The organism is Planktothrix agardhii, assembly GCF_904830935.1.
Classification (GTDB): domain Bacteria; phylum Cyanobacteriota; class Cyanobacteriia; order Cyanobacteriales; family Microcoleaceae; genus Planktothrix; species Planktothrix agardhii.
Map to the genome: position 1 here is coordinate 634387 of NZ_LR882952.1, position 230686 is coordinate 865072.

Annotated in this window: 218 protein-coding genes, 1 tRNA gene, 2 pseudogenes and 1 riboswitch (1 of these 222 cut by a window edge); of the genes and pseudogenes, 114 read left to right on the forward strand and 107 right to left on the reverse strand. The window is 39.6% G+C overall.

Annotated elements, in window-relative coordinates:
• From rpsK to NMG88_RS02945, 11 genes are all read left to right on the forward strand, one after another.
• On the forward strand, window positions 1-344 hold the 3' portion of the coding sequence (rpsK, locus tag NMG88_RS02895) for a 30S ribosomal protein S11 (RefSeq protein WP_026786884.1). It extends 49 nt beyond the left edge of the window; only the last 344 of its 393 coding nucleotides appear in the window; its start codon lies beyond the left edge, outside the window; it ends in the stop codon at window positions 342-344.
• Window positions 345-481: 137 nt separating this feature from the next.
• Window positions 482-1438, forward strand: coding sequence for a DNA-directed RNA polymerase subunit alpha (locus NMG88_RS02900; protein WP_193372730.1), 957 nt, complete (start codon window positions 482-484; stop codon window positions 1436-1438).
• Window positions 1439-1590: 152 nt separating this feature from the next.
• A complete protein-coding gene (gene rplQ / locus NMG88_RS02905; protein ID WP_026786882.1) occupies window positions 1591-1941 on the forward strand; it encodes a 50S ribosomal protein L17 in 351 nt (116 codons plus the stop codon).
• A gap of 138 nt (window positions 1942-2079) precedes the next feature.
• Window positions 2080-2886, forward strand: coding sequence for a tRNA pseudouridine(38-40) synthase TruA (gene truA / locus NMG88_RS02910; protein ID WP_042151682.1), 807 nt, complete (start codon window positions 2080-2082; stop codon window positions 2884-2886).
• Window positions 2887-2959: 73 nt separating this feature from the next.
• Window positions 2960-3418 (forward strand): 50S ribosomal protein L13, encoded by a 459-nt coding sequence (rplM, locus tag NMG88_RS02915; protein ID WP_026786880.1) that lies wholly within the window; start codon window positions 2960-2962, stop codon window positions 3416-3418.
• The gene (gene rpsI, locus NMG88_RS02920) at window positions 3418-3828 is read left to right on the forward strand and encodes a 30S ribosomal protein S9 (protein ID WP_042151685.1); all 411 of its coding nucleotides are present in this window, start codon (window positions 3418-3420) and stop codon (window positions 3826-3828) included. Before rplM ends, rpsI begins: the two co-directional genes overlap by 1 nt.
• Window positions 3829-3928: 100 nt before the next feature.
• Window positions 3929-4156, forward strand: a complete 228-nt coding sequence (rpmE, locus tag NMG88_RS02925; RefSeq protein WP_026786878.1) for a 50S ribosomal protein L31 — start codon at window positions 3929-3931, stop codon at window positions 4154-4156.
• Window positions 4157-4475: 319 nt separating this feature from the next.
• Window positions 4476-5585, forward strand: coding sequence for a peptide chain release factor 1 (gene prfA / locus NMG88_RS02930; protein WP_042151688.1), 1110 nt, complete (start codon window positions 4476-4478; stop codon window positions 5583-5585).
• Window positions 5586-5712: 127 nt separating this feature from the next.
• Window positions 5713-6120, forward strand: coding sequence for a response regulator (locus NMG88_RS02935; protein WP_026793867.1), 408 nt, complete (start codon window positions 5713-5715; stop codon window positions 6118-6120).
• A 142-nt stretch (window positions 6121-6262) separates the two neighbouring features.
• Window positions 6263-7963, forward strand: coding sequence for an ABC-F family ATP-binding cassette domain-containing protein (locus NMG88_RS02940; RefSeq protein ID WP_042151692.1), 1701 nt, complete (start codon window positions 6263-6265; stop codon window positions 7961-7963).
• A 75-nt stretch (window positions 7964-8038) separates the two neighbouring features.
• A complete protein-coding gene (locus NMG88_RS02945) occupies window positions 8039-8686 on the forward strand; it encodes a Uma2 family endonuclease (RefSeq protein ID WP_227350040.1) in 648 nt (215 codons plus the stop codon).
• Between the two features lie 37 nt (window positions 8687-8723).
• On the opposite strand, the gene dprA is transcribed toward NMG88_RS02945, so the two are convergent.
• Entirely contained in the window at window positions 8724-9857 is a 1134-nt protein-coding gene (gene dprA / locus NMG88_RS02950; RefSeq protein WP_227350041.1) for a DNA-processing protein DprA, read from the reverse strand.
• A gap of 550 nt (window positions 9858-10407) precedes the next feature.
• On the opposite strand from dprA, the gene NMG88_RS02960 reads away from it, so the two are divergent.
• Window positions 10408-11412: a 2-hydroxyacid dehydrogenase gene (locus NMG88_RS02960; protein WP_042151702.1), complete on the forward strand. Its 1005-nt coding sequence runs from the start codon at window positions 10408-10410 to the stop codon at window positions 11410-11412.
• Window positions 11413-11480: 68 nt separating this feature from the next.
• On the opposite strand, the gene NMG88_RS02965 is transcribed toward NMG88_RS02960, so the two are convergent.
• Window positions 11481-12371 carry a type IV pilin-like G/H family protein gene (locus tag NMG88_RS02965; RefSeq protein ID WP_042151706.1) on the reverse strand — a complete coding sequence of 297 codons (891 nt, stop codon included), beginning with the start codon at window positions 12369-12371 and terminating at the stop codon, window positions 11481-11483.
• Window positions 12372-12586: 215 nt separating this feature from the next.
• On the reverse strand, window positions 12587-13405 hold the full coding sequence (locus NMG88_RS02970) for a tetratricopeptide repeat protein (protein WP_042151709.1): 819 nt from the start codon (window positions 13403-13405) through the stop codon (window positions 12587-12589).
• A 593-nt stretch (window positions 13406-13998) separates the two neighbouring features.
• Here NMG88_RS02970 and NMG88_RS02975 point away from each other — a divergent pair.
• The 3 genes from NMG88_RS02975 to NMG88_RS02985 are packed head-to-tail and all read left to right on the forward strand — an operon-like array spanning window position 13999 to window position 15516.
• Window positions 13999-14355, forward strand: a complete 357-nt coding sequence (locus NMG88_RS02975; RefSeq protein ID WP_227350042.1) for a DUF7980 family protein — start codon at window positions 13999-14001, stop codon at window positions 14353-14355.
• Window positions 14356-14386: 31 nt separating this feature from the next.
• Window positions 14387-14662: a hypothetical protein gene (locus NMG88_RS02980; RefSeq protein ID WP_227350043.1), complete on the forward strand. Its 276-nt coding sequence runs from the start codon at window positions 14387-14389 to the stop codon at window positions 14660-14662.
• Between the two features lie 53 nt (window positions 14663-14715).
• The gene (locus tag NMG88_RS02985) at window positions 14716-15516 is read left to right on the forward strand and encodes a prohibitin family protein (protein WP_235765585.1); all 801 of its coding nucleotides are present in this window, start codon (window positions 14716-14718) and stop codon (window positions 15514-15516) included.
• Between the two features lie 8 nt (window positions 15517-15524).
• Here NMG88_RS02985 and NMG88_RS02990 read toward each other — a convergent pair whose 3' ends face one another.
• On the reverse strand, window positions 15525-16490 hold the full coding sequence (locus NMG88_RS02990) for a LysR family transcriptional regulator (RefSeq protein WP_227397489.1): 966 nt from the start codon (window positions 16488-16490) through the stop codon (window positions 15525-15527).
• Window positions 16491-16619: 129 nt separating this feature from the next.
• Between NMG88_RS02990 and NMG88_RS02995 the strand changes: the two genes are divergently transcribed.
• The 4 genes from NMG88_RS02995 to NMG88_RS03010 all read left to right on the forward strand — a co-directional run bounded on the left by NMG88_RS02995 (window position 16620) and on the right by NMG88_RS03010 (window position 19146).
• Entirely contained in the window at window positions 16620-17207 is a 588-nt protein-coding gene (locus NMG88_RS02995; RefSeq protein ID WP_026793876.1) for a Crp/Fnr family transcriptional regulator, read from the forward strand.
• A gap of 90 nt (window positions 17208-17297) precedes the next feature.
• Entirely contained in the window at window positions 17298-17858 is a 561-nt protein-coding gene (locus tag NMG88_RS03000; protein ID WP_051319517.1) for an MgtC/SapB family protein, read from the forward strand.
• 21 nt (window positions 17859-17879) lie between these two features.
• Entirely contained in the window at window positions 17880-18569 is a 690-nt protein-coding gene (locus NMG88_RS03005; protein WP_026793878.1) for a cadmium resistance transporter, read from the forward strand.
• Between the two features lie 115 nt (window positions 18570-18684).
• On the forward strand, window positions 18685-19146 hold the full coding sequence (locus tag NMG88_RS03010) for a YidH family protein (protein WP_227350046.1): 462 nt from the start codon (window positions 18685-18687) through the stop codon (window positions 19144-19146).
• 48 nt (window positions 19147-19194) lie between these two features.
• Here NMG88_RS03010 and NMG88_RS03015 read toward each other — a convergent pair whose 3' ends face one another.
• A complete protein-coding gene (locus tag NMG88_RS03015; RefSeq protein WP_042151726.1) occupies window positions 19195-20160 on the reverse strand; it encodes a TIGR00341 family protein in 966 nt (321 codons plus the stop codon).
• Window positions 20161-20282: 122 nt separating this feature from the next.
• Here NMG88_RS03015 and NMG88_RS03020 point away from each other — a divergent pair, with 122 nt between their 5' ends.
• Entirely contained in the window at window positions 20283-20618 is a 336-nt protein-coding gene (locus tag NMG88_RS03020) for a cupin domain-containing protein (RefSeq protein ID WP_235750956.1), read from the forward strand.
• A gap of 107 nt (window positions 20619-20725) precedes the next feature.
• Here NMG88_RS03020 and wecB read toward each other — a convergent pair whose 3' ends face one another.
• The 7 genes from wecB to NMG88_RS03055 all read right to left on the reverse strand — a co-directional run bounded on the left by wecB (window position 20726) and on the right by NMG88_RS03055 (window position 28922).
• Window positions 20726-21850, reverse strand: a complete 1125-nt coding sequence (gene wecB, locus NMG88_RS03025; RefSeq protein ID WP_254035096.1) for a non-hydrolyzing UDP-N-acetylglucosamine 2-epimerase — start codon at window positions 21848-21850, stop codon at window positions 20726-20728.
• Window positions 21851-21942: 92 nt separating this feature from the next.
• Window positions 21943-23679 carry an ABC-ATPase domain-containing protein gene (locus NMG88_RS03030; RefSeq protein ID WP_254035097.1) on the reverse strand — a complete coding sequence of 579 codons (1737 nt, stop codon included), beginning with the start codon at window positions 23677-23679 and terminating at the stop codon, window positions 21943-21945.
• A 21-nt stretch (window positions 23680-23700) separates the two neighbouring features.
• Entirely contained in the window at window positions 23701-24777 is a 1077-nt protein-coding gene (locus NMG88_RS03035; protein WP_254035098.1) for a M28 family peptidase, read from the reverse strand.
• On the reverse strand, window positions 24774-25319 hold the full coding sequence (locus NMG88_RS03040) for a hypothetical protein (RefSeq protein WP_254033512.1): 546 nt from the start codon (window positions 25317-25319) through the stop codon (window positions 24774-24776). The genes NMG88_RS03035 and NMG88_RS03040 overlap by 4 nt, the downstream gene beginning before the upstream one ends.
• A 21-nt stretch (window positions 25320-25340) precedes the next feature.
• A complete protein-coding gene (gene purU / locus NMG88_RS03045) occupies window positions 25341-26195 on the reverse strand; it encodes a formyltetrahydrofolate deformylase (RefSeq protein WP_042151738.1) in 855 nt (284 codons plus the stop codon).
• Window positions 26196-26304: 109 nt separating this feature from the next.
• On the reverse strand, window positions 26305-27735 hold the full coding sequence (dacB, locus tag NMG88_RS03050) for a D-alanyl-D-alanine carboxypeptidase/D-alanyl-D-alanine endopeptidase (RefSeq protein ID WP_254035099.1): 1431 nt from the start codon (window positions 27733-27735) through the stop codon (window positions 26305-26307).
• Window positions 27732-28922 carry a lipid-A-disaccharide synthase-related protein gene (locus tag NMG88_RS03055; RefSeq protein WP_042151745.1) on the reverse strand — a complete coding sequence of 397 codons (1191 nt, stop codon included), beginning with the start codon at window positions 28920-28922 and terminating at the stop codon, window positions 27732-27734. The genes dacB and NMG88_RS03055 overlap by 4 nt, the downstream gene beginning before the upstream one ends.
• Before the next feature lie 124 nt (window positions 28923-29046).
• On the opposite strand from NMG88_RS03055, the gene NMG88_RS03060 reads away from it, so the two are divergent.
• The 3 genes from NMG88_RS03060 (at window position 29047) to NMG88_RS03070 (ending at window position 31155) form a co-directional block, all read left to right on the forward strand.
• Window positions 29047-29799, forward strand: a complete 753-nt coding sequence (locus tag NMG88_RS03060) for a 2-phosphosulfolactate phosphatase family protein (protein ID WP_042151747.1) — start codon at window positions 29047-29049, stop codon at window positions 29797-29799.
• 69 nt (window positions 29800-29868) lie between these two features.
• Window positions 29869-31008 (forward strand): RusA family crossover junction endodeoxyribonuclease, encoded by a 1140-nt coding sequence (locus NMG88_RS03065; RefSeq protein WP_072005168.1) that lies wholly within the window; start codon window positions 29869-29871, stop codon window positions 31006-31008.
• A gap of 21 nt (window positions 31009-31029) precedes the next feature.
• Window positions 31030-31155: an NAD-dependent epimerase/dehydratase family protein gene (locus tag NMG88_RS03070; RefSeq protein WP_173400989.1), complete on the forward strand. Its 126-nt coding sequence runs from the start codon at window positions 31030-31032 to the stop codon at window positions 31153-31155.
• Window positions 31156-31363: 208 nt separating this feature from the next.
• On the opposite strand, the gene NMG88_RS03075 is transcribed toward NMG88_RS03070, so the two are convergent.
• From NMG88_RS03075 to NMG88_RS03115, 10 genes and pseudogenes are all read right to left on the reverse strand, one after another.
• Window positions 31364-33445 (reverse strand): PAS domain S-box protein, encoded by a 2082-nt coding sequence (locus tag NMG88_RS03075; protein WP_227350057.1) that lies wholly within the window; start codon window positions 33443-33445, stop codon window positions 31364-31366.
• Window positions 33446-34238: 793 nt separating this feature from the next.
• Complete coding sequence (locus NMG88_RS03080; protein ID WP_042151753.1) at window positions 34239-34844, reverse strand: Uma2 family endonuclease; 606 nt, start codon at window positions 34842-34844, stop codon at window positions 34239-34241.
• Between the two features lie 243 nt (window positions 34845-35087).
• On the reverse strand, window positions 35088-35651 hold the full coding sequence (locus NMG88_RS03085) for a hypothetical protein (RefSeq protein ID WP_254035100.1): 564 nt from the start codon (window positions 35649-35651) through the stop codon (window positions 35088-35090).
• A gap of 105 nt (window positions 35652-35756) precedes the next feature.
• Window positions 35757-35900 (reverse strand): annotated as a pseudogene (locus NMG88_RS22635) (hypothetical protein); the annotation flags it as partial.
• Complete coding sequence (locus tag NMG88_RS03090) at window positions 35869-38082, reverse strand: DUF559 domain-containing protein (RefSeq protein WP_254035101.1); 2214 nt, start codon at window positions 38080-38082, stop codon at window positions 35869-35871. The pseudogene NMG88_RS22635 and the gene NMG88_RS03090, both read right to left, overlap by 32 nt.
• A gap of 192 nt (window positions 38083-38274) precedes the next feature.
• Window positions 38275-38348, reverse strand: a tRNA-Pro gene (locus NMG88_RS03095).
• A gap of 49 nt (window positions 38349-38397) precedes the next feature.
• The gene (locus tag NMG88_RS03100) at window positions 38398-38763 is read right to left on the reverse strand and encodes a DUF1818 family protein (protein WP_227350059.1); all 366 of its coding nucleotides are present in this window, start codon (window positions 38761-38763) and stop codon (window positions 38398-38400) included.
• 10 nt (window positions 38764-38773) lie between these two features.
• The gene (locus NMG88_RS03105) at window positions 38774-39415 is read right to left on the reverse strand and encodes a hypothetical protein (protein WP_227350060.1); all 642 of its coding nucleotides are present in this window, start codon (window positions 39413-39415) and stop codon (window positions 38774-38776) included.
• 77 nt (window positions 39416-39492) lie between these two features.
• Complete coding sequence (locus NMG88_RS03110; RefSeq protein WP_042151761.1) at window positions 39493-39726, reverse strand: DNA-directed RNA polymerase subunit omega; 234 nt, start codon at window positions 39724-39726, stop codon at window positions 39493-39495.
• Between the two features lie 40 nt (window positions 39727-39766).
• Complete coding sequence (locus NMG88_RS03115) at window positions 39767-40657, reverse strand: LysM peptidoglycan-binding domain-containing M23 family metallopeptidase (RefSeq protein ID WP_042151764.1); 891 nt, start codon at window positions 40655-40657, stop codon at window positions 39767-39769.
• A 506-nt stretch (window positions 40658-41163) separates the two neighbouring features.
• On the opposite strand from NMG88_RS03115, the gene NMG88_RS03120 reads away from it, so the two are divergent.
• A complete protein-coding gene (locus tag NMG88_RS03120) occupies window positions 41164-42384 on the forward strand; it encodes an HhoA/HhoB/HtrA family serine endopeptidase (RefSeq protein ID WP_254035102.1) in 1221 nt (406 codons plus the stop codon).
• On the opposite strand, the gene NMG88_RS03125 is transcribed toward NMG88_RS03120, so the two are convergent.
• The gene (locus NMG88_RS03125; protein ID WP_026786846.1) at window positions 42381-42722 is read right to left on the reverse strand and encodes a DUF760 domain-containing protein; all 342 of its coding nucleotides are present in this window, start codon (window positions 42720-42722) and stop codon (window positions 42381-42383) included. The two genes, NMG88_RS03120 and NMG88_RS03125, sit on opposite strands and share 4 nt — an antisense overlap.
• A gap of 49 nt (window positions 42723-42771) precedes the next feature.
• Window positions 42772-43317 carry an SMC-Scp complex subunit ScpB gene (gene scpB / locus NMG88_RS03130; RefSeq protein WP_042151771.1) on the reverse strand — a complete coding sequence of 182 codons (546 nt, stop codon included), beginning with the start codon at window positions 43315-43317 and terminating at the stop codon, window positions 42772-42774.
• Window positions 43318-43652: 335 nt separating this feature from the next.
• Between scpB and NMG88_RS03135 the strand changes: the two genes are divergently transcribed.
• The 7 genes from NMG88_RS03135 to NMG88_RS03165 all read left to right on the forward strand — a co-directional run bounded on the left by NMG88_RS03135 (window position 43653) and on the right by NMG88_RS03165 (window position 51335).
• The gene (locus NMG88_RS03135) at window positions 43653-43868 is read left to right on the forward strand and encodes a hypothetical protein (RefSeq protein ID WP_072005169.1); all 216 of its coding nucleotides are present in this window, start codon (window positions 43653-43655) and stop codon (window positions 43866-43868) included.
• Between the two features lie 181 nt (window positions 43869-44049).
• Window positions 44050-44895, forward strand: coding sequence for a M28 family peptidase (locus NMG88_RS03140; protein WP_346732939.1), 846 nt, complete (start codon window positions 44050-44052; stop codon window positions 44893-44895).
• 234 nt (window positions 44896-45129) lie between these two features.
• Complete coding sequence (locus tag NMG88_RS03145; RefSeq protein ID WP_026786842.1) at window positions 45130-45399, forward strand: hypothetical protein; 270 nt, start codon at window positions 45130-45132, stop codon at window positions 45397-45399.
• Complete coding sequence (locus tag NMG88_RS03150) at window positions 45396-45824, forward strand: type II toxin-antitoxin system VapC family toxin (RefSeq protein WP_254035103.1); 429 nt, start codon at window positions 45396-45398, stop codon at window positions 45822-45824. Before NMG88_RS03145 ends, NMG88_RS03150 begins: the two co-directional genes overlap by 4 nt.
• 272 nt (window positions 45825-46096) lie before the next feature.
• Window positions 46097-49558, forward strand: coding sequence for a CHAT domain-containing protein (locus NMG88_RS03155; protein WP_254035104.1), 3462 nt, complete (start codon window positions 46097-46099; stop codon window positions 49556-49558).
• A 5-nt stretch (window positions 49559-49563) separates the two neighbouring features.
• Window positions 49564-49890: a hypothetical protein gene (locus NMG88_RS03160; protein ID WP_254035105.1), complete on the forward strand. Its 327-nt coding sequence runs from the start codon at window positions 49564-49566 to the stop codon at window positions 49888-49890.
• 5 nt (window positions 49891-49895) lie between these two features.
• Window positions 49896-51335, forward strand: a complete 1440-nt coding sequence (locus NMG88_RS03165; protein WP_254035106.1) for a hypothetical protein — start codon at window positions 49896-49898, stop codon at window positions 51333-51335.
• Window positions 51336-51414: 79 nt separating this feature from the next.
• Here the strand turns inward: NMG88_RS03165 and NMG88_RS03170 are convergent, their stop codons facing one another.
• Window positions 51415-52266, reverse strand: a complete 852-nt coding sequence (locus NMG88_RS03170; protein WP_254035107.1) for a M48 family metalloprotease — start codon at window positions 52264-52266, stop codon at window positions 51415-51417.
• A gap of 163 nt (window positions 52267-52429) precedes the next feature.
• Between NMG88_RS03170 and NMG88_RS03175 the strand changes: the two genes are divergently transcribed.
• The gene (locus NMG88_RS03175) at window positions 52430-52615 is read left to right on the forward strand and encodes a hypothetical protein (protein WP_254035108.1); all 186 of its coding nucleotides are present in this window, start codon (window positions 52430-52432) and stop codon (window positions 52613-52615) included.
• On the opposite strand, the gene NMG88_RS03180 is transcribed toward NMG88_RS03175, so the two are convergent.
• A complete protein-coding gene (locus NMG88_RS03180; protein WP_042151777.1) occupies window positions 52587-53252 on the reverse strand; it encodes a leucine-rich repeat domain-containing protein in 666 nt (221 codons plus the stop codon). The two genes, NMG88_RS03175 and NMG88_RS03180, sit on opposite strands and share 29 nt — an antisense overlap.
• Before the next feature lie 103 nt (window positions 53253-53355).
• On the opposite strand from NMG88_RS03180, the gene NMG88_RS03185 reads away from it, so the two are divergent.
• Window positions 53356-54726: a GH25 family lysozyme gene (locus NMG88_RS03185; protein ID WP_227382022.1), complete on the forward strand. Its 1371-nt coding sequence runs from the start codon at window positions 53356-53358 to the stop codon at window positions 54724-54726.
• A 105-nt stretch (window positions 54727-54831) separates the two neighbouring features.
• Here NMG88_RS03185 and NMG88_RS03190 read toward each other — a convergent pair whose 3' ends face one another.
• Window positions 54832-55395: a CatB-related O-acetyltransferase gene (locus NMG88_RS03190; protein WP_376786496.1), complete on the reverse strand. Its 564-nt coding sequence runs from the start codon at window positions 55393-55395 to the stop codon at window positions 54832-54834.
• A gap of 55 nt (window positions 55396-55450) precedes the next feature.
• On the opposite strand from NMG88_RS03190, the gene NMG88_RS03195 reads away from it, so the two are divergent.
• The 4 genes from NMG88_RS03195 to NMG88_RS03210 all read left to right on the forward strand — a co-directional run bounded on the left by NMG88_RS03195 (window position 55451) and on the right by NMG88_RS03210 (window position 58127).
• Window positions 55451-56785, forward strand: coding sequence for a cytochrome P450 (locus NMG88_RS03195; protein WP_254035109.1), 1335 nt, complete (start codon window positions 55451-55453; stop codon window positions 56783-56785).
• A 226-nt stretch (window positions 56786-57011) separates the two neighbouring features.
• Window positions 57012-57272, forward strand: a complete 261-nt coding sequence (locus NMG88_RS03200; protein WP_320060311.1) for a CsbD family protein — start codon at window positions 57012-57014, stop codon at window positions 57270-57272.
• A 233-nt stretch (window positions 57273-57505) separates the two neighbouring features.
• Window positions 57506-57919, forward strand: coding sequence for a hypothetical protein (locus NMG88_RS03205; RefSeq protein WP_052330990.1), 414 nt, complete (start codon window positions 57506-57508; stop codon window positions 57917-57919).
• A gap of 52 nt (window positions 57920-57971) precedes the next feature.
• On the forward strand, window positions 57972-58127 hold the full coding sequence (locus tag NMG88_RS03210) for a lmo0937 family membrane protein (protein ID WP_144390415.1): 156 nt from the start codon (window positions 57972-57974) through the stop codon (window positions 58125-58127).
• A gap of 170 nt (window positions 58128-58297) precedes the next feature.
• On the opposite strand, the gene NMG88_RS03215 is transcribed toward NMG88_RS03210, so the two are convergent.
• Window positions 58298-58966, reverse strand: coding sequence for a cadmium resistance transporter (locus NMG88_RS03215; protein WP_026793922.1), 669 nt, complete (start codon window positions 58964-58966; stop codon window positions 58298-58300).
• 165 nt (window positions 58967-59131) lie between these two features.
• Between NMG88_RS03215 and NMG88_RS03220 the strand changes: the two genes are divergently transcribed.
• A complete protein-coding gene (locus tag NMG88_RS03220) occupies window positions 59132-60418 on the forward strand; it encodes an aliphatic sulfonate ABC transporter substrate-binding protein (RefSeq protein WP_042151787.1) in 1287 nt (428 codons plus the stop codon).
• Between the two features lie 92 nt (window positions 60419-60510).
• Here the strand turns inward: NMG88_RS03220 and NMG88_RS03225 are convergent, their stop codons facing one another.
• From NMG88_RS03225 to tnpA, 5 genes are all read right to left on the reverse strand, one after another.
• Window positions 60511-61407, reverse strand: a complete 897-nt coding sequence (locus NMG88_RS03225) for a calcium-binding protein (RefSeq protein ID WP_235750970.1) — start codon at window positions 61405-61407, stop codon at window positions 60511-60513.
• 143 nt (window positions 61408-61550) lie between these two features.
• Window positions 61551-64985, reverse strand: a complete 3435-nt coding sequence (locus NMG88_RS03230) for a hybrid sensor histidine kinase/response regulator (RefSeq protein ID WP_235750971.1) — start codon at window positions 64983-64985, stop codon at window positions 61551-61553.
• Between the two features lie 231 nt (window positions 64986-65216).
• On the reverse strand, window positions 65217-66944 hold the full coding sequence (gene hflX / locus NMG88_RS03235; RefSeq protein ID WP_202807893.1) for a GTPase HflX: 1728 nt from the start codon (window positions 66942-66944) through the stop codon (window positions 65217-65219).
• A 197-nt stretch (window positions 66945-67141) separates the two neighbouring features.
• A complete protein-coding gene (locus NMG88_RS03240) occupies window positions 67142-68161 on the reverse strand; it encodes an ABC transporter ATP-binding protein (protein ID WP_227357753.1) in 1020 nt (339 codons plus the stop codon).
• Between the two features lie 204 nt (window positions 68162-68365).
• Complete coding sequence (tnpA, locus tag NMG88_RS03245; protein WP_026797681.1) at window positions 68366-68815, reverse strand: IS200/IS605 family transposase; 450 nt, start codon at window positions 68813-68815, stop codon at window positions 68366-68368.
• 223 nt (window positions 68816-69038) lie between these two features.
• Between tnpA and NMG88_RS03250 the strand changes: the two genes are divergently transcribed.
• From NMG88_RS03250 to NMG88_RS03270, 5 genes are all read left to right on the forward strand, one after another.
• Window positions 69039-69326 (forward strand): hypothetical protein, encoded by a 288-nt coding sequence (locus tag NMG88_RS03250; protein WP_254034456.1) that lies wholly within the window; start codon window positions 69039-69041, stop codon window positions 69324-69326.
• A gap of 27 nt (window positions 69327-69353) precedes the next feature.
• Complete coding sequence (locus NMG88_RS03255; RefSeq protein ID WP_072005170.1) at window positions 69354-69668, forward strand: tetratricopeptide repeat protein; 315 nt, start codon at window positions 69354-69356, stop codon at window positions 69666-69668.
• A complete protein-coding gene (locus NMG88_RS03260) occupies window positions 69608-70432 on the forward strand; it encodes a CHAT domain-containing protein (RefSeq protein ID WP_235750972.1) in 825 nt (274 codons plus the stop codon). The genes NMG88_RS03255 and NMG88_RS03260 overlap by 61 nt, the downstream gene beginning before the upstream one ends.
• 17 nt (window positions 70433-70449) lie before the next feature.
• Window positions 70450-70596: a hypothetical protein gene (locus NMG88_RS03265; protein ID WP_227350066.1), complete on the forward strand. Its 147-nt coding sequence runs from the start codon at window positions 70450-70452 to the stop codon at window positions 70594-70596.
• A 751-nt stretch (window positions 70597-71347) separates the two neighbouring features.
• Window positions 71348-71560, forward strand: coding sequence for a DUF559 domain-containing protein (locus NMG88_RS03270; protein ID WP_071782545.1), 213 nt, complete (start codon window positions 71348-71350; stop codon window positions 71558-71560).
• Between the two features lie 59 nt (window positions 71561-71619).
• Here the strand turns inward: NMG88_RS03270 and NMG88_RS03275 are convergent, their stop codons facing one another.
• Complete coding sequence (locus tag NMG88_RS03275) at window positions 71620-71877, reverse strand: PIN domain-containing protein (RefSeq protein WP_227382011.1); 258 nt, start codon at window positions 71875-71877, stop codon at window positions 71620-71622.
• A 107-nt stretch (window positions 71878-71984) separates the two neighbouring features.
• Entirely contained in the window at window positions 71985-75968 is a 3984-nt protein-coding gene (locus NMG88_RS03280) for a magnesium chelatase subunit H (RefSeq protein ID WP_227382009.1), read from the reverse strand.
• 459 nt (window positions 75969-76427) lie between these two features.
• Here NMG88_RS03280 and NMG88_RS03285 point away from each other — a divergent pair, with 459 nt between their 5' ends.
• Window positions 76428-76790 (forward strand): hypothetical protein, encoded by a 363-nt coding sequence (locus NMG88_RS03285; RefSeq protein WP_042151806.1) that lies wholly within the window; start codon window positions 76428-76430, stop codon window positions 76788-76790.
• 133 nt (window positions 76791-76923) lie between these two features.
• Here NMG88_RS03285 and NMG88_RS03290 read toward each other — a convergent pair whose 3' ends face one another.
• From NMG88_RS03290 to NMG88_RS03300, 3 genes are all read right to left on the reverse strand, one after another.
• Window positions 76924-78333: a cytochrome c biogenesis protein gene (locus tag NMG88_RS03290; RefSeq protein WP_376786456.1), complete on the reverse strand. Its 1410-nt coding sequence runs from the start codon at window positions 78331-78333 to the stop codon at window positions 76924-76926.
• 21 nt (window positions 78334-78354) lie between these two features.
• On the reverse strand, window positions 78355-79092 hold the full coding sequence (locus NMG88_RS03295; RefSeq protein ID WP_254033504.1) for a cytochrome c biogenesis protein CcdA: 738 nt from the start codon (window positions 79090-79092) through the stop codon (window positions 78355-78357).
• A gap of 64 nt (window positions 79093-79156) precedes the next feature.
• Window positions 79157-79840: a pentapeptide repeat-containing protein gene (locus NMG88_RS03300; protein ID WP_026786816.1), complete on the reverse strand. Its 684-nt coding sequence runs from the start codon at window positions 79838-79840 to the stop codon at window positions 79157-79159.
• Between the two features lie 248 nt (window positions 79841-80088).
• Between NMG88_RS03300 and NMG88_RS03305 the strand changes: the two genes are divergently transcribed.
• From NMG88_RS03305 to NMG88_RS03320, 4 genes are all read left to right on the forward strand, one after another.
• Window positions 80089-80595 (forward strand): globin family protein, encoded by a 507-nt coding sequence (locus tag NMG88_RS03305; protein ID WP_026786815.1) that lies wholly within the window; start codon window positions 80089-80091, stop codon window positions 80593-80595.
• A gap of 134 nt (window positions 80596-80729) precedes the next feature.
• A complete protein-coding gene (locus tag NMG88_RS03310; protein WP_026793935.1) occupies window positions 80730-81527 on the forward strand; it encodes a phycobilisome rod-core linker polypeptide in 798 nt (265 codons plus the stop codon).
• 80 nt (window positions 81528-81607) lie between these two features.
• Window positions 81608-81970, forward strand: a complete 363-nt coding sequence (locus NMG88_RS03315; RefSeq protein WP_026793936.1) for a VOC family protein — start codon at window positions 81608-81610, stop codon at window positions 81968-81970.
• Window positions 81967-83262, forward strand: a complete 1296-nt coding sequence (locus NMG88_RS03320) for a recombinase family protein (RefSeq protein WP_026793937.1) — start codon at window positions 81967-81969, stop codon at window positions 83260-83262. Before NMG88_RS03315 ends, NMG88_RS03320 begins: the two co-directional genes overlap by 4 nt.
• 1 nt (window position 83263) lies before the next feature.
• Here NMG88_RS03320 and NMG88_RS03325 read toward each other — a convergent pair whose 3' ends face one another.
• The 5 genes from NMG88_RS03325 to NMG88_RS03345 all read right to left on the reverse strand — a co-directional run bounded on the left by NMG88_RS03325 (window position 83264) and on the right by NMG88_RS03345 (window position 88561).
• Window positions 83264-83491: a response regulator gene (locus NMG88_RS03325; RefSeq protein ID WP_081692312.1), complete on the reverse strand. Its 228-nt coding sequence runs from the start codon at window positions 83489-83491 to the stop codon at window positions 83264-83266.
• The gene (locus tag NMG88_RS03330) at window positions 83492-85288 is read right to left on the reverse strand and encodes an EAL domain-containing response regulator (protein WP_227350069.1); all 1797 of its coding nucleotides are present in this window, start codon (window positions 85286-85288) and stop codon (window positions 83492-83494) included. It abuts the gene before it with no gap.
• A gap of 201 nt (window positions 85289-85489) precedes the next feature.
• On the reverse strand, window positions 85490-87100 hold the full coding sequence (locus NMG88_RS03335) for a hypothetical protein (protein ID WP_254035110.1): 1611 nt from the start codon (window positions 87098-87100) through the stop codon (window positions 85490-85492).
• Between the two features lie 13 nt (window positions 87101-87113).
• A complete protein-coding gene (locus NMG88_RS03340; RefSeq protein ID WP_043937060.1) occupies window positions 87114-87341 on the reverse strand; it encodes a hypothetical protein in 228 nt (75 codons plus the stop codon).
• Between the two features lie 284 nt (window positions 87342-87625).
• Window positions 87626-88561 carry a DUF1517 domain-containing protein gene (locus NMG88_RS03345; protein WP_042151824.1) on the reverse strand — a complete coding sequence of 312 codons (936 nt, stop codon included), beginning with the start codon at window positions 88559-88561 and terminating at the stop codon, window positions 87626-87628.
• A 154-nt stretch (window positions 88562-88715) separates the two neighbouring features.
• Here NMG88_RS03345 and NMG88_RS03350 point away from each other — a divergent pair, with 154 nt between their 5' ends.
• A complete protein-coding gene (locus NMG88_RS03350) occupies window positions 88716-88967 on the forward strand; it encodes a hypothetical protein (RefSeq protein WP_144390416.1) in 252 nt (83 codons plus the stop codon).
• Between the two features lie 120 nt (window positions 88968-89087).
• Here NMG88_RS03350 and NMG88_RS03355 read toward each other — a convergent pair whose 3' ends face one another.
• From NMG88_RS03355 to NMG88_RS03365, 3 genes are all read right to left on the reverse strand, one after another.
• A complete protein-coding gene (locus NMG88_RS03355; RefSeq protein ID WP_227366330.1) occupies window positions 89088-90299 on the reverse strand; it encodes a DUF4336 domain-containing protein in 1212 nt (403 codons plus the stop codon).
• Window positions 90300-90451: 152 nt separating this feature from the next.
• Window positions 90452-91204 (reverse strand): HAD-IA family hydrolase, encoded by a 753-nt coding sequence (locus NMG88_RS03360; protein WP_227397501.1) that lies wholly within the window; start codon window positions 91202-91204, stop codon window positions 90452-90454.
• Window positions 91205-91311: 107 nt separating this feature from the next.
• Window positions 91312-92532, reverse strand: a complete 1221-nt coding sequence (locus tag NMG88_RS03365) for an NAD(P)/FAD-dependent oxidoreductase (protein WP_042151831.1) — start codon at window positions 92530-92532, stop codon at window positions 91312-91314.
• Window positions 92533-92711: 179 nt separating this feature from the next.
• Here NMG88_RS03365 and psaK point away from each other — a divergent pair, with 179 nt between their 5' ends.
• Window positions 92712-92972, forward strand: coding sequence for a photosystem I reaction center subunit PsaK (gene psaK, locus NMG88_RS03370; protein ID WP_423213069.1), 261 nt, complete (start codon window positions 92712-92714; stop codon window positions 92970-92972).
• Window positions 92973-93021: 49 nt separating this feature from the next.
• Here the strand turns inward: psaK and NMG88_RS03375 are convergent, their stop codons facing one another.
• The 3 genes from NMG88_RS03375 to NMG88_RS03385 form a co-directional block, all read right to left on the reverse strand.
• A complete protein-coding gene (locus NMG88_RS03375; protein WP_042157036.1) occupies window positions 93022-94614 on the reverse strand; it encodes an FAD-dependent monooxygenase family protein in 1593 nt (530 codons plus the stop codon).
• A gap of 185 nt (window positions 94615-94799) precedes the next feature.
• Entirely contained in the window at window positions 94800-95441 is a 642-nt protein-coding gene (locus tag NMG88_RS03380) for a histidine phosphatase family protein (protein WP_026786804.1), read from the reverse strand.
• Window positions 95442-95469: 28 nt separating this feature from the next.
• The gene (locus NMG88_RS03385; protein WP_042151834.1) at window positions 95470-96594 is read right to left on the reverse strand and encodes a THUMP domain-containing class I SAM-dependent RNA methyltransferase; all 1125 of its coding nucleotides are present in this window, start codon (window positions 96592-96594) and stop codon (window positions 95470-95472) included.
• A gap of 463 nt (window positions 96595-97057) precedes the next feature.
• Between NMG88_RS03385 and amt the strand changes: the two genes are divergently transcribed.
• From amt to NMG88_RS03435, 10 genes are all read left to right on the forward strand, one after another.
• Window positions 97058-99742, forward strand: coding sequence for an ammonium transporter (amt, locus tag NMG88_RS03390; protein ID WP_042151837.1), 2685 nt, complete (start codon window positions 97058-97060; stop codon window positions 99740-99742).
• 235 nt (window positions 99743-99977) lie between these two features.
• Window positions 99978-101468, forward strand: a complete 1491-nt coding sequence (locus NMG88_RS03395; RefSeq protein WP_430204097.1) for an ammonium transporter — start codon at window positions 99978-99980, stop codon at window positions 101466-101468.
• Between the two features lie 254 nt (window positions 101469-101722).
• The gene (locus tag NMG88_RS03400; RefSeq protein ID WP_081692311.1) at window positions 101723-102472 is read left to right on the forward strand and encodes an SGNH/GDSL hydrolase family protein; all 750 of its coding nucleotides are present in this window, start codon (window positions 101723-101725) and stop codon (window positions 102470-102472) included.
• 4 nt (window positions 102473-102476) lie between these two features.
• Entirely contained in the window at window positions 102477-103646 is a 1170-nt protein-coding gene (gene hpxO, locus NMG88_RS03405) for an FAD-dependent urate hydroxylase HpxO (protein WP_254035112.1), read from the forward strand.
• A gap of 106 nt (window positions 103647-103752) precedes the next feature.
• Window positions 103753-104115 carry a hydroxyisourate hydrolase gene (uraH, locus tag NMG88_RS03410; protein ID WP_235750977.1) on the forward strand — a complete coding sequence of 121 codons (363 nt, stop codon included), beginning with the start codon at window positions 103753-103755 and terminating at the stop codon, window positions 104113-104115.
• 5 nt (window positions 104116-104120) lie between these two features.
• Window positions 104121-104624 (forward strand): 2-oxo-4-hydroxy-4-carboxy-5-ureidoimidazoline decarboxylase, encoded by a 504-nt coding sequence (uraD, locus tag NMG88_RS03415; RefSeq protein WP_026793948.1) that lies wholly within the window; start codon window positions 104121-104123, stop codon window positions 104622-104624.
• A gap of 291 nt (window positions 104625-104915) precedes the next feature.
• On the forward strand, window positions 104916-105173 hold the full coding sequence (locus NMG88_RS03420) for a hypothetical protein (RefSeq protein ID WP_026797700.1): 258 nt from the start codon (window positions 104916-104918) through the stop codon (window positions 105171-105173).
• Between the two features lie 9 nt (window positions 105174-105182).
• Complete coding sequence (locus NMG88_RS03425) at window positions 105183-105599, forward strand: type II toxin-antitoxin system VapC family toxin (protein WP_026793949.1); 417 nt, start codon at window positions 105183-105185, stop codon at window positions 105597-105599.
• Between the two features lie 138 nt (window positions 105600-105737).
• The gene (gene guaD / locus NMG88_RS03430) at window positions 105738-107063 is read left to right on the forward strand and encodes a guanine deaminase (RefSeq protein WP_227350077.1); all 1326 of its coding nucleotides are present in this window, start codon (window positions 105738-105740) and stop codon (window positions 107061-107063) included.
• A 180-nt stretch (window positions 107064-107243) separates the two neighbouring features.
• The gene (locus NMG88_RS03435) at window positions 107244-107909 is read left to right on the forward strand and encodes an SH3 domain-containing protein (protein WP_026797703.1); all 666 of its coding nucleotides are present in this window, start codon (window positions 107244-107246) and stop codon (window positions 107907-107909) included.
• Here the strand turns inward: NMG88_RS03435 and NMG88_RS03440 are convergent.
• Both NMG88_RS03440 and NMG88_RS03445 read right to left on the reverse strand, forming a co-directional pair.
• Complete coding sequence (locus NMG88_RS03440) at window positions 107900-108427, reverse strand: Ycf51 family protein (RefSeq protein ID WP_026797704.1); 528 nt, start codon at window positions 108425-108427, stop codon at window positions 107900-107902. The genes NMG88_RS03435 and NMG88_RS03440 overlap by 10 nt on opposite strands.
• A gap of 159 nt (window positions 108428-108586) precedes the next feature.
• Entirely contained in the window at window positions 108587-109369 is a 783-nt protein-coding gene (locus tag NMG88_RS03445) for a slipin family protein (RefSeq protein ID WP_042151853.1), read from the reverse strand.
• 154 nt (window positions 109370-109523) lie between these two features.
• Between NMG88_RS03445 and NMG88_RS03450 the strand changes: the two genes are divergently transcribed.
• Window positions 109524-110810 carry an acyltransferase family protein gene (locus tag NMG88_RS03450; RefSeq protein ID WP_235750978.1) on the forward strand — a complete coding sequence of 429 codons (1287 nt, stop codon included), beginning with the start codon at window positions 109524-109526 and terminating at the stop codon, window positions 110808-110810.
• A gap of 63 nt (window positions 110811-110873) precedes the next feature.
• Here the strand turns inward: NMG88_RS03450 and larC are convergent, their stop codons facing one another.
• The gene (gene larC, locus NMG88_RS03455; protein ID WP_042151857.1) at window positions 110874-112127 is read right to left on the reverse strand and encodes a nickel pincer cofactor biosynthesis protein LarC; all 1254 of its coding nucleotides are present in this window, start codon (window positions 112125-112127) and stop codon (window positions 110874-110876) included.
• Window positions 112128-112189: 62 nt separating this feature from the next.
• Between larC and NMG88_RS03460 the strand changes: the two genes are divergently transcribed.
• From NMG88_RS03460 to NMG88_RS03470, 3 genes are all read left to right on the forward strand, one after another.
• On the forward strand, window positions 112190-112849 hold the full coding sequence (locus NMG88_RS03460; RefSeq protein ID WP_042151859.1) for an L-threonylcarbamoyladenylate synthase: 660 nt from the start codon (window positions 112190-112192) through the stop codon (window positions 112847-112849).
• 552 nt (window positions 112850-113401) lie between these two features.
• Window positions 113402-116155, forward strand: a complete 2754-nt coding sequence (locus tag NMG88_RS03465; protein ID WP_235765602.1) for a class I SAM-dependent DNA methyltransferase — start codon at window positions 113402-113404, stop codon at window positions 116153-116155.
• Between the two features lie 256 nt (window positions 116156-116411).
• The gene (locus NMG88_RS03470) at window positions 116412-116612 is read left to right on the forward strand and encodes a hypothetical protein (protein ID WP_026786783.1); all 201 of its coding nucleotides are present in this window, start codon (window positions 116412-116414) and stop codon (window positions 116610-116612) included.
• Between the two features lie 524 nt (window positions 116613-117136).
• On the opposite strand, the gene cpcD is transcribed toward NMG88_RS03470, so the two are convergent.
• From cpcD to cpcB, 5 genes are all read right to left on the reverse strand, one after another.
• Window positions 117137-117379 carry a rod-capping linker protein CpcD gene (cpcD, locus tag NMG88_RS03475; protein WP_026786781.1) on the reverse strand — a complete coding sequence of 81 codons (243 nt, stop codon included), beginning with the start codon at window positions 117377-117379 and terminating at the stop codon, window positions 117137-117139.
• An 81-nt stretch (window positions 117380-117460) separates the two neighbouring features.
• Window positions 117461-118330, reverse strand: coding sequence for a phycobilisome linker polypeptide (locus tag NMG88_RS03480; protein WP_227350082.1), 870 nt, complete (start codon window positions 118328-118330; stop codon window positions 117461-117463).
• 183 nt (window positions 118331-118513) lie between these two features.
• Window positions 118514-119329 carry a phycobilisome linker polypeptide gene (locus tag NMG88_RS03485; RefSeq protein WP_227366322.1) on the reverse strand — a complete coding sequence of 272 codons (816 nt, stop codon included), beginning with the start codon at window positions 119327-119329 and terminating at the stop codon, window positions 118514-118516.
• 165 nt (window positions 119330-119494) lie between these two features.
• Complete coding sequence (cpcA, locus tag NMG88_RS03490) at window positions 119495-119983, reverse strand: C-phycocyanin subunit alpha (protein WP_026786778.1); 489 nt, start codon at window positions 119981-119983, stop codon at window positions 119495-119497.
• A gap of 98 nt (window positions 119984-120081) precedes the next feature.
• Window positions 120082-120600 (reverse strand): C-phycocyanin subunit beta, encoded by a 519-nt coding sequence (gene cpcB / locus NMG88_RS03495; protein WP_042151871.1) that lies wholly within the window; start codon window positions 120598-120600, stop codon window positions 120082-120084.
• 867 nt (window positions 120601-121467) lie between these two features.
• Between cpcB and smc the strand changes: the two genes are divergently transcribed.
• The 6 genes from smc to NMG88_RS03525 all read left to right on the forward strand — a co-directional run bounded on the left by smc (window position 121468) and on the right by NMG88_RS03525 (window position 130892).
• Window positions 121468-125103, forward strand: a complete 3636-nt coding sequence (gene smc / locus NMG88_RS03500; protein ID WP_254035113.1) for a chromosome segregation protein SMC — start codon at window positions 121468-121470, stop codon at window positions 125101-125103.
• A 67-nt stretch (window positions 125104-125170) separates the two neighbouring features.
• Window positions 125171-126466, forward strand: coding sequence for an APC family permease (locus NMG88_RS03505; protein WP_042151876.1), 1296 nt, complete (start codon window positions 125171-125173; stop codon window positions 126464-126466).
• A 198-nt stretch (window positions 126467-126664) separates the two neighbouring features.
• Entirely contained in the window at window positions 126665-128059 is a 1395-nt protein-coding gene (locus NMG88_RS03510; RefSeq protein ID WP_227366319.1) for an NYN domain-containing protein, read from the forward strand.
• A 156-nt stretch (window positions 128060-128215) separates the two neighbouring features.
• Window positions 128216-128923, forward strand: coding sequence for an SDR family oxidoreductase (locus tag NMG88_RS03515; protein WP_042151882.1), 708 nt, complete (start codon window positions 128216-128218; stop codon window positions 128921-128923).
• A 35-nt stretch (window positions 128924-128958) separates the two neighbouring features.
• Complete coding sequence (hppD, locus tag NMG88_RS03520) at window positions 128959-130047, forward strand: 4-hydroxyphenylpyruvate dioxygenase (protein ID WP_042151885.1); 1089 nt, start codon at window positions 128959-128961, stop codon at window positions 130045-130047.
• A gap of 248 nt (window positions 130048-130295) precedes the next feature.
• Window positions 130296-130892, forward strand: a complete 597-nt coding sequence (locus NMG88_RS03525) for a CHAP domain-containing protein (RefSeq protein WP_026797720.1) — start codon at window positions 130296-130298, stop codon at window positions 130890-130892.
• Between the two features lie 142 nt (window positions 130893-131034).
• Here NMG88_RS03525 and queA read toward each other — a convergent pair whose 3' ends face one another.
• The gene (gene queA, locus NMG88_RS03530) at window positions 131035-132171 is read right to left on the reverse strand and encodes a tRNA preQ1(34) S-adenosylmethionine ribosyltransferase-isomerase QueA (protein WP_026797721.1); all 1137 of its coding nucleotides are present in this window, start codon (window positions 132169-132171) and stop codon (window positions 131035-131037) included.
• 390 nt (window positions 132172-132561) lie between these two features.
• Between queA and NMG88_RS03535 the strand changes: the two genes are divergently transcribed.
• Entirely contained in the window at window positions 132562-132951 is a 390-nt protein-coding gene (locus NMG88_RS03535; protein ID WP_026797722.1) for a hypothetical protein, read from the forward strand.
• A 9-nt stretch (window positions 132952-132960) separates the two neighbouring features.
• Here the strand turns inward: NMG88_RS03535 and NMG88_RS03540 are convergent, their stop codons facing one another.
• Complete coding sequence (locus NMG88_RS03540) at window positions 132961-133428, reverse strand: YraN family protein (protein ID WP_254035114.1); 468 nt, start codon at window positions 133426-133428, stop codon at window positions 132961-132963.
• Window positions 133429-133504: 76 nt separating this feature from the next.
• Between NMG88_RS03540 and NMG88_RS03545 the strand changes: the two genes are divergently transcribed.
• Entirely contained in the window at window positions 133505-134017 is a 513-nt protein-coding gene (locus NMG88_RS03545; RefSeq protein WP_254035115.1) for a pentapeptide repeat-containing protein, read from the forward strand.
• Window positions 134018-134459: 442 nt separating this feature from the next.
• Window positions 134460-135512, forward strand: a complete 1053-nt coding sequence (locus NMG88_RS03550) for a Fe(3+) ABC transporter substrate-binding protein (protein ID WP_254035116.1) — start codon at window positions 134460-134462, stop codon at window positions 135510-135512.
• A 103-nt stretch (window positions 135513-135615) separates the two neighbouring features.
• Here NMG88_RS03550 and era read toward each other — a convergent pair whose 3' ends face one another.
• Complete coding sequence (gene era / locus NMG88_RS03555) at window positions 135616-136545, reverse strand: GTPase Era (protein WP_235765603.1); 930 nt, start codon at window positions 136543-136545, stop codon at window positions 135616-135618.
• Window positions 136546-136827: 282 nt separating this feature from the next.
• Between era and NMG88_RS03560 the strand changes: the two genes are divergently transcribed.
• The 5 genes from NMG88_RS03560 (at window position 136828) to NMG88_RS03580 (ending at window position 143510) form a co-directional block, all read left to right on the forward strand.
• Window positions 136828-137346: a hypothetical protein gene (locus tag NMG88_RS03560; RefSeq protein ID WP_026786742.1), complete on the forward strand. Its 519-nt coding sequence runs from the start codon at window positions 136828-136830 to the stop codon at window positions 137344-137346.
• Window positions 137347-137453: 107 nt separating this feature from the next.
• Window positions 137454-138554: a tetratricopeptide repeat protein gene (locus NMG88_RS03565; RefSeq protein ID WP_254035117.1), complete on the forward strand. Its 1101-nt coding sequence runs from the start codon at window positions 137454-137456 to the stop codon at window positions 138552-138554.
• Window positions 138555-138635: 81 nt separating this feature from the next.
• Window positions 138636-140036, forward strand: a complete 1401-nt coding sequence (gene xdhA, locus NMG88_RS03570; protein WP_254032220.1) for a xanthine dehydrogenase small subunit — start codon at window positions 138636-138638, stop codon at window positions 140034-140036.
• Between the two features lie 150 nt (window positions 140037-140186).
• Window positions 140187-142493 carry a xanthine dehydrogenase molybdopterin binding subunit gene (gene xdhB, locus NMG88_RS03575; protein ID WP_235765605.1) on the forward strand — a complete coding sequence of 769 codons (2307 nt, stop codon included), beginning with the start codon at window positions 140187-140189 and terminating at the stop codon, window positions 142491-142493.
• A gap of 81 nt (window positions 142494-142574) precedes the next feature.
• Complete coding sequence (locus tag NMG88_RS03580; protein WP_235765606.1) at window positions 142575-143510, forward strand: XdhC family protein; 936 nt, start codon at window positions 142575-142577, stop codon at window positions 143508-143510.
• A gap of 26 nt (window positions 143511-143536) precedes the next feature.
• On the opposite strand, the gene NMG88_RS03585 is transcribed toward NMG88_RS03580, so the two are convergent.
• Window positions 143537-144097, reverse strand: a complete 561-nt coding sequence (locus tag NMG88_RS03585) for a hypothetical protein (RefSeq protein WP_227350090.1) — start codon at window positions 144095-144097, stop codon at window positions 143537-143539.
• A 248-nt stretch (window positions 144098-144345) separates the two neighbouring features.
• Here NMG88_RS03585 and glgA point away from each other — a divergent pair, with 248 nt between their 5' ends.
• Entirely contained in the window at window positions 144346-145797 is a 1452-nt protein-coding gene (gene glgA, locus NMG88_RS03590; protein ID WP_042151900.1) for a glycogen synthase GlgA, read from the forward strand.
• A 184-nt stretch (window positions 145798-145981) separates the two neighbouring features.
• Here the strand turns inward: glgA and NMG88_RS03595 are convergent, their stop codons facing one another.
• Together NMG88_RS03595 and NMG88_RS03600 are read right to left on the reverse strand one after the other, a co-directional pair.
• Window positions 145982-146398 (reverse strand): DUF1824 family protein, encoded by a 417-nt coding sequence (locus NMG88_RS03595; protein WP_042151903.1) that lies wholly within the window; start codon window positions 146396-146398, stop codon window positions 145982-145984.
• Window positions 146399-146573: 175 nt separating this feature from the next.
• A complete protein-coding gene (locus NMG88_RS03600; protein WP_042151906.1) occupies window positions 146574-147185 on the reverse strand; it encodes a hypothetical protein in 612 nt (203 codons plus the stop codon).
• Window positions 147186-147456: 271 nt separating this feature from the next.
• Between NMG88_RS03600 and NMG88_RS03605 the strand changes: the two genes are divergently transcribed.
• From NMG88_RS03605 to NMG88_RS03615, 3 genes are all read left to right on the forward strand, one after another.
• Window positions 147457-147795, forward strand: a complete 339-nt coding sequence (locus tag NMG88_RS03605; RefSeq protein ID WP_026786734.1) for a ribbon-helix-helix domain-containing protein — start codon at window positions 147457-147459, stop codon at window positions 147793-147795.
• 209 nt (window positions 147796-148004) lie between these two features.
• Entirely contained in the window at window positions 148005-149138 is a 1134-nt protein-coding gene (locus tag NMG88_RS03610; protein ID WP_027254717.1) for a response regulator, read from the forward strand.
• 2 nt (window positions 149139-149140) lie between these two features.
• Window positions 149141-151822: a PAS domain S-box protein gene (locus NMG88_RS03615; protein WP_254035118.1), complete on the forward strand. Its 2682-nt coding sequence runs from the start codon at window positions 149141-149143 to the stop codon at window positions 151820-151822.
• Here NMG88_RS03615 and NMG88_RS03620 read toward each other — a convergent pair.
• Window positions 151793-151987 carry a hypothetical protein gene (locus tag NMG88_RS03620; RefSeq protein WP_235750989.1) on the reverse strand — a complete coding sequence of 65 codons (195 nt, stop codon included), beginning with the start codon at window positions 151985-151987 and terminating at the stop codon, window positions 151793-151795. The genes NMG88_RS03615 and NMG88_RS03620 overlap by 30 nt on opposite strands.
• A gap of 20 nt (window positions 151988-152007) precedes the next feature.
• Here NMG88_RS03620 and NMG88_RS03625 point away from each other — a divergent pair, with 20 nt between their 5' ends.
• The gene (locus tag NMG88_RS03625; protein WP_254035119.1) at window positions 152008-152766 is read left to right on the forward strand and encodes an aspartate/glutamate racemase family protein; all 759 of its coding nucleotides are present in this window, start codon (window positions 152008-152010) and stop codon (window positions 152764-152766) included.
• Here NMG88_RS03625 and NMG88_RS03630 read toward each other — a convergent pair.
• Window positions 152763-154082 (reverse strand): dicarboxylate/amino acid:cation symporter, encoded by a 1320-nt coding sequence (locus tag NMG88_RS03630; RefSeq protein WP_254035120.1) that lies wholly within the window; start codon window positions 154080-154082, stop codon window positions 152763-152765. The two genes, NMG88_RS03625 and NMG88_RS03630, sit on opposite strands and share 4 nt — an antisense overlap.
• Window positions 154083-154096: 14 nt before the next feature.
• Entirely contained in the window at window positions 154097-155236 is a 1140-nt protein-coding gene (locus NMG88_RS03635) for a peptidoglycan-binding protein (RefSeq protein ID WP_235765608.1), read from the reverse strand.
• A 202-nt stretch (window positions 155237-155438) separates the two neighbouring features.
• Here NMG88_RS03635 and NMG88_RS03640 point away from each other — a divergent pair, with 202 nt between their 5' ends.
• Both NMG88_RS03640 and NMG88_RS03645 read left to right on the forward strand, forming a co-directional pair.
• Window positions 155439-155891: a hypothetical protein gene (locus NMG88_RS03640; protein ID WP_227366312.1), complete on the forward strand. Its 453-nt coding sequence runs from the start codon at window positions 155439-155441 to the stop codon at window positions 155889-155891.
• A gap of 132 nt (window positions 155892-156023) precedes the next feature.
• Entirely contained in the window at window positions 156024-156233 is a 210-nt protein-coding gene (locus NMG88_RS03645; RefSeq protein ID WP_235750992.1) for a hypothetical protein, read from the forward strand.
• Here NMG88_RS03645 and NMG88_RS03650 read toward each other — a convergent pair.
• The 4 genes from NMG88_RS03650 to NMG88_RS03665 form a co-directional block, all read right to left on the reverse strand.
• Window positions 156230-157558, reverse strand: a complete 1329-nt coding sequence (locus NMG88_RS03650) for an SLC13 family permease (protein WP_227350095.1) — start codon at window positions 157556-157558, stop codon at window positions 156230-156232. The two genes, NMG88_RS03645 and NMG88_RS03650, sit on opposite strands and share 4 nt — an antisense overlap.
• 104 nt (window positions 157559-157662) lie before the next feature.
• Complete coding sequence (locus NMG88_RS03655; RefSeq protein ID WP_227366311.1) at window positions 157663-158724, reverse strand: cation:proton antiporter; 1062 nt, start codon at window positions 158722-158724, stop codon at window positions 157663-157665.
• Between the two features lie 270 nt (window positions 158725-158994).
• A riboswitch (cyclic di-AMP (ydaO/yuaA leader) is annotated at window positions 158995-159145 on the reverse strand.
• A gap of 109 nt (window positions 159146-159254) precedes the next feature.
• Entirely contained in the window at window positions 159255-160103 is an 849-nt protein-coding gene (locus NMG88_RS03660) for a M48 family metallopeptidase (RefSeq protein WP_026786726.1), read from the reverse strand.
• A 159-nt stretch (window positions 160104-160262) separates the two neighbouring features.
• Window positions 160263-162917 (reverse strand): Calx-beta domain-containing protein, encoded by a 2655-nt coding sequence (locus NMG88_RS03665; RefSeq protein WP_254035121.1) that lies wholly within the window; start codon window positions 162915-162917, stop codon window positions 160263-160265.
• Between the two features lie 440 nt (window positions 162918-163357).
• Between NMG88_RS03665 and ccmS the strand changes: the two genes are divergently transcribed.
• From ccmS to NMG88_RS03685, 4 genes are all read left to right on the forward strand, one after another.
• Entirely contained in the window at window positions 163358-163798 is a 441-nt protein-coding gene (ccmS, locus tag NMG88_RS03670; protein WP_227366309.1) for a beta-carboxysome assembly chaperone CcmS, read from the forward strand.
• 298 nt (window positions 163799-164096) lie between these two features.
• Window positions 164097-164642, forward strand: coding sequence for an LptA/OstA family protein (locus NMG88_RS03675; protein WP_042151930.1), 546 nt, complete (start codon window positions 164097-164099; stop codon window positions 164640-164642).
• Window positions 164643-164664: 22 nt separating this feature from the next.
• Entirely contained in the window at window positions 164665-165393 is a 729-nt protein-coding gene (gene lptB, locus NMG88_RS03680) for an LPS export ABC transporter ATP-binding protein (protein ID WP_026797738.1), read from the forward strand.
• Between the two features lie 165 nt (window positions 165394-165558).
• A complete protein-coding gene (locus NMG88_RS03685; RefSeq protein WP_042151933.1) occupies window positions 165559-166737 on the forward strand; it encodes an LptF/LptG family permease in 1179 nt (392 codons plus the stop codon).
• A 537-nt stretch (window positions 166738-167274) separates the two neighbouring features.
• Here NMG88_RS03685 and htpG read toward each other — a convergent pair.
• From htpG to NMG88_RS03700, 3 genes are all read right to left on the reverse strand, one after another.
• On the reverse strand, window positions 167275-169254 hold the full coding sequence (gene htpG / locus NMG88_RS03690) for a molecular chaperone HtpG (RefSeq protein WP_042151936.1): 1980 nt from the start codon (window positions 169252-169254) through the stop codon (window positions 167275-167277).
• A 248-nt stretch (window positions 169255-169502) separates the two neighbouring features.
• On the reverse strand, window positions 169503-169670 hold the full coding sequence (locus NMG88_RS03695) for a sulfotransferase (protein ID WP_227350098.1): 168 nt from the start codon (window positions 169668-169670) through the stop codon (window positions 169503-169505).
• 53 nt (window positions 169671-169723) lie between these two features.
• Window positions 169724-170587 carry a sulfotransferase family protein gene (locus NMG88_RS03700; RefSeq protein WP_235750994.1) on the reverse strand — a complete coding sequence of 288 codons (864 nt, stop codon included), beginning with the start codon at window positions 170585-170587 and terminating at the stop codon, window positions 169724-169726.
• 88 nt (window positions 170588-170675) lie between these two features.
• Here NMG88_RS03700 and NMG88_RS03705 point away from each other — a divergent pair, with 88 nt between their 5' ends.
• Window positions 170676-171920 carry a glycosyltransferase family 4 protein gene (locus tag NMG88_RS03705; protein ID WP_227350100.1) on the forward strand — a complete coding sequence of 415 codons (1245 nt, stop codon included), beginning with the start codon at window positions 170676-170678 and terminating at the stop codon, window positions 171918-171920.
• Here NMG88_RS03705 and NMG88_RS03710 read toward each other — a convergent pair whose 3' ends face one another.
• Entirely contained in the window at window positions 171921-173030 is a 1110-nt protein-coding gene (locus NMG88_RS03710) for a glycosyltransferase (RefSeq protein WP_227350101.1), read from the reverse strand.
• A gap of 125 nt (window positions 173031-173155) precedes the next feature.
• Here NMG88_RS03710 and NMG88_RS03715 point away from each other — a divergent pair, with 125 nt between their 5' ends.
• Complete coding sequence (locus tag NMG88_RS03715; protein ID WP_254033486.1) at window positions 173156-174103, forward strand: glycosyltransferase; 948 nt, start codon at window positions 173156-173158, stop codon at window positions 174101-174103.
• A 26-nt stretch (window positions 174104-174129) separates the two neighbouring features.
• On the opposite strand, the gene hpsE (NMG88_RS03720) is transcribed toward NMG88_RS03715, so the two are convergent.
• The 3 genes from hpsE (NMG88_RS03720) to clpB form a co-directional block, all read right to left on the reverse strand.
• Window positions 174130-175077 (reverse strand): hormogonium polysaccharide biosynthesis glycosyltransferase HpsE, encoded by a 948-nt coding sequence (hpsE, locus tag NMG88_RS03720; protein ID WP_254035122.1) that lies wholly within the window; start codon window positions 175075-175077, stop codon window positions 174130-174132.
• A complete protein-coding gene (gene hpsE, locus NMG88_RS03725; RefSeq protein ID WP_227350103.1) occupies window positions 175074-176027 on the reverse strand; it encodes a hormogonium polysaccharide biosynthesis glycosyltransferase HpsE in 954 nt (317 codons plus the stop codon). Before hpsE (NMG88_RS03725) ends, hpsE (NMG88_RS03720) begins: the two co-directional genes overlap by 4 nt.
• 222 nt (window positions 176028-176249) lie before the next feature.
• Window positions 176250-179099: an ATP-dependent chaperone ClpB gene (gene clpB, locus NMG88_RS03730; RefSeq protein WP_227350104.1), complete on the reverse strand. Its 2850-nt coding sequence runs from the start codon at window positions 179097-179099 to the stop codon at window positions 176250-176252.
• 211 nt (window positions 179100-179310) lie between these two features.
• Between clpB and NMG88_RS03735 the strand changes: the two genes are divergently transcribed.
• On the forward strand, window positions 179311-179709 hold the full coding sequence (locus NMG88_RS03735; protein WP_042151962.1) for a ribbon-helix-helix protein, CopG family: 399 nt from the start codon (window positions 179311-179313) through the stop codon (window positions 179707-179709).
• A gap of 50 nt (window positions 179710-179759) precedes the next feature.
• On the opposite strand, the gene NMG88_RS03740 is transcribed toward NMG88_RS03735, so the two are convergent.
• Entirely contained in the window at window positions 179760-180584 is an 825-nt protein-coding gene (locus tag NMG88_RS03740; RefSeq protein ID WP_227350105.1) for a DALR anticodon-binding domain-containing protein, read from the reverse strand.
• A gap of 366 nt (window positions 180585-180950) precedes the next feature.
• Between NMG88_RS03740 and NMG88_RS03745 the strand changes: the two genes are divergently transcribed.
• The gene (locus NMG88_RS03745) at window positions 180951-181712 is read left to right on the forward strand and encodes a Crp/Fnr family transcriptional regulator (RefSeq protein WP_042151964.1); all 762 of its coding nucleotides are present in this window, start codon (window positions 180951-180953) and stop codon (window positions 181710-181712) included.
• 192 nt (window positions 181713-181904) lie between these two features.
• Here NMG88_RS03745 and hmpF read toward each other — a convergent pair whose 3' ends face one another.
• From hmpF to NMG88_RS03765, 4 genes and pseudogenes are all read right to left on the reverse strand, one after another.
• Window positions 181905-183644, reverse strand: a complete 1740-nt coding sequence (hmpF, locus tag NMG88_RS03750) for a pilus motility taxis protein HmpF (protein ID WP_042151967.1) — start codon at window positions 183642-183644, stop codon at window positions 181905-181907.
• Between the two features lie 99 nt (window positions 183645-183743).
• Complete coding sequence (locus tag NMG88_RS03755) at window positions 183744-184493, reverse strand: Uma2 family endonuclease (RefSeq protein ID WP_227350106.1); 750 nt, start codon at window positions 184491-184493, stop codon at window positions 183744-183746.
• Between the two features lie 38 nt (window positions 184494-184531).
• Window positions 184532-185098: pseudogene (locus tag NMG88_RS03760) on the reverse strand (Uma2 family endonuclease).
• A 92-nt stretch (window positions 185099-185190) separates the two neighbouring features.
• A complete protein-coding gene (locus tag NMG88_RS03765) occupies window positions 185191-186063 on the reverse strand; it encodes an S-methyl-5'-thioadenosine phosphorylase (protein ID WP_227350108.1) in 873 nt (290 codons plus the stop codon).
• 316 nt (window positions 186064-186379) lie between these two features.
• Between NMG88_RS03765 and NMG88_RS03770 the strand changes: the two genes are divergently transcribed.
• Window positions 186380-188029 carry a glycoside hydrolase family 10-like protein gene (locus NMG88_RS03770; RefSeq protein WP_254035123.1) on the forward strand — a complete coding sequence of 550 codons (1650 nt, stop codon included), beginning with the start codon at window positions 186380-186382 and terminating at the stop codon, window positions 188027-188029.
• A 360-nt stretch (window positions 188030-188389) separates the two neighbouring features.
• On the opposite strand, the gene NMG88_RS03775 is transcribed toward NMG88_RS03770, so the two are convergent.
• Together NMG88_RS03775 and NMG88_RS03780 are read right to left on the reverse strand one after the other, a co-directional pair.
• Complete coding sequence (locus NMG88_RS03775) at window positions 188390-190024, reverse strand: alpha-D-glucose phosphate-specific phosphoglucomutase (RefSeq protein ID WP_042151977.1); 1635 nt, start codon at window positions 190022-190024, stop codon at window positions 188390-188392.
• A gap of 173 nt (window positions 190025-190197) precedes the next feature.
• Complete coding sequence (locus tag NMG88_RS03780; RefSeq protein WP_042151979.1) at window positions 190198-190869, reverse strand: Uma2 family endonuclease; 672 nt, start codon at window positions 190867-190869, stop codon at window positions 190198-190200.
• Window positions 190870-191144: 275 nt separating this feature from the next.
• Between NMG88_RS03780 and uvrC the strand changes: the two genes are divergently transcribed.
• Window positions 191145-193004 (forward strand): excinuclease ABC subunit UvrC, encoded by a 1860-nt coding sequence (gene uvrC / locus NMG88_RS03785; protein ID WP_235765610.1) that lies wholly within the window; start codon window positions 191145-191147, stop codon window positions 193002-193004.
• Between the two features lie 73 nt (window positions 193005-193077).
• On the opposite strand, the gene NMG88_RS03790 is transcribed toward uvrC, so the two are convergent.
• The 5 genes from NMG88_RS03790 to NMG88_RS03810 form a co-directional block, all read right to left on the reverse strand.
• A complete protein-coding gene (locus tag NMG88_RS03790; protein WP_227350110.1) occupies window positions 193078-194676 on the reverse strand; it encodes a WGR domain-containing protein in 1599 nt (532 codons plus the stop codon).
• Window positions 194677-194699: 23 nt separating this feature from the next.
• Entirely contained in the window at window positions 194700-194957 is a 258-nt protein-coding gene (locus NMG88_RS03795; protein WP_144390418.1) for a hypothetical protein, read from the reverse strand.
• A 176-nt stretch (window positions 194958-195133) separates the two neighbouring features.
• Window positions 195134-197194, reverse strand: coding sequence for a DUF4912 domain-containing protein (locus tag NMG88_RS03800; protein WP_254034442.1), 2061 nt, complete (start codon window positions 197192-197194; stop codon window positions 195134-195136).
• 263 nt (window positions 197195-197457) lie between these two features.
• The gene (locus NMG88_RS03805) at window positions 197458-197769 is read right to left on the reverse strand and encodes a DUF2973 domain-containing protein (protein ID WP_026786687.1); all 312 of its coding nucleotides are present in this window, start codon (window positions 197767-197769) and stop codon (window positions 197458-197460) included.
• A 196-nt stretch (window positions 197770-197965) separates the two neighbouring features.
• Window positions 197966-198298 carry a DUF2605 domain-containing protein gene (locus NMG88_RS03810; protein ID WP_042151987.1) on the reverse strand — a complete coding sequence of 111 codons (333 nt, stop codon included), beginning with the start codon at window positions 198296-198298 and terminating at the stop codon, window positions 197966-197968.
• Window positions 198299-198575: 277 nt separating this feature from the next.
• On the opposite strand from NMG88_RS03810, the gene NMG88_RS03815 reads away from it, so the two are divergent.
• The 3 genes from NMG88_RS03815 to NMG88_RS03825 all read left to right on the forward strand — a co-directional run bounded on the left by NMG88_RS03815 (window position 198576) and on the right by NMG88_RS03825 (window position 201656).
• Entirely contained in the window at window positions 198576-199007 is a 432-nt protein-coding gene (locus NMG88_RS03815; RefSeq protein WP_042151989.1) for a DUF4278 domain-containing protein, read from the forward strand.
• Between the two features lie 122 nt (window positions 199008-199129).
• Entirely contained in the window at window positions 199130-201292 is a 2163-nt protein-coding gene (locus NMG88_RS03820) for a TolC family protein (protein WP_235765612.1), read from the forward strand.
• Between the two features lie 55 nt (window positions 201293-201347).
• On the forward strand, window positions 201348-201656 hold the full coding sequence (locus tag NMG88_RS03825; protein ID WP_042151992.1) for a 2Fe-2S iron-sulfur cluster-binding protein: 309 nt from the start codon (window positions 201348-201350) through the stop codon (window positions 201654-201656).
• A gap of 102 nt (window positions 201657-201758) precedes the next feature.
• Here the strand turns inward: NMG88_RS03825 and coaBC are convergent, their stop codons facing one another.
• The 3 genes from coaBC to NMG88_RS03840 all read right to left on the reverse strand — a co-directional run bounded on the left by coaBC (window position 201759) and on the right by NMG88_RS03840 (window position 203983).
• Complete coding sequence (coaBC, locus tag NMG88_RS03830) at window positions 201759-203015, reverse strand: bifunctional phosphopantothenoylcysteine decarboxylase/phosphopantothenate--cysteine ligase CoaBC (protein WP_227366298.1); 1257 nt, start codon at window positions 203013-203015, stop codon at window positions 201759-201761.
• Window positions 203016-203058: 43 nt separating this feature from the next.
• The gene (gene isiD / locus NMG88_RS03835) at window positions 203059-203271 is read right to left on the reverse strand and encodes a protein IsiD (protein WP_042151996.1); all 213 of its coding nucleotides are present in this window, start codon (window positions 203269-203271) and stop codon (window positions 203059-203061) included.
• Between the two features lie 88 nt (window positions 203272-203359).
• Entirely contained in the window at window positions 203360-203983 is a 624-nt protein-coding gene (locus tag NMG88_RS03840) for an alpha/beta hydrolase (protein ID WP_042151998.1), read from the reverse strand.
• 68 nt (window positions 203984-204051) lie between these two features.
• Between NMG88_RS03840 and NMG88_RS03845 the strand changes: the two genes are divergently transcribed.
• Entirely contained in the window at window positions 204052-204378 is a 327-nt protein-coding gene (locus NMG88_RS03845; protein WP_254033479.1) for a Uma2 family endonuclease, read from the forward strand.
• A gap of 226 nt (window positions 204379-204604) precedes the next feature.
• Here the strand turns inward: NMG88_RS03845 and NMG88_RS03850 are convergent, their stop codons facing one another.
• The 3 genes from NMG88_RS03850 to NMG88_RS03860 all read right to left on the reverse strand — a co-directional run bounded on the left by NMG88_RS03850 (window position 204605) and on the right by NMG88_RS03860 (window position 208308).
• Window positions 204605-206248: an IS1634 family transposase gene (locus tag NMG88_RS03850; RefSeq protein ID WP_042155532.1), complete on the reverse strand. Its 1644-nt coding sequence runs from the start codon at window positions 206246-206248 to the stop codon at window positions 204605-204607.
• Between the two features lie 202 nt (window positions 206249-206450).
• Window positions 206451-207740 (reverse strand): Glu/Leu/Phe/Val family dehydrogenase, encoded by a 1290-nt coding sequence (locus NMG88_RS03855; protein WP_235765614.1) that lies wholly within the window; start codon window positions 207738-207740, stop codon window positions 206451-206453.
• Window positions 207741-207915: 175 nt separating this feature from the next.
• A complete protein-coding gene (locus NMG88_RS03860) occupies window positions 207916-208308 on the reverse strand; it encodes a winged helix-turn-helix transcriptional regulator (protein ID WP_026786676.1) in 393 nt (130 codons plus the stop codon).
• A 241-nt stretch (window positions 208309-208549) separates the two neighbouring features.
• Here NMG88_RS03860 and NMG88_RS03865 point away from each other — a divergent pair, with 241 nt between their 5' ends.
• Window positions 208550-208996 carry a PEP-utilizing enzyme gene (locus tag NMG88_RS03865; RefSeq protein ID WP_376786473.1) on the forward strand — a complete coding sequence of 149 codons (447 nt, stop codon included), beginning with the start codon at window positions 208550-208552 and terminating at the stop codon, window positions 208994-208996.
• 223 nt (window positions 208997-209219) lie between these two features.
• Window positions 209220-209522 (forward strand): (2Fe-2S) ferredoxin domain-containing protein, encoded by a 303-nt coding sequence (locus NMG88_RS03870; RefSeq protein WP_042157067.1) that lies wholly within the window; start codon window positions 209220-209222, stop codon window positions 209520-209522.
• A gap of 101 nt (window positions 209523-209623) precedes the next feature.
• Here NMG88_RS03870 and NMG88_RS03875 read toward each other — a convergent pair whose 3' ends face one another.
• Window positions 209624-210520, reverse strand: a complete 897-nt coding sequence (locus NMG88_RS03875) for an alpha/beta fold hydrolase (RefSeq protein WP_042152001.1) — start codon at window positions 210518-210520, stop codon at window positions 209624-209626.
• 411 nt (window positions 210521-210931) lie between these two features.
• Between NMG88_RS03875 and NMG88_RS03880 the strand changes: the two genes are divergently transcribed.
• On the forward strand, window positions 210932-211405 hold the full coding sequence (locus tag NMG88_RS03880; RefSeq protein WP_042152002.1) for an ATP-binding protein: 474 nt from the start codon (window positions 210932-210934) through the stop codon (window positions 211403-211405).
• Between the two features lie 136 nt (window positions 211406-211541).
• On the opposite strand, the gene NMG88_RS03885 is transcribed toward NMG88_RS03880, so the two are convergent.
• Window positions 211542-211865 carry a DUF6439 family protein gene (locus NMG88_RS03885; RefSeq protein ID WP_042152004.1) on the reverse strand — a complete coding sequence of 108 codons (324 nt, stop codon included), beginning with the start codon at window positions 211863-211865 and terminating at the stop codon, window positions 211542-211544.
• Window positions 211866-211909: 44 nt separating this feature from the next.
• Here NMG88_RS03885 and NMG88_RS03890 point away from each other — a divergent pair, with 44 nt between their 5' ends.
• On the forward strand, window positions 211910-212296 hold the full coding sequence (locus tag NMG88_RS03890) for a sll0565 family protein (protein ID WP_042152005.1): 387 nt from the start codon (window positions 211910-211912) through the stop codon (window positions 212294-212296).
• Between the two features lie 106 nt (window positions 212297-212402).
• Here NMG88_RS03890 and NMG88_RS03895 read toward each other — a convergent pair whose 3' ends face one another.
• From NMG88_RS03895 to NMG88_RS03905, 4 genes are all read right to left on the reverse strand, one after another.
• Window positions 212403-212861 (reverse strand): restriction endonuclease, encoded by a 459-nt coding sequence (locus NMG88_RS03895; RefSeq protein WP_227350118.1) that lies wholly within the window; start codon window positions 212859-212861, stop codon window positions 212403-212405.
• A 4-nt stretch (window positions 212862-212865) separates the two neighbouring features.
• A complete protein-coding gene (locus NMG88_RS03900; RefSeq protein ID WP_227350119.1) occupies window positions 212866-213372 on the reverse strand; it encodes a hypothetical protein in 507 nt (168 codons plus the stop codon).
• 12 nt (window positions 213373-213384) lie between these two features.
• Entirely contained in the window at window positions 213385-213585 is a 201-nt protein-coding gene (locus NMG88_RS22640) for a ParA family protein (protein WP_227350120.1), read from the reverse strand.
• A 97-nt stretch (window positions 213586-213682) separates the two neighbouring features.
• Entirely contained in the window at window positions 213683-214432 is a 750-nt protein-coding gene (locus NMG88_RS03905; RefSeq protein ID WP_227350121.1) for a DevA family ABC transporter ATP-binding protein, read from the reverse strand.
• Window positions 214433-214447: 15 nt separating this feature from the next.
• On the opposite strand from NMG88_RS03905, the gene NMG88_RS03910 reads away from it, so the two are divergent.
• The 5 genes from NMG88_RS03910 to NMG88_RS03930 all read left to right on the forward strand — a co-directional run bounded on the left by NMG88_RS03910 (window position 214448) and on the right by NMG88_RS03930 (window position 216406).
• Entirely contained in the window at window positions 214448-215020 is a 573-nt protein-coding gene (locus NMG88_RS03910) for a GNAT family N-acetyltransferase (protein WP_227381956.1), read from the forward strand.
• Between the two features lie 157 nt (window positions 215021-215177).
• Entirely contained in the window at window positions 215178-215384 is a 207-nt protein-coding gene (locus NMG88_RS03915) for a type II toxin-antitoxin system HicA family toxin (protein WP_346732940.1), read from the forward strand.
• The gene (locus NMG88_RS03920) at window positions 215381-215599 is read left to right on the forward strand and encodes a type II toxin-antitoxin system HicB family antitoxin (protein WP_016044750.1); all 219 of its coding nucleotides are present in this window, start codon (window positions 215381-215383) and stop codon (window positions 215597-215599) included. The genes NMG88_RS03915 and NMG88_RS03920 overlap by 4 nt, the downstream gene beginning before the upstream one ends.
• A 157-nt stretch (window positions 215600-215756) precedes the next feature.
• Window positions 215757-215984: a hypothetical protein gene (locus NMG88_RS03925; RefSeq protein WP_042152016.1), complete on the forward strand. Its 228-nt coding sequence runs from the start codon at window positions 215757-215759 to the stop codon at window positions 215982-215984.
• A 2-nt stretch (window positions 215985-215986) separates the two neighbouring features.
• Window positions 215987-216406 (forward strand): PIN domain-containing protein, encoded by a 420-nt coding sequence (locus NMG88_RS03930; protein WP_042152018.1) that lies wholly within the window; start codon window positions 215987-215989, stop codon window positions 216404-216406.
• Window positions 216407-216461: 55 nt separating this feature from the next.
• Here the strand turns inward: NMG88_RS03930 and devC are convergent, their stop codons facing one another.
• From devC to NMG88_RS03945, 3 genes are all read right to left on the reverse strand, one after another.
• Window positions 216462-217637, reverse strand: a complete 1176-nt coding sequence (devC, locus tag NMG88_RS03935) for an ABC transporter permease DevC (RefSeq protein WP_042152019.1) — start codon at window positions 217635-217637, stop codon at window positions 216462-216464.
• 17 nt (window positions 217638-217654) lie between these two features.
• Window positions 217655-218974: an ABC exporter membrane fusion protein gene (locus NMG88_RS03940; RefSeq protein WP_227350123.1), complete on the reverse strand. Its 1320-nt coding sequence runs from the start codon at window positions 218972-218974 to the stop codon at window positions 217655-217657.
• A 274-nt stretch (window positions 218975-219248) separates the two neighbouring features.
• Complete coding sequence (locus tag NMG88_RS03945; protein ID WP_042152020.1) at window positions 219249-220751, reverse strand: vWA domain-containing protein; 1503 nt, start codon at window positions 220749-220751, stop codon at window positions 219249-219251.
• 283 nt (window positions 220752-221034) lie between these two features.
• Here NMG88_RS03945 and NMG88_RS03950 point away from each other — a divergent pair, with 283 nt between their 5' ends.
• Both NMG88_RS03950 and NMG88_RS03955 read left to right on the forward strand, forming a co-directional pair.
• Window positions 221035-221673: a TetR/AcrR family transcriptional regulator gene (locus NMG88_RS03950; protein WP_042152021.1), complete on the forward strand. Its 639-nt coding sequence runs from the start codon at window positions 221035-221037 to the stop codon at window positions 221671-221673.
• Between the two features lie 6 nt (window positions 221674-221679).
• Window positions 221680-223488, forward strand: coding sequence for a DUF3685 domain-containing protein (locus tag NMG88_RS03955; RefSeq protein ID WP_254035124.1), 1809 nt, complete (start codon window positions 221680-221682; stop codon window positions 223486-223488).
• On the opposite strand, the gene NMG88_RS03960 is transcribed toward NMG88_RS03955, so the two are convergent.
• Window positions 223461-224153 (reverse strand): DNA-methyltransferase, encoded by a 693-nt coding sequence (locus NMG88_RS03960; protein WP_254035125.1) that lies wholly within the window; start codon window positions 224151-224153, stop codon window positions 223461-223463. The genes NMG88_RS03955 and NMG88_RS03960 overlap by 28 nt on opposite strands.
• 156 nt (window positions 224154-224309) lie before the next feature.
• Here NMG88_RS03960 and NMG88_RS03965 point away from each other — a divergent pair, with 156 nt between their 5' ends.
• Complete coding sequence (locus tag NMG88_RS03965) at window positions 224310-225230, forward strand: transposase family protein (RefSeq protein ID WP_042154442.1); 921 nt, start codon at window positions 224310-224312, stop codon at window positions 225228-225230.
• Window positions 225231-225329: 99 nt separating this feature from the next.
• Here NMG88_RS03965 and NMG88_RS03970 read toward each other — a convergent pair whose 3' ends face one another.
• Window positions 225330-226265 (reverse strand): hypothetical protein, encoded by a 936-nt coding sequence (locus NMG88_RS03970; protein ID WP_254035126.1) that lies wholly within the window; start codon window positions 226263-226265, stop codon window positions 225330-225332.
• Between the two features lie 410 nt (window positions 226266-226675).
• Between NMG88_RS03970 and NMG88_RS03975 the strand changes: the two genes are divergently transcribed.
• The 3 genes from NMG88_RS03975 (at window position 226676) to nblB (ending at window position 228481) form a co-directional block, all read left to right on the forward strand.
• Complete coding sequence (locus NMG88_RS03975) at window positions 226676-226987, forward strand: DUF6679 family protein (protein WP_026786657.1); 312 nt, start codon at window positions 226676-226678, stop codon at window positions 226985-226987.
• Window positions 226988-227176: 189 nt separating this feature from the next.
• Window positions 227177-227644, forward strand: a complete 468-nt coding sequence (locus NMG88_RS03980; RefSeq protein ID WP_026786656.1) for a CBS domain-containing protein — start codon at window positions 227177-227179, stop codon at window positions 227642-227644.
• A 180-nt stretch (window positions 227645-227824) separates the two neighbouring features.
• The gene (gene nblB, locus NMG88_RS03985; RefSeq protein ID WP_042152024.1) at window positions 227825-228481 is read left to right on the forward strand and encodes a phycobilisome degradation protein NblB; all 657 of its coding nucleotides are present in this window, start codon (window positions 227825-227827) and stop codon (window positions 228479-228481) included.
• 192 nt (window positions 228482-228673) lie between these two features.
• Here the strand turns inward: nblB and NMG88_RS03990 are convergent, their stop codons facing one another.
• Window positions 228674-230656: an ABC transporter ATP-binding protein gene (locus tag NMG88_RS03990; RefSeq protein WP_254035127.1), complete on the reverse strand. Its 1983-nt coding sequence runs from the start codon at window positions 230654-230656 to the stop codon at window positions 228674-228676.
• Between the last annotated feature and the right edge of the window lie 30 nt (window positions 230657-230686).

The following is a 230686-nucleotide window of genomic DNA, read 5'->3' on the forward strand; positions in this document are numbered from 1 at the left end:
TCCCGAATGGGTTAGCCTACATTCAATCCACCTTCAACAACACGATTGTAACGATTACTGATCCGAATGGGGAAGTCATTTCTTGGGCTTCTGCGGGGTCTACGGGGTTTAAAGGGGCAAAAAAAGGGACTCCTTTTGCTGCTCAAACCGCCGCGGAAAACGCTGGACGCCGAGCCAATGATCAAGGAATGCGTCAGGTTGAAGTGATGGTTAGTGGGCCGGGTGCAGGTAGAGAAACCGCAATTAGAGCCTTGCAAGGGGCTGGTTTAGAAATTACCTTGATTCGAGATATTACTCCGATTCCCCATAATGGTTGCCGTCCTCCCAAACGACGTCGCGTTTGACGACAGCTTTCACTTTTCGTTACGAACGTGAAGGTTAGCGTCTTTATTTAGGAAGAATGGATACTCAAGTTTAGTTTCATTCTTTGCCTTATACTGTCAATTCATTTTGGGGTTCAATGGAGAAGGGAGGTCCATCGGTGGCGCAGTTTAAGATTGAGTGTATTGAATCGAACACTGATACAGACCGGAGTCAGTACGGTAAATTTGTCTTAGAACCGTTAGAACGGGGCCAAGGGACAACGGTTGGTAATGCTCTAAGACGGGTTTTACTATCGAACTTAGAAGGAACGGCGATTACATCGGCACGGTTTGCCAATGTTAATCATGAGTTTGCAACAATTCAAGGGGTTCGGGAAGATGTTTTAGAGATTTTGCTGAACCTGAAAGAAGTTGTACTCAAGAGCTATACCCACCAAAAACAAATCGGTCGCTTAGAAGTTCAAGGCCCAGCGACGGTAACGGCGGGTCATTTTAAGTTGCCTTCAGAAGTTGAGGTTGTAGACAAAAACCAATATATCGCTACCCTATCCCCAGGATCAACCTTGGAAATGGAAATCCAAGTTGATAAGGGTACTGGGTATCACGCCGTTGAGCGTAATCGGGACGAGGCACTGGCTGTAGATTTTCTCCAAATTGATGCTGTGTTCATGCCTGTACGGAAAGTGAATTACACCGTCGAGGATGCACGGGTGGGTGGAACTGTAGAAAAAGACCGCCTGATCATTGAGATTTGGACAAATGGGAGTTTAACCCCCCAAGAAGCCATCAGCCAATCCGCGACCAAACTGGTGGACTTGTTCACTCCGTTGAAAGACATCACCTTGGAATCAATCAAAAGTGACCAGAATGATGATGTTGATCCGACCAGTCAAATCCCGATTGAAGAACTACAGTTATCAGTTCGGGCTTATAACTGTCTCAAACGCGCTCAAATCAACTCGGTCGCAGACTTACGGGATTATACTCAAGAAGACCTATTAGAAATTAAAAACTTCGGTCAGAAGTCTGCGGAGGAGGTAATCGAGGCGTTACAAAAACGCTTAGGGATTACACTGCCTCAAGAAAGGGCACCTAAATCAGTAGTTAGTAGTTAGTCATCAGTTATCAGGTAAGAATTTAAAGATAGTTCATTAACTCTTAATTCTTAAGCTGATAACTGTTTACTACTAACTCTTGCACTGATCACTGTTTACTAATAACTGATCACTGATTAAACCACTCCATCATTTTCTATCTGAAGGTAATTATGCGTCATCGTTGTCGTGTTCCCCAATTGGGCAAACCTGCTGATCAGCGAAAAGCATTGCTGCGATCGCTGGCTACAGAACTGATTCGCCATGGCCGAATCACAACCACTAAAGTTAGAGCCAAAGCGGTACAATCAGAAGCAGAAAAAATGATTACCCTAGCTAAAGACGGCTCCTTAGCGGCCCGTCGCCAAGCCATGGGGTATATCTATGACAAACAACTGGTTCATTCGTTATTTGATGCGGCTCCATCACGGTATGGCTCTCGCAATGGGGGTTACACCCGGATTATCAGAACTGTGAGCCGTCGAGGAGATAATGCAGAAATGGCTATTATTGAATTGGTGTAATCAGTTAACAGTTAACAGTAAACGGTTATCAGTGTGAGAGTTAATAGTTAATAAGCTATCTTTGAATCCTTGCTGGATAACTAATAACTGATAACTGATAAATAATAACTGGTGACTGATAACTGATAACTGATTTGTGTGATAGATCAACAGCGTATTGCCTTAGTGATTCAGTATCAGGGGACTCACTTTCAAGGTTGGCAGCGACAACCCAATCAACGGACAGTGCAGCAGGAAATTGAAACCGCGATCGCAACGGTAACTCAAGCTCCGGTTACACTCCACGCGGCAGGTCGCACCGATACTGGAGTTCACGCAGCGGCACAGGTGGCTCATTTTAATGCCCCCAGCTATATTCCTGACTATCGTTGGGCGACAATTCTCAATAATCGTTTATCGGAGGATGTGTTGATTCGGGCATCTGCCTCCGTTCCTAGCTCCTGGCACGCTAGGTTTTCGGCAAAATGGCGTCGATATCGGTACACCCTCTATACAGATGCTCGACCCAACCTATTTGTCCGTCCTTTCAGTTGGCATTACTATCATCATCCTTTAGATGAACAGTTAATCCAAGCCGCCCTGGAACAGTTAGTGGGATATAACCACTTATCGGCGTTTCAAAGGAGTGGAACCTCTCGCCCCCATGCTTGGGTAGACGTGCAGTTCGTCAGTTGTCAACGCCAAAATCCCTTCATCCATATTGAAGTACAAGCCAGTGGATTTCTATACGGAATGATGAGGTTGTTAGTCGGGTTACTGGTACAGGTGGGAAATGGGGAACGATCCCTAGAGGAATTTCGAGATATCTGGACTCAAGAACGCCGAGAACTTGTTAAATATGCAGCGCCCGCCCAAGGACTTTGCTTATTGCGAGTCGGTTATCCAGAGTTTCCCTTTGAGCCTGATATTTGGTTTGACACCTTTCCTAAACTTGTCGTTGGTTGATGGTAAACCGAGTAAGGTTTAACCCCTCAAAAGCCAACACTCCATTTATTCTTAAATTTAAGGACAATCAAGAATGAGCACAAAAACCTTCCTGCCTTCGGAAGCTTCCCTAGAACCCAAATGGTATGTAATCGATGCTGCTGACCAACGTTTGGGTCGTTTAGCCACCGAAGTTGCCCGAATTATTCGGGGCAAAAATAAACCCATTTACACCCCTCATATCGACACGGGGGACTTTGTAATTATTGTCAATGCGGAAAAAATTGAAGTCACGGGTAAAAAACGCAGTCAAAAACTGTATCGTCGTCACTCCGGTAGACCCGGTGGGATGAAAATTGAAACCTTTGAAAAATTGCAAGCCCGTATTCCAGAAAGAATTATTGAGCAGGCGATTAAGGGGATGTTACCCAAAAATGCTTTAGGACGTAACCTGTTTACTAAACTCAAAGTCTATGCGGGGCCTGATCATCCCCATGAAGCTCAAAAACCTGAAACCTTAATCATCAATACTATTCCAACAGGAGGTAATTAATGCAAGCAACTGATACTGGTCGTGCCGTTTACTGGGGAACTGGCCGTCGTAAATCTTCTGTAGCCCGGGTTCGACTGGTTCCGGGTACGGGTAAATTAACCATTAATGGTAAAGATGGGGATTTGTACCTGCAATACAACCAGGGCTATCTATCCGCGGCTAAGTCTCCCTTAGAAACCCTGGGCCTAGAAAATGACTATGATATTTTGGTCAATGCCAGTGGTGGTGGTTTGACTGGTCAAGCGGAGTCTATCCGTTTGGGTGTGGCCCGTGCTTTGTGTGAACTCAACCCCGATAACCGCAAACCCCTAAAAACCGAAGGGTACTTAACCCGTGACCCCCGGGCTACGGAGCGGAAAAAATATGGTTTACGCAAAGCGCGTAAGGCTCCTCAATACTCCAAACGTTAAAAACCCCATGGGTTTACTTACCGTTTCGGTGTCTCCCGGGGGAATGATCCGGTGTTAAAATTGTTAGTTGACAACTCGTAAAATTTAGAACGTCAAAACCATGCCTAAACCTGGTATTCACCCTGAATGGTATCCAGAGGCCGAAGTCTATTGTAACGGTGAATTAGTCACTACCGTTGGTTCTACACAGCCTCGACTTAATGTTGATGTGTGGTCAGGAAATCATCCTTTCTACACCGGAAATCAAAAAATTCTGGACACAGAAGGACGAGTTGAGCGCTTTCTGCGGAAATACGGGATGATCGACGATAAGCAGTCGGAAAAATAGCAAGGTTGTCGTTTGTCTGTGGTTAGTTGTATGTAGTGTTTATAGCAGGGAACACCGGAACACCGGAACACCGGAACACCGGGGGAAAACACTTTACCGTCTGGGTTCCAAGATCTGTCTGGTGTCTTAACTGCCTTGGCGGTTGCTATATAACAGACAACTGACCGTTTTAAATCCAGGGCTAATAGGGTTGATTTCATCTCGAATTCACCCCGTGCCTATGCCCTGAATCAGATTTAGGGAATCTAAATCTTGAATTTCTGAGTATGGACGTGCCATTAGCGCGTCTTTACCGAACCGACAAAGGACAACTGAGATTATGGCTGATGCTTATCTTGTCGATAAACTCAAATCGATTGAACAAACCTTTAATGAGTTAACCCTCCGTTTAGCTGACCCTGATGTAGCTACTGACCCGGATGAATTTCAACGGGTGGCAATGGCTCGCTCCTCAATGGAAGAAATTGTTTTAGCTTATCAGGACTGGAAAACGGCTCAAGAAGAACTGCTTGGCTCTCGTCAAGTCATGAAAGAAGCCGGGGATGACCTGGAAATGCGGGAAATGGCTGCTTTAGAAGTGGCGGAGTTGGAAGCTAAAATTAGTCGTCTTGAAATTCTTCTGAAAGTCCTGTTACTGCCCCGTGATCCTAATGATGATAAAAATATCATGTTGGAAATTCGGGCGGGAACCGGAGGGGAAGAAGCCAGTATTTGGGCGGGGGATTTAGTCCGAATGTATACCCGATATGCCGAAAGTCAGGGCTGGCGGGTAAGTATGGTCAGTGAGTCCGTCGCCGATATGGGGGGCTTTAAGGAGGCTATTTTAGAAATTCAAGGGAATAGCGTTTACAGCAAACTCAAATTTGAGGCGGGAGTTCATCGGGTTCAGCGTGTTCCGGTAACGGAGGCGGGTGGTCGGGTTCATACTTCTACGGCAACGGTGGCAATTATGCCCGAGGTCGATGAAGTGGAAATCGCTATTGACCCCAAGGATATTGAGATGACCACGGCTCGTTCCGGGGGTGCTGGTGGCCAAAATGTTAACAAGGTGGAAACGGCTGTTGACCTGTTCCATAAACCTTCGGGGATTCGGATTTTCTGTACCGAAGAACGGAGTCAGCTAAAAAACCGAGAACGGGCGATGCAGATTTTACGGGCCAAGTTGTACGAAGCAAAACTGCGGGAACAACAGGAAGCCGTAACTTCTATGCGACGTTCCCAGGTGGGAACCGGGTCACGTTCTGAAAAAATTCGGACTTATAACTATAAAGATAGTCGAGTTACGGATCACCGCTTAGGTGAAAACTTCACTCTAGCTACGATTTTAGAAGGAAGTTTGGAAAGTGTACTCAGTGCCTGTATTGTTAAGGATCAAGAGGAAAGATTGGCTGAATTAGCAAATTCCACATCTAGTCCAGTTTCAGTGTAATTCAAGGGGTTTTGGCTTTGATGAGTGTGATCACCGAGAGCGCCCATTAGGTTAGCCCTGGATGCGGAAAGTGCGAGAACTCTTTGGAGTCTCGCCTTTTTTATAAATAAGTTTTAGAGATAAAAGTATGCCTGAAAGCAAACTGAAACTCATGGTGGTTGATGATGAGCCAGATAATCTCGATCTGCTCTATCGGACATTCCGGCGGGAATTTCAGGTATTTAGAGCCGATAGTCCTTCGGGGGCGATGAATATTCTCGACACCGAAGGGGAAATGGCGGTAATCATTTCTGACCAAAGTATGCCCGAAATGACTGGGATTGAGTTTTTCACCCAAGTTACCCAGCTTTTCCCTGATACCATTAGAATTCTGCTCACGGGTTATTCTGAAGATGCTTTGGATTTAGATTCTGGAAACATGGCATCAACTAATATCTTTAAGTGTATTACCAAACCCTGGGATCCTGAAGCTTTTAAAGCTATTATTCAAAAGGCGGTAGAAACCTATAAAGCAGCAAAGCAGAACACGGATTAAACGGATTTCAGGGATTTCACAGATTAGGTTCCTTGCTGCGCTCAATTAAATATTAAGAGCCAAGCAAGAAGCGTAATCCGTGTAATCATCTTAATCAGTTTAATCCGTGTTCTTTCTTTTATTATAGTTAAGGAGATTCTCAATGTTACGACTTGAACATATTAGTAAAATTTATTCTACAGGTTTAGTTCTGAAAGATGTGAATTGGGAAGTTAAGCCGGGCGATCGCGTTGGTTTAGTCGGGGTAAATGGGGCGGGAAAATCAACGCAATTAAAAATTATTGCGGGAGAAATGGAGCCGACTTCGGGGGAAATTATTCGTCCAGCAAGTTTGAAAATTGCCTATTTAACCCAAGAATTTGAAGTCAACCCCACCCATACGGTGCGGGAAGAATTTTGGACGGTATTTAAAGCCGCTAATCAAATTCAAGAATCCTTGACCGAGGTACAACATGAAATGCAAACCGCCAGTCCAGAGGAGTTAGATCAATTAATTAAAAAATTAGATCGTTTACATCGAGATTTTGAAGCGATTGGCGGGTATACTTTAGAGTCTCAAATTGAGAAAATATTACCGGAAATGGGGTTTGAGTCGGAAGATGGCGATCGCTTAGTTAGTGCTTTTAGTGGCGGTTGGCAAATGCGTATGAGTTTAGGAAAGATTTTACTCCAAGAACCGGATTTATTATTATTAGATGAACCGACTAACCATTTAGATTTAGAAACCATTGAGTGGTTAGAAGTTTATCTTAAAGGGTTAACAACTCCGATGGTAATTGTTTCCCATGACCGAGAATTTTTAGATCGTCTTTGTACCCAAATTGTGGAAACAGAACAGGGGGTTTCTAAAACCTATTTAGGGAATTATTCGGCTTATTTACAACAAAAAGAAGAAGCGGAATTAGCTCAATTAAGTGCCTATGACCGCCAGCAAAAAGAGTTAGAAAAACAACAGGCTTTTGTAGAACGATTCCGGGCTAGTGCCACCCGCAGTACCCAGGCCAAAAGTCGGGAAAAACAACTGGATAAAATAGAACGAATTGAGGCCCCCAGTTCTTCTTCTGGGACCCTAAAATTTCGATTTCCGGCTTCGGTAAGAAGTGGTCGAGAAGTTGTCAATATTCAAGATTTAACCCATTTTTATGATAACAAAGTTTTGTTTTTAGGGACAGATTTATTAGTAGAAAGGGGCGATCGCATTGCCTTTTTAGGGCCGAATGGTTGCGGAAAATCTACCCTACTGCGTTTAATTATGGGTTTAGAAGAAGCAACGGAGGGCAAGGTTGGTTTAGGAGAACATAACGTTATTCCAGGATATTTTGAACAAAATCAAGCCGAGGCATTAGATTTAGAAAAAACCGTTATGGATACTATCCATGATGAAGTTCCTGAATGGAAAAATGAAGAAGTTCGGACTTTATTGGGACGGTTTTTATTTAGTGGAGATACGGTTTTAAAACAGGTTAATGCGTTAAGTGGAGGGGAAAAAGCTCGTTTAGCCTTAGCAAAATTATTACTCCAACCTGTGAATTGCTTAATTTTAGATGAACCTACAAACCATTTAGATATTCCCGCCAAAGAAATGTTAGAGGAAGCAATTCAACATTACGATGGAACGGTTTTAATTGTTTCCCATGATCGGTATTTTATTTCTAAAGTTGCCAATAAAATTGTCGAAATTCGTGACGGAGAGTTTCGGGTTTATTTAGGGGATTATCATTATTATCTGGATAAACTAGCGGAGGAGAAGGAACAAGCACAGTTAGCAAAATTAGAAGCGGAGAAAGCAGCTAAAAAAGCAGCTAAAGATGCTAAGAAAAAAGCCAATGCTAAACAAAAATAATATCCTCAGATGAGAAGTGGGATAGGTTTTGAGGATTAATATTAAGGAAACAGCGAATTAACACAAGGCAAAAACATGAGTGTAACTTTTCCTATTCAAGCGATTAAACTCACTCCGGGCAGCCAGATTACTATTTCTAACCTGTCTTGGCAAGATTTCGAGGAGATTTTGATTGACTTAGGAGAAAAACGCAACAGTCGCGTTACCTACGACCGAGGAACCCTAGAAATTATGTCCCCTTTGGCACTGCATGAACGTCCCCATCGGATTATCGCCGATATCCTTAAAACGATTTTAGATATTCAAGGGCGCGACTGGGAGGATTTTGGTTCAACGACCCTCAAACGTCCACCGATTGGCGGAATAGAACCCGATACTTGCTTTTATATCGAAAATGCCCAACGGGTGCAAGGTTGTACCAACTTAGATTTAAAACAGTATCCACCCCCAGACTTAGCAATAGAAGCGGATGTTACCTCTAAAACGACTTTAGATGTCTACGAAGCCATCGGAGTTCCTGAAGTTTGGATTTATCGAAATCAACAGTTAAAAATTTACTTACTTTCTGATCAAGGTTACACTGAAACTTTTGATAGTCCTACCTTTCCTGAGTTATCCCTAACGGAACTTATTCCACAATTGGTGCAAAAAGCGATTGATGCTGGAACTAGCAAAATGTTACGAGAATTAAGAACCGAAACAGTCATCAGTCATCATGTATAATGTTCAGATAACTCGGAATTGATTTTATATTGATTTATTAATTAATCTTTCGATATCGCATTCCCGGTAATTGTTCCACTAATTCTAATAATTCTAATTGTAATAATGCTGCTGATACGTTGCCAGCGTCTAAATTTAGATGAACAATAATTTGATCAAAAGCCATAGGTTCCGATGAAAGTGCTTGTAATACTTTAGATAATTCTGGGTCTAAATCAGGTATAAATTTTGGGGGTTGAACCGGAATTTCAAATAAAGATAATTGTTGAGGTTCATCTAAAGGTGGCATTGCCCCTAATTGTTCGAGTAATTCGTCTAAATTAACCGGAATTAGACTCGCCCCACCATTAATTAATTTCAAACACCCCTGAGAATTTTGATCATCCAAACGACCGGGTAAAACATAAACATCTCGACAAAATTCATTGGCAACATGAGCCGTAATTAATGCCCCGGATTTTTGGGGAGCTTCCATCACAAAAACTGCCCGACTTAACCCGGCAATAATCCGATTTCGTTGGGGAAAATGACGGGGATTGGGTTTAGTTCCCGATGGATATTCACTAACTAATAATCCTTGATTAATCACCGCTTCACAAAGTTGACGATTTTCTTTAGGATAGGCAATATCTACCCCAGTTCCTAACGCTGCAATAGTTCGTCCTCCGACCTCCAAACAACTGCGGTGAGCTTGGGTATCAATTCCGGCCGCCATCCCCGAAACAATCGTAAATCCTCGACGGGTTAAGGTCATACTAATTTGACGAGTCCAGCGACAACCGTATTCCGTGGGAGTGCGGGTTCCAACAATAGCAAGCGTAGGAGTAATCCCCTGATTTTCATTGGTTTCAACCTTTCCCCGATAATATAAAACCGGAGGAAAGGTGGGAATTTCTAATAATAATCGGGGATATTCAGCATCAGCAGGAGTCCAAAAATAGGGGTTTTTAGCAGTATGTTGTTCTAAGAATTCTTGGGGGTTAATTTGCGATCGCTGTTGGACAATTTTCTCAGCCGTTTGCTGGCCAAAACCTTCAACTGACCTTAACTCATTTGTCGTTGCTTGCCAAGCAATTTCTAATCGTTGAAAATGCTGTTTTAGACGCTGAATTGAGATGGAACCTACCCCATTAATTTGTGACCATGCTAACCAGTATGTTCGTTCTTCCACAAAAAATAGACTCCTATATTCTTGAACATTAGCTATAATCTGTATAACTTGAAAATTTATCTTGAATAAAACTTTATAAATTATATTTTAAAACACCCTATCCTCGATTAATAGATTGATTCCCTTACCTAATAATGTTACAAGATATTTAGCCCGATACAGAAGCAATGATATTTCTGAAAACTCTTCTGTTATAACATAAGTCTGGGAGCTTGAAAACGAGCGTGTCTTCAGACCACCAGATGAAAAGCGCGGGCCCATGGGAATAAATTCCCCGTGAATATTTTCCATAATCTATGTTAACATAAGGTAGGTCGAAAAAAGGGGATTTCTATGATAGTTATGGAATACAAAGTTAAAGGCAAACCCAATCAATATAAAGCGATTGATGAAGCAATTCGCACCACCCAACTCATTCGCAATAAAGCAATTAGATATTGGATGGATAATTCAAGATAATTACAGATTGATAGATTTGCCTTAAATAAATATTCTACAACTCTCAGAAATCAATTCCCCTCAAAGTGTTGTAACGTTTAACAATCTACCCATGAAAGTTGCTGTTTTTAGTACCAAGTCCTACGATCGCAGATTTCTTGAGCTAGAGAATACCATCTCTAAAGCGAATCATGAGTTAGTTTTCTTTGATGCTCGTTTGCAACCCCAAACCGCATCACTAGCGGCTGGATTTCCTGCGGTCTGTGTTTTTGTGAATGATGATTTAGGAACAGAAACCCTGGAAACTTTAGCATCTCAAGGGACAAAGTTAATTGCCCTTCGTTGTACAGGATTTAATAATGTTAATCTCAAAACTGCGGCTGAGTTAGGGATTAAAGTGGTACGAGTCACGGAGTATTCCCCCTATGCTGTTGCTGAACACGCCGTGGGATTAATTCTGATGCTCAATCGCAAATTATATCGGGCCTATAATCGGGTTCGGGATGATAATTTTGCATTAGATGGATTGTTAGGGTTTGACCTCCATAATCGCACCGTCGGGGTGGTGGGTACGGGAAAAATTGGGCAGATTTTTGCCCAAATCATGGCGGGATTTGGCTGTCATCTTTTGGGATATGATGTTTATCCTAATCCCAATTTTGAGAAACTAGAAAATGCTGAATATGTTTCTTTAGAAGAACTCTGGAAACGTTCAGATGTTATTTCTCTCCACTGTCCTTTGTTTCCTGAAACTAACCATCTGATTAATCAGGAAACTATTGCCAAAATGAAATCAGGGGTGATGTTAATTAATACCAGTCGGGGAAAATTGGTGGATACAAAAGCAGTGATTGAAGGGATTAAATCAGAGAAAATTGGTTATATTGGGATTGATGTTTATGAAGAAGAAGACAAACTTTTCTTTGAGGATCTTTCCACTACGATTATTCAAGATGATACTTTTCAATTACTGCAATCTTTTCCTAACGTTGTGATTACTGCCCATCAAGGCTTTTTCACGGAAAATGCTTTAGATGATATTGCCCGGACAACGATTGCTAATTTTTCTGATTTTGAGCAGGGAAATCCTTTGACGAATCAAGTCACTGCGTCTTAAAGTTCTGTTGATCTATAGGGTGATAGAAAGTAAGGGTAATTCATGAATTGCCCTTATAAAAATAACTCCTAATTTACTATCGAATATCCCGCCGGACAATTGATCGCTTGAGTGCTGAATAATACGGGTTGAGGAGAAACTTTTTGGGTCGGTTGATCACTCTCACAAATAATTGATTTCGTGTTGATACTATTAATAGGTGAAGGTTCAAGATAAACCATTCCAATATAACTTTTTAATCCGTCTCGTTTCGCCACCGCGACAGATTGAACCATATTTTTTTCATCAATAACTCTAATATTATAGCGATAATTTCGAGTTTCTTCGGGAAGACCTTTAATAAATTCCTCTAAATTATTCCCAAAAACATTATACTTAGTATAACTGGCTTGATTACCTCGATTCATAATGTCAATATATTGTTGTGCTTCTAATTGGGTATCTCGATCAGCTTGTTCTTTTAATTCCGATGCTGTTGGCATTTTAATAGTAACTGAAGTGCCAATTCTAGGGTCTTCAGATATTTTTTTAAACAGCAAAGGTTGAGATTTAAACGTTGTAATCGCAGGTTGTTCATCCCCACTAATATTTAAGTCTAACTGAAGTTGTCCATCTTCTTGTAATTCAAAAATTGCAGTTCCAACAATTTTTCCTTGAGGATCACGAAACAGCATAAATCCGGGTTTAAAAGTCGGATCAATCGTGTATTGTAATTGTATGGCTTCTATGGGTGTTACAAATATATAAATCTTGCCATCCTCAGTAAAAATAATACCGGAGTAAAGATTTGTGGGAACTTGCCATTTTCCTACTAATTGTTTAGCCACCGGATTTTCAGGTTGAGCCGATAAGATGACAGGAGTAATGGCAGAATTTATCACTAAATTTGCTACACTAAAACCGACTAAATTTAAGACTACCGACAAAAAAATTAAACCTTTTTTTTGATCTAAAATCATTAGCTTTTATCCTTATTTTAAGACAATAAATATTGGAATTTACATAAAATATCGAGTTCCTTATCCACTGAAACGCTCATTTAATTCCCCTAAAATCAGTGAAGCATTGGTCATAATGTATTAATTTTTAGAGAAAATAATTAATGGAAAAGCCGTTAAATTGTCGATTCCATTTTAAATGATAATAAAAGGTTATATTCCCTATTCCCTTCTCTCTAATATAATTCTAGCATTAATTTTTTCCGATATTCCTGGGTTAAAAGATGTTCGTCTCCGAGTAAATTGAAAATAGTTAACATCGCTTTTTTTGCGGCATCTTCTTTAAATTTACGATGGGTTGCCACAATCTCTAAAAACAAAGATAAAGCCTCGGAATATACCTGATCTAAAGTCAATTGACAGGCCTTAGCATAATTCTGTTCTAATTCGCTATCTCCAGAGGCGGTAGCATCTTTTTTAAATTGAATTAATTGTTTCAACGCCTGAGCTTTCAGAAAAAATTCTCGCTGATCTTCTGGAATTGTATTTAACAGTTTTTCAGCATTTTCAAATTGGTTTAACACAATTAAAAAATTACCCGCTTCTAACACCACCTCCGGTCGATCTGGATAGGCAGAAAATAGCTGATCAAGTAATTGTTTAGCTTGGGGAAATTTTCGATCAGTAATTGCATTTTTTAACGCTTCTAAACTCCGTTCAAAATCAGATTTTAAATTCATTTGACTCAGGGTTTGCCGAATTTTGATTTCCGTTAAAGCACCAACAAAACCTGGACGCACTTCTCCTTGATCAACAATTCTGACATCGGGTACACCTTCGACTTGATATTCACTTGCTAATTCAGGATTTTGATCAATATCAATTTTTGCTAAAATAAAATCGTATTCTTTCACCAACTTTTCTAAGATTGGTTTTAAAATTTGGCAAGGGCCACACCAAGTGGCATAAAAGTCTATCAATACAGGTTTTTCATAGGAAACCTTGATGATCTCTTGCTCAAAGTTAGATTGATTAACATCGATCGCATATCCCATCTGACAAATCCTCCGATTGACTGCGTTTCCTATTCTATCCTAAATGTTCCGAGTTATGACTTATAATTTATGAAAAAATTGATTCCCACTCTCAACGGTTGAAACTATTATGAACAGATTATTTTATGGTTGAAAATGGCATTATATCAAACGGAAATTGTCAATCAAGATTGTAAAAATTAAGGAAAATATAAGTTATAAAAGTTTAGCAGGCGATCGCCTTACCCTCACCTATCAGAAAAATGGGGCGATTTAGGAAACGATAATTAATCGAGAAAAACGAGTTTGAGAAAATTGGGCAGTTTTAGATAGTCCTGATCTCCAAGAAAGGCTCTATAGTGGCCAACTGGAGATTAAAGTTCCTCAACAACTCCCTGGGGACTGCGAGGCACCCTGATGGGGCTAACTTGGGAGTTTAGAAAATAATTTAATTTGAAATGTATTGAAATTCGCCCAAGATTCATATACAATTTATGCAGAAATGAATTTTATCTCCAGGCAACGGCCAGAATCCTAATTTTTGGGCTGTTTCAGATTACTTTTGATCAAAATTGAGATCAACTGAGTTAAACCTATAAACAATAGAGGTGTTTATGTCTAAAAAAATGATTGGCGGAATCTTAGTTTTTCTAGGTTTTATGATGTCTCCGTTGTGCTGGTGGAATGATTTAATTTTTAACTTACCTATTGCTTATGGGTTTGGATATATTTTTAGTAAATTGTCTCAAGACTTATTTTTTCCTAGTTCTATTTTAGGATATTGGCTCTCTAATTTAGTGGGAATTTTACTCATGCAATATGGAGCCATGAATGTCGTTGAATCTTCGACTCCTGAACGAAATATCAAGAAAGATTTAGCAATAGGTGTATTTTCATCAACTGCTTTTACTCTGATTATGGTAGCATTATTTCAGTCTAATATAATTGACCTTTCGCTGTTGCCTCATTAAACTATAAATCTGTGAATTTTAAGGAAATATCATGTCTGATTTAAGTCCAAATAAACCGTCATTTTGGGACTGTAATTCTGTGCAAAAGTGGTTTATAAGGCATTGGCTGTTTCTAATATTAGGCATTTATTTACCCTTACTCCTGTTTGCTATTCTAGCTTTAAAAGTGTGGGAAAGTCCCAGTGGTTTACCTTGGGATCTGTCGATTTTATTTGCCATTCATTCCACCCGGCACTCCCAACTTGAACCCCTAGCTATCATTTTAACTTCTATTGGTATATTTCCTAGAATTGCCTTATCAGTTTGATATCCTAGTGATCGATCTGATCAGATGCCTAACCACTAAATTGTGATCCGATAATGCCCAGATATTCAGAATTGTTAAAACCCCTTAATCTATTTTTTTTGTTATTATTACTCCTGATATTTTTAAATCCCCTGGTAATTATTAATGCTGGAGAAAGGGGAATTTTTATGGTTTTCGGTAAAGTTCAGACTGAAATTTTGGGTGAAGGATTGCATTTTATTATTCCTGTGGCGGAAACCGTACAAAAGATGACTGTCCGCATTCAAAAACAGGAAATATCCGCAGAGGCGTCATCAAAAGATTTACAAGAGGTGTTTACCGATGTAGCATTGAATTGGCATATTATTCCAGAAGAAGCCAATTTAGCATTTCAACAAATTGGGGATGAAAATGCTATTATAGAAGCGATTATTAATCCGGTTATTGAAGAAATTCTCAAAGCAGTAATGGCAAAATATACCGCCGAAGAAATTATTACTCGCCGAGAAAATGTTAAATCAGAAGTTGATAATTTATTAACGGGTCAATTAATTAATTATCATATTCAAGTGGATAATATTTCTCTGGTTCATGTTCATTTTTCCCAACGGTTTATGGATGCTGTGGAAGCCAAACAAATTGCTGAACAGGATGCTAAAAAAGCTGGTTTTTTAGTTTTAAAAGCCATTAAGGAAGCTGAAGCTAAAGTTAATTTATCTAAAGGAGAAGCGGAAGCTAATGCTTTGTTGCAAAAAACATTAACTCCACAAATATTGCAAAGGCAAGTTGTTGCTCAATGGAATGGAAAACTACCCTTAGTTCTGGATGATAAGTCAATTCATAGATTCAATCTGGACACCTTACTTAATCGTTGATTGATCTATTATATATTTATGTCATTTAATAATAACATTTTTTCAAAGGTTTGAGAAATTTGGGTTTGAAACCGTTGGTAATGTTTAATTTTTAAAAAAGGTCGAATTAATTCTAATTCTTGACCAGAATTTTGACGATCATCAATAATCCTAATTGCTTTTAACAATCCTAATTTTAATTCTTTTTTAACCATCAGTTCAGAAATTCCCGCCGCCACATGAGCTTCTTCGACAATAGCTTTCACCATTTCTCCGGTATTTAAAACTAAAATAACCTTTAATTCATTCAGGTTAATTCCCCAATTTTGCAATGCTTCTTCCAAACGTTGTTGAGTCCCAGAACCCGGTTCTCGCATTACCCAATCCGTATTTTTGAGTTCGGCTAAATCAACCTGTTCTCGCGCAAACCAAGGATGGGATTGTCCGACAACAATTAATAAGCGATCGCTACCAATTTCCTCTTGATTTAACAATTTTTGCAGGGAAGGTTTTACTTCTCCTTCAATTAAGCCTAAATCAAACTGTCCGTTGGCTGTCCCTAAACAAATTTCTTCCGTATTTGCTAAGGTGCAATTGACCATAATTCCTGAATATTGCCGTTGAAATTGACTAATTTTTTCCGGTAGCCAATAGTTACCAATGGTTAAACTAGAACCTAATTTTAGCTCCCCCCGTTGGAGATTATTTAACTCTCTTAATCCCCGTTCAGTTAAAGCCACTTGTTCCAATATTTTTTGGGCTTCAAGTTGTAGTAATTCTCCCGCTTCTGTAATTTCAACATGGCGACCAATCCGATGAAATAACTTAACTCGATATTCCGTTTCCAAACTATGAATCGCAGCACTCACCGCAGGTTGGGTAATATAAAGGCCTTCAGCCGCCCGGGTAAAATGTAGATGTTCCGCCACAGCCAAAAAAATTCGCAGTTGCTCTAGGGTCATTCCAGCCATTATAAAGTCACTTACCTCGCGCATAATCAGGGGATTGGGATTAGTCTGAATGGGGAATAAACAGAATTTAATACAATCATAATTGTATTCTAATGCAAATTGAGGTAATATGCTTTACAATTCTAGTTGAATTTCACTTAGTCTGTATCTTACATGACTTTAGCTCAAAGGATTGCCCCTGAATTTAGTCAGCAACAGCGTTACTTCCAGCGTCGTGACCAACTTCCGGCAAGACGGGATCACCTGTGGAGAATTGAGTCGGGTGTTGTGCGTACCTTCACCTACCTGGAAAATGGAACCGTTGTTACCCTGGGTTTATGGGGGGTAGGGGATGTGGTATCCCGGGTTTTATCGAAATCTGACCCCTACTATATGGAATGTGTCACCCCCGTTCAGGCAACCTCCGTTCCCATCTCTGAATTTGATGACTTACATCCCCTATTAATTGAACATATTCATCAACTGCAAACCTTTTTAGAAATTGTCCATTCTCGTCCCGTTGATGCAGCTTTACATAAACTATTCATCTTATTAGCCAACAAATTTGGTAGTGATGTTCCCCATGGACAACTGATTGAGTTTCATTTAACCCATCAGGAAATTGCTGAAAGTATCGGGACAACACGAGTCACTGTCACCCGACTTTTGAAAGAATTTGAACAGCAAGGTATCATTGAACGGTTGAATCGGCAATTTATTATTCTCCCTGGACATCAACCTTTTTGGCATTATGAAATTTAATTAGTTAGTTTTTTTGATAACTAACTTGATAAACTTGATGATCAGGTTATCGAGAATAATTAGAATCTTTCCTTGGAGTTTATATTATCAATGGCTGTCAATTCTAACCCAATGTTTTTTCTGTCCGATGACTGGTTAACCATTATTTTCCGCTTAGGAATAGCTTTGTTAATTGGAGGTGTGATTGGATTAGATCGTGAGCAACCAAGTAGACCAGCCGGACTGAGAACCTATATGGTTGTTAGCTTAGGGGCTGCAATTTTTGTGATGATTACCCTACAAGCCGGGTTTGATCTTAACTCAACTAATGCTTTGAGTCGTAGTATTCAAGGCATTGCAACGGGAGTGGGATTTATTGGGGCAGGAATTATTTTGCAGCAGTCAAGACCCAATCTTAAACCCAAAGTTAAAGGACTAACTTCGGCAGCAGCTTTATGGTTAACCGCAGGTTTAGGAACTGCCGCTGGATGTGGATTATGGCGGATGAGTTTAATTGGAACCTTAATGACCTTACTCATTTTAAGAGGGTTCAAAAAAGTCAAACTGACTTCAATTTATCGGCTACGAGTTTATAAACCCTTTTATAAACGGCAACGAATTCCTCGTCCTAAAACTCCAACACATACTGAGGGAACGAATTCAGAAGACTAAGAACACAAAAAACCCTAAAAAATGAACCCATTAATTGCTGATATTTTCACTGGAATTGCCACCTTTACCGCCACAAATGTTGATGATCTTCTCATCCTCACCCTATTTTTTTCCAAAGTCAATGATCAGTTCCGCCCTCGCCAAATTATCATCGGTCAATATTTAGGATTTGTTCTGCTCTTACTTGCCAGTTTGCCCGGTTTTTTTGGCAGTTTATTTATTCCTTATGATTGGATTCGCTGGTTAGGTGTAGTTCCGGTGATTTTTGGGATTTCTTATCTATTAAAATCCAAAACAGACAAGGAGGAAGATTTAAAAGATGTAGAAACTCTAAAAATATCAAATAACCCTTCTTTCTGGCAAAATTGGTTATCTCCTCAAATCTATGGAGTTGCAGCGATAACGGTTGCCAATGGTAGTGATAATATTGCGATTTATTTTACCCTATTTGCCAGTAGTAGTTGGGAAAGTCTATTAACCATAATATGTACATTTTTATTCCTGGTAGGGGTTTGGTGTTATCTTGCCTATCGGTTAACCCGTTTTCCCGCTATTTCCAGAATTTTAACCGGGTATGGTCATACCTTTGTTCCCTGTGTGTTAATTGGTTTAGGAGTTTTGATCGTCAAAGAGAACCTTTTATTAGCACTTCTAGCCCTGTTCATTAGTTATGCTTGGGTCTTATTTTCTAGTCCCGATAAAATAACCTGAGTTGAATTTTAGAATTAAGGGGCTATTTCTGAAACCCTTCAATCATAAATTGACTACTGGCAATTTCCACAATCTAGGTTAAGACAGTTCTCTCTATTTTTTTTAATTCTAAACAATGAAAACTGAAGATTATACCGAAACTAACTCCTCTAAATCGATGGACTTACCAGACTCTAAACCTGAAACTAATCAAAAGCGAAAAAAACTCAATCCCTCCCGGGTTCGAGATCATTTAGCCAATGAACGTACCTATCTAGCTTGGATGCGAACTGCGGTTGGTTTAATGGGATTTGGGGTGGTGATTTTACGTCTGCGCGCTTTTCAACCCATTGCTGTCCCTGGCCCCGGTTATGGCTGGAAATTAGGATTATTATTTTCCGGGGTAGGTTTATTAACCGTATTATTATCGACGTTTCAATATTTTGTTGTCCGTCGAGATATTGAAGAAGATAGTTATGAACCCCCTGACCGTTGGGTGATTTTATTTAGTTTAGCAATTACATTATTAGGGTCAGGAATTATTTATTTTGTTTTCACCAGTCCTGTATCCAGTCCCCTTGATTTTGGTGGTTTTTAATAACAGGTGATAATAGGGTGCAAAGGAGTAAGAATTAAGGGTTAATATCTATTCCTTTTCCGCCTCTACTCGTTCAATGTCTTCCACTAAAAAAACTAATGTAAAATTCTGCCTCATTTTTTGATTAATAAAATCTTGAACTAAACCGACTTGTCTTGGAGTAACAGGTTCGGTAGCTCGAACTTTTAAATAAGCAATAGGAGGATCTTGTTTCCAATCAATATAAGTTTCCTGTAAATCTACCCGTTGTCCCGTTAAGGTTTGCTGTTCAAAAATATTTCTTAAATCAGTTTGTAGTTGCAGTTGAGTTACGAACTGTAAAAAACTAATTCCTAAAGGAATAGCTAAAGCAGCAGCAATAAATAAAGTTAAAGCAAATTGTTTTCGCAGTCTGGAATAACCGGCTAAAATAAAAACGATCATACAAGCTAGGGCGATCCCAATTAAATTAGTTAAATAAAGTAAGGTTGCGCCATAACTTAAATCATAAAAACCTTGAGATAAAGTTAAACCAACCACGCATAAAGGAGGCATTAAAGCCACCGCAATTGCGGTTCCGGCTACTGCATCACTAATCCCCTTTTCCACCTTGGTAAAACCGCTTAATCCCCCCGCTACAACAGCAATTCCCAAGTCAATTAATGTCGGTTCAGTTCGGGCTAAAACTTCCGAACCAAAATCTTGAATCCCGGTTACTTTTCCTAAGATCATTGATAATATTAGTGCCACCACCGTTCCCACAATAATCGAGATAATACCACGGCGAGATAATTCTTGATCACTTTTTAAAAGACCAAAGGCTAATCCCCGCAAGGGTAACATAATCGGAGCCACTAACATCGCCCCAATAATCACGGCGGTACTATTACTTAATAATCCAAAGGTAGCAATTAAACAAGCTGTAATCACCAGGACGATATAGTTAAAGCACAGAGTAGATTCAGCTATTAAATCCTGGCGCATTTGGATGACGGCATCATCGGATACTTTTTTGAGTTTGAGTTTACTTTTCATAATAAATATTAAGATTTATCAAGGTTGAAAAATCAGCGATTACTGATCGCTATAGATTAATAGATGTAGGGAATATTATCATAAAAATGTTATAATAATATAACTTTTAAATTTAAAGTTTTATGAAAATAACAGATTTAAACCAAATTCCAGAACAAGAAGTTTCTCACAACCCAGCAATCAAAAAAAAAGTGATGTTGAGTTTAGAAGATTTACCCCACTTAACTAACTTTTCTCAAGCGTGTTTTGCCCCCGGACAAATTGCGAGCGGTCATTCCCATGCTGATATGTCTGAGGTATTTTTTGTGGAATCTGGTTTAGGAAATATCCGTATTAATGGTATAGATTATCAATTAAAACCAGGGGTTTGTATTGCCGTCGAACCTGGGGAAATTCACGAAATTAGTAATACAGGAAATACAGATTTAATTTTAACCTATTTCGGTTTACGCTCCTAACCCTTACGTAGTAAGCCCTTCAGGGCTTTCTTCCCACTTTAACAGTACCTCGGCAATAAATCGCAACAACGGTTTAGGATGCGATGAATCGCAACAACGGTGTTGGTTTAATTGTTGATAGGATTAAAATAATTTTTGATAATATTAATAATCCGTTCCGAAGCGTGACCATCCCCAAAGGGATTAATGGCATTTGCCATATTTTGATAGGCAATTTCATTCTTTAATAATAGACTCGCTTCTGTAAAAATATCCTGTGATCTTGTCCCAACTAATTTAGCGGTTCCTGCTTCCACAGCTTCAGGACGTTCTGTAGTTGTTCTTAATACTAATACCGGTTTTCCTAAACTGGGTGCTTCCTCTTGTAATCCCCCGGAATCCGTTAATACAAAATAACAGCGATCAATCGCCGCCACTAATTCGGTATAATCTAAAGGTTCGGCGAGAAATATCCGGGGATGATTCCCTAATTTTTCGGTTAAAGGTTCCCTAACCGTTGGATTTTTATGCAAAGGTAATAATAGGGCCGTATCAGGAAATTCATTCAGAATTTTTAGGAATCCTTCTGCAATTCCTTCTAGGGGTTTTCCCCAATTTTCCCGCCGATGAACTGTGGCTAAAATTAACCGATAGGAACTATTATTTAATTCAGGAATATGGAGTTGAGGTTGTTGTTTAGCAACGGATAATAAAGCATCAATAACCGTATTTCCAGTATGATGAATTTCTCCTAAAACCCCCGAATTTTTCAGGTTTTGAACCCCTTGAGTCGTGGGGGCAAAATGTAATTGGGTTAACTGAGAAATTAACCGCCGATTTGCTTCTTCAGGATAGGGATTAAACACATCATTGGTGCGTAATCCAGCTTCAACATGACCAACGGTAATTTTTTGATAAAAAGCGGCTAAACTTGCAGCAAAAGCCGTGGTTGTATCTCCTTGAACTAATACTAAATGGGGATTTAATTGTTTGAATAAATCTTCTAATCCCCGTAAACTTTTACAGGTAATATCCGTTAATGTTTGCCGCGCTTCCATGATGTCTAAATCTTGGTCTGCGGTTAAATTGAATAACGTCATCACCTGGGCCACCATTTCTCGATGTTGACCAGTTAAAACCACCTGGGTATCAAATCCAGACGTTTGTTTTAACTGTTGAATTACAGGGGCTAATTTAATCGCTTCTGGGCGAGTCCCAAAAATAACCATAACTCGGAGAGGAATAGGGGGCATAATCATTAATAATTGTCAATAAAAAGTTAAATGAATTAGAGAATTTATCAAGGTTTAACTATCCATTTTCCCTTTATTAAGGGAGGATTAATTTAAGATTGTTTGACTTCTAAGGTTCTAATTCTATTGATAGCCGCAGCTAATTCAAATCGTCGGAATATTGCTAAATCTCCTTGGGGAAATGGGGCAATAATATCTAATCCTTTGGTAGCAATATCATTCATAATTTGATCTAAAATTTGAGGTAGGGTTTTCTCTCCATTAATATACTGTTGTTTAGCATAAACCATTGCCGCTGCGATCGCGCGTAATTGATCTTGAGAAACCAATTGTTCCACCGCAGAAACATCAATATCTTCGGTTCCAAATAATACCTCATCCACATTCCTAACCTTCACCCGCACATCCCAACGTCCCCGACTAGGATCTAAACTTTCAGAAAGAGGAATTCGCGGACGAATAACACCAAAGTTTTCACCCCCTTCTAAGGTGCGACCCGTACTATATTGATAGGCGATTTCTTTGGCTTTTGCGGTTAATTCTACGGCTTGAAAATTCTCCATTCCGATTACCTGATCTGCGACATCAAAATAATCCCCACTACCTCCCATAACTAAAATAGTAGACACAGAATAATCATTATAAAGTTGGCGAACTTTATCAATAAAAGGAGTAATTGGTTCTTGATTTTTAGAAATTAATGCTTGCATTCGGCGATCGCGAATCATAAAATTAGTGGCGGCGGTATCTTCATCTACTAATAATACCGCCGGAATTGAGGGAGAATTTTCGGCTAAAACTAATGCCTCTAATGCTTCCATAATATTAGCAGCTTGGGAGGTACTTCCACTGGCATTTTCCGTGGAGAATTGCGTTGTCGAACGACCTTGAGGTAATTGATTAATAAATGCAGAAATATCCACTCCCGCCACACTGCGACCATCCTCCGCCCTAATTTTTACCGCCGATGGATTGGTAATCACAAATTCCCGACCATCCCCAGGAATATGATTATAAACCCCTAGTTCAATTGCTTTTAATAAGGTTGATTTCCCATGATAACCGCCACCGACAATTAAAGTGATTCCTTGAGAAATTCCCATGCCTTTAATTAATCCTTGGTTGGGACAATTAAACTCCACTTCTAAGGATTTTGGGGATTGAAAAGTAATCACATTTTCTGTCAAAGGGCGACTATCAACCCCACTTTTACGGGGTAAAATTGCACCATTGGCGACAAAGGCAACTAACGCTTTTTCGGCTAATTTTTCCCGTAAATAATCCGCATCTTCTGCCGTTTCAATATGATGTTTAATAGCCTGTTTATCTAAATTTTGATATCTTAAAGATCGGTCTACTAGGGTGGGAATATCATCACAAATCATCATCGTGGCTTGACGACCTAAAATATTGCGTCCCCGGGCAGGAAGTCCGACAAAAAAACGCATTTCTACCCCTTTTTCTGAAGTGGAAGCAGCCGTCCGTTCTAATATTTCCTGACCCATTTTTGTCACCGCAATCATGCCACTTTTGCCCGTTCCCCGATGGCTACTAATCTCGATTGCATTTTGATCAAATTCACGAATTAGATAGTCTCGCAGGGCAATTTCACGGCTGTGGGTGCGGTATAATTCAGCAGGAAATCCGGCAATTGTTGGGGGAATTTGAACACGGAATTTACTCGGTGCAGCAAAGGGATCGCCTTGAACATAATCAATAATTAGGGTGAAATTGGGAAATTCATAAGTCCCTACAATATCTTTATAAGCTTTATAACCTTGATGATCCAGATCAAATAATAGCTGTCGTAGGTTTTCTTGAGTCTTCATATTAGATCATAAATAATTGATTTAATTAAGGGAAGGGGGAATATTAAAGGGGGTCTGACTATTTAGAATTTCAGCAACTACATTATAAATGATTGTGGCTGATCCTTCAAAAAAGTTGGGATCTAAATTAGCCATTGTATCACTAGGTTGATGATAATGGGGCGATCGCAAATTCGCCGTATCGGTGATTAAAACCGCCGGAATACCTTGATACCAAAAGGGAGCATGATCACTGCGTAAAACATCCGGTGTGAGCAAACCTTTTAAGGGAATAGGTACGGCTACAAGGGGCGGAAATTGAACGGAATTAGAGGTTGATATTTTAATGGATTTACTAACCCTTTGAAACACTTTTAATAGTGATAAATTTTGAATTTCTCCCACTACGGTTAAAAATTCTCCTCGGTCTGAAAATTCAACTCCAGTAGCTTCTAAAAGGGGAGTTATAGCAATTCCTGAAGGATAGGTTTGACAGCCGGGTAAATGACAGGCATAACCTACCATATCTAATATAATTGCGGCTTGTAAATTTGTCAAATTTTGGGGTTTTTCCGTAAAGGCAAAACTTCCTAAAAGCCCGACTTCTTCTTGATCAAAAAAGACAATCTTTAATCCCCGAAGTGTGTTTTTTTGAGCCAATAAACGGGCGATTTCTAAAATTACCGCTACCCCACTGGCGTTATCATTAGCACCCGGAGAATTGGGAACAGTATCATAATGGGCAGCGAGTAAGATTACTCCGGCTTTTGGATCGGTTCCTGGGTGTTCCGCTACAATATTAACACCTTGATCAAAGGATTGTAAACTGGGAGCAAAGTTGAATAATTCCAATTGTTTGATCAAATAATTTCGCACCCTTTGTCGATCAGAATCTTGAAATCTTTCTCCTACTAACACTTTAATATGACTCCATAGTTGAGGCGGATCAATTGTATCTAGTTGAGGAGATATCAAGGCAGGATAAGGTGTAATTTGAGTTTGAGAATGGGAGGAAATTGACTCTATTTTATCATCGGGCAATCCAGCATAACATCCGACAATAATTCCGATCGCAATTCCCATCCACAAAAAAATATTAATCCACGGTTTTACCTTCATTCCAGATTAAAATTAATTGGTTTACTGGTTAGCTTAAATTGTTTATCCTCTATTTTAACATAGGGAATATTTATGGTTTCTAATTCCAATAATTGAGGATGTTTAGGCAGCCAGTCTTCAGAAATAGGTTGAAAATTTTCTGCGTTTTTACATAATAAAAAAATTTCTTCTTGTAAACTATTAGCTAATTGATTAATACGATCACAATTTTTTTTAAGTTCAATCCAATTTTTTTGAGCCTGAAAGCGATTAATTTGAGCCTGTTTAACGGCGAGTTTAGCCCTAACTTGTCTTAATTTAATCCGAGTGGCTTGAATTTCTTGATCGAGTTGTTGTAAATTCAATGACCAACGCTGGGCTTCGTCTTGGGTTTGTTGTTGTAAGGTGGCTAAGGATTCTGGGGAAGAATCCAAGGAAAATAAAACAGTAACATGAAAGTTAGAACGCTTACTTCTTAACCTATTATATTCAGCTTTGACCGCATTAATTTGATCTTTGATCGCGTCCCATTCTGTTTGTAAATCTTCTAAAGTTTGGCTCATTTGATCATTTCCTTTGAGTATTTAAGCAAAAACAACGGTTCGATTTCCATAGACTAACACGCGATTTTGAATGTGTAAACGAACCGCCCTAGCTAAAACTAATCGTTCTAAATCCTTGCCTTTTCTAATTAAATCTGCTACGGTGTCCCGATGACTGACCCGCACGACGTCCTGTTCAATAATTGGCCCTTCGTCTAAATCTGCGGTTACATAATGGGCGGTTGCACCGATAATTTTAACCCCGCGTTCGTGCGCTCTTTGATAGGGATTTGCTCCGGCAAAAGCTGGCAGAAATGAATGATGAATATTGATGATTTGGGAAAAATTATCGACAATTTTAGGAGTTAAAATCTGCATATATTTAGCGAGAACTACCAAATCAATTTGGTATTTTTTTAAAAGTTCTAATTGTTGATTCTCTTGTTCTAATTTATTTTCTGCTGTCATGGGTAAATGATAAAAATTAATCCCAAATTGATCGGCAATAGGTTTTAAGTTAGCATGATTACTAATTATTAATGGAATTTCCGCAATAATTTCTTTAGCTTGCCATCGCCAGAGTAAATCTAATAAACAATGATCCTGTTTTGTAACCCAAATGGATAACCGAGGAATGGTATCGGAAAAACGTAGTTGCCAATTGGCATTTAAAGGTTTTGCGATCGCACTAAACGCAGGAGAAATCACCTCACGGGGTAAATTAAATCCTTCTAATTGCCATTCAATTCGGGTTAAAAAAATATTAGCACTAAAATCCGTATGTTGATCGGCATGAATAATATTTCCTCCATTAGAATAAATAAAATTAGCAATTTTGGCAACCAAACCTTTTTGGTCGGGACAAGAAACTAATAAGGTTGCTGTAGGTAGGTTCATTATCAACTCTTATTGATTATATTTAATCATAATTATACCAAACGTTGTTGCGCTTAAGCGCATCTTGATTAAAATAGAATAATAAGATGTGCTAAAGCGCAACAACGGTTTAGGGACAGGATTTTAATTGTGTTAATAATAATATTATTTCATCAACTGCTTGTCTGAGTTCTTCAGGAGATAAGTTGCTTTGATTAATGGTAATACTAAAAACTAATGGTTGATAATTTAGGGGGGAAATATACCCCGCTAAGGATGTAACTCCTCTCATAGTTCCGGTTTTAGCTTGTACAATTCCTGTGGCAGAATTGTCTTTAAACCGTGCTTTTAAAGTTCCACTAACTCCCCCTATCGGGAGAGAATTTCTATATAATTCTGCATTAGAAGAAGCCGCCATCATTCTCAAGGTTTGTACTAATACTAAGGGCGTAACTAAATTATTTCGAGAGAGTCCTGAACCATCAAATAATTGATAATTATTAGGATTAATTCCTAATTTACTTAAAATTAATTTGATTTCTTTTAATCCCGATTCTACGCTATCGGAACGAGAATTTTGCGCCCCTAATGTTCTTAATAGAGATTCAGCAAAAACATTATTACTTTCCAAATTCAGGGTTTTAATTAATTCAGATAAAGGTGGAGATTCTACAAATGCTAATTCTGTTTCTGGATAGGAAAAATTAGAAGAAATTGAGGTTTTTAATACTTTGATTCCAGAATTAATTAAAATTTTCTGAAATTGTTGGATAAAGTTATTGGTCGGTTCGATAACAGCCGCATAAACTGGTTCTGGTTCTCCATTAACTCTTAATTGTCCCAAAATCCTAATAATAGGTTGGCTTAAATCTCGTCCAATATTAACAAATTCCGGTTCATTTTCTCTAACAGTTCGGGTTTGATTATCTATTGTCCATCCCGTTGCTTGTTCGGGACGTACCCAGGTAACTTTTAGGGGTTGTCCTACGGTTTGGGGAGATAGGATTAAATCTAGGGAATTTTGATTTAAGATTAAACTATTAATTGGTGCGCCATAACCCGCTTGTATGTCTTCCCATTGCCAAGTTGAATGTATGGGTGAACCTGTAAAATAACCATCTACAGCTATTAATTGATTAATCTGATTTATGCCTTGATTTTTTAACTGTTGGGCTAAATCTTGCAGTTGAACTTCTGTTAAGCTGGGGTCGCCTCTCCCGACAATATAAATATTGCCTTGAGTGTCTCCATAAATAGAAGTTCTAATCCTAAAATTTGCTCCTAATTTTTGTAAGGTGGCGGCGGTGGTTAATAGTTTAACGGTGGAAGCGGGAATAAAATAATATTGACTATCTCGCTCATAAAGGGTTATATTTGTAGTTAGGGTTTCTATTAAAATTCCCCATCGTGACCGTTGAAATTGAGGACGATTTGCGATCGCATTAATTGTAGGTTCTAGTTCTCCAGGACAAAGGTTTTTAGCCAGGGAATTTGTTTGACCCCAAACGGGCTGGGATAAACTTAATAGGGATATTAAACTACTGAATAAAAAATTTTTCATGATAATTTTCCAGAAACCGAGTTTATAATAAACTGAGCAATTTTCAAACTTCCTCCAGATTTTCCCATGCGCTGCTCTCCATTATTTAAACATAATTTTAAATACTCGGTATTTTCTAAGGTTTGCTTGACTTTTTGGGCAGTTTGGTTTAAGATGAAATCATCCGCAGGTTTAGTTCCGATTAGTTGAATTGATAATCCTAATAACCTTAACTGTGCCTCGGCAAACCGATAGGTAAATGCGGGGCCATTCCCAGGAGTTGTAATCACAGGTTTGCCCAAACCGACCGCTTGTTCGTTCGCAGTTCCCGCCATTCCTAGAACTAAATTAGCCGCGTTTAAAATATCGGCAAAACTATCAGAATAACAAATAACCTCTAAACCATCTTTATTAGTTAATCTGCCGTTTTGATGTTGCCAATTTAAACCTATTGCAATTTGATCTAATTCTGCCATTAAACTCCCCACCGCAGCTACCCGAAATTGAATTTTTTGGGAACTAATTTGATCAATCATTTCCACTAATTTTAACAGCAAGATTAAATTATTTCTAGCTTCAGGAATACGAGAACCAGGAAGCAACGCAATCATTAGGGATGCAGAATCAAGGTTTAAATTAACTCCCCTGGGAGTCAGATTATCCATCATGGGAGTCCCGACAAATTGAGCTTTTCTAATTCCTTGTTTTTGTAAATCCTCTGCGGTAAAATTATCACGGGTAAATATAGCTAAACAGCGAGGAGAATTAAGAAAAAACGGCAGAATTAACCCTAAATTTAGTTTACCTTCATAATAACTAGAATAGGCAGACAGAAAAATTATATAGGGTTTTTTTGTGAAATAAGCGATCGCTGCTACCACAATATCTCCCGTCACCATTAAAATATCATAATCCTTAGCCTGTTTCCAAATAATTTTTAATTGTTTCCCCAATAAACCAATTAAACCCGATGCAATATCCTGTAAAAAAACCAAAGGATTCATATATAAAAATCCTCCCGATGGCAAAGTTCGAGTCGGGGTCAAAATTGTAACTCCCAACTCTTTATAAATATTACCCTCTCCCACAATAGGAACGGCGGCTATTTCAACATTTATATCTAAAGATAATAACGGCTTAATAATCTCCCCATTACAAGTATCCTCACCGTGACCATTACTTAAAAATAAAATTCGTTGATTATTCATAAAACTATGCTACAATTATCTAAAAGTATTAGTCAATTTAAGATTTAATTCATCTAATGATCAATTTTTGATCAAATTCTATGTAAAATAAAAACTGACAATTTTATCAACCATAACCCCAACCGTGAAATTTTTTGTCTATCATACTCCTGAACTAGCCCCTGCGAATGTTCTTCCCGACTGTGCCATCGTCGTGGACGTTTTACGCGCCACCACCACCATTGCCACCGCTTTAAACGCTGGAGCCGAGGCGGTGCAGGTTTTCAGTGATATTGACTCGTTGATGCAAACCAGCGAGAACTGGCCCGCCGATAAACGCATCCGGGTCGGTGAACGGGGTGGGGCCAAGGTAGAAGGATTTGATTTAGGCAATTCTCCCCTGAGTTGTACCCCAGAATTTGTCAAAAACAAACGATTGTTTATGACCACCACCAACGGAACCCGCAGTTTAGAAAGGATACAAGCCACTCCGGTCGTCTTGACCGCCGCTTTTATTAATCGACGGGCCATTGTGGAATATTTGATCGCCAAAAGTCCAGAAACAGTTTGGGTATTAGGTTCTGGTTGGGAAGGTAGTTTTTCCCTCGAAGACACCGCCTGTGCCGGAGCAGTGGCCCAAAATTTAGTTCATGAAATGGGTTATCCTTTAGATGATTTTGCGGGAAATGATGAAGTTTTTGCCGCTATTTCCCTTTATTCCCAATGGCAAAATAACCTGTTTGAACTGTTAAATCATGCCAGTCATGGTCAACGATTATTACGTTTAGGGTGTTATGAAGACTTGCAGTATTGCGCCCAAGAGGATATTTTAGATGTGTTACCCATCCAAAAAGAACCCGGAGTTTTAGTTAAATCAGACATCACAAAACAAAACTGATAATTTTGGATTAAAGATGCTACAACTTAACTGAATTGTCTGCATTAATCCTTATCTTGATTACCGTCGGTGAATCAAAAATTTTACCCCCATTCCGATTCTGTAACTTCCCCATTTTTATCAATGGGGGAAATTTTCTATCGCAGCCCCGTTGCACTTCAAAACTTTTATTTAATGTTATCTACCTATTTACAAATCCTCAGCGATTCTCAGCCCCCTTTACCGACTTTAGATGATTTTGCCCAACGGATTAATCAAGAACACAAACAGTGTTTAGATTCCCCACAAACCTCCTTAATTCATGCTAGGAATGCGGGAGAATGGTTGCTGCACGTTCAAACTCAATTCTCCCCGGAACATTGGCAAGTTTGGTTTCAGGAACATTTCACCTTTTCCCAACAAACTGCCACCATGTATATGCAAATTGCCCAAAAAATGCCTGGGGTAAATCCAGGTATTTTTTCCTCAACAATTGATTCTATTTCTCAACCCACAAAAACTCTAGTTATCCCAATTATACCATATTCTCAAGCTCTTAATTCAACGGATGAAGTTAAAAATATTTCTGATAAATCCTCTCAAATTCTACCTCCAAAACCCGAATTTCCGTTATTAAATCCAGAGTGCCATGTAGAGACGTACCATGGTACGTCTCTACATGGAATTTCTGAATTAACCACTACAATTCAGGAACCATTAGAAGTATTAGAATCTCCTGTAACTCGGATTCAAATTATCCATAAAGAGTCCAGTATTGATGTTGAATTTACTGCTATTAATCCCCCGGAACCTCCACCCATTGACCCGCCAAAACCCCCGAAACAACCCGCAGAAATTATTAAATTAATGATTCCTGGCGTTGTTGTTCCGAAAGCTCGTCCTCGGGTAACCAAAAATGGAACCTATTTACCGCCCCGTTATCGCGCTTGGCGAAATCATGCAGAAGTAGAAATCTATCGGCAAATTTCAGAACAAAATATTACCCATAAATTTCCTTTACGCAAAGCAGCAATTGTGATTAAATTATTAGGAAATCATCGGACAAATTCCGATATTGATAATTTAGCAGGTGCTTGTTTAGATGCCTTAACCTTAAATGGTGCAGGGGTATTAATTGATGACCGTTTAAGTTGTTTACCCCAATTAACTGTTGAATTCGATCCCGATGCTAAAAAAACTGGGGTTTCCATTGAAATTGAACCGTTATAATTTTTTGATTCAAGTCTGAATATGAAAAGGGTTTTAGTTACGGGGGGAACTGGATTTTTAGGGCAGAAATTGGCGTTGAAATTACATTCTTTAGGTCAGGATGTTACTGTTTTAGGTCGTAACTTAATTATCGGCGATCGCTTATAGCAGGGAACAGCCCCCCCAAACCCCCCGTGCACGGGGGGCTAGGGGGGGAGGGAACTGGGGAGAAATACTTCACCGTCTGGGTTCCAATATCCGTCTGGTGTCCTAACTGCCTTGGCGGTTGCTATACAACAATATGGATGAGTAAAATATTAAAGTATTGCCAGCCTCATCCCTGGTTGGTGATATACAAATTAACAATTACTAAAGTCTAATTCCCTAAAGGAATTTCAATTAAAAAGTTAGTTCCGGTTCCTAATACTGAAAAACAAGTAAGTTCTCCGTGGTGTTTATCCGTGACTAAATGATAGGCAATTGATAATCCTAAACTGGTGCCTTTTCCCTGTAATTGTGGGGGAATAAACGGATCAAAAATACTTTTCCGTTCTATTTCCGACATCCCAATTCCATTATCCGCAATCGAAATAGCCACGGTATTTTCATTCTCTAAATAGGTGCGAATGATAATCTTAGGTTGATCCACTAAATCATCCTTAAAACTGGTAGCTTCTAAACGATCAATGGTGTAGGTAAGTAAATTCATAAACACTTGATTTAGTTGTCCCGCATAGCAACCCACTTTGGGTAAAGCACTATATTCTTTAACTAAAGTAATACCCGATCTTCCGGCTTTTGCTTGCAGACGATTTTGTAAGATTAATATTGTACTATCTAACCCTTCATGAATATCAACAAACTTCATTTGAGATTCATCTAAACGGGTGAAATGACGTAGCGATCGCACAACATCTCTAATTCGTTCAGCCCCAACTTTCATCGACTCTAACATCCGGGGTAAATCCTGCTTTAAAAAGCTTAAATTAACTTCTTCTATCTCATCGGCAATTTCAGGAATAATTTCAGGATAATACTGTTGATATAATGTGACTAAATTCATTAAATCTTCAATATAATTTTTAGCATGAACAATATTTCCCGAAATAAAACTCACGGGATTATTAATTTCATGGGCAATTGCCGCCACCAACTGCCCCAAGGATGACATTTTTTCGGTTTGAATCAGTTGGGTTTGGGTGCGTTGAAGTTGAGTTAAAATAGTTTCTAATTCGGCTCGTCGTTTCGCTTCTTGTTCTTCACTTTTGCGTAATGCCTGTTCCATTTGTTGACGTTCCGTAATATCTAAACCGACAAAAACCGCCGCCGAACCTCGGTGATATTTTTGGGCCACAATTAAATAGGTGCAAGGAAGTCCTCGGACATTTGCTGTTAATTCCCGGGAACTTTTCCAATAATCTTGAGCAAAAAATTCATAGACAAATTGATTAAATTCTGGGCTAGTTTGGAGAAATCCCACCTCTTTCCCGATGAAGGTTTCCGCCGGAACATTATAGGAATTAGCTAAATGGCGATTCACCCCTAAATATTTCAAATCGGAACTAATCCAAGAAACTAATCCGGGGACGGCATTTAATACCGCTTCTAATTGATCCTTGGAGGCTAAAATGGCAGAGGACGTAGATTTTTGTTCAGAAATATCATGGGCAAAACCACAAATTAAGGGCAAACCTGGAACTGAAACTGCACCGAATTCGGTTTCAACGGTTAAAGTCGGATCGGAGGACTCTAATTCTAAATAATTAATTTTAAAATTAACCGGAAAAATGGAACCGGATTTTCTTTGATAACTGGACTCAAAGGTTAATGATCCTTTTTGTTTCAATTCTTGGCAATATTCCTGCCAAACCACGGCGGTTAAATCGGGATCAATATTATGAATATTTAGTTGCAGTAGTTCACTTTCCGTATAGCCCAACATCCGACAAGCGGATTGATTCACATAGCAAAAATTACCTTCTAAAGTCATCCAAAAAATAGCCGTTGCCGCCTGATCAAATGCCTTTTGAGTCAGTTTTAATTTTTCTTGCAATTGTTTTTGAGGCGTAATCACTTCCAAGTATAAAATTAACCCCCCAATCTCTCCCGATGCCGTTTGCCAAGGTTGCACTACCCATTTATTCCACTGAGTCGAACCCTGAGCTTGAGGGTGGTAGGTTTCCAGTTCCCAACGGGGCAATTTCCCCTCCAAAGATTGTTGGGCATTCTGATACCAAATTTCGGGTAAATGGGGAAACCATTGTTGATGAGCAGAACCGATTAAATTAATATTTCCTTCGCCATAGTCCTGTTGCCATTGACGGGATACGGCTAAATATCGCAGTTGCGGGTCAACCATGGCCATAGCCGTCGGCAGATATTCCACGAAGCGACGGAAATAATCGGGATCAGGGTCGGAAGGGTTGGAAACAGTAGTGGATTGAACTTGTTTGTCCACGATTTGACACTCCCTCAATCAAAATTGGGTTAGGAAAACTCCATTTGTTTATACAAGATGGAAGATCTGAATTCAATAAAATTGAATATTACCCTGATGAGGGGTGTTACCCTCCATTGTATAATTAATTGCAAGAGTTTATCCATGAATTGAACCTTTTTCTGGAAAATTCCCACCGCAACCGGGGAATCTGATCGAAAAATTATGATTTTTTGCTGCAATTAATTGTTATCTATTATACTGAAATTCGATCTAACAATTAATTCAACTTTACGGAGTTTGGGGTGAGAAAGCCCTGAAGGGCTTACTACGGGGTTAGAAGGGTTTCCAGTTGAAAAGGAAATAAATCCCTTGTTCCTGTAAACTGCAATCGCTAGACTCTAATTTAATTAAGGGAATGCCCCAGTCAATCTGTGCAGTTATCCGATCACTATATTGCCATCTTAATCCTAACCCAATTGATAATAATGTGCGATCAGGTAATAATGAGTTGATTAATTGTAGTTTGTGATGACATAATGCTTCAATTTGTTGGATGTATCGTATCAATCAGATCGCATAAGTAGGCGGGCATAAATAACGTCAACAAACCGAAAGCTAAAATCCTTATTCTAAAGGGCTTACAGCATTTAGGATTTTAACTTTAATTATGACCACCTACTTAGTTGGGTGACGGAGGGACAAAGGTTGAGGTCTTGTCAACTTATGTTATTTCAGTGAAATAAGACGGCTGGATCGAAATCTTATTATAGTAAAACGCTTTTTGTTATAATAAGATTGATCGTCTGAATACTTACTCACCATTAAAAATCTGTACGGCGGTCAAATTCAATTCTGGAAAAACTACTGATTCAACTCTTTCATCTCCTCGAAACAGCTTAATTTGATACTCACCATCTACTAGCTGATAAACCGATAAAGTAGGTTGTTTTGGAGAACCAATATAACGGCTACCACCTAAACCCAAATAATCTACAATCCAATATTCGGGAATTCCTAATGCTTCATAATCAATCATTTTATGTGCATAATCATCGCGCCAATTTGTGCTAACAACTTCAACGATTAAAGGAATAGACGATCCTTGAGTAATTGTTGAGGATTTTTTCCACAAAGGTTCTAGGGCTAAAGCATCACGTTTAACTACCAAAATATCAGGTAAATAACCCGTTTCTTCACTCAGAGATTTAACTAGAGCATTCTTAGGAAATCGATAAGGAAGTTGCAGCCTACCAGTTTCTAGGATTAGAGATGTCTGCAAAAAATCAACAACCTCTTCATGTTTTCCTGTAGTCTGCATTTCTACAATAGCTCCCCGATGTATTTCATAGTGTCCGTTTTCTGGTTTCCATTCCAGAAAGTCATCGAAAGTTATTAACTTGGATATTGTTTGAGTCATTGGGAAAACCTCCAACTTTTTTTTCGGGTAATTAGTCTTTTAGTCTTCAATTTTAGTGATAGGTAGATGAATAATTTGATATGGTTTATTACTCCATTTTTGGTTTAGGTTTGATTGATATTCAGAGTCATAGTTTAGATTATAGCACTTACCCAGAAACCGGGTTTCTTAGGTTAACCGAATAATTTTCAAACTTTCAATTCCCCGATCATCCACAATTTTAACAGCAACGCGCTGATATTTTCACATCTCAAAAGGTAACGAAACAGTTCCCTGATAAGACTCAATTAAATCCTCATCGATTTCAGCTTTCAAATTCTTAGCAACACGCGACCAAGCATCCTTTTCCCCGGCCATCGGAAAGAATACTTGACGGGGGAAAATGCTTCTCCCATCATAATCAATATCTAACATCCAAACAGCTATTTTTTCCACACTACCAGACTCGATATTTCCGGTTTTTATGTTATAATAATCAAAGCCTAAAAGGGCGATTGAATTATCAGGAATGGCTGGATTGATAATATCGTCAATTGGTTTAACTGTGGGTGCGGGGACGGCTTCGACGGTGAAGGGCCCCGTAATTCTGGCTTTGGATTTGTCTAATAATGGTTGGTCATAAAGAGTTTCTTGGTCGGCGTATTTATTAATCGCTTGTTCGATTTCTATGCGATTCATTCCTTCCCGAATTTCGGGATTATTGGCAATAGATTTAAGGGTGATATGAGGGACGGTTTTGTATTTGAAACCACCGCCTACGCCTTCTTGGGAATTTGCTAATTGATAATAGTCAAAGGTGGCGGTCATTAACCTTTGTTTGGCTAGGGTTATTGCTACTCTTGAGGTATCGCAGGTTATCCATCTGCGTCCCCATTGTTCGGCAACGTAGGCAGTTGTACCGCTACCGCAATTGTGAACTGTACAAACTTCAGTAATAAAAGAATGACTACCTTCAATCTCTAAATCATAAACAGTTTCAGTTGACCAACAATTTTCTACTTTTGCAATTTCAACACATTCAAGACTAATCTTTTCTACCCCTATTTCTACCCCTATTTCTCCCCCTCTTACTGCCTCTCTTACTTCCCCCTCTTACTGCCTCTCTTACTCCCCCCGTACACGGGGGGTTGGGGGGGGACACAAGTGCACTAAAAACAATATCTCCTGGTTTTAGATTACCCGCTTGAACCCAAGTCGCACCCTCAATTGATTCAGTGCGGATGCGACATTGAGATTCAATTGCTAAACAAACTCCTTCTAAATTTTCGTAAATTTCTTTTGTCGTAAAGCGCAGCACATCAAGACCAAGACTACGCATAAAACTATCCCGTTGTCGATCATATTCTATTGCTTCTGGTTCAAAGTGGGTTGCCCCATCTATTTCTACAACTAAATGAGCATCTCGACTATAAAAGTCAGCAATATATCGACCGATAGGATGTTGACGACGAAACTTAAATTCTAGTTTTTTTCCTCGTAAAACATCCCACAATTTCTGCTCTGGAGGTGTCATTTCTTTACGAAGTTTTCGGCGAAGTTCTAGGTGACTATAGGGGGTTGCTGACCAGTCTTGATTACCTCCTAAACTGCGCGGTCTAAGTTTTGCTAGTACGCGATGATCGGCTGTTAACCACATAGTTGTATTGTTGTTTTTACAGGTTAACCCGATCATTTCTCCTTGGTATTCTTTTTGGATGGTGCGTAGGACTCGGTGGGGTTTGTTGTCGTGACTGTAGACTAAAGTACCGGGTTGTATTTCTTCGATGGGAATGAGTTTTTCTTCCCCTAAATCTCCCGTGAATCCCCCCCTAAATCCCCCCGTGTACGGGGGGACTTTGAATTTTCCGGCTCCCTCCCCATTCATGGGGAGGGTTGGGGAGGGGGTCAATATTTTTGTTCCTTTTCGCAAGCAGGTGATATCTAGGACTAAATCGCCTGGGTCGGTGGTCATTAGGAGGCAACGTTGTATTGTTTTTGTTCCAGTTTGAACAACATATATTTTTTGGTCTGTAAAACTTCCTGTTGCCGTATCTTCCCATAGTTCAGTTAAGGCAACACAAGGAAAATCATCCAAATATCTAATATATTGTATGCTATTCGTAGTGATATGTAATTTTCCAGCATATCCAAGTTTTTGTAGTCCATGTAAACTTGTTTTCCACGATTTTGAATAAACTTTACCCTGATACTCAAATGGAAAAACTGAATTTCCTTGGGAAGTTATATCATTAGGCTTATAGATTTTTGCATCTACTGGAATTTTTAACGGATTCAGTTTTTCTTCTTGAGTCATTCCTCGGTTGCTTCCATCAGCCAATTTTAGCCATGTATAATTTGATGCTGTTCCTGCATTCAAACTTTTTTCAATATAAAGTTGTTTATATTTTGTCTGCTGTTTATCCTTACCATACCAAATAATAAAATCATAACGGCTGGCTAAAAAATTGCTTGATAATCCTCCAGTTTTTTGAAAACAGATTATACAAATAAAATTATTAACTCCAAAAACCTCATCCATCAATTCCCTAACATGATGCACATTCTCATCAGAAATCTGCACAAAAACACTACCACTTTCCGACAACAACTCCCTCGCCAACAACAATCTATCTCTTAAATAAGTCAAATAAGAATGAATCCCCAATTCCCAAGTATCCCGAAATGCTTTAATCATTTCCGGTTCTTGAGTCAAATCCTCATCTTTCCCATCTTTCACATCCCGATTATTCACAAACGGCTGAAAATTTGAACCATATTTAATTCCATAGGGCGGATCGAAATAAATCATCTGTACTTGTCCCGCCATTCCCTCTTTTTCTAATAGGGAATTCATCACTAAAAGCGAATCTCCAGCAACTAAACGGTTACTCCAATTATGCTGATGTTTATAAAATTCAATCGCTTGTCGAATAGGCGGATTTTCTTCAGGTATTTCAAATAAAGATAACTGTACAGCCTGAGTTTGATTTTGCTTCCGTACTGCTTCTATAATGCTGCGCGGATCGATGCGTTCGTGAACGTGCAAAGATACAGTTGGCACTTCAAAATTAGTATGTTCCGCCTTACCAGCCCAAACTAATTGCGGGTCAAGGTGCGGATCGTAGCTATAATTTTTATTATCACCATCAGGATCACTTTCTGGCGTAACCAGTCCCACAGGTGGATTATTCACTCGTTGCTGATTTTCGTGATTATATTGATCTATATTTCTTTGATCGGGTTTCTTTTGCCTTGCCATGGGATCTCCTCTAGTCAAAGACTTTACTTTACAATTGATCAAATTATTTCTGTACTTGAGGAACGCTCATCAACAGCTACTATTTAAAAGTTCGTAAAAAAAGGACTCCTATTACAGAATCCTTTTGGCTAACTAAATATGGATAAACAATTTGTTAATGCACAACTATTTAATATAGTTACCGATTTAGAATCGGAGCGACAGGATTTGAACCTGCGACCCCTACCACCCCAAGGTAGTGCGCTACCAAGCTGCGCTACGCCCCGACACAATTAACTAATGTAGCATAGCAAACAAAAACTTGTCAAGACTATTTCAAAAGATTTTCAAGGTTTTTGTCGCTTGTACTAATTCCGCCACCACTTCCACTGGCCAAGAACCTTCCGCCCGCCGTCCAGTATTCAAAATCAACAGCACCGTATAAGCATTAGCATAGCCTTCTACCTGCATCCACAACCGCTCGCTTTCGGCTTCACAGGCTAGTTTTTCTTCATCCATCAACTCAAGGCTCATTCGGCTCATGGTATCGGCTAGTTCACACAACAACCGACAAAAATCATCAAACTCCGCCTGGGTCAATTCCATCGCCCAGGTATCGCCCCCGACTAACCCATGAAATTCCGTGGCTTGGGGGTTCCAACCTAAACGCCATCCGGTTCCGGTTTTTAGAATTTTCTCCATATTCCCCGGGTTATTTTAACCGTTGAGCATCTCCCGACTCCGGTAGGAGAATTAAGGAGGGGGTTGGCGGTTTAGCGGTGGGTGAAGCAGGGCTCGGTTTTGGAATTGTTCCATTGTCACTATTGACAGAATTGGGATTAAATAAACTCGCCAGTGTATTAACTAACGCATCCCGTTCAACTCTATTTAACTGTTGAATGGCTTTTTGATCCCCGACTAAAGGATTTTCTTTTAATACTTCCTGACCCGGATAACTTAACACTAACATCGGTTCATTCACCCCGAGATAATCGGCTAAGGTGAGTTTCCAATCAAAACGATATTGAGTGGGTCGAGCTTTCACATAAATGTGATAACGAATTAACCGACCAATCAAGGTATTATCTTCGGCGACTTTTCCCGTTTCCTGGGAAAGATATTGATTTTCCTGGGGCAAATTTGGTAATTGTTCATAGACTTTCTTCCACACCTCTGAAACCCTGACTCGTCCCGATGGGGAGGATATTTCTGGCGGCGGAGTTTGGGCGAGTCCTTGAATTTCCAGGCCATCCATAAACCCACCCAAAACAATGAATAGGGTAATTATAACGGCGATTAATAGAAAACTTAAACTAACTGGTTTTTTGGGTTTTCGAGATTTCAACATAAACATAAGATTAAGATATTTTGGAGTCTTTATCACCTCAATAAATACGGTGTTAAAGACACCCAATACCGCAATTGATCAATCTAACGATCCGCGATAATTTGCGGTTGATTTAGTTCATCGGACATTTCAATAATTGCGCGTAAAACAGGTTTGGTAGGGTTCTCATCCCCATTATCAAAGTCTTCATAACGACACCGTTTAGCCCGATTTGCGACTTGTACTGTAATCCGATAGCGATTGGTCGCAGAACTGACGAGATCGGCAGCCCGGCGAGTAATTTCTGTTGAGTCTATTGGATGGGGACGCTTTTGCATGAAGTTTATAATTTCCTAACCCTAGAGTTGTGTTTATATCTTAACGTTTAACTTGAATATAAGGATTAGGATCTTCTGCAATCCATCCTAAATCGGAGTTATAACGAATTTCAAAATGGAGATGGGGTTGATCGGTATCCGGTTGTCCCGTCGTCCCGACTGTTCCCAATACATCCCCTAACTTTACCGATTGACCCAGTTTTACCCCAATATTGTCTAAATGGGCATAACGGGTTTGTTTCCCTGACCCATGATTAACTACAACTAATTTTCCATACCCCTCCCGTTCTCCCGCAAAGGCTATTTTTCCCATCCCAACGGATAAAACTGGGGTTCCCACCGTCGCCGTCAAGTCTAAACCACTATGAAATATTACCCGACCCGAAACGGGATTGAGTTGCCAACCATAACCCATTTGTATTGTTGTCCGTTGCGGTAAGGGATAACCGGGTAACACCAATATCGCCACAGTTGGTGGCCCTTTGGGTGACCAATTCACACCGGGTAAAAATAACGCTGTTGGTTGAGTTTGACAACCATTCATTTCAAAAACCACGTCAGGACGGGCATTATAAGCTCTGGCTACTTCCTGCCAACTCCGACCAGGGGGAATATCTACCCTAATCCCATTATGGGGCGGAATCAAAATCTCCTGTCCAATGGGAATTTGCCCCCGTTGTAAAATTGGATTGATCCCCAGTAGGGTTGCCGGAATTAGGTTATATTGGCGGGCAATACTTTCGAGGGTGTCTCCAGGGGCAATCCGATGAGGTTTTAAACGGGATAATACCGGGGTTGGGCAAACATCTTGAGCTTCTGAGTTAAAGGGTTCATTTGCCTCTACAGACCTTATCCATGGCCTAATACTAACTAATATTCCGATTAGAGCCATCAACCGCAATAATAATATTTCTAAACGTTGAAACCGCATAATCAACAATTAATCAAATTTAACTGTGAACTACCCACACTGACTTGGAGTACCAAGTACAGTGTCGGCTTCTGTACTCACAGGGGAATGCCTCAAGACGGACTTGCATCCCCCTTTTGGTCTTACCTCCCCTCCTACAGCGCCAAACGAAAGATTTGGTCAACTCCGTACCTACGTTGACCCGCCTTTCATCCCACCGCTCACCTGGGTTATTGTAGAGCGGGGGACTTCCCGGCGGTGTTAGTTAAAAAAACCGATTCCCCTGTCAGTTACCTTAATCGGTAATTTGCAGTTATCATTGAAGGGTGAAGTCTTGATTTGATAGGACTTACGCACGGGGCCCGATAAACCGGGTTTTTTAGAAAATATGTAGGTCACAACGAAGTATTTTCGTAAAAAAACCCGGTTTCTTTGGTTGGGTGCGTAAGTCCTGTTTGATTTCTTCAACTGATTATTGATAACTGATAACTGATTACTGATTACTGATTTCCACCACGGCAACAAAGATGGATTTATCTTTCAAACAGTTTACGATATACCTAGCCTTAGTCTCTTTAGGTGGCGGTGGTGGATGGCTGGCAAGTCGCTATGTCCAAACCAATAACCCAGACCGGTTATCGGCGACGGTAGCCATCGTTAAACATATCCCTGCGGTTTCCCCCCCTAGGGTGACAGAAGACCCGGTGGTTGACCGTAGTAGTTCTAATTTTATTGCCGATGCCGCCGAAATTGTTGGCCCGACTGTGGTGAGAATTGATGCGACCCGCAAATCGGCACAAGATGTACCCGATGCCTTTAAAAATCCCCTATTTAAACGCTTTTTTGGCAATCAAATCCCCACAAATGAAGACCGAGTTCGTAGGGGAACAGGTTCAGGATTTATTCTACATTCCGACGGTCGGATCATTACTAATGCCCATGTTGTGGATGGGACGGATACGGTGCAAGTCACCCTTAAAGATGGTCGGGTATTGGAAGGGAAAGTAAAAGGAGTTGACCCAATAACCGATGTGGCGGCGGTGAAAATTGACGGGAAAGAGTTACCGACGGCCCCGATTGGTTTTTCCGATCATTTGGTTCCGGGTCAGTGGGCGATCGCCATTGGCAATCCCCTAGGATTAGATAATACCGTAACTATTGGGATTATTAGCGCCACAGATCGTTCCAGTACCCAAGTCGGAATTCCAGATAAACGAGTCCGCTTTATTCAAACCGACGCGGCGATTAATCCGGGTAACTCTGGCGGGCCATTATTAAACGATCAAGGTCATGTGATTGGGATTAATACGGCAATTCGGGCTAATGCCCAGGGTCTAGGATTTGCCATTCCCATTGAAACCGCGATCCGCATCGCTAGTCAACTTTTTGCCAAGGGAAAAGCCGATCATCCCTATCTGGGTGTACAGATGGTGGAACTCAGTCCGGTGGTAAAGGCCGAAATGAATCAGCAACTGTCAGTTAAATTAACCCAGGACACCGGGGTGATTGTGGTGCGGGTGGTGGAGGATTCCCCCGCCGCCCAAATGGGAATTCTCAAAGGGGATATCCTCACGGCTATTGACGGTGTTGCGGTGAATACTCCGGCCCAAGTCCAAGAACAAATTGAAACTAAGACGGTTGGGGAAGAACTTCCCGTCGAAATTAACCGCCAGGGCCAACAACAAACCCTGATGATTAAAACCGCCGTGTTCCCAGAATCCGCCTTAGCTGGAGAATTCAATAATTAATCCGGTGTTTTGGGATCAATTGAAGTGGTGCGAGATAGGTTTTCTTCCAGGTGCATCCGTTGTTCCATTTGGCGTAAAAAGTACCCAGTCATCATTGCCGATGCTAACAGACCCGCTAAGTTTTCGCGGTTGGTTGTAATCTGCACATCAAAGTGATCGGAGGGGAGTACCCCGACTAATCCTTGGACGTTTTTACTAATGATTTCTTTAATTTCCAAACTCGCAGACTGAGCAACTGTCGCCAGAATATCGGGATGTTGACTTTGCAGGTAGGTCAACAAGGGATTTTCGGCGGTTTCTTGAACATCAGATTTAAGGAAGTCAGAGTTAAAAACCATGATCTGCGTCTCTATATCATGCTTATGCTATCTATAGTTTATCTTATTTTTACACTTCGCCCGTAGGCTTGGCATCGAGAACCGGTAAAGGGGCATCCAGGGGTAAATCGTCGCTAAAATTTAATGAAAGTTGTTGGGGAAGCTGATCAACTTGGAAATACTGATGGAATTTTTTGGTCACTTGTAACCAATGGGAGCGGGAGTTAGCTTGTTTGCGTTTCTGAACAAATCCCAGTTCTACGAGCTCGGTGACCTGTTGATAGGCTCCTGACCCTCTTAATTCTACTAAATCGGTTTGGGTAATGCCACCCTTGAGGGCGATCGCTGCTAAGGTTCTTAATGCCCCAACTCCTAACTCCGGTGCTACTAAGCTTTGCATTAATGACCGATAGGCTTCTCGAAGTTGTAAGCTATATCCAGAATCGGTTTCTACGACTTCTAAGGCACTATCCCGATGGGCATAGTCGGACATCAGTTGAATGAGTGCTTCTTCTACTTCGGTGCGATCGCACCCGGCTAATTCTGCGAGTCCAGCAATGGAAAGCGACTGACCTTTTAAATACAAAATTGCTTCAATTTTCGCCAATAAACTCATTTTTAACAACAGATAAAAGATCACGGTTTGGGGTTGGTAACTGTTGACTGTACACACTTGTCTGTCAAGCGTCAACTTTTGGCCGGGGATTGGTGTTATAATCTGGATCTGTACTCACAGTTAACAGAATTTTTGTATATTTTTTTAGCAAATATTATTCAATCCCCTTTCTGTCTAACACAATATTTTTTCAACTCTCTGAAGAAAGGTTTTACCCGGAGACGGAAACTTAATTAAACTTAACAAAAATAGCGTCGAACTGTAAGTTAGATAACAAAGTTAGGGAAATCCATCATCCATAATTGAGTTTATATAATTATTTGGGATCAATCAACATGAACAGGGAAAATGCCGTTCCCTCAAATTGCCGTAATTGCCTCCACTACAAACCAGAAGGCAGACGGGGAGGAACTTGTCAGATGTTCCACGCTCCTGTCCAAAGTCATTGGAAATCCTGTTCCTTAGCCGCCTTACCCTTTATTTACTTATTAGATCGGTCAGAAACCGAATTTTATGGCATACCCGATGAAAAAGAGCAGAAAGTTTCATAAACCAACTCTCCAATCAATTTTATGATGAATTAGGACAAAAACCATGACTGATATCGCAAAAAAATCTATAAACGAAAACAAAAATTGTTGCCGATTTAAAGGATTAAATTTTGACTAAATTTCCACAAACTTGTTTGGAAAATTTATGTTAAAATAGAATTTCAGATTTTTTTTAAGATCAATGACAATAAGTTTAAAATCTCAATTAACTCAGCATTTACAACAAATCATTAGAGAACGTGACCCCTATCTGGCTTCAGAGGGTCATTTTTATGTGCGTGAATATATTCGTCAGCAACTCCAACAATGGGGGACTGTGATCACCGATGAGTTTGAGCAAAGAGGAAAAAAACATCAAAATCTGATCCTAAATTTACCTGGTATTTCCAAATCAAAAAATTCTATTATTGTAATTGGTGCCCATTATGATGCTGTACCCGGGTGTCCTGGGGCCGATGATAATGGTACAGGAGTTGCGGCTTTATTGGAATTAGCAAAGGCGATCGCAGAACACCCCCTAAAATATCCGGTTCAATGTGTAGCCTTTGATTTAGAGGAATTTGGTTTTCTGGGAAGTCAACATTATGCTGAATCTTTAAAACAGCAAAACCAGTCTATTCGTCTGATGCTCTCCCTAGAAATGTTAGGCTATTGCAATCCTAATCCTAATTCCCAAAAATATCCCCCCGGATTAAAATATTTTTATCCGAATTGTGGGGATTATATTGCTTTAATTGGGAACTTAAAAACTATTCCCGATTTAATTAGAATTAGTCGCGGTATTCGCCAAACTAAAACCCCTTGTCAATGGCTACCAGTTCCCAACCGAGGTATAATGGTTCCTGATACCAGACGCAGTGATCAGGTTCCTTTTTGGGATTTAGGATATGCAGCAATTATGGTGACAGATACGGCAAATTTAAGGAATCCTCACTATCATCAACCAACGGATACTTTAGAAACCCTAGATTTAGACTTTCTCACCGGAGTTTGTCAAGGTTTATTAGCAGGTTTACGAAGGCTGTAATACCGGGGGATTTACAGTAAGATGACCCAACTGAACCTGTGGCATTAGAAGACTGGGAATGCTTAAAAGGAGCAATATTTTGTTATCTTTTAGTCCGCGCAGGCGGACTTTGTTTGTGTAGCTGCGGTTTTAACCGCCGAAGCTTTGTTGGTATTTTCCTAAAATCTTAGCATTGTAAGTACGAAAGAGCCGAAAATGTAATGTATAATTTAGGGGAGTTAATCGGAGGTTGTCATGCTGAATATAGAATTAGACAAGGAAACGGAAGCTTATTTAGTAGAAATTTTGGGAAGGGAGAAAACTACCAGCGATGAATTGATTAAACGCTTAGTTAAAGATCGCTGGCTGAGTTTACAACCGCGTCAAACAATTGTAGAAAGACTGGGGGGACATCCTGAACATCTGTTAGAAGATGCGCCACCTGATTTATCAGAACGCGCAACTCGGAAAAAAGCGATCCAAGCTTATTTGGAGAAAAGACATCCTCAATATCATCCGCAATGACTTATCATCCCGTAATTATTGTAGATAGTGGAGTTCTTGTAGCTTACTACAGTGTAAAAGATAGCTATCATCAACAGGCGCGAGTTTTTTTTGAGAGATGTACAAGTAACCTAGTAACTACCACTGCTTGTGTTACCGAAGTGATGTGGCTTTTAAGTCCTAATTGGCGAATACAGAATAAGTTTTTACAGGGAGTTGCCAGGGGAGTTTTTGAATCTATCCCATTGCTTCCTGAAGATTTTTCGCGGATTACTGAACTAAATGAACAGTATGCAGATTTACCGGGAGATTTTGCTGATTTGTCTCTGGTTGCTATTTCCGAACGGCTGAATATTCCGGCTATTGCTACTTTAGATAGTGATTTTGATGTTTATCGACGTTATCGAAAACAGGCTTTTGAGCGCGTGTTTAGACCTGAAGACTAAAGCAATTTTTATTTATGGTAATAGTTCTGCTTAAACCTTGATTTATGGCATCACTTGAATAGTCGCATTTTACAATATTCTTAATATTCCCTTCATCTCTTAGTCCCTCTCTGCTAAGACTTCCTTTGTGTAGTTGCGGTTTCAACCCCCGAACCATCAAGGGGATAACTCACACCCCCCTCGGTGAGTCAGATTAAATGATTTGAAAATTCAGGGGAAGTTGCCTGTGTTGGGGCTATAATCAGGCATTATAAATTTGAAGGTGATTCCCAATGGTTGATAGTCGCACTCAAGCTTACTGGCAACTGATTGAGATGCTGTTGAATGATAAAACGCAAAAAGATGAAGTTTTGAACCTTTATCAAGAACTGATTGAGAAAGGTTTGGTAGATGAAATGAGAGAAGTAGCAGGATACCTTGCTGCTCAAGGGGATCAGAGGGATTGTGAGTTTTTAAGGGATCTAGCTGATGAATTAGCTACTAAGTATGGCACTGTGACTTTTAGACTGTGTGAAGATTTTTTATTAGAAGTATTATCGTTAACTGAAAGAAGCAATGGTAATCAAGAAGAAGTGTATTCCTTATTAAAAGGAAAGGAAGACAAATTAAATATAGATTTTCTATACACATTAAAACTTTGGGCAACCGAATATTTAAAAAGCGAAGACTTAGAAAAAAATCAAGGTCTTGCAAAAATTATTTTCACTTTTAGTAGATTGATTCAGGAGTTTCCACGAGGCGATAAAGCAATCAATCAAGAAATTGCTCTTACAGGTAATAAGATAGCGCTGACCGTCTACACTCTCGAAATTTTTCCAAAAGATTGGGCAAATACGCTAGTTAATTTAGCTGTTGTTTATATCAATAGAATTTCGGGTGAAACAGCAAAAAATATTGAAATGGCGATTCAATCTTTAAAAGATGCTTTAATCGTCCGTACTCGCAAAGAATATCCCGAACGTTGGGCAGATATTCAAACTAACTTAGGATGTGCTTACTACTATAGAATTGAAGGTTCAAAAGCCGAAAATATTGAAAAAGCGATTAAATATCATCAAGCGGCTTTGGAAGTCTATACCCGCGATAAAAATGATTATGAATGGGCAAGAATTCAGCATAATTTAGGAATAGCTTACAATGATAGACTGCGGGAAGAAAAGGCAGATAATATGGAAAAAGCGATTGAATACTATTTAGCTGCGTTAGAAGTCCGCACCCGTGAAAAATACAAGCGGGTATGGGCAATGACTCAGCTTAGTCTGGGATATGCTTATGATTGCAGACTTCGTGGGTCTAAAGCAGACAATACTGAACGGGCGATCGAATGTTACGATGCTGCGTTAGAGTTCTATACTCGTGATACTACTCCTGAACAATGGGCAAAAACTCAACAAAATTTAGGAATTGCATACTCACACAGAGTTCGAGAAGACAAAGAAGAAAATATAGAGAAAGCAATCAAATATTATCAAGCTGCACTGACAGTTTATACTCGTACAGCATATCCTGAAGACTGGGCAAAAGTTTATAGTAATTTAGCAGGTACTTACCTAAGAAGAATTCGAGAAAGTAAAGAAGAAAATATCGAACGGGCAATTGGATGTTGTGATGCTGCTTTACAAGTTTATAAACGTGAAAGTTTTCCCCAAGATTGGGCAAATACTCTGAATAATTTAGCTATAGCTTATACTTTTAGAATTCGAGAAAATAAGACAAATAATTTGAAGCTGGCGGTCGAGAATTTGCAGTTAGCGGCAAAAGTCTTGACTCGTGAAGAGTTTCCTTATAGATGGGCAGGAGTTCAATTTAATCTAGTGATAATTTATAACCAATTAGAGCAACTTGATGCAATGATTGAATGTTTTAATTTAGCATCAAAAATCTTTACCCCTACATCTTTTCCAATAGAATGTTTTAACTTATGGAAGGTAATAAGCGAATTTACTTTTCTTAACGAATGGTGGACAGCAGCTTGGCAAAGTTACTCCAATGCAATAGCCGCAGTCGAACAAAGTCGGGAATGGGCAACCAACGAAGCAGCCCGTCAAGAAATCCAATTGAACGCCATAGATGTCTATATCAAAATGGTGCAAGCCTGCATCAATGACGGACAAATTGAAAAAGCCCTCGAAACCGTCGAACGCAGCAAATCCCGCAACTTAGTCGAACTACTAGCGAATTCCGAACTTGAACCCAAAGGCGCTGATGCTTCACTCAAACAGAAATTACGCACCCTAAGAAGCACCATTTCATCAATACGCCAATTACTAGCCCAAGCAGATAACAACACCACTTTTAATCGCGACAGTTTCCAGGGATTGCGTAGTAGTGAAACATCCAGCCTCACCCGCGAGTATATCGCCCAACAGCGCGAACTCCTGCAAGAATATCAGCGCCAACTCGATGAAGTTTTCGCCCAGTGTCAGAAACTAGATCCCGACTTCACCCTCACTCAAAAAGTCGAACCTATTACCGTTGCTGAAATCCGCGATTTGATTGACTCCCACACCGCTATTTTAGAGTGGTATATTGGCACTGACAGTTTCCAAATATTCATCGTCACCCAGTCAAGTTTGGAAGTTGTGCAGTTTGACAAAGCCGAATTAGAAAAGCTGGAAACGTGGAATCAGCAATATCTCGAAGCCTTATTTAACGACACCGAAACCTGGCAAGATAATCTTTCCGAGTCGCTGAATAGTTTTTCCCAGATATTGCGCTTTGATGAAATTCTCAATCATCCCGCCCTAGCCAATTGTGACTCCCTAATTTTAGTTCCCCACCGCTATTTGCATCTATTTCCCCTTCATGCCTTATCAGTTAGTCAACAAACTTGGTCGCGATTTAACCCAGAAACTCCGCATCTCCAACCCCCCGCCAACCCTTGTCTGCTAGATTGCTTCAAAAAAGGCGTGCGCTACGCCCCCAGTTGTCAACTCCTGCAACGAGTACAGCAACGAGAACGCCCACCCGCCGATACCCGCACCCTGTTCGCCATCCAAAATCCTACCGAAGACCTTGCCTATACTGATATAGAAGTAGAAGTCATCAAACGCGACTTTACACCCGCCGACATTTTAAGCAAACAACAAGCCACCAAAATCGCCCTCATCGACAACCTGGAAACCCTCGCCCAAGCGCACTACGTCCACTTTTCCTGTCACGGTTCCTTTGATTTCCAGACACCCCTAATTTCATCCCTAATCCTAGCAGGGGCGATAGAATCAACGGACTCACCCACCCCCACCGGGCAAAAATCCCTGCGATTGCGTTCCGGGGGACAAGCCAACCCCGCCAAATGCCTAACTCTGCAAGACATTTTTGCTACACTGAACTTACCTAAATGTCGCCTAGTCACCCTCTCCGCTTGCGAAACGGGGTTGACTGACACAACCAAGCAGAGTGATGACTGTATTGGCTTGGCTACAGGCTTTTTGTATGCTGGTAGTCAGGGGGTACTCTCTAGTTTGTGGTCTGTTGATGACTCGGCGACGGCGTTTTTAATGATTAAATTCTATGAAAATCTGGAAACTGCTGATATGGCAATAGCCCTCAATACTGCCCAAATTTGGCTGCGAGATGTTACCAAATCTAAATTGCTAGAATGGATTGGTAAATTAAAATTAGATTCAAAGTTACCCCAAAGTTTCGAGGATTTGTGTAAAAAATCCAAACCTGACAAGAAACTATTTGAAAGCCCGTTTTACTGGGCTGCATTTTGCGCTATAGGAAACTAAAAACTATGACTACAGATATGACTGAAGATTCTCTTTTCTTAGCTTTCCCAAACTTTGTAAACAGCAAAGACATTGACATTGACTGTTTAAGAGAATTGGATCGAGCCTTAGAATCCGTCAGCAGCGAACCTTGGCAAAAGACAGAGGAAACTCTGAATGAATGGTTATCCAACCACGAAGATATCACAGATCGGCTTAGGAAGTTTGCACCAAGTAACAACAGAGAAGTTACTAAAGTTAAAGCTCCACCCAAAACTGGGGTCGCTAACGTCTTTCAAGAATTAAGCGAAGCAGTGAAACAAAAACTCAAAGAGATCGAAAAGGGGAAATAACTTTTATGTCTCCTCCCAAAATCTATGCGCCGAATGTTCATTTGTTTGCCTATCAGTTGCGAAAAGAATCTGAACATCAAAAAGATAATCTCAAAGAACTATTTAAGAAAGGCGAAAACATCTTAAAAGAATTCGGAATTAATCAAATAATTAATATCCAAGACCAACCCGGATATCGAGTTGAACTTTTGGCTCAACAAACCGAAGATGATGCCTCCATTTTCTTTGAAAAATGGTCAGATTCCCCCATCACGGGCATTGCTTATCCTGTGCGAATTCACGATACCTTTGCCTTAGCATTAAATGTCCGCCGTCCCGAAAAAAACGACCAGGGAATTAAAACTGCTGATGTAGATATAGACTTTTTTAAACGCTTGCATCCTAACGATTGCTGGATGCCAAGCCAAGTTAACGCTTCTCTCGGTCAAACTTTATTGTTAACTATTTGGTACACTCCAGAGAAAACTTGGCGGCCATTTAGGAACTCAAGGGAAGACCAAAAAAAGCTGCAATCTTTGGCAGATAAATGCTTGAGAGCTTTTATTCCAGACAAGTTAGAGACTCCTCCATTTTACCAATCGGGTGAACTATTTGGTAGTCCCATTTTTGAGTATGGAATTCCCGATGGGTTAGAAAATTATTGTCATGTTTTAGTTTGGATATTCGTCACTCCTGAAACCGACACAAAATTACAAGAAGAATATCCTAATTTAGTTGATATATTTTGCTATCATCATAAAATTGTCCAGGCATATAAATTAAGTCGATATGTCTATAAGGTTCTCTCCCATAGCTATAAAGAAATAGAGGCAGAAATAGCTATTGTTGAAAGTTTGCCAGACGATCGCACCTTAGATTTGAGTAATTTAGAAAAATTGAAAAAGGCACTTAAGCACATTCCTCGCCTTAATTTTAGTTACGTTGAGTTAATCAGAGACTTAGATAACTACCGCCTACCCCTTAAAATCAATCTTCAAAATTACAAAAGAGAGATAAAGCTGTTACAAAAAAAATACCCACAAGAAGATTTAAGCTTTCTGGAGAATTTCTCAGACGAAAAAGCTCATATTTTTGAAGAGCAAATTCAAGCAGATTTGGACTATTTTGCAAAGGGATCGGATTTACTAGAAAAAGCCTTAGATGCTATCCGAGGACGGGTAGAGATTGAGCAAGCAGAATGCGATCGCAACCTCCAAAAAACCATCCAAGCAGTAGGCTTTGGCATAGGTGCAGCAGGAGTAGTAGCAACTAGCACCCCTTATTGGATAAAGCAGGAACCAGGATTAATAGGTATTAATAAGCCATTGAGTTTTAGCGCCTTGGCTACATTCATATTAATTATCTTTCTCAGTCTGTCTGCGGGGTTACTTACATGGGGTATCGCTTCTGGAGTAATGAACGGTAAAAGCTCGAAGGAAAACCCCGACAAAGCTAGGATGGGGTAGTATCTTCACACTAGAAATGGGAGTTTGCTCCTCTATATCAATGAAACTCTAATCTTGCCGTATTCTGTATAAATCTGAATCAAGACATTTGTTGATCCAACTTAAGTAAGGCTTGAATTCGAGCTTCCGTTGGCGGGTGAGTCGAAAATAAACTTGCCATTGTTTGCCCTGAAAAACTATTCATAATTAATAGGGCTTCAAAAGCGGGATTTCCTTCAATTGGTATCTGTCTAGCTGTGGCATCTAACCTTTGTAAAGCTCTGGCTAAAGCTTTAGGATTTCCGGTTAATTTAGCCGCCCGCGCATCGGCGGAAAATTCGCGAGTTCGAGAAATTGCTAATTGAATTACCGTGGCAGCCATTGGAGCTAGAATTATTGTTAATAATAATCCTATGGGATTTCCTCCTCCATTCCGATTGCGTGAACCTCCAAACCACATTGAATAACTAGCAAATTGAGCCAGTCCAGAAATAGCTCCGGCGATGGTTGCTGCTATCGCTTGGGTGAGGGTATCTCGATTTTGAACATGGCTTAATTCATGGGCAATGACGGCCTCTAATTCGTCTTCGGGTAAGAGTTTTATAATTCCTTCGGTGACGGCGACAGCAGCATTTTGGGGATTTCTACCCGTGGCGAAGGCATTGGCCGCCGGAGTCGGGACAATATAAATCCCAGGTAGGGGTAAATTAGCGCGATCGCATAGTCGTTGTACCATGGCATATAATCCTGGGGCCTGTTCGGGGGTAACGGGTTGGGCATTATAGGCTTTAAGAGCAATTTGATCGGAAAAATACCAGCTTCCTAAATTAGTTACCGCGGCTAAGATGATACCCACCAATAGACCGCCAGTTCCGCCAATCACCCAATAGCTAATCGTGACTAAAAGAACACTTAATAATCCCAGTAAAGCAACGGTTTTAAACAGATTCATGGCAATTTTTCTTAGGTGTAACTGTTGGTTTTGAGTTCTATTGTAGTCCTAAATGTGTCAAGGATAGGGGGAATACAACCCAAAATAATAGGTTTTACGGAATTCTTCAGAATCGAGTTGTTATACTAAACAAGAATAATTTCACGATCAACCTGAAAACATAATGCGAGAAATGTTAGCAAATACACTGGATATCTTTGACCAACAAAGTGGTTGGATTGTTTGGAATCTGTTTCTGGCATTTATTCCTTGGGCTTTGAGTTTTTGGTTATTTCGCAGAAAAGTGATGACTCGAAATTGGGGTTGGTGGATGATCTATATTAAGTATCAAATCGACAAATATATTTAGGATTAATCGGACATTCAGTTGATGTTAGAGGATTATTTTGAACAAACAAAAAACGAATTTTATTCAAGGATTTTAATGGTGTAATATCAACCACTTGATTATTATTGAGATTGATTTCACTGACAACCTTTAAATTTTGAAGTGGGGAAACATCAGAAATTTGATTGTAGCTGAGATTAATTCGGATTAATTTAGTTAAGGATTTTAAGGGACTAATATCCGTAATTTTATTATAACTTAAATCCAATTCTTCTAAATTAGTCAAACTTTGTAAGGGAGTCAGGTCAGAAATATGATTATTTCTTAATTTCAAGACAGTGATCTGGGTTAATCCTTGTAAGGGACTTAAATCCGAAAGGAGAAAGGTACTTAAATCTAGCATTTTTTGTTCCGCCATCATTTGATTGGCGCGATCGCAATTTGAAGTTCCCACTTTCTGCAATAAAACATCAAGGGTTCTTTTTGCCTCTGGCGACAATTGCTGACGATTCAAACACCAATCTTGAAAGGTTTTAAAGGTCTGGGAATTCGCCTCTGATTGGGCTAAACTTGCCTGGGGTAAACCCAAAACCATTAACATTAATAAAAATTTCCCGACTTTCTGTGGAATTGTCCTTTTTGTCAAGGGTTTGTTCATCCTGATAAATCCTCGGTGAATAATTGTGGTAGAATAGTACAAGTTGCTTTTTAATTCTAGTATTGACGACACGATCACTCTTTGTTCCTCAACTTCTAAACTAATGAGTATTCGGGGTATTGACGTTTCAGATTACCAGCCTACAGTAGATTGGCAAGCCGTTGCCCGTTCTGGGATTTCCTTTGCCATCATTAAATCAACAGAAGGAGAAACCTTTGTTTGTAAAGTTTTCCCCAGCTATTGGGAACAAACAAAAGCCAATGGTTTGATTCGGGGTGCTTATCATTTTTTTAAGCCTGATAGTGATCCGATTAAACAAGCCTATCATTTTCTGAAAATTGTTAAACTCCAAGCTGGAGATCTGCCTCCGGTCTTGGATATTGAAACCATGGGAACCGTAGATGCCAAAACCCTCTGTGATCGAGCCGCACAGTGGATTGATGTGATTGAAAAGGAAACGGGTTTTCGTCCGATTATTTATACTTATCCTGGGTTTTGGCAAAAACTTAATACTACTCGTTTTTCCGATTATCCTCTGTGGATTGCCCATTATACCACGGCCGAACAACCAATTATTCCTGGCGGTTGGAAAACCTGGGTATTTTGGCAATTTACAGATAAGGGTCAAGTTGAGGGAATTAGTGGGGGTGTGGATGTTAATTTATTTGAAAGTATTCGCAGAGGGGATAAGGGAACAAAAGTTGAAAAGATTCAAAACCTGCTAAAAAATCAAGGTCATGATCCAGGAATTATTGATGGGAGTTTTGGCAATGGTACGGAAACTGCTTTAATCAAATTTCAACAAAAAAAACAGTTACAAGCGGATGGAGTCGCGGGGTTAAAAACCTGGACGGCGTTGATGGGGCCCTCCGATTCTTTTGTTCTACCTGTGGGAAGTGTCGAACCTACGCCTGTACCTACGCCTGTACCTACACCTGTACCCACACCTGTACCTACACCTGTACCCACACCTGTACCTACGCCTGTACCTACGCCTGTACCTACACCTGTACCTACGCCTGTACCCACACCCGAACCCGCGCCTATTCCCAGTATTGAACTGATTGATATTTGTAAAGTTTATAAAGGAACTCCCAATCAGGATCAAGTGCTAACATGGTTCGAGCCACAAATTCCCCAGACTATATTATTAGAATTTTCTAAACTCTGGAGAAACCAAACAAAGGTTCCAACTGTTTCTGTAAAGTTCATTAATGTTTGCAAATATTATCGAGGTTTGCCTAATCAAGATCAAGCCTTGCGTTGGTTACAAGAGAAAATTTCACCTACCCTCTTAAGTGAATTAGCTCAAAAATGGAATCAACAAACTTTACCACCACCTAGTATTAAATTAGAGGATGTCTGTAAATACTATAAGGGTTTACCCGGCCAGGTAAAGGCATTAGAATGGTTACAAAGTCAAATTCCTCCGGCTACCTTAGATGAATTTGTCAGACAGTGGAGAAAACCCTAAATCAGTCATCAGTTATCAGTTATCAGTTATTAGTTATCAGTTATTAGTTATTAAAAACCATTGCCCACCCTAAAAACTCACTAGATTCCCAAGAGCGATCGCACTTCAATCTCCCCTTAAACTTGATTTAATTAAGCAAGCTATCTTATTACAAAAACTGGGTTGTTGTATAGTAACCGCCAAGGCCCCAACATCACGGGTAACAACCGATTGAGCCCCAATAATCGCCCCATCTCTAATATTAATACCAGGCATAATTGTAGCCCCATATCCGATCCAAACATCATTACCAATCACCGTATTTCTTTTAAACGGCCAAGAATCAGGCATGGCAGATTCCCAACCATTTCCAAATACAGGAAAAGGATAATTTGTCAACCAATCTGTGCGATGATTGCCGCCATTCATGATAAATTTAACATCGGAAGCAATGGAACAAAATTTACCAATAATTAATTGATCTCCGATAAAGTCAAAATGGTATAAAACATTCTTTTCAAAGTTTTCTGGGTTCTCGAAATCATCATAATAAGTATAATCCCCGACAATAATATTCGGATTTTTAATGATTGTTTTCAGATAGACTAATCGAGTTTGTTCGGGGATGGGATAACGGGTTTGAGGAGAGGGGCCGTAATTCATGATCTTTTGAGGAAATAGTGTTAGCATTTTGATCATTACTCAATCCTATCATTTCAATTCCAGTTAAGCAATTACCCTGACAATGACATCAACTCAATCTATAACTTCTCTCCCTTTGCCCCCTGGTAAGTTTGGTTTTCCGATGATTGGTGAAACCATTAGTTTTTTGCGAGATCCTGATTTTGCTGACAAGCGACAAAAACAATATGGATCAATTTTTAAAACCCATCTTTTTGGTCGTCCGACAGTGATTATGATGGGAGCAGAAGCCAATCGGTTTTTATTTGCAAATGAGAATAAATATTTTATTGTGGCTTGGCCCCCAAGTACCCGAATATTATTAGGACAGGGATCATTATCAATGCAATTGGGAGATATTCATAAGTCTCGCCGTAAAATTTTATCCCAAGCATTTCAGCCCAGAGCTTTAGCCGGATATGCTACGACTATGGAAGATTTCACCCATCGTTATTTGCATAAATGGGAACAAAAATCAACCTTAATTTGGTATCCTGAATTACGGAAATATACCTTTGATATTGCCTGTAAATTATTAATTGGAAAACAGCAAGCTACCGATACCAATTTAGAAGTATTATTTGAAGATTGGTGTAATGGACTATTTACTATTCCCCTGCGTTTACCCGGAACAAAATTTAATCGGGGTTGGCAATGTCGTCAGTTATTATTAACAGAAATAGAAACCCTAATTCGTCAACGTCAGCAACAACCCCAGTCTGGGGAAGATGCCCTGGGATTATTATTACAAGCCCAGGATGAAGACGGAAATCAACTCGGTATTGAAGAACTCAAAGATCAGATTTTAACCCTATTATTTGCCGGACATGAAACCTTAACTTCTGCGATCGCATCCTTCTGTTTAGAGGTCGGTCAGCGTCCTGATATTATAGCAAAAATTAGAGCCGAACAACAACAGTTTGATCCCACTCAACCCATCACTTTTGATGATTTAAAATCCATGACCTATTTAGAACAGGTGATGAAAGAAGTATTGCGGTTTGTGCCTCCGGTTGGGGGTGGGTTTCGAGAAGTAATTCAAGATTGTGAATATAACGGTTATTTTATCCCCAAAGACTGGTCTATTTTATATCAAATTGCCAAAACCCATCAGGATGAAACGGTTTATTTTCAACCGCAAGAATTCGATCCTGAGCGGTTTAGTGAAACCCGCAATGAAGATAAACCTAAACCCTTTAGTTGGGTTCCCTTTGGTGGCGGAATGCGCGAATGTATTGGCAAAGAATTTGCTAAATTAGAGATCAAATTATTTGCGGCATTATTAGTCAGAAATTATGATTGGCAACTGTTACCAAATCAATCTTTAGACTTAATTACAATTCCCACTCCCCGTCCCCGGGATGGTTTAAAAGTGCAGTTGAGACGTTTAAACGATTAATCGGCTATCCATGATCCCCCCTAACTATATATGTAGGGCTAATTCATGAATTACCCCTACATATATAGCAATCCGCACCGAGGTTGTAATAATTTACAACTGATATGAAACAGCCAGAAGTATTATTTCTATTCCCTATTCCCTATTCCCTATTCCCTATGGTATATCTTTCGTATTAATTCATAAAAACCTTATGGATTTATAAAAACGCTACTACAATGAAAATATGAAATTTATTAGTAGAGTTGTTAAGTCTGCTCAGATTAATAAATATCAGATTCAGCAAATTCAACAAGGAGCCGATATGAGTTTAAAAAATAGAGAAAAAGCCACCGCCAAAAATGTCGCAGGCAAGGTTCAAGAAACCGTAGGCAACGTGACTGGAGACCCCAAAGATCAGGCTGAAGGCAAGGAAAAACAGGCAGAAGCAAAGGTTATGCACACCGTTGAAGATGTGAAAGATGAAGTCAAAGCCAAACTGGACTAAAAGCCTTTTTGAACCTTAAATTTTACCATTTTTGACCCGTAAAATCGGTTTCAAATAATGGTAAAAATGATAAAATCTGAATACCTAAAATAGTGTGAAATTTCTGTTTATCGACTTTTACCAGAGAGTCTTGATAATTTGCCCCAGTTTAGAATCAATATTTTTTGGTATATCTGCCAATGAATAAAAAACTCAGTTAGTTTAAAGCAATCAAAATTTTTAGGGATATTAACATGATTTTGTTTAGCAAAGTTCGTAAATTTTTGCTGTCTATTGGCATGGTTGTTTTCATCTCCAGTGCTATCATCTTTAGTTTGGCATCGGGAGAAAGTTGGGCTGCAACTTTGTCAACCCAAGGCATCAACCCAGCACAGACTCAAATTGCTATCATGAATCAAACGAAAGAGATGATCAATAATGTTAAGGATCAAGCCCAAGAAGCGATTGCTAACATCACAGATGATCTGAAAACCGATGTTGTTCAAAACGATCAGCAATTTGATGCTAATACCCAACAGGGGATTGTTGATAGTATTAAAAACCCCGACTACAACCCTGGTGGAAAAAGCAAGGAGGCAGCAAAGCAAGACCGTGAAGCTATCAAAGGTGTAGAAGCTGATGTTCGTGATCTATTTAAGCCAGAATAGAATCACCGACTCAATAACGTCATTAAATTTTATCTAAATAGAAGGAGAAAATATGTCTAATCTAATCTGGAGTGCTGTTGGTGTACTACTCATCCTCTGGTTATTAGGATTCTCAGTTAATGTTGGAGGTGGCTTAATCCATATTCTTTTGGTTTTGGCGCTGATTGCTATTATCTACAACGTACTGACCGGACGCCGTGTTGTCTAATGATTTGATAGACTAAATCCCCCCAACCTTACTTGGGTCAGGGGGGAAGTAGAACTCGGGATTAGACGAATCCGATTTTATGGGAATGGCAGCAACTATAAATTTTAATTAAGGAGATTGTAATGGGTAATGGGTAAAAATAAATTTTTAACACCCATCAAATAAGATAGCTATATATTCGGTAAAAAAAGACGATAGGATTCACTATCTATCAGAATTCTAAAACCCAGCCACATTAGGACAAAGGGAAATATTTTGCCGGCATAACGACTCAGGACGACGGCGATACCCGGTTGACGAGTCAGATTATAGGAGAGAAATAGCCAGCAGCAAACTACTAAATATAAAATCGGGATCATCACCGCTAGATTTTGGATACTGCTACTTGCAAATAGGGGAATATAGATCCCCAAATTGTTTCCACCATTGGAAATGGTAACGGCGGAAACACTGTAGGTTTGGCGATTGCGAATTACGTCCCAGATCGATCGTTTTCGAGAATCAAATCCTCGATATTTAGCGTTTATTTTCAAGTTAGCTGACTTATCCGCGGCAGAATCATCCTTATTCAAGTTGATCAAATTATTCAGACCAATCAGTATCGGTAGAATCCCCAATAATCCGATCCAAGCCGAGTCAATCACCAGTCCCACAAAAAAACCAATTAAACTGACTAGCACTAATGCGGTGAACCCAATAAGCTCACCTACTACAATATGTTTAGGACGAAAAGTCCGATTAACTTCACTAAAGAAGCCAGTCAGATAAATATTATCATCAAAGGTTGTTGCTATGGCAACAGCTATCGCAACCTTAATTGTTTCAATTAACCAATCCATCACTATCCCTCACTCAAAATCTGTCTGATTACCGAAACTATAGAATAATTGCACAAGTCCTAATAATATATAAAGAGCGTTAAAAAGTCTAACACCCTGGCTACATTCTCGTATTTCCAATTCATCTAACAATGTCCATTATTTATATTTATCAAAGGAGTTATTATGATTAGCTATTTACGCGATATTTTGCCCAAATACAAAGACCAAAATCTTCTGAAACCATTCCGATCAATTCCTCGTAGATTCCTTATATCCAAGTTTGTAGTCCAGTTTGGCATCGGTCTTGCCTCAAGTTTGGTCTTGAGTCTAACCTTTAATAGTAATGTTGTTGCTACTCCTGAATCTGGCCATGTACTCTCCCCTCTAATCAGTCAGGTCAATCAGGCTAACCCACCCAAAAACTCAAGCATTCGGTTATTAGAAACGGTGGGATTGTTTGTCGGGGGGATCGTATTTTGTATCGCTTTGGATCGTTGGTTTTCTGACCGCTCGGCGCAATTGGGTAACACACCCTTAGCCCAACAAGCGCGACGACTCAAACAACTCAAAATCGGGTATCCAGAGGGAATGACCAATTTTGAAGTTCTTCGCAGTCAAGCCTTACTAGAAGAACGTTTGCGACCCTTTGGGCTAATTGTGACTTGGACAAGCTTTTTATCGGCATCGGCTCTGATTGAGGCTCTGAGTAACGGGACAATTGATTTTTGCGGGGGGGGTGGTACGGCCAGTATTTTCTCCCAGGCGGCGGATCATGTCTTTGTGCGGGTGGCTAAGGAAAAATATACCGCCCCCAAAGGTCAAGCGATTCTAGTCCCAGAGGATTCGCCAATTCAGACTATTGCTGACCTCAAGGGTAAGAAGATTGCCTTTGATAAAGGCTCTAGCGCCCACTATATATTGATCAAAGCATTGCGGAAAGTCGGACTCGATTTTAGCGATATTGACCCGATTTATCTGACCCAGCCCCAGGCATTATCCCTATTCCGACAGGGTGAAGTGGATGCTTGGGTGGTTTGGGTTCCCTACACACTCACTCAAGCCCGAAGTTCCTATCCAGGGCGTTCCATTGCCGACCTAGGAAGTATTTTTGGGGATAGGGCTTCTTTGGAGGTTCCCACCTATTACTATGCGATTCCAGAGTTAGTCCGAGACTATCCTGACCTATTAAAAGTGATTTTAGAGGAGGTCAATGAGGCGGGAGCCTGGGCTAAAAAACAGGAATTAGAAGCGACTCAACGTTTGCTAGATCAACACGAAATCGATCCATTTATCCTAGAAACTTTACAGAAACGGAGTGCTGAACGGGCGATTATCCCGATTGATGAACAATCCCTTGATGCCCTACAGCATCAGGCTAATTTGTTTCGGGATCTTGATCTGATTCCTGAGCGGGTGAATGTGAAGGATGGAACCTATAGTTTGCAGACTAAGCAAAACTGGACTTATTAATCCGACGTTGTTGGGCTTTAGCCCCTCCTCTCCTAAGAGTGCTCAAGCACAACAACGTGCGCTGAAGCGCAACAACGGGGGCAAGAATAAACTTAAATTGGGGTAGCCGATAAATTTAAAAGATAATGGGTGCTTCCGTCCCTGGGGGAGACTCGCAAAAAGTAGGTTCCGCCGGGTAATTTATCTAACTTAATGGATTCTGGGGTGAGGCCTAAATTAGCGGAACTAGCAACAATTTCATTACTTTGAACCGCTCGATTGTTATTCAGATCATAAATCAAGTCTAAGTCTAAATTGGCTTTCATTTGATTCATGATTATACTAACTTTACTATTAAAATTAGGAATAATAAACTCATAAATATCAACGGGGTTAGCCGCGTCAATTAAGCCTACAATGGTTTTTTGTCCTAATAATATATCTATATTAATAGCTTGGGTCAGGTCATCTTTAAAAGCCGGAGCAATCCCTAATCTTGATTCTTTTAATCCTTGTCGCCAAAAATGTTCAAAAAATGTATTATACTGCCCGGATTTAATCTCAGATAAGACATCGGGATATCGAGTTTGATAAAAGTTAGTATCAAAACCAATACTGGGATTGCGTCCTTCATATTGTCCATGGAGAAAAAAATGTTCAAACGGGTTAATTTCTGCTTTAAGAAAACCCGCTTTTACATCGGGATATCGTTCTAAATAATAAATTGGATCAAATAAGGGATTAGGAGAACGCGGTTGAAATTGACCAAAATCAATAAAATGTTCCGCAGGTGTAATAAATCCTTCCTTTATTTGAGTTAAAAGTTCAGGATCTCCTTGCTGATAATATTGACTATCAAATAAAGGATTAGGTTCATAGCCCAAAAATTGACCCTCCTGAACAAAATGATCAAAAGCGTTCCGAAATTCTCGCCTTTCAATCGCCGGAGCCACATCAGGATATTGAGCTAAATAGAATTCTTCATCAAATAGCGTTTCTAAAGTTAACATCAGCTTAAAATCTCCCTATTATTTACTTAATTATATAAAATCCACCATTACCCATTACCTATCATGAATTTAAGAGGATTAAGCAGATTAACACAGATTAAAATCTGTGAAATCCTCTTAAATCAGTGATCCCCATTCCCTAATTATCCAATAATTCCGATTAAATTAGCAATAGTAAACAGTAATTCATGGGGTTCTACGGGTTTAGCTAAATGGGCGTGAAACCCGGCGGAGAATGCGGCTTGACGGTCTTCATCTTGGGCATAAGCTGTAAGTGCTAAAGCGGGTATTTGCCCTCCTGCTTCTGGGGGTAATAAACGAATTTGACGGATTAGTGAATAACCGTCTCCCCCCGACAGTCCAATATCACTGACTAAAATATGAAATTGAGATATAGCACTATTGGCTTTGAAGATATTAATGGCTTCTTCTGCACTCCCAACGGTCACCACTTCTGACCCACAATTTTCTAAAATATGAGCAACTAAATCCCGAGCATCCACTTCATCATCAACCACTAAAATTTTAACTCCTTTGATTTTTAAACAACTTTCAAACATCAAATCATCATCACTGAAACCCTCTTGAAGATACTGATAATCTTTTAACATATCCGATGTCATCAGGGGTAATTTTATAGTAAATACTGTTCCCTTTCCTAACCCTGGACTATCTACAGTAACGCTTCCTCCATGAATTTCAACTAAATGGTGGACAATGGTTAATCCTAATCCTAATCCGCCCTGTTTCCGAGTCATTGAACCATCGGATTGACGAAATCTTTCAAACACAAAGGGTAAAAAGTCTTTACTAATTCCTTGTCCGGTATCACTAACTTGAATTTCTGCATAATCTCTGACTTCATAATTGCTATTATTTCCCAAGGAATTTTGATTCTGAGACTTATGTAGTCTCACCTGAATTTCTCCTCCTTCTGAGCTAAATTTTATTGCATTGGTTAATAGATTCCACATCACCTGTTGTAAACGGTTACTATCCCCTAAAACCATCCCAATATTAGGCTCAAAGGAAATATTAATTTTAATATCTTTCGCCTCAGTTATTGAGCGTACCGTTTCAATTGCTGCTTCAATTACCGGAATTAAAACAGTCGGATTCGGGCTAAAATTCAGTTTTCCACTAATAATTCGAGAAACATCTAATAAATCCTCAATCAGTTGCGCTAAAGCCCGTGTATTACGATTAATTGTTTCCGTCGCCCGATTAAATGTTTCCTTATCTAAATCTCGTGATATCAACAGTTGTGTCCATCCCAAAATAGCATTCAGAGGAGTCCGTAATTCATGGGAAAGGGTAGCTAAAAATTCATCTTTGAGGCGGTTGGCTTCTGTTAATTCATCAGCCCGGGTACGCAGTTCAGCTTCTAATTGTTTACGATTAGTAATATCCCGCATGGCTGTCACCTGAACTTGACGTCCTTTATAAATTTTAGACTTACCAATGATTTCTACATCAAAAATTGTGCCATCTTTTCTTAATCCAAAGACTTCTAATGGGGCTTCTAAGTTGTTTTTAATATTTTGTAAAATTAAATCCCGACTTTCGGGGGTGACAAAATCCAGAAAAGAAGTTCCCATCATTTCTCCTAAAGGGTAATCCAACATAATAGATGCCCCTTGGTTAGCATCAAGAATGATGCCATTTTCATGAATAATAATACCATCAAATGTAGTTTCAATTAGGGTTCTAAACCGAGCTTCACTTTCTTGTAATTCTTCTTCTGCGTGTTTACGTTCGGTGATATCTTCATAGATAAATACGACTTCTCGAATTTCACCCACCTCATCCCGCACTGGATAAATATAAGCCTCAACCCAGCGTTGAGCATATCCATAATTCGATAATCCTGGGAAGCTTTGATGAGGATCATATAAAATTGGAGGAATCGCCACGGTTTCCCCGGCTAAACCCTTTTGAATATAGGGAATTATCCGTTTTTGAATTAGTTGTTGATCTTCTAACAAATTGTAGTCTTTAATCATTTCTCCTTTGATTCCCCATAGCTCCTCCCAGGCTCGATTTACACGCCTAACCGAACCATCTAATGATAGGATTAAAATGCTCAGGGGAGATTGTTCAACCATTGTCCGATATTGAACTTCCGAGCGACGTAATAGGGTTTCGGCTCGATGACTTTCTGTGCGGTCAATGGCTACACCCCCAACCAATGGATCTTCCTGATCAACCCAAATTGGAAATTGATAGATTAAAAATTCTCCAATTTTGCCGTCTCGTCGAGGTAGAGATTCAATAACTTCTAAAACTAGGTTTTGCGAAGCCACAATCGAAATATAATTCAGGAATTTGGAGGCTAAATCTGGGGTAAATATATCAAATATAGTGGTTTCTAAAGATTCTGGAGAAACATTAAAGGTTCGGGTATAACTTTTACTCAAATATAACATTTTACCTTGATGATCACAAATCCAAGCTACGGTAGGGTTGTAATCCATAAACGCCTGAAATCGGGCTTCACTATCTCGCAGGGCTTTTTCTGATTTCGTCAGTTCCGTTGCAATTTTTTCCGCAATATATCGAGCTTTAATTTGCGATCGCATTAATCCAAATAAGATAATACCAACAAAACTTCCTACTAAGGCAATATAGGGAGCAATCAGACGTTGGAAATTAAAATTAAGTTCAGGACGGGAAGTATAGATAATCGTCCAAGTCTGTCCAGCAATGGAGAGCATTTTTCGCTCCTCAAATTGGGGCTTAAACCCTAATAAACGACTAGAGTTAGAATCGTATAGGAGAGAGGAGGGAGTAATTGCTAAACCATCATAAATTTTAAAATCTATGAAAGCATCTGGATAACTCCCAAATAGCCATTGCATCAAGTCATCCATCCGAAATGGGCTATAGATAAATCCTAGTAATTTCTCCCGTTTTTCCGTGACCGTTGGGGGAGTAGAATTACCTCGATAAATGGGGAAATAGATTAAAAAACCCGGTTGTTTTTTGGCATCAATTTCTTGTCGGAGTTTGACTCGACCCGACGCCACCGGAATTCCCCCATCCCGGGCGTGTTCCATGGCGCGACGGCGCACGGGTTCGGTAAACATATCAAACCCAATGGCGGCTTGATTGCGTGCATCTAGGGGTTCTAGGTAGATGATGGCATGATATTCGGATCGAGGGTAATCGGGATTGATAGCGAAGTTAGGGATACCCTCAGCTTTCATCCGAGCTATTAATTGATCTTTTTCGGAGGGTTGAACCCGAATTGTAAACCCAATCCCTTGAATCCCTGGATATTCCCTCCGCAGTTTTAATTGTTCCATGTAGGTGCGGAATTCCTCTCGATCCACGGTATCATTGCTGGCAAATAACCCACTTCCGGCACGGAGTAAGGCAATATAGGTTTTAACCCGATCTCGAATTAGGTTTTCCGTCTGTTGGGCGGAGGCATTAAACTGTAACCGATCCTGGTTACGGGCTGTTGATTCTACATAATAAGTGGCGATCGCCGTCAGGATTAAAGTCCCCAACAGCACTAAGTAGGGAACAATCTGCCGATTCTGAGAGAGAAACTTATACAGCCATTTGCGCTTCATAGAGCTATCAGGGAAAGTCTGGGGATTAGAACTGCGGGTTAACCCTTAATCTTTGTGTTGTTTGGGGTAAGTTTTATTGTTTGGGGTAAGTTTTAATTGAGATTTTCTGTATATTATATCACGAAAAATTGAAATAACAAATAAATTAAATATAGAAACCGGGTTTCTAATTTGATCTCTGGGCAAAAATCAGAGATCTTATTCAGAATATCCAGTTTCTATCCCCAGATTTTACCGATTAGAAATCGCATAATGGACTAAAGCCGCCATGCGTTTTCTGAGGGTTTCTAACCCCAAGGCTTTAGAAGCGGAAATATAAACCGCTTGAGGATATTTTTCCTGCGCTGATCGTAAATTTTCCCCATCAGTTTGATCGATTTTATTAAACACTAATAATCCCGGGCCAGGAGTCACAGGCATTTCTCTTAAAATCTGCATTACCGACTCAATTTGACTTTCCCAGGCGGAATGGGATAAATCCACTAAATGAATTAAGGCATCCGCGTCCGTCACCTCTTCTAAAGTAGCTCTAAACGCATTAACCAAAGGAGGCGGAAGTTCATGTATAAATCCGACTGTATCCGTGATAACAATTGTTAAAGGCTCCTCCGTTATCATATCAGGAATCTCTAAACGGCGAGTCGTGGGATCAAGGGTAGCAAAGAGTTGGTCAGCCGTATAGACTTCCGACTGGGTTAAAACGTTCAATAAAGTTGACTTTCCAGCATTGGTATAGCCCACTAAGGCCAAGGTCGGAACCTCTTGAGCTTGACGATTTTGGCGCAGACGAGAACGATGGGCTTGTAGTTGATTCACTTCCTGTTGTAGCCGGGAGATTCGACGCTGGATGGCCCGCCGTTCCGTTTCCAGTTTGGTTTCTCCTGGCCCTCTGGTTCCAATTCCGCCCCCTAAGCGAGACATAGCCAGACCTCGACCAGTTAACCGGGGTAAACTATATTCCAGTTGGGCCAGTTCTACCTGTAATTTTCCCGCCCCCGACTGGGCGCGTTGAGCAAAAATATCAAGGATAACTTCGGTTCGGTCTACAACCCTGACCCCGATTTGGGTTTCCAGGTTCCGAACTTGGGCGGGGGATAAGTCACGATCAAATACAATTAAATTAGCTCCGATGGTTTGGGCAACCAAGGCAATTTCTTGGACTTTACCCTCTCCGACAACGGTTTGGGGGTGAGGATGCGATCGCTTTTGGCGTAAAGTTTGTAACACCTGACCTCCGGCGGTATCGACTAAACGCACCAATTCCGTTAACCCATCTTCAAACCGTTGGGGGGATATTTTATCCGTTTTCACCCCCACTAACAGCACTTTATCCTGACTAGAATCGACTTCCCGGGCGACAAATTCCCGTTCAAACTCCGTTTCTAGTTCGTTGACTAAATCGAGAAAATCCTGTTGCGATAGGGCATCCAGACTCATCGGCAACGACAAATAATAGGGAATGGCAGAAAAACCGTTATCAATTTGTTGATTCTTAGTCGTGTCCATTTCCGGGACAAGGTGAGCCATATAAGTGTCTTTAATATAGCCCGTTTCACCCCCTCCTCGTCGCTGAAAACCACCTCCGGTCAGGGTGAGAACTACCAGAATGTCCAAACGTTGAATCGCCATGGCAGTCAAAGCTGCTTCTTTAGGGGGTTCCGGGCTAGTTTGGGTGGTAATACAACGAATTCCACTCAGGCGTCCATTCCCATACCGGGGGAGTTCTAAGGGGGGAATTTGAGTTTGGCGAGGAGTTCCGACTCCCACCCGCATCACCTGTCCCCGACGGTTAATATAGGCGCACAGAGGCTGATCAATTTCCGTACTAATTGCCGCCAGTCGCTGGGCAAATTCCACGGTTGTAATTAAATCGCCTGGTAGTCTTTGATGATACAGGCTTTGCAACCGTTTAAGCTGACTGGCTTTTAGACCTTGTAGTTGACCATAAATCGTTTCGATAGGCAGGTTTTACCAGTTTCCTGGCCCTCCATAAACAATAGGGGTTGATTTCAAATATGATAGCTTGAATTTTGATCGGAGTGTGGGCTGTGGGCTGTGCAAACCGGACTCGTAACTTCATATTTTCTTGAGGACTATTAGATGTCGAATCTGATAGAATCCTTTTATATTTAGGGCTAAATTGATTAAATTTGTGATTAATCTTTAATCAAATGACAGGCTACGGAATGGTTTGAACCCATATCTTTTAATGGCGGTTCCTCCAGCCAACATTGTTCCATAACAGAGGGACAACGACTAGAAAATCGACATCCCATGGGCGGGTTTAGGAGACTAGGAATTTCTCCAGTTAATAAAATTCGTTGTCGTTTGGCTTCTAATTCTGGGTCAGGAATGGGGACGGCGGATAATAGGGCTTGGGTATAGGGATGGAGAGGATTTTCATACAAAGAAATTCTATCTGCAAGTTCAACAATTTTGCCCAAATACATCACTGCAACTCGGTCAGAAATATGACGAACTATGCTTAAATCATGGGCAATAAAAAGATAGGTTAAACCTAAATCTTGCTGTAGGTTTTGGATTAAATTAATCACTTGGGCTTGAATCGAAACATCCAAGGAGGCAATCGGTTCATCGCAAATAATGACATCAGGATTCATCGCTAATGCTCTTGCAATCCCTATTCTTTGTTGTTGTCCCCCTGAAAATTCATGGGGATAACGATTAATTGCATTATTATTTAATCCGACTAATTCCAATAATTCTTTGACGCGATTTTGAGCTATTTTAGTAGTAGCTAATTGATGAATAATTAAAGGTTCACTAATAATTTTTTCTACAGTCATTCGAGGGTTTAAGGAAGAATAAGGGTCTTGAAAAATCATTTGCATCCGGCGACGAAAGGGTTGCAATTCCTTGGGATTTAAAACGGTTAAATCGGTATTTTCAAAGTAAATTTTTCCCACCGTAGGAGGAGAAAGCTGTAAAATCATCCGTCCAGTTGTGCTTTTTCCACAACCTGATTCTCCGACTAAACTTAAGGTTTCTCCCCTATTAATATTAAAGGTAATTCCATCAACGGCTTTAATGGCTGCAACTTGACGTTGTAGCAAAATTCCTTCCATGACTGGAAAGTGTTTTTGTAAGTTTTCTACCCGAATTAGGGGAGTATTTTTTTGATTGGATTTAAGTTTTATTTCTAAAGTATTAACCATATTTTTATTATAATAAATATTTATATTATAAGCAATTCGGCGATTGGGAATCCGGCGATTGGGAAATCACGTCTACGCGGACTAGGAAGGGAGTAGAGAATTTGCAATCGAAGATTCTTATAACCCGCGCAGGCGGGTTTTGTCTGTGTAGGCGCAATTTCAATCGCCGAGATTAGAGGAAATCTGGCGATTGGGAAATCGCGTCTACACAAACGAAGTCCGCCTGCGCGGACTAGGGGTAGTTTTAGAAATTAATTCCCACTCAGAAATCATTGATTGCTGACGGTGGTGAACAGCTTGATTTCTGATATAATTAGCTACACTGTCGATGGCATCGTGGCTAACGGTAAAAGCCCCGTAGCTGCCTTGCCACTTAAAAAAATCACCCGGTTTAAGTTGGTGAGTTACGAAATGAGAGGAACTTCCCTTAATTTGCTTAATTATTTCAGCTACCGCCAAAGTTGTTGGAAAACCTATTAGCAAGTGAACATGGTCTTCTATACCTCCAACTGCGATTACAGTACATTCTAATTTTTTACATTCTCCAATAATAACGGCATAGATTTCTTGCTGAATATCAGGAGTAATCAAAGGTAATCTATCCCAGGTTGCCCAGACATAATGGAGATATATTTGCGTAAAATTTTCTCTCATTTTAATTACAATATCCTAAATTTATCCCCAACCCGCGCAGGCGGGTTTTGTCTGTGTAGACGCAATTTCAATCGCCGAAATTAAAGCGATTAGATTAGAAATCCGGCGATTAGGAAATCGCGTCTACAGAAACGAAGTCCGCCTGCGCGGACTGGGAAGGCGTCAACAATAATCCTTAATAAATAGTATAATTGATTGCACCATCCCAAATCCCATTTCTCCGATGAAGTCTGAACCCCAACCAGCCTATCTCAACCTGATAAATCAACTGCTAACCTGTCCCAGCGGCGAAGAACAAGAGATATTGAACACTCACCCGGAATTGCTCGATGATGGCTTGGTGGTGGCAATGCTAGAAAAGGCAGATAATCTCAGAGAACAAGGCAAACTAAATAAAGCTAATTGGTTGAAGAATTTTGCCGGAATACCGGGTAAGGTGGATGGCGACTTCCTAGCGGGAATTGCACTGAAAGCAGAAGCAGACAGACTGTTAAAACAAGGAATTCAGTAGCATAAAATCAGTCAATTTCGAGAAGCTTTGCAGTCTGGGGAACAGGCATTAACTATCTATCGGCAAATCGGATATCGCCAAGGAGAAGCTTGTTCCCTCGGCAATTTGGGCCTTGTTTACAATTCCCTAGGGCAATACCAGAAAGCGATCGCATTTCACAAACAGGATTTAGAGATTTCACAGGAAATCGGATATCGCCAAGGAGAAGCTTGTTCCCCCGGCAATTTGGGCCTTGTTTACAATTCCCTAGGGCAATACCAGAAAGCGATCGCATCATCGACTTGCTACCCACCGATGCCAATAACCAGATCATCTTTATCCCCCACTACGACTTATTTTTAGTTCTTTTTGTCGCTTTGCAAGATAGCAAAAATCGCTACTTAATCAAAGATCATACTATCCTCACCGCCCCATCCATCCAAGTCTTAGAAATCACCTGTGAACATCAAAACCGAGTCCGAGGATTGAGACAAGCCGCCCTAATTGTTGGCGATCCAACTATCGATCCAAAATTCCAAGAAGATCCCTACAAACTCAACCAAATGTCTAGGGCAAAAGAAGCCGCCGAAGCGATCGCCGCCATTTTAGGAACCCAAGCAATTACCGGAGACAATGCCACCAAAGTCGCCATTTTAGACAGAATGCTAAACACCCGTATCGTCCATTTATCGGCCCACGGACTCCTCGACAATTTCCAAGGTTTCGGCATTCCGGGCGCGATTATTTTAGCACCATCAGAAAATACCGATGATGGCTTACTTAACGCAGCAGAAATTCTACAATTAAAACTCGATTCCGAACTCGTAGTATTAAGCGCGTGGAGCACCGGGCGCGGTAGAATCACCGGAGATGGAGTTGTCGGATTATCGCGTTGCTTCATTCTCGCCGGAGTCCCCAGTATCATCGTTTCCCTGTGGAATATCGGAGTGATATCAGCCAAATTGCTAATGACTGAATTCTACCAAAATTTAGCCCGGGGCGACAATCGAGCAGCGGCTTTGCGGTGTGCTATGCTAACTACAAAAGCTGAATTTCCGAGTCCCATAGCTTGGCTGAAAAAATCAAGAATTGGTGCGAAACCAGACCTCAAATTGAACAGAATTTAGAGAATGAAATCGATCAAATGGGTGCGGGTGGTACTGATAGCGATGCACCGGAAGAAATCGTCAGGGAATTTTATGAAACGTTGAAGGAAAATCAGATTCGATTAGGTTTATCTGTGTCGTCTGTGGGGGAGGTTGAAACGGATACAGACGAGACAACCGATTAGAAATCCGCCGCAACCCGCGCAGGCGGGTTTTGTCTGTGTAGACGCGATTTCAATCGCCAAGATTAGAGATTAGAAAATCCGGCGATTTTAACCCGCGCACCATCCGGGTTTTGTCTGTGTAGATGCGATTTCAATTGCCGAAATTAGAGCGATTAGATTACAGAAATCCGGCGATTAGAAATCGCGTCTATACAAACGAAGTCCGTCTGCGCGGACTAAGATGGAATTAAGATAATGTCTTATATTTTCTTTGATTATGAACGAAGCACAGCAAATTAAAAATCCCAGTATTAAGTAGGTGGTCATAAATAAAGTCAACAATAGAAGAAGATTGTTTAGGATAATTCTTAAGGGTTACTAAGGGAATTCATCGGGTTTACCATTTGGTATATATAAACCAGACTATTTAATTCAAGCAGTAGATCAAAGTCAAATTTTTAAATTTGAATGGAAGACAGGAATAGGAATTATTGAAAATAATGTTGATGTATATCCTAATTTTACTTATCCTAAACTGGCTAGTTGCTTAAAATGTGATACAGATAATAATACTCTGCGCGACTGTTTAATAGAAATGAATCAAACTAAATAAGAAAAAGATTTTTTCTATAAACATGGAAAATTTTCTCAATGCAGAAAAATCAGAAAAAACGATGCCCCTATATTAATACCTCAAGGATGGATTCAATGGCATTCATCATCTAAAGATAAATTAAAACCCACTCATTCACTTAAAGATGATATATATCGTATAGATTTTGTTGCATTTTGGAATAATAAAAGGTTTGCTATTTTAATAGATGGTGAAAGCCATTACTCCAAGCAAGAATCTTATTCAAAAACTTTGAAAGAAGATCGAGATTTACGCCAAAAAGGATGGGAAATCTTCAGAATAAGTAACTGGGATGTAGACAATCGAGTTAACGATATTTTAGAAGAATTAAAAGAATTCATTGGTTTTTAGTTTTTAAAATATTTGATCGCTTTTAATTTCTATAGTATAATTATGTTTTAAAATAATAATTATTTCCAACCATATACCCGAATATTATTAAAATTTACGGTATCAATTCCGATTTTTTGCAAATAGTGAGCTAACCTTAAATCATCGGTTAAGACTAAATAGCGATCGATAATACCTGTATCTGTTAACCCAAATTTTGTAAACCCTTCAACTTCTACCGTATTGCTGCTTTCAATATAAAATTCCTGCATTTCCCTAATCCCAATTTTCATAATTTCTAAACATTGAAATCTTTCGGGTTCACCAACTTGATTCATCAGACTATTAACTTCTGTAAGAATATTCGGTACTAAAAATTATATCCCCCCGATAAAAATATTGCATAGAATATTTATACCGAGGGGAATCGGGATTTTAACGGGTTTTATTTAACCCCTTCAATTCGGTCTTCAACTTCTTGGTATAACTCCCGCAGACGGTCTAAATTCTCATCGCTGGTTTCCCAATAGCCGCGACCATTAACCTCTAACAAAGTGCTAATAATCTTACGGAAAGAATGGGGGTTTAAGTTCAGCAAACGCTTCTGCATTTCTGCATCTTGAATAAACGTTTCATTCACATCCTCATAAACCCAATTATCCACCGCACCCGCCGTTGCACTCCATCCCATTGTATTAACCAGGCGCTTAGAAAGTTCGCGCACCCCCTCATAACCATGGGATAACATTCCTTCATACCATTTCGGGTTGAGAAGTTTAGTTCGTGCATCCAAACGCACCGTTTCCGATAACGTCCGAACTTGAGCATTTGCAGTTGTCGTATCCGCAATATAAGAGGTCGGTTTTTTGCCATCCTTGCGTAAATTAGCAATTAATTTCGTCGGGTCAGAATCAAAATAATGGGAGACATCTGTTAAACTAATTTCCGAAGAATCTAAGTTTTGGAATGTGACTTCTGCGGTTTTTAACGCCGACTCAAAGATATTTCGATCCTGTTCCATCATCCCCGGATTATCAGAATTAAAAGCAAAAGATTTACGCTTTAAATACATTTCCTGTAACTCAGATTCCTGTTCCCAACTGCTATTTTCTACGGCTAAATTCACATTAGACGAATAGGAACCGGAAGCATTACTAAATACCCGTGTAGCAGCTTGTCTTACCGATACTCCTAACTCCTTCGCCTGTTCTAAAGCGTGTTTGCGAACGAAATTCATTTCCAAAGGTTCATCAGATTCGGCTGCCATTTTTACCGCTTTATCTAATAGTGCCATTTGGTTAATAAATAAGTCGCGGAATACCCCAGAACAGTTGATCACGACGTCAATTCGAGGTCGTCCCAATTCTTCTAAAGAAACTAACTCTAACTTATTCACCCGTCCCAAGGCATCGGGTACAGGTATAACCCCCACCATCCACATAACTTGAGCCAGAGACTCACCGTAAGTTTTGATGTTATCGGTTCCCCAGAGGACGACGGAGATGGTTTCGGGGTAATTTCCACCATTTTCAACCTGTTGCCGTTCTAACAGTCGTTCTACGACGATTTGAGCAGATTTGACGGCGGCGGCGGTGGGGATAGACTGGGGGTCGAGGGCGTGCATATTTTTGCCCGTCGGTAAGACATCGGGGTTACGGATGGGGTCGCCTCCGGGCCCTGGGATGATATATTCTCCTTCCAACGCCCGCAGCAAGGAGCCCAACTCGTTATCAGCGCAAATTTGTTGTAAGCAGAATTCCAAATACTCAAATAACGGTTTAATGGGTTCGGGGTCAACTTTGGTGAAACCGAACTCATGCAGTGCTTCAATCCAGGGTTCTTTTTTACCCATATTGAAGAAGTTGAGTTTCGAGACTAGGGAAACCCGTCCCTCGGCGTCGGTTTGTTCGTTAACTAAGGCGATAACAGCCGCGCGACACGCTTCAGTGATTTTTTGTAATAACTCCACATCCGCTAACAACCCTAAGTTATTGTTAGAGTAGAGTTCCTCAAGATTGCGGTTCAGGCTATTGGCAATAATTCGGGGTAAACTGAGAAGATTATCTTCTTCCCGATCAATACTAGCGATATTTACCAGAGTTGAAATTGCTTCTTCGGCCGTGGGTGGTTTACCAATAACGTGCAACCCACAGGGTAATAACCGCGACTCAATTTCCATTAACCGCCGATAGACCTGTCCAACAATATGATCCCGTGCTTCGGGGGTTAATTCCGCCGCATCGGTTTCGGGAAGGGTAATATCTTGGTCAAAATTAACCAAGCGGGATTTATCTATAATTGTGTTAACAATTGCCACACCCCGACCGCTATCTTTTAGGGTTTGATAAGACCCAATTAACTCGTTGAGTTCTTTCAGCCCTTTATATAACCCAGCGTTTTCCGCAGCCGGAGTTAAATAAGAAATAGTGGCAGCATAACTCCGCCGTTTGGCAATAGTAGCCTCGCTGGGGTTATTGGCGGCGTAGTAATACAGGTTGGGAATATTACCAATTAAATTATCGGGGTAGCATTCTCCCGACATTCCCATTTGTTTACCCGGCATGAACTCTAACGATCCGTGTGTGCCGAAGTGTAATACTGCGTCGGCTTTCCAGACTTTCTCTAAATAGGTATAGTAGGCGGCGAAGCCATGATGGGGACTGGCTGACCGGGAGAATAACAACCTCATCGGGTCGCCTTCATAGCCGAAGGTAGGTTGAACTCCGATAAACACATTCCCAAACTGTTTGCCGAAAATCAATAAATTCTCGCCGTCGCTGTTTAAGGTTCCTGGTGGTGGCCCCCAATTCTCATTTAAGCGCTCAAAATAGGGGGTTAACTGTTCATATTCACCCACGGACATCCGATAGGCGACATTTAATTCCGGGCTCTGATATTGGGCGGTGGCGTCGTGGATAACTTCCTGCATCAGTTTCTCGGCCGACTCAGGCAGGTTTTGAATATCGTAGCCATTGCCCTGTAAGGCTTTGAGCACTTCGTAAATAGAACCGAACACATCCAAATAAGCCGCCGTCCCGACGTTTCCTTTATCCGGGGGGAAGCTAAAGACGGTAATAGCAACTTTTTTGTCTAATTTGGGTTTTTTCCGCAGATTAGCCCATTTTAAGGCACGTTGGGCGATCGCTTCGATCCGGTCTTGTAAGGCGATCGCTTTTCCGGTTGTGCCATCCCGTCCTGATATAATAATTGGTTCGATCGCACCATCAAGTTCAGGAATAGCAATTTGCAGCGCCACTTGGATCGGGTGTAGACCTAAATCACTTTCTTCCCATTCTTCAGTGGTTTGGAAGACTAAAGGCAAGGCCACCATATATGGGCGGTTCATCCGCTTTAAGGATTCTATCGCCTTCGGGTGATCCTGTCGAGCCGGGCCACCAACTAAAGCAAAACCCGTTAAGGAAACAATAGTATCCACAAGAGGTTGGGGTGGAATACCTTTCGGGGGGTGATCCCAGAAATACTCATCAATGGGTTTAGAAAAGTCCAAACCTCCCGCAAACACAGGTAATACCCGCGCCCCTAAAGCTTCAATTTCCTGTACCATGGCCACATAATGGGCATCATCTCCGGTGACGAGGTGAGTCCGTTGCAAGACTAACCCCACACAGGGAGCGAGGGGATCTTTTTGATCGTCGGAAATATCGTCGCGGCTATTATTCCACTGGAAATACTCTTTAGCATCCTCGAACATTTTTGGCGCCAGGGGATGCCATATTCCCATATCGGGATAGGTGACAGGATCGGCAAATTGCAGCTTGTCTTTGCCCGTGAAAACATATTTTGATCCTAACATCAGCAGGAAGTTTTCCAGGTTTTCAGAAGAACCCCCTAACCAATATTGGAAGGATAACATAAAGTTGCGGGCATCCTGGGCCTTGTCCATCGGTAAATATTTCAGGACTTTGGGCAAAGTTTGCAACAACTTCAGCATGGCATCTTGGAAAGAACTACCAGACTGTTCTTTACGTTTCTTCATAAACTGGGCGATCGCACTTTTGCTTTGTCCCAGTTGCGCCATGGAAAACGTCCCCATTTTGTTCAGACGCATCACTTGCGGCATGGAGGGGAACACCACTACCACATCCAGTGTATCCCGATAGGGGGCTACGGCCTCAACGAGTTTATCCGCTAAATCTTCAATAAAAATCAGGGAGGCTATGAATATATTAGCCCCAGATAAATCTTGTTTAAAACTTTCGTAGTTTTCGGGAGATCGTAACTCCTCGATCAAATAACCGCTAATTTCGATCGCAACATTAGGGTTATTTTTGTTAATAGACTGCACTGCCGCCGATAGGGCGCTTTGATATTGCGCTTCTAACACCACATAGACGACTTTCATCAGTTGTCGCCCGTTTAGGTCATCTGGCTTGATGTGTCTAATGGCGGGTTTTACATAAGTAAACATATCTTAATTTGTTCCTTTTTTGTCTGCTGCTTTTTTAGGGTGATCGGCGATGGGCATTGCCAGATCATTAGGACTCACCTTTGAGTATTCTTACCAGAAAACGGTCATTCTGGGCAGGTTTGATGACCCTTCGCAACAATTCGACAAGAAAAATGTCATAATTTTTCACATTTCTTGACTTTTGTGACTTTTTAGTTTTTTGGAATTATTAGCAATAAGAAAGAATCGGCAAAATCTAAATAACTACTAGAAATTGCTAAAATAGGAGTAGAACGAGCAATTGAAACCGATGAGCAGACAGTGACTATTTGGATAAATCAACAACTTGAAAGATTAGGAATCAATCTAAGAAAATCAAGGATAAAATCATGAAAAGTAGAGAATTTTTTATGGTGACTCATAGTTTGGGCAATAGGTTGTGTTAAAATTCAAGTAACTCCATCAAGTTTGGTTAATACTATGATCGGCACTATCTCCCAATCTCTAGTTGTCAATCAAGCGGACATAGATGATTTAAAATTATTCTATCAGTTTCGCCGTGAGCATAATGTTGTTCAATTTTTAGAAATTCATCCCAATCTATTATCAATTTTGGTATTAGGTAAAGATTTAATCAGCCAATATTTCCCTGAATCAAATGTATTTCTTGACTGGATTTTAGATCCAGAATTAGCTGAGTCTCAATTGGTTGTTTACCTAACAAGAACAATTGCAGATACAGAAGCAGCAATTGAACAAATTGAAAAACTTTCTGATCAGTGGTTAGGAAGCTATGACGGTGATATCCGCAGTCAAATTTATGTCAGATATGATTATTTATGACTTTTGAGAGTCATGATCAATATGAGGCATTTTTAGGGTAAAGTAGAGGTTGGTAAATAGCGATCGCTATTTGAAACTAACTCATTTGCCTGATCATCCTTAGTGTCTTAGTGCCTTAGAAGAGTGATATTTGTTAACTTTGAGAATTTTCAGACAAACTCCCTAACGAAAGTGTATTATTCTGATCCAGATTATCCAAGTCATCTAATATAGAGACAATTTCCCGTTCAAAAGTTACTTTTGCTCGATTAGTTTTACCCCCAATATAAAGGCGATCGCCATCTTTTAAAGCCCAAATTTGAGAATGGGAAACATAACTCATCATCACACTAATCATTAATAATCCAAACCCCAAATAAACAATAGGAATCCCCGGATCGGCTTTAATTTGTAGTCCCGTACTTCCAATAATTTCATCAATAAATAAAGTCACCCCATCCACTTCCGTTGACATTCCCTTTCTAACCGTTGAAACTAATTCCCCCTTGCCATTATAAACTAATACATTTCCTTTTAAGTCCCTAGCTAAAACAGAAACCCCGGCACTAAAATCCGGTTTAATTGGAATCCAAGTTCCCCAAATTCTGCCCTTTCCTTGGGTGTCTAATTGTGCCATCGGTAAACGAAAGACAGGGCTTTTATTCACCCGTACTCGTAACGCTGCAATACCCCAATCAGCTTGATAAAAAGTAACCCCTTGATAGTGCAAAGGTTCGTTAACATGAATGGTTTTGCGATCAACTTCTTCTCCTTGTTGATTTAATACGGATAAATCAGAATAAAATTGATCAATTCTACCTTCAGCATCATAATCAATCCAAAACCGATTTACTTTAACTGACCAATCTTTAGGTACTTGAGATTCAGAAAATTGTCCGGCATCTATGATATTTTTGACTTGAAAAGTATTTCCTCCTGGAACCAGTTCTTGAGCCATAAATCCTGTCATAGAACCGATAATCGACCCGGCTAAAATAATTAACATACTAGCATGAACAATAATCGGCCCAATTCTGCCAATCAGTCCCCGTCTAGCATAGAGTTTATTGCCTTCTTGAAACACTAAATAATTGCGTTTTTTCAATAAAGGTTCTAAAGCTGTTAATGAACCTGTAGTTAATTCAGCACTTAAAGCAATATTTTGAAATTGTTTGGGTTTATCGTAATAGACCCAGCGACGGGCTGATTTTAAAGTAGGTAATTGTCGGGTAAAGGTGCAAGCAGTTAAACTACTACCAAATAAGACTAAAAGGGATAAAAACCACCAAGTTCTATAAACATGATCAAGTCCAATAAATACTAGAAATTTCCAGGTTAAAAAGCCAAATAAAGCCGGATGTTCAGGGTAATTAGATTGATAATATTCTAGGGATTGTCCCTGTTCTAGCACTGTTCCTGAAATACTGAAAACGGCAATCAATAATAACAATACAATAGCTAATCTTAAATCGGCTAAAAGAGGCAAAAGTTCTTTTCTAATCATTTTTTGCAGGGTTGTTTCCCCTGTAATTATTTTTTGAAATAGTGAAAGTTCCGTATCCATTTTTATTTTCCTTTGATTCAATTAAACGACGGGTAGAAATCTAAACAATAGCGAAAATACGCCAAATCCAACTAATAAAACTCCGCTTGTAGGTGTAATCCAACTTGACCATTTTCGCAGTGCTAGTAACTTTTTAATTGTGGCGGTAAAGGTTCCAGCTAATACTAATGGGGCGACATAACCTACTGCATAGGCTAGTAATAAAACTCCGCCTAAAAGTACATCTCCGGTGCTTGAAACCCAGGCTAATAACGTTGCTAAAACGGGGGTACTACAGGGAGAAGCCACTAACCCAAAAGTTAATCCTAATAAATAGGATTTCAAGCTATGGGGAAACTCTTTAGGTATCCAACCTATCGTATCAAAAGCGGGTAACTGGAGGGGGAGAGCTTCTAATAAATTTAACCCCATTAAAATTGCAATCACACTCGCAATAATGGGCAAACCTAAACCGATTTGACCATACACTTGTCCGACAAAAGACGCTAAAATTCCTAACCCAGCTAAGGTGGTAGCCAGCCCTAATGCAAACCAAATAGATTGAATCGCGGCTTGCAGTCGATTTTCGGTTTCATAGCCTCCAATATAACCAATGGTAATCGGTAACATTGAGAGCATACAAGGGGTTAAACTGGTCAATAAACCCGCTATAAAAATAATGCAAATACTCAAAAAACTGAGATGATGGAGTTGAGTTTGAACTAGATTATTTGCCAGTTGTGCCAGTTCGTACAATTTAATTTGTAGGGTTTCTAGCATGAAATTTATTCAACAATTGGTGTCCTTTAATATACTATTATACCCTGTTTTGACTCTTAATTGATTATTCATGAATTGAACCATCGGGCATAACAGCACCTTGTAAAATTACGGTTTCTAAGTGAACGCCTTCGAGATTTGCTCCTTGTAAATTGGCATTACTAAGATCAGTAAATTGAGTGGCATCTCGAAATAATAGACTATTGACATCGGCAAAACTTAAATTACTATTTTCTAAATTAGCATATTGTAAATTTGTTCCCCGTAAACTGGCATTGGTTAAGTTGGCTTGACTGAGATTTGTCCCCCATAATCTTGCCCCTAATAATTTAGCTTTTTCCAAATTAGCATAGCTGAGATTAGCTAAGGTTAAATTAACTTCTAATAAACTCGACTGGGTTAAATTAGCTTCAGATAATTTAGCCTTGTTCAGATTTGCTCTTAATAAATTAGTATTTTCTAAGTTAGCTTGTCTTAAATCGGCTCCTGATAAGTTGGCATATTTTAAGCTAGCTTCTCTCAAATTAGCTTGTTTTAAATTGGCTCCTGATAAGTTGGTATTTGATAAATCTAATCCCTGTAAATTAGCTCCTTCTAAGTTACAATATTTCCAAAGAGATGAATGACAATCTTTGGTTTCTAGCAATTGTTGAATTGTTTTCAAATTAGTCGCATCGGCAGGCAATATCCAGCCCACCATTAAACTTAAAATTAACCCAATTTTAATCACGAAAGCAATTTCTTTCATGGCATAACCTAGATCTTGATGGCACTGCAACAAATTATAGTTTATCTCAAAATTGCCTCCTAGATGGTTAAACGGGTCTAAAAACACTCCCAATTGGGGGATAAGTCAGTCGTCCGACAAAAAAAATGTCGGGTACTGGGTCAGATGCTATCTATAGTTCAAATTAAAAATTGCATCATTTTCTTGACTTATATCGAATTTTGTATCAAATTAGAAGGTAGGATTCTGGCTATACAAAGGACAGCAAAATGCCGACAATTAACTCGACCTGGGATGACTTAATTCTCCAATGTGACGGGCGATATTTGACCAATGCAGAACTCAAGCCTCTGCATCAGTACGTTCAGACTTTAAATGCTCGCACCAAAACCTATGAAGTTCTACGGGTAAAATCAGCAGGTTTAATCAAACAAACCCTGAAGAAATTCATGTTTTCCCATCCAGAAATCATGGAAAAGCATTCAAAACGCTGTGTGTATGATATGTCAATGACGATGTGTCTGATGTCCGTGGCTTTATTACGCGATGACCCGCACTTTTTTAAGGAATCTTTAATGTTATGGTTAGCCAATATTTTGGCAGCCCACGAAAAAAATACCCAATGTCTACAAGCCTATACCTATCTTCAAGAAGCCTTACAAGAACAATTGCCCAGTGTGTGTAATCAATTATTAAAGCCCTATATGGACATTATTTTAGAAGTTTTAGATACTCCTCCTAAACTATTAGCAAATGTCCAAAGAAGTGGGGTTTAAACCCGATTGATTTTGTATTGTATATCAGGGTGTTATTTGATTTCTAGCTACAGAAATTATAATTTCAATTGATCATTTCATTGCCAATCACTCCAACTTAACTTTGAGTATTGATGCACACAGGAGTTTAATTTATGTCCCTAACTCAACCGGTTACAACTCGTCATGATGCTTCCCCAGAAGAACGAGAGTTTGTTTTAAAACAAATTTATCAGCAAGTAATAGAACGTCAACTTTATGAGTTTGAACACAAGCAACTTGCGGATTTAGAAAAAGATTTTATCAAGGGGAAAATAGGGATTCGACATTTTTTAAAAAGTCTGGCGGTTCGTTCTGTCTATTTAGAGCATTTTTATGAAAATAGCTCTAATATGAAATTCATTGAAAATGCTTGTAAACATTTTTTAGGACGAGCTCCGAGAAATAATCAAGAAATTCAGAAATGGGATGATATCTTAGTTCGCCGTGGCGTTGGCGCACTGGTTTCAGAAATAGTAGACTCGGAGGAATATCGTAAATCCTTTGGTTATTTTACTGTTCCCTATTGGCATGAACACCGTTATGAATCCGCGAGTGAATATATTGAAAATGAGCGTTTAGGTCATGAACACGCGGGACAAAGAGGCTGGGCAATTCCTAACCATTATCAACATGAATTACACATTGATTGTGATGGCGGAACTTGTGTTCGAGAGGAGGATAAATTAACAGTTGAACCTATACAAAAAACCCAAGAAACCTTGGATTTTTCCTCGGATACAAAGATTACAGCCAGACATATTCAACGGCTATCAGCCTGTGTTAAGGAAATTACAGATATTCTCTCCCTGTATCCTCAACCTGTGAGTCAACAAGAGATTGAAACTGACCTTCAGCAAAAAGTGTTGGAGTATGTCAGTGCGACAAATGCCAGTTTACTGTTTAAAAATTAAAACCAGGGTGGGCAACCCCCACCTTTGATTTTTCTATAGCAATATACTGATCAATTAAGAATTTATTTAAGTTTTATATTATGCCAATTAACAAATATCTTCATACTGCAATTTTAGTCTCTAATTTAGAACAATCAGAACATTTTTATAGTCAGGTTTTGGGCTTGGAAAAAGTTGAACGTCCGTTAAATTTTCCGGGGATTTGGTATCAAATTGGTGAGGTTCAAATTCATTTAATTCAAGCTGAAACTGTAATTAATGATCAAGTTAATGATGAGAAGTGGGGAAGAAATCGACATTTAGCTTTTTCGGTTGAGAATTTAGAAGCCGCAAAACAACAGCTAATTGCTGATAATTATTCGATTCAAATGAGTGCTTCTGGTCGGGCGGCATTATTTACAAAAGATCCCGATGGCAATATTATAGAATTAAATGAACAATGAAAATTATTGCCTATTCTTATACCGATCCTTTGTTTGAACAGCCTCCTGATCGGATGATTTGGGGATGGGAAGTGGATCGGGTTTATCAGGATTTAGGGGGAAGACAGGAACTCGAAGACTTGTTACAAGATTGTAATTTAGAAGCACCGGATTATTTATTAATTCGACGGTTAGAGGAGTTGGGAAATTCCGTTTTAGAGGTGAGCGATCGCTTACAACAATTAGAATCTTTCCAGATTAATATTATTGCCATTGAGTCGGATTTTAAGACCTCTGTAGGTGAAATTAATCGTTCCGATTTAATCCAATTATTTATAGAAATTCAAAATCGCCAACGCAGTCGCCGCATTTGTCACGGACACGCTAAAAATAGAATTAAAGCCTTACCTCCGCCAGGGAAAGCACCTTATGGATATCGACGGGGAAAAGAGCGTTATATTTTAGATCGGAGTGTTTCACCTATTGTTAAAGAGTTTTTTGATCGATTTTTAATTTATGGATCTTTGCGGGGTGCGGTGCGACATTTAGAAAAACGTTATGGGAAAAAAATATCAGTAACTACCGGAAGAAGATGGTTAACAAATCCCGTTTATCGAGGGGATTTAGAATATAAAAATGGAGAGATTATTTCTAATACCCATCCTCCAATTATTTCCAGAGATGAAGCCGCCCAGGTGGATCGATTATTACGGCGAAATCAACGACTTCCCCCTCGAACAGCCAGTGCACCGCGTTCTTTAGCGGGGTTAGTTAATTGTGGAGAATGTCAATCTTTAATGACTGTTGCCCGGGTTACAACCTATCGGAAAGACAGGGAATATTTATATTTACGTCCGATAAATTGTCCGAAAAATCCTAAGTGTAAAGCCCTATCTTATCAAAGGGGATTAGAGTTAACTATTAAACGCATTTGTCAAGATTTACCGCAAGCGGTTTCTGGTTTAAATTTACCAGATTTACAGATAGTTAAACAAGGTATTATTCAGGAGATTAATCACAAACAAAATATTTTATTACAAATTCCCGATTTATTAACTTCTGGAATATTGGATTTAGAAACAGCAGATTTAAGAAGTTATAAACTGCTGATAGAAATTGCTCAGTTACAAGGAAAGTTAGCAGAACTTCCCCCAGTTAATTTAAAAGAAACGGCGCAGGCGGTTTGTATTCCACAGTTTTGGTTGGATTTATCGGAAACTGAACGAAGATTTTATTTTAGAGAATTTATTAGAACAATTGAGATTATTCGAGAGGGAGATAACTGGGACTTAAAGGTTGTCTTTATTTTTTGATTCAATTTTGTTGTAATAGTTGTTGATTTTGTTCCACAAGTTTCTTTTTAAAGTCACAAATGGTCAACTGATTTTTGACCCGAGCCAAGACCTCATCCACTTTAAAAGGTTTGGTAATATAATCTACCCCTCCAGCAGAAAAGGCTTGCATAATATCTTCAATTTGATTCAGCGCACTAATAAAAATGATCGGAATCTCATAGGTTTCTAAATTTGATTTTAGCTGAATTTACCACCGGGGAGTTAAGGATAAAAGATTGATCAATTCTTCTCCTGGTAGAGGTTTGGCAAAGAAATATCCTTGACCCAATCCACAATTTAATTCTCGGAGTATTTTTAACTGTTCAGGTAACTCAATTCCTTCGGCGATGACATTCATATTCATGGTTTTAGCTAAACTAATAATCACAGGAATTAAGCCGATATTTTCTGATGTTAGGTTTAGTCTTTGCACGAAAGATTTATCAATTTTTAGGGTATCAACGGGAAAAGAATGCAGATAACTTAGAGAGGAATAACCCGTCCCAAAATCATCAATACTAATTAAAATGCGACGTTTTCTGAGTTCTTTAAGAATAGTAGCAACGTCCTGATGATTGTCCATAATTGCACTTTCGGTAATTTCCAGTTTTAAACAGTCGGGGGAAAGTTGACTATGCTCTAAAACTTGATCAATTTGTTCTAATAAATTGGGTTGAGCAAACTGTTTTACGGATAAATTAACACTGACAAATAAATTGGGATCAATTGAATTTTGTTGTTGCCAAGTTCGTAATTGATGACAAGATTCTGATAAAACCCAATAGCCAATCGCTGTAATTAAACCGGTTTCTTCAGCAATAGGAATAAATAAACCCGGTGGGATTAATCCCCGTTTGGGATGACGCCATCTGACTAACGCTTCAAACCCGGAAATTCTGCCTGTAATTAAAGAGACAATGGGTTGATAATGGACAACTAATTCCTCTTGTTCAATCCCACGACGTAAATCCGTTTCTAACTGTAATCTTTCTAAAGCGGCGGTGTGCATCACCGGATCAAACAGATGATATTGTCCTTTTCCCAAGGCTTTTGCTCGGTACATCGCTGTATCTGCATCTCGGAGTAAATATTCCGGTTCGTTATATTCACAATTACCGATCACAATACCAATACTCGCATTCATAAAAATCTCGTGTCGTTCTAAGTTAAAGGGTTGAGAAAAACACTGTAAAATCTGATCTGATAGTGTGGTTACATCATGAAAGTTGGGAATTTCTGTTAATAAAATTGCGAATTCATCGCCTCCCAAACGAGCTAATGTATTTTGGGGTTTAACATAACAGCTAAGACGGTGAGCAATTAAAATTAAGAGTTCATCTCCAACTAAATGACCCAAGGAATCATTCACTACTTTAAAGCGATCGCAATCTAAAAATAACACCGCAAACTGATAGTTCAGATTAGCTTTTGCCTGATGAATAGATCGGCGTAAATCCGTCATCAATAAAGCCCGATTAGGCAAGCCTGTTAGGGAATCATGCAGTGCCATTTCTAATAGTTGAGTGTTGGCTACTTCTAATTCCTGAGTGCGTTCTTTAACCCGGGCTTCTAGTTCCGCATTCAAGACCCGAATCTCTAATTCCGCGGCTCGTAAAGCCAATTGATTTTGAACTCTGATTAAGACTTCTTCAAACTGGAAAGGTTTGGTAATATAGTCCACACCTCCAACTTGAAAGCCTTTAACTTTATCGAGAACATCATCTAAAGCACTCAAAAAAATAATTGGGATTTCTGCGGTTTTAGCATCGGCTTTCAGATTTTGGCAAACCTCATAACCATCCATCTCCGGCATCATAATATCTAGGAGAATTAAGTCGGGAGCAACGGTTTGAACCGCGGTTAAAGCCATGGGCCCACTCAAAGCTTTACGCACATTATATCCCTGACGAGTCAGCATTCGGGACAATAAATGCAGGTTATCCGGGGTATCATCAACGATGAGAATATCTTCCGTTCTTGTGGGTTCAAGGTTGTAATGATTCATTTGGCAATTAGATAAGATAGGGAATGGATTGAGGCTTGGGGACTTTTATCCTAGAAATAATCCATATCCCAAAGCTCGTGTTCTTTAATAATCCTTCATATTAAAATATAGTTTACAATTATAACATTTTTTTGCTACTTAACTCAAGCCCGTTGAATTGTGATTCAATTAACATTTATATCAATGTTTATAAAAACAATATTAATCAGGAATATACACCTCTGGCTGATCTTTTTTCTGCTCTTGCTGTTGAATTTTAGGTAATTTGAAAAGTACACCTACTAAAAACCAATAATAAACTGCCACCGGATCGGTATCCAGAGGATACCAGTAGGGATTATAACTAATTAAAACAATAAAAATCCAGAAAATAATTCCATAGCCCCACAGACTATTATCCTGTAATTGATGATAGGATTTAAACCCTAAAACCGTAATATTAGTTACTAAGAACAAGAAAGCAGCTACTCCAAATGGCCCAATTTCATAGAACAATTTAGGATAATAGGCTTCAATTAATCGAATTTTTCCTAATCCTCGGGCTGAAGTTGTGGCTTGCCCTAAACCATTACCTAAAAAGCCTCGATGGGCTTCCAAACTCAAATTAGTTTGCTTGGTTAAAAACACCGCCGGAGGATCGGCATTCCAACGTCCAATAAAGTTATCGACCCTTTCGGTCATGATTTCAGGGGCGATAATCCAGGTTCCTACCACAAAAATAACCATCCCCAAAATAATCACTACAAGCCGCTTAATTCTGGAAATGTGACTGGTAGCAACCAGCAGTAAAATCACAATCGCTGGAGAGGCTAAAAAGGCCGTTCTTTGACCGGAAACAATGGCATTCGATATCACTAAAGCCAAGGTGACCAAACCCATTAAACGCCAGTGTAATTTAGGATCACTAAAGGCCGTAGCAAAACAGAAAAACGTACCCGAAACTAAAAACCAAGCCCAATGCCAAGGAGCCACAAAGGTTCCGGGTAAACGAATAAAATTTTCTGCGGGTAAATATCCCAAAGCCCCTCCCACCAAACATTTTCGCTGCACATTTGCCCTCAATAATAAATGTTCGGGTAAACCCTTATTATCAGGGCAGTATCCGGTAACAACTAATCCAAATTGAATTAATCCTAAAATGCAGCAAATTAAGATTAAAATGACTTGTAACCGAGTAAAAAATTCCAGATCTTGACGATGACGAATTAGATAATAACCACAGGTGATCAGGGGAATATATCCGATTAAAACTTTTAAGCCAAACAGTCCTACGGCAAAGGGTTGATTATCCGGTGTCCCGTGTTTCTGTAGGACACCATTAACAGCAATTAATGTAACGATCGCAATTATCAATAAAATTAACAGAGGAATTTTAAGTTGAGGAGGATTAATTAGGGGTAACTTTTTTTTCCTTAATTCCACAACCAAACCGATTAATGCGGGTATATACAACCCATCCTTGGCTAAATGAAATAGATAATGATCGTTACCCACCCAATAAGAAATCGTCCCCGCAAAAGGTAAATAAATTAAAAAAACCCACAATCCCTGACGGGGATAGCGCCAACAAAGCGCCATAATGATCAGAGCCAAAGTGATTAGGGTGATGGTAATTGCACTCAACCCATTGGCAAAAAGCAGTAGTCCGACTAACAATCCTACTGCGCTGACGATACCCAAAAACCGCAGAAAATCCGATCTCGTGGCGGAGATATTTTCACTCTCAATAACCGGACATGGGACTTGATTAAGTTCAGGGTTATCTTGACCCAGAAGTGACGATTTTTCAGGGGGGCTGTGGAAGTTAGACATCAGGGGCTAATAGTTATTTCCAACGTCGAGAAATTCTGGCTTCCCAAAGTTCCTGTACTCGCTGTTGCTCAGGAAAGGAAAGTTGTTCAAAAGCCTGCATAATCTCTAAATGGGTATGATCAATAATCAAAGCTGTGAGTTCACCCACCGTTTCAGCTTGTAATAAAGCTGATTGCAACAGTTGATTTTCAAGGGTGTGCAGATTCAGTTTTTTTTCTAAAGGTAAAAGTGTTGTTGCCATCGGATTTCAAACAAAAGATTACAGAACATTCAAAATAGGGGGGATTTTACTGCCGAAATCAGCCAGAGAATCACTCTAACTATAGCACCCCCAATAGGGTAACGCTAACCAGAAAACTGATAGCAAATCCTAAAGTACGTTTTTCATCGGCTTGGTAAGACGTTACAGTGTGGGCTTTTGAATTCATTGATTATAGCAAGAGGTAATCTTGATCTGGGAATTTTTGAGGAAACGTCTGAACCGGAATACGATAATTAAAAAGGTGGCTTACGCCACCCAACGGACTAAACTAAACTTAAATCAGGATAATATGCCAACATATCATCGGTGCTGAGGGTATCCCCACTGGCTTGGGGTGTCCAGAGAATTTCTACGGCTAATAATTGTTCACTTCCAACCGAACCTAAACGACTTAATGCTTGACGTAATGTTTCAGGACTATTAACTTGAGGAAGTTCAATTTTCCCCAAAGTTCCTACCACTAATGTCACCACAATATATTCGTTTTCCGTTGTACTTAACTCTCCCGTTTGACTGACTAAATTTCCCTGATTTCCCTTCAAAGAAGAAGCTACCCCACCAATTAACTGATTATTAACATTAGACAGGGTTTCTTCAGCAAATTTACTCCGTTCGGCTAAAGCCCATTGATTAAATTTAGCTTCAGCCGAATTCATCCCCGTTTGTTCCGACGCCGAAGACCCATAGGCCCAATATTCAGGATGGCGTAACATGGCTAAGGTGGCTTCCTGCAAAACTTGGGCGCGACCGGAAGCCGAACCCGTATCTGCGGTTTGGGCCATGCGGTCTAAATCCCCTTGTAAATTTCGAGCTTGGGCCAGTAACCCCACTTGCAAACGGGCCACAGAAACCGTCGGGTTACTGCTATATCCGGGTTCATCCTGTCCCTGTCCCATGGCTGACCGAATACTGTTGAAAATAAACCCGGCGAGCGCCATGAAAATCAGCAGGGAAAATAACCCACCCCCACCAAACCCAAAGAAGGGTATCAGAAAGGGAAATCCAAAACCGCCCCCACCGTAGTACCCCCCTCCAGAACGGCCAGGACTGGTATTATAACTGCGACTAGGAGACGATCTAAAGGAGCCACCACCAATGCGTCCCCCACTTCTAGCGGCCAATACACCATCAACTTGACTGAAAAACAAAACAGCAACTAGGCTAAAAATAGCTAAGGGTTTTAAAAGTTTTTTGAACATAAATCACATCTCATTTTTTTAGGACATAGAAACTGGAAAATTCTCTTGAGGAAGACAACAGAGGCTCTATTGATTCCGGTTTACGGACTTCCTCACTTCTTTGATTGTGGGAGTTTTTCTACAATTTTATCTATACTGTAACGTTTTTTTAATTTTGCTTCAGCCAGATTCCGGTTCGGGATTTACCCTCAAGGGTAGGGAATTTTCTCCTGGTCTTCCTCGCGGGTTTACGTTACCTTTTATAGCAGGGAACACCGGGGGAAACACTTTACCGTCTGGGTTCCAAGATCCGTCTGGTGTCTTAACTGCCTTGGCGGTTGCTATACCGTCCTTGAGCTTATTGAGTCCGACGCCCGCCAGAATATTTATCCAAATGGGTAGAAAAATTTTGCGATCGCTGTTATAATCGAAAATAACTGATAACTGATAACTGATCTAGCCACAGCCACTATTTTTTAGGGACTGTGGCTTTTTTTTTGGAATTAACCCCCAAACTCACTTCCAGTCGGGTAATGGGTTTTTCTCCTTAAACTTTAGGTTTAGAGGGGGGTGTAATCTTAAATTTATTTAAAAGATCATTAATTTCTAATAGTAACTCAAACTCTGATTCAGGCAATAAATCATAATAACTATTTTTTTCTAAAAAACTAAATGCTTGCCGAAATTGTTCCGGTGTTGCCATAATCGGGGAATCAAAATGACAAGGAATAATCCGGTTAAACTCCCATTTAGAAACTTGATTTGCCCAATTTAAGGTTTCTTCTGGGGCGCGATTTAAAATTAAAGTTTGTAAAATGGGAGCCACAAATAACTGCCCATTTCTGCTTAATGCTTCAAAGGTTTCTTGCCAATTGGGTTTCCATTTAAACGGATAAATCCCAAAATAGGCTTTTTTTGAACGGTCGGGAGCTTGCCACGATTCCCGCACCGCTTCCCCCAATTCTATCGTATCTAAAACACTCGGACGAAAATAAAAGGAAAATAACGAGATTCTCTGCCATCCTCGGCGACGGGTAGTTTCTGTATTTTCTACTTTATGAAAAGTATGATCTTTAGCATGGAATAGGAGGGGATAGGGATCTATTTGTAGAATCGCTGGAGGGGTGTTAGGAATAGAAACAATAGTATCAGTTACTAATAAAGTGTGCGATCGCTTATGGAAAAAAACTACCTCGGCAAATTGTCCAATTCCTAATGCTAAAGGGCCGAGAATTTTATAGTCAAATTCATCAGCAAAGGGTGTATTTCGACTGTCCGGGGGCAGAATATGGGTGCGTTTTGCGGGGAAACCTAACCAACTTAGGGGTAAATTAATCGGAAAACTCCACTGTCCGGGGGCGACAAAAACTTGGGCGTTGGGAAATTTTCGCGCGAAGGGGCCAACAAAAACCTTATGTTCAACTCCTGAAATCGTAGGTAGAATAATATATTTTACATCGCCATATTCTACAATTAATTCTCTGATTAAATTCAGACATTCTGGAGTTGGAGCAACGGGAGCATACACCAACAAACCCCCCTGTTCTAGTTTTACCACAGTCATCCGAATGGGAACTACAACATACAAAATCCCCTGTACCTGCTCAAATGTCCAAATGCTCTGGGGAACCACTTCCGTGCGGAGGGTGCGTCGCTGACTGTAGGGATAAATCGGGACAACGGGCCACAGGGGCCATGAATAGTCCCGCAATAAACGGTTTTGACGGGGTGCTTCTGGGGGTTTCCGAGGGTACTCCACTGTTTTTTTTACTCCTAACTCCTATAGTAATCCTAAATCAATTGTAAAATTTTTAGTCGTTTTGACCCCACCCTAGCCCTCCCCTTGTTACGAGGGTTGGGTGGTAAATTCTCCTTAGATTGGAACTCGAATCATTGTCCCTAGCCCTCCCCTTAGTAACGGGAGGGTTGGGTGGGGTGGGGTTCTATAGATATTTGTTCTAAACTTTCATATTCATCTAAAATCCCTTTTGGGGGTTCGTCTCGATGCAATAATATTCCGCGTATTCCTAGGGCTTTTGAACCTTGATAATCGGCTTTAAAACTATCACCAATATGCCAAACTTCTTGGGGTAAACATTGATGTTTGGTTAAGGCAATTTGGAAAATTTCAGCACTGGGTTTAGCGGCTCCTACTTCTGTAGAAATAGTCACGGTTTGAAAAAAATCAGCTAAATTTAAAGATTCTAAAACCGGATATAATCGGGAATCAAAGTTAGATAATACCCCTAATTCTATTCCTTGGGCTTGCCAATCTTTTAATTTAGGAAGAACATCGGGATAAACAAACCAAGGTTTTTCGGTTTCAAAATAATGATATAGAGCTTGAAAAAAAGCGGAGAAATCTGTAAAATCATTATAGAGTCCGACGGTTTTAAAGGTTTGTTCAGCGAGCGCTTTCCACCATTCAAATTCTAAGGGGGGAATTTCATTGGGATCAACCCCTGGAAATGCCATAACCGGAGCCGCTAAAAAACAATTAAAAAACACTTTATCCAAAATTTCAGCTTCAGCATTCACCCCAAATTGTTCTGCAATGATGCGGTAGGCTTCCCCCACACTATGACGCACACCAAATAACGTCCCAACAGCATCTAAAAAAATAACACGGGGTTTTTCCATTGTAGAATTCTGCGAATTAGTCATATTTACGATTGCTATAATTAGCGATAAGCCGGGTTTATATAAACCCGGTTTGTTGGTTTAGAATATTAAATTTTAAGATGCGCTTAAGCGCAACAACGGAATATGAGTTATTCTCTATCTGCCATTTTTTGATCGATTGAAATTAAGAAATCCTGCAAGGGTCGGGTCATCCAATTAAACGCCACTCGAATTTGATGATCAAAGGTGGGGAAGCGATATAAATAGATTAAACGCCGGGTTAAATGGGCAAATTGACCCTCTAATTTTATCCCTAAACCTGTTAAGGTGGCGTTATTAGTTCCTAATGTTATCATTTCCCCTAAATTAATATATCGGAAGGGTAATAAGGGTCTTCTTGTTAATAACGCCCAAAGATTCCATCCGGTATAATCAGCTTGTTGAAAAGCGGCTTGGGCTGTGGTGGGAATTTTTTGACCGTCAGCGTCTTGAGATTCTGCTAAATCTCCTAATGCAAAAATTTCAGGATGATCAATTACTTGTAAGGTTGATGTGGTGACAATTTGACCTCGTTGATTGTGTTTTAAAGGTAGCGATCGCACCACCGGACAAACCTGGGTTCCCACCGTCCATAACACTAAATCCACGGGAATAGTATCAATTTTCCCGCGATATTCTAAGGAAATTTCATCGGCTGCAATTGATTCTACCTTTGTTTCTAAATCTAGCCAAACTTGTCGATTAGATAGGGCATTTTTAGCGGATTCTCGATTAAATTCAGGAGAGTTTTTTAGAATTTCCTCTGATTGTTCGACAATTCTAATTCGTCCTTTTGTTCCTAAGCGATCGGCTAATTTACAAGCAAGTTCTACCCCACTATAACCACCGCCTACAATGGCTATTCTAACTTTATCTTGTTCTAAGGTTTCTAATCGTCGTAACTGTTCTTCTAATCGATAGGCGTCGGTAATAGTTCGGAAGGGAATTGCATAATCTTTCGCCCCCGGAACTAAATCTAAAGGTGTTTCTCCTCCCAATGCTAAAATTAAATAATCGTAGAAAATAACGGTATTATCTTCTAGTTTAACCTGTTTACTATCGATCTCAATTTCACTCACTACTCCTTGACAAAATTGCACCTTAGTATCTTTTAATAGGTCTTCAAATGCGGGGGCAATTTCCCAAGTTTGCAGTTCATTAGTTAGCAATTCATACAGCAAAGGTAAAAACAAAAAATGGTCATTTTGATCCACTAGAACAATTTCCGGTTGTTCCGATTTTTGCCAGGGAAGTTGACTCAAACGTAAGGCGGTGTACAGTCCACCAAAGCCTCCACCAAGGATACAGATACGGGTTTGCGGTTCAGTCATATTAAAATTGGGGGTTTTTGAGTTGGGCTGTTTCTTTCAACTAGGATAGCAATTTTAGTCAGAAAATGTTAAGTATTGCTACAAGGGCGAAAATCAATTACCTTTGTTTGGTAAAACATCTTAACTATAACGATTAATTTCCATTGAGTACAGTTTAGAAAATTTTAGGAGATCATTCCATGATGTTGTTAGCCGCTACCGTCGCCACCCCCGTTACTCACGGTTGGAGTCCTACCATCGCTATTGTGATGATTGTGTGTAATATTGTGGCGATCGCCATTGGTAAATTTTCCATCCAACAGCCTAATGCTGGCCCTCAATTACCCTCACCTAATATGTTCGGTGGGTTTGGCTTACCTGCGGTTTTAGCAACCACAAGTTTTGGTCATATTTTAGGGGCGGGTGTGATTTTAGGATTATCCAGTTTAGGAGTTATTTAACTCATTTTATTAAGTAGAGGTAATTCATGAATTACCCCTACTCCTACTTTTAATCATAATCCTGTCCTGACCCATATTTCCACGCTTCTAACCAACGATAATAATAGTATTGAGACGAAAGGGGTAATTTATTAAACATCGGTTCTAGGGTTTTTGCCAGGGGATATAAACCCGTATACAGCCCTAAATTCCAGTAGTGAATTGTCCAATCAATTAAACTGATTAACCCCACCTGGGGAATAATTTTAAAAATCAAACCGGGATGGGAAAGTGCCGTTTTCGATAGGGTTTTAGTTAAGGCGGAAAACCTTACCACATCTTGCAAAAATGGCTTTAAAATCGGTTCTCCCAATTGTTCCATTTCTTGAAATACGGTAGTTAATAATTGATTAATTTGTTCGGGGTTAATAGTTTGTTGAATTTCCACACTCATCGACCTTTGAAATAACCAAGTTACGGATAAACTCGGTTGATAGGGTTGTAATAAAGATAAGGCATTCTGACTTAATTGATCGGTGGTTAAGGCTTGATCAATTCCATCCGTTAACCGTTGTAAATGACGTACCATCGCCCCAAATCCCCCAAAACTTAAGGGAGATTGATTTCCGCTACTATCTCCCACCGCCAAAACACGATTCCAGGGCATTTTTAACGGACTATTTTTATAACAGGGAAAAAATCCAAATAACGCCCGTTTAAAGGTTAATTGATTTAACTCAATCTGTTGATATTCGGGTAACAGTTTAAAATAGTCTTCAAACAAAGATTCTAAACTAAACCTTTGGGGGTCAGCATCTAAATAGGTAAATAAATAAGTTGTTCTTCCATCCCTAGCCGGAAACGCTTCCCAAAAATATTGACATTGATTTTTTAAAGGAGTAAAAGAAGCGAAAATATCCCCGGTTTGATTATTAGGATATCCCGTCGCACAGGTTCCCACCACTAAACAAACTGCATCGGGTTTTTGTCCTTGTCTAGCTTGTCGAACTAGGGGGGAAAAATGACCCATTGCATCTATTAATAAGCGGGTTTTTAGGATGATTGACCTGTCCCCTAACCCATCTCCTGCAAGGCGAGGGGAATGAATTTCGGTTACATTTACCGCCACACCATCAGGATGAATAATAGACCCTTGATAAGCCGTATTTTCTAATAATATTCCTCCGGCTTCTAAAAATTTAATTTTGAGAGTTTCTAATAAATAAACCGGATCAACTCCAATATTAAGAACATCTTTCACCCAAATATCATTACCCTGGGGAAAACTTAAACGGGCGGGGTTATATTCCGTAGCGATCGCTGTTTTTAATTCTACCTCAGATAGTAAATTTAATTCAATAAAAACCTCTAATTCGTGACGAGAAATATTCCATTCCTGTTCCCGTCCTTGGAGTTTTCCTCGTTCAATTAATCCCACTCGCCACCCTTTTATTGCTAAGGTAGCACCGATTAAAATTCCCAGAGTTCCCCCACAAATAACTACATCATAATCCAGACTTTCCAAGGGTTGATCATCCTGTTTAATGGTATCAGGAAGGGGGAGAGTATTATTTTTTAACCCCGTCCAAAGTTCATCCGCTTTTTGTAGACCCTTGAAAGGATTTCCCTGGATTTGAGATAAAATTTCTTCAGTCAGAGACATATAAGTAGTTGCATAAAATAAATTACCTAGTTGAGAGAGGGAACATCGGAACAGCCCCCCCAAACCCCCCGTGCACGGGGGGCTAGGGGGGGAGGGAACGCCGGAACACCGGAACAGGGGTAATACTTCTAGCTGTTTCATGTCAGTATTAAAATGTTACAACTGATTTAGGATTGCTATATCTGTTAATTAAACCGAATAACCGTTTCTAATTCAGTCAAATGAGCGGTATCTCCGTTGAGTTCTAGTATCCATTTATCTCCATTTTGAACAATTTTCACTAAACAACAAAGGGAGGCTTTAATATCCATTTCTTCTAAGGTTGGAATTAATCCCATGGCTGTTCCTAATACCGAAGCACCATGTCCAACCAATAATAAATTATCATCGGGAAAGGTGTTAACTAAACGTTGGGAAGTTTCTCCGGTTCGTTGTAAACAATCTTTCCAAGTTTCAGGATAATTAGGAACTCCCAGAGGATGGGATAAATCAATTTTAGGGAATTTTTTAGCTAAAAAATCTGGGGATAATGTTTCTGGAAAACCCATCCATTCAGGATTTAACCATTCTCCTAAACCCCAATCTAATTTAAGCGGTAAATCTAATTTTTTAGCCACAGCATTAGCGGTTTGTACGGTTCTCAAAAAGGGAGAAGCAATAATTTGAGTAATTCCTTCCCCCACTAAACGATTAGCTAATTGTTGGGCTTGAATTTGACCATCCTCGGATAAATGGGGGTCATAAGGTCTTTCTGCGGTATCAAACCAGGCGGGATTGACAAAATCAATCCGATTTCCATGGCGGGCTATCCATACAGTTTTAGACATAGGTTAAGTTAATAGTATTGTGTTTACCTTAATAAAGATCATACTTTAATAAAGTACAAGGTAAAGCACCATTATAAACCGCAATTCTTCGAGATGTTCTCAAACCCACTTGTTTTCCTAATGCCTTATTTCCTGTTAAAATATAAGCTGTCCATCCCTTAAACCGTTGTTTAAAAGTATCTCCTAATTGTTTATATAAAGGAGCTAAGTCTTCAGTATGACCCAAACGTTCCCCATAGGGAGGATTACAGATAATTACCCCATGAGCCGCCGGAGGTTCAACTTGAGATAATTCTATTTGTTGTAGTCGAATTTGTTTCGCTACCCCACAGCGTTGAGCGTTTTCCGAGGCTTGATGAATGGTATCTTCATCCTGGTCTGAACCGACAATCGGCGCGGTTAAGGTAGTTAATTGTGCGTCTAAAGCGTCCTGTTTTAGACTGTCCCACAATTGAGCGTCAAAATCTTTCCACTTCATAAACCCAAAGGTTTCTCGGAATAGTCCGGGGGCAATATTTAAGGCTTTTAAACTGGCTTCAATGGGTAAGGTTCCTGAGCCACATAGGGGGTCTAAAAATGGTAAATCAGGATGCCATTCTGCCATGTCTAATAAGGCGGCAGCTAGACTTTCTTTTAAAGGGGCTAGTCCCACGGCCGGACGATATCCCCGGCGGTGTAAACTGCTTCCCGAACTATCTAAACTTAGAATCCCTTGATTTTCATGGATATGAAGATTAATCCATAAATCAGGATTATTAATATCAATATCGGAACGTTCTCCAAATTCCAAACGCTGTTGATCAATAATGGCGTTTTTGACCTGAAGGGCGGTAAAATGGGTATGATTTAAAACTTCATTTTTGCCTGTACAATTAACAGCAAAAGTATTCAGGGGTGATAAATACTGATTCCAGTCAATATTTTGAATTTCCTGATACAACCGTTCTCCATTGGGACAGGGAAATTCAGCAATAGGAACTAAAACCCGATATATAGTTCTCCCCCAAAGATTCACCCGATAGAGAAGTTGGCGGGAACCAGCAAAATGAACGCCAGCAAAATCAGGACGAACATCATGAGCACCTAAACGTTCCAATTCCTGAGCAGCGATAAGCTCTAAACCCTTGGCAACCGTGGCAAAATACTGGGTCATTCAGGAGAAAATTTTGAGTATTACTATTTTATAATCCCACAACAAAGCCAGGGTTAAAACTATATAACCATAAGCAAGAGAAAAATACCCGGTAAATTACCGATTTCAACTCAGTTGTATTATTCGTAATACTCTCTGCAAAATCAGAGTTTTCACAAAGAACGTATGTTTCCTTTTGATCAGAAAGGACACCGGCGACTGGCCGTGTTTCGTCTCGGTGTCCTTAACTGGTTCGCTCCTCACACGCTTGTTACTCTACCCAAACCCGATCCCATTTGTCAACACCTAAAATATTTTTTTTTCTGATTTCAGGGTTTTAGCCCATAAAATAAGGCTTTCTGACTGACGGATGCTGGTTTGGGCCTTGTAAAATCCATTCGGATTGCGTAACGGTATAAAAGTCCACAAAAATTCCTAAGATAAATTGAGACAATGGGAGGTTGATTAAGTAACCAATAATTCAGTGATTGATATTCTCTGGCTGCTAGTCTGTTCGGGCTTAGTCTTTCTGATGCAGCCCGGATTTATGTGTTTAGAGTCGGGCTTAACCCGTTCCAAGAATAGTATTAACGTTGCCGTCAAAAATTTTGCCGACTTTGGCATTTCGGTGGCCTTGTTTTGGGCCTTTGGCTATGCCATTATGTTCAGCAGGGCGGCGATGGGCGGGATTGACCCCCAGGCTTTGTTTTTTGATACGCCATCGAATCCGGGGCAAGCCGCATTTTTTCTGTTTGAAGCTATGTTTTGTAGTACCGCCACAACAATCGTTTCAGGGGCATCGGCGGAACGGATGAAGTTTGGAGCTTATTTATTAGTTGCGGCTTTAACTTCGGGAATTATTTACCCCGTTTTTGGCCATTGGGCCTGGAATGGGATTGAAACTAACCATTTATTGGGGTGGTTAGGAAAAATTGGATTTGTGGATTTTGCCGGGTCTACCATTGTTCATAGTATTGGCGGATGGGTTTCTTTGGCAGTTCTATTAGTGATTGGGCCAAGGCTGGGACGGTTTACCCCCGATAAAACCACCCAAGAAATGCGCGGCTCTAACCTTCAGTTATCCGTATTGGGGGCGATGTTGTTGTGGTTAGGGTGGTTAGGATTTAACGGGGGTAGTTATTTACATTTAGATATTCGAGTCGCCACGGTGATTGTCAATACCATCTTGGCTGGGACATCGGGAATGTTAGTCGGGGCGGTTTTGGGTTGGCTGTTATATCGCCGACCGGAAGTTGAATTGATTATTAATGGTTCCTTGGCGGGTTTAGTGGCAATTACCGCATCTTCCCATGCTATCTCGACGACCGTGGTTCCCTTAATTGGTGGGGTGGGTGCTGTCGTTATGGTGTTAGTATCCTTGACCTTGCAACGATGTCAGATTGATGATGCCGTTGATGGGATTGCGGTTCATGCCGGGGGTGGGGTTTGGGGAACCCTCGCCGTAGGTTTGTTTGGAAATCTAGATTTATTGCATACGGGGTTATCCCGTAGTCAACAATTGCTGGTTCAAGTTTTGGGGATTGGAGTTTCTTTTGTTTGGGGATTTGGCTTAACCTGGCTGGTTTTATACACCATTAATCATTATTTTCCATTACGGGTTTCTCTGGAGGCAGAAACCACGGGATTAAATATTTCTGAACATGGAGCCAAAACTGAAATTTATGATTTGTTTGAAGTCATGGAATATCAAGCCCGTACCCAAGACTTTAAACGGCGAGTTCCCGAAAATCAATTTACCGAAGTCGGTCAAATTGGCTGTCGCTATAACCAAGTGATGCAGGCTTTAGAAGATTCCTTAAACCAAACCGAGGCAATTATTGAAAATGCCACGGATGCCATGATTACCTTTAGTAACCCATCGGGAGAAATTTTAAGGACTAATCCTAGTGCAGAAGCCATATTTGGATATTCGGCTGCGGAGTTAATTGGAACTTCCATTTTACAGTTATTTGAATGGCCAACTTCCCAAATTCAAGAACAGCAAACCCTATTGGAAAAATGGTTATCACAGGGACGCCAAGCGGTTGTGGGGAGACGAGCTAATGGTTCTTGTTTTCCCCTAGAAGCCACAATTAATCAAGCCAAATTCGGCTATCAATCGTTTTATTTGGGAAGTTTTCGGGATTTATCCGCCCATAAACGAGCCGAAGAAGCCCTACAGCAAGCCGAAGAAAGGTTAAAAACTTCGCTGGAATTAAAACAAAAAAATGACCAACTCAAACAAGCCCTCAAAGAACTTAAAAAAACTCAAATTCAACTAATTCAAAGCGAAAAAATGTCGAGTTTGGGTCAGTTAGTCGCTGGAGTTGCCCATGAAATTAATAATCCAGTTAATTTTGTTTATGGTAATTTAATCCATGCCACAAATTACACCCGAGATGTACTGAATTTATTAGATATTTATCAAAAAGAATATGCTAATCCTAGCGTTAAAATTCAGCAGGAAATTGAATCTATTGATTTGGAATTTCTCAAGGAGGATTTTCCCAAAATTGTAGAATCAATGCAGGTAGGGGCTGACCGAATTCGGGATATTGTTAGGTCTTTAAGAATCTTTTCTCGCCATGATGAAGCCGAATTAAAACAGGTAAGTCTGCATGATGGATTAGAAAGTACCTTGATGATTCTGAAAACTAAACTCAAACCCCAGGGGAAATTAACCGGAATTGAAATTATTAAGGATTATGGCAATATTCCCTTAATTGAATGTTATCCTGGGCCACTGAATCAGGTATTTATGAATCTGATTAGTAATGCCATTGATGCCCTCCATGATTCGATGATGCAGGATAAGTTTTCTCTAATATCCTGTGATAAATCCAAAATCCAACCGCAAATTTTGATTAGAACTCTATCGGTGAATCACCAAAAAATTATTATCGAAATTGTTGATAATGGTTTGGGGATTCCTAAAGAGATTCGGTCTAAGCTATTTGACCCATTTTTTACCACTAAACCCGTCGGAAAAGGCACGGGTTTAGGATTATCCATTAGCTATCAAATTGTTGTCGAACACCATAAAGGTCGAATCTGGTGCGAGTCGGAAGTGGGAGAATACACTAAATTTTTGATCGAAATTCCGGTCAAACAAATCCTTGAGTCTAAAGTTCACAAAACCAGTGAACAGCTTTTGAGCATTGATTGTTAACCCTTGTTGACCAAAAACCCCAGCCCCCCTGGCGCGGGGGGAAACCGACTCCGTAATCGAAATAGAATCAAAAAACTGTATTGCTTAATACAGAAATTAAGTTAATAATCTATCAAAAATTGTTAGCAATTTAGCTAAAAATTCAGCCACAGAAACCGTGATTTATCTGTAGCCAATTTCAGTGGATATCTGCAATTGATTTCTTCTACTAATGTCGATTCATAAACCCAACATGATGTTTATCTCCAAAAAAACGACCGATTTAGGAAATCGACGACACAAAAATGTGAGTCGTTTCACCGCTAAAACCAATAGGGTGATTTCAAAATTACAGCATTCTCGATGGCTGTCTCCGACTTGGTTAGCCTGTATCCCCCTAACCGCGATTATCGTCGGAGTCTGGAGTTTCGCGGCCGTTGCTCAAACAGATGCCCCTCCCCTGACGGCTGAAATGGTTCAGGGCTATTTAAACGTTGCCTGGGTTTTAGTCGCCTCAATTTTGGTGATTTTTATGAATGCGGGTTTCTGTATGTTAGAAACGGGCTTCTGTCGCCAAAAAAATGCCGTTAATGTTTTGGCCAAAAACTTAATTGTCTTTGCCTTAGCTACCCTAATTTTTTGGGCTTTTGGATTTTCCTTTATGTTTGGGGGAGAAAACCCTTGGATTGGCGGAGGCGGTTATTTTCTGACGGGACAGCCAGAAACCTACGGTTTATCGCCCTTTCCGGCGGGATTACCTGTTTCTCTCTATTTCCTGTTTCAAGTTGCCTTCGCTGGAACCGCGGCCACAATTGTATCAGGAGCCGTTGCCGAACGCATTGAATTTATTGCCTTTTTACTCTTTAGTTTACTGTTAGTGGGGATTGCCTACCCAATTACAGGTCACTGGATTTGGGATGCTTCAGGCTGGTTAGCTCAAGCGGGATTCAAGGATTTTGCTGGTTCAACTGCCGTTCACTCCGTTGGTGGTTGGGCTGCATTAATGGGGGCTGCTTTCCTGGGGCCCCGTTTGGGTCGATATGGGGCTGATGGACAATCTCGTGCCATTCCGGGTCATAACATGAGTATCGCCACCCTGGGATGTTTAATCCTGTGGGTATGCTGGTTTGGCTTTAACCCCGGTTCCACCCTAGTCGCTAATGAACAAATTTCTTACATCGCTGTTACCACCAACTTAGCGGCCGCCGCCGGGGCTGTCACTGCCAGTGCCACCTCCTGGTTGAAGGATGGTAAACCCGATTTATCCATGATTATTAACGGGGTTTTAGCGGGTTTAGTCGCAATTACCGCTAGTTGTGATTCGGTCAGCTACCTCAGCGCCGTAATTATTGGGGCCATTGCTGGGGTGCTTGTTGTCTATTCCGTGGGTTTCTTTGACCGCATCAAAATTGATGACCCCGTGGGCGCTACTTCTGTTCACTTGGTTTGTGGGATTTTTGGAACCCTAGCGGCGGGCATTTTTGGTGGCGCTAATTTGGGTATCCAAATCCTGGGTATTCTTGCCGTGGGCGGATTTACCGTCGCTCTGAGTACGATTTTCTGGTTAGCCCTAAAAGCCACGGTCGGGTTACGGGTGCATCCAGAACAGGAATTTGAAGGATTGGACATTGCTGAACACGGGATGGAAGCCTACGCCGGATTCCTCAAGGATGAAGTCGGCCCAGGATTAGGCAGTTCTGGTTCTAGCTTTCCCTCCGAAAGCAGTACGTTCAAAAGTCGTTACTAATATTTCAGGTATTAGCGGCGATTAGGGAGCATCCGGTGCTCCCCCGACTCCTTCCCTGGCTTCCCCTAGCTGGGGATTTTTTGTAGATTGGAATGAAACCAAGGTTAAATATTAAATGAACAGGTTAGGCTGAGTTAGTCTTGTTTAAGCAGCATTGGAATCTGTGTGTTTATCGCTCGAAAACAATTCCGTATTGGGCTTGGATATCTTTAATCGGCAATGGATTACTCTTGTTTATCATCCTGGGATTGATAATGCACCGACAATCTGTTTCCCATACTCCCTCCTCCCTGACGGATGTTGTTCTGACCCATCCTTTGCCCTCAGAATCGGCGTCAATTAATGCTACAGGCCCCCGTCATCGCTGGACTTATGAACAATGGGTGGAACAGTTGCGGCGCGAAGCCAATGCTGTGGTGGCTATCCCCCCGGAACGTTTAACTATTTTAGCGGGGGATTCCTTAAGTTTGTGGTTTCCGGCGGAACTTTTACCCCAAGACAGAACTTGGTTAAATCAAGGAATTTCTGGGGAAACTTCCACAGGATTATTAAAGCGGGTTAAATTATTTGATATTACTCAACCGGAAACTATTTTTGTCATGATTGGCATTAATGATTTAATTCGGGGCATAGATGATAGTACATTATTAAATAATTATCGAGAAATTATTAGGGATTTACGTTGGGTACATCCCGATGCTCAAATTGTGGTGCAATCAATTCTTCCCCATAGTGACAAAAATTCTAATTGGGAAGGACGGGAACGCCTATTAAAAATTTCTAATCAACGCATTCGTCACTTAAATCAAGAGTTGAAATTCATCGCCCAGGAAGAAGGAGCTTATTTTTTAAATTTACATTCCCTATTTACCGATGCAGATGGTAATTTAAGACCGGAACTAAGCACCGATGGTTTACATCTAAATCAACAAGGTTATTTAGTTTGGAGTTCCGCCTTAAAAATTTATAGTCAAATTGCCCTAGAACCATCTTCTAATCCTTAAAATTATGAATCATCTCAAAATTATTATTATCGGTGCAGGAATTGGTGGTTTAACCGCAGGTTTAGCCCTAAAACGGGCAGGATATACCGTAGAAATTTATGAAAAAACCAGCGAAATTCGTCCTGCCGGAGCCGGAATTTCTATTTGGTCAAATGGGGTTAAAGTTCTGAATAGTTTAGGTTTGGGGGATGAAATTGCCAAAATTGGTGGACAGATGGATAGGATGGAATATCGCAGTCATACCGATAAATTATTTAATCAAATTAATCTCAATCCTGTGACCGAAACCGTAGGACAGCGACCCTATCCCGTGTCTCGAACAGAATTACAATCCCTGCTTTTAAACGCCTTTAATAATAATCTTGAAACCGTTAAACTAAATGCTCAATGTATTGGCGTTGAACAGAATACCCAGGGCGTGACCGCCTATTTTGCCAATGGATATCAAACCAGTGCAGACCTATTAATTGCCGCCGATGGTATTCATTCTCAATTGCGGGATTATGTAGTCGGTCATCCGGTAAAATTGCGTTATGCCGATTATGTTAATTGGAATGGTTTAATTAAAATTAATCCCGATTTAGGAGATAAAAATACTTGGGTTATTTATGTTGGCGAAGGCAAAAGAGCCTCGATGATGCCCATAGGAAATAACCGATTTTATTACTTTTTTGGTTGTCCGATGGCAAGGGGAACAATTGTTGAACCAGAGTATCGTCAACGGGAGTTAAAATCAATTTTTGCCCGATGGCCGTCTCCAGTTCAATCTTTAATAGAAAATCTCAATCCCCAGGAATTAAACCGTTTAGAAATTCATGATTTAGACCCCTTAGAAACAATCGTTAAAGGTCGAGTTGCACTGTTAGGAGATGCTGCCCATGCTTCCACCCCAACCCTCGGACAAGGCGGCTGTCAAGCCATGGAAGATGCAGAAATATTATCTCGATTTTTATTAACTACTAATTTAGGAGTAGAATATGCCTTAAAAAGATATGAAGCCGAACGAAAAGAACGGACTTCAACCCTAGTTCTCAAAGCCAGAAAACGAGCCGATATAATTTATGGAAAAGACCCCCATTTAACCCAACAATGGTATCAACAACTCCAACAAGAAACCGAACAGGATGTTACCAATGCTTTATCTAAAACCATCCTAGGCGGCCCCTTTCACTAAAAGAAAAGAAACCGGGTTTCTAAAAAAATCTTGATTTGAGTTAATAGACCATAATTAGAAACCCGGTTTCTGAGGTATTATTAATTTTAACCCTTAACTTTTTCCTATGGTTGGTAAACTAACAACCCATGTATTAGACACCGCCCAAGGTCGTCCAGTTGCCCATTTAAAGATTGAATTATGGCAAATCAATTCAGAAATAGGAGAACGAACCCTTCTCAAAACTGCTATTACAAATAAGGATGGTAGAACCGATATCCCCCTATTAACAGAAACCGAATTAAAGCAGGGAATTTATGAATTAGTCTTTGCCGTTGGGGACTATTTTAAAACCCAATATGAATCCCTAGATTATCCCTTATTTTTAGATAATATTCCGATTCGATTTGGCATTGCTAACCCCACCGTTGCCTATCACGTTCCCCTATTAGTTTCTCCCTGGTCTTATAGTACCTATCGAGGCAGTTAAACATCATGCAAACCTATTCCTTATCCCAAGTTAATCAAATGACTAAAGCGGAATTTATCGCAGTATTAGGAACTATTTTTGAAGCATCTCCTTGGGTGGCAGAACAGGCAGAATTAAAACGACCCTTTGGGACTATAGAAATATTATATCAAACTATGGTTGCCATCGTTAAAAATAGTAATTCACAACAACAATTAGCCTTAATTCGCACCCATCCCGACTTAGGAAGTAAAGCAAAAATGGCAGGATCTTCAGTCAAAGAACAAGCCGGAGTTGGGTTAGACCGTCTAACATCTGCCGAATATCAATACTTTCATCAACTCAACCAAACCTATAAAGATAAATTCGGGTTTCCCTTTATTATTGCCGTTAAAAATCATACCAAAACCAGTATTTTAGCGGCGTTTGAACAACGGTTAAATCATTCTATTGAAGCCGAAAAAATAACCGCCCTAGAAGAAATTTATAAAATCGCCCAATTTCGTCTTTATGAAAAAACAGTTCGCTAACAGCCAGAATCCTACCCCGTATCTATCGGTAGTATGGGCAATCTCCCTGTGGTTGCACCTAAAGATTGTGTGGTTAGTCCTAGCTATAATATTTAGTAGTAACACCAGGCAGAAAACTATACTGACCATATTAGTTGCCGACAACGTGCTTCCGGGGCTGAGTTTAGACGATTAACTGCTCGGATGGCTTCTCATCCAATTTGAGCAAAACTGTCCTAAATTGATTCTCCAGCATAAGAAAAACCCTGTAATGTAAGAAATCAAGAATACTAAAAACACGGAGTTAATTAGATGAACAAAATTACCTTAGAAATTCCTGACCAATTAATGAATCTAATCCGAGACAAATCAGAATCTATAGAATCTATTTTACTCAAAGCATTAGAGGATTATTTGACCAAAGAATCTTTAGATATTACTAAAACAAAAACTTGGGAACTTTGCGGTAGTTTAGAAATACCCAATCCCGAACCAGAATTTATTGTTAGTGAGAAAAAGTCAGAATTATCCACTAACTACGCTGAAAAGATTGATCAAATTTTATATTAAAGTAGGATTATGAATCAAGAAATAATTGTTGATACATCAGCTTTAATTGCTTTTTTTGTTAAATCCGAAACTAACCATCAAATAGCCAAACAGTATGTATTAAACAATTATCATTATCGCTGGGTGATTTTAGAGACAGTCTTTGATGAAACTGTAACTTGGATTAGAACAAAAATTTCTAGTTCTGCTTCCATTAAAATTGGTCAAATCTTAAGAACTGAACATCGCTATGTCACTATTTCTGATCAAGATGATCAGGCTGTTTGGGAAGCCTTTTGTAAATATGATGACAAAAAATGGAGTTATACAGATTGTTCTATTTTAGTAATGGCAAATCGTCTCAATATTTGTGAAGTTTTTGCTTTTGATGAACATATACGCCAAATGAAAGGATTAGGGATTATTTGCCTTCCTAACCTCAAATAAATGGTTTTAATATCACACAATCAACAGAATTATTAATACTGATATCAAACAACCAGGGGACGTAAACTTAAAAACAAAGGTAATGCTATAATCACAGTTTAAATACACAACAGCTTATCAACCTAAAATCCCTCAGTGATGACCCACTTAGAACTATTTCGCTCATCGTTTTTAGACTTTATTGATGATCCTTTTTATGAATCAGAAGAAACCAGCGTTCGTTATCTTGCCGATGGATTATTAGTTGTAGAATCTGGAATTATTATAGACTTCGATGATTATAACATTTTAAAAGACAAATATCAAGGGTTTACAATTACCCATTATCCTGATTTATTAATATTACCCGGATTTATTGATACCCATATTCATTTTCCCCAAACTGAAATGATAGCATCCTATGGGGAACAACTATTAGAATGGTTAAATCAATATACCTTTCCCATAGAACGTAAATTTAGCAGTAAAGAATATGCTCAAAAAATTGCGTCATTTTTCCTAGATGAATTACTCAAAAATGGAACTACAACCGCCTTAGTTTTTGCCACAGTTTTCCCCCAGTCCGTTGATGCTTTCTTTGAAGAAGCCTATCGCCGAAATTTACGCATGATTTCGGGTAAAGTGATGATGGATAGTCATGCGCCAGATTATTTAAAAGACACTCCCGAAACCTCCTATCAAGACAGCAAAAGATTAATCCAAACTTGGCATAAAAAAGGACGTTTACTCTATGCAATTACTCCCAGATTTGCCATAACTTCTAGTCGTGAACAGTTAAAAATAGCTGGAAAATTATTAACAGAATTTCCCGATGTTTATTTACAAACCCATCTTTCAGAAAATCTCAAAGAAGTTGAATTTGTTGCCGGACTTTTTCCTGAAGCTCCAAACTATTTAGGGGTTTATGACCAAGCTGGTTTAGTCGGAGAACGTTCAATTTTTGCCCATAGTATTCATTTAACCCCGGATGAATTTAAACGGTTATCTGAAGCTAAATCTGCGATCGCATTTTGCCCCACTTCCAATTTATTCCTCGGTAGTGGACTGTTTAAACTCCATCAAGCTAAATCTAAAACCCATCCCATTAATGTCGGTTTGGGTAGCGATATTGGAGCGGGAACCAGTTTTTCCCTCCTCCAAACTGCTAATGAGGCCTACAAAGTCGCTCAACTACAAAATCAAACTCTTTCACCTTTTCAAGCCCTATTTTTAGCCACATTAGGAGGAGCAAAAGCTCTAAAATTAGAGGATAAAATTGGTAATTTTGACATCGGAAAAGAAGCGGATTTTATTGTTTTAGACTATAACTCGACCCCGTTAATGAGATTGATAAATCAACAAATTTCCGAACCTCAAACCCGATTAAAAATTGCGGAAACTATCTTTAGTTTAATTATATTAGGGGATGACCGAGCTATTCAAGCCACCTATATTATGGGAGAGAGGGCATATTCAAAAGAATAGGATAAAATAAAATTAATAGACTTGCCAATTTTAATATAGCAGTCGCCAGACCTATTAGGACAAAGAGTGATGCAGCAAAGCTAGACGGTGAAGTCTTTTCCTCCGGTGTTCCCTCCCCCCCTAGCCCCCCGTGCACGGGGGATTTGGGGGGGCTGTTCCCTGTTCCCTGTTCCCTGCTATATGAATCCTATCGCTATTGTTACGACTCCCGATGATACCCTGAATGTGCGTTCTACTCCTAACGGTGAAATTGTTGATATTTTAGGCGATGGAACCCAGGTTGAAATTAGTGGAGATTCTGTTAATATTGAGGGTGAAATCTGGACACCTATTGGGATAAATCGTTGGGTAGCTGCGAAATACTTAACGCTTATTGATGCCGAAATTTTAGCCATTCCAGGTGCTAAAATTATATCCACACAAACCGAGGAACAAATCGGAGGTGGTTTACAAGTTTATCAAACAAAATTACTGGATAATACAGGTACAATTATTAATACCGTGCGCTGTGTTTCTGGTCGCATTGGTCAACAAATTCCCTCGGATATATCGGGTTCTCAAACTCCTTTACCCTTTGGGATTTATACCTTTGATGCTCCGGGTATCGTTGAAGATGCACCCGGAGAATTTGGCGGAGTTTGGTCAGCAATTACACCAACTTTTCCCACAGAAAGAGCGGGGTTAGGTGTACATTATGACCCCTCGGCTTTGTTATCTGTTTCTGAAACGGGAACATCGGGATGTTTAGCCACACCAACTATAGAAGAACGAGAGATAATGACAACATTTATTCTCGAATATCAACCCACCCATTTAATTGTTAAGAAACCAGAAAATCAAGATTGAACTTGTTTTAAACGAGCTAGATTTTTCTCAAATATCTGAATGTCTAAGTTATCCTCCTGTTGTTCAATAACAGAACGTTTAACTTGACCCAAATAGAGTGGTTGAGAAACATTTGCATCGGGGTGAACAATAGTTCTAGCGCGAATTAATAGTGGTGCTTGAAATTGTCCTCCCCGTCCAGAGGAATATAAATCTGACGCCGCTTGACGTAAGGTGGCATCTAATTGGGTTTTGGTAATTTCCGGGGCAACCGCAATTACAATCTGTCTACTGCCATCATCAAATACCCGACTATAACGCGCTGCCCCAGGAACTTGAACATGATGAAATAAACCTAAACTCAAACCAAAAACTCCACCGGTTAGAACCCCTGTAAAGGAGGTAATTCCTACTAACCTAAACCTAATTCCCCATTTAAAAATAAATGAGAAGATAGTAATTACAGCAAGAACTAAAGTAGCAATTCCTATCCATTTAGAAAAGTTTAGCAATTCTGCTGTTGATAATGAGAAGTCCATGACAGTGATTAAAGAAACAACATCTAAACTTATAGCTTAATCTTAAAAGAGTCACTTTGGATATTATATTATTTATAGTTAACCCTAAAATCATGGCAGGGGTTTGGTCTCCAAACCATCAAGAGGGTTGAACTTGAAGACTAAACCCCATACTTGGGATTATACTTTCGGAGGAAGTGGGGGTTTTTGTTGGGGTGGAACACTCAAATTTTGAACAAATGGGAGTAAATCTGAGGGAAGCACAACAATGGTTGTTGTATTATTTTCTACCCCAATTTCCGAGAGCATTTGTAACCGTCTTAACTCCAGGGCGGCGGGATTTGCCATAATTAATTGAGAGGCTTCTGCTAACTTAATTGAGGCTTCCTGTTCCGCTTCTGCTTTAATTAAACGGGAGCGTTTTTCTCGCACGGCTTCCGCTACTTTTGCCATGGCTCGTTGCATAGAGGTGGGAATTTCCACATCCTTCATTTCCACTGCTTCAATGACAATTCCCCAAGGTTCTGTCATCTCATCTACAAGTTCTTGAATTTTCTGATTAATTTTATCTCGATTTTGTAAAACATCATCCAAAATATTCTGACCAATCACATTTCGCAGGGTTGTTAAGGCGGCTTGATACACTGCTTTTTCATAACTTTCTACCTTAACAATTGCCTTAGTAGGATCAACTAAACGGTAATAAAGAACAGCATTCACTCGAATGGTTACACTATCAGATGTGATGGTCTCTTGCGGTTCAATATCAACGGTTTTGGTTCTAACATCCACTTGAACTTTTTGATCAATGGCGGGAATAATCCAATATAAACCCGGCCCTTTAATTGCTTGAATTCGTCCTAATCTGAAAATAACTCCCCGTTGATATTCTCGATCTAATTTAAACCCACTAATGGTTAAATAAGCTAATAGAATAAAGAAAGAGCTAAAGAAATAATTCATGATTTTTTGATCTCCAATCCTAAGTCTATTATAAATAGTGCTATAAGTTAAGCCTAATTTCTTAATATTATTTTATGATTAGGGCAGTTGATTTTTATGATATGATTTCCTATCGGTTTGATCATTTTTGGGGGAATCCCGAATTAAAAATTTTATGAATCCTTTGTCCTCAGAATCATCACCTGCTGTTTCCAACTCCGTTGATGCTTTATTAAGCCTGCGAGGAATTGCCTGTTTAGTCGTTGTATTATTTCATTGTAGTATTTCACGGGAATTAATTATTTATACCCCCTATGATTTTTCTTGGTTACTATTAGGAGATGGAATTGTTGCCGTCTGGATATTTTTTGCCCTTTCAGGATATTTAATGGGCAAAGCCTTTTATACCTATCGATATTTACCCACGGTATCGGGATATAAAGCGTTTTTTATGAATCGAGTTTTAAGGATTTGTCCTCTTTATTACTTTTCCGTATTAATTACGGCAATTTTTGTTTATCCTGAAATTTTAAAAGCGGAAAAATGGTTTGAATTATTCAGGATTCTAACTTTTACCTATACCTTTCCTTTGCCTTTATCGCCCAATCATCCAGATTTTAATTTTAATCCAGTGATTTGGTCATTATCAACGGAAGTTCAATTTTATCTAATTGTCCCGTTTTTATATACCGCGTTTCGACCGATTTTGGTTAATCGGACTAAAATTTTAATCACCGCCCTAGTCATTATTGGGATTACATCAATCTGTCGAGGTTTTGCCCTACTATTCTTTCCCCATCATACCTCTCTTATCCTCAGTTTAGATGTATTTCTATCCGGTTTTTTACTGAATGCTTGGTTTCAGTGTAAACCCCAGAAAAATACGCAACCTTCAATTTTCCTTCCCCTGAAGAAACAGTTTAAAAACTTCATCTCTTTAAAAGCTATGGCAATTTTTGTCATGGTCGGTTTATACCTACTTTCAGCCTATCATGGCTACCATCAAGAATTATGGAATCTCGCAACTCGTCCGGCTACATTAATGCAGAGAAGTCTATTTATTACGCCCTTTAGTTATTATGTTATGCCCGTAATCACTGGAATTTGTACAACATTTTTTATCTATGCGTTTGAACGTAATGGTCAGTATAATAATAGGGTTAAAAATAAAAAGCTATCTTTTGAAACCTGTCTGGAAAATCCAGTTAGAGTGTTGGAAATCATGGGAATATTATCCTATGGAATTTATTTATGGCATTACCATATTATCCAAAAAATAGCTCCTATTGTTCAAGTTACTGACCCCTTAACCACATTTTTTCATAAACTCTCCGTCGTTGTGATTTTATCCGTTATTTTATCTGCCGTTACTTATTCTTTGGTGGAAGTTCCCTATGCAAAAAGAAAAAAATATGGTGTAATAGGGAACAGGGAACAGGAAACAGGGAACAGTAGGTTATAACTAGGTTACAGCAGATAACTGATAACTGATAACTGATAACTGAAAAAGCCCATTACCCATCTTTTAAGGTAAACCATACCAACTTTGTAATGCTAATCTATGCACTTCTAACCAAGTAACTTTATGCTGTTTAGCGAGTTTTGCACAGTCTTCATATTCCGGTTGAACATTAGTGATTTTTTTACCTGAAAAACCAACTTTAACTCTAACTGCACCATATTGAGTTTCAACAGTTTGAATATCCCGTTTCAAAATACTGCGATTTTGTAGGGTATGACGAATGCCTAATGTTGTGGTTTCTCGAAATAATATGGCTTCACAAACTTGACGGTGTTCGGGATGACAAATAACCGTTAATAATACCCCCAAACGGGATTTTTTCATGGTAATTGGTTGGCTAAAAACATCAATAGCCCCCGCTTGAAATAATAATTCAAAAGTATAAGCAATCACTTGAGGACTTAAATCATCAATTTGAGTTTGTAGTACAGAAATAGTTTCTGTAATCGTTTGAATTTCTGTATTAACCGTTGAGAAAATATCGCTATCTAGGGATGGATGTTGTTCCCCAACCCATAGCCTTAAAATATTAGGAATAGGTAAATCCTGAGAACCTGCACCTAAGCCTATGGTTTGAATAGATAAAGCCGGAGGTTCTCCAAAACTTTGAGCTAAAGTCACCGCAATTGCCGCCCCCGTTGGTGTCACTAATTCCCGTTCAATATCATTACTATAAACCGGAACTTTCCCCATTTCAAATAACTTTAAAACCGCCGGAACTGGAACAGGTAATTGTCCATGTGCTGCCCAAACCGTTCCCCCGCCTGTGGGTAATGTCGAACAATAAAATTGTTCAATATTTAACCAATCTAAACCCAAACAAGTCCCAACAATATCAACAATAGCATCCGTCGCCCCAACTTCATGAAAATGAACTTCTTCAACGGGAATACCATGAACATCCGCTTCCGCTTCTGCTAACTTCCGAAAAATAGCTAAACTCCTAATTTCCACCTGTTGAGGCAATTTAGCTTGTAGAATAATGGCTTGAATTTGTGATAAATGCCGGGTGGTACTAGAATGGTGATGATCTTCATGATCATCAGAGTTGTGTTGAGTTAAATTAACAGAAACTTTTGTTGCTAACTGCCCTTGGCGACGAACAGGTTCAGATTTTAACTCATATTCTGCCCCAATTCCCAGCAACTCTAACTTTTCTTTTAAATAATCCAAAGGAACACCAGCGTGGACTAATGCTCCCAAACACATATCGCCGGAAATTCCTGTCGGACATTGAAAATAAGCAATCTTAGCCATAATTTGTCGTTAGTCTGCTAGTCTTGAAATAAAATTTGTTTTCTAAAATACAACCTATTACCATGGCAATTCTATACGAAATTCATCCCCAAAACCCCCAAGAACGCATCTTGGAAAAAATTAAAGACGACCTCAAAGATGGGGCGGTAATGCTGTATCCGACCGATACGGTCTATGCCATTGGTTGTGATTTAACCGTTAAGTCAGCCATTGAACGAGTCCGACGCATCAAACAACTATCCAATGATAAACCCCTGACTTTCCTGTGTTCTTCCCTGTCTAATATTACCGATTATGCAATTGTAAGTGACTCCGCTTATCGTTTAATTAAAAGATTAGTTCCAGGGACATACACTTTCTTATTACCCGCGACTAAATTAGTTCCTAAATTAGTCATGTCTCCTAAACGTAAAACCACAGGTATTCGTGTCCCGAATCATCAAGGTTGTTTGTCCATTCTTAAAACTTTAGGCAATCCCATTATTTCCACTTCTGCCCATATTACCACAGAAGAAGAAGGTCAAGCCCCAATTGCTTTACCCATAGAACATCAAGTTGATAAAGCCAGATTGTACGATAGTTTAGGTAAGTTAGTTGATATTATTGTAGATGATACCTCAGACCCAGGATATCATGTTTCAACTATTATTGATTTAACCACTGATGAACCAGTAATTGTGAGAAAAGGTCAAGGCTGGGAAGAAGTAGAAGAATGGTTTTAAGAATAATTGTAGCAGTTGTAGGGGCGGGTTAATCGAGATTTAGGTGATTAAAAAATATCTAACAAAAACCGCTCTTACACAACCTCTTTGTGCCTTTGTGTCTTTGTGTTTTAATTAAAATTATTAGATAAAAATTCTCTTTTTAAGGAGGATTTAGATGATTTTATCTTTTTATAAATTATACTTATCTCAAGACACTATCTTAACAACTGAATCTCAAGTATCCTACGCTCAGTAAAGAGCAACATAAGGAGCTTTTAAAGGCGAAAGAGATTCTGGAGAGCCAGAAATAAGCATGAGAATTGGTTGATTTAGCGATCGCCATATTCCTGTTTTTTCTCTCCTCAAGTTGATTATAGGTATAGCAACCGCCAAGGCAGTTAGGACACCAGACGGATATTGGAACCCAGACGGTGAAGTATTTTCCCCCCAGATCCGGCGTTCCCTGTTCTCGTTCGACAAGCTCACGACGCAGCCTGTTCCCTGCTATAATTTTAGAAAATGAGTGCTAGTATAAATATTAACTAAAATTATGTCTTAAGATTTGCCGATATGCCTCTAAGTTGGAATGAAATTAAGCAAAGGGCGATCGCCTTTTCTAAAGAATGGGAAACTGAAACTTCAGAAAAATCAGAGTCACAATCATTCTGGAATGATTTTTTTAATGTGTTTGGCATTTCACGGCGGCGGGTAGGAAGTTTTGAGCTACCGATTAAAAAGGCGGATAATAAACAAGGCTTTATCGATCTTTTGTGGAAAGGGATAATTTTGGTGGAGCATAAGTCTAGGGGCAAGGACTTAGATAAAGCTACACAACAGGCAAAAGATTATTTTCCCAATTTAAAGGAACATGAATTACCAAAATATATTTTAGTTTCGGATTTCCAAAAATTCCGGCTTTATGATTTAGATACGAACGAAACGACAGAGTTTGAGCTAAAGGATTTTGTAAATCACGTCCATCTATTCGGCTTTATGGCGGGATATGAAAAACGGGTTTATAAAGATGAAGATCCGGTCAATATTGCGGCGGCGGAATTGATGGGAGAACTGCACGATCGCCTGAAAGAAATTGGCTATACAGGGCATGATTTAGAGGTTTATCTAGTGCGGCTGTTGTTCTGTATGTTTGCCGATGATACGGGCATTTTTAATAAGGGAATTTTTTGGGAATATATTGATCTTCATACCAAGGAAGATGGCAGTGATTTGGCGATGCACATTGCTTCAATTTTCCATATTTTAAATACATCTAAGGAGAAGCGGTTAAAAAATTTAGATGAAAATTTAGCGCAGTTTCCCTATGTGAATGGGAAGTTATTTGAGGAGACTGTACAACCTGCGGCGTTTGATAAACAGATGCGTGAAATATTGTTAAAGGCTTGTGCGTTTGATTGGGGTAAAATTTCCCCTGCAATTTTTGGGTCGATGTTTCAGGCAGTAATGAATCAGACGGAACGGCGCAATTTAGGGGCGCATTACACTTCTGAAAAAAATATCCAAAAGTTAATTAAGCCGCTTTTTTTGGATGATCTTTATATTGAATTTGAGAAGGCAAAGGGTAGTAAGGGCAAACTAGAAACATTACATAAAAAGATTGCAAATTTATATTTCCTTGATCCTGCTTGTGGTTGTGGTAATTTCTTGATTATTACCTATCGGGAATTGCGAGATTTAGAGATTTTGATTTTGTTGGAATTGAATAAGACTGGGCAGTTAGTGACGGATATTAGCTCAATTATTCAAGTGGATGTGGATCAGTTTGCGGGGATTGAATATGATGAATTTGCCGTGCGAGTTGCTGAGGTGGCGATGTGGTTAATTGATCATCAGATGAATGTGAAGGTGAGTAATGAGTTTGGGCAGTATTTTGTGCGGTTGCCTTTGAAGAAATCCGCGAAGATTGTACATGGTAATTCGTTAAAAATTGATTGGGAGTCTGTTGTTGCAAAAAAGAAGTTAAATTTTATTTTAGGTAATCCTCCATTTGTTGGTCATCATTATCAAAATGCTGAACAAAAGAAAGATATGGGGCTAATCTTTCATGCAATTAAGGGACATGGTGTTTTAGATTATGTTGCTTGTTGGTATTACAAAGCTGCCTCATTTATTAAAGATAGTTTAATTAAAGTTGGATATGTGTCTACAAATTCAATTACTCAAGGCGAACAAGTGGGGCTATTGTGGACAGAACTATTAAACAATTTTGGAATTAAGATTCACTTTGCACATAGAACTTTTCAATGGAATAACGAAGCGAAAGGTAATGCGGCTGTACATTGTGTGATAGTTGGCTTTGCTAATTTTGACTCTTCATCAAAAATCCTTTATGAATACCCCAGTGTTAGGTCAGAACCTCTCAAGCTATCAGCAAAACAAATAAATCCTTATCTAGTAGATGGTGCTGACGTAGTTATTAAGAATCGAAGTACACCTATTTGTAATGTCCCTAAAATGATTTGGGGAAATAAGCCCTCGGATGGTGGTAACTTCCTTTTTGATAATGAAGAAGAGAAAAATGAATTTTTAGCTAAAGAACCTAAATCCATAAAATTTGTAAGACCATTTTTAAGCGGTGGAGATTTTATTAACGATCGAAAGCGTTGGTGTCTCTGGCTAAAAGATATAACTCCTAATGAGTTAAGAGAGATGAAGGAAGTTGTTAAAAGGGTAGAAAAAGTAAAGCAAATGAGATTAGCTAGTGTTGCTTCAGTAACTCAAAAAAAAGCAAATACTCCAACTCTTTTTGCTCAAATTTCACAACCAGATACAAATTATTTAGCGATTCCAGAGGTTTCATCTGAGAAAAGGAAATATATTCCTATTGGTTTCCTAAAGTCTAACATTATTGCAAGTAATAAGATTCAACTTGTCCCAAGTGCCACTTTGTATCTTTTTGGTATTCTCACATCTGAAATGCACATGACATGGATGAAGTATGTTTGTGGAAGATTAGAAAGTCGTTATAGTTACTCAAGTACAATCGTTTACAACAATTATCCATTCCCTGAAAATGTAAGTGACAAACAAAAGCAAAAAGTCGAAACCGCCGCACAAAAAGTATTAGACACAAGGGCAAAATATCCCGATAGTAGCCTCGCCGATCTTTACGATCCTCTCACCATGCCGCCCGATTTGGTAAAAGCCCATCAAGCCCTAGATAAAGCCGTTGATCTTTGCTATCGTCCCCAACCCTTTGTTAGCGAACTAAATCGCATTGAGTATTTATTCAGCCTCTATGAAGCCCTAAGTGCGCCATTGCTGAAAGTTGAGAAGAAAAAGCGAAGCAAGAAAAAAGATAGTTAATAAATTAGATGATGTGGCGATCGCTATTCGGTGTGAGTAGTGATTTTTGGGCGATCGCTTTTTAGTATAAGGTATTAAGGCATTAGCTAAATATAGCAATCCTATTTGAGTTGTGTTTAAAATCCCTGATCAAAAGGGAACAGCCCCCCCAAACCCCCCGTGCACGGGGGGCTAGGGGGGGGAGGGATCTGGGGTAATACTTCTGGCTGTTTCATGTCAGTATTAAAATGTTACAACCTATTTAGGATTACTATATATGGATTTTGTGGCAGTTTTAGGGGAACGGGAACACGCTCTGGTGCGACAAGTAATCATTGAAAAAACTTACACCCTATCAGGAATTGATGCGAATAGCACTAATATTTCTGATGCTGATGGTACAGGTAAGCGACTGCGGGTTAGTTTTGCAATTCTCGGCTCTCAAGATAATGCGATCGCAGAATTGATATTTTGGTAATCCAAGATAGTTTTTGGATTTTGGTAATCGAATCAAAACCTGCAAGACTAGACGTTACCACAGGAATTCCCCAAGCACTTACTTATTTGTTGAACGCTCCGAACTTACAGTCAAGTTGCTATGGAATGGTTACAAACCGAAGAGAAGTATTATTTCTGAAATGCGATCGCCACCAAAGTATCCCTCAATACTTCTCAATAGCTGAAAAGTTATTCCGGCTTTTCTTTAAGTTTAGTTTGTTCAATCCTCCGAACTTAGAAAAATATGATGCTTTTGTACAACTGATTTAGACTCGCTATATCATGCTCTTGATTCTGAGCCTTTATTTTCAGGAGATTGGCATTCTTTGGTAGAAAAAATGATTTTCAGTAGGGTATATAATCAGAACATTGGAGAATAAAAAAGGGTTAGGTGTTTCGGATTTGAAACACCTAACCACAAATATCAATGTTTAAATTTAACTAGCGTCCGTTTACTTGTTAAATTCAGTTTTGAACTTCGATCTAATTAGACAATAATGGTAATTATTCTGCCTCGGAAGTTAAAGGTTGAATACTAACAATTTTTGCACCCATCCGTGTTAAACGCTGCATTTCCTGGTTCATGCGGTTGTAAGGAACAATGATGAACTGGCTGGCACTAGAACGAATAGAATAATCAGTTTTGTCGGTTTCACCCGATTGATGTAAACCCACAACTTCATAACGAAAAAAGCGACTTCCCGATGGAGAAGCGGCTGAATTACCTACTGCAACTTGACCTAACATTGTTTTGAATTAATCTAATAAAGTTGTACAAAAACAATAAACAGGGATTGCTGATCAGCGCCCCCTGATTAAAAAAACGTCCTAAACAGGTGTAACACTGGCGACTTTACCACCTTGGCGTTGAATTTCCTGAAGTAGAGAAGATAAGCCTTCGTAAGGAACAATAAAGGACTTGCTGCTTCGACGAACTTTAGGATATCGACGCTCAATAATTCCAGCCACTTCAACCCGATAGCTACGGTCAGATTGTCCTAACACTCCGCCTGTGCTGAATCCCGTGGTCGGGACTACACCTTGACCGGAGGAACGATAAGACCAACCTCCGCTACCACCGGAGGGGCCAACAATCGGAGAAGTGCTGTTTTGACCCAGTTCTTTAGCCAAGCGAGACGAATTCCCGTCTAATTGAGAGCGATCGCTATTAGCATAACCGCGATACAACCGGAAGATCCGAGTAAAACCGACGCTTCTTTGTCCCCGTTGAAATTCAAAGGCGCGATAGTAGGGAACCACATTTTCCCCAAAGTTTTCCAGGTATTCGACTGAATCAATATAGGAATCAATATCAGCGTCATAGCCTTCATTTTGGTATAAATCCAAGTGAAAAACCACGTCAGATTCACTATATGGAGCGCGACCCAATAAATGTTTGTGATTGAGTTCAATTACACGGGTTTGGAAATTCGGGTAGAAAAACTTGGTTTTGTACAGTTCTGATTTAGCCACAGAACGGACAAACTCTCGGACAGTGATGCTACCATCATTCAAAAGAGATTCAGCACTTTTCAGGCGCTCGGAACTCATTAAATAATCATTACCCAGCAGTTGACGATAAGTGGCGCGAATCACCTGTTGAGCATCGTCCCGAGTCCAATCCGGTCGCAGTTCAACACGGGGCGTTTCTTGGAATGCAGTAGTTCCTAGTCTGGATGCTGCTGTTGTAATAGCCACCTAAAATCCTCCTCTTATATTTAAGAACATGATCCAGAATCAAGTTGCGATTGTAGCGTGCATTGATTCGCTGTTAAAGGTTTGTTAGTCAGAGGAATTAGAGTCTAAGCCTCCCGTTTGAAAAGTCAGCCCAAACCCCAAATCTTCTGACACAAACTAGCATTAAAGCTAAAATTAATGAGATTATGCCAAAGTAATTCTCATTACCCGTCCCCCGGCGCGATGAATTCGCTGCAACTGAGTAGACAGTTGGTCATAGGGTACGGTATATTCAGTTTGGGTACGGCGCACTTGAGGCAGAGACTGTGTTGCTTTTTGCATAACAGTCAGGCGGTAGAGTTGTCCACGACTGCCGCCTGTCGTACCTGCTAGACTTTGACCATGATCCGGTGTTTGAATCGGAGCAGCCAAATTCCGGCCTAATTCCCAAGTTAAGCGACTTTGCTTTTGGTTTTGAGCGCGATCGCTACTGGCATACCCACGATAGAGGGTAAACAAGCGGTTGAAACCAACGGTTTTCTGTCCATCTTGGGTAGAAAAGCCCCGATAATAGGGGACGACATTTTCCCCAAAATTCTCCAGATATTCTGGAGAGTCCAGGTAAGAGTTGATTTCGTCTTCATAGCCCTGGCTGACATAGAGATCAACGTGAAACGCAATCTCTGACTCATCGTAAGGGGCGCGACCGAGCAGATGTTTGTAATTTAACTCAATAAACCGAGTTTGAGAATTAGAGTAAAAAAACTTAGTCCGGTAAACTTCGGATAAAGCAATAGCTCTGACAAAATCCCGAACGGTAATTTGTCCTTGGCGCAGTAAAGATTCCGCGCTAGTGAGCCGCTCCCGCGACATCAGGTGTTCGTTGCCCATCACCTGACGATATGCAGCCACAATCACAGTTTGCACGTCTGCTTCCTTGTAGTTGGGGCGCAGTTCTACGGGTTTTGTTTCTTCAAAGGCCCGGATACCAAGTCGGCTACCCTCAAGCAAGCCAACCATATCCTTATGCTCCGTAAGAGATTTTCAAAACAGACAAAAAAGAAAAACTTTGTTAATGTCGGATAGTTCATACCCAAATAATCAAAGATGCCCCTAAGCGTTAAACAACCGTTAACCCAGTTGCTAACAGCTATTTACCGCTTAGGAGCATCAAGCGCGCTAAGTCTAGCTCAGAGCGTTGATAGCATAGTCGATGTAGGAGTTGGCTTCAACACCTGCGTCGCCACTCAGACCGTGGTTGGCTTTGATGTATTTCAGAGCTTCCACATACCAGCTAGGAGACAGTTCAAAAGTCCGGTTGATTTCATCAACACCAGCAATCAGGTACTCGTCCATAGGGCCTGTACCACCGGCAATTAAGCAATAGGTGACTTGACGGAGGTAGTAACCGATGTCACGAGCGCATTTGGCTTTACCACGTTCGCTAGAAGCGTAGTTGGGCCCTTGCATTGTGGTGGTATAAGGGAATTTGTTATACACTGCTTGGGCAGCGCCACTGATCAGGCTGTCAGATTTTGCAGTCAGAGCTTTGGCTGCTTCTAAACCGGCTTTGGCTTGACGGAAACGACCAAAAGCCACTTGGATTTCAGTGCTGCTCAGGAAACGGCCTTGAGAATCAGCGGTTGTCACTGCTTCAGTCAGGGGGGTTTTCATGCTTGAGTTATCTCCCTATGGGTTTACAAAATTTAGGTACAGATTGAAGTCATTTAATTAGACTTCTATGGAGTTTTGAAAATCTAATTTTTGAAAAATTAGGCGACAGCAGCCGCAGCGAGATCAAAGTAGCCGGCGATTTCAGAAGCCAGGGCACTACAATCTCCAGGAGTAATTCCTGCGGGATCGTTAACAATAGCCAAAGCTGCATCTTTCATTTTGCCAACGCCAACGGCGACGGAAGCACCAGGAACGCCCAGAGCCAGGTAGGTTTCACGCAGACCGTTCAAGCAACGATCATTAAGAACGCTAGAATCTCCGGCGAAGACTGCGTAGGTGACATAACGCAAAATAATTTCCATGTCGCGTAAGCAAGCAGCCATACGACGGTTGGTGTAAGCATTGCCACCAGGAGCGATCAATTGGGCTTGCTCGTCAAATAAAGCGCGAGCAGCGTTAGAAACAATGGCAGAAGCGTTACCAGTGATGCGGTTAACGGCATCTAAACGCTTGTTGCTTTCGGCAACCATTTGGCCGAGAGCATCGATCTGGCCGGTGCTTAACATTTCGCCGCGGGTATCAGCTTGAGAAACCACCTTGGTAAAGGCATCAAACATGGATCAATCTCCTACTTGACTTGCTTAACTTTGTTTTTGGCTAAAAGTGAAATGATGGGTTTCCCCGATCATGACTCTTGAGAGTCTCTCTTGTTTGGCTACTGTTACTGTTTTTGGAGTAACCTTAGCCTCACTTAGAGGAACCTTAAAAAATTTACACCATTTTCTGAAAGGACATTAAACTTTTTTAATCAAATGTTAATCAATTATTGGGAGACTAACATTTGGCTGTTATCTTTGCCCTTCAGATATTAGTTATACAACGCTATCGCAATTTGTTGCGTTAAAATTTGTTAAGAACTGTATCTTTCATTAAGATTGCCCTCAAAACACCTTGATTTTATTTAAGTAAAAATACTCATTTTTATAAAAATATTCACCCTACTAGAACATTGCTGACTATAGCAGGGAACACCGGAACAGCCCCCCGAACCCCCCCCGTACACGGGGGGTTTGGGGGAAAATACTTCACCGTCTGGGTTCCAATATCCGTCTGGTGTCCTAACTGCCTTGGCGGTTGCTATAAAATAGCATTTGGGAGATTATAGTCTAGGCTAGTGATCGGTTTTGCTTAACAGTAACAGTTCTAATTTTCCCAGAATAAAAATAAGTATTTTTACTTAAATAAATCCTTATTTTTAATACTTGAGTTCGGAGTCACAGACCCTTGAATATTTCGGGGATTTTGACAACCCTGCTTAGTATTTCTTTACAGTTTTACAGTTAATGATATCGACGACTGAGTGTGGTTGAATCATCCCTCTATCCTTGCTTGATCCAGGCTAAACTGTTAATATTGTTGATTATTCAGACAACTATGCAGTGTGAGTCTCCCCCACTCACCTCATTCGTCCTAAATTCGTCTCAATGGTTCATATCAAGCGCGTCGAACTCACTAACTTTAAATCCTTTGGTGGTACAACAGCAGTGCCATTACTACCCGGGTTTACGGTTGTTTCCGGCCCGAATGGTTCCGGCAAATCTAATATTCTCGATGCGTTATTATTTGCCCTGGGGTTATCGTCTTCTAAGGGAATGCGGGCGGAACGTTTACCGGATCTGGTTAATAACGCCCAAAGCCGGAAGGGAACGGTTGAAACCCTTGTAAAAGTTACCTTTGACCTCTCCGACTACGAGGGCGAACCCTTGGGGAGTGATAGCGAAGAAACCGATAATAGTTCATACTTGGAAGCGGAAACCGACGGGGAGACGCACCATGGCTCGTCTCTACAAATACCGAATTTTGAACCCCCCTTAGAATGGACAGTTGCCCGAAAACTGCGGGTAACGAAACAGGGAACCTATACCTCGACTTATTATATTAATGGGGAAGCCTGTACCCAAACCGAACTCCACGAACAGTTAAACAAACTGCGAATTTATCCCGAAGGCTATAACGTGGTTTTACAAGGGGATGTTACGGGTATCATTACGATGAAACCCCGGGAACGTCGAGAAATTATTGATGAGTTGGCGGGAGTAGCTTCTTTTGATCGGAAAATTACCTTAGCCAAGGAAAAATTAGATGCGGTTAAAGATAGAGAAGAACGTAGCCGGATCGTAGAACAAGAATTAATTGCCCAACGCGATCGCTTAGACAAAGATCGGGCAAAAGCTGAAAAATATCAACAACTGCGGGAAGAATTTCAACAAAAAAGCCAATGGGAAACCGTTCTTAATTATCAAACCCTACAACAACAACAGGGACGACTGCGGGAACAAATAGAAGCCGACGATCGCACCTTAACCGAACTGGGTGAACAGCGTCAACACCAAGATCAACAAATTCAAACCACATCTGTTCAACTGGAACAACTCAACGCCCTAGTTAAAGCTATGGGTGAAGAAGAACTCATTGCCCTTCAGTCTGGTTTAGCTACCCAAGAAGCCCAACAAAGTCAACTGGAAACCCGGTCTGCGGAACTGCAAACCTGCCTGCAACAGACGATCACCCAAATTCACCAAACCGAACAGGAACTGCGCCAACACTATCAAACCCTCGATGGTTTGGCTATTGAAAAAGACCAAGAAACCCTGAATTTAGGCCAACGACAACGGGAACGCGATACCCTACAAGCAACGGTGGAACGGGGGCGCGAAGCCACCTCAGAAGTCGCACAACAGGCCGAAAGCTGGATGGTTCAACAGACAGAACTGCACCGCCAAATTGAAGCCTTGCAAAAAACCCTTGATCCCCATCGAACTGAACAGGCTAGACTGCGGGAGCGAGTTGAACAACTACAACGCCAACTTTCAGAACAGCAACAGTCTATTACTACCTTGAGTCAGGAGTTATCGCAAAAAACCATAGCGTTAGAAACCGCAACAACTCAAAGGGATGCAACTGCTCAACGGGTGACAACCTTAACCCAGCAGGTGACGGAAGTGGAAACGGAGTTACAGGTACAACAGGAAACCCAAACCCGTCTATTACAGGAACAACGGGAACGTCAGCGCAAACTGGACAAGTCCGAAGCCCAACATCAGGCGCAACAGGAAGCAACGGGCAGTTATGCCACTAAAATCATAGCTCAGTCGGGAATTTCAGGGATTTGTGGGTTAGTTTGTCAGTTGGGACAGGTGGAACCCCAATATCAGTTAGCGCTCGAAACCTCTGCTGGGGCGAGGTTGGGTAATATTGTGGTTGAGGATGATAGTGTGGCGGCGGCAGCAATTGAATTTTTGAAGCGTCAACAAGCGGGACGAGCGACATTTTTACCCTTAAATAAAATTAAGGGAAATCGTCCTAATTTACCCAATTTAGCCACGATGAGAAATGTATCGGGGTTAATTGATTTAGCAGTTAATTTAATTGAATATGAACCCCGTTATCAAGATATTTTTGCTTATGTTTTTGGCAATACTTTAGTTTTCAATAATCTCTCTAATGCCCGAAAAGTATTAGGGCAATATCGAATAGTTACCTTAGAAGGGGAATTATTAGAAACTACTGGAGCGATGACAGGGGGAAGTGTAGCGTCTAGGTCTAGCTTGCATTTTGGCACAGATCAAGGGTCAGCAGAAGCTCGAAATATTGCGGCATTGAAGGAAAGATTAGAGGAAATTGAACGAATTTTAGAACGCTGTAACCGGAGTATTTTAGAAGCGAGTCAAACGGTGAAAAAGCGATCACTAGAAATGAATGATGCCAGACAAACTTTGCGAGATCATCAACAACAAGTTTCCCTATTAGAGTCAGAAATTAGAACCTTAAATAATCAACAAGAACAACTGCGATCGCAATTAGAAAAAAACACCCAAGAATTCAATACCGCCCAAATTCGCCTAAAGAATTTAGAGGCAGAAATTCCCAATTTAGAAACAAAATTACAACAGGATCGGGAACTATTAGCCCAACTAGAAGACACCCATAGCCATAGTGAATGGCAACAACTTCAAGGGGTATTAAGAACCCAAGAAACCGAACTCCAACAGAAAGAGAATGCTATGAGAACCGTGCAACAACGGTTAACGGAAATTGAAAATCAACAAACCCGTTTACAAGAAAAAAATCAAGCCGGAAATCAGAAATTAGAAGCCACTCGTCAGGAACAAAAGTTTTTAACACAAAAGTTAGAAACTGTCAAGAATCAATTAACAGAAATTCAGATAAATATTCAACAAATTCGGAGCAATGTATCCAAAGTAGAAGCCAAATTAGGAGAAGAAAAAAGACAACGGGATCAGGTAGAAACCAATTTAGGAGAATTGCGTTTAGCCAAACAACAATTAGACTGGCAAATAGAAAAATTACAAGAAACCCAACAGGGAAGACGGGAACAATTAAACATCAAATTAGAACAAATTGCCGCCATTAAAATCGAACTACCCGAACCCCTGCCTAATATTCCTAATAACTTAGATTTAGCTGCTCTGCAAAGGGATTTGCGATCGCTCCAAAAACGAATGGAAGCCTTAGAACCCGTAAATATGTTAGCCCTAGAAGAATTTGAACGCACCCAAACCCGGTTAGAAGAATTAACCCAAAAACTCACAACCTTAGAAGGAGAACGAACCGAATTATTACTCAGAATTGAGAACTTTACCACCCTCCGCCGTCGAGCCTTTCAAGAAGCCTTTGACGCCGTTAATGAAAACTTTCAAATCATTTTTGCTCAACTTTCCGAAGGCGATGGGTACTTAGAAATTGATAACCCAGAAGATCCCTTTACCAGTGGTTTAAACTTAATTGCTCACCCCAAAGGTAAACCCGTCCAACGGTTAACATCCATGTCCGGGGGGGAAAAATCCCTAACCGCTTTAAGCTTTATTTTCGCCCTACAAAAATATCGTCCCTCACCCTTTTATGCCTTCGATGAAGTCGATATGTTTTTAGATGGTTCTAACGTCGAAAGATTGGCTAGAATGATTAAAAGTCAAACCGAACAAGCCCAATTTATTGTTGTTAGTTTGCGCCGCCCAATGATGGAAGCCTCCCAACGCACTATTGGAGTGACCCAAGCCCGAGGCGCTTATACCCAAGTCCTGGGAATTAAACTCTGAAAACCCAGGTTTTATGATTAATTCAACTAACCATCAAAGTCAATTGATAGATAAGGATAAATAAATCATGTCTGATGCGAAATCTCCATCTCTCAAGCGAGAAATTGGACTTTTAGGGGCGATTGGAATGGGGTTAGGTTCTATTATTGGAACCGGAGTTTTTGTGAGTATTGGAATTGCCGCCGGACTTACAGGAACCTCGGTGATTTTAGCCCTCATACTTGCCGCCTTGGTAGCTATTTGTAATGGATTAAATAGCGCCCAACTGGCTGCCAATCATCCCGTAAGTGGGGGAACCTATGAATATGGTTATAAATATTTGAATCCGGGGTTAGGGTTTATTGCTGGTTGGATGTTTCTGTTAGCTAAAACAGCTTCCGCAGCCACGGCTGCCTTGGGATTTTCCGGTTATCTGATTCAACTATTCGGATGGAGTCCCACTCTATTAATTCCCATTGCACTGCTAATTGTTATTCTGTTGACTGCGATTGTTTTTAATGGAATTCGTCGCTCTAATACGGTTAATTTGGTGATTCTTTCAATCACATTATTTTCATTATTATTCTTTATTTTTTCGGGTTTACCGATATTATTTTCTGCCACGGGAATAAATAATCTTGTTCCCTTTTTTCCTACCACCCAATCGGCTATTCCTAATCTCCTGCAAGCCACGGCATTAATGTTTGTTGCCTATACCGGATATGGACGAATTGCCACGATGGGAGAGGAAGTAAAGCATCCAGAAAAAACCATTCCTCAAGCTATTATTATTACCCTATTAATTTCTATGCTGCTCTATTTAGGGGTAGCATTAGTAGCAGTAGGCGTTTTAGGATCTCAGGAATTAAGTTTAGCAAGTTTAACGGCTGCTCCCTTAGAACAGGTTGCCAATAAATTCGCCCTACCCGGCAGTAGTTTAGTCATTACATTAGGAGCAATGACAGCCATGTTAGGGGTATTATTAAACTTAATTTTAGGATTATCCCGGGTTGTATTTGCCATGGGAAAACGTCACGATATGTCCCGAGTATTGGCTCAACTTAATTCAACTCAAACCACTCCGACTTTTGCGGTGATTGCCGTTGGAATTGCGATCGCACTTTTAGTCTTAATTGGTAATGTCAAAACCACTTGGTCATTTAGTGCTTTTACCGTTTTAATTTATTATTTAATCACCAATTTAGCTGCCCTAAAACTCACCCCGGAAGAACGGCTTTACCCCTCCCTATTAACCTATATTGGCTTAATTTCCTGCTTGTTTTTAGCCTTCTGGATTGAGCCTAAAATTTGGTTATTGGGATTAGGATTAATGATAGTCGGTTGGATAGGGCGAATGATTATTCGCTATCCAACAGAACATTGAAAATCAATTCAACCCAAAATCAACGGAGGAAGAAAAACATCTTAATAAATCTTTACACCTTTACAACCCTATCCCGGCGTTATACCCAATTTATCTTTCCTGTTTAGTAATTTTTTTTAGATAAAGTTGACATTTTCATGTAGAATATCATCATGCTACTAAGATTCAAGACAGAATGGTTAGCATTTTGTATCGGTTATGTTTAAGCAAGCCAGCACAATTCAAGATAATGGAACCCTAGTTGTTCCTGCTATGAGTCACTATGTTTGTCGAACATTAGTGAACGTCCAATATCCTGACTGGATTAATCCCCGTTATCGCCATATTCCTTGGCAACAATCAGAACATCAATCCTCACTGATTCGTCAACTGAATCAGGGATTAAGTCAAGCACGAAATCGAGAGGAACTATTAATAAAACTTAAAGCCTATCTCAGTCGATTATTTAGCGTTGAATTTTTACATTCTCCTGAATATAAAGTCTTAATTGCTAAACTCGAACAACTGACAGACCCCAATGTTGCCGCCCTATTTGCTCATTATCCTTTAGTTGATCATTCTTCTTCTCAGTTATTATTAAATGGCACAAATCCCAGGGAAAGCGGAATTAGTATTTTATTATTAGATGTTGAAAATCTGACTTTAGATATAGAAATAGAAAAATTTTTAGAGACTATTTGCTTATATCCCGTACAAATTAAAGTCGCCTTTGCTAACTGGCGGAGCATGGGAAAGAAGGATTTAGAATATCATCAAAGAAGTTATCAATTAATTCATGTTCCCCCGGGGAAAGATAGTGCGGATTTAAAAATGTCAACGGTGGGTTCCTCAATTTTTGTGCATTATCCCACCGCAAAAGAGGTTTTAGTTTGTTCTTCTGACCGGGGCTTAACCCATTTATGCAATGCCCTACAAACCCATGGATTAACTGTTTATCAAGTTACTAAAAATAAAACTAATCTTACCGTGCTGAATACCCGCACCAGTCAAGTAGATACCTATTCCCTAAAAACCGCCCCTCAAATTCCCACCTTAGATCAATTTATTCTACAATTACAAGAGATTATTAAATTAGAACAGAAACGCTGTCACAGTCAATGGATTAAACTGAATCGAGTTGATCTTTTATATAAAGATGCCTACGATTTAACTATTAGTCAAGTGGTAGCCACCCATTTTTCAGATTATCAAGCCAGAGATATCTTTGTTAAAAATCCTCATATTTTTGTAGTCCATAAATCTTCGGAAAAATCTCCTAGCTATGTGACTCTATTTGAAATTCAATCTTCTGTAACCGAACCTGTGGCTTTATTAAATACGGAATTATCTCAAAAAATTCTGATTGAATCTTTAGAAGACTTAGAAAATGCTTTAATTAAAATTATCCAAGAACTGACTTTAAATTCATTAGAAAATCAGGTTTCTCTGTCTATTCTAGGAACCCAATTTCATCAAAAGTATGGAATTTCTATTACTAAAATTATTAAAAAATTAAAATTAGGGGGTAATTTTCAAAGGCTATTAAATGTCAGCCCCGCCTTTAATTTAGAAAAAACGGATAAAGATTGGAGAGTTAAGTTAAATTCCCCGTAGAGACTTACCATGGCACGTCTCTACAGAGGTAACGTTGACATCCACCCCGCCGTAAACGGACGGGGATTCCGCACCACACCACCTTTTTAGGTTGGTCGCTGAATGGGGATAATTTGCTATACTAAGAAAGATGATTGTTAAGAAATGTAAAGTAAAATGAACAATAAAGTTGCTGTGATTGTGGGCGCCACCGGAGGAATTGGGTCGGCCGTAGCCAGAAAATTGGCCCAAATGGGAACAAAACTGGTCTTAGTCGCTAGAAATAGCAGTCAATTGCAAGCCTTGGCGACGGAGTTAGCCCCAACGGAACTGTTAATTGTCCCAACGGATATCACCGACCCCCAACAAGTCGAGAGTTTATTCCAAAAAACCACCGATTATTTCGGTCAAATTGATATTTTAGTGAATGCGGCGGGGGCGGGAATTTTAAAACAATGGAATAAAATTGAACCTGCTGATTTAGATGTTATGTTAGATCTAAATTTAAAAGGATCGGTCTATACCTGTCAAGCTGCTGCTAATATTATGAAGCAACAAAAATCAGGACATATCTGTAATGTTGTCGGAATTTTAGGGAAACATTCCATGGCAATGTCTAGTGCCTATTGTGCTTCTAAATTTGGTTTAGTCGGTTTTAGTAAATGTTTTGCGGATGAAGTCAGACGCTATGGAATTAAAGTCACCCTATTTTATTTTGGTGGTGTCGATACCTCTTTTTGGGATAATGTCAGTTTAAAAGTTGACCGCTCAAAAATGTTGAGTGCAGAAACTGCTGCTAATTCTATTATGTTTGCCTTAGCCGCCGAACCTCAAGCGGTGCCGATGGAAATTAATATTCAACCGGAAAGCCATTTATTCTTTTAAACTTAATTATATTGTTGCTTATTGAACGGAGAATTATGGAGTTTGATCATATCCATTTCTATGTTCAAGATGCCAAACGAACACGGGACTGGTTTATTCACAATCTAGGATTTCAAGGAATTGGCAATCGCAACCTTGGTCATACCCAAACAGAAATTGTTTATCATGGTTCAGTCTATTTCCTATTATCTTCGCCTTTAACTATTGAGAGTCCTATCACCGAATTTTTGCAATTACATCCGTCGGGAGTTGCAGACATTGCCTTTCAAGTTAAAGATTTAGAATTGAGACTTGAACAGCTTGTTAAACAAGGAGTTAGGGTGATTTCTCCCTTGAAATCTCAGGACTATTTAGGAGGACAATTAAAATGGTTAACCCTAGAAGGATGGCAGGGTTTACGTCATACTTTAGTTGAACAAATAGGAACAATACCCGGTAAAGCTATTCCTGGTTTTCTCGATATTATTCCTATCTCTTACCCCGATATACTTACCATCGATCATGTTGTTTTAAATGTACAATCAGGTAATTTAAAAACAGCAATTTCTTGGTATCAAAATCATTTGGGATTTCAACCCAAACAAAGTTTTGATATTCAAACAGAACGCTCTGGATTACAAAGTCAAGTTATGGTTCATTCCCAAGGTAAAGTGCAGTTTCCCATCAATGAACCCGCATCTAAAAATTCTCAGATTCAAGAATTTTTGGACATCAATCGAGGATCGGGGATTCAACATATTGCCCTAAGAACCTCTAATTTAGTCCAAACAGTTAATTGTTTAAAACAAAGAGGATTATCTTTTTTAACAGTTCCAGATGAATATTATCTGCAATTACAAAAACGGTGGATTAATCAACCCTTATTTGTGAATTGGGAAGAATTAAAAGCCCACCAAATCCTAGCAGATTGGGAAGCATTAAACTCGGAAGCGATGCTATTACAAATTTTTAGCCAACCTATTTTTGAAAAACCGACATTTTTCTTGGAATTTATTGAACGAAAGTTTTGTACTATCGAAGGTAAAATTAGACAGGCTAAAGGGTTTGGAGAAGGTAATTTTAGAGCCTTATTTGAAGCTATAGAGCAGGAACAAATTAAACGCACCAATCAAAATAATTCCTAATTTTATAATTAATTCTGATCACCCAGAAATCCCCTTGAAAATAAAAATGGACTGGTAATTCCGGTGTTATCTTTCTTTAAAGAACATTAAGGATAATTTCACCGGATAAAAACCTTGACTCCCTATGTTAGAAATAAAAAGAGTAAAATAGTGGTAGTCAAGGAGGAAAATCCCATCCCCAAATCAACAGGTCATGCACTGATTAGCCTCCACTATCCCGAATCAATTTGAAATTTTGGAGAATTATTATGACAACTGTAGGTAATTTAATTAATATTGCTGCGGGTGAAGTTGGATATACTGAACATCCATCGGGTAGTAATGGTAACAAGTACGGTGAATGGTACGGCATGAATTACGTTCCTTGGTGTGCAATTTTTATCTCCTACTGTTTCGATAAAGTCAGTTTACCCCTGCCCATTAGAAGCTCCAAGGGGTTCGCCTACTGTCCCGATGGAGTGTCCTGGTTTAGACAACGGGGTCAATGGTTTCAAGATCCAAAAGCCGGGGATGTGGTCTTTTTCTGTTGGCGGGGGGATGGAATTGCCGATCATGTTGGGATCGTAGAATCGGTTAAATCCGATGGCAGTATTATTAGTATTGAAGGAAATACCGGAGTGGGTAATGATGCCAATGGCGGTGAAGTTATGCGCCGAACCCGAACTCGGGGAATCATTTTAGGCTTCGGACGTCCCCCCTATACTAATTCTGTCCCGATTCAGGCCCAAGCCTCCCGTCCCGCGACCCCAGCCCCCACCCCACCCCAACGTGAAGTGGTTAAAGTCCCACCCAATTACCATAAAAATTTAGTTGATCAATTAATTGGGAAAAAAAATAAGTCCTGATTTTAATTCCCCCCTTTCCAATGGGGTTAGGGGGGATCATCTGTAGCATCTATAATGAGATTTCATCTAACAACTTCTTTGTGTCTTTGTATCTTTGTGGTTAAATTAGACTTAACCCTTGTAAACCTAGCCACAGGAACCGCTATAAAACACTTTCAGGCGCAATAAACATCGCATCTCCAAAGGAATAAAAGCGATATTGTTGTCCAAACTCATTAGCAGGTTCTTCTAAGACCTGTTGATATAAATTTAACAACCTTTTTCGTCCAATTAATGCTGAAACCAACATCAATAAACTGGATTTAGGTAAGTGAAAATTGGTAATTAATCCATTAATAATCTGCCATTGATACCCAGGATAGATAAAAATATCAGTTTTCCCGCAATAGCCTGTAAACGTTGATTCTTGGGGGGTTTCTGTGGCGTTAGCAAGGGCGACCGCAGCCCCTTCTAATGCCCGTGCAGAAGTTGTACCAACGGCAATAACTCTCCCCCCGGATGCCTTGGTTTTTGCGATTTTTTCAAAGGTTTCCGCCGGAACTTCAATCCATTCTCCGTGCATTTGATGGTCGATAATATTATCTACTTCAACGGGTCGAAAAGTTCCAACTCCAACGTGCAAAGTTAAAAAAACTTGATCAATTCCTTTTAATTGTAAACGCTGAAATAATTCTTCAGTGAAATGTAACCCCGCAGTCGGTGCGGCGACGGCCCCGGAACGTTCTGCATAAATCGTTTGATATTGTTCCGGTAAGGCTTCGGTTTCCGTCAAATATGGAGGAAAAGGAATATTACCAAAGGCTTCTAAAAACGGAATTAAAGACTTCCCAGGTGGGATTTCAAATTTTAATAACCTTCCCCCAGTTTCTTCATCGGTTTCTAATACCGTCGCCTGCAATCTTTCGCAATTAAAATTATTTTTTGAGGTAGGATTCAGTTCAAACTCAATTACAGAACCCGGTTTAAATTTTTTACCCGGTTTAACTAAAGCTAACCAGCAATGATGCTGTTTTTCTTCTAGTAGTAATACCTCCACCTCTGCCCCACTACTTTTATGTCCATACAGACGAGCCGGAAGTACACGGGTATTATTAAGTACCAGTAAATCCCCAGGTCTGAGAAATTCGGGTAAATCTTTAAATAGACAATGACGATGGGAGTCGGGAGAATCTACAACCAGTAAACGGGAGTTATCCCTTGGTACAACAGGATTTTGAGCGATCCTTTCTTCTGGTAGTTCATAGTTATAGCTTTCTAACTGATAATCTAACTGATCCATTTTTCTTAATTATCTTTTAACCTAATTTTTTTTATACATTATCCCATAATAGAGTAACTCAATATTTGCAGATCCCCGTGGTGATATTAATGGGTTTCACTTTGATCCAAGTTAATTCCCTAATTTGGGGTTGGGTAGAATCCCCCATAAAAAATCGGGTGCTTTTCCCCTATCGTATCGTCCCTAATCTTGTCAGTATAATGGGTATAGGGTTATGTTGCCTACAGATCTGGCGTTTATTAGAGTCCCATCATTCTTGGCTCCGTTTCAACTTCAGACCTGAACGGTTACAGTACAAGCAAAAATACCGCTCCTATTGCTTTTTGTTGCAGAGTTCCAGACTGGAGTTCAGCAACAAATAAAGCGGAACAATCATGCAGGAGATCACCGATGGAATACCTTTACTACCTTGCCAACACCAGTCTTACCCTGAGAGTCATAGACTTTTTATGCTCGAATCATTCTTTCCCAGTTCAGTTTATTACGGTGATTCACCAAATTGATGGCTGGATTGTTAAAGTTAAAATGTGTCAATATCTTACCCCACAGGAACACGGAGACTTTAGAGCTTTTATGCAGGAATTGGGTATTCCTTATGAACCCGATATGCGGATTTTAATGGCCCTTTGGGGTTTGGAAACCGGACAATCTCCCCTGAGTGTCATGCGTCGTTACCAAGTGGCGGTTGTTTCCCATGGTATTCCTAACCGCGAGGATGTTGAATCTTTCCGAACTCAATTTGTTAGGGGTTTAGGGTACTGTCCCGAAGCTCTAGCTTAATTTCCTCGATTATTCGCTAAATGCTGATTCAATATAGTCTTGTAGAATCAGTTGGTAGCCGTTTATCAATACAGACTGACCGATATTTATGGGAGGGGAAAAGCTGGAAACTTCCTCTGCTATCGGGTTTCGATTGGGGTAGGGAACACAACTGACTAAAGCCACATCAAACCGACATGGGTATTCTAGGAATTGGGGGCGATCGCTTAAAAATAATTCAGCCGATAAAATAATTTTGGCTTGCTTTTTTGGAGTAATCGCTAACAGTCCCCCCTGATCCCAATTCCGTTGACCACGAGTTTTCACTTCAACAAAACTTAAAGTCAAAATTCCCGATTCTCCCCTTTCAACGGCAATTAAATCAATTTCTCCATATCGACAATGCCATTGATGATGCAAAATCTGCCAGCCTTGTGATTCTAACCAATGGCCAACCAGTTTTTCCCCTAAAGAACCAATTACTCTTGATTCAGACATCGGATCTAGGATTACAAATAGAATAATTAATAAGTACGAATTTGATCTTCAAATATTGATTGATCCTGGAAAAAATATGAATCTGAGCAATTTGAGAATAGTTTCACCCCTGAAAACCCTAGGAGTTTTACTGAGCATCGGTTTTTGGATTATTCTAACCCTATTAAAAACCCCCTCAGTCCTAGCTGAAAATTATGAAAAACAGACTTTGTTAAATGCCGATTTTTCTGGCCAGGTTCTAACGGACTCAGAATTTGGCTTTGCCAATTTACGCGGAAGCAACTTTAGCCATACGGATTTGCGGGGAGTCAGTTTATTTGGGGCTAAACTCCAAGACGTGAATCTTGAAGGTGCAGATCTGAGAAATTCTACCTTGGACATGGCTCGTTTTAGGCGCACCAACCTAACAAACGCGATTCTCGAAGGAGCCTATGCCTATAATGCCACATTTGAAGGGGCAATAATTGACGGGGCCGATTTTACCGATGTCATGTTACGCAAAGATTCGATCAACACCCTCTGTCAAGTTGCAAGGGGAACAAACTCAGTCACCGGACGCAACACCCGCGACACCCTAAATTGCGATTAAATTAGGCCCAAGCACCGGACTTAAACCCTCGATATTCACAGGTTAGACAGGACTTACGCACAAGACCAAAGAAACCGGGTTTCTGAACGAGAAATCCAGATTTCATCCGCAAAATCAGGGCCAGAAACCCGGTTTGGTGCGTAAGTCCTATTAGATCAACTTGTGAATATTTTTTATTTCTATATTTGATTATTCTTTTCAATAATTTTTGATTCTTGAGAAAGAAATATTAAGAACTTAAATCATTTGTTTCCTAACTTAGATTCGGCTTAACCCAGATATTTAAGGCTTAAAGCCCCTGCAAAGAAGGTTAAATCCCCGAAAAGTGATGCCCTGTAAAAAAGGGCATATATTACCATAAGTGTTCCCAAAAAACAATTATTGATAATTACTTGCATTAAGTGTATCCTATCTTCTTGATAAACTATTGCATTAAAGCCAAATGAACAAAATCACTAGACGTGCATTTCTGACCCTGGGAACAGCCTTAGCTGTAGTTGCTGCGGGTGGACTTAGCCCGATGAAGCCATCAGAAGCTAACCCCCAAGTCCTGAATATCTACTCAGCCCGCCATTACGATAGCGATAACCAGATCTATCAGAGCTTCACCCAAAAAACGGGGATTAAAGTTAATTTGGTGGAAGGAAAAGCCGAAGAAATGGTAGAACGGATTAAGAGCGAAGGCGCCAATAGTCCGGCGGATATTCTAATTACCGTTGATGCGGGAAACCTTTGGAGAGCGCAACAACAGGGAATTTTTCAACCGATTTCTTCAGGAATTTTAAATCAAGCAATTCCGGCCAATTTAAAAGAACCAAATGGTCATTGGTTTGGGTTTTCTAAACGGGCGAGGGTGATTGTTTATAATAAATCCAAGGTTAATCCGGCTCAACTTTCTACCTATGAAGATTTAGCTAATCCGAAATGGAAAGGAAAAATTGTGATTCGTTCCTCTAATAATATCTACAATCAATCTTTAGTCGCTTCCATGATTGGAGATAATGGAGCAACTCCTACGGAAAACTGGGTAAAAGGATTTGTACCTAATTTTGCCAGACCCCCAGAAGGAAATGATGTGGCTCAAATTAAAGCGGTGGCTTCGGGTGCTGGACAATTAACTTTAGTTAATACCTATTATTTAGCCCGTTTAATTGCTTCTCCAAAACCTGATGAAAAAGCGATCGCCAGTAAAGTAGGTTTATTTTTTCCCAACCAAAGAGCCCAGGGAACCCACACAAATATTAGTGGGGCTGGAGTGATTAAAACTTCTCCTAATAAGGCGGGAGCAATTCAATTTTTAGAGCATTTAGCAAGTCCTGAAGCTCAAAAGATTTTTTCTCAAAGTGGTTTTGAATATCCAGCCGTGGCGGGTGTTCCCGTGTCTCCAGTTCTCTTGGGTTTTGGCACATTTAAAAGTAATCCGATCAATGTTGCAGCCTACGGAAAATTCAATCCCCAGGCGATTCAAATTATGGATCGTGCCGGTTGGAAATAAACCTTGATACGTTGTTGAGCTTTAGCGCTCTTTCTAGGGGCTAAAGCTTAACAACAAATTTGTTAATCTGTGCGAATCAAGTTGACCCATTCCCTAGAAACTCCTATTCAACTTGATAGCCTAAATCCGCCAACTGACTGCGGGACTGACGCCATTTCGGTTGCACTTTGACAAATAACTCCAAATAGACCTTACCATCAATCAACTTTTGAATTTGTTGGCGGGCATCACTGCCAATAGTTTTCAACATACTGCCCTGATGGCCAATTAAAATCCCTTTTTGGGAAGGACGCTCAACATGAATAGTCGCTAAAATCCGAGTAATTTTAGGGTCTTCTTCCACCCGGTCAACGGAAATCGCTACGGAATGGGGGACTTCTTCGCGGGTATTGAGTAAAATCTGTTCTCGAATCAGTTCTCCGATAATGAAGCGTTCCGGTTGATCGGTAACTAAATCCGGGGGATAATAATAGGGGCCAGGATCTAAACGATCTATTAATAATTGTTGCAAATCATTGACACCATCCCCGGTTAATGCTGAGAACTTAACTACAGGCCATTCATAAGGTTGGGAGAGTTGGCCATAACTCCGGTCAATAATTACCGTATCCTCCGGCTGTTGATCCAGTTTATTCATCCCCAGAATTACCGGAATTTTGACTTGCTCGAGTAACTCAATAATATAGCGATCGCCCCCTCCAGCCTCCACAGACCCATCTACCACCAACAACAGAACATCAACGGACGAAATCGCCAACTTAGCATTTTGTACCAAAACCTTACCCAATTGATGATGGGGTTTATGAATTCCGGGGGTATCGACAAAAATAATTTGGGCCTCAGCCTTGGTCAGAATCCCCCGCAGACGGTTGCGCGTCGTTTGAGCTACGGGGGAAGTAATGGCGATTTTTTGACCTACCATCTGATTCATTAATGTTGATTTCCCCACATTCGGGCGACCAATAATTCCGACAAACCCCGACTTATATCCCTCTGGCGGTAAGGGAATTATTACACCTTCAGACCCATCCATTCAATTTCTGTTCCAGTTTTGATAGTCCCCTGTTATTCTAACCTAAGCCCTTTTCCCTTGATATACAGACTAAAATTTGATAGAGTTGCCAGGTAGCTCTATCAAAATCTAAGATAGAAACCTACTCGAACTCAAGGCGATCGCAGAAACCCTTTCTGAATCTGGGTTAAGATAGGCTATAGTTCTGTAAAGCCAAATGGAGTAATGTTGATCAAACTAGAATCAACTGTACGTCCAGAGTTCGTTAATTTTTACGTTGGTGAGATTGAGGAGATGAAAACGATGAATTCTAAACTGATTGGTGGCCTATGCGCCCTGATTGCAGTAGCTTCACAGTTACCTGCTGTCGCTCAAAATCCTATTGGGACACCTGTAGTTCCCTCTGACTTTGATTATAAATATCAACCCAAAGATCCTGATCTTGGACGAGTTGAGCCCCCGATTTATTACAGCTTACCCGACCTGGGCTACCCGGATAGAACCCTACCTTCGGCCTTCAAATTCCCGATTATCTATGAATTAGGGGCTGATAGCAGCATCACCAGTGATGCGGTAATTACCGATACGGTGTTCATCCCTAACTTACCTCCGATCCCCAATGGTATTACCTTAGATGATGTTCCCCGGGTTCGGGCTGAATATAGTCGCAAAGTGGAAGAATGGGGCGAATTGGTTCAAGGATGTCTGGCTTTAAGTCCTTTAATCATCAAAACTGATACAGGCAACCCCGTTTTAATCCAACAGCAAAGTGCCGGAACAGTTGTTCTGAACGCTAATAATATTTCCGTTTGCCCTAAATAAGTTGATTTAATTATCCTTATTTTTTTTCACCTTCTTTGTTAATTGCAAAGGAGGTGATTTTATTAGGAAAGAAATGGCACAATAGGGTGAGGGCAAGAGGTAAAATCATGAAAGAACTCGAAGAAGTCGCGGAAGCCCTAGACCGTCAGGACTACCGCCAAGCTGCCAAACTGTTAAAGCAACTGCAAAAACAAGAACCCCAGAATTTTTGGGTACAGTTATATGCTGGGCGTTGGTATGAAGGGACTGATAAATTAGAAACCGCCGAAAAGGTTTATCGTAAATTACTCAAAGATGCCACTAACCCTAAAATTGTCTCCCAGGCGCGTCAGGGTTTACAAAGAATTGAAGATATTGAACAAAATCGACGTCAAGAAGCAATTATTCAAGCTAAAACTGACCCCATTAATCAAGAATTAGGTGTTTTAATTTTAGAACCTTTAGCCCCAGAAAAAAAACCAGCCGCCGCCCGAACCTTAGCCCGAATGTTGAAAACCGATCCCTATACCGCCCGAATGCAGCTACAAAGTCGGGGTTGGCGTCTGTATAAAACTGGGGAAATGGGGGAATTAAAGGTTTATGGTCAGGAAATGTTAGAAGCCGGAATACCAGTATTTTGGGTATCTTTAACGGAGATTCAAAAACTCCAGGTTTTTCAGGTACAATCAATTCAATCTTTATCCCCTCAACCGACTATTATTTGTCAAAATGAACAAGAGCAATTAGGGTCTATGACGTTTAATTGGCAGGAAGTTGCCCAACGGGTTGAGGGATTATTACCATTATTTGTGGAATCCTTAGATTATGATCCCCGTCGTCCTAAATCTGAACGATTTCGTCATAAAGAAACCACTCAAGATTATGCTCAAATCTATGATTTACATTTGCCTAAACGGGGTTGTATTTTAAGAATTTGTGATCAAAATTATGATTTTCAACAAGGAGTTGATTTTAGTCAATTTTCTCAAGAAACTCTCCCAGTTTCTCAAAATACAAATAGAATTAATTGGAATCTGTTAAAAGAACAGTTAAATTTATTGTTAACTCACGCCCAACTCTGGTCTGAGTTTACACCTTTTGCCGAAACTACATTAGATTATACTCAATTTCTTGGTCGGATTAAACCCCATATTGATTTATCTCGAAAATCAGAAAGTCTTTGGGATAATGCCTTTCATTTATATAGTGGTTTAGTATTTTTGAAGTAATCTGATTAAGTTGTTGAGATGAGTGTCCCTACAAAGAGCGCTGAAGCGCAACAACAAACACTTTTCTAAAGACTATACCTTATGCAAAATAACACCTTTAGTCTAATAATTAATAGTCAAAAAGTCGATATCCAAGACCTTTCTCCCACCCTGACTTTATTAGAATATTTGCGAAGTAGTGGACGGGTAGGGACAAAGGAAGGTTGCGGGGATGGGGACTGTGGTGCTTGTACGGTTGCTGTTGTGGGTCAGGGGGCGAACGGACAACCCCAATATCTAGCAATGAATAGTTGTTTAATTCCCCTAGCAATGATGGCGGGGCGGGAAATTATTACCGTTGAAGGTGTTGGGAAATACGGTCTGCATCCGTTACAGGAAGCGATGGTTAGTTTGGGAGGTTCTCAATGTGGATATTGTACCCCGGGCTTTATTATGAGTTTATTTGCTGCGTACTATAACGGTCAGGTTGATGATGAATCTTTAGAAGGGAATTTATGTCGATGTACGGGTTATTTACCGATTATTAAAGCAGCAGAAGCTGTTAATAACTCCCATCCCTGTGATCAATTTAGTCACCGTTTACAACAAATTAATTCACAACTTAATTATATCGAATATATTACCCCTTGTCAACAGTTTTTCCGTCCGATTCAACTTTCAGAAGTTTTATATCTTTTACAACAATATCCCCAAGCTCAATTAATTGCAGGTGGAACGGATTTAGGTTTAGAAATTAGTCATCATCGCCAAGAATTTCCTACCCTAATTTCTTTAGAATCCGTTACAGAACTCCAACAAATGCACCACAATTCAGATACAGTAGAAATTGGTGCTGCTATTCCTTTGAGTTATATTCAAGCACAATTAAGGGAAATATTTCCGAGTTTAGATGAAATGTTAACCTGGTTTGCGGGTAAACAAATTCGTAACCGTGCTACTATTGGAGGTAATATTGCTACAGCATCTCCCATTGGAGATTTAGCCCCGGTTTTATTATCTTTAGATGCTCAAATACGGTTAGCAAGTTTAACCGGAGAACGAATAATTTCTATCAATGAATTTTTTAAGGGTTATCGTCAAACCCAATTACAACCCCAAGAAGTGATTGTTTCAATTATTATGCCTAAAACTATTACTAAAAATGCTATTAGGCGTTTGAGTCAATCTTATAAAGTGGGAAAACGGGGAACCGATGATATTAGTATTGTTTCCGCCGCCTTTACAATTGATTTGGATACAAATAATACAATTATTTATGCTAGACTCGCCTATGGTGGAGTCGCAGCAATTCCCCTAAGAGCGATTGAGATTGAAGGAATGTTAATCGGAAAACCCTGGAATTTAGCAACTATTCAACAGGCTAAAATTATGTTAAAAAATGTTTTTAATCCCTTGACGGATTTACGGGGAAGTGCTAGTTATAGAAAACGATTAGTTGCTAATTTGTTTGAAAAGTTTTTCCTAGAATTTCCTCCCCGATAAAACGTTGTTGGACTTTAACCCCCAGTCCTTGTCAATTTTGATTCGGGGAATTTTTGATGGATATGCTATAAAACGTTTTTGGGATGAGTGCCCTTGTAAAGATTGCGCTTAAGCGCAACAACGCGCAACAACGAATCTAAGGATAAAAATATGAAAGACAATAATAACAATAATAAATCTAAACCCCATGAAAGCGCCGTTGGTCATGTTACGGGAAAAGCGATTTATACCGATGACCAAAGATTACCCCACGGAATGTTATATTTATGGCCAGTATTATCTCCTTATGCTAAAGCTAAACTATTAAAAATTGATAGTTCAAATTTAGATAATATTCTGGGGTTTGTTACTATTTTAACAGCAAATGATATCAAAGGTAATAATAACACCGGAACTATTAAACACGATGAAGTCCTATTACCTGCGGATGAAATTAACTATTGGGGTCAACCTGTGGTTTGGGTAGTTGCAGAAACAGAAAATGCAGCCCAAAAAGCAGCCGAAACTATAAAAATTGACTATGAAGTATTAACGCCTATTTTAACAATTAAAGACGCAATTAAAAATAATAGTTTTCACGCGGATAAAAATATTATGAGTCGGGGAAATATCACTAATAATTTACAGAAATCTGAATTTATTTTAACTGGAGAGATTGAAATTCCAGGTCAAGATCATTTTTATTTAGAAACTCAAGTTAGTTGGGTTATTCCCAATATGGAAGACAATTATCAAGTCTATTCCTCGACTCAACATCCTAGTGAAACTCAAGCGATTATTTCCGAGGTTTTAGGAATTCCTAGAAATCAAATAGTTGTCACTTGTTTACGCATGGGAGGCGCGTTTGGAGGCAAAGAAACCCAAGCTAATCCTACCGCAGCAATAGCCGCTTTAGCCGCCCAAAAAACCGGATGTCCGGCGCGAGTTCGACTCAAAAGAGATCAAGATATGATTACCACCGGAAAACGACATCCTTTTTTATGTCAATATCAAGTAGGATTTAACTCGGAAGGTCAACTTTTAGCCCTAGATATTGATTTATATTCCGATGGCGGTTGGAGTGCGGATTTATCCTTTCCTATTTTACAACGGGCGATGTTTCATTTGGATAATTGTTATTATATTCCTAACTTAGAAATTAGAGGTCAAGTTGTTAAAACTAATAAAGTTTCTAATACGGCTTTTAGGGGATTTGGTGGGCCACAGGGTATGGTAATTATTGAAGAAATAATTGATAGAATTGCGCGTCAATTGGGATTACCTGCTGAATTAGTCAGAGAACGTAATTTTTATCACGGTGAAGCAGAAACTAATACTACCCATTATGGTCAAGAAATTTTTGATAATCGGATTTTAAGGGTTTGGGAAGAAGTTAAATTAAAATCAAATTTTGCCCAGCGAAAAATAGAAATAGCACAATTTAATCAAAATAATAATTATCAAAAACGCGGGTTAGCAATTACCTCAGTTAAATTCGGAATTTCCTTTACTAAAACCGAATATAATCAAGGGGGTGCTTTAATTTTAATTTACCTAGATGGGAGTATTCAACTTAATCATGGGGGGACGGAAATGGGTCAGGGTTTACAAACTAAAATGTTACAGGTTGCTTCCCAAGCATTAGGGGTAAATATTGAACGATTCAGAATTATGCCTACGAGTACGGATAAAGTCCCCAATACCTGTGCTACAGCTGCTTCTAGTGGTTCTGACTTAAATGGTCAAGCGATTAAAAATGCCTGTAAAATCCTCAAAAAAAGATTATCAAAAGTCGCGGCAAAGTTGTTAAATCTTGATGAACCTCAAGAATTAATTTTTGATCAAGATTGGATTTATTGTCAAACTTATCCTAGTCAAAAAATAGAATTTAATCAGGTGGTTAAACAAGCCTATAATCAACGGGTAAGTTTATCAACAACGGGTTATTATCGGACTCCTAATATTTATTATGATCCCAAAATAGGCAAGGGTAGACCTTTCTATTATTATGCTTATGGGGCGGCGGTAAGTGAAGTGGAAATAGATGGATTGACAGGGACTTTTAAACTGCGTCAAGTGGATATTGTTCATGATGTGGGAGAATCCTTAAATCCTTTAATTGATATTGGACAAATAGAAGGAGGTTTTGTGCAGGGAATGGGATGGTTAACCATGGAAGAATTGATTTGGGATGAGTTAGGAAAATTAAAAACTTTTGCCCCCAGTACCTATAAAATTCCGACGATTAAAGAAGTTCCTAAAAATTTTCAGGTTCATTTATTACAACGGGCGGCACAGGATGGGGTAATTTATGGAAGTAAAGCGGTGGGAGAACCTCCTTTTATGTTAGCAATTTCTGTTAGAGAAGCAATTAAAGAAGCTATTGCAGCTTTTGGTAAAACGGATTCGGTTTTTTTAGCTTCTCCTGCTACCCCAGAAGCGATTTTAAACGCTATTGAACAGATACAATCTACTTAATAATTATCAATGATTTAATCTGTGATTAATCTTAGTTATTAATCCAGTATTCTATTGATTAATCACCTTTATCGTGTTATAATGATTCAATTCTACCAGCAACTTATTCAAGTTTTAAATCAAGGGGATGTGGTGGTGGCAACTGTCACCCGGATTAAAGGTTCAGTCCCTAGAGAAATGGGGGCTAAAATGATCATTTGTGCCGATGGTCGAACTTTTGAGACTATTGGAGGAGGCGCGGGAGAATTTAAAGTTATTCAGCAAGCTAGGGAAGTTTTAAAAACCGGAAAAAAGCAATTAGCTGAAATTGATTTATCCGGTGCTCCTGACCGGGAAACCCAGGGGGTTTGTGGCGGATTAATGCAGGTTTTATTAGAAAGATGGTCAGGGGAAAAAGCGATCGCATTAACGGAAAAAATTTTACGGAATTTAGAAATAGGAAAATCTGTTATTATTGTAACTTCTTTTGATCAAACTTTTCCCTATTTACTGACTAAAAACAACCCAATTTCAATCTCTGATCAGACCTTTATAGAAACTCTAAAACCCTCGCCAATTTTATTAATTATAGGCGCGGGTCATATTGGAGAAAAGTTATCTCAAATAGCTGATTTTATTGGCTTTAAAATTATAATCCAAGACTCTCGTACTGAGTTAACTAATCCAGAACGATTTCCTCCTTTTACCAAGATTTTTAATCAAAGTGTCAGCAATGTTTTAGAACAATTGACATCCCATAAAAACCTATATATTGCCTTGGTAAATCGAGGATATATTCAAGATATTGAAGCCTTAAAGGTAATTTTAAATTGGGATTTATCCTATCAATATATTGGAATGATTGGGAGTCAAAAACGGATTAACTGGGTTTACCAAGATTTACAGGAATCTGGAATTTCTCCCCATCAACTCGAAAAAATTCATGCTCCCATTGGATTAGAAATTGGGGCGTTAACCCCCGAAGAAATCGCCATTAGTATTGGTGCAGAATTAATTCGAGTTTATCGAGAAAAATAGAAACCCTAGGCTTGAGGCTGTTTCAGCTAAAGCCTTGAATTGAGATCGGCTTTACATTGATTCAGAATCCGAGTATCGTTTTCACTAACATTAGGAAGACGATTAAATCCTTCTAAAACCAGATTATTTTCGCTAACTTGACCTCCGGTTGTCGCTACAACAGCAGTATTATTCAAACCAATTTGATAGGAATGGGTTTCTTGAGTATAACTTTCAATAATCTTTAAACTCAGATAATTGCCTTCAGGAACTCCGGTGAAACAGTCAAAGGACGAGCGCGGCATATAAAACGCCCCAGTTACTTGACCTTGCTTGACTTCAAACACCATATAAGATTGTCCAATTTGTTCCGGTTGCGGAGATTGACCATAGAGGTAAACCCCATCTTTAAGGAAATTACGTTGGACAACGGCGGTTTCTGAATCAGTATTCCCAGGATTTTGTGAAAGTAAGACGGTGTTCGCCGAGGCGACTCCTCCTCCTCCCACCATAGTTAAGGCTAAAGTCGTACTCAGAAGGGAAAGTCGGGTAAATACCCGGCAAAACCCCCTCCAAGATGAAATAGAATTGAGCAGTTGATCAAGCATTTTTTGAATCTCCTGCGAAAAGGCCTTGATAACTGAATCTCTAGCTACACCATCAATTCAGTTGATTTCGATAAAATTTACTGCTAATTGCAACATACAATACTATTTTGAAATTATTTTGAAGTGGGCATTACCTTTTCGATTGACCTAGATCGCTAATTCATCGAAACTAGATTAAAGCGTTTCAATAGTACGCCCACCAGAGGTATGATGACGTTACGGAGCAACTAAGGGAACGCAAAATCAAAATGCGAATTCTATTTGTCGCCGCAGAAGCGGCACCTTTAGCAAAAGTAGGTGGGATGGGAGATGTGGTCGGTGCATTGCCGCAGGTGTTGCGGGCAATGGGACACGATGTTCGCATCTTTATGCCCTATTATGGCTTTCTCGCCGATAAGATCAAAGTCCCCAAAGACCCGATCTGGTGGGGAAATGCCATGTATCAGCGTTTCGCTGTCTTTGAAACGGTATTTCCAAAAACAGATGTGCCATTATATTTATTTGGGCATCCCTCTTTTATGCCTCGTCGCGTTTATTACGGAGAGGATGAGGAGTGGCGGTTCACTTTATTTTCTAGTGGTGCGGCGGAATTTGCCTGGAATTATTGGAAACCCCATATCATTCACTGCCACGACTGGCATACCGGAATGATCCCTGTCTGGATGCAAGAAACACCGGATATTGCCACAATCTTCACTATTCATAATTTAGCATATCAAGGGCCTTGGCGTTGGTATTTGGAACGAATTACTTGGTGTCCTTGGTATATGCAGGGTCACAACACCATGGCGGCGGCGGTACAAGCCGCTGACCGAGTAACAACGGTTTCACCGACTTATGCTGAACAAATTCAAACCGCAGCTTATGGGGAAAATTTAGAAGGATTACTTTCCTTTGTCAGTGGCAAAATGACGGGAATTTTAAATGGAATTGATACGAATTCCTATAACCCGGCGACTGACCCTTATATTCCCGAACGGTTTACGGCTGATAGTTTGGAAAATCGCCGCGCCAATAAAGTTGCCATTCAAGAAGAAGTGGGATTAGAAGTTAATTCTAATACTTTTTTAATGGGGATGGTCACCCGATTAGTCGATCAGAAAGGGATTGATCTGGTAATACAAATTATGGATCAATTCTTATCCTATAGCGATTCTCAATTGATTGTTTTAGGAACGGGCGATCGCTATTATGAAACCCAATTATGGCACATGGCTTCCCGTTATCCAGGTCGGATGACGACACAATTATTGTTTAATGATGCCCTATCAAGGCGGATTTATGCGGGTTGTGATGCCTTTATTATGCCAAGTCGGTTTGAACCCTGCGGCATTAGTCAAATGTTGGCGATGCGTTATGGTTGTATTCCGATTGTTCGACGGACGGGCGGTTTAGTTGATACGGTATCCTATAATGATCCGATTAATTATCATGGTACGGGATACTGTTTTGATCGCTATGAACCCTTAGATTTTTATACCTCAATGGTTCGGGCGTCCGAAGCTTTCCGGTTTAAAGATCAATGGCGAGAACTGCAACGTCGGGCGATGGGTCAAAACTTTAGTTGGGAAAATTCCGCTAAAGAGTATATCCAACTTTACAACAATGTGATGGATGGTTATGGCGGTGTTTCTAATGAACCCGCACCCGAACCCGCACCACCTCAACCACCACCACCAACTCCTGGTGTTGTAGTTTAACCTAAATAGGTAATGGGTAATGGGTAATGGGTAATGGGTAATGGGTAATATTTCTGTTCCCTGTTCTCGTTCGACAAGCTCACGACGCAGCCTGTTCCCTGTTCCCTGTTCCCTGTTCCCTGTTCTCGTTCGACAAGCTCACGACGCAGCCTGTTCCCTGTTCCCTGTTCTTAATTTATTAATTTTAAGCAAATAAATCTAAAGGAAAATGTCCGTATACTCCATTAATTCCATTTTCTTCGGTGGATTGAAAGGAAATTAGCACCCCACGATATTTTTCTAAATAGGGACTAATATAAAAATTTTGACTGCGACCATTGAATTTTAAATAGACCGATTCCGAGATGGGTTCTAAGGCATGATCTTTTACATTAACTGAATATTCAAAGGCTTTTAAATACTCAGTTAATGCGGTTAAAGCCTGCGCCATGTCATCAGCACAAATGCCAATCATTTGATATTCAGATTCACGGTTAAGTAATAATAATGCGGCTTGAATCTTCACCTTTTCTGGATCGGAAATAGGGGAAATTACATCCGTACAAATAAAGCCCTTTAAAATGGCTTGGGCTTCTGGAATAGTTAATGGGGATATCATCATTAATTAGGAATTAGGCTTTGAAGTTATGGTTAGAAATAAAAGAACACCTGATGCACTATAGCACTACGCATTACAGTTAGGACACTTCTAAATCCAGCAAACCCAAAACCCATTACCCATTCCCTGTTCCGGTGTTCCGGTGTTCCGGTGTTCCGGTGTTCCCTAGCGCTATAGACTAGGCAGTGGCGTGGGTGATCTCTTGCCATCGTTGATGCCAAAGTTCCATGGCGGTTTCCCCCTGGGGTATGTCAATAAATTCTTGGCTTTGTTTTTGGAGTTCGGGGGCCAAGCGTTCTAAGCCATCAAAGCTATTGCAGTAACGCAAAATGGTTTTCCAGCCGTCGTACCATTGTTGACCTGCTTGTTGACGCTCCCGCAGGGGTCTGAGACGTTCTTCTTCTTGAGCTTGACGTTGGGCTTCCAGTTTCAATTGTTGGGATTTTTGCGCCCAGGCAGACCGCCATGCTTCTAAGAGGGAGGAGTCATACTGAGTTGGGTATTGCTTCACTTCTAAACTGAGCATTTCCCCTAGTTGATCTAAGTAAGGGCGATCGCCACTATTTTTAATCGCATCTAACCCCGTTTCTTTCCAGAGGGGTAGGCGACGATAGCTGATAAAAACAGCTTTTTTATGTTCAATTTTTACCCAAATTTGGTGTTGCCAGAATTCCAGGCGCTCAATGTTTCGAGGTGCGATACTGAGTAAGGTAGCAACTTCCAACCAGACACGGGCTAGAGGCCATTGACTCGGAACAATCACTCCAGCCTGAATTAAATTATGAGACATGGGCAAACACCTAGATTCTGCACGATAGTTTCCCAAATACTAGATATAGCGTCTTAATTGGGAATCACCAATGATTATACCCTATATTTGGAGTTTAGTCTAGGTCTTGAGGAAGAAAAATTGATAGGGTTTTTGAGTACAGACCCTAATACAATAGCAGAAGTTAACACCGTTGGCAAAAGCCAAACCTTAATTTAGATAGTTTTAATCTCACGTTATTTATACTACACTAATATTACACAAACGTCTAGTTTTTCAAGGAGAAAAAATTATGTATACCCTTCCTCGAACCTCAACAACCGATATGGAAGTCACCAGCATTCGCCTAGAACGGGATCTCAAAGAAAAATTAAAAGGACTGGCCAAGAACAAAGGCTATCAAGCATTGATTCGAGATATCCTTTGGAATTATGTCCAGCAAAAATCAGGAGATTATCGACCCCCCTTGACCAGAGAAGATATCCGCGCCCATATTTCCGCTATTGCAGAACAAGAGGAACGCTGCGTTTTAACAGGCAATATTATCCGACCCAAAGAAGCAATGTTTCTGGGACTCACATTTCAAGGCGATATGGTTCCCCTGAGTGTGGAGAGTGTAGGAGGCCAGTAATCACCGAATCTGAGGTAAAGATTTCCCAGTCCCCCTAAATCAAACAGGGGGATTTGGGGACTTTTGGGTTAACCTAATCCCCCTATCTACCTCCTACACCTCTACTCCTTTGGAATACTTTTTTTCCACAACTGGATTTGAGTAGATTATACTGGAAAAGCCGCTCTAAAAAGGCGAGGGTTTAAACCTAGATTTTTGGTACAAACTTTATGTCAGATCATCAAGGTCATATTTTAATTGTTGATGACACCCCCGATAACTTAAGACTGTTATCCAAAACTTTAAGTGAACAGGGGTACGAGGTTCAATGTGCTATTAATGGAAAATTAGCATTAATGGCGGTAAAACATGAGCCACCGGATTTAATTTTATTAGATATTAAAATGCCAGAAATGGACGGGTATGAAGTTTGTGAACGCCTAAAAATGCAAGAAGAAACGGCTGCAATCCCAGTAATTTTTTTAAGTGCCTTGGATGATGTTTTCGATAAAGTTAAAGCCTTTACTGTTGGGGGTGTGGATTATATTACTAAACCCTTTCAGGTAGAAGAAGTTTTTGCTCGAATTGAAAATCAACTGACCATTCGCCGTTTACAACAACAACTACAAAATAAAAATATTAAACTGGAACAATTAAATCAAGAGTTAAAGCGTTCTAATCGAGATTTAGAAGAATTTGCCTATGTCGTTTCTCACGATTTACAGCAACCTTTACAAACAATCACGGGATTTGCAGAACTGTTATTAGCCTTAAAATCCGAAATCAATTTAGAACAAGAAGCGGAGGAATATGTTAGCCCAATTTTAGAAGAGGGGATTAGAATGCAAGAACTAATCAAAAACTTGTTAGAATATAGCCGAGTCGGAACCAAAAAACGTAACTTTGAACCGACAGACTGTCAGGAAATTTTAAGAAAATCTTTAGCTGATTTACATAGTATAATTGAAAATAGTCTTGCAATTGTTACTTGTGAGAAGCTACCAATACTAATGGCAGATCGGATTCAATTAGGACAGTTATTTCAGAACTTAATTGCGAATGGAATTAAATACCAAAGTCCTAATATTCAACCTAAAATCGTAATTTCTGTTCAAGAAAAACCCGAAGAATGGCTATTTAGAGTTGAGGATAATGGGATCGGGATTAAACCAGAAAATTTTGATCGGATTTTTCAAGTATTTCAGCGTCTTCACACCAATCAAGAGTATCCAGGAACTGGGGTGGGGTTAGCTATTTGTAAAAAGATCATTGAACGTCATCAAGGGAGAATTTGGTTAGAATCAGAATGGCAAATTGGAACCACATTCTACTTTACCTTACCAAAATTAGATCAGGGTAATTAATTATGAAAAATTCTAAAGGGTCAAAAACACAAGTATTACAACAGCAACTCGAAGCAGAAATTAAAGCGCGTCAGCAACTGGAAATTGCACTCCAAGAAAGGCAATCCCATTGGCGAGATTTATTCCACTTATCTCCGATTGGAATGGTAGAAATTTCCTTGGAGGGGAAGTTTTTAGAAGTCAATTCTTCTTTTTGTAAGTTTGTGGGGTATTCTCAAGCTGAACTAATCGAATTTCAATTTAATCAAATTACCCATCCTGATGATCAAAACATTAGTTTTGAATCTTTCAATCAGTTAATTACTCAAAAAATATCACAATTTCAACTAGAAAAACGTTATCAACATAAACAAGGACATTGGGTTTATGCGATTGTCAATGGTTATTTACGTTTAGATGCTCAGGGGAAACCTTATTCTGTGATGACTCAAATTCAGAATATTACCCAACGTAAATTAGCGGAAGAAGATATTAAAGAACGAGAGGAATATTTACGTTTAATTTTAAATAATATTCCTCAACAAGTGTTTTGGAAAGACACCAATTTAGTCTTTAGAGGGTGTAATACAAATTGGGCAGAAGCCGCTAAGTTAGAAAGTCCAGAATATGTGAGGGGAAAAACCGATCATGATTTATTTTCTGATCCTAAAATTGGAGACTTTTTTCGCGCCCAAGATCGGCGGGTAATGGCATCTAAACAAGCGGAAATGCACTTAATTGCACCCAAACAAAAACTTTCTGCTGATGGGCGACAATTATGGTTAGATATTAGTCGGATTCCCATGCAGGATTCTGATGGAAATGTGATTGGAATTTTGGGGGTAATTGAAGATATTACGGAACGAAAAGAAATTGATGAAAAATTGAGATTAACGCAGTTTTCTATTGAAAAATCAAGGGATTATTTCTTATTTACAGATAGTAAAGCACAATTTTTTGATGTTAATGAAGCCGCTTGTAATGCTTTGGGATATTCCAGAGAAGAATTATTGAAAATGCAGGTTAAAGATATTGATGTTCAAGCACTTGATGATGCCTGGCCAATTTCTTGGGAGGAGTTAAAACAACAGGGTTCTTTTACCTTTGAATCTGTTCATTTAACCAAAACAGGTCAAGAAATTAGTGTTGAAATTACGCTCAGTTATTTAGAATATAATAATAAAGAATACGGTTGTGCAATTGTTCGGGATATTTGCGATCGCAAACAAGCTGAAATTGCCTTACAGCAAGCTAAAGAATCGGCGGAAACCGCAAATCGTGCTAAGAGTGAATTTCTCGCCCGCATGAGTCATGAATTGCGAACACCGATGAATGCTATTCTAGGATTTACGCAACTAATAGAACGAGATTTAAAGCGAAATCCTTTGGTATTGTTAGCCGAACATCAAGAGCATTTAGACATTATTGGTCGCAGTGGTGAACATCTGTTGAATTTAATTAATGATGTTTTAGAGATGTCTAAAATTGAAGCGGGACAAATTGTATTAAATCCCAGTAAGTTTGATTTACCGCGTCTTCTTGATTCGATTAAAGATATGTTAGCATTTAAAGCCAAATCTAAAGGTTTAGAGTTTAATATTATTTCCGATTTGGGTATGGCTGAATATATTGAAACTGATGAAAGTAAATTGCGACAGGTATTAATTAATCTATTAGGAAATTCAATTAAATTTACCAAAAAAGGGTCTATTACTTTAAAAGTTAAACCCTTAAATAATCAGATATCCCCAAATCAAATTTTACTCGGCTTTGAAATTGAAGATACTGGATCGGGAATTTCAGCAGAAGAATTAGAATTACTATTCCAACCGTTTATCCAGACTGAAACAGGCCGAAAATCTGAACAAGGAACTGGATTAGGTCTATCTATTAGTAAACAGTTTGTGCAATTAATGGGAGGAGAAATAACCGTCAATAGTCAAGTCGGAAAAGGCACAATATTTCAATTTTATATTCAAGCTAATTTAGCTATTTTTTCCGATATTCGTTCTGAAGAATTGACCCGACGAGTCATCAATTTAGCCCCCAATCAACCTAACTATCGGATTTTAGTAGTTGATGATAATTGGACAAATAGACAGTTAGTGATTAAGGTTTTAAAACCCTTGGGATTTCAATTAAAAGAAGCAGAAAATGGTCAAGAAGCCGTTACAATTTGGGATAATTGGCAACCAGATTTAATTTTTATGGATATGCGAATGCCGATTATGAATGGCTATGAAGCAACCCAAAGGATTAAACAGCATTTACAAGCAGGTCAATCTACGGTGATTATTGCCTTAACTGCTAGTGCTTTACAACAGGATCAATTAGTGTCTTTATCGGCGGGATGTGATGATTTTATTAGAAAACCCTTTCGAGTTGATTTGTTATTTGAAAAACTTTCTGAACATTTAGGAATTAGTTTTATTTATGAAGAAAATTTAGAGGATTTAAAAACCTCGACCTTAGAATTAAACCAGCTTGCAGAATTAACTCCAGAGGTGTTAGAATTATTGGCAAAACCGATTGTTCAAGAGTTATATCAAGCCGGATTAAAACTTAACTCTAGGTTAGTTGCTGAAGCGGTTAAAAAGATTCCACTTTCTCAAGAGTCGATTGGTAAATTATTAACTCAATTAGCCGATGATTTTCGGTATGATGTAATTATTGATTTAACAAAAGCGATCGCTGAAAATAATTAATGTTCTGGGAAAATTAACCTTAACTTCCACGTCAATCTTAGTGAGGGATTTAGCCATCAATTCTATCAATCCTCTTGCTGTTGGATCGGAGGGTTTTTGGGTTTTTAAGAAGTTACAAATTTTGTATTTTTCCGGTTTAATTCTATTCAGGTTAGATTTGATCATAAAATACAAGTATTTAATCCATGAAACAGCTAATGAAACAACAAGCTATTCCGGGAATTATTGGGGGGTTGGGGCCTTTAGCTCATATTGAATTAGAGCGTCACTTAATTGCTATAAATCAAGCGCGAGGAGCCTGTTGTGATCAAGATCATCCCGTTTGGTTTTTAGTTAATGCTACGGATATTCCGAATCGGACTCAAAGTATTATTGGAGAGGTGGAAAGTTGCACCCCCTGGTTAGTTAAGTATGGCAAAATTTTACAAACCGCCGGGGCTGATTTTTTAGTCATTCCTTGTAATACCTCCCATGCTTTTTATGATCAAGTTCAACCTCAATTAAATATTCCTTGGATTCATTGGATGCAGTCTACAAGTCTATTCATTAAAACCCATTATCCGCAATATCAAAATATTGGGGTTTTAGCAACAACAGGAACACTCAAAACCCAACTTTATCACCACAGTCTAACAGCATTGGGACTAAATTCTATTCAACCTGCCTTAAATTCTGAAGTCCAAAACCAGATTATGAATGCCATTTATCATCCGATTTGGGGCATTAAAGCCACAGGAATTCAAGTTTCTGCCCCGGCTTTAGAAATCTTAGTTAATGCGACTTATTGGTTAGCAGATCAAGGAGCAGAATTAGTGATTGCTGGATGTACGGAACTTTCTGTAGGTTTTGATTATTTAACAGATCTGCCTTTGATTTGGGTTGATCCGATGAAAATCATGGCCGAAATTACTTTAGATTTAGCTTGGGGATATTCTGCAATTTAGACCATTTCTCCTTGATCTATTACTGGATATTCAACTAAAATTCTAGGATCGGCAATAACCGAGGTTGATGCGATCGCAGTATGAACAATACATAAAGTTCGGAAAGGGTCAATAATCGGGTCAATGGCAATTAACAGGACTAACACCGCTTCCAAGGGTAATCCCAAGGGTTTTAGAACTAAATCTAATAGAGTTAGGGTTAAAACCCCCGTTGTCCCTGACGTTGCCATCCCCGCAAAAATCGAGGCAATAATAATAATTAAAAAACTCGATAAATTTAAGGATGTATTATACAACTGGGCAATAAAAACCGAAGATATTGCAAAATAGGTAACGGAACCAAATCGACAAATTGTAATCGCTAAGGGAGTGACTAAATCAACCGTTTGCAGATCAAATTTTAAGATTTCAGTTAAGGAGGAAATAGAGGAGGGTAAACAGGAAAAACTACTTCGGGTTGCTAGGGCTAATATGGTCGGTTCTTTTAAAGCTATACAGACATTTTTGAAGGAAGTCTTAGCTTGTTTAGCAACCACTAAGGTACTGAGACAATAGATTAAGGCATAGGCAAGAATCACCACTCCCACAAAATCACCCATAGCCAGAACAATGCCAAACCCGGTTTTAGCAATTTGGCTGGCTAATAGACAAAATAAGCCAAAAGGTAAGAGCAGAATCAGCCAATCAATTAATTGTTTTGAACTTTTATAAATAGTATCAAGAAGCTGAAAAAAGCTAGAAGATGATGATTCTTTTACCGACCCTAAAGCGATGCCAAAAATAATTGAAAAAAACAAAATTTTTAGGGTATTACCATCGCTCAAAGCTGAAAAAATATTGTCAGGAACTAAGTTGAATAAAAAAGAGATTAACATAGAAGTTTCTTCTGGTTTAGGGTTATCACTGCTCAAAGAAACTTCTAAATCTAGTTCTGATGAATTAACAATTACCCCTAAAGCTGTTAAAGTTGATTCATCTAAATTTCCCCCTGGATTAGTCACGACAGCTATGGTCATACCGATGACGCTAGAGGCTAATAGTCCAAGAGAAAAAACCAGCAGAATGCGTTTGATATATTTCTCAGTGTCTTGACTACTAATTAACCGCCCAACACTCATGGTTGTCGCCGAGAATAATATCGGCAAAACACACATTTTTAATAAGGCTAAATACAAATTGCCAAAGGGCGTTAAAAAAGTGGCTATTTCTTTTTGGAATATGCCAAAATATAGCCCTAATACAATTCCTGGAACAATCGCCAAGGGATGACGCAATATTTTGAATAATTGAGCAAAATTAAAATATTTTTTCAGCATTTTCAGGATAATATTTATTGTGGTTTGGGTTGTCCGGTTTTTCCAAAGATATGAGAATATTCTTCGATGAGACTATCAACGGTATAGTTGATTTTGTTCAAGTCTAGGTAGAGATTAACAAATTGTAAAAGATGCCCACTTGACCAAGGAAGGGCAATTGCAATCGGATCGTAACTATCTGAGAGGGCAACCGTTTTAAAATTTAATGCTATATTAGGTTGATTCAGAATAATTTTTTTTACTTCCAATTCATCCCGATAAGCTGCTAAAACATCACCATTGATTGCGGCTTTAATTACATCCTCCCAAGTCGTAAATTCAACAATTTTAGCTTGGGGAAATTTCTCTTTGGTAAATCCCACATAGGATGATCCTTGAATCACTCCAATTTTTCCTTCAAAATTCTTTAAAAAATCAACCATATCTTTCCCTTTTGACGCTTTTGCTAATTGTAAACGATTGATTAATAGACCATGCCTTAAGGTTAAATAGGGACGGGAAAAAGAAACCATTTTGGCTCTGGCCAAAGTCTGACTTAGTTTAGAAATCCCTAAATCGGCTTTTTGAGAATTGACAATATCCACGACATCATTAAAGGTTTTAGCCGTGCGATCAATTTTGAGAGAAACACCTAAAGCCGTGGCTAAATCTTGGGCTATTTTAATATCTAACCCGATTAAATTACCATGTTTATTTTTGACAAAAAATGGAGGACTATCAATTCCTAAAATAGCAACAATTAGCTGATTTCGATCTACAATCGTTTGCAGGTCGGGGGACAAACCAACAGAGGAAGTAGTTAACCCGATGGTGGAAGTAGCCTCAGCCCTAGTGCTATCATTGGGCTGGAGGTATTGCCAAGTTTGAGGATCAACTGTTCCCGTTGCCTCTAAGCCCATACTGACCTGCAAATTATAAACAGCCTCTTGTGTCCCTTCTCCATAAACTCCATCTAATGCACCAGGGTAATATCCTCGTTTTTTCAATTGAGTTTGTAAGTCGATGACTTGATTTCCCTGACTGTTAGGAGTGGGTAATGGTTGATCGAGATTAGATTGAAAAGTCACAGATATTGCCTGGGTTTCAGCAGTTTTTGCTGTTGTTTCCTTCGATAAGATATTGCTGGTTGAAATAGCAAAATCTGCCCTTGTCACCAGGATAGCTACAATGGTTGCTATACAAAAAATAATCCCGATCAATTTTATGAATGTCTGCTTCCTACTAGGGGGAATTGACATATTATTTTCCAAACTCTAATTCCTATTATACTCTGGTTGTGCTATTCTTATAAAAATTCATAACTGCGTCAGGAAAATTCTACATATTTATTTGGAATTGGGCATAATTTCTGACATTTTGCAGATAAAGCATCTACTTTTAAACTTTCCCACCGGAACACCTCGGTTTAATAAATTACCGGATTTCAGTCATATTGCCTATCCTCATGGGGATTATGTCGGCGCTCAACGGGTGACAACAGCTTTTGAAAAGCAAAATACGTTTAAACTGCATTTTCGTCAATGGGATGAAGAAAGAAAATTAGCGATTAAAACAACAGATCAGTATGAATTAATCGGCCAAAAACTGCAATTAATTAAAACCACCCAAATTGAAGAACCGAATTGGTATACCCCTGGTTGTCCTTGGTATCGAGATGCACTGAAAACCCTAGGTCAAGCGGCTTGGACTGTCTATGTTTATCGCTCTACCAATACCCATGGAATTGACTCTAATATCGCGCTTTATAAAGAACAAACGGATAACATCTATTGGCGGTTAATCAATTACATTGGTTCATCGGAACAGTAATTCCAGAAGATCAATACATGGGAACAATCAAAAAAAATAATAAGATTTTATTGGGGTTTGTAATAATGTTGGGTCTCGGTTTTATTTACCGATATTCGCATATTATATACGGTAATTGGAGATGCAGTAAATGTGGCGGCGCGTTTGGAAACCTTAACTAAGGAATATCCTGAATATACCATTTTAATTAATGAATTAACTGCTAACGCTATTGCAGAACATCATGGTATTGTTCTTAAAAGTTTAGGTGAAATTAAAGTCAAAGGTCGCCAAAAGCCCGTAGAAGTTTATGCGGTTTTAGATTGGATAAAAGAAGAAATTTCTGTTATCACCCCGGTTTAAATTAGGAAGGCAAAGGTAACATATAACATCGCCACGAATATTTGCACAGCCATGACTGGAATCCCATAATGAAGAAAGGTTTTAAAGGAAATAGTGCGCCCATGTAGTTCGGAAATTCCGGCGGCGACAATATTAGAAGAAGCTCCCACCAATGTGCCATTTCCGCCCAAGGTTGCCCCAAACATCATTGCATAAAATAGCGGTAATACTTCCGGGGGAAACTGTCCGTTAAAAGCCGGGTCAAGCACTTCTGCACCGACAAATCCCACATTAACTAAATATTGTTTTAATAGGGGAACCATCGCCACAACTAAGGGAATATTAGGCACAACACTAGAAATAATCCCTACTGTTACTAATAATAAAATTGAACCTAGAGCGATATTTTTTCCTAAAATCACCGCTAGAAGTCCCGATAAATTGCTAATCACTCCAGTTTTTTCTAGTCCTCCAATTAAAACAAAAATTGACATAAAGAAAATTAAGGTACTCCAGTCTAAATCCCGCAAAATATTATTAACGGTATCAATTTTACTATGATGAGCTAACATTAAGGCTAAAGCTGCCCCTAATAAAGCCACCGCCGCCGGAGAAATAGGAACGGGTAAGGTTTCTCCAATTACAAAAAAAGTTAAAACAAAGACCATAATTAAACTTCCCAGTGCTAGAATCCGAGGATGATTAATTTTAGGATGGGGTAAATCTTCTAAATGTTCAAATTTTGTATTCCAGGTTTTACGGAATAAAATTGGTAATAAAATCACTACACTCACCACCGCCAATGCTCCCCCTATACTCAAGCGTTGTAGGTATTCAACAAAGCTAATATTAATCGCATCTCCGACAATAAATGTGGCAGGATCTCCTACTAAGGTTAATAATCCTGAACTATTAGCAATGAATACCATTAAAATTAATAAGGGGACAAAATCAATCCCTATATCCTGAGCAATAGGAGGAATTAAAGGCGCTAATAACATCACGGTTGTAGCGTTGGGTAATACGGCACAAATGGGAGTGGTTAACGCTACTATTCCTAACAATAACCTTTTCCCTTCTCCCTTAGCCATCAAAATCATTTTAACGGCTAAATAATCAAAAATTTTAGTCGGTTCAAAGGCACGAACTAAAACCATCACGCCAAAAAATAAAGCTAAAGTTGCATAACTTCGACTGATATAATTAACAGCCTCGGTTAAAGTCATTACATGGAAAAAAATCAGGAGGAGAGCCCCTAAAAACGCTGCAATAGTGAGGTGTAACCATTCCCCCATGATTGAAATAATCGCCCCAACAAAAATAATTCCAGCAATAAAAGAATCCATGGTTTCTATTGATAATAGGAGTTGAAAACAAACAAATACCCGAAAATTAATTAATTGTTTTAATGGTATCACATATTTGCCAAAATAGCACTAATTTTTAGTGATTAATGAATTGGTTTTTTTGAGGAGGAAACAGAGTTTATTTTTGCGGTAAAATTGATCGGCTTTGATAAGGTTTTATCCTGTATTTTACCCATAAATATTTTTTCTTTAAATTCTCCTGTGAGTGTTAATTGATTGGGATCTGGGGATAGATATGATGAACAAAATAATAACGGATTTGAAATTCCTGATAAGATCATTTCTGGCTCTTTGAATTTGCCACTTAATACAATTTTATCCAGATTATCTTTAGATTTTTCTAATACTAAAAAGGCTCCAAAAATCAAGTGAATTCCGATCAATTCGGTAATTAATGCAGAAGCCACCACTCCCATATAAATCCAAGCTAAAACCCATTGGGTAAGTCGCCCTGTGCGTTGATAATGGATCGAGAGTTTTCTTAATAACCACCGTCCGGCGGTTGCCATTAAAATAATATACAGAATTGAGGCAATAATTGTGGGAAATGCCCCCGATATACTGTTAGTTCGGGTAACGGCGATCGCTAAGGCTAATAAACACCATGCAGTCACATCATCAACGGCGGCGCAAGTTAAAGCCAACGTTCCTAAACGAGTTACTTGTAAATTATTTTCTGTTATAATTCGGGCTAAAACTGGAAAAGCGGTAATTGATAAAGCCGAACCTAAAAATAAAGCAAATGCTGTGAAGGAAACGCCATTATTAGAAACAATTGGATATAGAATTAATGCGGTCGAAATTCCTAATGCAAAGGGAACTACAATACTAACATGAGAAATTAAAACTGCCTTTTCTAGTTGCCCACTTAAATATTTAGGGTTTAGTTCCAACCCAATTAAAAACATGAAGAAAATCAGTCCAATTTGTGATAAAATATTCAAGTAGGGCAAAGTTTCGGCAGGAAATAAAGCCGTCATCACATTAGGAGCAATTAACCCTAATAATGATGGCCCCAACATAATTCCAGCAATAATTTCTCCAATCACTAATGGTTGTTTAATTTGACGACAGAATAATCCCATTAATCGGGATAATCCAATCACGATTAAAACTTGCAGGAGAACTAAAATCGCAGGGTTCATAGTCAGCATCAAATGGGAATAATACAAAATTCAAGGGTAGATTAATGTTTGTTAATCCCCGCATTCGTTGAATTTTAGGATGGGTTATATATAATATCTGTGATTACCGAAAATTAGCAAACCAAAAAAACTAGCCATTTCCATGACCCTCACACACCTTTGCAAGTGGGTTTGATTCTCGTATTCAACCCTCAAGGATTGAGTATTAATAACAGAGTCTGATGTACTTAGAATTCCGGTGAGGGCAATGGTAAAAACTTTGCCGATCAACAGTCTTCTCTCACAGCCGACGGGGTTAGCTGACGGGCTAGGACTGAGAGATGTCCTTCTCGACAATCACAAACAATCGAAGATAAGCCCCTAAAGATGGTTCCCCCGCTCCTAACTCATTAAAAAAGAGTGGATTAGGCTGACTGACTATACTTGATAGGTTAACTTAACATATTGATTGAATTTTGTCTATCCATAGCAATCAAAAGCGCCCTGAACTTCGATTCAAGGCGCGTAAAGTTTCGATTAATTCGTTGAAATTAAGATAAAATTCGTTCAACGGTAGCGCGATAGGAATTGCTATCTAATCCATCACCTGAATTAACCTGACTCGGATCAATAAGTCTTTGCATGGCGGAAATCCGATCGCCTGTAGCCGGGTGAGTGCTGAGAATTGTTGGCGGAGAACCACTTTTTAACAGTTTAGCCATAAAATCAACGGCGCCTCGTGGAGCATAACCCGCCCGGGCTAGGGTAGCTAAACCCATGCGATCGGCTTCATATTCAGCTTCACGGCTTTTAGGGCGGTTTAAGGCTAATTCCACCCCAATTTGGACTAATTTATTCTGATCCGCACCCACAGCCGTAGCCACCCCCGCAGCCACAGCTGCTTGGCGCATTTGTTTAATCGCATGACGTCCGGCAATATGTCCGATTTCATGGGCCATTACACTCGCTAATTCTGCTTCATTACTAGCAGCGGCAATTAACCCGGTATTAACATAAACAAACCCGCCCATAGTAGCAAAAGCATTGACACTACTATCATCAATTACTTGAAAAGTATAGGGAATATTCGGGCGATCGCTGGCTTGGACTAGACGTTGACCAATTTGATTAATATAGCTTTGAGCCTCTTGATTACGAAATAATTTAACTTGTTTTGAGAGTAATTCTTGATTAATTTGTTCCCCGATCGCAATTTCCTGACGTGCAGATAAATTCGATAATTGGATGACTTGAATTCCTCTAAAAATTAATTCTGGTAAAGGAATTGCCAAAGTTGCGACCGTCGAACTCAATACAATACTCAGGCTAAGAGTTATTGAAATAACCGGATATAACCAACGACGGCGCAAAGATCTGGCAATTGTCAAACGTTTTAACATAATAAGTGCAGGGATAATTTACAGGTTATACCAAAAAACCCGTTGTTGCGCTTCTAGCGCATCATCAGAGGGTATTTAAACTGATCGACGCAGATCTAAGAAACTAGGTTTCTCAATCAAAGATAACGGTTAGAAACCTAGCGAGTGATCAATGATTTCCTAAACCGACCAAGTGGCTAAATAAGCATCATTTCCTCCTAATGGATTAGGATTAATCGCGTTAGTTGTTATTGTAACAGATGGTTGGGTTACTGTTCCCAAAATCACCGCTTGACCCTTCGCAACTGCAAAACCATTCACACTGCCTTTAGCACCATCTACGTCACCAGTTTGGGTTAACGGAGTCCAGAATTTTCTGATAGTATAATCTGCAGATAATCCTAATACTGCCATTTCTCCCAAGGTATAAGCACCAACGGGTTGACTATTAATCGTTTTACCAGGACGATTTTGTAATTGGAAAGCCGAAGATCCTCCTATATATATATTACCAAATTCGTCAGCCGTAATCGAATTGGGAGTAAAACTATTCGCCCCAGTGCTAGTGCGGGTGACAATAAATTGACCCTGATCAACTATTCCAGTATTAGGATTAATTTTGGCGTGAAATGTGAAAGATCCTGCACCAGCGCCAGAGAAATTATTAAAAGAATCCACATTAACTAAGGTTGCTAAAGTTTGAGTAATGTTTTGACCATTGCGTTGAAAAACGTTATTTCCTCCATCGGTTTTTCCTAATAAATAAAGTCCGCCATCTTTACCAATAGTAATACGTTCTCCCCGGGTATCTGCCCTTAAGTTTTGTCCGGTGACTTCCGTTGCACTGAAATCCCAAGTTTTCCATAAGGAATTCAAGGCAGAATCAAACCCTCGTAAGAAAGGAGTTTGTAAAAGACTGGTAACTTGATTATACCCGGTAACAAAGACTTGTTTTGTGGTAGGATCAATAGTGATATCCGCGGGATTGACATTGGTTCCGGTTAAGGTTGTGCTAGTTAATTGAGTTCCGGTTCCATTCCATAAAATAATAGTATCGGTACTATTATTTAAAGTGGCAACTGTACCATCATTGGCGATCGCAACTCGATTAAAAGTTCCCGGTTGTGACCATAAAACTGTATTAGCTGTAGGGTTATAAACCTTAATTCCAAAATCCCCAACTGCTACAATTTCCCCACTATCTCGATCCACATCTAAATCATTAACAATACCGCCTAATGGTGTATTGGATAAGGAGGCAGTATTGCCATTTTGTAATCGTTGAATTGCTCCCACACCGTTAAAATTACCAGCAATAATAATATTATTATCAACCGGGGAAATTTCAACCGATGCACCACTATCATTTCCAGTAGTTCCTAAATAGGTTGCACTATTTAACAGGAGATTATCACTCGGATCATTATCAACAATTTGCAATATAGCTGTGTTTTGAGTTCCGACCGTTGCAGTTCCGGCGGTAATAGTTAATGCTAAATTAACGGTTTCCGTCGGTTCAAATATCGTATCATCAATGACCGGAATTATTACAGTTTTTGGAGTAATATCTCCATCTGCAAAAGTCACAGTTACGGGAGTATTAGTATAATCTAAAATTGCCGTTGCAGTTCCATCCGTTGGGGTGATTTGTGCCGTCACTAAACCACTACTTTCTCCCGTTCTATTAATGGTAATAGTGTTAATAAGTGTGCCATTTTCATTAACACTAAAATTAGCAGAACTAAACCCTAAAACACTAAGAGGTACTGGTGTTGGAACTGGTGTCGGTACAGAGGTTGGTATTGGAGTTGGTATTGGAGTTGGTATTGGAGTCGGTACTGGTGTTGGAACTGGTGTCGGATCGGGTGTTGGAACTGGTGTCGGATCGGGTGTTGGAACTGGTGTGGGATCGGGTGTTGGTATTGGAGTCGGTACAGAGGTTGGTATTGGTGTGGGATCGGGTGTTGGTATTGGAGTCGGTACAGAGGTTGGATCGGGTGTTGGATCAAAACCGTCAAAAACAAAATTATCAGAATTGAGACTATTACTATTTACATTTTTGAGAATTGCTAAATATTCACTAGAATTTTTATCCTGAATAATCGTATCATTAGCATATTCTCCAGTACCTTGAGTAATATTTAAAGCCAAGAATGTCAGATCTGCTAATAATCCAATAGTATCTTGATTTAAAGTAAAATCTGTGATAATATCAGCATCATTAATAGCAAATTCTCCCATCGTTTTGCCAATATAAAATAGATCATTACCATCTCCACCCGTTACCGTATCAGCACCAAAATCTCCATGGAGAATATCATCCCCAAAATCACCAAATAATTGATCATCTCCTTCACCTCCGGCGACTAAATCATCCTCTTTTCCCCCATAAATAATATCGTTATTCTGATTTCCAAATAATGTATCTGCACCGCGATCGCCCAAAATAAAATCATTTCCTACATCACCAAAAATCAGATCATCATCTTGACCTCCCGCTAAAGTATCGTCATCTTGACCAGCATAAATACTATCATTTCCTAGATTACCAAAAATTAGATCAGCTTGTTGGTTTCCTCCTAAAATATCATTCCCTTCTAAACCATAAATAGTATCATTTCCCCCCAGAGCAAAAATATTATCCTGAAATGCAGTACCAATAATTAAATCAGAATTATTGGTAGGAATAAAATTAGTTTCAGTCGGAGTAATATTTGTAAAACTTCTACCCATGGGAAGATTAACCCCTAAACCAAAAGATAAGCTTTGAGGATTAGGAATAATTTGGGTCGGACTGAAAAACAAATTTCCAGAATCAAAAGTGTCGAGACTCATAATCTAATTTTCCTCGCAAAGACTCGCAATAGCTATACTATTTTTCAGGATATTTTCAATTAATCAGGAAAATATTTAATTTAATCTGATTAAAAATTTAGTAGATTTAAAAGCTGTTTAAACCCTGATCCTGAAATTAATGCACTAAACAGCGAAGACGATTTATTGAGGCAAAAAGTTTCTCAAATTTAGATTTTTTTATCCAAATTATTGATTTATAAAAGTAATTTAATATACATCAAATTTAAAAAATACCGTATTTTTAAGGATACTCAGTTATTGATTACATCCTGTACTCATTGAAAATACTGAGTAAATTCATGACTTTTATTACAGTTATTCTAGTTTTGATCAGTAGATCGACTTAGATCTATAGAATTTGATAGAATTGACCCATAATGGGTTAAAATAGGATCTCAGTGAAAAACAGTCGTCGAAAAATGATTAAACCTGATAGCACTCAACCCGGTTTAGGACAGCAAAGTTGGCAAAGTCAGTTGGATCGGTTTGTGAAAGATAACCGTCAGGAATTCGCCGCCTTAACTTGGGGTTTACACCTACAATGGGGAGAAGAACCCAATACCCTCGGAATTGATCTCAAACCTGCCCCCCACTTTGTCGCCTGTCCGAAATCAACTATTGAACAACTGAATCAAAATGTTGAAAATCGCTTAAAAGAAATTGTCGGAATTGTAGACGGGTATCAACCGGAAAAAGAGGTATTAATCATTGGAATTGGTTTTGATCATGTCAGATTAATTTATTTTGAATCTAATCCTACTCCCCCAGAATGTTTTCAACAAGTTGGAAAAGATGTCGATACTTTATTAAAACATTTAGAAGATTCTATGAATCAAATCATAAATATTTCTAATCAGTAGATACTGTCCAGTTTTGTGTGGGCCTGTCATCTTATTTACCTTGAGTTATTTACCTTGAAAAAGAGCGATCACCCTCGTAGATTTGGCATTAATAGAGTGCGTGTGATGTAGAGTTGGTTTAAGGGCGATCTATATTGCCTTTTGCTATATATTCAGCATTTTAAGTATTTGAGTAGGTTTGAGTAAGTGTCATGAAGCGGATAGAGTACAATGGACACACCGACTATAAGGTGTCAATTTCAATGTCTACGACTCAATTGCACCGCCCAGTCAACATTTTAGAGTTTCCAACATCATAATGCTGATTGCCAAACTGTTAAATTCAATCACCCTTCCCTTGGGGTTGACACTCCTGTTACCCATTGCCCTAGTTAGTAGTTTCCTTACAGATAGTGTAGTCAGTTCTGCGGCTAGTTATGCCCAAGCCCCCCCAGCAGCCAAAAACGCCGTCGGGAGGGCGATGACCGTGCGCTCCGATATTCAAGAAGCCGATGCTCAAACGGGAATTGTCACCGCTAGGGGCAATGTTCAAATTAACTATCCCGCCCGCAGTATTCAGGCCACCGCAGCCCAAGCCCAATATTTTAGTCGAGAACGTCGAATTATTCTCAGTGGAAATGTATTTGTTTTGCAAGAAGGGAATACAATTCGCGGGGAAACCGTCACCTATTTAATTGATGAAGGACGGTTTATCGCCTTACCGCAAGGGGGAGGACAGGTCGAATCTATGTATTTAGTACCCGATGAGAGTGCCAGCCCGAAAAACGCAACAGTTGAACCTTTTAATCCTAAACCTGCTTTTAAAAACCCATTAAGCGCGCCTTCAGCACCGCGTAATCCTTAAATAATTTCTAACAAATCTGGTTATGAAAATAGTGCTGGAGAATATTCACAAATCCTACCGGAAACGTACCGTTGTTAGTCGGGTTAATTTATCGGTTTGTCAAGGGGAAATTGTGGGATTATTGGGGCCAAATGGTGCTGGTAAAACTACAACCTTTTATATTGCTACGGGACTAGAAAAACCGACCCAAGGGAATGTTTATCTGAATGAAATTGATATTACCCATTTACCGATTCATCAACGCGCCCGGTTAGGAATTGGTTATCTAACGCAACAGGCGAGTATTTTTCGACATCTGACTGTCAAGGATAATATTTTATTGGTGTTGCAACAAACCCATGTTCCGCGTCATTTGTGGCAAAAACGTCTGCATACTTTACTAAGGGAATTTCGCTTAGAAAAAGTAGCATCAACTTTAGGTTATCAGGTTTCTGGGGGAGAACGACGACGGACGGAACTGGCCAGGGCTTTAGCGGCGGGGTTAGAATTACCTCAGTTTTTACTCTTAGATGAACCCTTTGCTGGTGTTGACCCGATTGCAGTTTCTGAAATTCAAGAAATTGTCGCTCAGTTACGCACTCGAAATATGGGAATTTTGATTACGGATCATAATGTTAGGGAAACTTTAGCTATTACAGACCGAGCTTATATTATGCGAGATGGACAAATTTTTGCATCGGGAACTGCTGAAGAACTCTATAATAATCCCCTCGTGCGGCAGTATTATTTAGGTGACAGTTTTCAACTATAGCAATCCTATTTGAGTTGTGTTTAAAATTCATGATCAAAAGGGAACACCGGAACAGCCCCCCCAAACCCCCCGTGCACGGGGGGCTAGGGGGGGAGGGAACAAGGGTCTAACTTCTGGCTTTTTCATGTCAGTATTAAAATGGTACAACCTATTTAGAATTGCTATATGAAAATTACTTTTGATCAGTCTTTTATTTCTGGTAAATTTCTCCCGCCCTATCTTTCAATTTTAGATCGATATTTAATCCAAGAATTAGTTCCGCCCTTTGTGTTTGGAGTGGGATTATTTAGTTCCGTTGCGTTAACTGTAGGAACGGTTTTTGACTTGGTTAGACAGGTGGCGGAGTCGGGTTTAGCCGTGGGGATTGCGGTTGAGGTTTTTCTTTTAAAAATGCCAGAATTCATCGTTTTAGCCTTTCCCATGGCGATGATTTTAAGTACCTTAATGGTCTATGGTCGTTTATCGAGTGATAGTGAATTAATTGCCCTGAAAAGTTGTGGAATTAGTATATATCGGCTATTAGTACCAACATTGATTTTTAGTTTAATGATCACGGGTTTAACCTTTTGGTTTAATGAGGTAATTGTTCCGGCGGCTAATTATAAAGCATCTGTCACCTATGAACAGGCATTAAATGAAGGCAACCTTCCTGTTCAAGAAGATAATATTTTTTATCCCGAATATGAGAAAATTAAAATAGAAGGAACTGATAAAAAATTTAGTCGTTTAGTGCGGTTATTTTATGCCCAAAGATTTGACAAAGGTAAAATGTTAGAGGTGACTATCTTAGATCTTTCCCAACCGGAATTAACTCAAATTATTTCTTCAAAATCTGCTAATTGGAATTTTTCTGCTAATACTTGGGATTTCTTTAATGGTACGGTTTATATTGTCAATCCCGATGGCTCTTATCGTAATATTGTTCGTTTTGATCATAAACAGATTCAACTTTCTCGTACTCCCCTAGATTTAGCGTCACGGAAACGAGGGTTTGATGAGATGAATATTGCTCAAGCTCGAGATTATTTAAAGTTAATGAAATTGAGTGGAGATCAACAAAAAATTGTTAAAACTCAAGTTAGAATTCAACAAAAATATGCTCTCCCTTTTTCCTGTATTGTCTTTGCATTATTGGGTGTTGCATTAGGAAGTAGACCCCAAAGTACCAGTCGAGCAACCAGTTTTGGGATTAGTGTAATCGTGATTTTCGGATATTATTTACTGTCTTTTATTACCGGAGCATTAGGTCAAAAAGAAATTATGACTCCCTTTTTTGCAGCTTGGTTACCGACATTTTTAGGAATTGGAATTGCGAGTTTTTTATTAGTTCGTTCTTCTAAATAGAATATGTCAAATCTCTAATTTCATCAGGTGCAAGAGTTTGAGACATACTGGAATCAGCAGTTTTCCAATTCGATCCAAAAGATCGCAATGGAAGTTAAGGTGGACGATCCCAGAAGCTTTCTCGCGCCTGAGACTGCGGTTTCCTACGGAGATGCGATCGCAACCTTCTCTTTCCAAGATGGTAATTCTGCTAATATGGCAATGCGCTCGACTTAATGCTGATCTTTTTAACCAACTTAAATTTCAGCTTTAATTATCATTTTAAATTCAAAATTTTTGTAAAAAGCAAGCGATCGCTCTTGATTTTATAGCAACCGCCAAGGCAGTTAAGACACCAGACGGATCTTGGAACCCAGACGGTAAAGTGTTTTCCCCCCTAGCCCCCCGTGCACGGGGGGTTTGGGGGGCTGTTCCCTGCTATATCAGGCTGCGATCGCTAACTTTTTACTCTTTCAGGACTTCCGCAAATTTGGGGATGTAACCCTATATGTAGGGGTAATTCATGAATTACCCCTACTAGCGTTTTTTACCGTCATCTCAGTGGGTTGTTAACCGCGTTAATACTTGGTTAGAACGTTCTACAAAGTCCTTCATTCCTTCAGCATCAAAGCCTTTTTGAGCAATTAAAGCCAAGTCATAGACATGATGACAAATCATATTCGCTAATTCCGTCGAAGGAGAATCCCCACCTTCTTGAATAATCGCCCCTTGACTCAAATTCACTAAATTCTGAATCAACGGATGGGCAATATTAATTAACAGAATATGTTCCTCTGGAAATTCAACTTTTTGTTGCTGCATCAGAGCTGTCATATCCTGTAAACGTCGCATAAATTCCGGCAATAATACCATCGCGGGCGGGGTATTCTCAGATTTCAAGGATTCAGTCCGAATCGTTAATTTAGGCTTGTTTAAAGCTGCGGTAAACAGGTCTTTAATGATTTCACTACGGGTTTTATTGGTTTTCGGATCAACAATTTCAGGACTATTATCCTTAGCAATTAAATTGTCATCTAGTTCCGCATCCACCCGGGCAAACTTAACATCAGTGTGTTCCCGTTCTAGGAAACTAATAAAATGACTATCAATAAAGGAATCGAAGAATAAAACTTCTAATCCTTGACTGGTATGTAACTGAATATAAGTGGCTTGAGTTGTTTCATCGGTACAATAAAATACCCGATTTTCATGGCGTTCTTTATTGCGTTCGAGATATTCGCTTAAGGTTGTATAGTAACGACCTTTTTCGTCGGTATTTTCAGGGGTTTGGGAAGCAACATCTTGCCACACATCGCCGCCTTCAGTTTGCACCTGGACATCAACGGCTTTTTCCTCGTTGTTAACAGATTCTGGGGTATAGGTAGTACGACAAATCAGAATATCCTCAACTTGTTTTTTAAACTTATCATCGTTGAGGGAACCAAACTTAACAAATGTACCAATATCTTGCCAACAACGGATATATTCTTTGCGGTTATCCCGATATAATTCTTTCAGGCGGTCAGCGACTTTTTTCGCCACGTAATCGGCAATTTTACGGACAGTGCGATTACTTTGTAAAGCACTGCGGGAAATATTTAAAGGAATATCCGTACTATCAATTACCCCCCGTAATGGCATCAAGAATTTCGGGATAATATCTTCGCAGTGGTCACTAACAAAGACTTGATTACAGAACAGTTTAATATTGCCCTGGGTGACATCCACATCGGGTTTGAGTTTGGGAAAATAAAGAATCCCATTCACAATAAAAGGATAATCCGTATTCAGATGTACCCATAATAGGGGTTCTTCTTGGAAGGGATAGAGATAGCGATAGAGCTCTAAATAATCTTCTTGGGTTAAATTATTAGGAGATTCCCGCCAGGGTGCTATTTGGCGGTTGATAATTTCGCCGTCCAACTTAATCGGGACGGGCATAAAATCACAATAGGTTTTAATTAATTGACGGATGCGGGAGGGTTCGGTATATTCGATTTCCTCATCCATCAAAGTCAGGGTGATAGTAGTTCCCCGTTGGATGCGGCCAGAGTCTTCCAATTTGAATACCGGAGAACCATCGCACGTCCAGTGAACCGCTTGGGAACCCTCTTTGTAGGACAGGGTATCAATTTCGACTTGACGGGCGACCATGAAGGAGGAGTAAAACCCTAAACCAAAATGACCAATGATAGACTGGTCAGAGTTGGCCTGATATTTTTCGATGAATTCTTCGGCGCTGGAAAAGGCGACTTGGTTAATATATTTTTTGACTTCCTCGGCGGTCATCCCGATGCCATTATCGGTGATGGAGAGGGTTTTGTTGTCTTTATCGAGGGTGATGCTGATTTCGGGTTCGCCCGCATCCCCGGAATATTCCCCAGACCGGGACACCATATTCAGTTTAGCGATGGCGTCAACGGCGTTGGAAACCAATTCCCGCAGGAAGACTTCATGGTCTGTATAGAGGGATTTTTTGATAATCGGGAAGATATTCTCCGTATGGATTGTAATTGTTCCCTGTTCGAGTACAGTCATAGTGATGTTAGAGTATGTATAAAATCATGGTTGTTGTTTATAATTGTGAGCGATCGCCTAACCCCGATAAACGTAATCCCCCTACAAATTTGATTCGGTTTTCCCTACGTTCACCAAGGGCGAGTCCAACTAATTATCGTCTTCTAGGAATTTTGCATATCGTGTTTGTTGAATTTTTGCGGTTAATTCGGCATAGTTTTCTATGGAATTAGATAAGTCAGTAGACATTAATTTAACTAAGTTAGTAGTTACGGATTTTGACTATGGGTATTTAATAAACTGACCAATAAGGTACTTCCTGAACGACCTCGACCAAAAATAACAAATCGTTTTTCGGGTAAAGATGGCTGGTTCCATAGGTAAGTTCCATAGTGTTTTAATTTGGAAAAAATACTTTGTTTCAGGTTTAAATTCATAAAAATCTAAAGATTATGTTTTAAATATTTTACTACTTTATTATCATTATTGATTAAAAAATAATCTGCAATTTAGCTAATTTTTCGCTAAATTCCAAATTTGCTGCTGAGAGTTCTTGAAGAATATACTGTTTCTGTTCTTCATTAAACAATTGATTGAATTTTTGACCCGAGGTATTATAAATTCCCTGTTGGACGGAAACCTTCCAAGATTCAAAGGGTAAGATTACGTTTTCAGCAACTTTCTGATAATTCTCTAACATTGTAGGTTCATATTTTACGCCAATAAAATCGCAAAGTTCAGATAAAACTAAAAGTTGATTATCAATTAATTGTTCATATTGAACTAGGATATGATTGGGTTTATGGACATGGTTCAAACTTAACCGAACATCATTAATCCATTGTCTGATACAACGGTCTAAATCCCAAGCCCCTCGCCAGTCTTCAGGATACTGGTGAGTGACATCATAAAGGGATGTGACAACATCGGCCCCATTCCTAACCAAATGAATAAATTTTGCACCTTCAACTCGTTTTTCAATATAGCTAATATAATATAAATTTCCAGGGGTTTTTTCTAACCATAGGCTTTTTTCTTGTTGTTGGGTTAATTCATCTAAAACTCGAATAAATCCCTTGATATACTGAATAGTAAAAACCGCCGTTTTGGGTAAATATCGTTCTAATTCGGGATGACCTGTTTCTACTAAAAATTGGTCAAATCGTTGTCGAGCTAAAGGAGAAGAAATTCTCAATTTTGTCCGCCAAGTTGAACGATTTCCCAATAAATAGCGGAAAAAATGGGATTCAGGAAAAGAGGCAATTTGAGAATGAGCCGCTAATAAACTTTGTAATAGCGTTGTTCCTGACCGGGGACAGCCAACTAGAAATAATCGGGGGTAAGAATGTTTCAACGGAAGCCAGACCTCTACTGATAGCTTTGGGGTAATTTATATCATACAATTTGTTTAGGCGAATTGTCATCATCGGAGGTTAAATTTAATGCTAAATACTTCAGCAAGGACACTATTTATTACCCTTGATTTACCCTATCCCCCCAGAGCCGGAGCGCCCCTTCGTAATTGGCAGAATATTAACCTGATGAAACAATATGGGGATGTGGCTGTATTGTCTATTTTCAAAGGACAACCACCGGAAAAAACCTTACCCGGGATTGAAAATTGGTATCACTATGATTTGGGGCAAAAACGTCCTTTAAAAGAACGCTTAGAACGTCGTTTATCGGTGTTACAACCCTGGAGATATTCTTATATTGACTGGTTTTATACTCAACCTGCTGTCGAATTATTAAAACAAATTCTTCAAGATTTAAAGCCTTCTATAGTAGTTTTTGAGCATTTATGGTTATGTCGTTACCTTCGAGTTGTTCAAGGTTATCCCTGTAAAATTATCTTTGATGAACATAACATAGAAGCGGATTTATTTGAGCAAAAAATTCATCAAATTATAGAGTCTTTACCCAAAATTAAGATGAACTTACAAAAAAATTATATTCAATCAATGGAAAGAAAAATGGCATACAAATCCGATCAAATTTGGGTCTGTAGTCAATCCGATGCTGATAAACTACAACAGCGATATGGACAGAATCTTAATCCCCATGTTGTCCCGAATGGAATCAATGTAACTAACTATGAAACTGTGCGTAATGGTCAATGTACTCCTGCTTTTGAGGCTCAATTTAACCCCCATACTTTAGTATTTATTGGGACATTTTGTTATCCTCCCAACGTCGAAGCAGCACAATTTTTAACTCAAGAGTTTTATCCTAAAATTAAACAGCTTTATCCTAATACTTTATTAATTATTGTCGGGAAAAATTCCCCCCCAGCTTTAACAGCCGCAACACAAAAAGAACCTGGAATTTTATGGACAGGATTAGTTGAAGATGTTAAACCCTATTTAGCAGCAGCTAGTGTGGTAATTACTCCTCTATTTAAAGGGGGAGGAACTCGCTTAAAAATATTAGAAGCCTTTGCCGCTGGTCGTCCCGTTGTTAGTACCACAAAAGGGGCTGAAGGGCTAGAAGTTGAAACTCAAAAACATTTATTAATTGATGATACAGTCGAGGGAATGGTTGATGCTGTTAATCAATTTTGGTCGAATCCTACCCTGTATAAAAACTGTGTTGATAACGCTTATAATTTAGTTAAAACTAGATATTCTTGGGAAGCGGTTGCTGATAAAATTCAACCCTTAATTCAAAAATTGATATCTCAAGATTAATTAAATTTTACCTAGAATATCTTGATAAAACTGTGCCGTTTTTTGAGCAATTAAGCCCCAATCTAAAGCATCACATTCCTGTTTAACTAATATACTTAAAGCCTGTAAATCAATCGTGGTGCTTTGTTGTAATGCCTTTAGTAAACCTTGTTCATCATTAGGGTTATATAAAAGTTGACTAGCAACCCCCAAAGTTTCAGCAATTCCCCCTAAATCCGGTGCAATAATCGGTTTATTATAGGACATGGCCAAAATTAAACTTCCAGATGTTAAGATTTTTTCAAAAGGAAACACAATCACATCCGCAGCACTGAAAAAAAGATGGATTTTACTAGATTCAATAAACTTTGGAATCAGAATTAATCCAGGGATATCTTTAGAAAGTTCCTGTAATTCTAAATAATAAGAATGGTTAACAGGTCTCCCCGCAATCACCAAGGTATCATCAGCAAAAATATCTTGATTGTTTTTCCAAATATCAATCAATTTTTCTATTTTTTTATAGGGTTTGAGGAAGCCAATATTCATATAAATCCGACCTGTTAAGGGTAATCCCAACTGTTTGCGAGCGTCAATTGAATTAACAGAAGCCCCATAAACCTCTCGATAATGACCATGGGGAATAACAATGGCTTTTTGGCTATTAAATTTAGAGTCAGTTTCTACTAATTTCAAACTGGAATAACTATGAAAAATAATCCCATTAACTAACTTTGATAAAATCCCCCTTGTCCAAGATTCTAATTCTGAAAATTTATCATCATGGGAAACTTGGTTATGAACTGTCCAAACAATTTTAACTCCCAACATCCGAACTAAAATAATATCCAATAAAAATTTGATACAAGCCAGAAATTTATATCCTTTTTTCGGTGCATTGATATAAAAATCTAACCAGTGCAAATGAACAATATCAACCGCAGGAGGTTGATTTTTTAAAACACCTCTTAAAATTGGAAAATAGTTTAGATAATAATACCAAAATTCAACTTGAATCTGTTCTTGTGCTAACCCTTGGGAAAGTAGGGATTGATAGGGGTTATCGTTGCGAAAATCTGGTAGCATTAAAATCTTAATTTTGGTACAAGGTGCAATGTCTTGAGAATTCATAATTTGAGGCTTACAATCGAAAATATTTTGATAAAATAAAATATAAAGTTAATCTACTATAGATTTTCTAGTTATTGGCTGGATATTTCATTAATTTTTTCAACATTATTTTAAGTTTTATAACTATGGCTATTATCTCTGTTATTATTCCCGCCTACAATGCAGAAAAAACGATTCGACAAACCATTGATTCCGTTTTAAATCAAACCTTTCAAAACTTTGAAATTATCGTAATTAATGATGGTTCAACGGACTTGACTTTAGATATTATTTCTGGTATTAATGATCCTAGAATTAAGATTTTTTCCTATCCTAATTCTGGGGCGGCTGTCAGTAGAAACCGAGGATTTGATGTTGCTAAAGGTGAATATATTGCTTTATTAGATGCCGATGATCTTTGGACTTCTGATAAATTAGAAGCTCAATATAATGCTTTAAAAAGCCATCCTCAAGCGTCTGTAGCCTATAGCTGGACAGATTATATTGACGAGTCAGGGAACTTTTTAAAATTCGGTAGACATCTAACTTTTAATGGAGACGTTTATCCTGAATTATTAGTTCAAAATTTTTTAGAAAATGGTTCTAATCCTTTAATTCATAGAGAATCTTTTGCAGAAGTTGGAGGATTTGATCAATCCCTATTGGGGGGACAAGATCGAGATTTATATATTCGTTTAGCGGCTCATTATCATTTTGTAGCAGTTCCTTTGGTTCAGGTATTTTATCGAATGTCTCCCAATTCTATTTCATCTCAAATACTCCGACAAGAAAAACAATGTGTAGCGGTTATTGAAAAAGCCTTTTTACAAGCCCCTCCCTCATTACAGCATTTAAAAAAACAAAGTTTAGCCAAAATTTATAAGTATTTTATTGATCGTGCTTTACAAGGATATCCCTCCCCAGAAAAGGGTCGTGCTACCATCGGATTTTTATTCAATTATATTAGATATGATTCCTCCGCTTTACAACAATGGAGATTTTGTCTGATCATTCTTTTTAAAAGTTTAATTATTGCTTTATTTCCACCGTCAATCGCCAAAAAAATCTTATCTACCTTAAAAAAGATTGTTTAGTATTCAGTTGTTTTCACCTGAGAAAACTAAGATTTTTTGAATATAACTTTTTGTAAAAAATAAAAAGGACTGATAGCACTCGCTCGAAAAAACTCCAATTCACAAGCAGCAACGATATCAATTTTAATATCTTTTTTATGCTTAATTTGATGTTGAATATAACGTTTAATACCTCCTAACATAACTTTAAAAAATGTTATTGTTTTTTTCCATTTAGGCGTGATTAACATTCTAAATTCACAGGATTTTAAACCATATAAAGAAGCCAGAGATAATAAATATTTTTTTTCGAGACGATCAGAAGGGATATAGTGATTAAGGTGCATTTCTGGGTTGTACCAAATTTCCCAACCTCCCTTATATAAATTTAAGGAAATTTCATAATCATTTCCCCCTCGTCCCGTATTCATGAGTTGCAAAGGAACGTGATCTAACCATGCTTGTTTACGCACAACTAACCCCGCACCTGATGGTAATTTTAACTGTTCTGGACAAAATAAAAAGGGTTGATCACCGCTTTCTCGAATAGCTAATAATAAATGTTCAATACGTTTAAAGTTTTCAGGTGGTTTAACTTCATAAATACCATGAATTTGCCCCCCATAACTTCCAGCTTTAGGATGTTCTTGACCAAATAAATAGGCTTGTAAAACCCAATCTGAATTAGGGAAATTATCATCATCAAGAAACCCAATTAATTCTCCTTGACTTTCTTCTATTCCTTTTTGTCGGGCAAAAGCAATTCCCTGTTTCGCTTCAAATACATACTTTAGCGGAAAAATTTCTTGCCAAGATATGATCATATTCTGAACTACATCAGCCGTTTGATCATTACTATTATTATCAACAACAATAATTTCCCAAGTGATATTTTCTGTTCCGGTTTGCAATCGCAATTTTTCTAAAACATCGAGAACACGACTAGCACCATTATAGGTGGGAATAACAACTGTAAAAACTGTAAAATCGATCATGATTTTTTCAAATAAGATGTTTTCCACAAATAAAAAGGACTGGTCACACTACTTTTTAAAAATTCCAGTTCACAGGCTGTCACCACATCAGTTTTTAATTCTTTTCGATGTTTCAGATAATAAGCGATCGCTTTTCTAATATCATTGGCTAACCCTATGGGAAATAATAACGGCCGTTGCCAAGGTTTTAACCGTAACATCCGAATATGATGCCGTGCTAACCCCGTACTCCGCATCAAAAATAATAAATACTCCCTTTCTAATCGTTGTTTGGGAATTTGATGATAGAGGTGCATTTCTGAATTATACCAAATTTCCCACCCAGCATTTTGAATATACATGATCGCTTCTAAATCTTCACTATTCAAAATAGATTGACTAGAACGTCCAGTTAAAAATGTTTTTTCCGGTACATTTTCGACCCAAACTTGACGACGCACCACCAACCCAGCAGAAGGCGGTAACATCTTCAGATTGGGTTCATATAAATGGGGATTATCTCCCCGTTCAGTAATAGCAAAAAAACCAGAAATCCGATTAAAATTAGTCGGGGTTTCTACTTCATAAACCCCATGGATTTGACTTCCAAATGCGCCAGCTTGAGAATGTTCTTGAGCAAAATTATAGGCTTTTTCCACCCAATCTAAGTCAGGAATAGTATCATCATCTAAGAAGCCAATCAACAAAGATTCCGACTCTTTAATTGCTCTTTTTCGGGCGAAAGCTGCCCCTTGTTCTGTTTCTAAACAGTATTTTAAAGGAACATTATCTAACCAATTATGTTGATAATTTTTAACTAATTCTGCGGTATGATCTGTGCTATTATTATCAACAATTAAGATTTCCCAGTTTATCTGTTCTGTTCCGGTTTGCGATCGCAATTTTTCTAAAACCGCAGGTAAACGGGTCGCGCCATTATAGGTAGGAATAGCGATAGTAATATCAACCATAATGAGTGATAGGGATTAAAATTTCCTGTTTTTATTATAGCTCAGTTGAATAGCAAGAGACGGTGCACCAAATGTTTCTTACTATTCTAAGTACCTAAACAAAATTAATTACACATCCTCCACCCTGTTCCCTCCCCCCCTAGCCCCCTGTACACGGGGGGTTTGGGGGGCTGTTCCCTCTCTCAACTAGGTAATTTATTTTGTGTAACTACTTATCAAGACCTATTCATCTTTCACCGTTTCAACGGTAATAATATCATCCCCCTCTGCTGTTTTAGAAGTGTTTAATATCACGGGTTTAACGTCCATTTCTAATGGGTCAGATGTGTTTTTTCGCAACGGTTGAACATTCATAATTAACGGTTCTTCTTTCGGTTTAGGAATCAAAGGTTGATGATTAAACACTAATTTGTCATCTACATTATCCACATAAATTGTATCTCCCGTTATGAATTTTTGTTCTAATAATAAGTTAGCAATATGGTTTTCTAATTCCCGTTGAATTGCTCGTTTTAATGGTCTAGCTCCATACACAGGATCATAACCAATATCAGCTAAATAGTCTAAGGTTGTAGGCGATAATTCAATGGATATTTTCTGATCCGATAATAACCTTTGAATCCGTTTAACTTGAATCGTCACAATATACCGTAATTCCCCTTTACTTAACGGATGGAATAGAATAATATCATCCACCCGATTTAAAAATTCGGGGCGAAAATGCGATCGCAAAGCCGTCATAACTCGCTTCTCCATTTCCCCATAACGGGACTCATCCCCCGCCACATCTAAAATATGTTCCCCCCCAATATTACTGGTCATTACAATTACGGTATTTCTAAAATCAACCGTCCTTCCTTGGGAGTCGGTAATTCGGCCATCATCTAATACTTGTAATAAAATATTAAACACATCGGGATGGGCTTTTTCGACTTCATCAAATAAAATCACCGAATAGGGATGACGTCGCACCGCTTCCGATAGTTGACCGCCCTCGTCATAACCCACATAACCCGGAGGTGCCCCCACCAACCGGGAAACCGCGTGTTTTTCCATATATTCAGACATATCAATCCGAATAATCGACTCCTCACTATCAAATAAAAACTCTGCTAACGCCTTCGCCAACTCGGTTTTTCCCACCCCCGTTGGCCCCATAAACAGGAAAGATCCAATCGGACGACCGGGATCTTTCATCCCCGCCCGCGCCCTTCTAATAGCAGCAGAAACTGCCGCCACTGCCTCCTGTTGCCCGATTACCCGTTGATGTAAATGACTCTCTAAGCGCAATAATTTTTGCCGTTCTGACTCCAATAAACGGTTAACAGGTATACCAGTCCATTTAGCAATAATCCCCGCGATATCGGCTTCTGTAACCTCCTCGCGCAACATCGAAGAACCTTGAGATTGTAACTTAACTAATTCCGCTTCTTTGCCTTCCCGTTCTTGATGTAAAACTTCCAATTGACCATACTTTAATTGGGCGGCTTTGTTTAAATCATAGGCCCTTTCTGCCTGTTCAATTTGTACCCTTAATTCTTCTTCATCTTCCTTGAGTTTATTAATACTATCTAATAGGTGTTTTTCCCCTTGCCATTGGGAGGCGAGTTTTTCCTGTTTGGTTTTTAAACTCTCTATTTCTTCCTTAATTCTGCCTAAACGAAGGGCTACCCCGCCATCATTTCGGCGGTTACTTTCTCCCGTTCCTAAACTTTCTCCTTCTATGGATAATTTTTCCATTTCTAACTGCATTACCCGCCGATCAATTTGTTCTAATTCAACGGGTTTAGAAGTTATTTCCATTTTTAATTGGGCGGCGGCTTCATCGACAACATCAATGGCTTTATCTGGTAAAAAGCGATCGCTAATATAACGACTTGATAACATTGCCGCGGCTACCAAAGCACTATCAGTAATTTTTACCCCATGATGGCGTTCATAACGATCTTTTAATCCTCTTAAAATTGATATGGTATCTTCAGGAGAAGGTTGATCGACATAAACTTGTTGAAACCGTCTTTCTAAGGCGGGATCTTTTTCAATATGTTTACGATATTCGTCAACGGTTGAAGCGCCAATACAACGCAATTCTCCCCGGGCTAACATTGGTTTTAATAAATTACTCGCATCCATTCCTGACGAACCGCCCCCGGAACCCGCCCCGACAACGGTATGCAATTCATCAATAAATAATACAATTTGCCCTTCGGAATGGGTGACTTCTCTTAATACCGATCGCAGTCTTTCTTCAAATTCTCCCCGATATTTTGCCCCGGCAATTAAACTACCCATATCTAGGGAAATTAACTGGCGATTTTTTAAGGATTCTGGCACATCTCCGTTCACAATTCTTTGAGCTAAACCTTCCGCAATGGCGGTTTTTCCTACTCCTGGTTCGCCAATTAAAACCGGATTATTTTTAGTTCTGCGAGATAAACAACTGACCACCCGACGGACTTCTTCATCCCGACCGATCACCGGATCAAGTTTTCCAGCTTTAGCGAGTTCTGTTAAGTCTTTACCATATTTTTTTAAGGCTTCATAACTGGTTTCTGGGCTTTGGGTTTCGACTTTTGAACTACCTCGAATCGCTTTAATCGCCTCCTCTAATTTGGGACGTATGGAGGGAGCACTTGATGGGCGATCATAACCCGGACGTCCGGGGCGTTGACTGGTAGGTTGTTCTCCGGCTAAGAGTTTACGACCAATGCGGTCATCTTCTGAGAAAGCCAGGATTAAATGTTCTATGGAGATAAAACCATCTTGTAGGGTTTGACGAGCTTCTTCTGCCTTATCTAATAGGATATCAAGGCTTTGTCCCAAATATAAATGTTCAATGCGTCCAACTCGGGGTTGACGTTTGGTGAAGGCTTCCAACTGTTGGCCAAAAATATCCGTATCGACTCCCGCCCGACTCATGAGGTTAGTGGCGAGTCCATTTTGTTCCAGTAGGGCGGTGATCAGATGTTCGACTTCTAAATTCTGATTTTGAAAACGACGCGCCACATCCTGGGATTTAACCACGGCTTCCCAGGCTTTATCTGTAAATTTTGTCGGATCGGTCGGTTGCATCGTTCAGGTTGTCAATAAAGGGTAAAAATAATCAACAATATACTGCCCCTATTGTAACTATATCTGGGCACAACCCGTTAATTCATTTTAAATGAAGGACAGTTATCTATTAAATGGGGACGTAAACTTAAAAACAAAGGTAATGCTATAATCACAGTTTAAATAAACAACAACTTACCGATATAGCGGGAGTCTCCAAGGGGGAAAAAAGATGAGCTTAGATAATACAAAAATAGAAATAACTGTTTCTTCAGAATGGGCTGAACAACTCAATCAATTATCCCTAGAAACTGGACATTCCTTAGAAGAATTAATTCAAGAAGCGATTGGTCAGTATTTAGATAAAACCAGAGTATTTTTGAGTAGTCATTCAATTGATTTGGAATATTTTAATCTCCAAAAAGAATTATTGAATTTACAGGAAAAAGTCGAATCTTTAAAACCATTATTAAATAAAGTTGCTAAATTAGAAGCCAAAATAGTCGCATTGGAAAAAATAGTTATCCCTGAACTTTCTATTTCCCCTAGTTCTACTTTTTCCCAACTTTTAGCCGATGATAATGATCAAGATGAACCGGATGAAATTCTGACGGATTTTTTAGTGAATTAAATTGATTTAGTTCAGGTAGATATAAATTTTTGTTAGCCCTAAAGAGCTTACTAGAGGTCTAGGGGAGCCATAATTCCTAGTTTTTCTTCTAATAAAATTTTAAGGAGAAATTGGGTAATAAAAACCAAACCTAGTCTAGCTTGAGCTAACTCAGTTTTGCCTTGTTTGACTTCTCCCCAGATTTGACAATAACGATAAAATTGTTGAAAACTTTGGCTAAATTGATCGGCAATTTTGAGCCATTTTTGAGGACTAGCAGAACAGAATAGAATATCAACCAGATTCACAGATTCGGTTAGTAGCTGATATTCATAACTTTGGGTAAATTGTAGTTTTTCCTGGGGATTTAACCAGGGAATTGGGGGAGAATGGGGACTAATTTTTAAGGGTAATGTAGAAATTAGGTTAGATGCTTCTAAGGTAATTAACTGATCGCGATCGCCCAGACGCAATAAGGAACAACAGCGAGCATGACTATATTGAATCCCAAATAGATCGGGCAGAATTTGCCGATCCTGAATTGGAGTGGATACCCAGGGATATCGGATCATTTGTTCTAACCAAGCGGCAATTCCGAGATCGGTGAACTCAAACTGCAACATCCCCGAAGGTAATACCTGAATTGTGACATCCGGCGGGAATTTACCTAATTCTGCGTTGAGGGTTTGGAACTTCAGACCGATGGACGTGGCCAGATCCAAAGGGGATTGATGCAAACGGGAAGCTAATTTCAGGGCGATCGCCGATCCATAGATTACGCCAGTTTGATTTTTAATCCGATTTACGGGAATTTCCTGAGAGTCAGCCGTATTAATTCCTAAACAACCCAAGGTTCTTCCCAGTTGTGCCCCTAACCTTCCTGCTAGAGTTAGCATGACTGATCAAACTCCATTGGCAAGTTGTTCAAATCTGATATTATCAGTAGATTGGGTTAAGGCATTACCAAAATTTTTTGAAATTTATTTTTGAAAAGAATTGATTATTGATTCCCAAAGGGATGTGTTTTTTGCTACATTGGTTAAGATGTCTTAAGCCCATATACTTCAAGTCTAAAACACACTGTTCAACCTCTAAGTAGGTAGGCGTAATTAAACCTAACTATGTAGATAGGGTAAACCCTTGCTGTAAATGGCTTTCAGCCACACTGGGATGGTGGGATATTCTCGCCCACCTACTTAGGTGTCTTAATATTCCTCCTGCCTTTGATTGTGATTGAAAAATTTTAATGAGCCGATCTAATGATGCAGTCTTCCCCGATTCCGACCGATTCTAACCGACCGTTTTTAACTTGGCAACGGATTACTGACTGGGCGCAGGAACATTACCGTTGTCGAAGTTTCAGTAAAGATGAGCGGATTCCAGCCCGTCCGGGGTTACTTTATTTAGTGCAACGGGGTACCGTCCGGTTAGTGGGTAGCGCCGAACTAAAATATGCCGAGAGTAAACCCAAATCCAGACCGCGTAATCGCAAATTAGACCAAGCCTTTTTGGGTTTTGTCGGTGCGGGTCAACCCTTTGAATTAATTGCCCAGTCGCCCTTTAGCCTGCAAGCCTATAGCCACGCCGATGATACAACGATTTTATGGATGTATTGGCATGACTTGGATAACTGGCCCCATTTTCGTCGGGAAGTCCTCGATGCTTTCCGGTATCAACATCAACGGAAATTACTGTGGTTAAGTATATTGGGTCAACGACGTACCATTGACCGACTTCTAGGATTTTTGACCTTACTGATTGAAGAACACGGCGAGTATTATACCAGTGGTGACAGGGAAGATGGGTTTAAGGGTTATCGTCTCCCTTGGTCATTAACTCATTCTCAAATTGGTAGTGCGATCGGGACTACACGGGTTACTGTAACCCGGCTGATGGGGAAACTCCGTCAACAAAACCTGATTTATACTCAGGATGATAACTTCATCTGTATTCCCGTTGACCCGGAAACCCAGAATCAAACCTCAGATTTAACAGCAGAATCAGGCTTTGAGGAAGAAGAATAATCAGTCATCAGTCATCAGTTAAAAGTTATCAGTCATCAGTTAACAGTTAACAGTTAACAGTTAACAGTTAATAGTTAGCAGTTAGTAGTTATCAGTTTTTAGCCCACGACTATTGACAATGAACTCTTTACTGATGACTCTTACACTGATAACTCTTACACTGATAACTCTTACACTGATAACTGATGACTGTTAACTGATAACTGATAAAACTTGCCGTAACTGTTCCGTTGTCTGGGTTTGATTCTGGGAGATTTCAAGCAATTGATTTAATTCAGTTGTGGTTTGTTCTAACTGTTGGCGAACTTGATTCCAGGAATCTTGAACTGGTTGTAACATTTCCTGATATAAACTGATCCGGCCCCAAAGTTCTGCTACCATCCGTTGCTGTTCGATCCAACTTTGTTCAGTCGTTTCTAACTGTTGGCGGGTTTGTTCGGTGTTGTTGATACGAGTATTAAGATCGGTTTGCCGTTGTTCAAAGCCCGAACTGATTTGTTGAATTTCGGTTTCCAAGATTTGGAGTTGTTGTTTTTGTTCCTGTTGTTGGGTTTCTAAAGTGGCAATCACCAATTTGAAATCAGCAGCCCCTCCAGAGGTCACGGGTGGCAGACCTTGGCGACGGAGTAAAACCGCTTGATATTGGGTTTTATGTTCCTCCCGTTCTTTGAGGGTACGACGCTGACCCACTAAGGTTTCATTCAGCATTTGATAGGCGTCTTGTTCATCGGTTAATTCCGTTTGTAAATTTTCCCGTTCGGAATCACTGATGGTTTTGAGTTTTTCCTGGATTTCCTTAATATCTTCGAGCTTGTATTTGAGTTCCTCCTCCTGTTCTCTCACCATCCGAAACCAGCGATCCCACTCTTTTTCCAGTTGTTTAACTTCGGTTTCTAATTGTTCCAATGACATCGCTTCTAAGGCTTGAACATCTACCTTGACACTGACAGTAACCTGATCACTTTCAGATTGACGGGAGGCTAAATTTTGTAACTGTTCTAATAGGGTTTGACGGTTTTGGATCAGGGTTTTTAAGGTTTGGGCATAGTCCTGTTTGGTTTGAAGTAACTGTTGTTCACCGACTAACTCCGCTCGGTTTTGGGTTAAAGTATCCTGAGCTTGTTGCCATTGTTGCCATTGCTGTTCAATGTCTGTGGTTGTACTATCTACGGTTTGTTGAAGTTGTTCTGCTTCTAAACGTTGTGACCGTAAACGTTGGCGATGTTGTTCTAGCCCATTCAGAGCAATAGCCACCTGTTCCCGGGAGCGATCCAGTTGTGTTTGTAGGGGCGAAATCGAAATGGGGTTAGACAGTTGATTCAGTAAATTCCCCAAGAGTGCCGACTGTTCCGTATTTAAGGAGGGAGACGACTTTAAGCTGGCCTGTTGTTCTTCAAGCTGTTGTCGTTGCTGTTGTAATGCGGCTCTAGTGGTTTCAATATCTTGACGGGCTTGGTCAATTTCAGAACGCAGACGTTTACTTTCATCCTTAGAGCGATCAATTTCTTGACGCTGCTGTTCTAGTCGCTCTAATTCTCCCTCCAGTTGTTCCATTTGTTCCCGTCGGGCTTCCATTTCCATTTCCCGACGATTTAATTCCTGACTTTGGTAAGTCAAAGACTCTTTCCACTGTTCGATTTCTTCCTGTTGGGTTTTGAATTTTTCTTGCAAGCGAGAAAAATCCTGGAGAATTCCCACCAGTTGGCGTGCAGCTTCTTGAATGCGCTGTACCTGTTTACCCGTATTTAGATCGACTAAAACTAAAGTTCCATCCTTGAAATTAGTTGCATCTTCAGCGAGAACGACCTCATCCCCGGATACGGCACTCCAATTGTTTTCACCTCGCTGACAAGCCAATAGCTTGAGTTCCGTCCTCCCGCCTCCTAGACCAAATTTGTTACTCTGCTTTTGTACTTCCGCTAAATAGAGCATCGGCCCTTTATCCTCTTGAGGTGTTCAAGCATGATTTTGATTTACCTGTCCTAATCATAAAACCTTCTGGGAGTAGCAATTAACAGTTTATATTTTGTCCTATTCTACAGGCTCAATTCCAGCCGCGCGTAGTTGGGCTTTTAATCTTTCTGCCCGTTGATATTCCTGCTCGGCCCGTTGATATTCCTGCTCGGCCCGTTGACGTTCCTGTTCAACCTTTTCTGTACCCCACAATAGCAAATTACCCTGTTCATCCCACCAGCGCAACCAATGGCCCTGACGGTTTTCGCGAGTTCCTTGCCAGGCTCCTAGAAACAGCTGCATTTCCGGTATCCAAAACCAGCCCTGCTCATTGGCCGATTCCAGTCTATACCTTTGGATGTCACCGAAACGATACAATTCTAAGCTCCCTGAGTTGGGTTCAAAAATTCCATAATTGGGGACTTGCAAAATCTGTTCATAGAAGAAGAATTTCCCAGGGGGATAGGTTTCTTTAACTGAATATTCTCCCCCATCGGTATCGGACAAAAATTCTAAGACCAAGGCGGGAATTTCTCCCTGGAGTTGCGGGGTATAACTGCGAACCACTTCCCCCCGACTCACGGAAATCTGGGGAATATAGGCCCAGTCTGGGGCTTTTACGGCCATTTTGCCATTGATAGTGGCACAAATACCGTAGTTTGTTGGGGTGAGGGCTGTTTCTGGCAGTTTTCCGGCCAGTTGCAAACTTTCGGTTAGGGCCGCAGCCAGGGCGGGTTGATTGATATTATCCACAGGGTCATCGGGTAGCAAAAAATCATCTGGCAACTTTTCCCAAGTAATTGTGTAGGTGGGGGAGGTGGCTAACATGATCATGCGGGTAAGAGAAACTAATTTATATAATTATATCATTGATGTTTCAACCATGCAAATATATCTCCGACTTTTAATTGTAAATCTTTAACTAATTCTGGAGTAGGCAAAATAGCAGTTTCTTCTTCTAATAATTGGGGTTGTTGTTGGGGCGGATAAACTAAAACGGATTCGGTTTCTGGATCAATTAACCAACCTATTTGACTCCCCTGATTGAGAGCGTGTAAGATTTTTCCGGTGACTTTGATTGGGTTTTGTTCGGGAGAGAGAATTTCAATGATCCAATCGGGTACAATATTAAAAACATTAGCAACTTTTCCCTGTTCATCAATGGGAATTCTTTCCCAGGCAAATACCGTAATATCAGGGACAATTGCCCGTCCTCCAAACACACAGCGAAGTTCTGTATAAGCTCTAGCAATTCATTGTTTTTTAACCACAGAATTAATTGCTTCAGTCAGATCAACCTGAATTGTACTGTGATGTCCTTGGGGTATAGGTTTTTGAATAATTTGACCTTGAATATATTCACTGGCGGGTTTGGTTTCTGGAAGTTTGAGAAAATCTTCTAAACTGAGAGTTTTAATGGGGGATTTTAGCATAATTTATTTTTGACTCAGTTATTAATAAAGATGCGCCCAAGCGCAACAAGATGAATTTTATCAAGATTTAGGTGGCTGATGCCACCCTCGGTTTAGATATATTTTTTTAACAATAATTCTAACTGTTGTCTGCGATCAGAGGGAATTTGATTTAAGGGGGTTAAAATCGCATATTTCAAGGCAGAATGGGCTTGGGATTTTGGTAAATGATATTTTAAACGGCGCACGGTTTCTTGAATGACTTGTTGAGCATTGACCGCATTTTTATGGAGATTTTGAATTACCATTTCTACGGTGACATGATCATGGTCTGGATGCCAACAATCATAATCGGTAACTAAGGCTAAAGTTGTATAGGCAATTTCCGCTTCCCGGGCTAATTTGGCTTCGGTTAAATTGGTCATTCCAATAATTGTTCCCCCCCAACTACGATATAAATTAGATTCGGCTTTGGTAGAAAAGGCTGGCCCCTCCATACAGACATAAGTTCCCGATAAATGATAATCTATATTGGGTAAATTTAAACTAGCGATCGCTTCTCCTAATACTTTTGATAATTGCGGACAAAAAGGATCACCAAAGGTAATATGAGCCACAGCACCATTCCCAAAAAAAGTAGAAACCCGTTGATTAGTTCGATCAATAAATTGATCAGGAACAACTAAATCTAAAGGTTTAAATTCTTCTTTTAATGAACCCACCGCCGAAGCAGAAATAATATATTCAACTCCCAAACTTTTGAGAGCATAAATATTAGCCCGATAGGGTAATTCCGTCGGCAAAAATCTATGGGTGCGTCCATGTCTGGCCAGAAATGCCACGCGCATTCCTTCTAAAGTTCCCACCAAAATAGCATCGGAAGGTTGACCAAAGGGAGTATCAATGTGCATTTCCTCCACATCGGTAAATGCCTCCATCTTATACAACCCACTGCCACCAATAATGCCAATTTTAACCTGAGTCATGCTTTTTCCTTGATTAAGTTGTACTCAAATATTGTACCTAAAATTGGGCATAATTAACTTAGGGAAGATATTAATTTTTTCCCTATTGGGATTATTCCCTTGTAAGATGTCCCCTTCTTAGTTAAACTATTAATCAGTCATCAGTCATCAGTCATCAGTCATCAGTCATCAGTCATCAGTTATCAGTTATCAGTCATCAGTGAAAGAAGTTAAATTAATACTTAACTCATCAATGATCACTGTTAACGATTTCACAACTGATAACTGATTACTATTTACTGATAATTGATATTAGTCATATCCTTTAACAAAAAACATGAATTGGAACTCCATTAAACAGCAGAATTATTTTGGGTATTTGCGAATTAAACCCTTAAAATATTTAACCCGTTCATTTCAAAGTCAAATTCAAAAAATTAGACTTGGAAAAATTACCAAATTTCAACGATATTTGGCATTAAGCTTTTGTTGTATTTTCTTGGGATTAACCTTAGCTCAATTTCCGGTTCTTTCCACTTCTATTAATATCTCAACAGTCAGACAAGAACTATCGGAAAATTTACTATCTCAGGGAATAATTAATCCGACAAACTCGATTAGTCATCAACGAGAATTTAGGGGAGTTTGGGTAGCAACCGTCGCTAATATTGATTGGCCATCTAAATCAAATTTGTCAGTTGATCAACAAAAATTTGAACTAATTGCTATCCTAAATAGGATGCAAGAATTAAACTTAAATGCCTTAATTCTGCAAGTGCGTCCGAATGGAGATGCCTTGTATAGTTCCAGTATAGAACCTTGGAGTGCGTGGTTAACAGGAACCCAAGGAACCCCCCCAAATCCCTATTATGATCCCCTACAATTTGCGATTGAAGAAGCCCATAAACGCAATATTGAACTCCACGCTTGGTTTAATCCTTATCGGGCAAGATTAAGAGGAAATGCTGCTTTTGCACCGAATCACATGGCATCAAAATTCCCCCAATATGCCTATAAATATGGGGATTTAATCTGGATGGAACCGGGGGCAAAGGAAGTTCAAGATCAAACCTATAATGTGATTATGGATGTGGTACAACGTTATGATCTTGATGGCGTTCATTTAGATGATTATTTCTATCCCTATCCTCAAAGTGGGGTTCCATTTCCTGATAGTCAAACCTATAATGCTTATCGTGCAGCAGGAGGAAATTTAGCGCTATCAGATTGGCGACGAGAAAATGTTAATCTGATGATTAAACGCATTCATGAAGGGATTAAAGCGATTAAACCTTATGTTAAATTTGGCATTAGTCCCTTTGGGATTTATCGCCCTGGAAAAGCTCCAGGAATTGTTGGATTAGATCAATATGCTTCTCTATATGCGGATGTTAAATTATGGGTTGAACAAGGGTGGATGGATTATTTAGCGCCTCAACTTTATTGGAAAATTGATCCCCCTCAACAAAGTTACCCCGTTTTGTTAAATTGGTGGTTACAAAATAATCGTCAAAGACGTCATATTTATGTCGGAAATGCTCTCTATCGAATTGAAAATGAATGGTCTATTTCTGAAATCCAAAGACAGATCGCAATTTCCCGACAAACAGCCCCCCAATTATCTTTAGGAAATATCTTTTTTAGTATGAAGATATTTCGAGATAATCGTCAGGGAGTGAATGAAATTTTCAAAAGTGCGGTTTATCCCACTCCAGCTTTAGTTCCGATTATGCCTTGGTTGGATAATCAACCCCCGGAACCTCCTAGCGGAATTGAAACTAATTCTGGGATGATTTCTTGGATGCCTTCTAATAGTAATGATATCCGTTCTTGGGCAATTTATCAACAATTTTCCACGGGTTGGCAGTTAGTTAAAGTGGTGAATAAAGATACTACTTCTATTCGTGTTAACCCAGGAAATTATGCAGTTCGCGCGGTAGATAGAATGGGAAATGAAAGCGTTGAACAGGTTATTTCTGTGTCTTAAAATTGGGAAGACATAATAACTCCCATTATAGCAAGAGGCAATAGGGAATAGGCAATCTCGCTATAGGTAAATACTTACTGTGAGCAGCTTTTAGCTTTCAAGAATGTCCTAATAGATGTGGCGACTGCTATAACAAGGGAATAGGGGGGATCAAAGTCCCCCTTTTTTATGCAGCAGGGCTGTTTCAAAGTCCAGTGAAAAAGAGTAAAGAAAGAGCGATCACTACCTGATAAAATAAAGAGTAGTCGCTAACTTTTTACAAAAATAAAGATGTTATAGCAGGGAACAGGGAACAGCCCCCTAACCCCCCGTGCACGCAGGGCTAGGGGGGGAGGGAACAGGGGGGAACAGGTTAAACAATTAAGTAATAACAGTGGGTTGTTGACGTCCGGTTATGGTTTTGATTTGGGCAATTTCATCGGCAATAGTAATTAATTCTCCTAGCGCCTCTTGGGGATCTAAATTGTGTTTAGTGGGGTCGGGTTCATAACTTTCTAAATAAACCCGTAAGGTTGCCCCTTTAGTTCCCGTCCCTGATAACCGAAAGACAATCCGAGAACCATCGGTAAACCCAATCCGAATCCCCTGATTATTACTAATACTATTATCCACCGGATCGGTATAGCTAAAATTATCACTATATTCGACTTGATAGGAACCGTATTGTTTACCTTTTAGATTTGGTAAAATTGCCTGTAATTGATCAACTAATTGATTGGCTTTTTCTGTTTCTACTTCTTCATAATCATGGCGAGAATAATAATTGCGTCCGTAGGTTTGCCAATGACTGCGAACAATATCTTCCACGGATTCTTGACGGACGGCTAAAATATTTAACCAGAATAATACCGCCCATAATCCATCTTTTTCCCGAACATGATTTGATCCGGTTCCAAAACTTTCTTCCCCGCATAATGTAGCTTTTCCTGCATCTAATAAATTGCCGAAAAACTTCCATCCGGTCGGGGTTTCATAACAGTTTATGCCTAATTTTGCCGCCACACGATCAGGCGCTTGGGAAGTGGGCATGGAACGGGCTACCCCGGCTAAACCACCTTTATATCCGGGAACTAAATGGGCATTGGCGGTGATGATGGCTAAACTATCACTGGGGGTGACAAAAAAATTATTTCCTAAAATCATATTGCGATCGCCATCTCCATCGGACGCCGCCCCAAAATCCGGGGCATTTTCCCCGAACATAATTTCGACTAAATCATGGGCATAAACTAAATTAGGATCGGGATGACCGCCACCAAAATCCTCTAAGGGAATACCATTGACCACGGTTCCGGGTGTGGCCCCTAAGCGGTTTTCAAAAATGGCGCAGGCATAGGGGCCAGTTACCGCGTGCATGGAGTCCACACACATCCGAAACTTACCCGAAGTTAATAATTTTTGAATTAGGTCAAAATCAAATAAGGATTCCATCAATGACCTGTAGGGTTGGACGGAATCGAGCACCTCAACGTCCATGGTTCCCAGTTTAAAACTTCCGGGTTGATCTAAATTAATATCAGCCGCCTCCATGATGTTGTAGCGGTCAATCACCAGGGTACGGGCATAAATCGCTTCGGTGATTTTTTCGACGGCTGGCCCACCATTACTGCCGTTGAACTTGATCCCAAAATCTCCTTCTGGCCCTCCGGGGTTATGGCTTGCAGAGAGAATAATCCCCCCAAAGGCTCGATTTTCGCGGATTATACAAGATGCGGCTGGAGTGGAAACAATGCCCCCAGATCCGACGAGAACCTTTCCAACGCCGTTAGCAGCGGCCATTTTTAAGATAATTTGAATGGCTTGGCGGTTATAGTAGCGACCATCTCCACCTAAAATTAGGGTTCCGCCTTCATACCCCTCTTGGGTATCAAAAATCGCCTGAACGAAATTTTCTAGGTAATGGGGTTTTTGAAAGGCAGGAACGGACTTGCGTAGGCCGGATGTTCCCGGTTTTTGGTCGTTAAAGGGTTGAGTTGAAACGGTACGAATATTCATGAGAGATTGACGATGGAATGCTTGCCCCAATTGTATCGGTATGCACCTCTCCTTTTCACACTTTCGATAAAAATTCAATCAGTTATCGACAAAACTAAGAAGTACCGGGTTGCACGAATAGGAAAATCTCAAAGGTTGTCCCTTTTCCGTCTTCACTCAGACAGAACATTAAGTCAGGAATTGCTTGAATCAAACGGCTGGTTTTTAGTCCCCATTAACCAGCGTGTAATTGTTCCATCATCTTCGCTTTGGGAACGTTGTAGGGCTTCAGTCACTAAGGCTATTTTTAATCCGGGTAAAACTTGGGATTCTTCGATTAATCGACTCCCTTGGTTTTCGACCGCAAAGGCTAATATTGTGTTATCTTCAACGTTTACAACCCAATATTCTTGGATTCCTAAGTTTTCATAGAGTAATCTTTTTCGACCAATATCATCTACAAAAGATGATGCAGCTATTTCAACAATTAAGCTGGGGGAGGTAAATTCATCTAAATTAATTGGGGAATTATTGCGAGGAGGAAATGGTAAGTTATCCCCAATATAAAACCCGATATCTGGCTGACTTTCTCTGGCTCCTGTTTTTCGGAAAGATGTGTTAGTAAATCCTTTAATCCGAATATTTTTAATAGCCGCATAAACTAAGATTACCGTTGATAGAATTGTGTTATCGTGTCCGTGTGCTGAACCTAGTGGAGCCACTTCTATCCTCATGTATTCTTGATCATAATAAAACTTACCCTCAGCATACTGAGGATTCTCGGCTAGGGCTGAAAATTCTTCCCAGGTCGCTTTTACCCAAGTATCCGTCGGTATTGTGATTAAAGGAGGAGCTTGAATCATCATTAACACCTAAACCTTAAATTTAGCGTTTTTATAATTATAACCGATCAAACCAATCTTTACCACCCGATAATTTAGCTAATTCTTGATCAATGGGGTTGGGTAATTCTTTCTAAAACTTATATACTAGCGGGGCGAATGGCTTGTTCTATGGCTTCCTCCAAATAAGATTGCCATTGATCGGCTTGAATATAATAGGAATTTTTATTATCTTTTGAATTAAGTTTTTTAATCTTAATGATAGAATCAGATATTGAAGCAATCCAAGAATTTATTATATGCCATCTGTTACAACTTCTCCTCTAATTAAAGATCCTGAACGTTTAGAAAAACAGTTACGAGATATTCCTCCGGTTCCGGGGGTGTATTTAATGCGAGATGGTCAGGATAATATTCTTTATATTGGTAAGTCTAAAAAATTGCGATCGCGGGTACGTTCCTATTTTCGAGAACAGCATCATCACACCCCACGCATTTATTTAATGGTACAACAAGTTACCGAGATAGAATTTATTGTCACCGATACGGAAGCAGAAGCCTTAGCTTTAGAAGCCAATTTAGTTAAACAACATCAACCCCATTTTAATGTTCTGCTCAAGGATGATAAAAAATATCCCTATTTATGTATTACTTGGTCGGAGGATTATCCGCGAATTTTTATTACCCGTAAACGCCTTTTAGGTAATATTAAAGATCGTTATTATGGCCCCTATGTGGATACCAGGGTATTAAGAAATACCTTGCATTTAATTAAACGAATTTTTCCCCTGCGTCAACGACCTAAACCTTTATTTAAAGATCGTCCTTGTTTAAATTATGATATTGGTCGCTGTCCGGGGGTTTGTCAACTATTAATTTCTCCTGAAGAATATCGAAAAATTGTGCAGAAAGTGGCGATGATTTTTCAGGGAAGATCGGGGGAATTAGTTGATCATTTAGCGGAACAAATGGAACAAGCCTCGGAAGCCTTAAACTTTGAAACGGCGGCGATAATTCGAGATCAAATTCAAGGGTTACAGTCTTTAAATGCAGATCAAAAAGTTTCTTTACCCGATGATCGTGTGTCCCGTGATGCGATCGCTTTGGCGGCTAATTCTCAACAATCCTGTGTGCAGTTATTCCAAATTCGCGCCGGAAAATTAGTCGGACGCTTAGGGTTTACCGCCCAAGTTCCCCCGGAGTTAAAATCAACGGAAATGGGGTTAATTTTACAGAGGGTTTTAGAAGAACATTATCAATCTGTTGATCCGGTGGAAATTCCCAATGAAATATTAGTTCAATATCAGTTACCAGATGAATCTATTTTAACAGATTGGTTGAGCGATTGCAAGGGAAAAAAAGTCACGATTTTAACCCCCCAACGTCAAGGTAAAGCGGATTTAATTGAGATGGTAGAACGGAATGCGGAATATGAATTAGAACGGGTGCAAAAGTTAAGAGATCGTAATACTTTAGCCTTAGAAAATTTAGCAGCAATTCTCGATTTACCCGATCTTCCCCATCGTATTGAAGGTTATGATATTTCCCATATTCAAGGGTCAGATGCAGTCGCCTCCCGGGTAGTATTTATTCAAGGTTTACCCGCCCAACAATACTATCGTCATTATAAGATTAAAAACCCCACCGTTCACGCCGGACATTCCGATGATTTTGCCAGTTTAGCAGAAGTGATTGGGCGCCGTTTTCGAGACTATGCTACTTCAACAGATAAACCGGATTTAATTATGATTGATGGGGGAAAGGGTCAACTTTCGGCGGTAGTTACTGTTTTAGAAGAACTGAATTTATTAGAGGAAATTCGCGTAGTTAGTTTAGCCAAACAACGGGAGGAAATCTTTTTACCTGGAGAAAGTTTACCCTTAAAAACCGACTCCGAACAACCTGGGGTTCAACTATTAAGAAGATTACGAGATGAAGCTCACCGGTTTGCGGTTAGTTTTCATCGAAATCAAAGGACTCAACGCATGAAGCGATCGCATTTAGATGATATTCCCGGGTTAGGACATCATCGACAAAAATTATTATTAGCTCATTTTCGTTCCCTGGAATATATTAGAATAGCTACTCCAGAACAGTTAGCAGAAGTCTCGGAAATTGGGCCGAAATTAGCTCAAGAAATCTATAATTATTTCCATTAAAGTAGTGAGTCCTTGAGGACTCAGAAAGCCCTGAAGGGCTTACTACTGGTAGTCAGTCCTTCTGCTATCCTCCCTAGCCACAAGCCCAAACAAACGCAAACTGATCTTTATGGGTTTTGCATTGCAGAATATGGGCAATTCCCAGATCACCAAACGCATAGTTGAGGTTTTGCTCCGAAGCTAGTTGAAACACTTGCCGCATTGGAGCCTGACAAACGGGACAGCCTGGACACTCCATACCCTGAACCCAGCGCGGGTAGCCCCCCAGCTTATCGCTCTCATCCGTCGGGTATAGCTCATCGTAGTTATCCAAATCATCCAGACCCAAACGCTCCATCACTGCATCCCACAAGTCATTTTCTTGCAACCGCTCCCAGCCGCTTACCAGCTCCACCAGATCATCAGGGTCAGGATAGTCTTCAATTTCTAGCCATTCGGTGATGGTCTTGGCTGGTAAATAAGTTCCATAATCTTCTCCATCAATTTGCGGTAGTGGTGGAGTTGAGCCCATACCCACTGGTTGTACTACACGAATTCTAACGTTTTTAATTAGGAATGGAACTCTACCATAATAAATTGTTCCTTCTTCTGCCTCGAACCCACATTTATCAGACATACAGTGGAACATTTGCAATAGACCTGTACCAAACTCCTCACGGACAGGTTCTGGCAATTGACTCAAATTCAGTTGCAAAAACAGTTGCAGGGGCTCGGCGCAACAGGGGCAACCGGGCCAGGTTTCATCTATTCCCAGCCAGGGACGACCGGAAAACTTGGAAGCTAGGCGATCGCTATCCCCTTCAATCACAATCGGCTTCCAGGCGGGACGAACAAATTGGGTAATATTGAGATTAGAGTTAGGAGAATCATTTACTATTTGGGTAGGTAAAGGTGCTCCAGAATATTGGGATGGGCTTGGCTTCCCTTTAGGCAATAGCACATAGCCTTTTTTCAACTTTTCATTGATTTTCTTATAGGCAGCATTTAGGGCTTTTCTGGGACTGCCATAGGTACTGTTGTCGGTTTGTCCCGTCGTACCAATACGCCCATAGCGGAACGTGACCGTTAATCCACTCACCGTGACTTCATAGAATTTGTGGGACTTGTCATCGGAGAATTCTAGGTAAATGGGTTCATTGATATGACCTGGTGTATAGTAAGGGTCATGAATGCAAATGGTGGAATAGTAATATTCTTCGGCTGCTTCTTCGGAATCAAACTCACGCAGTTTGTCAGACAACACATTCCCACAGTAACCACTCTCAATCAACCTTACCTGGCGACCATCTAGGATTATATTTCCATAATCAGGCATTTTACCCGTATCAATCTCAAACTGATGGTTATTTAGATCGGGCTGAGGTAAGGGATAGCAAGGAAAGTCATGATTGCGTGATTTATTACTGGGAATCAACACACTCCCACCCAAGAAAAAACTCCCATCCGCTAGGACAAATAATTCTTCAGTGAAAGCAGGGTTTGTCCAATTTAGCAAAATAGAGCGGGCATCGGTTGAGATGGTGTAATCACCCGAACGATGGTGGTTTAATATCTCGCAAGTGCCATTGGGTTCAAATAAATAAGGGTATTTCTTATTTTGCAGCCAGATGGAACCCGTTAGTTTTTCCTGAAGATATTTAGAGGATAATTGAGATGGGGGATTCTTAGGCATAGACACTTGGGTATTTTTTATATTCAAATATAACTCAACTCCATATCAACTTCGGTCATAATTTCTAAAAACTCCTCTTTTCCCTCCCAAGGAGTAGCTAAAAATTCTTTCATCTGATTTAGTTTATCCTCCAGGGTAATTTCTTGAATAGATTCTTTTTGATTAATCTCCCAATCTCTTTCTCGTATTTTTCGAGCAATATTTTCTAATAACCATAGTTTTTCAACTAAGAATAAATTATTGATTGATTTTTCTATTTCTAATAATTGTGGTGAGATCATGTTAAATTGTCCTTTAAATTTAGATGGGTTTAAATTTTTGATATCAATTATAAAAGATGCAAAAAAAATTAACACGAACATTTGATGTGATGATTGAAGATTTAGTATAAATTAGATAGGCTGTTAGTGAAAACTGACAGCCTGTTTAATATCTAAAATTAATCTTGTAGAATTTGTTAGAGTCTGAAAAAGGTTTTTCCTCTGAGGTCTTCATCCCAAGGAATATTAATAAATTGGTAATTTTCCCAGTCTGTGGGATAAACAGGAGGGATATGAATATGATTTGATCTGACTAAGATTAACCAACGTCCATCTACGGTTAAATAACCCAATTCTGCGATATAATCTCGATCACTCATCGCAATGGGGATATGCCATTCTCTAGCCATCTCATCACACTCATATTCCTGGGTGGACAAGGGTGGCTGGGTATCAATATCAATTGAGGTGACATCATAAACCCGCAGGAGAAGGTGTTTTCCCCCTTGGCGACGCAAATGTTCTTTATGATCGTTGGGAATATCCCAATACGCATAGGCCCAATTTGGGTCACGGGGTAATAGGAAAATTTGACTTTGACCATATCCATTTGGTAATGGTGGAAGTCCTTGGTCTACATCCGCAAGGGAGGGTTCAAATTTTATCTCTCTCCCTACATTAAATTTAGTAGCCGCTACGTCTGTTTCTGAGCGAACATCTTGATGGGATACTCCTAATTCTATTTCTTCATATCCCCCCGTAGACGGGGAATTGGGGGGGGCAGATTTTACTACTGTTAATTGATCATCAACCGTAGCAAGTGTTGATTCTATTTCTATAATATCCGATTCCAAAATAATAGATTTATTCTGAATCTCAAGCTCAGATTCTACTATTTCTGAAACTGGTATTTCCGGTTCCGTTAATTGATCATCAACCGCAGCAACTGTTGATTCTATTTCTATAATATCCGATTCCAAAATAACAGATTTATTCTGAATTTCAAGCTCAGATTCTACTATTTCTGAAACTGGTATTTCCGGTTCCGTTAATTGATCATCAACCGCAGCAACTGTTGATTCTATTTCTATAATATCCGATTCCAAAATAACAGATTTATTCTGAATTTCAAGCTCAGATTCTACTATTTCTGAAACTGGTATATTCTCAATTTGTGTTTTTGTTGTCAAAAATTCTGCAATTACAGTTTCAGCTTCATCCGGGTCAATTTCCTTGATTAATACTACTTCTGAAATTTCTTCAATTCCCCCATTTTTAATAGGATAAAATTCCGGCTCAGGAGAGTTTGCTGGGATGAAAAATTCTCCTTCCGGTGGGATTTTAACCTGATTTTCAAATAGGATTAATTCATGCGGGGAAATGGCGATCTCAGAATCTAAATTATCCCTCTCCGATTCTATTAAACTAATAGATGATCCTTGGGTTTGTAGATTATTTTCTAGTTGAAACGTTTCTGTCTGATGCCGTTTTTGAATAATAGTACGAGGGAGAGAAACAGTAGTAACTGCTGGAGAAAATGGTGTTTTTAAAGGTTCTATAAACGGGTAATTACTATTAGGAGAAAATGGTGTTTTCAGAGGTTCTGTCAAACTATTAAAATCCAGTTGAGTAGAATTTTTCTGAGGTTGCTCCCCTGTGACATCGGGTTTTGTAGATAAGGGAACAGAAATAGGGTCTTCTTGTTTTTTGACTGGGGACTTAGAACGTTGAGCTTTCAATTGTAAATTAACCCATAAACCCAAAAACGGGATCACAGGGAGTAACCACCATAACCAAATCGGGATTTCTCCTTCCGTTGCGGGAACCGTCGTCGGCTGCATCTGGGAAGATTGCCCAACTAGGCTATCATTATTCGCGTTAGTTTGGGGTGAACCCGAATCAATCTGGCTCAATAGAATCTGTTGTTGAGAACTCAACCCTAACCCAGAATCTGATCCCGGTTTGGGTTTAAACTCTCCTACTGGGGGAACAATATTAATATTCCTAACCTGTGCGGGAGACAACAAGGACGACTCTGAAAGCGCGGAAGAATTGACGCTAGAGTTAGAGTTCCATCGAGAAGTCGCCCAGGCGATGGGACTCGTCGCTATTGATAACAATAACGTTAAGGTCAATATCGATGTATCTTTTTTATTTAACAACATATATATAACCGCAAGCTGTTGACCGAAAATCCGAGGACGCCAGCCCCCAAATTCATTGGCGGGGATCAGTCCGATGGGGAATTCGTTCCCCATAATTTCTAATTTAACTGAAAATCACAGTTAACGATCAATATTTGAGCTTAGTCTATCAGAAAATTGGAGTATGGGGGACTGGGGCTGAGTCCCCTGGAACATCAAACAGGCTGATTAATTGTCTATCAAAACTAATTTCTACATCCTGATGATGTAGGTTTTCAAGGAGTTACACTAGGTTAACAATAATCGGTTATTGTCAATCAATGATCAATTCAATTGTCAACCTTGAGTATTATTGAATTTCTAATGATTAATGTTTTTTATTCATCGTCATGAATATCATCCCCATAACCGGGAGAAGATTTATATAAATTATCTAATTGATTTCGCGCATCTTGAACGGACAAAGAGCGCATCACTAACAAAGGTTCATTAATTAAATTTCCCGTTTCATCGAGTAGTTCTGGATGTAGGGTTTTTCGCGTCTGTCCTGAATTATTTAACCCGCCATAGTTTCGAGGGTCATGAAGTTTATGGGATTCCATACTCACTGTCAAAAGACTTTGAATTAAATTCCGAACCGCGAGAAAAGCCAAAATTGTAAAAGCTAAGACGTAAACTAAATGTAACATTTTTATCTCCTTAATGCTAGGGTTTATTTGGTTAATCTAAAGCCGTTTTCTAATAGAAAGGGTATTTTATTTTAGAGCTTGATCCGGGGTGGGTCATTGAAACTCTCATTTACCTGGATTTTGATATATTCTATCAACAGATTGAACCTTTCTACTTAAAAAGTTGATTAATTTTTGGGGAGTTCAGCCTCCCATCTCAATTTTTGACATGATTAGCCTGTTCTACCCGAAAGCGAGTCGCCACTTGCCAACATTCTGTCAATAGTTTATGCCAAGGCATTAATACGGTCATTTCTATTCCAACTTGTCCCCCCGTGGCATAAAACATGGTTTTGGTCGCTATCACCTTCTGTTGGGCTTGGATAATTCGGTTCAACAGGTCAGATTGTTGAGGCTGAGTCAAAAAGGACATCTCCTCCGTTTCTAAAAGATGGCGCGATCGCTCAAACCAGTATTCAAAATCCTCTAGTAGCGGTTCTAAGGTCGATTTGAGAAGCTCTGACTCTTCGGGCAAGTTGGAACTTAGCATGGATGGTTAGATTAAGACTTCAGTATAAGACAATATTAACACTCTTTACATTTCTTAATAATTTTCTTAACAAAAGTTTTATAGCCATGGATCTAAACCAGAATCAACCCTCTCCCCCAACGCAAATTGAGAGATCATTCTTAAATAATTGTTAAGTTTATGGATATAACCTGAAAAAGTGTAACAATAAATACAGAAATAAAAAGATCATTTAAAATTCATTTACAATTTGTCTCAAAGACAGTCCCTTTAAAACTAAGCTCAGGAGAAACAGCAGATGAAACTAACCTATCGTGGTCATCAGTACGAAACCTCTTTTTCGCCAGTTGATCTGGTAGAAAGCGAATTAACAGGCAAATATCGGGGTCAAAGCGTCCACCTTCACTATCCTCGCCATGTTCCCGTGCCTCAAACCCCGCACCCCCTGAAATATCGGGGTATTTCCTACGGAAGTACGGAGCCACAACATCCTCATCCTCTGCACGAAGTCAAAGCCATTGCCTCCAACAAAAGCCAAGTGGCGGAAACCCGTGGAGGAGCCTTACTCCATTTAGTCGCATCTGAGAAGCCACTGGACGAGAATCTGGCAAAAGTTCATGCCGATCATTTATGCCGTTTACTCGACCGTAGACGTCAAGCAGCAGTGGCCCGGGGCGATCTTCATCTGCTGCGTTTATTAGATTTAGAAGCAGAACATATTGCCTGCTAGAGCAAGGCTTGACCCGGTTGGGTTTGAGCGATCCCATCAGATATCTAACATCAAAAAACTTAGGAATATTGCTTCCTTAGTCTAAAATTGTTTCTGGACTTGTAGACAAGAAAAGAAGCCTTATGTCCGTTCTTCGTAATTTGATGGCTGTGGGAGTGAGTGGAGCAATCACCTTAATCAATGTGGGGCCAGGAACAGCAGTTCCTTCCCCCATTGCATCTCAGGATAAATTGCCTGACTCGAATACAACTCAACCGCAGGATTTTCAACAAAATTCAACCAAATCTCAGTATCCGGCTCCTGAGCAAGCAGAAACGTCTTTACCCGCAGAAATCCTAACTTCAACCTTTAAACAAAATCCTACAAAATCTCAGTCTAGGGCTTCTAGTCCTGGCCGTCGGATCATTGATAATCTATTAATGACAAAGGAATCCGTTACTGAGTCTTCGATACCATCGAAATTACCCGCGCCAGTTTTTAAACAAAATCCTACAAAAACCGCCCAACAGCCTGCACCCATGACAACGGCATCCACTGGTGTTGAAGCAACACCGAGGATGACCCCGGCTGTTTCTAACCCAACAACCGCAGAGACTCCCCCAACATCAACAACTAGGGTCAACCCAGTTTTTAACTTGCCCCATCCCCTAGGGAACAATAGACTATCCTCGCAAAACAATAGTCTCCAAGAGATTGAGGTTGCATTACCCAATCCCTCTACCCAAGCTGCAACCCTAACCGATTCTGTGAATCGAGTTCAGCAATCTCAACCCACTCAACTGGCTCAAGTCAGTAGACCCGCTTTAACGGTTCCTGACCTGACCCCTCCCACGACTCCCTTTCCCCCTCCGACTCCCAATGGAACCTTACAAACCAATCCTCCCCGGATTCTGCTCCCGAGTAGTGATCCCTTGTATCGCCCCACCTTACCGGAACAGGTGAATATTGAGGAAACGGTTCCTGTCACCCTTCAACAAGCGATTGATTTAGGGATTCGGAATAATGAAAATGCCAGTATTGCCCAACTGCAAGTTGAACAAAGCTTGGCGGCGGTCAGGGAAACCCAAGCAAATTTATATCCGAGTTTGGTCTTTCGTTCCGGTTTTTCTCGCAATGTGTCTGCTGCGGAGGACTTACAGGTTCGTGCAGCCAACCGTACCCTACGAGTGAATAGGTTCAATAACGTTCCCGGGGCGAATGATAGGGAATTTCAGACCCGCTATGGAACCTATTCCTTTGATAATTCCTTTCAATTACAGTACGACCTGGGAATTAATGGATTGAGGGGGGCTAGAATTAAAGCATCAGAAGAACAGTTACGGATTCTGGAGTTAAGGTTAGAAACGGCCTTAGAAGAAATCCGATTTAATGTGGCTCGTTCCTATTACAATTTGCAAGAAGCAGATGCGGCGGTGGAAATTCAAGCAGCAGCTGTGCGAAACTCTCAAAAGAGTTTAGAGGATGCCGAAGCTTTGGAACGGGCTGGGGTGGGAACCCGTTTTGAAGTGTTGCAAGCTCGTGTCACCCTCGCCAATAACCAACAGGATCTGACTAATTCTCAGCGCAATCAATTTCAAAGTCGGCGAGAACTGGCCGCGCTTCTGAATATTGATGAAAATACGAATTTATTGGCGGCTGACCCGATTGCTTTGGCGGGAGCTTGGGATTTAACCTTGGAAGAAACGATTGTTCAAGCCTATCAAAATCGGGCGGAGTTGGAAGAACAGTTAGCTGAACGCGATCGCGCTCAACAATTACGCCGGGCTGCCCTAGCCGCCACTCGTCCAAATGTTACCGTGGGGGCGACTTACAACGTTTTGGGAAGAATCAATGATAACCCTGATTACCGGGCTGTGCGGGGCTGGGCCGATGGCTATGATGCTCAAGTTCAGTTATCTTGGAATTTCTTTGATGGGGGTGCTGCTAAAGCTCAAGCCCGACAGCGTGAGTTAGATATTGGTATCGCGGATGAGCGCTTTAATCAATTACTGAATCAAATTCGTTTGGATGCGGAACGGGCTTACTATGACCTCCAAGCTAACTTTGATAATATTCAAACCTCTAGTTTGGGGGTTGAGGAAGCAACGGAAGCTTTACGTTTAGCGCGTTTACGGTTTCAAGCCGGGGTGGGAACTCAGTTAGAAGTGATTAACCAAGAAACGGACTTAACCCGCGCTCAAAACCGACTCCTCAATGCCATTATTGGTTATAACCGTGCTTTGTCTGCCTTGCAACGAGCTGTTAGTAACCTTCCGGGCAATATTCTGTCGGATTATCCTCTTTAGTTGATAATTGCTCAAAACTCTACTGGTTAAGATTTTAGGAAAATAGGACATCAAAATGGGTAATATCAGATTCGTGAGTGAAAACCAGGAAATCATTGCTGCGGATGGGGCAAATTTAAGAATTAAGGCCCTAGAAAACCAGATTGATTTATATACTTTCACGGGCAAAATGATGAACTGTGGGGGTTATGGTCAGTGTGGGACTTGTATTGTGGAAATTGTCGAAGGTATTGATAATCTTCCTCCCCGCACAGAGGCTGAAGCCCGGATTCTGAAGAAAAAACCCGATAGCTATAGATTGGCTTGCCAAACTATTGTTAATGGCCCGATTAGTGTTCAAACTAAACCGCAAAAACGGAAGTAAAGAGGATCACGGATTTAAGAGGATTTCACGGATTTTAATTTGTGTTAATCTCTCCCATCTCCTGACGCAAAAAACAGTCTATCAGTTATTAGTTATTAGTTATTAGCTATTCCTTGCTATAAAATCAAATAACTGATGGGCTAATTGTAACTTGCTACAAACTCCAACTTCTAATTTCTGTCCCTGACGACTTAATAATATCCCTTGATTGTTTTCACTACTAAATCCAGCATTAGCTAAATCAATCGGATTTGCGACAATAGCATCTAAATTTTTTCGCTGTAATTTATCTTGAGCAGGTGTTAAAATTTCCCCGGTTTGTGCCGCAAATCCGACTAATTTTTGGTGAGGTTGTTTCATTTTTCCCAGTTCTCCTACAATATCAATAATGGGTTCTAATGGTAGTTCCTTGGGTAAAAGAGCTTTGGGTAATTTATCCTGACTATAAATAGCAGGTTTCACATCTCCCACGGCCGCTGCCATTACTGTTATATCCGCTTGGGGAAATCTGGCGATCATTTCCTGATACATTTCCTCACTACTGGTGACAGAGACTAACTCTACTTCTGGCAAATTTCCCAGTAATTCCGTACTCATGAGGCCATGAACCAAGGTGACTGAGGCTCCTCGGTGAATTGCTGCTTGTACTAAAGCCAGTCCCATTTTACCCGTTGACGGGTTGCCAATAAACCGCACCGGATCAAGATGTTCCCGGGTTCCACCCGCACTAATTAATATTTTTTTTCCAATTAAATCTCGCTTGCCTTTGGTATTTAATAAAGAATTAATATGAGCTAATATTTGTTTGGGTTCAGCCATTCTTCCGGCTCCTGGCGTCGAGAAATTGCCTGGGTTTGTGGCGGGAAGATCACAGGCGAGAATTCCGGTAGTGGGAGTAATACCATGAAATCGAGAATCAGTTAACAGAAGTTGCCAATTGCGTTGTACCGAAACCTGTTTCCACATTTCTCGATTCATAGCTGGAGCGAGTAACACCGGACAACTAGAGGCTAAAACCGTATTGGTGAGTAAATTATCCGATAATCCTGTAGCTAATTTAGCTAAGGTATTAGCGGTGAGGGGTGCAATCAAAAAAATATCCGCCCATTCCCCTAACTGAATATGTAAGGGACGGCCGTGAGTTGGTTGCCAGAATTCTTGATCCGTATAGGCCCGATGACGGGAGAGAGTCGCAAAGGTTAAAGGAGTAATAAATTCTTGGGCTGAGTCGGTCAAAATCGCCCGCACATCAGCCCCAGCTTTCGCTAAAGTTGAAACAATTTCACAGACTTTATAAGCTGCAATGCCCCCACTAATTCCAATTAGAATATGCTTGTTTAAGGTGGAAGGCAAAATCATTTCTATTCGTTAATCCAGTTGTAACCTAAAAACGATCAAAGAGTTAGGCTTCATCATAGGCTTCAAGGTCGAGCAAGTAAACATAGGGTTCCACTAGCTCTGGACGTTGAAATGCGATCGCGCGTAACAAATGCCAATCATTGAGTCCTTCAAAGGCATTATCATAATCATCTCCTTCCAGACGAGCAGCCAATTCCGCCACATCATCGGCCGTTAGAGTAGGAATATTCGGTGAGGATAGAGTCAAGGTTGCCATGAGTTAAACCTCCCGTGAATTGCATTTGCTTTGATTATGACTGGCGGAGTTCCCATGAATGGATCACCCCATCTCTATACTAAGGCTATTAGGTTGATTGTGGTATCGAATCTATTACAAAACTTCTTATTAAGCCTAAAACCTCGGGTCGAATTTCATGACCCATATTAAATTCTTGGTACTGAACTTTTGCCCCCAACTGTTCAAAAGCAGTCCTGGCTTGCCCGGCGGCTTCTATGGGAACAATCGGATCTTGTTTTCCATGAACAATTAATACCGGGGGTAAATCATGGTCTAAAGGTTCGGGGGAAAAATGCAAATAACCACTTAAAATAATTAAACCCGCTAAAGGAAAATAACGTCCCATATCCAAGGCCATCGCACCCCCTTGGGAAAATCCCCCTAAAATAGTTCGGGACAGGGGAACTCCGGTACTCGCTTCTAAGGATTCTAGCCATTCCTTGACCTGCTGTTGGGTTTCGGCTAATCCTTCATATTCGGGGGTTTCCAAGGCGTACCAAGCCCGTCCCATCGGGGCTTGAGGATGGGGAAAGGGGGCTTGGGGAAAGATAAATTGATAGTCGGTCAAACGCAACATCGGAGCCAGGGAGGTGAGATCCTCTGCATTTGCCCCCCAACCGTGCATCATTACAATTAACCCTTGAGGGGGTTTGCCAGTTTCAGGGGGGATGGAGATAAACTTTAAAGCCATGATTGTCGTTGGTTTTTAACTTTCATGGTTTATTTTAATCCCCATTCAGTAGGTGGGCGGTAAAATTTATGAGTCTATTTGAACCTATTAGTAGCGACTTGAGGCTGTGGATTCCTGAGTATAAACGTGGCTTATATCCAGATATGATGCTCTTTGATGATGAACCGCAACTCAACGGCAATCGCCATGATGAAGTTTTGAATCCCCTCCTAATTGTTGAAGTGCTTTCGCCAACAACTGCAAGTTATGACCGCGAAAGTAAGTTTCGGATTTATCGAACAATTCCCAGCTTTTGTAAATATTTGTTAATTGAGCAGGATGAACCCTTTATCGAACACTATAGTACCCACATTCCGCAGATAGGGGTCAAATTTTCCACTAATTCTAAAAAATAGAAACCTATTCCAATTTTTCGGTGAACTTCCGAGGCTTTACTATCAAATTATATAGCTAGTTTACCGCTATTTAACTAAACATAAATAATTGCTGTTTTTTAATAGAAATAGAATCCCATTTTTTAAATATATTTGTATTTTATCACCAAATTCGTTTCAGCCAAGAGTTCTCATCTTGACTCATAACTTAGATTTTTTACAACTATTTCACCCTTTCTCTTAATCTTTATCCTCCAGAAATCATTAAATAGTATTGACAGCAATCTTTCCCTAAATGCTGCAATATTTCTTGACGTTCTTGGGTTAAGTTACTCACTTGTTTCTCCCCATTTATCCTGACTAAATGTACCGCTTGAAACATTTGAAATATCCACCGCATCGTCGGTTTATTCGTTAATTTCTTGACCTGATTTCTTACCCCTTCTTGGGCTGTTTCTAATTGTTTTCTCAATTTTCTTTGAGCTAGGTTATACACTAACAAGCACAATCCCATTATCATCGCTATTGCTTCCACTCTCTCTGGTTTTTTCACGAATACACTTGCTGTGAAAAATAACGGATCTTTTAAAAATCTAAATCCTCTCTCGTTACTTTGCTGCGCTTTATATTCGGCTAATAGCTTTTCATTACTCACCTCTTTCTTGTCTAATATATTTGTCGCTAATATAAATCTTCCGGCTTTGATTTTTTCCGCTTCTATCACTGATTCTCTAGGTTCTATCTCTCCTGTTACTTGATAAACTATTGTCTTTTCTTGATTCCCTTTTTCTGTTTTACTTTGGCTTTTTTTACTGGCTTTTTCTGTGCATTTTATTTCTTTTATTTCGTGATATTTCCACGAATCTGATAACATTTTTATCCCAATCTCTGCATCCGCTATGCAAGCATACTCTTGTTTCAATAGCTTCCGCAGTGATGCTTTGGCGTTCTCTAACTGTTTTTCTACTTGCTCTGATATTTTTTTTAGGGCTGCTTTTTTCCTGGCTTCACTTTCTACTACTAACCATCTTTGTTTTATGTTTGCGTACTCACTTGATTTCGTTGCTATTCTATATCCTTTTATTTGACTCTGCTCCCATTCTTCCTCTTCTATCTCTACAATCTTATTTTGCGCTTCTTTTATACTTAATGGTACTCTTGTTATCCATTTCATTCCTGCCATTGCTCCTATATTCTCTGCTGTGTATAATGCACTGTCTGCTACACATATTCCTTCAAATGTCCATTGCTTTTTAAATTCTTTTAGTCTTTCTACAAATACGCTTTTATCATCGGCGTTTCCGTCATCTATTTTTAGATATAATGGCACATCTCCGTCTCCGCTTACTACCATATCTATTATAAATTGTTTCAGATCTGGTCTTTTATCTCTTGAGTATCCATGCACTATTTTTATGGCTTTCATTTCTTCTTCTATTTCCTGATTTTCTTCTTCTTTACTTTTGTATTCTCCCTCTACTGATATCGAACTGCTATCTAGGTGTACGCTTTCCTTTTCTACTTGGAATTTTTGGGCGGCTTTTAGGGCTATTGCTGTGAATAGATTTGTTGTTCCTACTTCATAATATTTATCTAATGCTCTCCCGATTCTGTCATCATTTAGTTGCTCTGCTATTACTCCTTCTCCTATTAAATGTTCTGTTGCTTTCCCTACGAAAAAGTTCTCGAATAGGTACAGCGGCGCGCTCAAAAACCCTAATCCATTCAAAATCATTGCTTTCATTACCTGTCCTGGGCTTACTGCTTCTTTTGCTCTTAATCCCACTTTTTTATTCACTTCTTCTACTAATTCCATCTCATCTATTATCCCTGCTACTATTCCTAAATGGTCTAAATTTACGATTTCTATCGCTTCTAGGGGGTTTTTCATCTTTTTATTGGTTCAGTTACTGCAATTATTATTCTACATTAAAAATAGTCCAAATTATTACATGGCAATTATTTGGGCTTTTATTTAGAACAATTTAGTTGAAAATTAAATTGACTTAAATATCTGCGGAATGTGGGATTTAATGAATCAGAGAAAGTTAGGGATCTCTCACCAACTTCCTCTTTTTCTTTTCTGTCCCAATTTACGGATACAAACCCCGATCTTTTAAGGCTTGAGCCACTCGACCAACGCCTAAAGTATAGGCGGCTAATCGCATGGAAACCCCCCGTTGTTTCGCTAGTTCACTCACCCGAGTATAGGCTTGTACCATCAGGTGTTCCATCTCCTGATTCACCCGTTCTTCATCCCAGAAGACAAAGGATTGACCTTGTACCCATTCCCAATAACTGACGACCACGCCGCCCGCATTGGCTAAAATATCGGGTAAAACCATAATTCCCCGGGCTTCTAACATTTGATCCGCCAATAATGTAATCGGGGCATTAGCTGCTTCGGCGATCATTTTAGCCTTAATTTGATCGGCATTTTCTTCGGTAATTTGATCTTCCATGGCCGCCGGAATTAACACATCACAAGCTAATGTTAATAATTCGGCATTGCTAATCGGTTCACTATCAGGAAATCCCGTGATATCATGATTGTTTTGAGTCGCGTAGGCTTGCAGGGCAGGAATATCTAAGCCATTTTCTGAATAGATCCCACCATGGACATTAGAAACCGATAAAACCGTCGCCCCGGCTTCATAAAACAATTGCGCCGCCGCCGCCCCCACTTTTCCAAAACCCTGAATTACAATGGCTACACCTTCGAGGGATTTGCCCTGTTCAGCTAAGGCTTCGCGCACGGTAATCATTACACCTCGTCCGGTTGCCATTTCCCGTCCTTTTGACCCACCAATAGATAGAGGTTTTCCAGTCACCACACCCAGCACCGCCCTTCCCATATTCATTGAATAGGTATCCATAATCCAAGCCATTTCTCGAGCGGAAGTTCCCACATCGGGCGCGGGAATATCGGTTTCTGGCCCAATATCTTTAATCAGTTCACTCGCGTAGCGACGGGTGATCCGTTCTAACTCGTTAATACTATATTGGTGGGGGTCAAAGCCAATGCCACCTTTAGCACCCCCGTAGGGAATCCCCAATAAAGCACATTTCCAGGTCATTAACATCGCTAGAGCGGAGAGTTCCCCCAAGTTCACCGAAGGATGATAGCGTAAACCTCCTTTATAGGGGCCAAGTACATCGCAATGCTGCACACGATGTCCGGCTAAAACCTCAACTTTACCGTTATCAAGTTTGACTGGAATTGAGACGGTGACAACTTTGCGGGGTTGTTGTAATACCACCAGCACATTGTCATCAAGATCCAATTCAACCGCCGCTTGTCCTAAATAGCTACAGGTGCGATCGTAGGGACAAATATAGGCTGGAGTCGTTGCGGGATTAATTCTGACGGGAGAGGATACCATTTGCAGACCTCCTATTGAGATCAGATAGTTGAATTTGTCTTCCTATCTGTAGCCTAACCTGTGATCCCGAAGAAAAGGTTAAATTTGTAATAATTGTTACAGAATTTTACGTTAATGAGTGATGGAGGAGGAAATAGGGAACAGTTTGCTTTCGTAATTCGTAATTCGTAATTCCCTAAACCCCCAATTCTAGGGGACAAATACAGTGACTATCCTTTAACCAGTGTTCTCCCACCTGTTTCAAGGCGACTAAAATCGGTTGAAGTTCCCTTCCCTTATCGGTTAGACAATATTCTACCCGTGGAGGAATTTCAGCATAAACTGTGCGGAGGATTAACCCATGTTTTTCTAACTCCCGCAAGCGGACAGTCAGGGTTTTGGTACTAATTCCGGGTAACGATTCTAATAATTGATGGGTGCGTTGGTGTCCCTGAAATAACTCCCGCAGGATGGAGATTGACCATTTTGTTCCGATTAACTCTAGGATGAACTCAATGGGACAAATGGCGTCCAGACATTGGTTGCTTTCCCAGATTTCCGTGGTTTTGTAACATTCCTTAACTTTCATTCGCGCCTCCTAATAAAACTTAACGTTTCTTAAAATATCTCTCAGAAGCCGATAGGTCGTTATTCTTTCCTTTAAGTAACTAAGACTATTTTAGCAAGAGGGATACCGATTTCCCACAGACCAAACAAGGCAATTACAGCTTACGCCTATTGGTATTTTATTACCTATGCTAATTTAGAACAACAACTCAGACAATTAAGCGATTAAAATGGTCTATGAACTGGGACAAACTACCAAAAATATTAATGTTCCGATTATGAAAAAAGCCAGTGCCATTATTACTAATTCTGGGGGTAGAACTTGTCACGCGGCGATTATTGCCAGGGAGTTAGGAATCCCGGCAATTGTAGGATCAATTAATGCCACGGAAGTCTTAAATACCGGAGATAAAATTACGGTTTCCTGTGCGGAAGGAGAAGAAGGAAAAGTCTATCAAGGTTTAATTCCTTTTGTGGTGGAAGAAACGGTATTAGACTATCTTCCCAAAACCCATACCAAAATTATGATGAATGTGGGAAACACGGTTAAAGAATATAATCGTAAAATCGGAATTTGTGGTCAAGCACCGAGTGACTATCCTGAATTTGCTCGTTTCTTAGTGGAATTAGGAATAGATTCCATCAGTTTAAATCCTGATTCGGTGTTGAGGACAACTTTGGATATTGCTCAGATGGAAGCATCCCTCTAGGTCAACAGGTTTAAATATAGTGTAAGTCAATCTCTGCTTTAGCATCTGCTAGAGCAGTTTTTTGTAGGGTGCGCAATATTCTATCCTTTAATCGCTAATTTAACCACAAAGACACAAAGACACAAAGAAGTTGTAAACCCTAACTTTGATTTTTGGAGTTGTTTTAAGTTAAATTGTAGATGGAGTTAATTGTTAGTTTTTGATTGAAATTAAATGTTTATCTATGCCAACTCAACCCCCTCATTGTGTGTTAATTTGTCAACATCAGTCTTGCCAACTCCAAGGGTCTAGTAAAGTTCTGGAGGCTTTCCAAAATTGTAATATTGAGGGCGTCACAATGGAAGCCAGTGGTTGTCTGGGTCAGTGTAATATTGGCCCGACGGTGCGAGTAATTCCCGATGAAATTTGGTATTATCGGGTTACACCGGAAGATGTTCCCCTGATAGTTGAACAACATTTAAAACAAGGCGAACCCGTCCAAGAAAAACTCAACCCCCGCTTTCATCCCCGATATCAATATTATTAAACCGTTGTTGCGATTCATCGCATCTTAAGGATTTAATTCATGGGCAAAGAATTCACTACATCCCCCTAAAAAAGAGGGATTGAGAAGCCATAATTAGGCGATTAAACCCGTTCCAAAACCCAAGAATGAATAATATCATTAACCTGTTCGGGAACTTCATCATGGGGGCAATGACCCGCACTTAGAAAGTATTCTTTTAATTGGGGATAATATTGATGAAATTTGCCACTTCGTTCTCGACATTTCATCCAAGGATCACCCTCTCCCCAAATTAATAATAGAGGAGCAGTTAACTGATTTAATAATATATCAACTTTTTCTCCTTGGGGACTTTTGAATACTGAGGCAAACACCTGCGCTGCACCAGGATCACAGGAGGGAAGATAAATTTCTTCGACTAATTGATCGGTAACTGCATTGGGATCAAGATAGACTTTCAGTAGGGTTTTACGAATAATTGAACGGCGTTTTGTCCATTGAAAAATCAAAAAACTCACCCAATCTTGGCGAAATAGCGATCGCATCGTTTGAGAAATGGCCTTTTGCCAAAAAGTCGGTTCTGGACGGGGATCAATCTCCGTAAATGGCCCGGCACTATTGAGTAAAATGATCCCTTTTGCCGTTGATGGATATTGGGCGGCAACACATAAACACGCATACCCTCCTAAAGAATTTCCAGCTAAAATCACGGGTTGACCAATCACCTCCGTAATGAAGTCATGGAGTTGATCTCGCCACAGTTGTCCACTATATTCGACCTGGGGTTTTGCAGACCGACCAAACCCTAATAAATCAATTGCCCAGACCTCAAAATCCGATTGTAACCCTTGTATATTTTTCCGCCAGTGGTCAGTAGAAGCCCCAAACCCATGCACCAGAAGCAACGGTGGACGCTGGGGATGACGTTCACCCGCACGGACATAGTAAATGGACTGATCTCGCCACTGCCAATATTGTCCTAGGATCACTTCCGGGGTAATTGTTGGGGGGGTTATCATGTAGTTTTATCAAAAAATGTTAAGTTACATTAATAATATTAACAAAAGTATTATAAGAATGAAAGCTAATTTGGTCTTTTGTATCAATAGCTACTAACTTTTATCCATTAGGATAAATCAAGAGGGTTGATTTTATCATCATAATCAACAGTCAAATCTCGGTCTTTTCTTGACTGTTTTACTGCAAAATTCCTTAATTTATCGAAGGTTGAGATTGCTTGTATTTCAGAAATAATACAAAAAAATACACTATTTTTCAAAATCAATTGTGTTTTTTCCTATTCTTTTGGTAATCTAATGAATGAACGGGTACTCACGCTCACCCACTCAGATTAAATTCCAAAGTAAGAGAGAATTTATAACTATGTAGGGTGTGAGGTTTATCCACCACGTTGCCAGGGAGTTTTCCGTGTGATTGCTTTAACATCGCGTCCGGTTAAACGAAACTGGGTCACTATCAGCTTTGCTTCCACATTGTATCTCTGTCCAGTTTTGGACTTGCTTCTGTATGACATTCCAGACCCGTTGCAAGCCGAAATTCGTCTAGGACTACAGGAAGCTCTTGTCAATGCTGCCAAGCACGGCAATAAGCTAGACCCAAGTAAAACAGTAGTCGTCCGTTTTTGTCTGATTCAAGATTATTGTTGGTGGATTATATCAGATCAGGGCGGTGGTTTTAAACCTCCTTGTCAATGTCAATTGCGTCAGGAGGAAGATTGCGAACAAGAAACCCACGATTCTAATTTACCTCATGATGAACATGAATGTGGACGGGGTTTGTACATTCTCTATCAAATCTTTGATCGTGTGCAATGGAATCGAACCGGAACAGAACTGACGTTATGTAAGAAAGTGGCAACTGCTTATATACGACAGGATTGGTAATAGTTTCAATATGTTAAAATCAGTTAAAACTACTTATTCCATAGGGAGTTGAGCAACTATCGGTAGAGATTTGATCTCTAATTTTGTCCTAAATTGCTTGATTTCAACTCCCAATTTTAGGGTTAGTTCATGATAGTTATGACTTATTTTTTTTAGTTGTGCCATGGGTAGGACAGGGGGGAGCGGAAATCAATCGTTCTAACCAACCCACCGCTTGATTTAACCGAGGAATCACTTCTTTGGGCTGATTCTTGAGCAGAAAGACTAAGGCGGCTGCTAAATGTTCCCCAGCGCGAGCATTGCGGTCAGACTTGAGGCGGTGCCAGTCTCGTTCAGGAATGGCTAACCGTTCCGACAGGGCTTGGGCGAGTTCTAATGTGCTATACTCGCTGAGACTAGCTGTGCGCGGACTGAGATTAGGGTGAGAAAGGTCGGGAGTCGTGGAATTGATGTAGGTCATAAATGATAGTGTTAATTGCGGGGTGAATTCGGTCTTTTATTATTATGGCAAGTCAACCATCGTCTCAACCCCCATCAACGAATAATTCTGATCAGGATGGGACTCAAGATATTGAACAGGGGTTAACAGAGGTTGAACAATCTTTGATTAATCTTAAACGACGATTGACGCAAATTCAACAGGATGAACGGCGTCAAATTGAATTGAAAAACCGTATTGATGAAATTATTCCTAAAATTCGTCAAACGAAATCGCAACAATTGAAAGACGAATTAAACCAATTAAAAACGCAGTTAGAAACTATAGAATTTGATTTAGAAAGTCGTTTGGTAACTTGGGGCAGTTTTAAAGAACCTTTTTGGCAAGCGGTTCGGTTTGGCGGGTTAGGAATTGTCATCGGTTGGGTGTTAAAATCCTGTTCTGGAGGGTAAAAATAAAATCAGATCAGATATTCTGGAACAACTTAAACCTTGGCGAGATGCCAATAAAAATATGTTTTTCGTCAAACAAAATTCCCACTTTTGAAATCAGTATATCTTATCTAAATTGCTTCCAATCAATTTTATCACTTTCTTTTAATTTTGGAATATCTTCTACTGCTGTATAGTATTGATCTGTCTTTGCTAATACATCAACAAGTGTTAATAAATGAATGGTAATATTTTCCAAATGAGGATGACCGAACAGACGTTCTATAAAAGTTGGTTTATATCCTACACCTGAAAGCATAATGCAGATTACAGCACGATGGTACATTATATCAGCATAGAAAAGCTTGGCATGATTAACATCTAGTTCAGATTGACTGAGCTTACTTTGGAAATAAATTAAGCCCCTATCTTCTCTATAAAGTACACCATCTATCCCACCATCTTTACCAGGAGGGCCAGGGTGAAAACCTAGAATTTGTGCAAAATCACGACCAAGTTCTTGTTTTCGTTGAGGACTAATATTAACTATCCCCAACGCGAGATTATAAGCAATATACTTTTCCACTCAGTTAATTATTGATAAATAAAGAAGGCAATTTTTTTTGATCAACTAAACGATAATAGAGTAACTCTATCCCGGTATTGATATAAATAAAATACGCATCTGCTATTCGAGACTTCAAGACAAGATCAAGATTTGACTCAAGTATCTCAAAAGAGATAAGTTCATTATCTTTAGCTACAGATTCAAGTTTTTCTCTGAGTTCTTGAAGTGATAGTTGATTTTGTTGAATTTCATCATATCCATAAGCAAATGCGATATTCAGAAGATTTTTCTCATCTGAACGCAGTTTTTCTTGAAGTTTACTAAGCTTAAGTTTTCCTTCTTGCAATAACTGTACTGGTTTCGGTGGCATTGTTTCTTCGCGTAACGACTCCCGAACTGATGATTCAACAATTTCCCCTATATACTCTTCATGTTTCTTCTGTTTTTCATCTTGACTTCGAGCCATCAAAGCTGGATCACGGCGTTTTTTAGGTGGTAGCGTTGAGGACTTAGGATGAATTTCTGCCATTGTATTACTCCATTATAACTCTATTGTAATAATCCCAAATATGTTCGCAACCCAAGTGATTCCATATATATTCATAAGGTGGCTTGAAAACGGTATTTCCAACTTCCTTGGGCAACCAATTCGATTTCCTGTCTCCAGAAAAACTCCTGTAATATGAATAGCTGTTGTTGTTTTACCAACTCCACCTTTATGATTTACACAAATAACTTTCATGCTTCAATTTAATAGATTGATTTTTTGTTATAAAGTTTGTAGGCACATCTAGTAAAACCTGCCAACTCTAGTATATCCTAAATTGAAGATAATAAGACTACATTTTTAATTGATTATTAGGTGTCAGTTCGGAATTAGTTACTAATGCGCCATCTTCCATTTTAATAATCCGATCCGCAACATCTAAAATCCGGTTATCATGGGTAACAATTAAGATGGTACAACCCTGTTCTTTGGCTAAGGTTTGCATTAAATTAACCACATCTCTCCCCGAATGACTATCTAGGGCGGCGGTGGGTTCATCGGCTAATACAATGGGGGGATGACTGACTAATGCCCGGGCGATCGCAACTCGTTGTTTTTGTCCTCCCGAAAGATTATCAGGATAATAATTTAAGCGATTTCCTAACCCAACTTTTTCTAACATTGCCGTGGCTTTTTGCTGGATTTCTGTACGGGAAAATTTACCCTGAACTTCCAACCCCATTTGCACATTTTGTAAGGTCGTTAAGCTACCATGTAAATTATGAGCTTGGAAAATATAACCCGTATTTCGTCTAGCTTTAACTAAGTCTCCTGAACGCGCACCTAAGAGTTCTCGTCCTAATATATTTAAACTTCCCGACTGTACAGAACGTAACGCCCCAATTAAGGTTAATAATGTGGTTTTTCCTGAACCAGAGGGGCCAGTCATAATCACAATTTCACCGATGGTAATTTCTAAGTTAATATCATATAACACCTGTTTTTGCAATTGCCCTTTCCCAAAATAATGATCTAAATTTTGAATGGCGATGGCTGTATTGGTTTTTGTGGAATCTTGAATATCTTGGATTTGAGTTTGCATGGAGTTAACCTACAAATGGATATTTTTTTAGAAACGAAACGGTTAATTTTAAGGCAGTTTACTGAACTGGATGCAGATTTTTTATGGAATTTAGATAACGATCCCAGGGTGATGAAATATATTAATGGCGGACATCCCACACCCAAAGAAGTTATTCAGACTCAAACGTTACCGAGATTTATGAGATATTATAGCAGATATTCATATTTTGGGGTGTGGGCTGTTGTTGAAAAAGAAACCGGAGAGTTGATCGGATGGGTACATTTTTTCCCAGCAATTGATCACCCTTTTGCCGTTGCGTTAAATCTAGTACAACCCAATGAAATTGCGTTAGGATATCGGTTTATTTATAATAGTTGGGGGAAAGGATATGCAACCGAAGCCTGTGAAATTCTCATAGATAAGGGGTTTTCAGAATGGATAGTAAAACGAGTTACTGCTTGGGCATTAGTGACCAATAAAGGCTCAATTCGAGTGATGGAAAAGCTAGGATTAACCTTGGAAAAGCAGTTTAGATTTAGTGAACATCAACTCCCTTATATGAGTTTTGAAGAACGTTTAGCTGTTAAATATAGTCGGGGTAAGTAGATACTGAAATTGCCCCAGAAATAGGGTTGTTCCGATAACTTTTGCATCCTAACAAAGATTTTGTTAAGAAGCCAGGTTTTTTATCCAAAAACGAACAGCAAGGGATAAAATAGTATGGAATATCAAGACAGTATCCATGCCCAGGAAGATTCGAGAGTTGAAAGCTCAGATTTTGCGTGAAGGATTTATTTACTTGCCCAAGCGTGGCAAGGGTAGTCATCAGCGTTGGCGACATCCTCTTCTGAGAAAAACACTAACCATCCCCGGCAAGGATGGAGATGATGTGCCACTCTACCTCGAAAAACAACTAGAAAAGTTACTGACTGAACTAGAATATCTCAATGAGGAGGATAAGAGCTCATGAATCAATACAGTATGATTATTCAATGGTCTGATGAAGATCAACTTTTTCTTGTCACAATTCCAGAGTTTGCCGACCGAGTTGTCATGCCTTGCACTCATGGAAAAACTCGTGAGGAAGCGATTTATAACGGCGAAGAAGTGATTGAAATGTATTTGGAAGCTTGGCAAGCAGAAGGCGAAATTATCCCTCAAGCCATGACGCTTCAAACTGCTTAATAATTATAGCGATAAGTGTCTAACTCACCCGCGCTCCAGAAACAGGGTTTCTTTTGCATCCTAACAAAGATGTGTTCAGAAACCCCGTTCAAAATTACACAATAACGGCTTTTATAATCTATAATAGATCTTATCAAGTCTAGCTGGAATAAAACTGATGTCAAATCAAAGTCTCTACAGTATTAGTCTGGAAAATCAAGATATTATTATTAAATTTAATCGAGAGATGGTAAATTTGGAGTTATTAACTCAATTTTTAGAATATCTTGAGTTAGAATCAATTCGTAATCGTAGTCAACTGACAGCAGAACAAATAACTAACCTGAGTCAAGAAGTTAATCAAGAAGTTTGGGATACCTTAATGTCCAAGTCTTGGGTTAGTTAATTATGTTAACTCAAAAGCCGATTATTGTTGATACCAATATATTGTTTTCTGCATTGCTTAGGGAAAATTCTCGTTTCAGTGAATTATTGCTAACTTCAGAGTATGCGTTTTTTGTTTGCGAACTTGTATTTGTAGAACTATTTAAGCGCAAGGAAAAAATTATTCAACTTAGTCATTTAACCGAAGAAGAAATTATTCAAATCTATTATATTTTGCTAAAACGCCTTCATCTCTATAAAGAAGATTTAATTAGTTTAGAATATCGTAGACTAGCTTACGAACTATGCCAAGGTGTTGATGTGAGTGATACCCCTCATGTAGCATTGACGCTGCAATTGGATGGATTATTATGGACTGGAGATAAAAAATTAAAACTAGGCTTAAAAAATAAAGGATTTGAACAATTTTTTGAACTCAAATAAATATCAACCCCGTTTTTTTACTCCTCATTCGCAACCAGACACTTATAAGTAAGAATCAAAAGATATCGGCAGGATCGGCGGCTTGTAATTTACGAGTGGCGATCGCACCCGATAACATACACATAATAATCGTTAATACTAACACTTGAACCGCACGAATTAAGGTCATATATAACGGTAAATTTGTAGCTTGTCGGGTTAACCGATATAATCCTAAAGAAATCGTAGCACCAGGAATAAATCCCATAATTGCTAAAATAATTGCTTCTTCAAAAACAATCCCTAATAAATAAGCATTTCTAAATCCCATGGCTTTGAAAGTAGCATATTCGGGGGTATGGTCAGCAACATCCGTAGCCAGAACTTGATAAACAATAATCACCCCGACTACAAACCCCATGGCTGTCCCCAAACTAAACACAAATCCAATCGCAGTATTTTTTGACCAATAATCCTTTTCAAAGGCTAAAAATTGTTCATTAGTTAAAACTTTTACATCTTTGGGTAAATAATTTTGTAGGTCTGTTGCGACTTTTTGGACATCATAACCAGGTTCAACTTTAACCAGTCCAGCACTAATTCCCCCTGGTTTTCTTCGGGGAAATAATCGTAAAAAATTGCGATCGCTAGTAATTAATGTTCCATCCGCCGCAAAGGAAGCCCCCACTTTAAATAATCCCGCAATTTTAAGGGTGCGTTTTTCTAATTCGGTACTAACAATTTCACCCTGATCTACTTTAGCAATAACTTCTTGATAATCTCCTCTCGAAGCCCGATCAAATAACACCTGATCCGCTAATTTAATCACGTCTAAATTTTGTTGAACTTCGGGTAAATTAAAAGCTGACTGACGCGGATCAAATCCGATGACTAAAATCGCTGTTTTTTTCCCAGTTTTAGGGTTTTTCCAATCGGAAAAATTAACATATAATGGGTCTGCGGATTTCACCCCTGGAACATCCATTGCTTGATATAAACGTCGCCGGGGTAAGGTTGATAAATTAACTAAATTTCTAGCTTGGGGACTAATAATAAAAATATCCGCATCTAAATGATTATGCAATCTGGTATTACTATCATATAATGCTGTTTGAAATCCTAATTGCATAAAAATTAAAACATCGGCAAAGGCAATGCCTGACAATGCCACTAACATTCGGGCTTTATCATGACTTAATTGCAACCATCCTAACGGCGTTCTATTTGTTAATCTCTGTATAAATCCAATCATAAATTACGAATTACGAATTACTGGTTAATGGTGACTTTAACCTGTAAATTAGTTAAACTAGCAGCTTTTTTGCTAGAAATATCATCTAATTTTACTCTAACTTCGATAACTCTAGCATCAATATTTGTGGTCGGATCAATATCTAAAGCACTTTGTTTTTTCACCCTTAACCCAACTTCTTCCACTGTACCTTTTAACGGTTGGAGTAACGCATCAGCCGTAATTGTTGCGGTTTGTCCCGAATGTATTTTGGGAATATCGCTATCATAAACTTCAGCAACGGCATACATTTGTTCGGTTTGTCCCAATTCAATAATACCTGCTGAAGAAATTAGTTCTCCGGCGTGGGTATTCACCTCAATTACTCGGAAAGACGCGCCATGACTCGTCTCTACAGGCGATCGCACATAGGCTTGTTCTAAATTAGCTTCGGCTTGTTTAACAGAGGATTCAGCCTTGGCTAACTCACTTTTAGCTAACTGGACATCGACGGGACGAACTTCGCTCACCGCAGTTAAAGTAGCTTCCGCCTCAGCAATTTGTAGGTCAACGGTGGCGATGGTGCGGCTAAGGTTAGCTTGGGCTTCTCGAATTTGTTCAGCGCGGCTGCTAATAGTTTCGTTAAGGTTAGCTTGGGCTTCCTGTAAGCGTTTGCGACTGGTTTCGGCCTGCAAACATTGACTATCGCGATCTTGGGCGGATACGGCCCCATCCTGATATAAATTGTCGTAGCGTTGACAGTTAGTTTCGGCGTTGTTGAGTTCCGCTTGAATGCGGTCTAGGGTGGCTTTTTGGGCGCTACGTTCTCCCCGCAGTTGGGCTTCTAGGGTGGCAATGGTAGCCTTTTGAGTGATAATTTGCCCCTCTAACTCCGCTTGGTTGCCCTGAAATCGGGCTTTTTGGGCTTGAATATCCCCCTGTTTTGCCCCGGCTTGAACTTGCTCTAAACGGGCAACGGCTACTTCTACTTCAGTTTCAGCTTGTTCTAGGGCCGCTTGTAGCCGATCTCGACTATCCAAAATTGCGATCGCTTGTCCGGGTTTTACCAAGTCTCCCTCTTTCACCAAAAGGTGATCAACCCGACTCCCTTGGTTGGACTGGGGGGCCGATAGTTTAATAATTTCTCCCTGGGGTTCTAACCAACCTAACGCCGTAACGGTTTTTACCTCCGGGACAAGGGTTTCGGGCAAGGCTACGGGTTCGGCGGGACTGGGACGATACCGCCAGAAGGTATAGGCCGTTAAACCACTTATAGCCAGGGTGGTTGCAGCAACTAAAATCCCCGCATGGGGCAATTTTGGGGATGAAAGTTTACCGACTGTTGTTTGGCGCACCATAATTTTTCCTCCCGCCCAATCTTGAAACTAAACTGTTTAGTTTACTATATCATAAAGATCCCGTTGTTGCGCTTGGGCGCAGATCATAAAAATCCCTTTAAGTAGGTGGTCATAATTAAAGTTAAAATCCTAAATGCTGTAAGCCCTTTAGAATAAGGATTTTAGCTTTCGGTTTGTTGACGTTATTTATGCCCGCCTACTTATTCCTTTTTTCTATGCAAGGATTTTTGCCTGTTTTGGCTTAAATCCTTAGCCCGACAACGGGTGTGAGAGTTTAAGAATCTGCTAATTGTTTAGGGATATTACTATTAGCGGTTCTAACTTCTAGGGTGACATCTCCTAATTTTCGTTGTTCCCCATCATGGAGTTCTTGTTTGAGAATTTTCATCCCTCTTTCCTTCATTTCCTCGTCAAATTCCATAATAATTTTTTCTCCTTCGGTGTAGATTTTGGCAGTAATGGGGGGATAGCCTTGACTTTTTCTCAGGTAAATATGGTTATTTTCTGAACTTCCTAATAAAACTGGTTCTGATCCTAAATTAATCTTAGTTTGTTCGTTCGGTGTCCAATAAACAATTAACCAAGATTCACGACTGAATTGTTCAATTAAAGCAATCATTAAACCGATAAAAAATCCAATAATTGCCGCCCCAATTAATCGCCCCACTAAATCACCCGATACGGCCGAAATAATCAGAAATCCAATGGCTCCGGCTGTTCCACCCATGGCCCCGCCCTGCACCGCCCGCCCCCGTTGCAAGTTCGGAACAAAAAAAGACATTCCCCCACCGACCACCGAGCCTAAAATTGTCCAGCCGATAATTCTGCCCCCAATGGCCAGAATCGGCATACCAGCAAAGGGAATAAACAACAGTTGGCCCACTCCTCCGGCCACCAGTCCCGCCATTAAACCCCCGGCAACACCCATACCCACCTGTTGGGGAGTTAGAAGACGGCGACGGAGGTAATAGTTTTGGCCCGCAATTAGGGCCAGGGATGTACCAATAGCCAAAAGTGCCGTCCATCCGCCTATCCGTAAAACCGAGTAAATAACGCTATAATTTCCTGTGGGGCCAGATTCCACCAATTGACTGCTATATATAGCTTTTTCGGCTTGTCGAAAGGCTTGGTCAAAGTCACCGGAGTTCACATAAAAAACCCTGGAAGGGTCGCCTGTTAGTTGAGCGAGAAAATTGGTATCAGCATCCCCTGTAGCAACGGCAACTAAGTTAATATTCTGGGATGCGGCTGTTCTCATCGCCTCCAAGGTTTTTGCCTGTTCTCGGTTCAGATTTGCTCCGGCAAACCCTGGTTGTCCATCGGTAAATAGGAGAATATTGCGCCGTTGTGGGGTTGACTGGAGTTCTTGAGTGGCAGCCAGGATAGCCTGATCCATATTAGTCCCACCACCATCAGAAATTTGGGCGATCGCTTCTTCTAAAGTAGGTTTATTGTCAGTTAAACTAGCCGCAGCTTGAACATTAGTACCAAAACCAAATACAGCTAAACGATTTTCCGATAAATCTTGCCTTTCCACAAAGGCTTGAGCCGCGGTTTTGACTTCTCGGAGTTTGCCATCATCATTCATACTGCCAGAAGTATCAATTAATAGCACAATTGCTAAGGGAGATTGATCGACTTTGGGGGAAATTTTTGTTAATTGTAATAGAGGTTCACCGAATATTGTTGCCGCACCTAAACAACCCATAGCACCATATAAACCAAATAGTACAGGTTTGCTCAGTTTTTGTCGGAGTTGTCCAAAAAAATTGTTCATAATTTTAGTTTTTTGTCTAATAATAAATTAACATTTAACTATTAACTCTTACACTGATAACTGTTTACTGATAACGGATAACTGTTTACCAAAGATTGCTACACAAACCCGTCAATAAATTCCAGAAAAAATTTTCTAATTATTGCCAAGGGGAGATTATCGACTAAAATTGCTACAATGTAGGGAATTATAGGAGGAATTTCTATTGAATGTATTAGCCTGAGTCGATTTTCCTCTGGTGGTTTCAAAACACACTCATTCACAAATCTCCTCTGTATTTTTTATGGACGCAGTAGAACAGACCGAAATCTCCCAGTTGGATAATATTGGCGAGAAAGCAGAACAAATTTTTGAAGGGGCGCTGCAAGAATTTTTAGTCCATGGGTATGCGGGTACCAGTATGGATCGGGTTGCTGCATCGGCGGGGGTGTCGAAGGCAACGGTTTATAACCATTTTGGGGACAAAGAGGGGTTATTTATTGCCCTGGTTAAGCGGTTAGCTCAGAAAAAATATCAAATTATGGTGGAGTCCCACAAAGCCGAATTGATGGAAACTGAACCTGCTGTGGTGGTGCGACAAATTGCTAATACAATTTTAGATAATTCCTTGGATGATCAAGAACATTTAGCTTTTGTTCGGCTTGTAATTGGGGAGTCGGGGCGATTTCCAGAATTAGCTAAAACCTTTGTGCATCATTTGGGAAAACCAGGAATTGAAGTTTTAACAGAATATCTAACAACTCAGTGCTATATTACTATTCTTGACCCCGAAGCGATGGCGCGGGTAATTATTGGAACCCTAGCCCATTATGTATTAATGCAAGAGATTTTGCAAGGTAAGGAAATTATTCCGATGGAACGGGATCGAATTATTAATACTTTGGTGGATTTAGTTGATCACCACCCGAAACCCGAAATTTAATGTTTTATGACCTCATCTACTGTACGACTTTTAATCATTGATGATGACCCTATTTTTCGGATGGGGTTACTGAGTGCATTAGAACCGTTTTCTGATTTGGAAGTTATTGCAGAAGTTGAGAGTTTAGAGAGTGCCTTCAGGGTTTTAGAAACTGAGACTAATTCAGAGGATCAGAAACCCGTTGATTTAATTATTTTGGAATTGGGGTTAAAAATCAAGGAAAATCCGGCGCTTAAAACTCACCCTGTTTTAGATTTTTGTCAACAATTAAAAACTCAATATCCTCAAATTCCGATTCTATTATTAACAACGGTTAAACTACAAAATTTATTACTATCAGCCCAAAAAATTGGGGTAGATGGTTATTGTAATAAGGGGATTCCAGTTAGAGAATTAGTAATTATTATTAATCAATTAGTCGCGGGAGAACGCTATTGGTTAGAATCCTTGGCAGCGTTGAATCGAGAACCGTTTATGGGAATAGTATCTCGAAAAACCGGATCATTATTGGGAAATATTCAAGGGTTTTTAGTTCAACCCGGAATGCGACAAATTGAACAAGCGATCGCAGAAGTTAATCAAGAAATTAAACGAAATTTAGAACAATTCAATCAACAAGATACTATTACGATTATTAATAAGTTAATTCTAACGGGAAAGCGGCGCGAACTTCTAACAGCAAGGTGGATTGTTAGTCAACTTTTATCGGAGGAAACCTCACCCAGTCTTGAGGTATCTGCTCAAGTTTCTAGTGATAATTTTAATGCCGATAATTATGAACCTCTGAAAAACTATCAAAGTATTGCCTTAGTGATCAATTCTGACCCTGCTAATCATAAAAGTTCAGGAATTGTAGCTAATAATTTAAAATCAGTTTTATTTGATAAAACCGTAATAAAACTGCAATCAGGATTAATTAATTTAACCGGAATGCCTTTAGAAATTGATATTCTAAGATTATCTAAAAAACGAGAATTGTTGTATATCTTGTTAAAACAATTAGAAATATTATTAGATGAATTAATCTTATCTGACCTGCAATATGAACAACTAGCCGAAAAAATACCTAATTTAATTACAGACTTTTGGCAAGCTGCAACTTTCGATTTTTTTGGGAAATATTATACTGTGACTAAGAATAACCAAAATATTGAAATTGTGACAATTATCTTAAAAGATGCTGATTTGATTCAAAACAATATTTTAAATAAAATCCCTTTAGTAAAAGATTTATTTGAGCATTTATTATTTTATAGACCCTTAACTATTGATAATTTATCCTGTCCGGCGGGAGGTTTAGACGCAATGGAACGTGCGGAAGCGTTATTACAAAATCTGTTAATTCAAGTAGCAAATGCGATCATTCAACCGTTACTCAATTATTTTTCAGATTATGAAGAAATCAAACTCAAATTTTATGATCGACGTTTATTATCGACCCGTGAAATTGAGAAATTTAGGAATAGTTTATCCTGGCGATATCGTCTTGATCAATATGTCGCCGAACCCAAGGCAATTTTTGAAAGTTCTTATTTACTCCTGGTTTTAGGAGAAAGAGGAATTCAAAAACAGGTAATTTATTCCCCCCGCCGAGACGAATTAGAAAAGTTATCGGGAATTCCATTAACGGTAACACTAATATTAGAAACCCGCGATGCTGTTGCTCCTCCTCTACGGGCGGCGATTTCCTTTGTCGGAAGTGCGATTATTTATGTTTTAACTAATATTGTCGGTCGAGGATTGGGTTTAATTGGAAAAGGGATTTTACAGGGAATTGGCACATCTTTTCAAGATAATCGCACCAGGAAAAAATGAACATCTCGGAATTTACTAAGTGGTATTTCCCATACGGTTCTTTTATTTCTACCTTTGGGATGGAAAGCTTGATCCCATCTGCCATCGTGTAAGTTGCTATTTCCTGAGTTTTTACCTATTTCTGGTGTTCCATTTGTTTTGCCAAAATGGTTTCGTCCGCCTTTCATCTTTGATTTGTCTGTGAAAGTTACATGAGGTTCTCTAATGGCATCCGCATCATAATAATATTCTGGGTTTCTGGCAAAAAGAAAGATATATTCGTGATCTGTTGTCGGACGGTTTTTAGTGGATGAAGGCATGGCATTTGGCTTGTGCCAAATAATATCACTTCGCAGTATCCAACCATCATTTTGCAAAGATAATGCGACTCTCCAAGGAATGCCGAGTAATGATTTTTTTCTATAGGTATCACCCAAATTTAACCACAATAAACCATCAGGCTTGAGTTTTTTTCTGAGTTCTCTAAATATACTTACTAAGTTTGATATGTAGGTTTCAACATCACTTTCTTGACCAATTTCATTTTGATTTTCTCCTTCTGCATAGTTTCTATGTCCAAAATAGGGTGGGCTGGTGACTATTGCTTGGAAAAAATCATCTTGAAGTGTGTGTACGATGGTTCTAGCATCACCAAGAATTACCATATTTTCGAGATTACTTGTCATTTGATGCTCCCAGAATAGTTGCCATATATTTATTAAACTTTATTTGTGCTGCTTCATCAAATCCCATAAATTTGTTAGGGTTCATATTAGACATCTCCAAAATAGAAACGGGGAGGGATAGCAAGATGGTAAAATTGGATTTTACCCCAATGAGAGATGAGTAAATTAAGAGACTATCTGGACAAGAATCCCCAGCAAGCAAAAAGGCTATTAGGGATGGAATACGAACAGCTAATAAAACTTATTCAAGCCGCGGAGTTATTAGAGCAAGAAAGACGGCAGGAACAGGAAAAAGCTAAGATCAGGTTGATTAAAGCAGGCGGGGGTCGTCACCAGAAATTGTCTGTGGAGGAACAAATCTTACTAACTCTAATTTATCTGCATCAGATGCCGACATTTCAAATGTTAGGGTTACAGTTTGAAGTGAGTGAATCAACAGCGAATGATATTTTCCATAACAAGATAAAAATCTTGAGAGAATTACTGCCAGCCAGTTTAGTTGAGCAAATAAAAAAAAACGAGAGTGATTGGGAGTGGGTAGAAAAAATTCTGCTGGAATTTGAGTTAGTAGTAGATAGCTATGAACAGCCCATGCAAAGACCAACAGACAATGAAGAGCAAAAAAAATATTACTCAGGAAAGAAAAAAACACATACCTTTAAAAATCAAGTCATTGTCATGCCAAACGGGAAAGAAATAGTGGATATAGCTGTGGGTTATACCGGAGCAACAAGCGATCTAAAATTGTGGAGAGAAAGAAGGGAGGAATTGGGGAATAATCAAAAATACAGAGGGGATAAAGCTTATGTAGGGGAAACAGCAATTAATACACCATATAAGAAACCGAGGAATCAAGAAATATCGCTTGAACATCGAGAAGAAAATCGGTTAAAAGCCAAACAAAGGATTGTAGTCGAACATTTAATAAGACTGATAAAAATTTATCGAGTTGCTTCAGAAAGATTTCGGTTAAAGAGCCAAAATTATGAAGCAGTAATCTTGACAGTATGTGGACTAATAAGATGGCGAATAGGAGCGATTGTATTATTATCTAAGAATTGCCCAGAATGCTTTTAAAAAATGATTGAATATCAGAGATAAAATTCATTAATTATTATTAATGTAACTGAAAAAGCCTATGAATCCGTTACTTTGGGAGAACCAGGCACAGGAGTGCTAGAGGTTCAAAAAGTAGCGATAGAGAGCATTTGGGAATTTTCGGAGATGTCTATTGAAATGAAAAATCATGTAAATCTGAGCGTCTATATTTGTTATTTCTGAAGCCGACCAATTTTCTGCAACTATTATAACAACAATATGATAGTTATTAAGTTCTTTTTTTATATCACTAATTGCAGTAATGATGTCGCGAGTGAACAGATGGGAATGACCGCCACCCTCTGTTTCTCTTGTTTTTACTGGAATTAACAAATTTACTTTATCTGTGCCATCTTTCGGCGTTAAATTAGCAGAAACATCAATAGTATGTTTTCCCAGCTTTATTTGCTTGTTGGCAATTTCAATATTTTTAAATTTTCCATAGTTGCCATAAATAGAATAATAATGCTGAATCGCTGTGATTAGACCCGTTCTTATATTTGCCTCAATATTATGACCACTAATGCTACGACGAGATCCTTCTAAACGATCAATTACAACTTCCCTTACTGCTTGCCACTCAAAACTTTTTACAATCGTGCGATACTCAAATATTAGTTCAACTAAGGAATCAGTTTCAGCGAGTAACTTAGTTACTCCATTTGCTTTTTGCATCCGAGAAATCAAAGGAGATAGTCTTTGCTGGGGAGCATCTCTTATCATCCATGCAAAAAAGTAGAAACACGCCTTATTATGTGAATAAACACGGCCAATACCATCAAATAACAAAGGCTTTTCATCGTTTTTATCATCATAACAAGCCTTGATTATTTTTTTTATTTCTCTCTTTGAACAAGCAAATAGTATTTCATTTAAACACCTATGAGAACCTGTGATGCGCTTGGCGTGTTTTTCAATCCAATCATAAAATGGTTTGGCTTGATCCGCAAGTTTTGTAAGCTCTATCAAGCGATAATGAGCAATGTTAATTTTATGGACAATCAGATCATTCATTTTTGTTAAATTTCCTTACGTTCCATAGAAAAGCCTTGACCTATATGATGATAGTCATTGGAGGCTGGGCGATCGCTCCTATTTGAGTCACCCACTCAAGTCAAACCATGGGAGCGATCGCAGTTGCAGAACTCAAAACCTATAGAGTACATTTTTTCCATCACCCATAGCAAGATTGGCTATTCCCCGCCCTCCAAGAATCAAACAACCATTACGGGGTAATTTATTTAGGCTTTATTGAAGCTAAATTTATGTTAAGGGTTAAAATATAAGGACAACAGTTTTGACTAGACTGATCACCTTGTAATCCGGTATACTACCAGGTGCTTAGGTATCCTGTTCAACCTTAAATACTTAGGTTCACAGGTGAAATTCAGATCAGCCAGCGAACTTCTCAGGAAAAGTAAAAAATGCTACATCGCAAGATTTATCAACTTTGTTGTGACGGTCGGGAAGTCTCTATTTTCTTACGAGATCAGCAACGTTGGATTGAGAAAGCTCGAATTACAGACATTGAGGGAGATCTAGTCACGCTACGTTATGAGACAGATGAGGAAGATGAGGTCTGTTCTTGGGAAGAAATGATCCGCATAGAAAGCATTGGATCAATTAGTCAGAAGTTGGCCTCCGTTCCCAGGTGCTATTTTGATCTGCCAGTTTCTGAAGATTGTCCCGAAGCGGAACAAATTCGTAATCCCACTTCCGAATCTAGTCCCGAATAGGTTGGACAATTGTTGTTCAATCCAATTTTCCAAGGGAATCAAGCTCCGTCCTTATCTCGACAGGCTCAGTGGCTTGATGGGGCGGATTTTTCTCGTGTTGGCTTGAGATTTGGCGGTTGCAGCAACAAGTCAGGGCTGCTAATAACTGATATGATCGGGATTGGAAAGTTTAACAAACACGCAGAAATCATGCCCAAGACTGTTGCTGAGGTGATGACCCCAAATCCAATCCTGGTTAAGCCAGAGATGCCACTCAGAGAAGCACTGCAACTGATGGTGGAAAGACATATTGGTTGTTTACCTGTGGTAAATGAATCCGGCCATTTGGTGGGTTTTATCTCGGGAACGGATTTGATGTGGCAAGAAAGCGGTGTGACTCCACCTACTTATATTACTTTTCTTGACAGTATTATTTACCTGGAAAATTTTTCCCGGTATGAACAGGAATTGCATAAGGCATTAGGCCAAACTGTGGGAGAAGTGATGACTCCTGCCCCGATTATTACGATTACCCCTAATAAATCTTTATCCGATGCCGCCCGGTTATTGAATGAAAAGCGCATTCATCGTTTACCTGTGGTGGATGATTCCGGTAAGGTGATTGGGATTCTCACCTGTGGCGATATTCTGCGGGTGATGGCAATGGCAAAGAGTTAAAATTTATCGGATTTTGTGAATAAAAACAAGGCTGGTCGGGACATTAGGTTTTGACCCTGGCTTGGTGTTCGTTTTTGCCAAGTTTTTAAAAAAATATTGATCTATTGAAGTCAAAAAATATGATATTATCCTGATCATTTCAAAACCATTTAGAGCGTTCATTTCAAAACCTTAATTTTTATGACAATTACCCCTGAATCTGTTGAGAAGTTGTTAAGTTCTAGTGATTTTGGCGATCGCTTGCGCGGTGTCAATCAACTCCGACAACTGCCCCCAGCGATCGCTTTTGAGTTAATTCAAGTCCCGATTAAAGATAGTAATAGTCGGGTACGATATGCGGCTATTAGTCAGATGGCAACTTTGGGGAAGCAGGATTTAGAAACCTCCTATCAAGTCCTGCATTATCACTTATTAAATGATCCTGAAATTGATGTGCAATCGGCGGCGGCGGATGGGTTAGGGGCGTTGAAACTTAAGGATGCCTTTGATGATTTACAAAACATCTATAATACTACACCAGAATGGTTACTTAAACTGAGTATTGTGGCGGCGGTGGGAGTTATCGAAGAACCTCGCGCTTTTGAATTATTAGAAACAGCCCTTCAAGATGAAAATAGTTTAATTCAAACCATTGCTATTAGTGCATTAGGGGAATTAGGTGACAGGCGGGCAGTGCCTTTATTAGTTCCCTATGTGACCAATTCAGACTGGCAAATTCGCCATCGGGTCGCCCAAGCGTTAAGTCGTTTAGGGGGTAGCGAAGTTGAAACTATGTTAAAACAATTAGCGGAGGATGAAGTTGAGATTGTGGCTCAAGAAGCTAAGGCTAAAGTATAATAAATTTTTTCCCAACTCCAGTCGATAAACCAAGGGAAACTATTGGTTTTTACCTTTTCCCTTGTACTATAGCGCTACGCGCAAGGGAACAGGGAACAGGGAACAGTAAGAAGTGAAAGGGTTTCAGGATTTAGAAATGTCCTAACTGTAATGCGTAGTGCTATATTTTAATTTCTGCTTTTGTTAATTAGTTCAATTAAAGTTACTACTTCTAATATTCCCTGAAGGAATAGACGCAATTAATTGACGGGTATAGGCTTGTTTGGGATAACGATAAATTTCTTCGGCAGTTCCGGTTTCTTCGATTTTTCCTTGATTCATAACAATAATCCGATCGCTCATAAATTTAACCACACTTAAATCATGGGAAATAAAAATATAAGTTAGATTAAATTCCGATTGTAACTCTTTTAATAGGTTCAAAACCTGCGCCTGTACCGAAACATCTAGGGCGGAAACTGATTCATCACAAATAATAAATTTAGGGTTTAATGCTAAAGCTCTAGCAATACAAATCCGTTGTCTTTGTCCCCCGGAAAATTCATGGGGATAACGACGCATTAAATCAGGATTCAATCCAACTCTTTCTAATAAATAAGCCACGCGATCGCATTTTTCCTGAAAATTATCTCCCACTTGATGAATAATTAAAGGTTCCATGACCGCCTCGCCAATGCTGATTCTAGGGTCAAGGGAACTAAACGGATCTTGAAAGATAATCTGCATATTTCGCCGCACCCAACGCATTTTATGATTAAACTGTTGCTGATTTCGATAATTGTTAAATCCACTAAATATAGCTGTTTCTAAATAAGGTGCAGTAATATCTTGACTTTCAAATAATACCTGACCACTCAAGGGTTTAATTAGTTGTAAAATTGCTCTGGCTAAGGTACTTTTTCCACAGCCTGATTCTCCCACTAATCCCAAGGTTTCCCCTGGATAAACCTCAAAAGAAACATCATTAACCGCCATAAATAACCGTTTAGTTTGACCCAATACTCCGGGTATTTTAAAACCAACTCTTAAATTTTTAACGGATAAAAGTGTATTATCTGATGGAAGACTTGATAAAAAAGATTTAGAACTTAAAGCAATATTAGAAATATTATTATAAATTTTATTAACTTCTGCTTGAGGTTTTTCTCGAATTTCTTTTTCCCCATTTTCCAAGGTAACAACCTCCATAAAATCCGCCACCGTTGGCAATCTTACCGCCGGGTTATCTAAGGTGGGACGACAGGCTAATAAACCTTTAGTATAGGGATTTTGAGGGGCTGTAAAAATTTGCTGAATAGTTCCTGACTCGACTATTTTTCCCTGGAACATTACCGCCACTTGGTCAGCAATTTGAGCAACAATTCCCAAATCATGGGTAATAAAAATCATCGCCATTCCCCGATATTCTTGTAACTCTTGAAGTAACTCTAATATTGTTGCTTGTACCGTCACATCTAAGGCCGTTGTCGGTTCATCCGCGATTAATAATATGGGGTTACAAGAAATAGCCATAGCAATCATTACCCGTTGCAATTGTCCCCCGGATAATTCATGGGGATATCGATCTAACATAGCTCGTTTTTGAGCATTAACCTGTTGAATAACTTCTCTTTTTCTAGTGCGTTTATCTTGTAATTCCTGGGGAGAACGGGATGTTGCTTGATGGTTTTGTTCTTCTAATGCTTGCTGCATTAATTGATCATCACTTGGGAGTAATTTAACTTCCTGTAATAAGGATGCAGCTTTCCACATCGCCTGTTTAGGGGATATTTTTTGATGCTGAATAATAGCTTCGGTTAACTGAAACCCAATGGTAAATACGGGGTTAAGGGAGGTCATAGGTTCCTGAAAAATCATGGAAATTTGACCGCCGCGATAGGTTTGTTTTTGAGTTGATGAAAGTTGTAATAAATTAACGGGTTGGGAATAGGAGTTATAGTCTTCAGATTCGGGAATTTGAAACCAAACTTCCCCGCTAACTTGAGTGGTTGCGGTCGAAAGTAACCCCATAATTGCTAATGCTGTCACGGATTTTCCTGAACCGGACTCGCCTACAATTCCCAGGGTTTGTCCCCGTCCGACCTGGAAGGAAATGTCATCAACGGCGGTAAGCGTCCGTTCGTCGGTTTCAAACTCAACCCGCAGATTATTTACGTTCAGGACAGCATATTGCATGGAAGTTACCCTTTTGATTAATTGTATTCT

Bases quoted from the DNA above. Each gene is read 5' to 3' on its own strand.
- NMG88_RS02995 (WP_026793876.1), top strand. From the start codon at position 16,620: ATGACTTTAGCTCAAAGGATTGCCCCTGAATTTAGTCAGCAACAGCGT.
- NMG88_RS03960 (WP_254035125.1), bottom strand. From the start codon at position 224,153: ATGACAAGTAATCTCGAAAATATGGTAATTCTTGGTGATGCTAGAACC.
- NMG88_RS03375 (WP_042157036.1), bottom strand. From the start codon at position 94,614: ATGTCTCTGACTGAAGAAATTTTATCTCAAATCCAGGGAAATCCTTTC.
- NMG88_RS03150 (WP_254035103.1), top strand. From the start codon at position 45,396: ATGACTTATCATCCCGTAATTATTGTAGATAGTGGAGTTCTTGTAGCT.
- purU (WP_042151738.1), bottom strand. From the start codon at position 26,195: ATGAACCTACCTACAGCAACCTTATTAGTTTCTTGTCCCGACCAAAAA.
- NMG88_RS03660 (WP_026786726.1), bottom strand. From the start codon at position 160,103: ATGTTAAAACGTTTGACAATTGCCAGATCTTTGCGCCGTCGTTGGTTA.
- NMG88_RS03545 (WP_254035115.1), top strand. From the start codon at position 133,505: ATGAATCTGAGCAATTTGAGAATAGTTTCACCCCTGAAAACCCTAGGA.
- guaD (WP_227350077.1), top strand. From the start codon at position 105,738: ATGACCCACTTAGAACTATTTCGCTCATCGTTTTTAGACTTTATTGAT.
- NMG88_RS03505 (WP_042151876.1), top strand. From the start codon at position 125,171: ATGTCTGATGCGAAATCTCCATCTCTCAAGCGAGAAATTGGACTTTTA.
- NMG88_RS03620 (WP_235750989.1), bottom strand. From the start codon at position 151,987: ATGATCAAATCTAACCTGAATAGAATTAAACCGGAAAAATACAAAATT.
- NMG88_RS03225 (WP_235750970.1), bottom strand. From the start codon at position 61,407: ATGTTAACTTTAGAAACGCTATTTGATGAAGAATTCTATTTAGCTCAA.
- NMG88_RS02935 (WP_026793867.1), top strand. From the start codon at position 5,713: ATGCCTGAAAGCAAACTGAAACTCATGGTGGTTGATGATGAGCCAGAT.
- NMG88_RS03775 (WP_042151977.1), bottom strand. From the start codon at position 190,024: ATGAATATTCGTACCGTTTCAACTCAACCCTTTAACGACCAAAAACCG.
- NMG88_RS03595 (WP_042151903.1), bottom strand. From the start codon at position 146,398: ATGATGATATCCCCATTAACTATTCCAGAAGCCCAAGCCATTTTAAAG.
- NMG88_RS03105 (WP_227350060.1), bottom strand. From the start codon at position 39,415: ATGTTTATGTTGAAATCTCGAAAACCCAAAAAACCAGTTAGTTTAAGT.
- NMG88_RS03710 (WP_227350101.1), bottom strand. From the start codon at position 173,030: ATGAATTCTCAAGACATTGCACCTTGTACCAAAATTAAGATTTTAATG.
- NMG88_RS03675 (WP_042151930.1), top strand. From the start codon at position 164,097: ATGCTGATTGCCAAACTGTTAAATTCAATCACCCTTCCCTTGGGGTTG.
- NMG88_RS03655 (WP_227366311.1), bottom strand. From the start codon at position 158,724: ATGAACCCTGCGATTTTAGTTCTCCTGCAAGTTTTAATCGTGATTGGA.
- glgA (WP_042151900.1), top strand. From the start codon at position 144,346: ATGCGAATTCTATTTGTCGCCGCAGAAGCGGCACCTTTAGCAAAAGTA.
- NMG88_RS03665 (WP_254035121.1), bottom strand. From the start codon at position 162,917: ATGAGTCTCGACACTTTTGATTCTGGAAATTTGTTTTTCAGTCCGACC.
- hpsE (WP_254035122.1), bottom strand. From the start codon at position 175,077: ATGATCGATTTTACAGTTTTTACAGTTGTTATTCCCACCTATAATGGT.
- NMG88_RS03955 (WP_254035124.1), top strand. From the start codon at position 221,680: ATGACCTCATCTACTGTACGACTTTTAATCATTGATGATGACCCTATT.
- NMG88_RS03395 (WP_430204097.1), top strand. From the start codon at position 99,978: ATGTTTATCTCCAAAAAAACGACCGATTTAGGAAATCGACGACACAAA.
- NMG88_RS03055 (WP_042151745.1), bottom strand. From the start codon at position 28,922: ATGAATAATCAACGAATTTTATTTTTAAGTAATGGTCACGGTGAGGAT.
- NMG88_RS02975 (WP_227350042.1), top strand. From the start codon at position 13,999: ATGTCTAAAAAAATGATTGGCGGAATCTTAGTTTTTCTAGGTTTTATG.
- NMG88_RS03115 (WP_042151764.1), bottom strand. From the start codon at position 40,657: ATGCGGTTTCAACGTTTAGAAATATTATTATTGCGGTTGATGGCTCTA.
- NMG88_RS03845 (WP_254033479.1), top strand. From the start codon at position 204,052: ATGAGTCTATTTGAACCTATTAGTAGCGACTTGAGGCTGTGGATTCCT.
- NMG88_RS03010 (WP_227350046.1), top strand. From the start codon at position 18,685: ATGAAAACTGAAGATTATACCGAAACTAACTCCTCTAAATCGATGGAC.
- NMG88_RS03910 (WP_227381956.1), top strand. From the start codon at position 214,448: ATGGATATTTTTTTAGAAACGAAACGGTTAATTTTAAGGCAGTTTACT.
- NMG88_RS03765 (WP_227350108.1), bottom strand. From the start codon at position 186,063: ATGACTCAGGTTAAAATTGGCATTATTGGTGGCAGTGGGTTGTATAAG.
- NMG88_RS03080 (WP_042151753.1), bottom strand. From the start codon at position 34,844: ATGACTCAAACAATATCCAAGTTAATAACTTTCGATGACTTTCTGGAA.
- NMG88_RS03715 (WP_254033486.1), top strand. From the start codon at position 173,156: ATGGCTATTATCTCTGTTATTATTCCCGCCTACAATGCAGAAAAAACG.
- NMG88_RS03615 (WP_254035118.1), top strand. From the start codon at position 149,141: ATGAAAAATTCTAAAGGGTCAAAAACACAAGTATTACAACAGCAACTC.
- NMG88_RS03930 (WP_042152018.1), top strand. From the start codon at position 215,987: ATGTTAACTCAAAAGCCGATTATTGTTGATACCAATATATTGTTTTCT.
- NMG88_RS03610 (WP_027254717.1), top strand. From the start codon at position 148,005: ATGTCAGATCATCAAGGTCATATTTTAATTGTTGATGACACCCCCGAT.
- NMG88_RS02940 (WP_042151692.1), top strand. From the start codon at position 6,263: ATGTTACGACTTGAACATATTAGTAAAATTTATTCTACAGGTTTAGTT.
- isiD (WP_042151996.1), bottom strand. From the start codon at position 203,271: ATGGCAACCTTGACTCTATCCTCACCGAATATTCCTACTCTAACGGCC.
- NMG88_RS03920 (WP_016044750.1), top strand. From the start codon at position 215,381: ATGAATCAATACAGTATGATTATTCAATGGTCTGATGAAGATCAACTT.
- NMG88_RS03265 (WP_227350066.1), top strand. From the start codon at position 70,450: ATGGGTGCGGGTGGTACTGATAGCGATGCACCGGAAGAAATCGTCAGG.
- NMG88_RS02960 (WP_042151702.1), top strand. From the start codon at position 10,408: ATGAAAGTTGCTGTTTTTAGTACCAAGTCCTACGATCGCAGATTTCTT.
- uraD (WP_026793948.1), top strand. From the start codon at position 104,121: ATGCAAACCTATTCCTTATCCCAAGTTAATCAAATGACTAAAGCGGAA.
- cpcB (WP_042151871.1), bottom strand. From the start codon at position 120,600: ATGTTTGATGCCTTTACCAAGGTGGTTTCTCAAGCTGATACCCGCGGC.
- NMG88_RS03195 (WP_254035109.1), top strand. From the start codon at position 55,451: ATGACATCAACTCAATCTATAACTTCTCTCCCTTTGCCCCCTGGTAAG.
- NMG88_RS03805 (WP_026786687.1), bottom strand. From the start codon at position 197,769: ATGTTACATTTAGTTTACGTCTTAGCTTTTACAATTTTGGCTTTTCTC.
- NMG88_RS03485 (WP_227366322.1), bottom strand. From the start codon at position 119,329: ATGGTTGGCTTGCTTGAGGGTAGCCGACTTGGTATCCGGGCCTTTGAA.
- NMG88_RS03185 (WP_227382022.1), top strand. From the start codon at position 53,356: ATGAGTATTCGGGGTATTGACGTTTCAGATTACCAGCCTACAGTAGAT.
- NMG88_RS03875 (WP_042152001.1), bottom strand. From the start codon at position 210,520: ATGATAACCCCCCCAACAATTACCCCGGAAGTGATCCTAGGACAATAT.
- uvrC (WP_235765610.1), top strand. From the start codon at position 191,145: ATGCCATCTGTTACAACTTCTCCTCTAATTAAAGATCCTGAACGTTTA.
- era (WP_235765603.1), bottom strand. From the start codon at position 136,545: ATGGATGGGTCTGAAGGTGTAATAATTCCCTTACCGCCAGAGGGATAT.
- NMG88_RS03295 (WP_254033504.1), bottom strand. From the start codon at position 79,092: ATGCTAGAAACCCTACAAATTAAATTGTACGAACTGGCACAACTGGCA.
- NMG88_RS03230 (WP_235750971.1), bottom strand. From the start codon at position 64,985: ATGAAGCGCAAATGGCTGTATAAGTTTCTCTCTCAGAATCGGCAGATT.
- NMG88_RS03535 (WP_026797722.1), top strand. From the start codon at position 132,562: ATGGAATACCTTTACTACCTTGCCAACACCAGTCTTACCCTGAGAGTC.
- NMG88_RS03190 (WP_376786496.1), bottom strand. From the start codon at position 55,395: ATGCTAACACTATTTCCTCAAAAGATCATGAATTACGGCCCCTCTCCT.
- NMG88_RS03070 (WP_173400989.1), top strand. From the start codon at position 31,030: ATGAAAAGGGTTTTAGTTACGGGGGGAACTGGATTTTTAGGGCAGAAA.
- NMG88_RS03125 (WP_026786846.1), bottom strand. From the start codon at position 42,722: ATGGTTTTTAACTCTGACTTCCTTAAATCTGATGTTCAAGAAACCGCC.
- NMG88_RS03550 (WP_254035116.1), top strand. From the start codon at position 134,460: ATGAACAAAATCACTAGACGTGCATTTCTGACCCTGGGAACAGCCTTA.
- NMG88_RS03360 (WP_227397501.1), bottom strand. From the start codon at position 91,204: ATGACTAATTCGCAGAATTCTACAATGGAAAAACCCCGTGTTATTTTT.
- cpcD (WP_026786781.1), bottom strand. From the start codon at position 117,379: ATGTTAGGTCAAGTTGCAGTAGGTAATTCAGCCGCTTCTCCATCGGGA.
- NMG88_RS03780 (WP_042151979.1), bottom strand. From the start codon at position 190,869: ATGATGATTCAAGCTCCTCCTTTAATCACAATACCGACGGATACTTGG.
- NMG88_RS03340 (WP_043937060.1), bottom strand. From the start codon at position 87,341: ATGGCAACAACACTTTTACCTTTAGAAAAAAAACTGAATCTGCACACC.
- queA (WP_026797721.1), bottom strand. From the start codon at position 132,171: ATGGATCAGTTAGATTATCAGTTAGAAAGCTATAACTATGAACTACCA.
- NMG88_RS03155 (WP_254035104.1), top strand. From the start codon at position 46,097: ATGGTTGATAGTCGCACTCAAGCTTACTGGCAACTGATTGAGATGCTG.
- NMG88_RS03100 (WP_227350059.1), bottom strand. From the start codon at position 38,763: ATGGAGAAAATTCTAAAAACCGGAACCGGATGGCGTTTAGGTTGGAAC.
- NMG88_RS03810 (WP_042151987.1), bottom strand. From the start codon at position 198,298: ATGCTAAGTTCCAACTTGCCCGAAGAGTCAGAGCTTCTCAAATCGACC.
- NMG88_RS03850 (WP_042155532.1), bottom strand. From the start codon at position 206,248: ATGAAAAACCCCCTAGAAGCGATAGAAATCGTAAATTTAGACCATTTA.
- NMG88_RS03005 (WP_026793878.1), top strand. From the start codon at position 17,880: ATGAACCCATTAATTGCTGATATTTTCACTGGAATTGCCACCTTTACC.
- NMG88_RS03110 (WP_042151761.1), bottom strand. From the start codon at position 39,726: ATGCAAAAGCGTCCCCATCCAATAGACTCAACAGAAATTACTCGCCGG.
- NMG88_RS03030 (WP_254035097.1), bottom strand. From the start codon at position 23,679: ATGAAGACTCAAGAAAACCTACGACAGCTATTATTTGATCTGGATCAT.
- dacB (WP_254035099.1), bottom strand. From the start codon at position 27,735: ATGAAAAATTTTTTATTCAGTAGTTTAATATCCCTATTAAGTTTATCC.
- smc (WP_254035113.1), top strand. From the start codon at position 121,468: ATGGTTCATATCAAGCGCGTCGAACTCACTAACTTTAAATCCTTTGGT.
- NMG88_RS02980 (WP_227350043.1), top strand. From the start codon at position 14,387: ATGTCTGATTTAAGTCCAAATAAACCGTCATTTTGGGACTGTAATTCT.
- NMG88_RS03755 (WP_227350106.1), bottom strand. From the start codon at position 184,493: ATGTTAGCCACCTCCCCCACCTACACAATTACTTGGGAAAAGTTGCCA.
- NMG88_RS03795 (WP_144390418.1), bottom strand. From the start codon at position 194,957: ATGATCTCACCACAATTATTAGAAATAGAAAAATCAATCAATAATTTA.
- tnpA (WP_026797681.1), bottom strand. From the start codon at position 68,815: ATGAGAGAAAATTTTACGCAAATATATCTCCATTATGTCTGGGCAACC.
- xdhB (WP_235765605.1), top strand. From the start codon at position 140,187: ATGAAAGACAATAATAACAATAATAAATCTAAACCCCATGAAAGCGCC.
- NMG88_RS03240 (WP_227357753.1), bottom strand. From the start codon at position 68,161: ATGGTTAATACTTTAGAAATAAAACTTAAATCCAATCAAAAAAATACT.
- NMG88_RS03365 (WP_042151831.1), bottom strand. From the start codon at position 92,532: ATGACTGAACCGCAAACCCGTATCTGTATCCTTGGTGGAGGCTTTGGT.
- devC (WP_042152019.1), bottom strand. From the start codon at position 217,637: ATGATTGGATTTATACAGAGATTAACAAATAGAACGCCGTTAGGATGG.
- NMG88_RS03705 (WP_227350100.1), top strand. From the start codon at position 170,676: ATGCTAAATACTTCAGCAAGGACACTATTTATTACCCTTGATTTACCC.
- NMG88_RS02965 (WP_042151706.1), bottom strand. From the start codon at position 12,371: ATGATTTTAGATCAAAAAAAAGGTTTAATTTTTTTGTCGGTAGTCTTA.
- NMG88_RS02970 (WP_042151709.1), bottom strand. From the start codon at position 13,405: ATGGGATATGCGATCGATGTTAATCAATCTAACTTTGAGCAAGAGATC.
- rplM (WP_026786880.1), top strand. From the start codon at position 2,960: ATGAGCACAAAAACCTTCCTGCCTTCGGAAGCTTCCCTAGAACCCAAA.
- NMG88_RS03400 (WP_081692311.1), top strand. From the start codon at position 101,723: ATGCACCGACAATCTGTTTCCCATACTCCCTCCTCCCTGACGGATGTT.
- NMG88_RS03975 (WP_026786657.1), top strand. From the start codon at position 226,676: ATGCTACATCGCAAGATTTATCAACTTTGTTGTGACGGTCGGGAAGTC.
- NMG88_RS03905 (WP_227350121.1), bottom strand. From the start codon at position 214,432: ATGCAAACTCAAATCCAAGATATTCAAGATTCCACAAAAACCAATACA.
- rplQ (WP_026786882.1), top strand. From the start codon at position 1,591: ATGCGTCATCGTTGTCGTGTTCCCCAATTGGGCAAACCTGCTGATCAG.
- NMG88_RS03855 (WP_235765614.1), bottom strand. From the start codon at position 207,740: ATGGTATCCTCTCCCGTCAGAATTAATCCCGCAACGACTCCAGCCTAT.
- NMG88_RS03840 (WP_042151998.1), bottom strand. From the start codon at position 203,983: ATGGCTTTAAAGTTTATCTCCATCCCCCCTGAAACTGGCAAACCCCCT.
- rpmE (WP_026786878.1), top strand. From the start codon at position 3,929: ATGCCTAAACCTGGTATTCACCCTGAATGGTATCCAGAGGCCGAAGTC.
- NMG88_RS03585 (WP_227350090.1), bottom strand. From the start codon at position 144,097: ATGCTTGATCAACTGCTCAATTCTATTTCATCTTGGAGGGGGTTTTGC.
- hppD (WP_042151885.1), top strand. From the start codon at position 128,959: ATGGAGTTTGATCATATCCATTTCTATGTTCAAGATGCCAAACGAACA.
- NMG88_RS03165 (WP_254035106.1), top strand. From the start codon at position 49,896: ATGTCTCCTCCCAAAATCTATGCGCCGAATGTTCATTTGTTTGCCTAT.
- NMG88_RS03460 (WP_042151859.1), top strand. From the start codon at position 112,190: ATGGCAATTCTATACGAAATTCATCCCCAAAACCCCCAAGAACGCATC.
- NMG88_RS03330 (WP_227350069.1), bottom strand. From the start codon at position 85,288: ATGAATCATTACAACCTTGAACCCACAAGAACGGAAGATATTCTCATC.
- NMG88_RS03940 (WP_227350123.1), bottom strand. From the start codon at position 218,974: ATGGTGCGCCAAACAACAGTCGGTAAACTTTCATCCCCAAAATTGCCC.
- NMG88_RS03015 (WP_042151726.1), bottom strand. From the start codon at position 20,160: ATGAAAAGTAAACTCAAACTCAAAAAAGTATCCGATGATGCCGTCATC.
- NMG88_RS03285 (WP_042151806.1), top strand. From the start codon at position 76,428: ATGATCGGCACTATCTCCCAATCTCTAGTTGTCAATCAAGCGGACATA.
- NMG88_RS03145 (WP_026786842.1), top strand. From the start codon at position 45,130: ATGCTGAATATAGAATTAGACAAGGAAACGGAAGCTTATTTAGTAGAA.
- larC (WP_042151857.1), bottom strand. From the start codon at position 112,127: ATGGCTAAGATTGCTTATTTTCAATGTCCGACAGGAATTTCCGGCGAT.
- NMG88_RS03035 (WP_254035098.1), bottom strand. From the start codon at position 24,777: ATGAAGGTAAAACCGTGGATTAATATTTTTTTGTGGATGGGAATTGCG.
- NMG88_RS03180 (WP_042151777.1), bottom strand. From the start codon at position 53,252: ATGAACAAACCCTTGACAAAAAGGACAATTCCACAGAAAGTCGGGAAA.
- rpsI (WP_042151685.1), top strand. From the start codon at position 3,418: ATGCAAGCAACTGATACTGGTCGTGCCGTTTACTGGGGAACTGGCCGT.
- scpB (WP_042151771.1), bottom strand. From the start codon at position 43,317: ATGAGTTTATTGGCGAAAATTGAAGCAATTTTGTATTTAAAAGGTCAG.
- NMG88_RS03515 (WP_042151882.1), top strand. From the start codon at position 128,216: ATGAACAATAAAGTTGCTGTGATTGTGGGCGCCACCGGAGGAATTGGG.
- htpG (WP_042151936.1), bottom strand. From the start codon at position 169,254: ATGACTGTACTCGAACAGGGAACAATTACAATCCATACGGAGAATATC.
- NMG88_RS03945 (WP_042152020.1), bottom strand. From the start codon at position 220,751: ATGAACAATTTTTTTGGACAACTCCGACAAAAACTGAGCAAACCTGTA.
- NMG88_RS03205 (WP_052330990.1), top strand. From the start codon at position 57,506: ATGATTTTGTTTAGCAAAGTTCGTAAATTTTTGCTGTCTATTGGCATG.
- NMG88_RS03825 (WP_042151992.1), top strand. From the start codon at position 201,348: ATGGGTAATATCAGATTCGTGAGTGAAAACCAGGAAATCATTGCTGCG.
- NMG88_RS03290 (WP_376786456.1), bottom strand. From the start codon at position 78,333: ATGGATACGGAACTTTCACTATTTCAAAAAATAATTACAGGGGAAACA.
- NMG88_RS03885 (WP_042152004.1), bottom strand. From the start codon at position 211,865: ATGACCTACATCAATTCCACGACTCCCGACCTTTCTCACCCTAATCTC.
- psaK (WP_423213069.1), top strand. From the start codon at position 92,712: ATGATGTTGTTAGCCGCTACCGTCGCCACCCCCGTTACTCACGGTTGG.
- NMG88_RS03275 (WP_227382011.1), bottom strand. From the start codon at position 71,877: ATGAATCAAGTTGGTGAACCCGAAAGATTTCAATGTTTAGAAATTATG.
- NMG88_RS03175 (WP_254035108.1), top strand. From the start codon at position 52,430: ATGCGAGAAATGTTAGCAAATACACTGGATATCTTTGACCAACAAAGT.
- NMG88_RS22640 (WP_227350120.1), bottom strand. From the start codon at position 213,585: ATGAAAGTTATTTGTGTAAATCATAAAGGTGGAGTTGGTAAAACAACA.
- NMG88_RS03200 (WP_320060311.1), top strand. From the start codon at position 57,012: ATGAAATTTATTAGTAGAGTTGTTAAGTCTGCTCAGATTAATAAATAT.
- NMG88_RS03435 (WP_026797703.1), top strand. From the start codon at position 107,244: ATGAATCCTATCGCTATTGTTACGACTCCCGATGATACCCTGAATGTG.
- NMG88_RS03470 (WP_026786783.1), top strand. From the start codon at position 116,412: ATGGATTTTGTGGCAGTTTTAGGGGAACGGGAACACGCTCTGGTGCGA.
- lptB (WP_026797738.1), top strand. From the start codon at position 164,665: ATGAAAATAGTGCTGGAGAATATTCACAAATCCTACCGGAAACGTACC.
- NMG88_RS03790 (WP_227350110.1), bottom strand. From the start codon at position 194,676: ATGCCTAAGAATCCCCCATCTCAATTATCCTCTAAATATCTTCAGGAA.
- NMG88_RS03310 (WP_026793935.1), top strand. From the start codon at position 80,730: ATGTCCCTAACTCAACCGGTTACAACTCGTCATGATGCTTCCCCAGAA.
- NMG88_RS03315 (WP_026793936.1), top strand. From the start codon at position 81,608: ATGCCAATTAACAAATATCTTCATACTGCAATTTTAGTCTCTAATTTA.
- hmpF (WP_042151967.1), bottom strand. From the start codon at position 183,644: ATGCTCTATTTAGCGGAAGTACAAAAGCAGAGTAACAAATTTGGTCTA.
- NMG88_RS03280 (WP_227382009.1), bottom strand. From the start codon at position 75,968: ATGTTTACTTATGTAAAACCCGCCATTAGACACATCAAGCCAGATGAC.
- hpsE (WP_227350103.1), bottom strand. From the start codon at position 176,027: ATGGTTGATATTACTATCGCTATTCCTACCTATAATGGCGCGACCCGT.
- hpxO (WP_254035112.1), top strand. From the start codon at position 102,477: ATGAATCATCTCAAAATTATTATTATCGGTGCAGGAATTGGTGGTTTA.
- NMG88_RS02990 (WP_227397489.1), bottom strand. From the start codon at position 16,490: ATGCGCGAGGTAAGTGACTTTATAATGGCTGGAATGACCCTAGAGCAA.
- NMG88_RS03040 (WP_254033512.1), bottom strand. From the start codon at position 25,319: ATGAGCCAAACTTTAGAAGATTTACAAACAGAATGGGACGCGATCAAA.
- NMG88_RS03120 (WP_254035102.1), top strand. From the start codon at position 41,164: ATGGATTTATCTTTCAAACAGTTTACGATATACCTAGCCTTAGTCTCT.
- NMG88_RS03925 (WP_042152016.1), top strand. From the start codon at position 215,757: ATGTCAAATCAAAGTCTCTACAGTATTAGTCTGGAAAATCAAGATATT.
- clpB (WP_227350104.1), bottom strand. From the start codon at position 179,099: ATGCAACCGACCGATCCGACAAAATTTACAGATAAAGCCTGGGAAGCC.
- NMG88_RS03090 (WP_254035101.1), bottom strand. From the start codon at position 38,082: ATGGCAAGGCAAAAGAAACCCGATCAAAGAAATATAGATCAATATAAT.
- NMG88_RS03510 (WP_227366319.1), top strand. From the start codon at position 126,665: ATGTTTAAGCAAGCCAGCACAATTCAAGATAATGGAACCCTAGTTGTT.
- wecB (WP_254035096.1), bottom strand. From the start codon at position 21,850: ATGCCCCCTATTCCTCTCCGAGTTATGGTTATTTTTGGGACTCGCCCA.
- NMG88_RS03440 (WP_026797704.1), bottom strand. From the start codon at position 108,427: ATGGACTTCTCATTATCAACAGCAGAATTGCTAAACTTTTCTAAATGG.
- NMG88_RS03140 (WP_346732939.1), top strand. From the start codon at position 44,050: ATGACAATAAGTTTAAAATCTCAATTAACTCAGCATTTACAACAAATC.
- NMG88_RS03600 (WP_042151906.1), bottom strand. From the start codon at position 147,185: ATGTCTCATAATTTAATTCAGGCTGGAGTGATTGTTCCGAGTCAATGG.
- NMG88_RS03605 (WP_026786734.1), top strand. From the start codon at position 147,457: ATGTATACCCTTCCTCGAACCTCAACAACCGATATGGAAGTCACCAGC.
- NMG88_RS03450 (WP_235750978.1), top strand. From the start codon at position 109,524: ATGAATCCTTTGTCCTCAGAATCATCACCTGCTGTTTCCAACTCCGTT.
- nblB (WP_042152024.1), top strand. From the start codon at position 227,825: ATGACAATTACCCCTGAATCTGTTGAGAAGTTGTTAAGTTCTAGTGAT.
- NMG88_RS03335 (WP_254035110.1), bottom strand. From the start codon at position 87,100: ATGTCTAACTTCCACAGCCCCCCTGAAAAATCGTCACTTCTGGGTCAA.
- NMG88_RS03420 (WP_026797700.1), top strand. From the start codon at position 104,916: ATGAACAAAATTACCTTAGAAATTCCTGACCAATTAATGAATCTAATC.
- NMG88_RS03990 (WP_254035127.1), bottom strand. From the start codon at position 230,656: ATGCAATATGCTGTCCTGAACGTAAATAATCTGCGGGTTGAGTTTGAA.
- ccmS (WP_227366309.1), top strand. From the start codon at position 163,358: ATGATTAAACCTGATAGCACTCAACCCGGTTTAGGACAGCAAAGTTGG.
- prfA (WP_042151688.1), top strand. From the start codon at position 4,476: ATGGCTGATGCTTATCTTGTCGATAAACTCAAATCGATTGAACAAACC.
- NMG88_RS03630 (WP_254035120.1), bottom strand. From the start codon at position 154,082: ATGCTGAAAAAATATTTTAATTTTGCTCAATTATTCAAAATATTGCGT.
- NMG88_RS03020 (WP_235750956.1), top strand. From the start codon at position 20,283: ATGAAAATAACAGATTTAAACCAAATTCCAGAACAAGAAGTTTCTCAC.
- NMG88_RS03625 (WP_254035119.1), top strand. From the start codon at position 152,008: ATGAAACAGCTAATGAAACAACAAGCTATTCCGGGAATTATTGGGGGG.
- NMG88_RS03250 (WP_254034456.1), top strand. From the start codon at position 69,039: ATGAAGTCTGAACCCCAACCAGCCTATCTCAACCTGATAAATCAACTG.
- NMG88_RS03085 (WP_254035100.1), bottom strand. From the start codon at position 35,651: ATGACCGCCACCTTTGACTATTATCAATTAGCAAATTCCCAAGAAGGC.
- cpcA (WP_026786778.1), bottom strand. From the start codon at position 119,983: ATGAAAACCCCCCTGACTGAAGCAGTGACAACCGCTGATTCTCAAGGC.
- NMG88_RS03210 (WP_144390415.1), top strand. From the start codon at position 57,972: ATGTCTAATCTAATCTGGAGTGCTGTTGGTGTACTACTCATCCTCTGG.
- NMG88_RS03870 (WP_042157067.1), top strand. From the start codon at position 209,220: ATGCCAACTCAACCCCCTCATTGTGTGTTAATTTGTCAACATCAGTCT.
- NMG88_RS03465 (WP_235765602.1), top strand. From the start codon at position 113,402: ATGCCTCTAAGTTGGAATGAAATTAAGCAAAGGGCGATCGCCTTTTCT.
- NMG88_RS03950 (WP_042152021.1), top strand. From the start codon at position 221,035: ATGGACGCAGTAGAACAGACCGAAATCTCCCAGTTGGATAATATTGGC.
- NMG88_RS03000 (WP_051319517.1), top strand. From the start codon at position 17,298: ATGGCTGTCAATTCTAACCCAATGTTTTTTCTGTCCGATGACTGGTTA.
- NMG88_RS03650 (WP_227350095.1), bottom strand. From the start codon at position 157,558: ATGGATTCTTTTATTGCTGGAATTATTTTTGTTGGGGCGATTATTTCA.
- NMG88_RS03800 (WP_254034442.1), bottom strand. From the start codon at position 197,194: ATGGGGAACGAATTCCCCATCGGACTGATCCCCGCCAATGAATTTGGG.
- NMG88_RS03685 (WP_042151933.1), top strand. From the start codon at position 165,559: ATGAAAATTACTTTTGATCAGTCTTTTATTTCTGGTAAATTTCTCCCG.
- NMG88_RS02985 (WP_235765585.1), top strand. From the start codon at position 14,716: ATGCCCAGATATTCAGAATTGTTAAAACCCCTTAATCTATTTTTTTTG.
- NMG88_RS03565 (WP_254035117.1), top strand. From the start codon at position 137,454: ATGAAAGAACTCGAAGAAGTCGCGGAAGCCCTAGACCGTCAGGACTAC.
- NMG88_RS03305 (WP_026786815.1), top strand. From the start codon at position 80,089: ATGCCGACAATTAACTCGACCTGGGATGACTTAATTCTCCAATGTGAC.
- NMG88_RS03135 (WP_072005169.1), top strand. From the start codon at position 43,653: ATGAACAGGGAAAATGCCGTTCCCTCAAATTGCCGTAATTGCCTCCAC.
- uraH (WP_235750977.1), top strand. From the start codon at position 103,753: ATGGTTGGTAAACTAACAACCCATGTATTAGACACCGCCCAAGGTCGT.
- NMG88_RS03900 (WP_227350119.1), bottom strand. From the start codon at position 213,372: ATGGCAGAAATTCATCCTAAGTCCTCAACGCTACCACCTAAAAAACGC.
- NMG88_RS03345 (WP_042151824.1), bottom strand. From the start codon at position 88,561: ATGTTCAAAAAACTTTTAAAACCCTTAGCTATTTTTAGCCTAGTTGCT.
- NMG88_RS03890 (WP_042152005.1), top strand. From the start codon at position 211,910: ATGGCAAGTCAACCATCGTCTCAACCCCCATCAACGAATAATTCTGAT.
- NMG88_RS03300 (WP_026786816.1), bottom strand. From the start codon at position 79,840: ATGAAAGAAATTGCTTTCGTGATTAAAATTGGGTTAATTTTAAGTTTA.
- NMG88_RS03215 (WP_026793922.1), bottom strand. From the start codon at position 58,966: ATGGATTGGTTAATTGAAACAATTAAGGTTGCGATAGCTGTTGCCATA.
- NMG88_RS03580 (WP_235765606.1), top strand. From the start codon at position 142,575: ATGATTCAATTCTACCAGCAACTTATTCAAGTTTTAAATCAAGGGGAT.
- coaBC (WP_227366298.1), bottom strand. From the start codon at position 203,015: ATGATTTTGCCTTCCACCTTAAACAAGCATATTCTAATTGGAATTAGT.
- NMG88_RS03385 (WP_042151834.1), bottom strand. From the start codon at position 96,594: ATGACCCAGTATTTTGCCACGGTTGCCAAGGGTTTAGAGCTTATCGCT.
- NMG88_RS03770 (WP_254035123.1), top strand. From the start codon at position 186,380: ATGAATTGGAACTCCATTAAACAGCAGAATTATTTTGGGTATTTGCGA.
- NMG88_RS03380 (WP_026786804.1), bottom strand. From the start codon at position 95,441: ATGTCTAAAACTGTATGGATAGCCCGCCATGGAAATCGGATTGATTTT.
- NMG88_RS03540 (WP_254035114.1), bottom strand. From the start codon at position 133,428: ATGTCTGAATCAAGAGTAATTGGTTCTTTAGGGGAAAAACTGGTTGGC.
- NMG88_RS03970 (WP_254035126.1), bottom strand. From the start codon at position 226,265: ATGAATGATCTGATTGTCCATAAAATTAACATTGCTCATTATCGCTTG.
- NMG88_RS03735 (WP_042151962.1), top strand. From the start codon at position 179,311: ATGAGCTTAGATAATACAAAAATAGAAATAACTGTTTCTTCAGAATGG.
- NMG88_RS03170 (WP_254035107.1), bottom strand. From the start codon at position 52,266: ATGAATCTGTTTAAAACCGTTGCTTTACTGGGATTATTAAGTGTTCTT.
- NMG88_RS03560 (WP_026786742.1), top strand. From the start codon at position 136,828: ATGAATTCTAAACTGATTGGTGGCCTATGCGCCCTGATTGCAGTAGCT.
- NMG88_RS02945 (WP_227350040.1), top strand. From the start codon at position 8,039: ATGAGTGTAACTTTTCCTATTCAAGCGATTAAACTCACTCCGGGCAGC.
- NMG88_RS03695 (WP_227350098.1), bottom strand. From the start codon at position 169,670: ATGAATTTAAACCTGAAACAAAGTATTTTTTCCAAATTAAAACACTAT.
- NMG88_RS03740 (WP_227350105.1), bottom strand. From the start codon at position 180,584: ATGCTAACTCTAGCAGGAAGGTTAGGGGCACAACTGGGAAGAACCTTG.
- NMG88_RS03965 (WP_042154442.1), top strand. From the start codon at position 224,310: ATGAGTAAATTAAGAGACTATCTGGACAAGAATCCCCAGCAAGCAAAA.
- NMG88_RS03220 (WP_042151787.1), top strand. From the start codon at position 59,132: ATGATTAGCTATTTACGCGATATTTTGCCCAAATACAAAGACCAAAAT.
- NMG88_RS03980 (WP_026786656.1), top strand. From the start codon at position 227,177: ATGCCCAAGACTGTTGCTGAGGTGATGACCCCAAATCCAATCCTGGTT.
- NMG88_RS03445 (WP_042151853.1), bottom strand. From the start codon at position 109,369: ATGAATTATTTCTTTAGCTCTTTCTTTATTCTATTAGCTTATTTAACC.
- NMG88_RS03320 (WP_026793937.1), top strand. From the start codon at position 81,967: ATGAAAATTATTGCCTATTCTTATACCGATCCTTTGTTTGAACAGCCT.
- NMG88_RS03820 (WP_235765612.1), top strand. From the start codon at position 199,130: ATGTCCGTTCTTCGTAATTTGATGGCTGTGGGAGTGAGTGGAGCAATC.
- NMG88_RS03160 (WP_254035105.1), top strand. From the start codon at position 49,564: ATGACTACAGATATGACTGAAGATTCTCTTTTCTTAGCTTTCCCAAAC.
- NMG88_RS03525 (WP_026797720.1), top strand. From the start codon at position 130,296: ATGACAACTGTAGGTAATTTAATTAATATTGCTGCGGGTGAAGTTGGA.
- xdhA (WP_254032220.1), top strand. From the start codon at position 138,636: ATGCAAAATAACACCTTTAGTCTAATAATTAATAGTCAAAAAGTCGAT.
- NMG88_RS03860 (WP_026786676.1), bottom strand. From the start codon at position 208,308: ATGAAAGTTAAGGAATGTTACAAAACCACGGAAATCTGGGAAAGCAAC.
- NMG88_RS03425 (WP_026793949.1), top strand. From the start codon at position 105,183: ATGAATCAAGAAATAATTGTTGATACATCAGCTTTAATTGCTTTTTTT.
- NMG88_RS03745 (WP_042151964.1), top strand. From the start codon at position 180,951: ATGCAGTCTTCCCCGATTCCGACCGATTCTAACCGACCGTTTTTAACT.
- NMG88_RS03815 (WP_042151989.1), top strand. From the start codon at position 198,576: ATGAAACTAACCTATCGTGGTCATCAGTACGAAACCTCTTTTTCGCCA.